Below are 218,277 nucleotides of genomic sequence, written 5' to 3'. Positions count from 1 at the left end.
TCGACAAGAGTTGTGCCGAGTCTTGCGGGGGACGGGGAGACGATGATGCCGGCGGCTTCCATGGCGGTGATCTTGGACTCGGCGTCGCCCTTTCCGCCGGACACGATGGCGCCGGCATGGCCCATGCGGCGGCCGGGAGGGGCGGTGCGCCCGGCGATGAAGCCGACCATCGGCTTCTTGCGGCCGCGCCTGGCCTCGTCCTTGAGGAACTGGGCGGCGTCCTCCTCGGCCGAACCGCCGATCTCGCCGATCATGATGATCGAGGTGGTTTTGTCGTCGGCCAGGAACATCTCCAGCACGTCGATGAACTCGGTGCCCTTGACCGGGTCGCCGCCGATGCCGACCGCCGTGGTCTGGCCAAGCCCGGCCTGGGTGGTCTGGAACACCGCTTCATAAGTCAGGGTGCCGGAGCGCGACACGATGCCGACATTGCCCGGCTTGAAGATGTTGGCCGGCATGATCCCGATCTTGGATTCGCCGGCGGTGACCACGCCGGGACAGTTCGGGCCGATCAGCCGCGACTTCGAGCCGCTCAGCGAGCGCTTGACCCGCACCATGTCGAGCACCGGGATGCCCTCGGTGATGCACACGATCAGCGGAACCTCGGCGTCGATCGCCTCGCAGATCGCGTCCGCCGCGCCCGGCGGCGGCACATAGATCACGGACGCCTCGGCGCCGGTCTTAGCGCGGGCCTCGGCGACGGTGTCGAACACCGGGAGGCCGAGATGGGTGGTGCCGCCCTTGCCCGGCGAGGTGCCGCCGACCATTTTTGTGCCGTAGGCGATCGCGCCCTCGGAGTGGAAGGTGCCGTTCTTGCCGGTGAAGCCCTGGCAGATGACTTTGGTGTTCTTGTCTATCAGCACGGACATCGGCTTACTTTCCCTTCACGGCGTTGACGATCTTCTGCGCGGCATCGTCGAGATCGTCGGCCGGCAGCACGTTGAGGCCGCTCTCGCGGATGATGGTCTTGCCTTCCTCGACATTGGTGCCCTCGAGCCGCACCACCAGCGGCACCTTGAGCCCGACCGCCTTGACCGCGGCGACGACGCCGGCGGCGATCACATCGCACTTCATGATGCCGCCGAAGATGTTGACCAGGATGCCCTTCACATTGGGATCGGCGGTGATGATCTTGAACGCCGCCGTCACCTTCTCTTCACTGGCGCCGCCGCCGACGTCGAGGAAGTTCGCGGGGCTCTCGCCATAGAGCTTGATGATGTCCAGCGTCGCCATCGCCAGACCGGCACCGTTGACCATGCAGCCGATGGTGCCGTCGAGCGCGATATAAGCGAGGTCGTACTTCGACGCCTCGATCTCCTTGGCGTCCTCCTCGGTGGTGTCGCGCAGCGCGACGATGTCGGGGTGGCGGTAGAGCGCGTTGGAGTCGAACGACACCTTGGCGTCGAGGCAGCGCAGCTGGCCGTCCTTGGAGACGATCAGCGGGTTGATCTCGAGCATCTCCATGTCGCGGGCGACGAACGCGTCATAAAGCTGCGCCACCAGCTTGCCGGCCTGCTTGGCGAGATCGCCGGTGAGCCCGAGCGCCTGCGCCACGGTGCGGCCGTGGTGCGGCATGATCCCGGTCGCCGGATCGACCGAGAAGGTCACGATCTTCTCTGGCGTGTCATGGGCGACCTTTTCGATGTCCATGCCGCCTTCGGTCGAAACCACGAACGAGATCCGCGAGGTTTCGCGGTCGACCAGCGCCGAGAGATAGAACTCCTTCTCGATCGCCGAGCCGTCCTCGATGTAGAGCCGGTTGACCTGCTTGCCGGCAGGCCCGGTCTGCGCCGTCACCAGCGTGGCGCCGAGCATCTCGCCGGCGAACGTCTTGACCTCGTCGACGGATTTGGCCAGCCGCACGCCGCCCTGCGTTCCGGCCGAGGCTTCCTTGAACTTGCCCTTGCCGCGGCCGCCGGCGTGGATCTGGCTCTTCACCACCCACACCGGACCGCCGAGCTGCTTCGCCGCAGCCTCCGCCTCCGACGCCTTGAAGATCGGCACCCCCTTCGACACAGGAACGCCAAACTCCTTCAGCACCGCCTTCGCCTGATACTCGTGNTTCGCCGCAGCCTCCGCCTCCGACGCCTTGAAGATCGGCACCCCCTTCGACACAGGAACGCCAAACTCCTTCAGCACCGCCTTCGCCTGATACTCGTGAATGTTCATGACGCGTGCGGCCTCACTTGATCAGACCGGCGCCGCGCGCCCACTTGTACTTGGCACCGAGCAACTCGACCGGAAGTTCGGTCGAATAGGCGTAGGCCGGAATGCCGTTCTGGTAGAGATATTCGGCGGCTTCCTCGACCTCGACGTCACCTGCAAGCGAGGCGACCATCGGCTTGTCGAAGCCCTTGGCCTTCATTTCGTTCTTCACCTCGATCATGTTCTTGGCGAACACCATCGGCGGCGTGACGATGGTGTGCCAGTAGCCGAGGATGAGCGAGTGAATGCGTTCGTCGGTGAGGCCGAGCTTGACGGTGTTGACGTAAGTGATCGGCGGTTCGCCGCCGGTGATGTCGACCGGATTGCCGGCCGCGCCGAACGGCGGGATGAACTTGCGGAACGCCGCATCGAGATCGTCCGGCATCTTCATCAGTGCCATGCCGTTATCGACCACCGAGTCCGACAGCAGCACGCCTGAGCCACCGGCACCGGTGATGATGAGCACGTTCTCGCCCTTCGGAGTCGGCAGCACGGGGATGCCGCGCGCGAACTCGAGAAGCTGGCGCAGCGAGCGGGCGCGGATAACACCCGACTGCTTGAGAACGTCCTCATAGATCTTGTCGTTACCCGCGAGCGCGCCGGTATGCGACGCCGCTGCCTTGGCACCCGCCGACGTGCGGCCGCCCTTCAGCACCACGACCGGCTTGTTCTTGGAGACGCGCTTGGCTGCGTCGGCAAAGGCGCGGCCATCCTTCAGGTCTTCGCAGTGCATCGCGATGATGTTGGTGTTCTTGTCCTGCTCAAAGAAAGCGAGCAGATCGTCCTCGTCGATGTCGGATTTGTTGCCGAGACCGACGATCGCCGACACGCCCATCTTCGCGGAGCGTGAGAAGCCAATGATCGCCATGCCGATGCCGCCCGACTGCGACGACAGCGCCGTCGATCCCTTGACGTCGTAGGCGGTGCAGAAGGTCGCGCAGAGATTGGCTGGGGTGTAGTAGAAGCCGTAAATGTTCGGCCCCATCAGGCGCACATTGTACTTGTTGCCGATCTCGACGATCTCTTCCTGCAACGCAGGCTCGTTCGCCTCGGCAAAGCCCGACGGAATCAGAACCGCGCCGGGAATTTTCTTCTCGCCGCATTCCTTGAGTGCGCCCGCGACGAATTTCGCGGGGATCGCGAACACCGCGGTGTCGATGGTGCCGGGGACGTCCTTGACGCTCTTGTAGGCCTTGTAGCCGAGAATTTCGTCGGCCTTCGGATGGATCGGATAGATCTCACCCTTGTAGCCGCCGTTGATGAGATTCTTCATCACCGAGTTGCCGATCTTGCCGGCTTCGGCGGACGCGCCGATCACCGCCACAGCCTTCGGCATCATGATCCGGTTCATCGCGGTGACGATTTCTTCGTTCGAGCGCGGAGCAGGGCGCGGCTTGTAGGCGAAGTCGACGACGATGCGTACGTCAGCCGCGATGGCGTCCTTCTTGGTCGCGAACACCGGGTTGAGATCGAGTTCGATGATTTCAGGGAAATCGCTGACGAGTTGCGACACGCTGACGATGATCTTGGCGAGAGCCTCGCGGTTGACCGGGTCGCCGCCGCGCACGCCTTTCAGCATCTCATGAGCCTGGATGCCGTCGAGCATCGTCAGCGCTTCGTCCTTGGTGGTGGGAGCGAGGCGGAAGGTCACGTCCTTCAGCACTTCGACCAGCACGCCACCGAGGCCAAACGCCACCAGTTTGCCGAACGAGCCATCGGTGATCGAGCCGATGATGACTTCGGTACCGCCCATCAGCATCTGCTGAACCTGAATGCCTTCGATTTTAGCATCGGCCTTGTACTTCTTGGCATTGGCCAGGATGGTGTCGTAGGCGGCCTTCGCCGCGGCGTCATCCTTGACGCCGACCACCACGCCGCCGGCTTCCGTCTTGTGCAGGATGTCGGGCGAGACGATTTTCATCACCACCGGGTAACCCATGCCGGACGCGAGCTTGGCGGCCTCCGCGGCTGATTTCGCAAGCCCTTCGCCGGGGACGCTGATGCCGTAAGCATCGCACACCAGTTTGCCTTCAGGCGCGGTGAGGCTTGTGCGGCCATCGGCCTTGACCATATCGAGGATCTTGCGGACCGATGCTTTGTCGACTGCCATGGGTTTCTCTCCGATGTTGTGATGTTCGTTTGTCGTGGCCGGATACTATCCAGCCTTGCTGCTTAATTGAAATGCGGCACTCTGCCGATTATCGTTTTACGTCCGAGGTTCTGGTCGATTTCGGGGGTAATCAAACATACCGCCGTGACCTTATTATTGTATGCGTTGAAAGAATGACCCGCCGGATGTGCCGGCGGGTCTGTCGTTGGGTCAGGTTGCGAACTGACCGGCCGCGCTCACGGTCCGGCTCTTTTCGACAACCGATTTTCGCCAGGGCTTGAGAACGAAGACCGCGAGCAGCGACGCCAGGATATTGGCGCCAGCGGCGAGCAGGAATACACCGTCCCAACTGCCGGTCGCCTGCTGCATGTAGTTGCCGAAGGGGACCAGAAGTGCCGCCGTACCTTTGGCCGTATAGAGCAAACCGGCATTGGTCGTTGCGAACTTCGAGCCGAACGTGTCGGTGCAGACCGCTGGGAACAGGCTGTAGATTTCACCCCACGCGAAGAACACCAGACCGGTCAGGATCACGAAGCCCACCGGGTTGTGACCCCACATATACAGCATCACGATGCCGATGCCTTCGAAGCCGAAAGCGAGAAACATCGTGTTCTCGCGTCCGATCCTGTCCGAGATCCAGCCGAAGAACGGCCTTGTCAGTCCGTTGAGGACGCGGTCGATCGTCGCCGCGAAGGTTACGGTCATCATGGTGATGCCCATCAGGGTCACCGGGATGTCGGTCAGCTTCCAGTCGGCAGCGATCGGCTTGAGATTGGCCGTCACCAGAAGGCCGCCCGCGCCGACGATCACGAACATGAAGTACATCAGCCAGAACACGGGATGCTTGATGACTTGCCCGGGATTGTAGTCGTGGCGGGTCTGCTGAATCGCGGCGTTGACCACAGGGGGAGGGGTTTGACCGGCCTTGGGAGCGATAATGAAGATCGCAAGGATCATGCAGATGATTCCCTGGCCGATACCGAAATTGAAGAATGCAGCCTGGAAGCCGTCATTCTTGATCATGTGCTGAATAGGCGCGACTGTCAGCGCTGAACCAGCACCGAAGCCGGCGGCGGTGATGCCCGCGGCAAGGCCGCGTTTATCGGGAAACCACTTCAGCGCGTTGCCGACACAGGTGCCGTACACCGCACCGGCGCCCACGCCGGCAATGATCTGGCCGACGTAAAATCCGCTGAGGCTTGTCGCGTAGGAGTTGATGATCCAGCCGATTGCGCAGAACGCACCGCCCATCATGATGACAATGCGTGGACCGTATTTGTCGACGATCCAGCCCTCGAACGGGACCAGCCAGGTTTCGAACAGCACGAACAGCGTGAAAGCCCACTGGATCGCCGCGCGGTCCCAACCGAATTGTTTCTGAATGTCGGGGACGAAGAACGTCCAGCCATATTGCAGGTTTGCAATCATCACCATGCAGCCGACGCCGATGGCGAGCTGGGTCCATCGATAGCCGTCGCTTACACGTGTAGCGTCATTATAAGCCGATACCGCCATGTCTATCCTCCCAATCGCACTCTCTGCCGGAGCACGTAAGGCTGGATATTGGTATATGATATGCCAATGCGCAAGCGTTAAAGAATACGAAATACAAAAAACCGGATACCACAGAGGGCATCCGGTTTTTAAAAGTCACAGCGTTTGGGAGAAGAGAAAAGCTGCGAGATTAAAGGCCGAAAGGCTCCACATTGCCGTTGCGGGCAGTGACTTCGACCACCTCGTGAAAGAAGGATCCGATCGCTGCAAACAGCGACCCGAACAGGCGGGCGAGGAAGCTGGACTGGCGCAGGTCATAGGATGTGGTGGTCATTTCATTGCCTTTCAGAAAACCGTCGATGCGTCTTGTATACGGTATGCCAGAGATAAGAGGCAGCTATTATACTGCAACGCCATAATGCCGTTTTGCATGGCAACATAGGGTCTTGTGTGTTTTTGACTGAGTTGATTGACAGTTGGTATTTGGTATGCCAATTTTTTAACGTAACGGGTCGGCTCTCGGCAGGCGCGGTTTACGCGCGGGTCGGATCGCCGGACGCATTGTTTTGAGAGCGGTTGATGAAAACCCGGCGTGGTCAGTTTTCACGTTCAACGCGTCCCGACTGTGATGTGTATCCCGGTGTCGCAGCGGGTTTTGAGTCGCAGCTATCGGGTTTCGTAATTGCAAGGTCGATGGGCCATCGCAATAAGGGTCCGAAGTAGAAGAATAGATGCCGGCGGTTCGCCAGCAGGAAGTCTCGAACCACTCGTTCAATAGCAAAGTCGCAAAAAAGCGGCGAAAGCCTGGGAGGGTTATGATGTCAGTCACAGCAGTCGCACAAAGCGTTGGTGCAAGCACAGCCGGCGCAGAGCAGGAATTGACGGACGGTTTTCACCTCATCATCGATGCGCTCAAACTCAACGGCGTCGAGACGATCTACGGTGTGCCGGGCATTCCGATCACGGATTTTGGACGCATGGCGCAGGGCGCCGGCATTCGTATCATTTCGTTCCGGCACGAACAGAACGCCGGCAACGCCGCGGCCATCGCGGGCTTCCTGACAAAAAAACCGGGCATCTGCCTCACAGTTTCGGCGCCCGGTTTTCTGAACGGTCTGACGGCGCTCGCCAACGCCACCACCAACTGTTTTCCCATGATCCTCATCTCCGGCTCGTCCGAGCGCGAGATCGTCGACCTGCAGCAGGGCGACTATGAGGAGATGGACCAACTCGCCATTGCCAAACCGCTCTGCAAGGCGGCTTTTCGCGTGCTGCACGCCGCCGACATCGGCATCGGCGTGGCGCGCGCGATCCGCGCTGCCGTCTCGGGGCGTCCAGGCGGTGTTTATCTCGATCTGCCCGCCAAGCTGTTCGGGCAGGTGATGAATGCGGACGCCGGGCAGAAGTCTCTCGTGAAGGTCATCGACGCCGCACCGGCACAGATTCCCGCGCCGGCTGCGGTCAAGCGTGCGCTCGACGTGTTGAAAAGCGCCAAGCGGCCGCTAATCATTCTCGGCAAGGGCGCTGCCTATGCACAGGCCGACGATGCGGTCCGCGCGCTGGTTGAGAAAAGCGGCATACCGTTCCTGCCGATGAGCATGGCCAAGGGCCTTTTGCCCGATACGCATCCGCAGTGCGCGGGCGCGGCGCGCTCGACAGCGTTGAAAGATGCCGACGTCGTGATGTTGGTCGGCGCGCGCCTGAACTGGCTGCTCTCGCACGGCAAGGGAAAGACCTGGGGCGACGCACCCAAGAAGTTCATCCAGATCGACATCGAGCCCAAGGAAATGGACTCGAACGTCGAGATCGTTGCGCCACTGGTCGGCGACATCGGGTCCTGTGTGTCCGCGCTGCTCGATGGCATGGGTGACAAGTGGCCGGCAGCGCCATCCGACTGGACCGGTGCGATCAAGACGAAGCGCGAAGAGAACGTCGCCAAAATGGCGCCGAAGCTGATGAAGAATACCGCGCCGATGGATTTCCACGGTGCGCTTGGCGCGTTGCGCACCGTCGTTAAGGAGCGGCCGGATGCGATTCTCGTCAACGAAGGCGCCAATACGCTCGATCTTGCGCGCGGCGTCATCGACATGTACCAGCCGCGCAAACGTCTCGACGTCGGCACCTGGGGCGTGATGGGCATCGGCATGGGCTTCGCCATCGCCGCGGCGATCGAAACCGGCAAGCCGGTGTTGGCGGTTGAGGGCGATAGCGCCTTCGGCTTTTCCGGCATGGAAGTCGAGACGATCTGCCGTTACGACCTGCCGGTCTGCATTGTTATTTTCAACAATAACGGAATCTATCGCGGCACCGACCTCAATACGTCGGGCGGCGCGGACCCGGCGACCACAATGTTCGTCAAGGGCGCGCGCTACGACAAGATGATGGAAGCGTTCGGCGGTGTCGGCGTCAATGTGACGACGCCGGACGAGCTGAAGCGTGCGGTGGACGCCGCGATGGACTCCGGCACGCCGACGCTGATCAACGCAGTGATCGATCCGGCCGCCGGCACCGAGAGCGGCCGTATCGGAAATCTCAACCCGCAGAGCGTGGTTGGCAAAAAGAAGTGAGAACACCTCTCGTTGCCTTGCCCAGTGCAGGCGAGGCAACGAGACCGAGGGAAACAAGAATCGAAACTGGAGGCAGTTATGACTAAAGCGCTTGAAGGCGTTCGTATCCTGGATTTCACGCACGTTCAATCCGGCCCGACCTGCACGCAGTTGCTGGCCTGGTTCGGTGCTGACGTCATCAAGATCGAGCGTCCGGGTGGCGGCGACATCACTCGCGGTCAGCTTGTGGATGTGAAAGGCGCAGACTCGCTGTACTTCACGATGCTGAATCACAACAAGCGCTCGATCACTGTCGACAGCAAGAATCCGCAAGGCAAGTTCGTGATCGAAGAGCTGATCAAGACCTGCGACGTGCTGGTCGAGAACTTCGCACCCGGTGCCCTCGATCGCATGGGCTTCACCTGGGAACATATCAGCAGCCTCAACCCGCGGATCATCGTGGCGTCGATCAAGGGTTTCGGCCCCGGCCCGTATGAGGATTGCAAGGTCTACGAGAACGTCGCGCAGTGCACCGGCGGCTCCGCCTCGACCACCGGCTTCCGCGATGGCCCGCCGCTCGTCACCGGCGCGCAGATCGGCGATTCCGGCACCGGCCTCCATCTCGCGCTCGGTATCGTCACCGCGCTCTATCATCGCACCCATAGCGGCAAGGGTCAGCGGGTCAGCGTCGCGATGCAAGACAGCGTTCTCAATCTTTGCCGGGTCAAGCTGCGCGACCAGCAGCGCCTCAAGGCCGGTCCGCTGACCGAGTACAGCCAGTTCGGCGAGGGCATTCCGTTTGGCGATGCCACGCCACGCGCCGGCAATGATTCCGGCGGTGGTCAACCCGGTCGCATCCTCAAGTGCAAGGGCGCACCGGACGATCCGAACGCCTACATCTACTTCATCACCCAGGCTCCGGTCTGGGAGAAGATTTGCGATGTCATCGGCGAGCCAACCTGGAAGACCGATCCGGAATACGCCACCCCGAAGGCGCGTCTGCCGAAGCTCAACGAGATCTTCGCGCGCATCGAGGCGTGGACCATGAGCATGACCAAGTTCGAGGCCATGGACATCCTCAACAAGTACGACATCCCGTGCGGGCCGATCCTGTCGATGAAGGAATTGGCGGAGGACGCGTCCCTGCGCAACACCGGCACAGTTGTCGAGGTCGATCATCCGACCCGCGGCAAGTATCTGTCTGTCGGCAATCCGATCAAGCTGTCCGACTCGGTGTCGGAGGTGAAGCGCTCGCCGCTGCTTGGCGAGCACACCGAAGAAATCCTGCGCGATGTTCTGAAGTTGAGCCCGGGCCAGATCGGCGACATTCGCCAGTCGGGCGCGATTGGCGGGGCACGCGAGGCTGCCGAATGAGGTAAGGGGTTTCCCCCGAGGACGACTACGCCGGGGCAGTAGCCCCGGCACTTTTTTGCCCGCAGCCGGCTACGCTGACAAAAGAAAAGGCGGCTCCGCATCGGCGGAGCCGCCTTTTTTTGGTTTACCGGTGTCCCGCAGATCAGGCCGCGCGGATATTCGCCATGAAGCGGTCGAGCTCCTGACGGAGCCGGGTGCTTTCGGCCGACAGCGTTTGCGCCGAGTTGAGGACTTCGGCCGAGGCTTCGCCGGTTTCGGAGGCGCCGCGATTGACCTCGGTGATGTTGCCGGCGACTTGCTGGGTTCCGGCCGCAACGTTCTGGATGCTGTGGGCGATCTCCTGAGTTGCCGCGCTCTGCTGCTCGATGGCGTTGGTGATCGTTCCGGCGATGGTCGAGATCTGGCCGATTGTGCTGCCGATCTCCTTGATCGCCGCCACTGACTCCTGCGTGGCTTCCTGCATCCCGGCGATGTGCGACGAAATCTCGTCGGTCGCTTTCGCGGTCTGGGTTGCGAGCGATTTCACCTCTGAGGCGACCACTGCGAAACCGCGTCCGGCTTCGCCGGCGCGGGCAGCCTCGATGGTGGCGTTCAGGGCGAGCAGGTTGGTTTGTTCCGCAATCGCGGTGATCAGCTTGACGACGTCGCCGATCTGACCCGCCGCACGGGACAGCTTGCCGATGCGGTTATCGGTGTGCTGTGCCTGTTCGACAGCGCCTTCGGCGATCCGGTTGGACTCGCGGACCTGACGGCGGATTTCGTCGACTGACGCGGACAATTCTTCGGTTGCTGCCACTACCGACTGCATATTGGCCGATGCTTCTTCCGATGCGCCCGCGACTTCTCCAGAGAGAGTTTCGGTCGTTTCCGCAGTTCGCGTCAGCGTTCCGGCAGCGGCTTCGAGTTGAACCGCCGACGTCGAGACGTTCGAGACGATGGCCCCGACAGCGGCTTCGAAGGTATCCGCGAAGCCGATCAGCTCAGCCCGACGCGCCGCACTGCTGGCCCGGTTCTGCTCTTCGTGTTGCGCAGCTTCGCGTTCAGCCTTGGCGACGGCCTGAACCTTGAACTCTTCCACTGCGGAAGCCATTTCGCCGAGTTCGTCCTTGCGGCCAAGTCCCGGTAGAACGACATCGAAATTGCCGCCGGCCAGTTCGCGCATCGCCGCGCACATCCTGACGATCGGCCGCGAAATCTGCTTGCCGAGTACGAAGGCCCACAGGCCGCCAAGAATAAATCCGCCGATGGCGAGTATCGCCACCAGACGCTCGATCTCGTGGATGGTGGTGTTCGATTGTGCCTCGAGCCGCTGCTGCTCATTCACCATGTCAGCCTTCATCGCCTGCGAGCCCTGGGTGATCAGAGCCGCGGACTCACTCATTTCCGTCATGAGCTTCGAGATGGCCACCGATTTTTCGACAAGCTGGTCGAACCCCGAGCGATAGGTATTGAACAGCGCGCCGATCTCGTCGAGGCGCGACTTGATCTTCTCATTGTCGGCTGAAATCGCCTTGATCGAAAAATCAGCAAACTTCAGTCGTGCCGACACGTTTTTTGCGGTGGTCTGGTCGAAGTTGATAATGAACGTACTGGCCATGGCCGAAGTCGCCATGAACTGGGCTTTGGCCTGCTTTGCGGCAAGTTCGACGGTGGCTATGTCGTCCTCGGTTGCCATATTGATGAGGTCGTCGAATTTGTACTGCAGCTTGGTTCCACCGAGAACGATGCTGTTTTCGGAGAGCCGTGCAATTTCTTTTTTGACCTCCAGAACGTCCGCGAAGATTTTGGTGAAAATCTGGAAGTCACGCGACAGCCGGGAGATCTTATCCAGGCGCCCACGATCGATGGTCATCCTCATCGACTGGGTGATGGCATTCTGCAGGTTGCCCTCAGCGATCGCCGCCGCCTGGGCATCATCTTCCTTGCCGGTGACGACATAGTAACGAACGAGGGACTGATAGGTGATCAGTTCCTGGTCGATGTTGCGGGCGAGGTCGGCCTCGGCGACGCTGCGGCGATAGGCTTCCATACCGGTCGAAACACGTTCGAAGCCGATATAGGCAATTCCCATACTGATCGCGGAAATGCAGAGGACCACGGCGAAGCCGAACATCACTTTCCCACGGAATCTCAGCGTTGGGATCATTGCGGACACCGGCTTCTGCCGGACAGCGTTCAACCAACCCACTTGCGGCCTCCATTCCCCAAAAATGATCGTCTCCGGCAGCCCTAGTGGCCCCGAAAGCGGTGATTCAAGTTAGAGCAGAATGGATAAAACGCCGTAAACGTTACCCTGCGTGGCGGTAAAACCCCTTATGCAACGGCTTTTCCTGCGAGATTTCGGGCATGGAGCAGTGCGGGCGAGCAGCCTGTGAGCCCATAAAGGTATCCAGATGGGATTCATCCCAACCCGCACGAGCCAGGCGCGGTCAGCGTGTCGTGCGTGCTCGCTGCCCACGATCGTCACTCCGGCGTTGCGTTGACATGCGGTTGCGATTGCCCATAGTCGCAGCGTCGTGGTTCTTCAGACCTGCTTGTCTGGAGCTAAGAGGGAATACGGTGCGCGTGCGATCGCCTGCGATCCGCGCAATGCCGCAGCTGCCCCCGCAACTGTAAACGGCGAGCCTTGTCCACCAGTGTCACTGGGGCGAAAGCCTCGGGAAGGCCGGACACAGGCGACGACCCGTGAGCCAGGAGACCTGCCGCGACATTGTAACGTCCACGGGCGGGGTGCCCCGGTGTGTCGCTTGCAGTTGATGGCGTTGCCATCGCGATTGTTCGCGCGCGTCCGCTCGGCCCTTGCCCCAACATCACGGGGTTGCCGATGTCTGGTTTATCTTCTCTCACGAAGCCTTCAGTTTCCGTCAGTACGCTCGGAGTGCCGCGCATCGGCCCACGACGGGAATTGAAGACCGCACTCGAAAAGTTCTGGTCGGGAAAAATCACCGAAGCCTCATTGCTCGAAACCGCGGCCGGACTCCGGGTCGCGAATTGGGCGCGTCAGCGTGCGCTCGGCGTCACCAACATCCCGTCCAATGATTTCTCGCTCTACGACCATGTCCTCGACACCAGCGTGATGGTCGGCGCCGTCCCTGCGATCTATGGCTGGTCGGGCGGCAGCGTTTCGCTTGCGACCTACTTCGCGATGGCGCGCGGCAGCCAGGGGCAGGTCGGTGACCGCGACGGCTGCGGTCATGGATCGCACGGACACGGCGTGCCGGCGCAGGAAATGACGAAGTGGTTCGACACCAACTATCACTACATGGTGCCGGAATTCACCAAGGATCAGGCGTTGGCGAGCACGAAGGCGATCGACGAGTACCGCGAAGCGAAGTCGCTCGGCTATCAGACCCATCCGGTTCTCGTCGGGCCGGTGACATTCCTGAAACTCGGCAAGTGCAGCGATCCTTCATTCGATCGGTTGTCCTTGTTGCCGAAGCTGCTGCCCGTCTATGCCGAGGTGCTGTCGCGACTCGCCTCCGAGGGCGCGGACTGGGTGCAGATCGATGAGCCGTGCCTTGCGCTGGATCTCGATGTTGCAGCGAAGACCGCGCTGACAACCGCTTACACGGAGTTCGCGCGCAGAGTGCCCGGCATCAGGATCATGCTCGCAACCTATTTCGGCGATCTTGGCGATAATGCCGATCTGGCGGTGTCGCTGCCGGTCGCCGGGCTGCATATCGACCTGGTCCGGGGGCCCGGCCTGATCGCGTCCGTGGCCGCCAGAGCGCCCGACGATCTGGTGCTGTCGCTAGGCGTCATCGATGGCCGCAATGTCTGGCGAGCCGACCTGTCGCAGGTTCTGGATTCGCTCGACGGCATTGTTGCCACTCGTCCGCTGGATCGTCTCGAACTGGCGCCGTCCTGTTCGATGCTCCATGTGCCGATCGATCTCGATCAGGAAGAAGAACTCGATCCAGACCTGAAAAACTGGCTCGCGTTCTCGGTTCAGAAAACCGAGGAACTGGCAACTCTCAGCAAGGCGCTGTTGCTTGGCCGTGGCGCGGTCAAGGATGCCTTGGCTGCTTCCGACAAAGCCGCTGCGCAACGCAGATCGTCGCCAAAGATCCACGATCCGTCGGTGCAATTGCGCACTCTTAATGTGTCGGCCGATGTCGCGCGACGGCGGAGTCCGTTCGCGGTGCGCCGCAAACTGCAGGTCGATGTTCTCGGCTTGCCGGCGTTTCCGACCACCACGATCGGATCGTTTCCGCAAACCGAGGATGTGCGCAAGGCGAGGGCGGCTCATGCCAAGGGTCAGCTGAACGATGCCGAATACGAATTTTTCTGCGCAGGGAAACCGAGCAGGCGGTGCGCTGGCAGGAAGAGATCGGGATCGACGTGCTGGTTCACGGCGAGTTCGAGCGCAATTACATGGTGCAGTATTTCGGCGAGCAACTGTCCGGCTATGCCTTCACCAAGCGTGGCTGGGTTCAGAGCTATGGCTCACGCTATGTCCGCCCGCCGATCATTTTTGGCGACGTGTCCCGCCCCAAGCAGATGACTGTGGAATGGTCGTCCTACGCGCAGTCGCTGACCAAACGTCCGATGAAGGGGATGCTGACCGGGCCGGTGACGATGCTGCAATGGTCGTTCGTGCGCGACGACTTGTCCCGCGATCAGGTCTGCCGCCAGATCGCGTTCGCCCTGCGCGACGAAGTGACCGATCTCGAAAAGGCCGGGATCAGCGTCATCCAGATCGACGAGCCGGCGTTGCGGGAAGGCCTGCCGCTGCGCAACGGTGACTGGGCAACCTATCTCGGCTGGGCGGTGGAGTGTTTCAGCATCTCGGCGGCCGGCGTAAAGGACGATACCCTGATCCACACCCACATGTGTTACGCCGAGTTCAACGACATCATTGATGCGATCGGTGCGATGGATGCCGACGTGATCTCGATCGAGACGTCGCGCTCGAAGATGGAGTTGCTCGACGCTTTCGTAACCTACAAGTACCCGAACGAGATCGGGCCGGGAGTCTACGATATCCATTCGCCCCGGGTGCCGGATGTGCCCGAGATGATGGAGCTGATTGGCAAGGCGCGCCACAACCTCGCGGCGGAGCAGCTGTGGGTTAATCCTGATTGCGGTCTCAAGACGCGCGGGTGGCCTGAGGTCAAGCTGGCGCTCGCCAACATGGTCGAGGCGGCGAGGCAGGCGCGCGCATTGGCGTAAACGGCAATGCCGGAGGCCGGGTTAAATGCCCGGCTTCCGGAGGCTGGCGTGTGACCGGGTCACGCGCGTGGCGCAGGATGTTCCTTATGAGGGTGGTCGGGCATCGGGTGATCGCGGTCCTCGAACAGGATGCGCTCGGCAGCACCGTCGAGGTCGTCGTATTGACCGTTCGCCATCGACCACATGAAGGCGGCCAGCGCAATCGCGCCAAGTGCCAGCGCAATCGGAATGAGATAGAAAAAATCCATCATTCGGCGGCCTCCGCGATGAGCGGTCCATTCTGCGCCTTGGGATGACGTACCGTCTCGATCACCTGATCGCGCTTGCGCCAGCCGCCGAGACGCATGGCATTGGCGACGACAAGGATCGACGACAGCGACATCGCAATCGCCGCGACCAGGGGTGTGACATGGCCGAGCACGGCCACGGGCACGGCGATCAGGTTGTAGATCACGGCCAGTCCGAGATTCTGGCGGACCAGCGCGCCGGCGCGCCGTGAAATTTCAATCGCCTGCGGCACGGCGCTGAGATTCTCCCGCAGGAACACCAGATCGGCGGCATTGCGGCTGATGTCCGCAGCGGAGCCGGGAGCCATCGAAATATCGGCGGCCGCGAGAACCGGCGCGTCGTTCAGCCCGTCGCCGACCATCAGCACTTTCCGGCCAGCCTTTTTCATGTCCGCGACGTGACGCACCTTGTCGCCCGGCTGTAATCCGGCGAGATAGACGACGCCGAGTGGGGCCGCGAGATCGTGCACGCGCTGCTCGGCATCGCCTGACAAAATCTCGACCGAGAAACCGTCGGCGGCGAGCGCGGCGACGGTCTCCCGCACGCCGGCGCGCAGACGATCGTCGAAACGGAAGCCCGCTGCCTGGATGCCGTTGATCGACAGCACGACCGCGGCGTTATTCGGGGATGTGCTCGGCATTGCGCCGCCGAGCGCCCATTCCGCCCTGCCAAGCCGATAGATGGTTGCCCCGGCGATTGCTTCCAATCCAAACCCCGGACGTTCGGAGACCGACTCGAAGGACATCGCCGACGTGTTGCCCGCCGCCTCGGCAAGCGCCATCGAATAGGGGTGCCGCGAATGAGCGGCGATCGCACCCGCCAGCGCCAGCGCCAGCGCGTCCGAGTCGATCGTGCCGCTGTCGATCAGGCGCGGACGGCCCAGTGTCAAGGTGCCGGTCTTGTCGAACACCACCGCGTCGATGGTCGCGAGCCGCTCGAGCGCGCTGCCGTCCTTCATCATGATGCCGTTCTCGAACAGCCGTTTTGCCGCGACGACGTGGACCATCGGCACCGCGAGGCCGAGAGCGCATGGGCAGGTGATGATGAGAACCGCGACGGCAATGGTGATCGCGCGATGCCAGTCACCGGTCGCGATTACCCATCCGATCATGGTCAGCAGCGCGGCGGTGTGAACGACGGGGGCATAGAGTTGGGAGGCGCGATCCGCGATGCGGCGATAGGCGGAGCGGCCGGCTTCGGCGGCTTCCATCATCCGCATCATGTCGGCAAGGAAGGAGTCTTTCGCTGCGGCGGTGGCGACAATGGTCAGCGGCCCGGTCAGATTAAGGATGCCCGCTTGCAATCGCATGCCGATGGTCGCCGGTTGTGGCACGCTTTCGCCGGATACCAGCGAGCGGTCGAGTTCGGATTGTCCTTTGATGATTGTCGCGTTGACTGGAACACGTTCGCCGGCGGCAAGCAGAATGGTCATGCCGGGTTCGATCTCGTTGACGGAGAGATAGAGCCGGCTGCCATCGGACTGGAGCACCAGCGCGCCGCGCGCCGACAATCGTTCCAGCCCTTCCACCGCCCGCCGTGCCCGTGCGCGCATCATGTGATCGAGCGTGCGGCCGATCAGGAGAAAGAACAGCAGCGATACCGACGCATCAAAATAGGCATGCGGACCGTGATGGATGGTTTCGTACAGGCTCATCCCGAAGGCGAGCAGGACGCCGATCGAGATCGGCACGTCCATGTTGGTGCGCCCGTGCCGCAGGCTGCGCCATGCAGAAGCAAAGAAAACCTGTCCTGAATAGGCCAGCGCGGGCAGGGCGATCAGCGCCGAGATCCAGTGGAACAGATCGCGCGTCTCCGCGGCCGCACCGGACCAGATCGAAACCGACAGCAGCATGATATTGCTGGCGGCGAACCCGGCGACGGCCAGCGCGCGCAGCAATCGCGATAGCACCGGATCATCGGCGGTGGCGCGAATGTCGTGAATGTGGGCGTCGTAACCGATATCGTGAAGCGTCTTGATGACCGGCGGCGGCGTGTCGCCGCGCCAGTGGATAGTCGCGCGGCGGGCCGAGAGGTTGGCCCGTGCAAAGACGACTCCGTCAAGCGCACCAAGCGCGGTCTCGATCGTGCGCAGGCAGCCGCCGCAATGAATATCGGGCACTGACAGATCGGTCTGGCGCAGGCCGTCACTGATCGGCCGGCTGGCGAGCAGAATTTCCTCGTCCGAGGTGCCGATCTGGATCCGGTCGAGTTCGGCGCCGGGGGCGCAGCAGCTCATGGATCGCTCCATTCCTCCCGGCCGCGCGCGACCGGTGTCAGGGTCTCGCCGGTGTTATGCCGGCTGAGCTGAAGTGTCAGGGCACACGGCGCGGTAGGCGTGCCAGGTGCCGTGGCCGAGCAGCGGGAAAACGATAATCAGGCCGAGCAGGCCGGTGGCGACGCTCGCGACGAACAGCGCAAGCACGATCGCGGCCCAGGTCAGCATCACCGGAAGATTGTTCCAGACCAGCGCCATGCTGCTGCCCATCGCGGTGAGTGCATCGAGGCGTTCGTTGAGCAGCATCGGAATCGAAAACGCGCTGATGGCGAAAGAGAATGCTGCGAACAATCCGCCGACCGCGCTGCCGACGATCAGCATCGCCCAGCCGACCGGCGTCGAGAACAGCATCTCCGCGATATGATCGAGACCGGGGAACGGGCGCAGGCCGAAGAACAGCGCGTAGATGATCACGGCGGCCCGCATCCACAGCAGCATCAAGCCGCAGAGCAGCACGCCGGTGAACAGGATCTGCCCTCCGGATCTCGCCTTCACGAACACCATCCTCGCCAGCGTCACCGGTTCGCCGGCTTCGATGCGCCGGCTTTTCTCGTACAAGCCGATGGCGCCGATCGGGCCCACCACCATGAACCCCGCGAATGCGGGAAACAGGATGTAGTCCAGGCCCAGCCAGAACAGGCCGCCGACAATAACGATCGACACGGCGCACACGATCAGGCCGTAAATCAGGCTTGGCGCAGGGTCGATTTTGAGGTCGCGCCATCCGGCGGCCAGCCAGTCGAACGCGGCTTCGCGCGGCAGGTTGCGGCGCCAGACGTTCTCACGCGGCAGCGGCGGAACGTAGGGGGGGATAATGATGGTCTCTTTCGCCATTGTTATTGCCTATCCTCCGGATCGTGCCGGTGAGCATGACGATGATGCGGCGCTGTACTGGCCGCTTGTGGCCGTCTCGCCGCGTCTGACATGCGTGACGCAATCGGGTTGTGAGGTCGTCGCCACATAAACGAGATGCGAATTGGCGGCGACCAGAAGCAGCAGGCCGGCGCCGACCAGCGTCCAGATCATCGCTCTGGATTTGTGCGATGTTGCTGGTGCGGCCCCGTTCATTATTTCGGATTCCTCAAATCGGTGAGGTGGAGGGTGAGGATTTTGCGGTCGAGCGGCGACAACCGGCCTTCCCATGACGGCATGTGTCCCTGTCGGCCGCTCCAGACCGTGTCGGTGACCGACTGCAGATCGCCACCATAGATCCAGAATTTGTCGGTGAGGTTGGGCGCGCCTAGTTCGGTGTTGCCGGTGGCGTTGTCGCCATGACATGACGCACAGTTGGTTGCGAACAGCGCCTTGCCGGCGGCGAGCTTCTTTGCATCGATGCCCTTCGCCGATGCCGGATCGGACAGCGACCGGACATAAGCCACGACATCATCGACCTCGCCGGATTTCAGCACGCCGTCGCGGCCGAAGGCGACCATCTGCGACGTGCGGGTTTGAGGGTGGGCCGTGTTGATGCCGACGCGGATGGTTTCGGCAATCGCCTCTGGGTCGCCGCCCCACAGCCACGACGCGGTGGTGAGATTGGGGTAGCCCTTGTTGCCGAGCGCCTTGGCGCCGTGGCAGGCGGCGCAATTGTCGCCGAACAGGGTGTGTCCGGTTTCGCGGACCGACCGCATCAGAGTCTTGTCGGCGAGAATATCCTTGTAACTCTCGCTTTCGACCCGCTGCGTCCATGTTCCGCGATCGAGGGCCGCTTCCTTGAGGCTGTCTGCGAGAATCTCGCGCTGGTCGATGCCGAGAAGCCCCTTGGTGTAGGTCACGCCTACCGGCCATGCGGGCATCAGCACCCAGTAACCGACCGAGAACAGGAAGGTGATGATCAGGAAGAAGTAGACCGGCCGCGGCACCGGCGTATTCAGTTCCTTGATGCCGTTCCATTCATGCCCGGTGGTGGCCTGTCCGGTGTAGGGATCGCGCTCGATCACACCCATGGCTTGTCCTCCTTGGTGAGGATCGACTGGGCTGCATGATCGAAACGTTTCCGGTTCGAAGGCCAATAGGCGTAGATCAGCACGCCGATCGACAGCGCGATCAGATAGAACAGTCCGAAGGACTTCGAGAAACCAACGAGAAAGTCATGCTCGACGGTCATTTCGTTCCTCCGGCATCAGCGACTGGCTTGGTGGCGGCATCGGTCAGCCGCCCGAGAATCTGCAGGTAAGCAACCAGAGCATCCATCTCGGTGACGCTTCCGGGGTTGCCGTCGAACGCGCGCACGTTGGTCGCAGCACCATAGCGTTTGGTTACGCCATCGGCATCGGATGAATCCGGCGCCGCCTGTCCGTAAGCATCGGCTCGCGCATTCGCGATCATGTCGTCGGTGTATGGCACGCCCACCGCGCGTTGCGCCTTGAGATGGTTGCTGAGGTCATCAACCCGCAGCTCGGTCCGCTTCAGCCAGGCATAGGCCGGCATGACGGATTCAGGCACCACGTCGCGCGGGTTGTTGAGATGTGCCGTTTGCCACTCGTCGGTATACTTGCCGCCGATGCGGGCGAGATCGGGTCCGGTGCGCTTGGAGCCCCACAGCATCGGGTGATCGTATTTGGACTCAACCGCGAGCGAGTAGGGACCGTAGCGGTCGACCTCATCGCGCAGGGTACGGATCATTTGTGAGTGGCAAGCGTAGCAGCCCTCGCGGATGTAGATATTACGCCCGGCGAGTTCGAGCGGCGTATAGAGCCGCATGTTCGGCGCGTCTTCCACGGTCTGGTGAATCGTGAAGAGGGGTGCGATCTCGACGATGCCGCCGATGCTTGCGACGCCGATGATGCCCAGCACCAGTCCGATGGTCTTGCGTTCCAGCCGATAGTGAAACCCGAACATGTTCGTCACTCCCCCGGCTGCAGGGCGGGTACGCCGCCGGCAAGGACGGCATCGGGTTTGTCACTGACCTTCTCCACCGCGCCTTCCGGAGCTGTGCGGATCGTCATCCAGATGTTGTAGCAGCCGATCACTGCGCCGATCAGGAACAGCAGACCGCCGACGGCGCGCGCGATGTAGTAGGGATGCATCGCGACCAGGGAGTCGGTGAAGGAATAGGCGAGGGTGCCGCTCTCGTTGTAGGTCCGCCACATCAGCCCCTGGATGATGCCGGAATTCCACATCGCGAACACGTAGACCACCGTGCCGGCGAGGGCGAGCCAGAAGTGCGCCTCGACGAGAGCGGCCGAATACATGCTCTCGCGTTTCCATAGCCACGGCACCGATGCGTAGATCGAGCCGAAGGTGATCATCGCGACCCAGCCGAGTGCGCCGGCGTGAACGTGGCCGACCGTCCAATCGGTGTAGTGCGACAGCGAGTTGACCGAACGGATCGCCATGAACGATCCCTCGAACGTGGTCAGGCCGTAGAACACTGCAGCGACCATCATGAAGCGCAGCGTCGCGTCGTCACGCACCTTGTGCCAGGCGCCGTTGAGCGTCAGCAAAGCGTTGGCTGCGGACGCCCATGATGGCACCAGCAACATCACCGAGAAGGTCATGCCGAGTGTCTGAACCCATTGCGGCAGGGCCGTGTAGTGCAGGTGATGCGAACCCGCCCACATGTAGAAGAACGTGATGCCCCAGAAGCTGATGATCGACAGCCGGTAGGAGAAGATCGGGCGCCCTGCGCGGATCGGCAGGTAGTAGTACATCATGCCGAGGAAGCCGGAGGTCAGGAAAAACGCCACCGCGTTGTGGCCGTACCACCATTCCGTCATCGCGTCCTGAACGCCGGCGAACAGCGAATAGCTTTTGGCGCTGCCGATCGACACCGGCACAGCGAGGTTGTTGACGATGTGCAGCATCGCAACGACCAGGATGAACGCGAGGTAGTACCAGTTGGCGACGTAGATGTGCGGCTCCTTGCGGCGCGCCAGCGTCCGCAGGTAAAGCACGAAATACGCGACCCAGACGATCACCAGCCAGATGTCGGCGTACCATTCCGGCTCGGCATATTCCTTCGACTGGGTGATGCCCATCATGTAGCCGGTGATGGCGAGCACGCAGAACAGGTTGTAGCCGAGCAGCACGAACCACGGGCTGAGCTGATCAGGCATGCGCGCGCGCGAGGTGCGCTGCATGACGTAGAACGAGGTCGCGATCAGTCCGTTGCCGCCGAAGCCGAAGATCACCGATGTAGTATGCACCGGCCGGAGACGGCCGAAGCTCGACCATCCCGCATCGAACGTGAGATCGGGATTGACCAGAAGCCACGCCACCCAGTCACCGATGGCGAGGCCGAACACCGCCCAGACCATCGCGAGGATGATTCCGACGCGGCTCGGATCGTCATAATAGAGGGCGAGCCGATTCTCTAAGGGCTCAGAGTCGTAGTAGCCCGAGCCGACCCAGAAAACGCCGAGAAGGCCTGCGACCAAGACCAGGGCGCCGTGAGCGCCGAGCGGATCGTTCCGGCCAAGAATGGCAAAGACCAATCCGCAGACCGCGAGCGCCATGCTGATCATGATGGCAAATTGTCGCTCGGAGCGGGTGAGTTGGGCGATCATGCGCGGAAAATCCTGTCCATCAGCAGTGACGTGCCCTGAGAGAGCACTGTCGGAATGCATAGCAAACCGACCGGTTGCAACATTGATTTGGATCAAATAGCGGGAACGCCAGGTATGGTTTGAAAGGAGTCCGTTGTTTCGGATTACGCTGCGGCAAATTCCTCGAGGCGGTCCGCACGCAGCAGGCGCACGCCGCCGGGGACAATGAGGATGAGTTTTTCCTTGGCGAGCCTCGTCAGGGTCCGGCTCACCGTTTCGATGGTCAGGCCGAGATAATCGGCGATATCTTGCCGGTTCATCGGGAGCGGCAATGTCGCGGAAGAATAGCCCGCGCCGCGCGTCCGGTCGCGCAACATGATGATGAAGGCGCTGACGCGCTCGTCGGCGGATTTGCGGCCGAGCATCACGATCTGGTGCTGAGCCAGCCGCAGTTCGTTGTTGGAAAACTCATGCAGCCGTTTCAGGAAGTAAGGCTTTCGATCGACGAAACTGGCGAAGACCTTGCGCGGAAACTGGCAAACCGACACGTCGGTGACGGCATCCGCCGAAAAGTCGAATATGCTGAGCAGCGAGAGTCCGAGGAAGTCGCCGGGTAATCCGAACCCGAGAATGTGCCGACGGCCGCCGGGAAGCATCCGATAGATTCGCACCATCCCTTCGGTGATGCTGAAAACATTCTCGGCCGTTTCGTTCTCGGTCGCGATGTTTTCACGGACGCCGAACTTTCGGGGGCGGTTCATGGCCTCGAGTTCGCTGAGATCCGACGGATTCAGGACCGAACACACACTGATCAGGCGAGCCTTGCAGCGGGTGCATCCGTTGGGCCGATGATGCGCGCAAACATCAGCGGCCCTGGTCAAGACTTCGGACATTTCGCAAAGACCTTGAGTATGAGAACCTCAACGAAACACTCCTAAATGATACAGGCGTCTTTGATCTGGATCAATGTGACAGGAACGCGCTGCGCCCATGATGCTGGCACGAACCGGTCGGCGGCGCCACTCACACGGCGGACCGGGTGAGGATGAGTCCAGATGCAGCGCCTGATGCATGATACGCGTGGCAATTATGGCCAAGTGCGGGGTCCGGGAGAGTCCGGGGCCATCCAGTACGATTGTGTGCCGATGTTCGGGCGATCCCGATTCTTTCAGGGGGTTGCCCCGGAGTTGCTGCGGCAACTGGCGGCTGACGGTACGCGCAGGCGTGTGGCCCGCGATACCGAACTTTTCAGGCAGGACGATCCGTCGTCGACGCTCCTGATGATCCTGGAAGGGAATGTGAAGCTCATCTATCTGACGCCGGAAGGCGGCCAGGTGGTGCTTGGGTTGCAATTGCCCGGCGATCTCGTCGGCTGCGCGGCGGTTTTCCGCAAGCGGCCGTACCCCGCAACGGCGGTGGCGGCGAGCGATACCCTCGTCATCTCATGGCACGCCAGCTACATATTCGACGCGATCGCTGGTATCCCGCAACTCTCGTCCAACGCGCTCGCGATCGTCAGCGACCGCGCCGACGAATTCATGTCGCGGATGCGTGAAATGGCGCAGGAGCCTGTCGACCGGCGGCTGGCGCGCAATCTCATCCGGATCGTCGAGAAGCAGGCAGCCGTCGCTCCCGGCGAGGCGGAAGCCCGTGATATCAGCATGTCGCGCCGCGATCTTGCCGATCTTTGCGGAACGACACTGTTCACGGTCAGCCGTATCCTGCAAGTGTGGGAGCGGGCCGGGATCGTCCAGTGCGGCCGCCGTCGCGTCGGGGTGCTCAACCCCGATCGTCTTCGCGGTGTTGCGGCGGGCGCGGGGATCGTTCGCTGACGCGTTTTACATCGACTAAGGCCGTGAATCAGATCGGCTGGATGTTTGCGCAACATCAATGAATCGTCGATGCGGTCGCGGCTAGTGTCAGCGAAGCACGCGCACCGGTGAACCCGCGCGTCGTCCGAAAACGAGGACTCGTGATGGCCATTCCGCGTTTGCGCGCCTACGAAGGAATTCCGCTCTTCAGCTACGGATTCCGTCCGTTCTTCCTGTTCGGCGCGCTCTACGGCGCCATCGCCGTTCCTCTCTGGATTCTGACCTATCTCGGCCATCTGGACCTGCCGGTACTGTTTCCCGCGGTGGAGTGGCACGCCCACGAAATGATCTACGGCTATCTCGCCGCGGTCGTGACCGGCTTTCTGCTCACCGCGGTCCCGAACTGGACGGGGCGGCTGCCGCTCAACGGCTGGCCTCTGGTCTTGTTGCTGACGGTGTGGCTCGCCGGGCGCGTCGCAGTTGCGATGTCGGCGAAACTCGGCTGGGCGGCGACAGCGATGATCGACTGCGCGTTTCTCGTCGTCGTCGCGTTGGCGATGCTGCGCGAGATCGTCGCCGGGAAGAACTGGTCGAATCTCAAGGTGCTGATCCTTGTCGGCATCTTCATCGCCGGGAATGTTGCATTTCATCTTGAACTTCATTTTACGGGCACGGCCCTCTATGGCCGCAAGGTTGGCGTCGCTGCAGCGATCATGCTGATCACGCTGATCGGCGGGCGGATCGTGCCAAGCTTCACGCGCAACTGGCTGGCCCGCAATCAGTCCAAAAATCTGCCGGCACCGTTCGGCAAGGTCGACATGATCGCTCTTGTGGCCGGGCTTGTGTCGCTCATTGGCTGGGTGATCGCGGAGGACAGCCGTGTCACCGGCTGCCTCCTGCTGCTCGCCGGTGGTCTGCATCTCGTGCGGCTCTACCGCTGGCAGGGCTATCGCACCACGCGCGATCCGCTGGTGCTGATCCTGCACATCGCCTACGCCTTCATTCCGGTCGGGTTCATCGTGCTGGCCGCGGCTGCCTTCGGGCTCGCGCCGCCGACCGCGGGATTGCATGTCTGGACCGTCGGCGCGGTCGGCGGCATGACGCTTGCGGTGATGACCCGTGCGACGCTGGGCCACACCGGCCGCGCCCTGAAGGCCGACGTACTCACCTGCGTGATTTATGCTGCCATCATCCTTGCAGCGCTGCTGCGGGGTGTCGCGGCTTTTGCGCCGGAATGGGGCGCCCACTGCCTCGTGATCGCGGCTGCGCTGTGGTCGGCAGCATTCCTGACATTCGGCTTCGGCTACGGCCGTGCATTGACCTCGCCGCGGGTTAGCTGAACCGGTTTTACTGTTTCCCTGAATGCCAGTTGGCCGCACTTGCAGGTATAGAATTCCTTAACGCCGCAGCTATAGTGCAAAGAGAGGAGTCAAACCCGCTAGGCTGCTGGATCACTGATGAGAGATGAGGCAGACCACGCCGCTATACTTCCGTCGGCCGACGTTCGGGCACGTCTCTACGATCAGGCGTTAGGTTTTGCCCGCATTGGCGTATGGGAATGCGAGCTTGCGACGGAGCGCCTGACCTGGACTTCGGGCGTCTACGACATCTTCGGTTATCCGATGGGCAATCCTCTGCGACGCGCCAGCATCGTCGATCTCTACACCGACGAGTCCCGGCGCAATATGGAACTCGCTCGGGCGGAAGTGATTCGAACCGGCAATGCGGGATGCCTTGACGCCGAGATCATGACCTGGCGCGGCGAAAGGCGCTGGATGCGACTTTCCATCAACGCGATCGGGGAAGCTGGACGGACCGTTCGGATCTTTGGCTCGAAGCAGGACATTACCTCCGATCGTCATGCACTGGAGAACTTGCGGCGGCAGGCCGAAACCGATTCACTCACCGGGCTCGCGAATCGCTCTGTTTTTCAGGCGCGGTATCTCGAAGTCACTCATGACAGTCTGAACTATGGTTCAGCCTCGGCGCTGGTTCTGATCGATCTCGACCGTTTTAAGGAACTGAACGACACGTTCGGTCACGCGGCTGGAGACGCATGCCTGCGCGAGGTCGCGATGCGATTGAGTCGGGCGTTTTGTAATGCCGGCCTGGTCGCGCGCATTGGTGGTGATGAGTTCGCGCTTATCTTGCGTGCTCCGGTGGTTCCGGCCCAAATCGTGCGTGTGCTGCAGGAGACGGTTGTCATGCTGTGCCGGCCGTTGTTCTGGAACGGTCTTCGCCTCGAGATCGGAGCTTCCGTCGGAGCCACTCTCGTCGGTCGCCCCCATCGCCGACGGATCACCGAGTTGTTCGCAGAGGCCGACACTGCGCTGTATGACGCGAAGGCCGCTGGCCGCAACAGGGTCTACCTGTTCAGTCATGAGGGGGGCTGTCGCTCGGCTAGTCTGGAAGCTATAGCGTAACCACAGGCTCGACGATTTCGCGTGTTCTAGCTATATATAGCGGGTATAAATGACGACTAAGTTGTGAGAAAAGTCGTCGATAGCGTTGAAATATATGATACCTCGCAAAAATACGGTCACTAGATTTAGTGTAGCGCCCATGATGGATTGGACCGACCGGCATTGCCGGGCGTTCCATCGTGAGCTGACGCGCCATGCGCTGCTCTATACCGAGATGCTGACCACGGGGGCGATCATCCATGGCGACCGCGAGCGGCTGCTTGGGTTCGATGCTTGTGAGCATCCGGTGGCGCTTCAACTCGGTGGATCGAATCCGCAAGATCTCGCTGCAAGTGCGCGGATCGGCGAGGATTTCGGCTACGACGAAATCAATCTCAATGTCGGCTGCCCGTCGGATCGTGTAAAGGACGGCCGGTTCGGTGCCTGCCTGATGGCCGAGCCGCAGCTGGTTGCCGACTGCGTTGCTGCGATGAAAGCCTCTGTGCAAGTTCCGGTCACAGTGAAATGCCGGATCGGAGTCGACAATCAGGATCCGGAGATCGCGCTCGATACGCTGGCGCGTGCGGTGGTCGACGCCGGTGCCGATGCGGTGATCGTTCACGCCCGCAAGGCATGGCTTGATGGATTGTCGCCGAAGGAAAATCGCGACATCCCGCCGCTCGACTACGATCGCGTCTATCGGCTAAAGGCGGCGTTGCCGGCAACGCCGATCGTCATCAATGGCGGTATCCCCACCATCGCTGCCGCGAAAGACCATCTCGCGCATGTCGATGGCGCGATGCTCGGCCGTGCGGCCTATCAGGAGCCGTGGCAGTTGCTTGATGTGGATCCTGAACTGTTCGGCGCACCGGCACCGCACGCGTCGATGCATGAGGCGATCGAGGCCTTCATTCCCTATATCGAAGATCAGCTTGCGCGCGGCGTGCGGCTCCATGCCATCACGCGGCACATGGTCGGCGCGTTTCATGGCGTGCCCGGTGCACGGGCATTTCGCCGGGCGCTTGCGGAGAGGTGCACCCCGGCTGACGCCGGAATCGATTCGTTGCGTCAGGCGGTTAGCCTGGTGAGTTCGCGTGAATTGTCGCCGGTCGCCGCCTGATCGCCTCGGCTACGGATAGCCCTGCAGCACCAGTTTTTCCGGGCGGACTTCCCAGCTTTCCAGCCGGTTCAGGAAGCTCATGCCGAGCAGGTTGGTTTTCATCTGGCCGCGCGGCACCACCAGCGCGGGGACCGACAGTTCAACCAGCTTGCCGATGGCCAGGCGATCGAGCGTCAACCGCGCTGCGCGGACGCGGCCGCCGGCGGTTTCGACGTCCACATTGTAGTGGGCAAGCTCGATCGGCAGGCCGGCGGCTTTCGCAGTCTCATAGGTCAGCACCACCGATGTCGCGCCGGTGTCGATCACCATCGGCGTCGCGACGCCGTTGATCCGGGCCCGGAGTGCGAAGTCGCCGTTGTGGGATCGTGAAACCTCGACCACGCGCGCGCTGCGGTGCTTGTGCTGATACACCGCATTCAGCAGCGAATGCTTCGCATTCTGGAATCCTTTCGGATCCTGGATCGCGAACAGCGAGCTTCCGGTCGCCACCAGAACGATCATCACAAGAAGAAACCGGGTCACTGCGCACCTGCCACGGCAAACGTTACGAATCTTGAGATGTTTCCTGCAGTCGCTTGGTCAGCGCCGGCAGCACGTCCATGCCGGCGCCGGTCATCCGCTGCGTCAGCGTCGCCATGATCGCGAGTCGCCCAGCCGAATCCATTCCGTGCCATTTGGCGATCTCGGGCAGGGTGCGGCCGCAGCCCATGCACAGGCTGGTCCGGGGATCGATCATGCACACCGCGATGCAAGGCGTCTCGTTGGCCATCGGCGACATAAAGAAGGATTGGATCGATTGTGCAAGCCATCCGTGGGCTCATCGTTCAAAGCCCCGTGCCCGCGCTCATGATCGGCTTGTGACGTGGCCGGCTCTTGTCGTTGACGATACCATCCGGCCGTTCGGGCTGCAGCGGCGGCGCGGTTTCCTGCATCGGCGCAAGCGCGGTCATGACGCGCTCGGGCGGGAAGGTGATGATGACCTCGGTGCCGATGCGCAGCTTCGACTTGAGGGTGAAGGTGCCGCCATGCATGTCGATCAGGCTTTTGGCGATCGGCAGTCCGAGCCCGGCGCCCTGTTCGGCGGACTTGATCGAATTCGACCCCTGACCGAACGACGCCAGCACGATCGGAATCTCGTCTTCGGGGATGCCCGAGCCGCTGTCCTTGACGCTGAGATACTGGCCGCCGGACGCTGTCCAGCCCGCCTTCAGCCAGATATCGCCGCCCTGCGGGGTGAACTTGATCGAGTTCGACAGCAGATTGAGCACGATCTGGCGGGTGGCGCGCTCGTCGCCCCACAGCTTCGGCATGTCCCTTTCGAACACTTCATGGATGGTGATGCCGCGGCTCGACGCCCGCAGCTTGAGCAAATGGTGGCAGTCGGCGACGACATGCACCAGCGACACCGGCTCCTCGTTCAATTCGTACCGGCCGGCCTCGATGCGCGACAGATCGAGGATCTCGTTGATGAGGTTGAGCAGGTGGACACCGGAATTGTGGATGTCGGCGGAGTAATCCTTGTAGGCCTCGACCGCATGGGCGCCGAAAATCTCGCTCTGCATCACCTCGGAGAAGCCGAGAATGGCGTTCAATGGCGTGCGCAGTTCGTGGCTCATCTGGGCGAGAAAGCGCGATTTGGAGACGTTGGCGGCTTCGGCGCGATGCCGCGCTTCGTCGGAAATCGCTTTGGCCTGTTCGAGCTCGCCGATCAGCGCATCCTTTTCGGCGCGCGCCTCGAGCGTCGCCAGCGTCGTCGAATGGAGGCGGTGGGCGAGCAGGGCGAAATAACATTCGGCCGTAACCGCAAGTGCGGCAAGGATATAGTCGTCGAAGGTGCCGCGAAGCACGAAGTTCACGGCGATCGCGGTTGTCACCGGAATGGTCGCGGCGAAGGCGGCGATCGGCAGGCTTGCCGCCATCATGCTGGAGACGGCCACCACCAGCAGCATGACGAACAGCATCAGCGTGTTGGAGACGACGTCGATGCCCGATGGATGAATCAGGATCAGCGTCCACGACAGGCCGTACAGCAGATCGAGGATCACGAAACGCCGGCGCCATTTCTGAGTATTGGCCGGCGAGGGCGCGACGTTCAGGAATTTGGTGCAGTAGCGGATGACGACGGCGTGGATCGCGAGAATGCCGCAGGTCCATACCGCGGCGCTGACCGCCGGGACCCAGAAGCTCGACAGCAGGCCTGTCGCCACGACCAGCAGCATCACCACCAGCGAGGCGGAGAGGCGGGTCTGCGCGTACTGGCGCAGCAGTTCGTGGTCGAAGGCGGGGCGCGTTCCGCTGGTCGAGGTCAGCCGGTCGCGTGCTTCCCGCACGCGCTGCGAGGCCGCCCGCCTGTTCCGCGATGAACCAGCAACAGCTGTTTCACCCGGAATCGAAGCGATATCGGGGTTTTCGGCGGGCTTACTCATCGACCACTACAAATCCTGAACGCTTACGCACGGCGCTTGTCGCTGCCGCTTATTTCTTACGACAAATGATTAAGAGGTGCCTTAAAGAGCAATCCACTTGGGTTAACAGACAGTAAATTTTCAACTGTCGTGCGAACTGCTTTCAGCCCCGTCGCGCGATGCGTGTGGACGCATTTCAGCCGTCCCGGGCGGGTCTGGCCGCACGAAAACGGAGCCGGACGAAGGCCTAGTTGAAAATCGGGAGAAGCTCGTAGACGAGGATCGCGACGATCGCAGAGGCGGGGATCGTGATGACCCAGGCAACCACGATCGAACTCGCGACATTCCACCGCACGGCGGACAGGCGCCGCGCCGAGCCGACGCCGACAATCGCGCCGGTGATGGTGTGCGTGGTCGAAACCGGAATACCGAATCCGGTAGCGGCGAACAGCGTCAGGGCGCCGCCGGTTTCAGCACAAAAGCCCTGCATCGGCGTCAGGTGGGTGATGCGACTGCCCATGGTGCGGACGATGCGCCAGCCGCCCATCAGCGTGCCGAGCGCCATCGCCGACTGGCAGGCGAGCACCACCCAGAACGGGACGTGAAAGGTCGCGCCGCCATAGCCTTGCGAGAACAGCAGCACGGCGATGATGCCCATGGTTTTCTGGGCATCGTTGCCGCCGTGCCCGAGCGAGTAGAGCGAGGCCGAGCCGAATTGCAGGATGCGAAACGCGCGATCGACCATGAACGGCGTCGAACGCGCCGACAACCACGACACGATCGCGATCAGGATCAGTGCCAGGACGAATCCGACCAGCGGCGACACGAAAATGGCGGCAATGGTCTTCGTCAGCCCGGTCCACTGCATCGCCGACAATCCGGCTTTGGCGAGGCCCGCGCCAACCAGCCCGCCGATCAGCGCGTGCGAACTCGACGACGGGATTCCGAAATACCAGGTGACGAGGTTCCAGACGATCGCGCCCATCAGGGCCGCGAAAATCACCTGCGGATCGACGATGCCGGGGTCGATGATGCCGGTGCCCAGCGTTTCGGCGACATGGAGACCGAAGAACAGGAATGCAATGAAGTTGAAGAAGGCGGCCCAGAACACCGCATATTGCGGCTTCAGCACCCGCGTCGACACGATGGTGGCGATCGAGTTCGCGGCGTCGTGCAGGCCGTTGAGAAAATCGAAGACGAGCGCGATCCCGATCAGGACGACCAGCAAGGGAAGGGCGAGTGTGGGGTCCACCGAGCTGGCCTTCTAGACCTGTTCAATCACGATACTATTGATCTCGTTGGCGACGTCGTCGAAACGGTCGGCAACCTTCTCAAGGTGATCGTAGATTTCGGCGCCGACGATGAAGTCCATCGTGTTGGCGTCGCGATAACGCAGGAACAGCTCTTTCAGTCCGAGGTCGTGGAGGTCGTCCACTTTTCCTTCCAGTCGCGTCAGTTCCTCGGTGATGGCCGAGAGCGTCGCGACGTTGGTGCCGATCGATTGCAGCAGCGGAATCGCGCGCACCACCAGCGCCGCGCAGTGAGCGATGATGTTTCCCATCTCCCGCATCGGGAGTTCGAACTCACGGACCTCGAACAGCGTCACCGCCTTCGCGGTCTGCTGCATCTGGTCGATGGCGTCGTCCATCGAGGTGATGAGGTTCTTGATGTCGCCGCGGTCGAACGGGGTGATGAACGAGCGGCGGACCGCCATCATCACCTCGCGGGTGATGGCGTCCGCCTCGTTCTCATGCTTGTTGATCTTCTCGCAATAGGCGTCGATCTCGTCGCCACCGCGCAACATGCCTTCGAGGGCCTGGGCCCCATCAACCAGGGTTAGGGAGTGGCGGGCGAAGAGTTCGAAGAATTGATCCTCTTTCGGTAACAACGCCCTGAACCAACGCATTTCTGCCGCTCCCGCCGAACCCCGAATAGCCCCGTTGTTAGAGCATTTTGACAGTGGGATGACTGATTTTTTGCCCCTGCAAAAGGGTCATCCACCGGTTTAGCCGACGGGACTGGATCGGCTGCGGCGACGGTCAGCGCTGCAGCCGGGCCAGCAGGCTGGAGGTATCCCAGCGCTGTCCACCCATTTTCTCCACTTCGGCGTAAAAATTGTCGACCAGTGCGGTCACCGGCAGGCTGGCGCCGTTGCGGCGGGCTTCGGAGAGGCAGATCGACAGGTCCTTGCGCATCCATTCGACGGCAAAACCGTGGTCGTATTTGCCGTCATTCATGGTCTTGTAGCGGTTTTCCATCTGCCAGGATTGCGCGGCGCCCTTGGAGATCGTCTCGATCACCGACTGGATGTCGAGCCCGGCCTTCTTGGCGAAATGGATGCCCTCGGCAAGGCCTTCGACCAGCCCGGCGATGCAGATCTGATTGACCATCTTGGTGAGCTGGCCCGAGCCGGCGGGGCCGAGCAGCTTGCACATCCGGGCATAGGCCGCGATCACCGGTTCGGCGCGCTTGTAGGCCGCCTCCGAGCCGCCGCACATCACGGTCAGGACGCCATTCTCCGCCCCAGCCTGGCCGCCGGATACCGGCGCGTCGACGAACTGGAAGCCGCGTTTTGTCGCTTCGGCGTCGAGCTGGCGCGCCACTTCGGCGGAGGCGGTGGTGTGATCGACGAAAATGGCGCCCGACTTCATATTGCCAAAGGCGCCGTCGGGACCGAGCGTCACCGCGCGCAGATCGTCGTCGTTGCCGACGCAGGCCATCACAAAATCCTGCCCTTCGGCTGCGGCAGCGGGCGTCGCCGCGGCGCGGCCGCCGAATTTCTCGGCCCAGCTCTTCGCCTTCGCGGCGGTGCGATTGTAGACCGTGACGTCATGGCCGCCCTTGGCCGCGAGATGTCCAGCCATCGGGAAACCCATGACGCCGAGACCGAGAAATGCGACTTTCGCCATATCCAGAACCTTGTTTTTTAATTCGAGTGTTTGTCGCGGAACGGTAGTTTCCGCGGCTGCGCGCCGGCACCATAACCGCATCGACATGAAGGGCAACGCCTTCGGCCGCGCCGCTGTCCCGTCTTTTGGAGGGTGACCGTGCCGGGCGCCAGGTGCTAGGATGAGGACGGAGCGGAGAGTCTATCCAGACCACGCGCGCGTCCGGTTGCGGGCTGCGAACGAACCCACCGATTTCAGGTTTGATTTCTGGATACATGGCGGGCCGACCGGCGGGATTGCGCGCGAATGCCGGCGCGATCTTGTCTGCGATCGAGCCGGGCAGAAGGAGAGTGCAAGTTGAGCGTCACCAAACAGCAGGTTCTCGATAGTCTCGCCAAAATCATGACGCCGCGGGGCGTGCCGCTGACCGCCGCCAACGTGTTGTCCGAGGTCGTCGTGACCGACGGCAAGGTGTTCTTCTCGATCAATGTCGATGCCGCTGAGGCGCGTGCGTGGGAGGATGTGCGCGGCCGTGCTGAAGCCGTCGTGCGCGCGACGCCCGGTGTGACGTCGGCGCTGATCGCGCTGACCGCCGAGCGCAAGCCGGGCAGTGCGCCCGCGCCGCGTCCGGCCCCGCAAGGGGTGAAGCCGGTGGCCAGCCATCGGCTGCATGGTGCGCCGGCGGATTCGCCGATGGGCAAGCAGGCGGCGATCCCCGGCATCACGTCGATCATCGCAGTTGCATCCGGCAAGGGCGGCGTCGGCAAGTCGACCACGGCGCTCAACATCGCGCTGGCGCTGCGCGACCTTGGTTTGAAGGTCGGTCTGCTCGATGCCGACATCTACGGTCCGTCGGTGCCGCGCCTGACCGGGATTCACGAAAAACCGCAACTCAACGACAGCAAGAAAATGATCCCGCTGCAGCGCTTCGGCCTGCCGCTGATGTCGATCGGATTCCTCGTCGAAGAGGAAACGCCGATGGTCTGGCGCGGGCCGATGGTGATGTCGGCGATCCGGCAGATGCTGTGGGAAGTGGCATGGGGCACTCTCGACGTGCTGGTGGTCGATATGCCGCCGGGCACCGGCGATGCACAGCTGACCCTGGCCCAGCAGGTGCCGCTCAAGGGGGCGGTGATCGTTTCCACACCTCAGGATCTGGCGCTGATCGATGCCCGTCGCGGCATCGCGATGTTCGCCAAGGTCAATGTCCCGACGCTCGGGATCGTGGAGAACATGAGTTATTTCCAGTGCCCCGAATGCGGCACCCGGTCCGACATCTTTGGCCATGGCGGTGCGCGCCATGAGGCCGAGCGCCTCGCGGTGCCCTTCCTCGGCGAGGTTCCGTTGCACATGGCGATTCGTGTCGCATCCGACTCCGGCCAGCCGGTGATGGAAAGCGAACCTGACGGTCCCCACGCGAAGATCTATCGGGCGATCGGGGAAAAGATCAGGGATCAGCTGCAAGGCCTGAAGGCCGCGGGCTGATCCACCATCCCGGGAGCGGGGGATCGCCTTGCTTCCCCGATTTATTCGACTTTCGTTGAATCGGACGGTGTGTGCATGTTGCCGCGTTTTCCGGCGCGGGGTTCCGTGGTACAGAGCCCGCTCTTGGGACAGAACAAGAAAAGTCCCCAATCAGGAGATGCCTTATGAAGCGTCGTGAGTTTTTGAAAGTTTCGGCAGCAGGCGCGGCGGCAGCCGCAGTTGCCTCGCCGGCCATCGCCCAGTCCTCGCCTGAGATCAAATGGCGTTTGACCTCGAGCTTCCCGAAGTCGCTCGATACGATCTATGGCGGCGCGGAGTTTATGGCGAAGCAGGTCGCCGAAATGACCGACAACAAGTTCCAGATTCAGGTGTTTGCTGCCGGTGAAGTCGTTCCCGGTCTGCAGGCGCTCGACGCGACCTCCAACGGCACCGTCGAAATGAGCCACACCGTTTCGTACTACTATGTCGGCAAGGACCCGACCTTCGCGATCTTCGCGTCGGTGCCGTTCGGCCTGAATGCCCGCCAGCAGAATTCGTGGTGGTACCAAGGCGGCGGCGAACAGCTCGCCAACGCCTTCTTCAAGAAGTACGGCGTCATTGCGCATCCGGCCGGCAACACCGGCACCCAGATGGGCGGCTGGTTCCGCAAGGAAATCAAGACCGTTGCCGACCTGCAGGGCCTGAAGATGCGTATCGGCGGCATCGCCGGTCAGGTTCTGGCGAAGCTCGGCGTCGTGCCGCAGCAGCTCGCCGGCGGCGACATTTATCCGTCGCTCGAGAAGGGCACCATCGACGCGGCCGAGTGGGTCGGTCCGTATGACGACGAGAAGCTCGGCTTCAACAAGGTTGCGCCGTTCTACTACTATCCAGGCTTCTGGGAAGGCGGACCGACGGTTCACACCTTCACCAACCTCGAGAAGTTCAACGCGCTTCCGAAGAACTATCAGGCGGTTCTCGCCAACGCCGCAGCCAACACCAACTCGTGGATGGCCGCGCGCTACGACATGCAGAACCCCGGCGCGCTGAAGCGGCTGGTCGCCAACGGTACGCAGCTTCGTCCGTTCAACAACGAAGTGCTGGACGCCTGCCTCAAGGCCACCAACGAACTGTGGGCCGAAATCTCGGGCAAGAACGCCGAGTTCAAGAAGGCGATCGAAGCGATGCAGGCCTACCGCTCGGATGAGTATCTGTGGTGGCAGGTGGCGGAGTACACCTTCGACAGCTTCCAGATCCGGTCGCGCACCCGCGGCTGATCCGGCTTCAGCCGATCACGTCAAGCCCGGCCTTCGTAAGAAGGCCGGGCTTTTCGTGTCCGGCCGATAAATCCCGATAGATTCCGGTCGGCGTTTGTTCCATTCTTCGGCCAAGCCTCAGCAGGTTTAAGCAAAAAAGGGCGAGCACAATGACCCCATAGGGAGAGAAACATGAAACGACGTGAGTTTATCAAGACCGCCGGCCTGGGTGCTGTCGGTGTTGCGGTTGCCGCCCCGGCGATCGCTCAGTCATCGCCGCAGATCAAATGGCGTATGACGTCGAGTTTTCCGAAATCGCTCGACACCATTTATGGCGCCGCCGAAGTATTCGCCAAGGCTGTCGCCGAGGGCACCGACAACAAGTTTCAGATTCAGGTGTTCGCAGCCGGCGAAATCGTTCCCGGTCTGCAGGCGCTCGATGCGGCCTCCAACGGCACCGTCGAAATGGCCCATACCGCTTGCTACTACTATGTCGGCAAGGATCCGACCTTCGCGATCGGCACCTCCGTGCCGTTCGGTCTGAACAGCCGCATGCAGACCGCCTGGCTGCAGGTCGGTGGCGGTGCCGAGTTGTTCAATGAATTTCTCAAGAAGCACCACGTGATCGGTTTCGCGGCCGGCAATACCGGTTGTCAGATGGGGGGCTGGTTCCGCAAGGAGATCAAGACTCCGGCCGACCTCAACGGACTCAAGATGCGCATCGGCGGCTTTGCCGGCAAGATCATGTCGAAGCTCGGCGTGGTGCCGCAGCAGGTCGCCGGCGGTGACATCTATCCGTCGCTGGAAAAGGGCACCATCGATGCCGCCGAGTGGGTCGGTCCCTACGACGACGAGAAGCTCGGCTTCCAGAAGGTCGCGCCGTACTACTACTATCCCGGCTTCTGGGAAGGCGGGCCGACGCTCCACAACATCGTCAATATTGACAAGTGGGAATCGCTGCCGGCCAGCTACAAGTCGATCATCAAGACCGCATCGTCGCTCGCCAACGAGACCATGCAGGCGCGTTACGACGCCTACAATCCACCGGCGCTGAAGCGGCTGGTGGCCGGCGGCACCAAGTTGCAGCCGTTCTCGACAGCGATCCTCGACGCCGCATCGAAAGCGTCGAATGAGATCTACGCTGAAACGTCGGCGAGCAATCCCGACTTCAAGAAGCTCTACGATCACATGGCGGCGTTCCGCAACGACCAGTATCTGTGGTGGCAGGTCGCCGAATACGCCTTCGACTCTTATCAGATCCGCAATCGGACGCGCGGCTGATCGTGCATTGATCCCGTGATGCAAGAACCCGGCCTTCGCGAGAAGGCCGGGTTTTTTGTTGTCTTGGAGCTTTTGCTGCCGATGGAGTGAGGTGAAGCCTCGGGCTTTGCCTTGACGCGTTTTCTTGACGCGAGCCGGTGCCCGCGTCGCTCGAAAACACTATGGCCGTTGGCGCTACTTGAAGCCGGCGGGTGGTCCGAGATCGAGTTGCGGGATATCGATCTGCGGGATTTCGATCTTGACCTTGTTGGGATCGACGGTCGAGAGCGCGCCTTTGTAGTGCATGACCATCGAGGGGAACAGGATCACGAGGAGGACCATGATCACCTGGATGATCACGAACGGCACCGAGCCCCAGTAGATCTGCCCGGTCGTTACCGGCTCCATGCGCTTGCCGCTGATGCGATCGGTATAGGCTTCCTTCGGCGCCACCGACCGCAGGTAGAACAGGGCGAAGCCGAACGGTGGATGCATGAACGAGGTCTGCATGTTGACGCCGAGAATGACGCCGAACCAGATCAGATCGATTCCGAGTTTTTCCGCGGCTGGCCCAAGCAGGGGGATAATGATGAAGGCGAGTTCGAAGAAGTCCAGGAAGAAGGCGAGGACGAACACGAACGCGTTGACGAAGATCAGGAAGCCGGTCTGCCCGCCCGGCAGCGAGACCAGCATCTCCTCGACCCAGCGATGGCCGTCGACGCCGTAGAAGGTGAGGGAGAACACGCGGGCGCCGAGCAGAATGAAGATGACGAAGGCCGACAACTTGGCGGTCGATTCCACGGCCTGGCGGGTCAGGTCGAACGACAGCCGCCTTTTGCCGATGGCAAGGAGCAAGGCACCGGCAGCGCCCATCGCACCGCCCTCGGTCGGTGTTGCGACGCCGATGAAGATCGTTCCGAGAACGAGGAAGATCAGGCCGAGTGGCGGCACCATGACGAACACGACCTGTTCGGCCAGCTTCGACAGGAGTTTGAACGGCAGGATCTTGTTGAGGACGGCGACCGTGAATGCCAGCGCCACGACAATGGTCATGGTCAGAACGACGAAGTCGGCGCCGCCCTTGACCGTGGTCATCTGCATGATCTCGATGGCGGCAGCTGTCGAGCCGACCAGCACCAAAAACAGCGATATCGTCATGGTGCGGATGATGCCGATGAAGGGCTTGGTCAGGATGCCGAGCAGGATCACGAACCAGAACCAGTGCCGGATCGCGGCGTCCGTCGAAATCGTGTCGAACACCGGCGCGGTCCAGTCGAACAGGCCGAGCTTGACCGCGAAGAAATAGGCGGTCGCCGCGGCCGACAGTCCGGCCAACGGCAGGATCAGCGGATGTTCCGCGGTTTCGGGTTCGCGCAAGGTCTGGGCTTCCAGCGGCAGGCCGGGAACGGCTTTCGGCGCAAACACTGTCAGCAGGAAGATGTAGCCCGCGTAGAGCAACGACAGCACGATACCCGGAATAAACGCCCCTTCGTACATGTCGCCAACCGAGCGGCCGAGCTGGTCGGCCATCACGATCAGGACCAGCGATGGCGGGATGATCTGGGCAAGGGTACCGGAGGCCGCGATGATGCCGGTGGCGACGCGGCGGTCATAGCCGTAGCGCAGCATGATCGGCAGCGAGATCAGGCCCATCGAGATCACCGATGCGGCAACCACGCCGGTGGTCGCGGCCAGCAGCGCGCCGACAAACACCACGGCATAGGCGATGCCGCCGCGGATGCTGCCGAAGAGCTGCCCGATGGTTTCGAGCAGGTCCTCGGCCATGCCTGATCGTTCGAGGATTAATCCCATGAATGTAAAAAATGGGATCGCCAGCAGCGTCTCGTTGCTCATGACGCCATAGACGCGTTCGGGAAGCGCCTGCAGGAAGTCCGGCCGGAATAAGCCGAGCTCGATGCCGATGAAGGCGAACAACAGGCCGTTGGCGGCGAGCGAGAACGCGACCGGGTATCCCAGCAACAGGAAAAACACCAGCGACGCGAACATGATCGGCGCCATGTAGTGAATGAACAGAGCGGTCATCATTATTGTTTATCAGCCGAGATCGCGTCGACGAGGCGGGTGGCTTCCAACGCCGCGATTTCCTGCGCGCTCAGCGCAAGCGTGTTCGGGTCGGGCAGCAGTCCCTTCATGATCGCAGCGCGCTTGATGATCTCGGAAACCGCCTGAACCAGCAGCAGCGCCATCCCGATCATGATGAGCGATTTGGCCGGCCACTGCGGCAGGCCGTTGGCGTTGAACGATTGTTCGTTCTGCTGATAGGAGACGAGGAAGAACGGGATCGAGGTCCAGATCAGGATCACGCAGAACGGCACCAGGAAGAAGACGTGACCGATCATGTCGATCCAGCTGCGGACTTTCAGCGGAAACAGATGATTGATGATGTCGATCTTGATGTGCTCGTTGTTCAGCAGCGTCCACGGCGAACACATCAGAAACACGACCGAGAACAACACCCACTGCAGTTCGAGATAGGAATTCGACGAGACGTCGAAGATCTTGCGAACGGTGGCGTTCACCGACGAGATGATCACGGCGATCAGGATTAGCCACGATATCCAGCGGCCGACCCACGTCATGAACGTGTCGATGCCGCGGCTCAATTTCAGGAGCGCTTGCAAGTCAGGTCCTCCCCAAGATCGCTTCGGCGCTTATCCATGCGTCCCGGGCATGGTGACTTTTGCAGCCGATTGTGCACGAAGCCATCTCACCAAACCAGCGCCCCAAGCCGCCGTCAATTGGAAGTTTGTTGATTTCAAAGCAAAAAAAGCCCGGCTTTGCGGCCGGGCAATCTATGTCAAAGAAGGGGGCAGTCCGCGCAACAATCGGACGTTTCAACCGCCGGTGACGCTCATATGGCGGCTGACGCTCGGGCGATTGTGGCGGCGGTCGATGATGAAATCGTGGCCTTTCGGTTTGAGTCCGATGGCCCGGTCGATTGTCGCCGCGAGCAGTTCGTTGTCGGCGGAGGCACGAAGCGGCTTGCGCAGATCGGACGCGTCTTCGTGGCCGAGGCAGGTATGGAGCGTGCCGGTACAGGTGATGCGGACGCGGTTGCAGGATTCACAGAAATTATGGGTCATCGGCGTGATGAAGCCGAGCCGGCCACCGGTCTCGCTGACGCGGACATAGCGGGCCGGGCCGCCGGTGTTATCGTCGATGTCGGTCAGGGTATATTGCGCCGAAAGCCGGGCACGGACCAGCGACAGCGGAACGTACTGGTCGATCCGCCCGCCGGCGATGTCGCCCATCGGCATGACCTCGATCAGGGTCAGGTCCATGCCCTTGCGGTGCGCCCAGTCCATCAGCGAGGGGATTTCCTCCTCGTTCATGTTCTTCAGCGCGACCGCGTTGATCTTCACTTTCAACCCTGCCGCCCGGGCCGCTTCGATACCGGCGAGAACCTTGTCGAGATCGCCCCATCGGGTGATCGTCCGGAACTTGTCGGGGTCGAGCGTGTCGAGGGAGACGTTGATCCGGCGAACGCCGCAATCGCTCAGCTCGGCGGCATGGCGCGCAAGCTGCGAACCGTTGGTGGTGAGGGTGAGTTCGTCCAGCGCGCCGGTGTCGAGATGGCGCGACAGCGAGCGCACCAGCGACATCATATTGCGCCGGACCAGCGGTTCGCCGCCGGTCAGCCGGAGTTTCCGCACGCCCTTGGCGATGAACGCCGAGCACAGCCGGTCAAGCTCTTCCAGGGTTAGCAGGTCGGCCTTGGGCAGGAAGGTCATGTCTTCCGACATGCAATAGAAGCAGCGCAGGTCGCAGCGGTCGGTCACCGAAACGCGGAGATAGCTGATGCGGCGGCCAAACGGATCCGTCATGGCCGAAGATTCGTGAAGTGCCGTGTCGACGTTCGTGGTCATGTCCCAGATCGCGTCCTGATGTCGCGAGGTGCCCGCATCACGCGGAATTCTCATCGCTCACCTGCCAATGTAGGCACCGGATGGAGCGGACACAACGCGAATATCGTAGATCGTTCAGCGGTTTTGCGGGGGCGGCGGTGGCGGGAAGGGCGAATTCGCCTGAGCCGCCGGTGCGGCCGCAGCCGGAGCCGCGGCTGGCGCTGCCGCCGCCTTCGGAGCCCGCTTCGCCGGGGCCCGTTTGCGCGTCTTCTTCGGGGGCACCGCAGGCCTCAGTTCTGCGACCACCGGATTGGGGTCGAGGACCGGAGCTGCGCCGGTCTGCTTGATGACCTGAACCGGAACCGTCTCCTGTTCATATTTGGCAAGCGTGTAGGTGACGGACAGATTTTCGGCGGCCGCAACCTTGACCACGCAAGGTGTCTTGCAGCCCGGTCCGGCGGACGTCACCGCATCCGCGCCCTGAGGAACGGAATCGAGCTGCAATTCGACCTCGACAGGGGTCGATTTGAACAGGTCCATCGATGACATTGAGGAACAGCTTGCAAGGCTAAGCCCTGCTGCAACGATCGCGATAACACGCATGATACATCCGTCTTGTAATGCGGCGAGCCGCCACAGTCCCCGGCGCGACCATAGGAGCGTCCGGAAGGGCGCGCAACCGGTGGAATATTCATTCCAGGTGAGGTTAGTGTTCGAACAGATCTGATAATATCAATCAAATCAGTGATTTGACTTTGTTCGAGCCATGGCGATTTCGGCAACGGCCACCGGTAAATCTCTCATATGCGAGATCAACAGGTCCGGCTTCAATTCCTCGATCGGTACCTGAGTGTAGCCGAACGTGACGCCGATCACCGGAATTCCGGCACGCCGGGCTGCCCCGATGTCGGTTCCCGAATCCCCGACCATGATCGCCGTCGACAGCATTCCGCCTGCGCGCGACACCGTTTCGCGCAGCGAGGTCGGATCGGGCTTGGCGACGCCGAAAGTGTCGGCACCGCAGATCGCGGCAAAACGGGGGGTCATGGCCAGCTTGTCGAGCAGCAGCCGGGACAGGCCCTCGAGCTTGTTGGTGCAGACCGCGAAGCGGAAACCGTCGGCGGCCAGCATGTCCAGCGCATCGTCGAGACCGTCGAACGGGCGCGACTCGTCGGCGATGTGCTCCCGGTAATAATCGATGAAATCGGCGGTCAGGCGCGCGACATCCGCCGCACCCATGACGCGGCCTTCCTGTTCGAGGCCGCGCTCGATCAGCGCGCGGGCGCCGGAGCCGATCAGCTTGCGGGCCGATTCGACGGGGACCGGCGGCAGCCCTTCGCGGGCGAGAATGAAATTGAGCGCGCCGACGAGGTCGGGCGCGGTATCGACCAGGGTGCCGTCCAGATCGAACACAAGAAGAGGGAAATCTGTCATTCAGGCTGGCTAACGCGCGCCGTGGGGCGATGCAAGTACGGGTTGTCAAATTGCCGAAAGGCCTCCGGCAACCCTGTTCCTCGCCGCCAATCGACGCTAGATATGCTGCGCCGGTCGCGGCCACTCGCGGCGGAATTGAAAGCGCCACGATGTCGATGGATATGTTGAAAAGGCAGGCGGCCGCCCGCGCCCTCGAAGACGTTCGCGACGGCATGAAGCTTGGCCTTGGCACCGGCTCGACCGCGAAACATTTCGTTGAACTGCTGGGCGAGAAGGTGAGCGCCGGACTCAAGGTGATCGGCGTGCCGACGTCGGAGGCGACGCGTGCCGATGCCGAGCGCTGCGGCGTGCCATTGACGACGCTCGATCAAATCGACCGGCTGGACCTGACGGTCGATGGTGCCGATGAGGTCGACCCGGCGCTCAATCTGATCAAGGGTGGCGGTGGTGCGCTGTTGCGCGAGAAGATCGTTGCGGCTGCGTCCGATCGCATGATCGTCATTGCCGACGACAGCAAATGGGTCGAGACGCTCGGGCGTTTCCCGCTGCCGATCGAAGTCGTGCCGTTCGGGCTCGGCGCGACGCGCCACGCCATCGAAAAATCCTTCGTTTCCGTGGGGGCCGCAGGGGAAATAACCATCCGCAAGGGCAAGGACGGCCATGCTTTTGTCACCGATGGCGGCCACTGGATTATGGACGCCCATCTGGGACGTATTCCCGATGCTCCGGCCCTGGCCGCATCGCTGGCATCGATCCCGGGCGTGGTGGAGCATGGCTTGTTCATCGGGCTGGCAAGCACGGCGATCCTCGCGGGGGCTCAGGGAATTCGTGTCGTTCAACGGCGCTAGCGCCGCAATTTGGAGAATTGGAATGAAGAGATTTGTCGATGTGGCGGCTATCGCCGCCATGACCTGCGCCGCGATGCTGGCGTTCACTCCGGCGCAGGCTCAGGCTCCTGCCGCAAAGGCTCCGGCCACCGCCGCCAAGGCATCGACCCCTGCTGCCATCGCACTCGCCAAGGAAATCCTGAGCGCGAAGCATGTCTCGACGATCTACGACGAGGCCATTCCGGGACTGGTTCAGCGCGTGAAGAATGCGCTGCTCCAGAGCAATCTCAACTATCAGAAGGATCTGAACGAGGTCGCGATCAAGATCGCCAAGGAGCTCAATGGCCGCGAGAAGGAAATCGGCGACGAGATGGCGAAGATTTACGCCGGGGAGTTCACCGAAGCCGAGCTGAAGGAGCTTGCTGCGTTTTATCGGTCGCCGGTCGGCAAGAAGTCGATCGAGCAGGAGCCGAAGGCCTTCAACGCCAGCCGTCAGTTCATGGACGTGTGGGCGCAGAAGGTGGCCGAGGAAATCAACAGCAAGTTCCGCGCCGAGATGCGCGCTCGCGGCAAGGAAATCTGACGGAGTCGGTTGTCCGTCAATGAGGGCTTTGACGCATGGCTGATTTCGACGTTGATCTGTTTGTGATCGGCGGTGGCTCCGGGGGCGTTCGCGCCGCCCGGATCGCCGCCGGTTACGGCGCCAGGGTCATGCTGGCCGAAGAGTACCGCATGGGCGGCACCTGCGTGATCCGCGGTTGCGTGCCGAAGAAGCTGTTCGTCTATGCCTCGCATGTTCACGAGGAGATCAGGGACGCCGCTGGGTTCGGATGGACCATCCCGTCCGCGACGTTTGACTGGCCGACGCTGGTCGCCAACAAGGACAAGGAAATCGCCCGGCTTGAAGGTGCCTACACCTCAAACGCCGAGAAGGCGGGTGTGACAATCGTCAAGGCCCGTGCGGTGTTCGAGGACGCGCACACGCTGCGTCTTTCGACCGGCGAGACGGTACGGGCGAAAACCATCCTGATCGCCACCGGCGGCGCGCCGAACCACGGCGCCGCGATTCCGGGCATCGAGCATGTCATCTCGTCCAACGAAGTCTTCCATCTGCCGAAATTCCCGAAACGCATCGTGATTCAGGGGGGCGGTTACATCGCGCTGGAATTCGCCTGCATCTTCGCAGGGTTGGGCTCCGACGTGACGCTGGTCTACCGCGGCGACAACGTCCTGCGCGGTTTCGATGAGGATGTGCGCACGCACGTTCGCCGCGAGATGGAGAAGTCAGGCATCACCATTCTCACCGGCTGCACGGTCGACAAGGTCGAGAAGCACGGCGAGAGCTTCACCGCGCATCTGTCCGGCGGATCGAGCGTCGCCGCAGATCAGGTGATGTTCGCGATCGGCCGCCATCCCAACGTCAAGGGCCTCGGGCTGGAGAAGGCTGGCGTCGCGCTCTCTCCGACCAATGGCGGCATCGCCGTCGATGACTTCTCGCAGACCAGCGTGCCGAACATCTATGCGGTCGGCGACGTCACCCATCGCATCAACCTGACGCCGGTAGCGATCCGCGAAGGGCATGCTTTCGCCGACACCGTGTTCGGCAAGCGGACCGTGCGGGTGGATCATGCGACCATCCCGACTGCGGTGTTCTCGCAGCCGCAGGTTGCCACAGTGGGACTGACCGAAGCCGAGGCGCGGGCGCAGTTCACCCACATCGACATCTACAAGGCCGACTTCCGGCCGCTGAAGGCGACCTTGTCCGGCAGCGAGAGCCGCATCCTGATGAAACTGATCGTCGATGGTCAGTCCGACCGCGTGCTGGGCTGTCATATCGTCGGCCCCGAGGCGGCGGAGATCATCCAGGCGGTGGCGATCGCGGTTCGGATGAAGGCCACCAAGGCCGACTTCGACGCCACCATGGCGCTGCACCCAACCTCCGCCGAGGAACTGGTGACCATGCGCACCCCGACCGAACGCCACGTCCGTCAGGCGGCGGAATAAAACCCTCCCTCCAACTTCGCAGTGGACGAATTTGCCCGCTGCGGTGTTAGCTGGTCTGTCACGCCGGCTACCCGGATGCCGGTCTGTGAAAAAAACACCGGTGGGAGAGAGCATCCATGTTTTATCAAGTGCCACATAAGTGCGCCCTTGTTCTGGCGCTCGTCTTGTTGACGCCGGTGGTGGCGACGGCCCAGATCGCCGTTTCCGCCAACGACGGAAAATCAGCCCTCAATGACGGCAAGCCCGAGGTGCGCAATCCGCTCGCGCCGGATACCGTCTTTGTGATCGACCTCGATCAGACGCCGCCGAAGATCGTCGGCGAGGTCAAGGCGCCCGCCAGCGCGGTGGGTCCGCCGACCAGCGTCGCGGTTGCGAAGGACGAATCGTTCGCGCTGGTCACCGGCGCCATGAAGATCGATCCGGCCGATCCGAAGAAAGCCGTTGCCGACAACAAGCTTTCGGTGATCGACCTGAAGGCGGAGCCGCCGGCGGTTTCCGCGACACTGGAGGCGGGAGCGGGCGCTGCGGGGGTCTCGATCAGTCCTGCGGGCGATCTCGCGCTGGTAGCGAACCGCGCCGAAGGCACCGTTTCGATCTTCAAGATCAGCGGCAAGACGCTGACGCCCGCAGGCAAGATTGATTTCGGCGAACCGAAGTCCGGCCCCTGCGCGGTGGCGTTTACTCCCGACGGCAAGCTCGCTTTCGTCACACGCGATGGCGACCACAAGGTCTCGGTGCTGAAGATCGACGGGGACAAGGTCGAATACACCAAACGCGACGTCGCCGCGGGCCTGCGGCCTTACGGCATCAGCATGTCGCCGAAGGGTGACGTGGCGCTGGTGGCGGATCTTGGTCTCAACAACGGCAACGGCGATGCCGATACGGTGAGCATCATCGACGTGCAGGCCAAGCCGCCACGCCTGATCGACACCGTGACAGTTGGAACCACTCCGGAAGGCATGACGCTGTCCCGTGACGGCCAATACCTCGCGCTCGCCGTCATGAATGGCTCGAACAAGGCCAAGGCCGCGCCGATCTACAACGACCATGGTCTTCTGAAAATCTATCGCCTCAAGAACAAGCGCCTGACCTTCGTGACACAGGCGGATGTCGGCCATTGGTGCCAGGGCGTGACCTTCAACAAGGACAACAAGAAGGTTCTGGTCCAGTGCATGATCGAGAACGAAATCCAGGTGTTCTCCTTCAACGGCAAATCGCTGAAGCGGACCGGGGCGATCAAGGCGGCAGGGCCGGCGGGGATCCGCATCGCCGACAAGTAAGCTGAGACGGGCTGCCGCTGGCCCAGACCGGCGGCGGCCTTTTGCGCTCCGATGCCAGATGGTGTCGCGGGAGGGTGCCAAGGCTTTGAAATCCCGGGGCGAATTCCAACTGGCAAGGGGCCGTCCGGCTGTGTATAACCCCGGCGCGCCGCCACGATGGCGGCGATCCTGGGAGTTATGAGTCATGTCCGAGCGGTGGACACCCGATAGCTGGCGCAACAAACCGGTGCTGCAGGTGCCGGAATATCCGAATCCGAAGGCCCTCGCCGATGTCGAGGCCCAGCTTGCGACGTTTCCGCCGCTGGTTTTTGCAGGTGAAGCCCGCAACCTGAAGAAGTCGCTGGCGCGCGTGGCCAATGGCGAAGCCTTCCTGCTTCAGGGCGGCGACTGTGCCGAGAGTTTCGCCGAACATGGCGCCAACAACATCCGCGACTTCTTCCGCGTGTTGCTGCAGATGGCGGTGGTGCTGACCTATGCCGGCGCGCTGCCGGTGGTGAAGGTCGGCCGCATCGCCGGCCAGTTCGCCAAGCCGCGCTCGTCGCCGATGGAGAAGATCGACGGCGTCGAACTGCCGAGCTATCGCGGCGATATCGTCAACGACATTGCGTTCACCAAGGAAGCGCGCACGCCCGATCCGCAGCGCCAATTGATGGCGTACCGGCAGTCGGCGGCGACGCTCAATCTGCTCCGCGCGTTCGCGACCGGCGGCTTCGCCAATCTCGGCAGCGTGCATCAGTGGATGCTCGGTTTCATCAAGGACTCGACGCAGTCGCGCCGTTACAAGGAACTGGCCGACCGCATCTCCGAGGCGCTCGACTTCATGCGCGCCTGCGGCCTCAATCTCGAGAGCCATCCCGAACTGCGTGCGACCGATCTCTACACCAGCCACGAGGCGCTGCTGCTCGGCTACGAGCAGGCGTTCACCCGCGTCGATTCCACGACCGGCGACTGGTACGCGACCTCGGGCCACATGATCTGGATCGGCGACCGCACCCGGCAGCTCGACCACGGCCATGTCGAATACTTCCGCGGCATCAAGAATCCGATCGGTCTCAAGTGCGGCCCGTCGCTGAAGCCGGATGAGCTGCTGCAACTGATCGACGTGCTCAATCCGCAGAACGAGCCGGGACGGCTGACGCTGATCAACCGCTTCGGCTCCGACAAGGTCGGCGATCACCTGCCGCAGCTCGTTCGCGCGGTGAAGCGGGAAGGGCGTTCGGTGGTGTGGTCGTGCGATCCGATGCACGGCAACACCATCACCTCGACCAGCGGCTACAAGACCCGGCCGTTCGACCGGATCGTGTCGGAGGTGAAGTCGTTCTTCGAGGTTCATGCGGCGGAAGGCACCCATGCCGGCGGCGTGCATCTGGAGATGACCGGCCAGAACGTCACCGAGTGCATCGGCGGCGCGCGCGCGATCACGGACGAGGATCTCAACGACCGCTATCACACGGTCTGCGATCCGCGCCTCAACGCCGAACAGTCGATCGACATGGCTTTCCTGATCGCCGAACTGCTCAAGCAGGAGCGGGCAGGCAAGGTCAAACCGATACCGGCGGTCGCAGGCTTCTGAGGTGTGGCGCTTCTGGCGCGCCACCATCAACAGCAGGAACGGACTGGCTTTCGCCATCCGTTCCGAACAGGCCATCCGCGAAGAACTGGTTGCGCTCGTGCTCGCCGTGCCGCTGGCATGGGTGATCGGCGTCACGGTCATGCGCAGCTTTCAGCTGGTCGCCGCGGTGGCGCTGGTGCTGATGGTCGAACTCATCAACACAGCCATCGAAAAGCTCTCCGACCGGCTGACGACCGATCACGATCCGCAAATCGGCCAGGTCAAGGACATGGGGTCGGCGGCGGTCGGCGTGGCGCTCGCGGTCGCCGGCCTGTTCTGGCTGTTCGCCATCGCTGAGCGCATGGGCCTCATTTGAGGGCGCGATTGCCGACGTCTCAGCAGGCGGGCTAAAAGCAGGGTATGGCAAACTCCACTCAGTTCACCGTCACGCTCGCGCAACTCAATCCGACCGTCGGCGACGTCACCGGCAATGCCGCGAAGGCGCGGGCCGCCCGCGCGCAAGCCAAAGCCGATCACGCCGATCTCGTCGTGCTGCCTGAGTTGTTCATCGCCGGTTATCCGCCGGAGGATCTGGTGTTGAAGCCGTCGTTTCAGGCGGCATGCCGTGCGGCGGTCGAGGATCTGGCGCGCGAAACCGCCGATGGCGGACCGGCGATGCTGATCGGCACGCCATGGGTCGATGACGGCAGACTCTACAATGCCTGCGCGCTGCTCGATGGCGGGCGCATCGCGGCGCTGCGCTTCAAGGTCAATCTGCCCAACTACGGCGTATTCGACGAGAAACGGGTGTTCGCGCGCGGGCCGGTCGGCGGACCGCTGACGGTGAAGGGCGTGCGGGTCGGAATCCCGATTTGCGAAGACACGTGGATGGAAGAGTCCGCCGACTACGAGAACGTGGTCGAGTGCCTCGTCGAAACCGGCGCCGAAATCCTGATCGTGCCGAACGGCTCGCCCTATACCCGCGAGAAGAACGACATGCGGCTGTCGGTGTCGGTTGCGCGCGTGGCGGAAAGCGGCTTGCCGCTGATTTATCTCAATCAGGTCGGCGGCCAGGACGAACTGGTGTTCGACGGCTCGTCGTTCGCGCTGAACGGCGACAAGTCGCTGGCGCTGCAATTGCCGGGCTTTGTCGAAAGCGTGGTCACGGTGACGTGGACCAAGGGACCGCACGGCTGGACCAGCAAGGGGCCGGTCGCGCCGGTGCTCGCCGGCGACAAGGGCGACTATGCCGCCTGCGTGCTCGGCCTGCGCGATTACGTCACCAAGACCGGATTTCCCGGCGTGCTGCTCGGCATTTCCGGCGGCATCGACTCCGCGCTGTGCGCGGCGATCGCGGTGGACGCGCTGGGCGCCGACAAGGTGCGCGGCGTGATGCTTCCGTTCCGCTTCACCGCGCAGGAATCGCTCGACGACGCGGCCAAGCTCGCAAAGGCGATGGGCATCCGCTACGAGGTTCTGCCGATCGCGGCCGCCGTCAACGGCTTCGAGGACATCCTGTCCGTTCCCTTCAAGGGACTGGAGCGCGATGTGACGGAAGAGAATCTTCAGGCGCGCACCCGTGGCGTGCTGCTGATGGCGATCTCGAACAAATCGGGCGCGATGCTGGTCACCACCGGCAACAAGTCCGAAATGTCGGTGGGCTACGCCACGCTCTACGGCGACATGAACGGCGGCTACAATCCGATCAAGGACATCTACAAGACCGAAGTGTTTCGTCTGTCGGCGCTGCGCAATTCGTGGAAGCCTGAGGGCGCGCTTGGCCCGTCGGGCAAGGTGATCCCGACCAACATCATCACCCGGCCGCCGACGGCGGAGTTGCGCGAGAACCAGACCGATCAGGACTCGCTGCCGCCTTACGATATTCTCGACGGCATCCTTGAGCGCCTCGTCGAACGCGAGGAGCCGCTGGCCTCGATCATCGCGGAAGGTTTCGACCGCGACACCGTGGTGCGGATCGACCGGCTGCTGAACGTCGCCGAATACAAGCGGCGGCAGGCGGCGCCCGGCGTGAAGGTGACGCGCAAGAATTTCGGCCGCGATCGCCGCTATCCGATCACCAACCGTTTCCGCGATACCGGGCAGGCACCACCGGCGCCCGACCATTCGCTGGCCACGCGCGCGGGCCGGGGATCTGCCGAAGCGATCGACGTGTGAGGCAGGCTGCTTCACCACGCATTTCGATGCCCGTGGCTTGACAGTTAAATTCTGCTCCTCATCCTTCGAGACGGCTGCTGCTCAACCTCCTCAGGATGAGGGGAAGAATGCGCTACTGCGGGTTCTGCAGGAACTTCGGGCCGACCGAGCGGATCGGCTTGTCGCCCGTCGTGCCGTTGGCGGCAGGTGCGGCCGGAGGATTGGCCGCTGCAGCTGGCGCCTGAGCCGGGGCGGTTTTCGCAGGCGGCGCTTTGCCGTTCTTCGGCGGTTGCGCCATCTTCTTCGAGCGCTCGTCGGTGACGATGATGTCGCCTCGTTGCGCAGCAGCGGCGCGATCGTCGATGTTCTTCAGCGCATCCGACCAGGTCTGGCCCGCCGCCTTGCAGCTGCACGCCTTGTCATACTGCTGGCGATACTTGAATGCGTTCGGCGACTGCGAATACGGCTGTCCGCTCAGCGAAACGGCAGAGGAGATATCCTCGCCGGGATTGCGATAGGTGTAGAGCGTCGCTTCGGCGTTCGGGCACAGTGCCTTGCAGGTGTGCTCGTCGTCGGCAAAGCGGCCCGGCACGGTGGCGAATGAAATCGGGAAGTAGTAACCGTCGCAGGTCCGCGCGCACACGGTGCGAAAGGTTCCGGCGGCCGCGCCGTTGTTTTCGGGAGCGATGATTCCGCCGCCCTCGGGGCCGCCGCCATTGCCGCCGAACAGGTTCTCGAAGAAACCGCCGTTGCCGCGCACGGCGTTGGCATATTGCGGGCCGCAATTGTTCTGCGCCAGAGCCAGCAGTACGGAGCGGCGCTGACCGTTATCCTCCGAGGCGCCCATGCCGCCGCGCAGCCGCTCGAGATTGGAGGTGATCTGATCAAGATTGCCGCGCATCTGCTGAATCTGGTTGTTGATCGGGCCGCACTGGGCCGACTGGCCGCTGAACAGCGAGAAGAAGCCGGAGTTGTCGCAACCCTGACGCCGGGCCTGCGCCCGCAGCCGGTCGAGTTCGCTCTGCTGGCGCGAGGCGGCTTCCTCGTAGCGGCGGATCTGTTCGGCTTTCGCGCCGCCGCCGTTCGCGCCCTGATCGATGCTGGCAAGCTGGCTTTCGAGCCGCTGGCAGATCGGATTGGGCGGAGGCTGCTGGCCGGGCGGATAGCCCTGCGCCACTGCGGCGGACGTGATTGCGGCGCTAAGGACAGCGGCCAGCGTCAACATCGTGCGGGGACGGGGAAATATCGGCAAAACAAAACCCGGATTCGGCCGCCGCACGGTGCGGCGAATGCGACCCTCACATACTCGTTTCCGAGGGCGAGGTCACGTCGATTCCGGGGCGCAGATAAGGCGGAGAACAACCACCCGTGAAGTCAGCGCTCGCAGGTGATCGCGACGAATTCGTCGCAACCGTTACCGTGGCAGGTCTCACCGCCGGTTTGCGTCACCGCGCCGGTGACTTCATCCGGATCGACCCGCCGGTACGACACCGCCTGGGCGAACTCCCGCGCGTGGCAATAGGCGCGAGCCGCTGGCGCACCGCAGTTTTCGCCGCGGGCGAGGCATTGATCGATGCCGTAGCCGTCCGGCTGGTTGGCGACGATGAAGACCTTGCTGTCGGCCATCGCGCCGGAGGTGGCGGCAAGGAACAGGCAGGCGGAAAGGGCGGGAAAAATCAGTCGCATATGGCACCGGTGACGCGGGTGGATGCCTATCATCGATAGATCGCAAAGATTAAGAATGATTAATGATGTGGGGCGTTTGGAGGAGAAAACGTGGCCGGGTGTTGCAACCGGGCCAGTGTTCCGCTTGACGGAATCCCCCCGGCTGGACCATTGTGCCGGCCATGAACGGTTCTCTCTCCTTTTTCGGCATTTGCCGCGAGATTATTAGCTAGCGATTCGCTGGCTGGAGCCGTCTTTTCTCATCACGAGAGCACTGGACGCCCCCGGCCCAACCGGACGGTTTGTCTATGGATTTGAAACTTTACGATACGCTGACCAGGGTAAAGCGCGCCTTCGTGCCGCTCGATCCGGCGAACGTGCGCATGTATGTGTGCGGGCCGACGGTCTATGACTTTGCCCATATCGGCAACGCGCGCCCGGTCATTGTGTTCGATGTGCTGTTTCGTCTGCTGCGGCACATCTACGGCGAGACGCACGTCACTTATGTGCGCAACATCACCGACGTCGACGACAAGATCAACGCGCGTGCGTTGCGTGATTATCCCGGCCTGCCGCTGAACGAAGCGATCCGCAAGGTCACCGAGCAAACGGCGACGCAGTTTCATGCCGACGTGAAGGCATTGGGTTGCCTGCCGCCGACGCATCAACCGCGCGCCACCGATTTCGTTCTGCCGCGTGCCGACGGCAAGGCCGACATGGTGACGCTGATCGCGCAACTGATCGCGCGCGGCCATGCCTATGAGGCCGGCGGCGAAGTGCTGTTCGATATCGCCTCGATGCCCGACTACGGATTGCTGTCCGGCCGCAAGCTGGAAGACCAGCAGGCCGGCGCGCGCATCGCCGTCGACGCGCACAAGAAAAATCCGGCCGATTTCGTGTTGTGGAAGCAATCATCCGCCGACGAGCCCGGCTGGGAAAGCCCGTGGGGCCGGGGACGGCCCGGCTGGCACATCGAATGTTCGGCGATGAGCGCCGCTTATCTGGGCGACGTGTTCGATATCCATGGCGGCGGCCTCGACCTGATCTTCCCGCACCATGAAAACGAGATCGCGCAATCGCGTTGCGCGCACGGCACGCATGCGATGGCTAATTACTGGATGCACAACGGCTTCCTTCAGGTCGAAGGCGAGAAGATGAGCAAGAGCCTCGGCAACTTCGTGACGATAAACGAGTTGCTGGCGACCGAGAAGTTTGGCGGGCGCAAGTGGGAGGGGCAGGAACTCAGACTGGCGATGCTTAGGACTCATTATCGCCAACCCATCGACTGGACCCAAAATGCACTTGAGGAGGCCAGTCGCGCCCTCGACAACTGGAGCGGTTTGATCAAGGGCGTTCCTGCAGCGAATCCATCCCCTGCAATGTTCGCTGCAATGACGGATGACCTGAATACGCCGCTCGCGATTGCGGAACTGCATCGGCTCGCAAAAGCGAAAGATCTGCCAGTGCTCGCGGGTTCGTTGTCGCTGCTCGGGATTGATTTGGCGACCTACAATCGGCCGCTGCGAAACTCTATCGAAGGTGCCTTTGATAAGGCGGACGAGGTCAAAGCAAAGATTGAAGCGCGCGCCGTCGCCCGCGCGCGCAAGGACTTCAAGGAGTCGGATCGAATTCGCGACGAACTCGCTGCGATGGGTGTCGCCATCAAGGACGGTAAGGACGCCGACGGCAAGCCGGTGACGACGTGGGAGATCGCGCGATGAAACGCCCCGACACGCCTTTCCCGAAGCACTGGCGCTATTACATCGTTCTCAAGTGGGCCGTGATCGCGCTGGCGGTTGCGCTCGCGCTCAAGCTGTTCGGAGTGTGGTGATGGGTCAGGCGCTTCCCCAGGTCGGTCTGCGGCCGTTGTTGCCGGCGGATATTCCTGTGCTGGCTGCGATCTTCGCTGCCAGCATCGAGGAACTGACCGAGGACGACTATACCGAAGCGCAGCGCGAGGCGTGGGCGAGCAGGGCCGACGACGAAGCGGCGTTCGGCAAACGGCTCTCGTCGCAACTGACGCTGGTGGCGACGCTGAAAAGCTCGCCGGTCGGCTTCGTCTCGCTCAAGGGCGCGGATCATCTCGATCTGCTTTACGTTCATCCTGCGGCGGCGCGGCAGGGTGTCGCCACTGCGTTGTGCGATGCGATCGAAAAGCTCGCCGCCGCGCGCGGTGCGAAAAATCTGACCGTCGATGCCAGCGACACCGCGCAGGAGTTTTTTTCCCGGCGCGGCTATGTCGGCGAGCGGCGCAACACCATCACCGTCGGCGACGAATGGCTCGCCAACACCACCATGAAGAAAACGCTGGCGGGCGCTCCCGCGAACGACGACACACCGGGACAACCGTCATGAGCCGCGAACGCCTCTATCTTTTCGACACCACGCTGCGCGACGGCGCGCAAACCAACGGAGTCGATTTCTCGCTGCATGACAAGCAGATCATCGCCCAGATGATCGACGATCTCGGTATCGACTATATCGAAGGCGGCTATCCCGGCGCCAATCCGACCGATAGCGAGTTCTTCGCCACCAAGCCGAAACTGGAGAACGCGAAGTTCACCGCGTTCGGCATGACGCGCCGCGCCGGCCGTTCGGCGTCGAACGATCCCGGCCTTGCCTCGCTGCTTGAGGCGAAGGCGGATGCGATCTGCTTTGTTGCCAAATCCTCGGCCTATCAAGTGCGGGTGGCGCTGGAGACCACCAACGAGGAAAATCTCGCCTCGATCCGCGACAGCATCTCGGCTGCGAAGACGGCCGGCCGCGAAGTGATGCTCGACTGCGAGCATTTCTTCGACGGCTACAAGGAGAACCCGGAATTCGCGCTGGCCTGCGCCAAGGCGGCTTACGAGTCCGGCGCGCGCTGGGTGGTGCTGTGCGACACCAATGGCGGCTCGATGCCGAACGAGATCGTGGCCATCGTCGGCGAGGTGGTGAAACACATCCCCGGCGATCATCTTGGCATCCATGCCCATAACGACACCGAGCAGGCGGTGGCGAATTCGCTCGCGGCCGTGCGCGCCGGCGTGCGGCAGATCCAGGGCACGCTCAACGGCCTCGGCGAGCGCTGCGGCAACGCCAATCTGTGCTCGCTGATCCCGACCCTGAAACTCAAGAAGGAATTCGCCGACACGCTCGACATCGGCGTGTCGCAGGACAAGCTCGCGACACTGGTCCACGCGTCGCGCGCCCTCGACAATATCCTCAACCGTCCATCGGACCGTCACGCGGCCTATGTCGGTGAGAGCGCGTTCGTCACCAAGACCGGCATCCATGCCTCCGCGGTGATGAAAGACCCGCACACCTACGAACATGTTCTGCCCGAGTTGGTCGGCAACCGCCGCAAGGTGCTGGTGTCGGATCAGGCGGGACGCTCGAATGTTCTCGCCGAACTCGACCGCGCCGGGATTGCTTATCAGAAGGACGATCCGAAACTCGGCCGCCTGATCGAGGAGATGAAGGAGCGCGAGGCGGCGGGCTACGCCTATGAATCCGCGAATGCCTCGTTCGATCTGCTGGCGCGGCGGACGCTCGGCACGGTGCCGGAGTATTTCCACGTCGTGCAGTTCGATGTGAATGTCGAGCAGCGCTACAATTCGAGCGGACACCGCGTTACGGTGGCGATGGCGGTGGTCAAGGTCAATGTCGCGGGCGAGATGCTGATCTCGGCGGCCGAAGGCAACGGCCCGGTCAACGCGCTCGACGTCGCGATGCGCAAGGACCTCGGCAAGTACCAGAAGTACATCGAGGGGCTGAAGCTGGTCGATTACCGGGTGCGTATCCTCAATGGCGGCACCGAGGCGGTGACGCGGGTGCTGATCGAGAGCGAGGACGAACAGGGCGAGCGCTGGACCACCATCGGCGTGTCGTCGAATATCATCGATGCGTCGTTCCAGGCGCTGATGGATTCGGTGATCTACAAGCTGGTGAAATCCGGCGCGCCTGCCTAGGCTGGCGGGCTCGTTCTGACCGGAAGGCTCGGAGAACCGCGCGATGCTCGATCACGTCTCGGTGGGGGTCAGCGATCTTGAGCGCGCGTCGCGCTTCTATGAAGCCGCGTTCGCGCCGCTCGGGCTGGCGAAACTGGTGGTGCGGCCCGCCACCGTCGGCTTCGGCAAGACTTATCCCGAATTCTGGATCAACCTGCGGCCGGACATGACGATGCTGCTGCCGGGCAGCGGCGCGCATGTCTGCCTTCGTGCGCGAGCCGTTGCCGACGTCGATGCGTTTCACGCCGCGGCGCTGAACGCGGGTGGCCTGTCCGATGGCGGACCGGGGCGGCGCCCGCACGATCGCGTCGCGTACTACGCGGCGTTTGTGTGCGATCCCGACGGCAACCGCATCGAGGTGGTGACGTTCCTGAAGGATGGGTAACCGTTGACGGGTTCGTCGAACTCAGTTGTCATGGCCGGACTTGTTCCGACCATCCCGCGAAGCACAGTGCGTCCCTCAGCAAGATGCCCGGCACAAGGCCGGGCATGACAATCTCACACCGAACAACGTCAGATGCTTACAATCCGCTCGCGACGTTCGCTTCCATGTGCTTGGTCGCTTCCGGCTCCAGCGCGGCCGCGGCTTCGAGCTTCGGCAGGATGTCCTCGACACGATCGGCGGTGAGAACTTCTACCGACAGGTTCTGCCGGATGAAGGCCTTGTCGCGCATGTGGCGGATCAGGACCAGCAGCGGGTCCCAGAACCCGGCGATGTTCGCCAGCAGGATCGGCTTGGTGTGGCGGCCAAGCTGCGCCCAGGTCAGCTGCTCGACCAGCTCTTCCAGGGTGCCGATGCCGCCGGGCAGGGCGACGAAGGCGTCGGAACGGTCGAACATCAGTTGCTTGCGCTCGTGCATGTTGTTGGTGACGATCAGCTCCTGCGCCCGTTTCAGCGCATTTTCGCGCGCGGTCAGGAAGTCGGGGATGATCCCGGTGACCCTGCCGCCATGGTCGAGGGAAGCGGTCGCAACCGCGCCCATCAGCCCGATGGAGCCGCCGCCATAGACGAGGCCGACGCCCCGACGGGCGAGCGTTGCTCCAAAGGCCGTCGCTGCTTCGATAAATCGGGGATCAGTACCGGGACCGGAACCACAGTAAACACAGACAGTATTGATTTTGCTCATATCTGCGATGTGGGATGGCATTGCGGCATCGTCAAGACGGCTTTCGTCGGCAGCCGGTCCGGTTATGCTGCGAAGCCCTTGTTACGGAAAAGAATTTTGCCCGAAGGATGCGGATGGCGGCCAAAAGTTCTATATGACGGTCGAAAGATGACCCCGACCGAGAGGATACTTGCGGCCGCCAAGAGCCGCGCCGGTCGCTCAGGACGATGAATGGCCGATACGAATTCTTCCCCGCCCGCCAGTTCTTCCCCACCAAGAGCGGCTGGCGCCATCCCGAATGACGCCAATGTTGACGGCCGGGCCGAGCGCGATTCGCTGACCGGAACGCTGGTTCATTTGTGGCCCTATCTGTGGCCGCACGATCGCTTCGATCTCAAGATGCGTGTCGTGTGGTCGATGGTGCTGCTGCTATTCGCCAAGCTCGCGACGCTGGCGGTGCCCTTCACCTTCAAATGGGCGATCGACGCGCTGAACGGGCAGGGCTCCGCGCCGGTGCAGGCGTCGAACTGGATGCTGTGGATCTTCGCGTCGCCGGTGCTGCTGACGCTGGGCTATGGCGGCATGCGCATCCTGATGGCGGTGCTGACGCAGTGGCGCGATGGCATCTTCGCCAAGGTGGCGATGCATGCGGTGCGCAAGCTTGCCTACATGACCTTCGTCCACATGCACGAGCTGTCGCTGCGCTTCCATCTCGAGCGCAAGACCGGCGGCCTCACGCGCGTGCTCGAACGCGGCCGCACCGGCATCGAGACCATGGTGCGCCTCGCGGTCCAGCAGCTCGCGCCGACCGTGGTCGAGCTGGCGTTGATGGTCGTCGTGTTGCTCTACCAGTTCGACTGGCGCTACGTGGCGATCACGGTGGTGACGGTCATCGCCTACATGTACTTCACCTATACCGCGACCGAGTGGCGGATCGACATCCGCCGCAAGATGAACGACTCCGACACCGAGGCGAACACCAAGGCGATCGACTCGCTGCTCAACTACGAGACGGTGAAGTATTTCGGTGCCGAGACGCGCGAGGCCCAGCGTTACGACAAGTCGATGGCGCGCTACGAACGCGCCAGCACCGACAGCTACACCTCGCTGGCCTGGCTCAACACCGGGCAGGCGGTGATTTTCTCTCTCGGCATCACCGCGACCATGGCGTTGTGCGCGGTCGGCATCCGCAACGGCACCAATACGGTCGGCGATTTCGTCATGATCAACGCCATGATGATTCAGCTCTACCAGCCGCTGAACTTCATGGGTTTCGTCTATCGCGAGATCAAGCAGGCGATTATCGACATCGAGAAGATGTTCGGCGTGCTGGAGCGCAATCCCGAGGTGAAGGATGCACCGGGCGCGCTGCCGTTGAAGGTATCCGCCGGCGTCGTCCGGTTCGAGGACGTGCGGTTTTCCTACGATCCCGACCGCCAGATTCTGAAAGGCCTCAGCTTCGAAGTGCCCGCCGGAAAGACGGTCGCCATCGTCGGCCCGTCGGGCGCGGGCAAGTCGACGATCTCGCGATTGCTGTTCCGCCTCTACGATATCAGCGGCGGCCGCATCACCATCGACGGGCAGGATATTCGCGGCGTCACGCAAACATCGTTGCGCTCGGCGATCGGCATGGTGCCGCAGGACACGGTGCTGTTCAACGACACCATCCGCTACAATATCCGCTATGGCCGCTGGGATGCCTCCGATGCCGAGGTCGAGACCGCGGCGCAGATGGCGCAGATCGACCGCTTCATCCGGATGTCGCCGAAAGGCTACGAGACCGAAGTCGGCGAGCGAGGCCTGAAACTGTCAGGTGGCGAGAAACAGCGTGTGGCGATTGCCCGTACCATTCTGAAAGCACCGCCGATCCTGGTGCTCGACGAGGCGACCTCTGCGCTCGACAGCCACACCGAACAGGAAATCCAGGACGAACTGGAAAAGGTCTCGCGCAACCGCACCTCGCTGGTGATCGCGCATCGGCTGTCGACCATCGTCGGTGCCGATGAAATCATCGTTCTCGATCAGGGCCGGATCGCCGAACGCGGCACCCATGGGCAGTTGCTGGCCGCATCCGGTCTCTATGCCTCGATGTGGAACAGGCAGCGCGAGGCTCAGGAAGCCCGCGAGAAGCTTGCGATGATCGGTGAAGAGGCGGCCGCGCCGAATCGCGATCCGCCGCCGATCGCCGCCCAGCCCGGTGTGGAGCCTGACGCGAGCGATCCGCTGATGACGCCCGACGCGGCGGAGTAGGGCGGAGCGATCTCTCCACGCGTCGTCCCCGCGCAGGCGGGGACCCAGCTATTTACGGGGCGCGATACTGCGTCTTCTCTCGGTGTCGTCACCGGGCTCGTCCCGGTGACCTCGATAAGGGACGCGCCGGGGCCACCTAATCGGGATGGCCGGGACAAGCCCGGCCATGACATCGAATAAATCCGCAGCATCGGTGCACCTCTGGCTGGCCGATCAGGGGTTTCGCGTGATGAGGTTCTGGAATAATGAGGTGCTGAGCAATGCGGACGCTGTGCTTGACCTGATTCTCAAGGCCGCGCGTCCTGGTCCGGTTTACCTATCTTCCGGCATGCCGCTGTGCGGCGCGCCACCCGCTCCCACACGGGGAGAGGGAATAGACAATCGCTGATCCACTCGAAGATCGCGGCGCACGATTCACATTCCCTAGGCCCATAAAAGCCACACCTTATTGGTCCATCTTCAAGTTCATTCGCAGGTCACCAAGGTTCACATGTCCATCGTCAATTCGATCCGCGCTCAGATCCCGCCCATCCATCCGGAGGGGTATCCATTCATCGGCGCGTTCGCGCTGGCGAGTCTGATCCTGTTCTGGATCTGGACGCCGCTCGGCTGGATCGGCTGCGGCCTCACGGTGTGGTGCGCGCTGTTCTTCCGCGATCCGGTCCGCGTCACGCCGGTGCGCGAGGGCATCGTCGTTTCGCCCGCCGACGGCATGGTGTCGATGATCGTGCAGGCGGTGCCGCCGGCCGAGATGGGGCTCGGCGACAAGCCGCTGACCCGCATCTCCGTGTTCATGAGCGTGTTCAACTGCCACGTGAACCGCAGCCCGGTCGCGGGACGCGTCGACCGCATCGCCTATCGTCCGGGCAAATTCATCAACGCCGAACTCGACAAGGCGAGCGAGGACAACGAGCGCAACGCGCTGGTGATCTCGACACCGGCGGGCCGCATCGGTGTGGTGCAGATCGCAGGGCTGGTGGCGCGGCGGATCGTGTCGTTCGTCCGCGAAGGACAGACCCTCGGCGCCGGGGAGCGCTTCGGGCTGATCCGGTTCGGCTCGCGCCTCGATGTGTATCTGCCCGAGGGCGGAAAGCCGCTGGTCTCCGAAGGCCAGACCGCGATTGCCGGTGAAACGGTACTTGCGGATTTCAGGCTCGGAGATGGCGGACGCGCTTACCGTCAGGATTAACTATTCCGGCGATCGGCGCAGAACCCTTTCCGCCACAATGGCGGGGCAGGGTGAGCCTTGTTATATAGAGTGCATGGACATGCTCCCCGACGACCGATTATCGCCAGATTTGCGCCGCCGCCGGTTTCGCCCGATCCCGGTGCGGATGCTGGTGCCCAACGTCATCACGCTGCTCGCGATCTGCGCGGGCCTGACCGCGATCCGGCTGTCGTATGAGGGCCGCTACGAACTGGCGCTCGGCGCCATCGTGTTCGCGGCGGTTCTCGACGGTATCGACGGACGCATCGCCCGCATGATCAAGGGCCAGTCGCGGTTCGGCGCCGAACTCGACAGTCTCGCGGACTTCGTCAATTTCGGCGTCGCGCCGGGCCTCATTCTGTATTTCTGGCAGCTGCATGATTTGAAGAACGTCGGCTGGATCGCCGCGATGATCTTCGCGATCTCGGGCGGACTGCGGCTGGCGCGTTTCAACGCCACCATGGACGATCCGAACAAGCCGCCGTTCGCCGCGAACTTCTTCACCGGAATGCCGGCCCCGGCCGGCGCGATCTGCGTGCTGCTGCCGATGTATCTGGTGTTCATCGGCGCCGACCCGCTGCCGGCGCCGCTGATCGCGATCTACACGCTGACGATCGCGTTCCTGATGGTGTCGCGGCTGCCGGTCTTTTCGGGCAAGAAGTTCGGCGGCAAGGTCGCGCCGGAAATGGTGCTGCCGGTGGTGGTGCTGGTGGTGCTGTTTATCGCCGTTCTCATCAGCTACCCGTGGCATCTGCTCAGCGTAGCCGCGCTGCTGTATCTGCTCAGCCTGCCATTTGGCGTGATGTCCTATCGCGAGCAGGAGCGGCGGATGAATCTCCAGACCGCGGCTGCGGCCGCGGCCGGGGTATCAGAACCGGTGCCGCCATATCCTGCGGCCCCCTCCGAAGAAGCCGCCGACGAACGGCCGCCCCGGCTGAACTGAACGTCGGCTGCGGCGATTCCTGATGCACACAGGCGTAAATTTACGGGCGCCTTTATCCGCGATGGACAGATCAGCTTGAGGCGCCCCTACTTAGGGACGGCCTTGGTTAGATTTCCGATTTCCATGATCGCAATCCCGGACACGATCACGACCAGACCAGCCAGCTTGGTGATATCGATTGGCCGTCTTTCCATGCCGAATAGACCGAACTGGTCGATCACGGCAGAGGTGAGAACCTGAGCAGCCAGAATGAATGCGATGAAACTGGCCGCGCCGAAACGCGGGATAATGACAGTGGCCGACAATACATAAAGGCCGATGAGCAGACCCGCGCCATAACTTATCGGCGGCGCTGATCCAAGTTGAGCAATGGTGGGCAGGCCGTAGAGCGGGAGAGTGAGTCCAAAGGCAACCAGGGCTGCCACAGCGAACATGACTGCCGTTGCTGCGAACGGGTTGCCGACGCTGCGGGCAATACCGCTATTTAGAACACCAATTAAAGGTATACCTATTCCCGCCAGGACAGACCAAGCCGCGAAAACCAAATACGAACGCATCTCAGGTGCTCCTACCGCGGGCTGGAATGGACGCTACTGTGCTTGGCGGCTGATCGTAAGCCAGAGCTCGCCCTTTTGTTACATGCCGCCTTTTCCTCAAGCTCGGCCTTATGGACCTCTAGCTGTCCATGTACAAACATTGATGCTTGGCCTCGTTCGCGTTGCTGTCAGGGAAGAAGCAGTTTCGGGTCTTCCCGAGAGGCGGAAGGTTAGACGCTTGCGTCAAAAGCCCATGAAATCCGATGTGGCGATCTAGCGTCATGTCTCCCTCAACCTCCTGTTAATACTTAAGAAGCCGTTTACGCGAATTTAATCGCACCGGCGCTAGGCTCTGACCGCGCAGCTCAGAATGGGCTGTGCCAGTGCGCGTTGGAGTGTTTGATGGATATCACGACAAGCATCGGCCTGATCATCGGTACGATCGTGATCGTGGCGATGATCTTCATGGGCGGTGACCTTCACATGTTCATCAGTGAACATGCGATGATCATCATCTTCGGCGGCTCGTTTGCCGCTACGCTCATTCGCTTCCCGTTGGTGTCCATCCTGCACGGCCTGCCGCTTGGTGCGAAATTCGCCTTCACCATGAGCCGCTCGACCGCGCGCGGCCTGGTTGACGAACTCGCCAGCATCGCCGAGATCGCCCGCAAGCAGGGGCCTGTCGGACTCGAGAAGGTCGAAACCGACGATCCGTTCCTGGCCAAGGGAATCCGTTACGTCGCCGACGGCTACGACATGGATTTCATTCGCGACAACCTCGAGCGCGACCGTGACAACTTCCTGATGCACCTCGACGAGGGCAGCAAGATCTACCGCGCCATCGGCGACTGCGCTCCGGCGTTCGGCATGATCGGCACGCTGATCGGCATGGTGCAGATGTTCGCCAACATGACCGATCCCTCGAAGCTCGGCCCGTTCATGGCGACTGCGCTGCTCGCGACGCTCTACGGCGCGCTGGTCGCCAACCTGTTCTGCCTTCCGATCGCCGACAAGCTGCATGGCAAGCTGCTCGACGAGGAAACCAACCGCACCATTATCATCGACGGCATCCTGATGATCCGCGATGCCAAGAGCCCGACCCTGGTGCGCGAAATGCTGCTGGCCTATCTGCCGGAGAAACATCGTCACGAGCAGGGCGAACCGGTGCCCGCCTGAACGGCGGTCTGACAACGGTTCGGGGGACAGGCGATGGCCAAGAAGAAACGAGGCGACGCGCACGGCGGAGGACACGGCTGGTTCGTGACGTTCGCCGATCTGATGGGCCTGATGATGAGCTTCTTCGTGATGCTCGTCGCGTTCTCCAGTCAGGATCAGCAGAAGCTGAAGATCGTCGCCGGCTCGATGCGCGACGCGTTCGGCGTGCAGACCCAGGCACGCTATTCCGGTGTGATCGAATCCGACGGCCTGCCGACGCGGCCGAAACTGAAGAACGTCGACCATATTCCGCCGGAGGAGGCGTCCAACACGCCGACGCCGGACCAGAACGACCAGAAGCGCCTTGTCGGCGCGCGTCTCAAGACCGATCGCGAATTCGCGCTCGCCTCGGCGTCGCTGCGTCAGGCGTTGCAGGACATGCCGGAAATGACCGAGTTGTCCAAGCACATCATGTTCGAGGAAACCAAGGACGGTCTCAATCTGGAGATCGTCGATCAGGACGGCCGCTCGATGTTCGCCGATGGCTCCAGGCAGCCTTACGAGCGGACGCGCAAGCTGATCCAGCGGCTCGCCGGGCCGCTCCGGCAGTCGCCGCTGCGGGTGTCGATCGTCGGCCACACGTCTTCGACCTTCGTGCAGTCCCGTCGGGATTACGATGCCTTCGATCTGTCCGCCGACCGGGCCAACGCGGTCCGGCAGATTCTCGAGCGTGAGGGCTTGCCGCCGTCCCATATCTTCGCCGTCTCGGGCAAGGCCGACACCCAGCCGCTGTTTCCGGACGATCCGTCGCTGGCCGCCAACCGCCGGGTGACGATCACCCTGATGCGGGAAAGCCCGCCATTGCCGCCGAATCTCAAGCCCTGACGGCTTGATCGCTACTATTTTACCACAAAACCCTGACGGTGGAAATCCTGTCAGGGCTTTGTGGGCTTGCAGGAGACGCGGTGCTATAAGGCCGGTCCGCCGAATGGCCGCCATCGGGGCGTCTGGATCGAAGTCACCAGCAAAGCGTTTGTTCAAGTCATGGCTGCCACCGAGACGACCACCGAAGTCCCCGATGAAGTCGAGCCCCACTCGGGCTTTTGGAAATTAACTCTCGGCAGTGTCGGCGTGGTGTTCGGCGATATCGGTACGTCGCCGCTGTATGCCTTCCGCGAAGCGGTCCACGGCGCAACCGAAGGCGGGGACGTCTCCCGGGCGGTCGTGCTCGGCGTGCTGTCGCTGATCGTGTGGGCGCTCTTCATCGTCGTCACTACCAAGTATGTGCTGTTGCTGCTGCGCGCCGACAACAACGGCGAGGGCGGTACGCTGTCGCTGATGGCGCTTGGCCAGCGCGCGCTCGGCCGCCGCTCCGGAATATTGCTCGGACTGGGCATTGTCGGCGCGGCGATGTTCCTCGGCGATTCGATGATCACCCCGGCGATCTCGGTGTTGTCGGCGGTCGAAGGCCTGAAGATCGCGGCACCGGGGCTCGAGCATTACGTCGTGCCGCTCACGGTGTTCATTCTCGTTCTTTTGTTCAGCGTCCAGAGTCACGGCACTCATCGGATCGCGTCCGCGTTCGGTCCGGTGATGATCGTCTGGTTCAGCGTTCTCGCCGTAATGGGCGCGATGCATATCTCCGACGATCCGACCGTCCTGTATGCGATCAATCCCTGGTACGCGGTCCACTTCATGCTGAACCACGGCGAGATCGGCCTCGTCGCGCTCGGCGCGGTGTTCCTCGCGGTGACCGGCGGCGAGGCGCTTTACGCCGATCTCGGCCATTTCGGCCGGAAGCCGATCCGCTCCGCGTGGTTCTTTTTCGTGCTGCCGGCGCTGCTGATCAACTATTTCGGGCAGGGCGCGCTGGTCCTGTCCCATCCCAACGCCATCGAAAACACGTTCTACCGGATGGTGCCGGAAACCTTCCTGGTGCCGCTGATCGTGCTGGCGACGATTGCCACCATCATCGCCAGCCAGGCCGTGATTACCGGCGCGTTCTCGCTGGTCCGGCAGGCGGTGCAACTCGGTCTGCTGCCGCGTTTCGAGGTCCGTTTCACTTCCGAAACCCATGCCGGGCAGATCTATCTGCCGCGCGTCAACACCCTGCTGCTGATCGGCGTGCTGCTGCTGGTCCTGATGTTCCGCACCTCGAGCGGTCTGGCCTCGGCCTACGGCATCGCGGTTTCGACCACCATGGTCGCGGACGGCATCATGGGCTTCGTGGTGGTCTGGAAATTGTGGGGCTGGCGCGCGGGCGCCGCGGCCGCGCTGATCGTGCCGCTGGTGTTTGTCGACATGACATTCTTCGCCGCCAACTTCCTCAAGCTGCTTGATGGCGCGTGGGTGCCGCTGCTGTTCGGCCTCGCGGTGGTGGTGCTGATCTGGACCTGGCGGCGCGGGGCGGCGATCCTCACCAACAAGACCCGGCGCACCGAAGTGCCGTTGCGCGACCTGATCAAGAGCCTCGAAAAACGGCCGCCGCATATCGTCAAGGGCACCGCGGTGTTCCTGACGAGCGATCCGGAATACGTCCCGACCGCGCTGCTGCACAATCTCAAGCACAACAAGGTGCTTCACGAGCACAACGTCATTCTCACCATCACCACCGCGCAGACGCCGCGCGTGGACATCCTCGATCGCGTCACCATCGAGGGCATCAGCGACAAGTTCTCGGCTGTCCGGCTCAATTTCGGCTTCATGGAGATGCCGAATGTGCCCAAGGCGCTCGCCATCGCCCGCAAGCTCGGCTGGCAGTTCGACATCATGTCGACGTCGTTCTTCGTGTCGCGGCGCTCGCTGAAGCCGGCGGCGCAATCGGGAATGCCGAAATGGCAGGACCATCTGTTCATCAGCCTGAGCCGGGCCGCCAATGACGCGACCGACTATTTCCAGATCCCGACCGGCCGCGTGGTCGAGGTTGGAACTCAGGTATCTATCTGATTCATTGATATATTTTCGCACCGTTGCGGTATGCGCTCACCGCAGGTCTGAGGCCGAAAATCAGCGCGAGATAAGCTCTGAGCGAGAGCGTATATGCCCGGCCTCTGTCATTGTGCAGTGCAACCGAGGGCCCTATCACCCATGAGCAGCATCGCGGTCGCCGCGGCGAACCAGCCGGCGGCCAATGGCCATTGCGAAGCCCATTCCACGGCAGCCTTTCCGACCCTGATGCTCGGCAGCATCGGCGTCGTCTATGGCGACATCGGCACCAGCCCCCTCTACGCCTTCCGTGAGGCGGTGACGGCGGCGGGCGCCAGCGCAACGCACGTCGATCCGAATGCCGTGCTGGGCGTGCTGTCGCTGGTGCTGTGGGCGCTGATCGTGGTGGTGACGCTGAAATACGTCCTGATCCTGCTGCGCGCCGACAACAACGGCGAGGGCGGCACCCTGGCGCTGATGGCGCTGGCGCAGCGCGCACTCGGCCCCGGCGGCGCCGGCATCGTGATGCTCGGAATCGTCAGCGGCGCCTTGTTCTACGGCGACGCGGTCATCACCCCGGCATTGTCGGTGCTGTCGGCGATCGAAGGCATGAAGCTCGCGACCGCCGCGCTCGATCCCTATGTGGTTCCGCTCACGGTGGTGATCCTGCTCGCTCTGTTCGCGGTGCAGTCGCGCGGCACCGCACGGGTCGCTGCATTGTTCGGACCGCTGATGTGCCTGTGGTTCGTGGTGATCGCGGTGGCGGCGATCCCGCCCGTGATCCGCCATCCCGAAGTGCTGTCCGCGTTCAATCCGCTGCACGCGATCTCGTTCATGATCCATCATGGCGTCATCGGACTGGTGACGCTGGGCGCGGTGTTTCTCGCCGTCACCGGCGCCGAGGCGCTTTATGCCGACCTCGGCCATTTCGGCAAGAAACCGATCCAGACCGCCTGGCTCGTGATCGTGCTGCCGTCGCTGGCGCTGAACTATCTCGGGCAGGGTGCGATCGTGCTCCACAATCCGCGCGCCGTCGAAAACCCGTTCTTCCTGATGTATCCCGACTGGGCGCTGGTGCCGATGGTGGTGCTTGCGACCGTTGCCACGGTGATCGCCAGCCAGGCCGTCATCACCGGAGCCTATTCGCTGACACGGCAGGCGATTCAACTCGGCCTGATGCCGCGCTTCGAGATCCGCCACACCTCCGAGGCCCACGCCGGCCAGATCTACATTCCCCGCGTCACGCTGCTGCTGCTGATCGCCGTGCTGCTGCTGGTGGTGCTGTTCCGCTCGTCGAGCGCGCTGGCCTCGGCCTATGGCATCGCCGTCACCGGCACCATGGTGGTGACGGCGACGATGGGTTTCGTCGTGATCTGGAAGGTATGGAAGTGGCACCCGCTTGCCGCCGCGGCCCTGATCGCACCGTTCCTGCTGCTCGACCTGACCTTCCTGTCCGCCAACCTGCTCAAGGTGTTCGAGGGCGGTTGGGTGCCGCTGGTGCTCGGCGGCGTGGTGATGCTGCTGATGTACACCTGGCGGCGCGGCAGCCGGATCCTGCATCAGAAATCGCACAAGCAGGAAATCCCGCTGGCGGAACTGGTGGCGATGCTGGAGAAGAAACCGCCGCAGCGCGTGGCGGGTACGGCGGTGTTCCTGACCAGCAATCCGGATTTTGCGCCGACCGCGCTGATGCACAGCCTGAAGCACTACAAGGTGCTGCATCAGAAGAACGTCATTCTCACCATCGAGACCGCGCCGACGCCGCGCGTCGATCCGGGCGAGCGTGTCCGGCTCGAGGAGATCAGCGAGGGGTTTTCCCGTGTCGCGCTGCGCTTCGGCTTCATGGAATCGCCCAACGTGCCGAAGGCGCTCGCCATCGCCCGCAAGCTCGGCTGGCAGTTCGACATCATGTCGACGTCGTTCTTCCTGTCGCGCCGTGCCCTGAAACCGGCGGCCAAATCCGAAATGCCGGGCTGGCAGGATCGCCTGTTCATCGCGCTGTCCCGCGCTGCCAACGACGCCACCGATTATTACCAGATCCCGACCGGCCGGGTGGTCGAAGTCGGCACGCAGGTGTCGATTTAGCGATCGTAGCCCGGATGCAGCGAAGCGAAATCCGGGTCTCATAAGACCATCATCCCGCATTGCGCTGCGCTTCATGCGGGCTACGGGTGGGTGTCGCGCTCGAAAGCACTCAGCACTTTTAAGCATCTTACTTCACTGATCGCTTTTTGAGCCCGTATCCCGGGCGCGTCGCAGCGTTCCTTACGTTGCGACGCAGACCCGGGATCGTTCCACACTCGGTGTTTGGGACGGCTCCGGATCAGCGGAGCGGCATAAAAGATGCCGCGCCGCGTCCGGGGCATGGGCATGACGATTTAGTGCAATCGGGATTTCAGCCTTCTTATTTACCCCCCTCCGGCGCTTGATTTTGTCCGCACAAAAAGGGAGTTTGACGCCCGAAAAAAAGCGGACCAAGCCGGGAGGCCACAGTGCCCGATAAAGCCGATCAAGTTCACGATCTCACGCCTGAAGAGGTGGCCCGAGGATTGACCGAAGGGCGCTATCTGCTCGTCGACGTGCGTGAGTTCAACGAGGTTTCCGCCGAGGCCTATCCCGACGCGGTGGTGCTGCCGCTCTCGATTTTCGATCCCGACGAGATTCCCGATCCGCAAGGCAGGACGGTGGTGTTCGCCTGCCGTTCCGGCAAGCGTTCGGTGACCGCCTCGCTTGCCGCGCAGGCCGGCGGCAAGCCGTACGATTCTCATCTCGCCGGCGGGATGCTGGCATGGAAGGCCGCGGGTCTTCCGTCGAAGACGGGCGGCTGACGCGCATCATGAATCCTGTTTTTGCGGACCTGCCGGTCACGATCTTCGAAGCGATGTCGCAACTTGCGCGCGACCACAACGCCATCAATCTCGGACAGGGCTTCCCGGACGATCCGGGGCCGGAGGATATTCGCCTGAAGGCGGCCGACGCCATCGTCAACGGCTACAACCAGTATCCGTCGATGATGGGCATTCCTGAACTGCGTCAGGCGATCGCCACGCATTACCGCCACTGGCATCACCTCGATCTCGATCCGATGAGCGAAGTGCTGGTGACCTCGGGCGGCACCGAAGCCATCGCCAGCGCGGTGCTCGGCCTCGTGCAGGCGGGCGACGAAGTGATCGTGTTTCCGCCGGCTTACGACGCCTACAATCCGCTGATCCGCGCTGCCGGCGGCGTGGCGAAATTCGTCCGGCTGGAGCCGCCGCACTGGCGGATTCCGGAGGAGGCGCTGCGCGCCGCGATCACGCCGAAGACCAAATACCTGATGTTTAACAATCCGCTCAATCCGGCGGCGGTGGTCTATCCGCGCGAGGACCTCGAACTGCTGGCGCGGATCTGTCAGGAGCACAACATCATCGCGATCTGCGACGAGGTGTGGGAGCACGTCACCTTCGACGGCCTCGAACACACACCGCTGATCGCCATTCCGGGAATGCGCGACCGCACCGTGAAGATCGGTTCCGCCGGAAAGATTTTCGGCCTCACCGGATGGAAGGTCGGCTTCATCTGCGCCGCTCCGCAATTGCTGCGCGTGCTGGCGAAGTCGCATCAGTTTCTCACCTTCACCACCGCGCCCAATCTGCAGGTCGCGGTGGCTTACGGTCTCGGCAAGTCCGACGACTACTTCATGCGGGCGCGCGCCGAGCTGGCGCGCAGCCGCGACCGGCTGAGCAACGGGCTCGCGAGCCTCGGCTTTCCGGTGATCAAGTCGCAGGGGACGTATTTCGTCACCGTCGATCTCAAGCCGCTCGGCCTGAACGAAACCGACGAGCAGTTCTCGCGCCGTCTGGTCGCGGACTACAAGGTGGCGTCGGTGCCGGTGTCGGCGTTCTACGAATCCGACGCGGTGACGTCGGTGATCCGCTTCTGCTTCTGCAAGAAGGATGCGGTGATCGACGAGGCACTGGAACGGCTGACCCGCGCGGTGCGCGGCGGCGGTTAGGGAGGGTTTGCGATGCGTCTTGTCGCATGGTCGCTCGCGATGGCAGGATTGATGGTGTCGGTGTCGGCGCAGGCTGCCGACCGCGTCGTCAACTTCTACAACTGGTCGAGCTACATGGCACCGGGGGTGCTGGACGAGTTCACCAAGGAGACCGGCATCAAGGTGGTCTACGACACTTTTGATGCCAACGAGACGCTGGAGACGCGGCTGCTCGCGGGCAAGTCCGGCTACGACCTCGTGGTGCCGACGGCGTATTTCCTGCAGCGCCAGATCGCGGCCGGCGTGTTCCAGAAGCTCGATAAATCGAAGCTGCCGAACCTCGCCAATGCGTGGCCGGAAATCACCGCGAAGCTCGCGATCTATGATCCCGGTAATGTCTATGCCGCCAATTACATGTGGGGCACCACCGGCATCGGCTACAACGTCAAGAAGGTGCGCGAGATTCTCGGGCCGGATGCAAAAGTCGACTCGTGGGACATCGTCTTCAATCCCGACAACCTTGCGAAGTTCAAGGATTGCGGCGTCCACATGCTGGACTCGCCGGACGATATTCTTCCTGCGGCGCTGACCTGGCTGAAAAAACGCGATCCGAATTCGACCAAGCGCGAAGATCTGGAGAAGGCGGCGGAAGCCGTCAGCAAGGTGCGGCCGTTCGTGCGCAAATTCCATTCGTCTGAATATCTCAACGGACTCGCCACCGGCGAAATCTGTTTCGTGGTCGGCTGGTCCGGCGACATCAAGCAGGCGCAGCGCCGCGCGGCGGAATCGAACAACGGCGTCGAGATCGGCTATGCGATCCCGAAGGAAGGCGCGCAGATGTTCTTCGACAATTTCTCCATTCCGGCGGATGCGAAAAACGTCGATGAAGCCTATGCGCTGATCAACTATCTCTATCGCCCGGACGTCGCGGCGAAAAACTCGGACTTCCTGTCCTATGCCAACGGCAACCTCGCCAGCCAGAAGCTGATCGATCCGAAGGTCATCAACGACAAGACGATCTATCCGGACGAGGCGACGATGAAGAAGCTGTTCGTCGTCACCGCGCGCGATCCGGCGACGCAGCGGATCATCAACCGCCTTTGGACGCGGGTGAAGACGGGACGGTGAGGCAATTTCGAGTTCGTCATGCGCGGGCTTGACCCGCGCATCCACGTCTTTGTTTGAGCGATCGCCAAAGACGTGGATGGCCGGAATAAATCCGGCCATGACGCATCATAACGTACGGCGCTTTTTTCCCCTCTCCTATGGAGAGGGAAGGTAAGACTCACCGCCAGCGGCGGTGCAGCCACAGCCATTGTTCGGGATGCTGCCGCACCCAGCCTTCGATCACGGTGGTGATCGCCTGCATCGTGCCCTGCACGTCGATCTGCCCGGCGGCATCGCGCGCCGGCTTCACTTCGTCCGACAGTTCGACGCGGAAGCGATGGTTCGGCAGGCGGATGACCCGCACGCCATGGATCGGACATTCGACCTGCCGCGCCAGACGCGCGAGCAGGGGATTGGCTTTGGTTGTGCGGCCGAAGAAGGTGACGTTGACGCCGCGGCCGAAATACTGATCAACCAGCATCCCGACATGGATGCCTTTCTGCAGCGCCTGCGCGAGACGCAGCGGCGCGTCGTGCGTTGTGGCGATCATCGTGCCCATGTTGACGGCGCGCATGTCCTGAATGGCGCGGTCGGCGGCGGCGATGTTGGGGCGGCGGAACAGGATCGCGGAGTCGAGGCCGTAGGCGGGACCGGCCAGCGCCGGCAATTCCCAGTTCGCCAGATGGCTCGCGAAAATCAGCGCGCCCTTGCCGTCGTTGCGCAACTGCTCGAACTTCTCCGACGTGTCTGCGCCCAACTCGATGCGCCCGCGTTCGGGATGATCGACATCGAGATTCCAGATGTGGTCGAGATGGGCGAACTCGGCGCCGACGCGGCCGAGATTGTCCCACACGCCGGTGAGAATGGCGTCGATCTCCGTGGGTGACTTCTCCGGAAATGCGGCGGTGAGGTTAGCGCGGCCGATCCGGTTTTCCGGCAGCCACGGTCCGATGCGCCGCGTAATCCCGGCGAAGAAGTTTGCGGTCTTGTCGGGATCGAAATAGCGCGTGAGCCGCAGCAGGCCGACGGCAATGCCGCCAAGGATCACTCCGCCCACGGGCTTGACGGCATCGCGCGCAAGCGCCCGGGCGCGGAGGAGGAGACGGCGCATCAGAGCGTGACGATGATCTTGCCGAACACCTGCCGGCTTTCCATCCGCTTCAGCGCCTCCGCGACGTTCTCGATCGGTACTTCGGTGTCGATCACCGGCTTCATTCCGGCCGCCATCTTGTCGAGGCTTTCGGAGATGTTGCGCATGGTCGCGCCGAACGAACCGAGGATGCGGTACTGCTGCTGGAATAGCTGCATCAGGTTCAGCGTCGTGGTCGGGCCGGAGGTCGAGCCACAGGTGACGAGACGGCCGCCGCGCTTCAGGCACAGCAGCGAACCGTTGAACGTATCGGCGCCGACGTGCTCGAACACGACATCGACGCCTTTCTTCTTGGTGATCTTGCGGGTGACGCCCTCGAAGCGGTCCTCGCGGTAGTTGATGACGTGATCCGCGCCGAGCGCCTTGACGCCCTCGATCTTGGAATCGCTGCCGACCGTGGTGATGACGGTGCAGCCGACCGCCTTCGCCATCATGATCGCGGCGGTGCCGATGCCCGAGCCGCCGGCATGAACGAGAATGGTTTCACCGGGCTGCAGCTTGGCGTTGTCGAACAGCATGTGCTGAACGGTGGAGAACGCAATCGGTGCACAGGCGGCGTCGCGGATGCTGACGCCGTCCGGCACCGGGATCACCAGCCGCTCGTTGAGGTTCATCAGTTCGCGCGCGAAGCCGTCGACATGGAAGCCGAGCACGCCGGCGACATTTTCGCAGAGATTGTCGCGGCCTTCGCGGCAGGCCTTGCATTCGCCGCAGGTCAGCGCGCCGTACATCACGACCTTCTGGCCCGGCTTGAAGCGGGTGACGCCGTCGCCGACCGACACGATCTCGCCGGAGGCCTCGGCGCCGACCACCAGCGGCATCTTGCGCTTGGCGAACGCCATGCCGCGATAGCCCCAGACGTCGATGTGGTTGAGCGCCACCGCCTTGACGTTGATCTGGACTTCTCCGGCCGCCGGGGGCGGGGGCGGGGGAGCGTCCGCGATCACCAGTTCGCGGTCGGCAACGAGGGTCAGCGCGCGCATGGGAAGGGGTCCTGCGAATTCATGATGGCTGCGTATCGCCGCTCAGGGCGGCGGCGTCAACCGGGGGCTCCCGTCATCCTGAGGTGCGAGCCGTCTTCGGCGAGCCTCGAAGGATGATGGGCGGGCTTGCCGTCACCCTTCGAGGCCTCCGCTTCGCTGCGGCACCTCAGGGTGACGGCAAAGGGTTCAAGCAATCACACCGGCTCGCCGGTCAGGATCAGCGTCGCATTCTGGCCGCCGAAGCCGAACGAGTTTGACATCACGGCGGTGACGCGGGCATCACGGGCCTTGTTGGGCACCACGTCGAACGGAATCGTCGGGTCGGGAACATCGTAGTTGATGGTCGGCGGAATCCGCTGATGCTCCAGCGTCAGCACCGAGAACACCGCTTCGACCGCGCCGGCCGCCGACAGCGTATGTCCGACCATCGATTTGTTCGACGACACCGGAACCTGCTGCGCGCGCTCGCCGAACACCGTCGAGATGCCGAGATATTCCATCTTGTCGTTTTCCGGCGTGCCGGTGCCGTGGGCGTTGATGTAGTCGATCTGCTCGATGGTTACGCCGGCGTCGGACAGCGCATTGCGCACGCAGCCGACGATCGGCTTGCCGTCCGGGCTCGAGCGGGTGCGGTGGAACGAATCCGCCAGCTCGCCGCAGCCGGCGAGGACGCCGAGAATTTTCGCGCCGCGCGCGGTTGCCGCCTCGAGGCTTTCGAGCACCAGTGCGCCCGCGCCTTCGGCCATCACGAAGCCGTCGCGGTTCTTCGAGAACGGACGCACCGCCGTGTGCGGCGGATCGTTCTGGGTGGAGAGGGCGGACAGCAGCGAGAAGCGGATCAGCGCTTCCTGATTGACCGAGCCGTCGGTGCCGACGCACAGCGCGGCATCGGTGTCGCCGCGACGGATCGCCTCGACGCCGAGCTGGATCGCGGTGGCGCCCGACGCGCAGGCGGTCGACAGCGAGATCGGCGAGCCTTTGGTGCCGAACGTCTCGGCGAGGTTGTCGGCGACCGAGCCGAACACGAAGCGATGATGATAGTCGGCGAACTTGCCGCCGCCGCTGACGCGCAGCATGGTGTCGTAGTCGATGCCCGATGTGGCGCCGGTGGCGCGCGCCATCGCCTGACGCGAATGCCATTCGACTTCGACCGGCGCGACCGCGAGGAACAGCGGCCCCGGGAAATTGCCCTTGGTGCCGATACTGGATTCCGCAATCGCTTCTTCGGCGGCGAGGTCGGCGAGTTTCTCCGACAGTATCGTCGAGGAGAACGGCTCGATCGGAATGAAATCGACCGTGCCGGCCATCGTCGTTTTCAAGCCGTCGAGCGGAAAGCGGGTGATGGTGCGGATGCCGGATTCACCGGCGGTGAGCTTCGCCCAGTTGTCGGTCTTGCCGGCGCCGAGAGAGGTAACAACTCCCATGCCGGTGACGACCACGATGGGCCTGCCGAATTTGTCGCGTGTTGCCGTCATGCCGCTCCCGCCTTCACGCCGATATGGCTTCCACCAGCCCCATGCCTTCGCCGCGCCAGTGTCCCGCGCCGATTACCACGATCTGGGTCGGCGGCTTCGACATTTCAAGCTCGACACCCGCGGTATCGTTCGGCGGAAACAGCGCGCCCTTGGAGATCGACAGGGCCGCGAGCGCGAGGCCGAGCGGAAACTGCGCTTCCATGATGTGCCCGAACGCGGTCCCGGTGGCGCGCACGGCGTGGCCGGGGTGTTTGGCCAGGAACGCGCGCTCCTCGGCGGTGATATCGGCTGCGCCGGTCGCACCGGTGATGATCGCCGCAGTCTTGTCGGTGACGCCGAGATTGCTCCACAGCGAGTCGAACGTCGTGGTCACGGCGCCGGCATTGGCGCGGCGTGCGCGATCGGACACAACGCTGGTCAACCGCGCGAACGGTTTCGCGCCGCGTGCCTGGGCGTGTTCCTTGGATTCGATCACCAGAAACGCGCCGCCCGAGCCGAGCGCGAAGCCGCCATGGGATTCGTCGCGCGCCCACACCGGCACGTGTTTGCCCTTCAGGTTGAAGTCGCTGAACTCATAGAGCATCAGCAGATCCTGACGCTCGCCGTTCTGCGCCGCGCCGACGAGGGCGATGTCGCTCTTGCCGTCGGCGATGCGTGCGAGCGCGATGCGCACGGCGTCGACGCCGGCCGCTTCCTCGCCCATGAAGGTGCGCGACGATCCGGTGACGCCGTGGACGATGGCGATGTTGCCGGCGAGCAGGTTGGAGAGCTGGGCCAGAAACAGCGTCGGCCGCAGGTCGTTCATCAGCCGCTCGTTGAGGAAGCCGGGCGCCGAATTGCCCTGAACCTCGGCATTGAGGATCGCGGCGTCGACTTTGAGATCGCGCTCGCCGCCGCCGGCGGCCACGATCATGTCGGTGCGCGACAGGATTTCGGTATTGCCCTTGATGCCGGCGGAATCGAGCGCGAGGCCGGCCGCGTAGGTGCCGATGCGCTGCCACGCTTCCATCTGGCGCTGGTCGCCCTTCTTCGGAATCTGCGCGTCGAACGACACCTTGGTCATCGGGTGAACGATGTAGGGCGCGTATGTGGTCTCATCGGCATTGACCGTGCGCTGTTGCAGCGCGTCCCAATGCTGATCGATTCCCTCGCCGAGGGACGAGGCGAGACCGATGCCGGTGATCCAGGCTTCGCGCGATCCGGCGGCTTTCGGTGTGGATTCGTCAGTCATGCGCGAGAGCCTGTTGCGGGAAGCCGATCCGTTTCGCAACGCTTTCCATATGGCCGCGCAGTTCGGCGTTCGGGAACGGCGTGTGGCGAAGCGTCAGCATGGCATTGCACTTCAGTTTGCCGCCGGCGCTGATCTTGGCGCTGGTGACGGCGAAACCCGATCCGTCATGGGCGATCTGCGCTTCCACCGTCAGCAAGTCGCCCGGCAGAACGAAGTCGCGCATCTTGGCTTCCTTCACGGAGGCCAGGAAAGGCATGCGCTCGAATTTCAGCAGCGCGGTCAGCAGCCACCCGGAGGTCTGCGCCATCGCCTCGATCAGCAGCACGCCCGGCATCAGAGGATAGCCGGGAAAATGCCCTTCAAAGATCGTGTTCTGCTGCGGAACCTGCGCTTCGACCGTGATGGTGCGTTCGCCGAGATCGAGGCTGACGATACGATCGATGAGCTGAAAATACTCGAGGTGCATGGCTGGGGGTCATGCCCCCTTGGCGGCGACCAGTTCGTCGATGCGCGCGCTGAGGTTTTTCAGGACGAAATACTGTTCCGTGGTCGCCTTGCCGTCGTTGACCTCCTGGGTCCACTTTTCGAGCGGCAGCTTGATGCCGAACGCCTTGTCGATGGCGAAAGCGATGTCGAGGAAGTCGAGGCTGTCGATCCCCAGATCGTCGATCGCGTGGCTTTCCGGAGTGATCGTGTCGCGCGGGATGTCGCAGGTTTCCGCAATAATCGTGGCAACTTGGTCGAATGTGGACGGCATGGTCAAACCTTTGATTTATCTGGTATTTTGCCAGTAGTTGGCATGCGACGACCGGTCGGCGCGAAAGCGGCGCCGTTCCCGCTGCGGATCAAAGGCCCGTATAACGGAGCGTTGCCCCGAGTTCAATGGCGGGCAGGCGGGTCGGAGCCCGGCTGGAGCGGGTCCGGCACCCCGGATGTCGCCTATTCGCGGAACATCGAGGACGACATATTGATGTGAACCGTCGAATGATTGAGATGGGCGCAGTCCCGGCGCCCCATCAGGACGCAATCCTGAGCATTGCGCAGGTCGGCGAGGCGGTTCGCCAGCCAGATTCCGATCAGCGTCAGCATGACCGCGAAAGCGGCTGCGGCCAGGTTGTTCAGCATCCGGTGACGGTATTCCGCCGCGGCTTCCTGGCCGTGCGCATAGCGGGCGAGGCCGTCAGGGCCGGACCCGATCGGCGTTCCAGCCGGCGTTATCGATGAGCCTCGCCGGGGCGGCCGGTCGAGCGTCCGTGGCCGGAACCGCAGAACGCGGTGCTCTTCGCCTGTCTCAACTGGCTGGTGGACTGTCATCGCGGATCGCCAGCAGAATAGTCGCCATGGGAATGACCGGCAGGTCACTGGAACACTCTACCACAGCGGGGACAGGAGAGAAGCCTGCCGAATCATGGTGCTGGATGCCCGGCGCGGCATAGTCCGGCGCGTCAGGCCTTCGGCACGCGGCCCATCAGATAGAACTCGTCATTGGGGCGCATGTCGGTGACGCTAGCCATCCGGTTCGACAGCGCGAAGAACGCGGTGATGGCGGCGATGTCCCAGATGTCGTCGTCGGAAAAGCCGTGCTTGCGCAGTTCGGCGAAGTCCGCCTCGGAGGTCGTCTGCGCGGCGTTGCAGACCTTGAGCGCGAAATCGAGCATCGCCTTTTGGCGCGGCGTGATGTCGGCCTTGCGGTAATTGTTGGCGACCTGATCGGCGACCAGCGGATTCTTGGCGCGGATGCGCAGGATCGCGCCGTGCGAGATCACGCAGTAATGGCACTGGTTGGCGGCGCTGGTGGCGACCACGATCATCTCGCGCTCGGCCTTGGTCAGCCCGCTGTCGCGCTCCATCACCGCGTCGTTGTAGGCGAAGAAGGCGCGGAATTCGTCGGGCCGGTGGGCCAGCGCCAGAAACACGTTGGGCACGAAGCCGGATTTCTCCTGCACGCCGAGAATCCGCGTGCGGATGTCCTCCGGCAACTGGTCGAGCGAAGGCACGGGAAAGCGGCTGATTGGAGGTTGAGTCATGAGAGAGCGGTTCCTGCGGCAGGTAGATTTCGCAGGAACCTTAGCGCGGTTTTCGGTGAAGGCGATACCGGGGCGCGTGGAGAAAACGGGTTGAAACAGATTTCACCCTAAGCGAGGTCACCGGGACGAGCCCGGTGACGACACCGAGCGAAAGCGCTGCATCGCGCGGACAGGGACGCTGGATCCCCGCCTTCACGGGGACGACATCGAATACATCGAATATGGAGTTCAGCGCAGCGGCTTCTTCAGCAGCGAGAAGCGATCGGGATCGAGCCCGAGCGACGGCTGCAGCATCGGCGCGTCGGTCGTGCGCTGAACCGAGCCGCCGAACCGCTCGCCGAAGGTTGGATCGATCGGCGCCTCGCGATGCGAGGTCGCGCCGCGCCAGCGCTCCAGCACCGAGCCGACGAAATTGATGTCATGGCCGCTGAATGATGTCGGCGTGGTCGCGATCGTCGCTTCGCTGCGCGGCAATTGATGCGCCGGCACTTCCTTGAAGCGCAGGCGCGTCGGCAGGGCGACGCCTTCGCCGAAGGCGAGAACCTCGCGGGTGCCGAGCGAGGGCACGAACGACAGCAGGTTCGCCGCCGCATCCGACACCGCCGAGCGCAGCAGCGCCTGGTCACGGTCGTTGGCAAGGCGCATCGCGAACAGCGTGTTGCACTGGGAAATGATGGTGGCGTCGAGTTCGGCCGGGCGCTGGGTCACCAGCCCGAGATAGACGCCGTATTTGCGGCCTTCCTTGGCGATGCGCGACACCGCCTTGCGGGTCGGCCCGAATCCGGTGCCGCGATCGGCGGAGGCGTAGCGATGGGCTTCCTCGCAGACGAAGAGCAGCGGCGAGACGCCGTCGCTCCACAGGCCGAAATCGAACGCCATGCGGCACAGCACCGACACCACCGAGTCCACTACTTCGGCCGGGAAGCCGGCAAGCTGCATGATGGTCATCGGCCGGCCGTTGGCGGGCAGGCGGAACAGCGAACTGATGACCTCGGCCATGGTGTCGCCGCCGACATTGGCGTTCTCGAACATGAAGGCGTAGCGCGGATCGTTGCGCACGGTATCGATCCGCGAGATCAGCTTGTGATAGACGATGCGCGAGGAACGGTTCTCGAGCTTGCCCATGCGCTCGTCGATCAGCGAGATCAGGTCGACCAGCCGATAGGGCACCGGCGTATCGGGCGTGAAGCCGGTGGTCTTGGGATCGACGCGCTTGAGGCCGACGCGGTCGGAATTCTGGTACTGGGTGTAGATCGCCTTGGCCATCGGAATGACCTCGACCAGAACTTCGAGTTCTTCAGGTACGCCGGGCCGCCCGCCGAACAGGACGTCGACGATCTCCTCGAAATTGAACAGCCAGAACGGCAGCTTGAGATTGCGCGGATTCATCACGACCGCGCGGTCGCCGAAGCAGCGCCCGTATTCGTTGTGCACGTCGAGCAGGAAGATGCGCAGGTTGGGGCGCACCTTGAGAATTTCGTTGAGCAGCAGCGACACGCCGCTCGACTTGCCGACGCCGGTCGATCCCAGAACCGCGAAATGCTTGCTCAGCATTTCCTCGACGTCGACATAGGCGATGACCGATGGGTCTTGCTGCAACGTGCCGATGTTGATCTGGTCGGCTTTCGACGGCGCGTAGACCGTGCGCAACTCCTGATTGGTCAGGACATCGACGGTGTCGCCGATCGTCGGATAGCTGGTGACGCCGCGCTGGAAACGCCCCGAGGCGCTGTTCGAGATTTCGCCGAGCAGATCGACCGATGCGACCGCGATGTATTTCTCGCCGGCGGCGATGCCCTCGCACGACACTTCGGTGATGATCGCGATGATCGTCGTCGTGCTGGTGCGGATTCCGAAAAACTGCCCGACGGTGGCGCGGGCATTGAACGGCGTGACATGCGCCGACCCGAGCAGCCCGATCCGCGCTTGCGATCCGCGAACCGAAACGACCCGTCCGAACGGCGCAGTCTGGGAAGTGCTCAACATCGACGAAATTGACCGGTATCTGAGGTGATCTGCTCCGAACTATGCCGCCGTCATGTTGCAGGAAACGTTAAGGAGAAGCGGTGCGGCGCCATCGCCCGGCGCCGCCAGATGCCGTCCGGCGCACGGGCTGCGGCACGCGCGAGCGCTCAACGGCCCGGATTTACAGGGACTTCCGGCGCATTACCCGCGATGCGCGCAAACACTGCGAAATTCGCCTGTTAACCCGACTTTTACCACGAACGCGCACGCGCGAACGTTTGTTCCTTATCTGCACGCCGGCGCGTCGCCCTCACCACGGCTATCCTCTGACGCCCGCCCGCGGCGCCACGTGGCGGCATACGGCAGCACGAACATGTACAAGCCGGTCAACAGCAGCGTGAAGAGCGGAAGCAGGGGCGAGTAGACTACCCATGCGGGCGGTTCTCCCAGCGCCATCGCGACGAAATTGGCAATGACCGTCACCGTGAAGGCGACCGACAGCCAACGGTGAATTTGCCGAATCCACGTAGTCCAGGTCATGCTACCTCCTATCGAGACAAGCCGCGGCGCGGCAGATTCAGTCCGGGCGAGCCACGACCCGATCGAGGTTCGCAAGGAACTGCTGCCACCCATGCCTGGCGCCGCCGTAAGCCTGCTTCTGATCCGGACGGAATCCCGATTGCTCCATGCGCAGGTGAGTGCCGGTGCGCGTTGGCGTGAGCGTAAAGGTCACCACGCTCGTCAGTTTGAAGGCTGCATCGTCGTGCGCAAAATTCCACGTGTAGGACAGCGCCGTGTTCGGCTCGATGGCGAGGACCTCGCAGTCCAGCACGCCGCCCCAGTCTCCGCGAAGATTGAAACGGTGACCCACCGCCGGCTTGAAATCGTTCTTCATCAGCCATTCCGCGATCAGATGCGGTTGCGTGAGCGCGCGCCATATCTTTTCCGGCGGATGAGGAAATTCTCGCTCGACAACGATGGAGAGGGTTTCGGTCGTGGTGGTGCTCATGGGTCGATCCTTTCAGAAAATTGTCGCGGTTCGCCGAACCGGCTTTGCCGGCTGGTTTTACGACGCGGCTCAAGCGCTTGTTGGTTTCTTCCGGGCGCGCGCCGAAATGTTCCGCGCGACGGCGGCGCGAATGAGCGCCTTCAGCGCCTTCTCGTTGATCTTGTCGCCTTCATGGAAATCGATGGCGCGCCTCACGTTGCCGTCGAGGCTGGAGTTGAAGAGATGAGAGGGGTCGTCCAGCGCGGCGCCATTGGCGAAGGTCAGCTTCACGGCATTCTTGTAAGTCTCGCCGGTGCAGATGATTCCGTCGTGCTCCCACACCGGAACGCCGCGCATCCCGTTCGACGGCTTTCTCCATTTCACTTCTTCGACCACGTCGGGGTCGGCCTGCTTGATGATCGCGCGGACCCGGGCGAGCATCTCGCCGCGCCAGTCATTCAAATCCTTGATGCGCGCATCGATCAGTCGGGAAGGAGAGTCTTGCCTGTCCTTTGAAGCGCTCGTCGTCTTTTTTGCGGTTGCCGCTTTCTTCATTGCTCTGACCTTACATGCGTTCGCCGGGCAGCCGGCTGGCTTGCTTCACCCAGGCAGCGAGTTGAGCTTCGTCGAGTTCGTCGCCCTCGTGGATGTGGAAATAGCGGACGTCCTTGTGCCTGGACTCGACCGGAGGGACAGGGCGCAGCGATGCGCCGCGGAAGAACGCCACCTTGATGTATTTGGCGAAGCAATGAAGGCTGAGGAACCAGCCTTCGTCATCGACTCCATAGAAAGGTGAATTCCATTTGACGGCCTTGTGGACGCCGGGGACGGTGCGCACGATCAGCGCATCGAGGTTGCGTCCGACATTACGTTTCCAGCCCGGCATCGCCGCGATGTAGGCCTGTACGGGCGCGTCGCCGTCGCCTTTCGCGATCTGGGGATTGCCGCCGGAGAGCAGGGCAGGTTTTTTCGCCGCTGTTTTTGACGTCCGTTTGGCCGCGGCGCGCGTCCTGGTCGCGGGCTTGCTCATTGGTCCATCCTTTTGAGCAGGTCTTCGAGATCGTCGAACCGGTTCTGCCAGAAGCCGGCCATCTGGCTTGTCCAGTCGATCAGCGGGGCAAGGGCGCCAAGCTGCGCGCTGTAATGGGTCTGGCGGCCTTCGTGACGGTCGCGCACCAGTCCGGCCTGCTTCAGGAGGCCGAGGTGTTTCGAGACGGCCGGTTGAGAGATCCCGGCCCGGGCCGTCAACGCTCCGACCGTCTTTTCGCCTTCGCGGCACAGCCGTTCGAAGATGGCCCGCCGGGTTGGATCAGCGAGCGTTCTGAAGAGCACATCGGGCGCGTTCGTCATCTGGATTAATAACTCTGTGGTTATGGATTACATAACCGCGGAGATATGAGTCAGTCAAGCGGGAACGTGGCGAGGCGTGGCGACCCTCGGAGTCCTCAAAAAATAGGTCTATAATAGGGCCCTTGTCCATCACCGCGTCGGCCGGATTTATTCCGGCCATCCACATCTTGGCGATGTTCCAGCAGGAACAGGCGTTTTGAACCATACTCCGCTGGTTATGCATCATGCAAAGCATGGCCGCGTCACGGAAGGCTGCGCAGCCAGTCCAGCAGCAGCGCGTTGACCTCAGCCGGCCGTTCCTGCTGGGTCCAGTGTCCGCATCCCGGCAGGATGTGCGCGCCGCGCAGGCCGGGCAGTTCGGCTTTCAGGATCGGCATCGGATCGCCGAACATCGTCAGCACCAGATCGCGGTCGCCCGCGATATAGAGCGACGGCTGTTCGATCCTGCGGCCCTTGAACGCCGACAGGAACGCGAAGTCGCGATCGTTGTTGCGATAGCGGTTCAATCCGCCGCGAAAGCCGGAGCGCGTGAACTCGCCGGTGTAATAGTCGATGTCGGCGGCGGAGAGCCACGCCGGAAACGGATCGGGATCGGGCAGGCGGGACAGCACGGTATCGCCGAGCTTCTTGTCGGTGGGCCATGTGCCGTCGGGCGCGTCGCCGCTCCACGCATAATAAAACCGCCGCAGCGCGCCGCGCACATCCGCGTCCATCTCGGCGTCCGCCGCGCCTTCCTGTGCGAAGTAATGTTGATAGAAAAACCGGCCGTGGCGCGTGTACGCGTAGTCGATCAGGTCGTTGAGCGAACGCTTCGGAATTCCGGTGTAGGGCACCGACAATCCGGCGACCGCGCGCACGCGGTCGGGATGGACGAGGGCGGTGGTCCACGAAATCGGCGCGCCCCAGTCATGACCGATCACGACGGCGGGAGCATCCGGGCTAAGCGTAGCGATCAGCCGGGCGATGTCGGTCGAAATGGCTTCGAGCGTATAGGCCTCGACCGCGCGGGGCTTGCCGGAGCCGCCATAGCCGCGCACGTCGATGGCGCAGGCGGTGAATCCAGCCGCCGCGATCGGCGCCATCTGATGCCGCCACGAGTACCAGGATTCCGGAAAGCCGTGGACCATCACCACCAGCGGCCCGGTGCCCTCAATGGCGACGCGCAGCGCGACGTCGTTCAGGGCGATGGTTTGAAATTCGGTCATGAGGTCTCCGACGGATTGCGGCGGACTAAACCCGTGTCCCGGGCGCGATGCAGCGTGCAACGCTGCTTCGCAGACCCGGGACCTTTCCACACTCAGAATTTGGAAAGGCCCCGGATCAGCAGCGCATCGCGAAACGCGCTGCGCAGCATCCGGGGCACGCAAGCTTCATCGCGAAGCAATCACGCCGCGCTCGGACGCACCTTGGCTTTGGCCGTTGCCTTGGCGCGGGCCTCCGATGACGCGCTCGGCCGCGCGCCGGGGCCGGAATGGACGTGAACTTCCTTGGCCTTGAGCGGCTCGCCGCATTCCGAGCAGACCATGACCGGATCGAACATCTTGCCGCAACCGTGATGCTCATGCAGCAGCGGGCGGCCGCGCTCGTCCACCATGTGGGTGTCGCCCCAATGGACGATGGCCATGATCACCGGATAGAGGTCGAGGCCCTTCTGGGTCAGGATGTATTCGTAGCGCTTCGGCGAATCCTGATAGGGCACGCGGCGCAGCACGCCGAGCCGGACCATCTTCTTCAGCCGTTCGGCCAGCAGGTGCCGGGTGATGCCGAGCGAGGACTGGAACGCCTCGAAGCGCCGGACGCGCAGAAAACTTTCGCGCAGGATCAGCAGGCTCCAGCGATCGCCGATCACCGCGACGGTGCGGGCCAGCGAGCACGGCTCCTCCTCAAGAGCATCCCATTTCATGGCAGTCTCCAGTTCACTCCGGCTGGCCGGCAGCCGGCCGCTCTGCTATCGATTCAATGTTCCACATTCTAAATAGGTACTGAAAGCAACACAATCACCCCATTCCCGGGTTTTTGGGCCTAGAATGCTCATCTAACGCCTTTACGTTTGACAGTTCATTTTTAGAACTTTATGAATCCGGTCAACAATCTTAGGAGATACCCCCGGTGGCACATCCGTTGAAGGTCGAATTCCACTTCGATTTCGGCAGTCCGAACGCCTATCTGGCGAAACGCGTGTTGCCCGGCATCGAACAGCGCACCGGCGTGAAGTTCGAGTACGTGCCGGTGCTGCTCGGCGGCGTGTTCAAGGCGACCGGCAACGCGTCGCCGGCGGAAACGCTGCGCGGCATCAAGAACAAGCAGGACTACCAGACGCTGGAAATGCAGCGCTTCATCCGCCGCCACAACATCACGAACTTCAAGAGCAATCCGTTCTTCCCGGTCAACACGCTGATGCTGATGCGCGGCGCGATCGCGGCGCAGTTCGAGGGCGTGTTCGAGCCGTATTTCCACGCCGCCTACCATCACATGTGGGAAGAGCCGAAGAAGATGGACGATGTCGAGGTGTTCCGCTCAGCCTTCAAGGCATCCGGTCTCGATGTCGACAGACTGATGGCACGCGCCCAGCAGGACGACGTCAAGAAAAAGCTGATCGACAACACCAGCGACGCGGTCGCCCGCGGCTCGTTCGGCTCGCCGACCTTCTTCGTCGGCAAGGAGATATTCTTCGGCAAGGACCAGTTGCGCGATGTCGAGGAGTCGATCGTCGAGCAGCTTGGTTCCGCCAAGGCGAAAACCGCCTGAGCCAACACAGTCGCGCGTTCTAACCCGGACCGCGCGAGCGGTTCGCGATATCGAGCCACGATATCGAGCCAGAGGAAATGCCATGCCGGGTCCGTTGAAGGGTGTTCGTGTCCTCGATCTGACGGGGGTGGTGTCGGGGCCCTATGCGACGATGTTCCTCGCCGATCAGGGCGCGGACGTCATCAAGATCGAGCCGATCACCGGCGACATCACCCGGCGCAGCCGCGCGCCGATCGACAAGGGCGGCGAATTCTCGGCGCTGTTCATTTCCTCCAATCGCGGCAAGCGCTCGCTGTCGCTCGACATCAAGAGCGAGGCCGGGCGCGAGGTGCTGGCGAAGCTGGTGGCGCAGGCCGACGTGCTGGTGCAGAATTTCCGCCCCGGCACCATGGACCGCTTGGGGCTCGGCGCGGACGAACTGCGCGCGAAACATCCGCGCCTGATCTATGTGTCGATCAGCGGCGTCGGCGACACCGGGCCTTATGTGAAGAAGCGCGTCTACGATCCGATCATTCAGGGGCTGTCCGGCTTCTGCGATATTCAGGCCCAGCCGGTGACCAACCGGCCGCAGATGATCCGCACCATCGTGTGCGACAAGACCACGGCGGTGTTCACGGCGCAGGCGGTATCGTCGGCGCTCTACGCCCGCGAGAAGACCGGGCAGGGCGATCACATCCAGGTCGCGATGCTCGACACCATGATCTCGTACCTGTGGCCGGAAGGCATGATGCAGTACACGGTGGTCGGCGCCGAGGAGACCGCGCAGGATCCCAAGGACCGGCCCGACCTCGTTTTCCAGACCAGCGACGGCTACATCACGGCCGGCACGATTTCGGATTCCGAATGGCAGGGCTTCTGCCGCGCCACCGGCGATCCAGAGCTTGCGAAAGACGAGCGGTTCGCGACGCCGGGCGGGCGTTTCGTCAACGCCACCGCGCGCATCAACAAGATGCAGGAGTACATTCTGCAGCACACGACCGCCGAGTGGCTGGAGCGGCTCGACGCCGCCGACGTGCCGTGCGCGCCGATCCTGCGTCGCGGCGAGGTCATGCACAACGAGCAGGTGGTGGCGCGCGGGCTGATCGAGGAATTCGACCAGCCGAAGGTCGGCCGTGTCCGGCAGCCGAAGCCCGCGGCGCGGTTCGAGGTTCACGAAGCGATGATCGGCGGTCCCGCGCCGCGCGTCGGCCAGCACTCGCGCGACGTACTGCGCGAACTCGGCTACGACGACAGCGCCATCGACGCGATGGTCGGCGACAAGGCGGTGCGGGTGGCGGGCTGATTGTTGCGAATTTGAATCTGAATTGTTTTCGTCATGGCCGGAATAAATCCGGCCATGACAGAGAGAGTTATGAGCGTGCAAGTCAGCGCGGGGGCGCGACTGGGATTCGCATTCGTTGACTCACGCTTCGCGTGTCAGCTTGTCGAGAGTGATCGGCAGATCGCGCACCCGCTTGCCCGTCGCATGATAGATCGCGTTGGCGATCGCCGCCGGCACGCCGACGATGCCGATTTCGCCAAGCCCCTTGATGCCCATCGGGTTGACGATGTCATCCTGCTCATCGACGAAGATCACCTCGACATCGTGAACGTCGGCATTCACCGGCACATGATACTCTGCGATGTTGGCGTTCATCACGCGGCCGAAGCGGTGGTCGATCAGCGTTTCCTCGTGCAGCGCCATGCCCATGCCCCAGATCGCGCCGCCCATCACCTGGCTGCGCGCGGTCTTGCGATTGAGGACGCGTCCGGCCGCCACCGCACTGACGAGGCGGGTGACGCGGATTACGCCCAACTGCTCATCGATCTTCACCTCGGCGAAAATCGCCGCATGGGTGTTGTGGGCGTGCTTGCCGTCGTTGGCGAATTCCGTCGCCTTCTCCTGCGTGATGCGATCGACGCCGGCATGGCGCATCGCTTCCGCGATCGGGATCGTGCTGCGCGGATTTTTCCTTGAGGCGATGGCACCATTGGCCAGCACGACATCGTCGTCCTTCGCGCCTTTCAGCGGCGAGTCCGGCATCGCCTGCGACATCTTCAGCAGCTCATCACGGACGGCGTTGCTGGTGGTGACGATGCCGTTCGAGACCGATGCCGCGATCCACGAGCCGCCCTCGACCGGCGATTGCGGCAGCGTCGAGTCGCCAAGCTTGATCGTGATGTCGTCAATCGGCAGGCCAAGCATGTCGGCGGCGACCTGCGCCATGATCGTATAGGTCCCAGTGCCGATATCGGATGTCGCGCACGCCACTTCCGCATGTCCGTTCGCCGTCAACGTGATCCGCACCGTGATCGGCACCTGCAGCGCTTCCCAGACGCCGGTGGCCATGCCCCAGCCGACCAGATCGTTGCCGTCGCGCATCGAACGCGGTTCGGGATTGCGCTTGCTCCAGCCGAAGGCATCCGCGCCCTGGCTGTAGCATTCGCGCAGGTTCTTGCTGCTGAAGGGCAGACCGTTGATCTGGTCGCGGTCCGAATAGCACTTCAGGCGCAGTTCCAGCGGGTCCATTTTCAGCGCGACCGCGAGTTCGTCCATGGCCGATTCGAGCGCATAGACGCCGGTCGCCGCACTCGGCGCGCGCATGTCGCAGGAGGTCGGCAGATCGAGATGCGCGAGCTTGTGCGTGTAGCTCGCGGTTTCGCTCTTGTAGAGCAGCCCCGACCACGTCGTCTCGTTGCGATGGAAGTCCTCGTATCGCGAGGTGACGGTGGTGGCGTCATGCGTGATCGCGTTCAGCGTTCCGTCCGGCTTCGCGCCGAGCTGGATACGCTGGACCATCCCCGGGCGATAGCCGACCATGTACATCTGCTGCCGCGTCAGAACGAGGCGAACCGAGCGCTTGAGCGCGCGTGCGCCGAGCACGGCGAGCACGACCTGATATTGCGGCCGCAGGCCGGAGCCGAAGCCGCCGCCCATGAACGGCGACATCACCCGGATCTCGTCGGGCTTGGCCTCGAACACGCTGCACAAATAGCGCTGGACGTTCTGCACGCCTTGCGTCTTGTCGTAGACCGTGAGCTTGCCGTCCTGCCAGACCGCCGTGGAGGCAAACAGCTCCATCGGATTGTGATGCTCGATCGGCACCGAATAGCCGGCATCGTGGCGAACGTCCGAGGCGGCAAAGGCTTTTGCGGCATCGCCGCGCGGCTTGGCCGGAGGATCGAGCGCGACGGTGTTGCGGAGCTGTTGCTCGAGATCGGTGACCGGCGGCTCCTCGTCATAGTCGACGCGCACGAGGGAGGCGGCGTAGGTCGCGGTTTCGAAATCCTCCGCCAGCACCAGCGCGACCGGCTGGCCGTTGAACTTGATCTCGCCGTCGTAGAGCGGGCGATAGGGCGAACCTTCATCGGGCGCGACATCGTCCTTGTAGGCTTTGTCGTTGTCCGCCATCGGCGGCCGGTTGTCGTGGGTGAGAACGGCGAGGACGCCCGCGACGTTGTGGGCCTCGCTGGTGTCGATCTTCTTGATCCGGCCTTTGGCGATGGTCGCCATCACGATGCTGGCGTGGGCCAGATCGGGCGCGCTGTACTCGCCGGCATATCGCGCCGCGCCGGTCACCTTGTCGCGTCCATCGACGCGGGACGTCGCCGTTCCGATGTAAGTCGTCATGGGTGTGCTCACCTGACTTGTTGCCGGGGCCAAGGGTGCTGCGGCGCCGTCGCGTGTTCCGTATCCCAATACGCCGACGGCTGCGGCGCCTTGCAGCACGCTGCGGCGGCTGATGCCGCCGGTGTGAGGATCATGGGTGTCGTGAGGATCAAACCGGCCGATGCGTGCCATGGCTGCCTCATGCGATTTTCTTGTGGGATTGCGATTGCGGTGTGCCGTTCGCGGCCTGCGTCAGCGCGCGGACGATAGTGCGCCGCGCGAGGTCGATCTTGAAGGTGTTATGGCCGAACCCTTTGGCGTCGCGCAGCACGATGTCCGCGGCGCGGGCGAAGCTTTCGCGGTGGGCGGATTGGCCTTTCAACGCCGCTTCGGCTTCCGGATTGCGCCATGGCTTGTGCGCAACACCGCCAAGCGCCAGCCGCGCCTCGCGGATGGTGCCTCCGTCCACCTCGAGTGCCGCCGCCACCGAGACCAGCGCGAAGGCGTAGGACAGGCGGTCGCGGATCTTGAGATACGTATAGTTTGTGTTGAAGCCTTTCGCCGGCAATTCGACGGCCGTGATGATTTCCGCCGGCTCGAGATTGGTGTCGCGTTGCGGCGTGCTGCCGGGCAGGCGGTGGAAGTCAGCGATTGCAATCGTGCGCTCGCCGTTCGGACCGGTGACATGCACCTTGGCCTCCAGCGCGATCAGCGCGACGCACATATCGGAGGGATGGGTTGCGATGCATGCATCGCTGGTGCCGAGAATGGCGTTGATGCGGTTGATGCCGTCCTTCGCCGAGCAGCCGGTGCCGGGCTCGCGTTTGTTGCAGGGCGTCGTTGCATCGTAGAAATAGAAGCAGCGGGTTCGTTGCACCAGATTGCCGCCGGTGGATGCCATGTTGCGCAGTTGCGCTGACGCGCCGGCGCGGATCGCGCTCGACAGCACCGGATAGCGCTCGGTCACCCGCGGATGCCAGGCGAGGTCGGAGTTCGGCACCAGCGCGCCGATCCGCAGGCCGCCCTCGGCGGTGTCTTCGACCTTGGTCAGCGGCAAACGTGAAATATCGATCAGCCGGGTGGGATGCTCGACATCGTATTTCATCAGATCGACGAGGTTGGTGCCGCCGGCGATGAATTTTGCGGAAGGATCGTCCGCGATCTGCTTGACGGCGTCGGCGACGTCGTTTGCGCGCGAATACTGGAAGTTGATCATGTTGCACCCATGGCCTGCTGGATGGCTGCGACGATGTTCGGGTAGGCGGCGCAGCGGCAGATGTTGCCGCTCATCATCTCGCGAATGTCATCGGGCGTTTTCGCCTTGCCCTCGGCGATCAGGCCGACCGCCGAACAGATCTGGCCCGGCGTGCAGTAGCCGCACTGAAAGGCATCGTGATCGATGAAGGCCTGTTGCACCGGATGCAGCACGCCGTCGGTGGCAAGCCCCTCGACGGTGACAACCTCGGCGCCGTCCTTCATGACGGCGAGTGTCAGGCAGGAATTGACCCGCCGGCCGTCCACCAGCACCGTGCAGGCGCCGCACTGGCCGTGATCGCATCCTTTCTTGGTGCCGGTCAGGTCGAGACGGTCGCGCAGTGCGTCGAGCAGGGTGGTCCAGGGGGCGATGTTGAGTTTGGTCTTGGCGCCGTTGACGGTCAGTTCAACCGTCATCAGGCCGGGAGGCTGGGGTGACGCGCTTGCAGCGCTTGACCTTGCCATGGGCGTTCTCCGCATATCGAAGATTAACCGGCAACAACGCGAGACATCATGACAGGTTCCGTGCCGCCGTCGCAAGAATAATAGCGGCCGTTCGTGGTGGTTCGGTGACAGGTCCGGCGGCGGTGGATTGCCTCCTTATGGTGAGCGCTGTCCCTCGTGGTGAGGAGCGCCGCGCCGCATCCGGGGCAAACGACCCGTTATGTCGATCGAGCTGTCGGCCCTACTACGGGCTCGCTCGGCGCCGGCGGCTGGTTGGCGATCTTGCCTTGTTGATAGGCAGGGCGGGCCTGCATTCGGGCGAGATAAGGCTGCGCGTTGTCGCAGATGCCGACGCCATAGGCGATCGCCCAGTCGAGGCAGGTGGTGAGCAGGATGTCGGCGCTGGTGAAACGCTCGCCCATCAAAAATTCGCGACCATCGGACAGCGCCACTTCGACATGACGCAACTGTTCGCGGAAGTACTCGCCGGCCTTGGCGACGACCTCCGGCGCGATGCCGTAGATCGAACCCAGCCCCATCGCGCCGTGGCGGCGCATCACATAAAGGCTCGTCGAATCCAGTTCTGTGACGATGAAGAAGCACCATTCGAGCCAGGCGGCATAGTCGCGCTGCGCCTCGGGGATCAGCGCGCGCTCGGGCGTCGAATAGGTGCGCGACAGATAGGCGACGATGGCGGCGCTTTCGCCGATGGAAAAATCTCCGTCCTGGAGCAGGGGCACTTTCTGGCGCGGATTGAGCCTGGTGTATTCGGCGGTCTTGGTTTCGCCGGTGCGCGGGCCGATGGCGCGGGTCTCATAGGTCAGGCCGAGTTCGGCGAGCGCCCAATGCGCGCGCACGGTGCGGCTGGTGCCGACACCCCACAACACGAGATGGGGTGCGTCCGCCATCACCACTTCTCCACGGAGGGACGCAGATCGAGTTCGTGGGTCCAGCCGTCGCGATGCTGGTTGTGAGCGAACCAATAAGCGTCGGCAATCGACGATGTCTTGGTCAGGCTGTCGGCCGGAATGTCCTTGGCGTCGATGCCCTTGGCCGCCTTCATGCGCTGGTGGATCGCCTCGCTGTCCACGGCGGCGTCGATCAGCAGATGAACGACATGGATGTTCTTCGGGCCGAGTTCGCGCGCCATCGCCTGCGCCACCGCGCGCAGGCCGAACTTGGCAGAGGAGAACGCCGCGAAGCCGACGCCGCCGCGCACGCTGGCGGTCGCGCCGGTGAACAGGATGGTGCCGCGTCCGCGCTGCGTCATGTAGCGTGCGGCCTCGCGGCCGACGAGGAAGCCGCCATAACAGGCGAGCTCCCACGCCTTGAAGAACAGCTTCTCGGTGGTCTCCAGCAGCGGCTTGTTGACGTTCGATCCGGCGTTGTAGAGGCAGACCTCGATCGGCCCGATGTCCTTCTCGACCTGCGCGAAGAATTCCTGCACGGAAGCTTCCTGCCGGGCATCGACGCTGAAGGCGCGGACATCGCAGCCCTCGGCCTTCATGTCATCGACCAGGCCCTGCGACTTGGCGGCATCGCGCCGCGCGATGCAGACGATGTAGCCGCCCTTGGCGAAACGCCGCGCCACCGCCGCGCCGATCGCGTCACCGGCGCCGACCAGCACGACCACGCCTTTGGGTTTCGGATTGGCGGTTTCTGGCATCGCGCTCTCCCTATAAGTTCTTATTTGGTACTTATTGATAGCGGGCAAAGGGCGGGTTGTAAATTGCTGATGTGGGGAATGCTGGAAACAGTTTCCTCTGTCATGGCCGGATTTATTCCGGCCATCCCGCTTAGGGGACGCACGGTGCCTCCCTAAGCGAGGGCACCGGGACAAACCCGGTGACGACAATGGTGTACGGGGTGATCTCTCCAGGCGTCGTCCCCGCGCAGGCGGGGACCCAGACTCCCAGACCTATCGTTTCTTCGCGATCCGATCGGTTTTAAACAGTGTACGCTTTGCAATGCTTTCATATGCGGCGCGGGTAGACTGGGTCCCCGCCTGCGCGGGGACGACACCGAGTATGGAGGTTGCTCCGGGATACCGCGCTTGTCCCCTGCTACGATCTCTTTCCGTCATGGCCGGGCTCCTTCCGGCCTTCACGTCTGAGCGATGGTTCAGCAAGAAAGGCGTGGATGCGCGGCACATAGGCGAGCGAAGCGACGCCGTTCTTCAAACGGCTATGCCCGGCCATGACATCGTGGATAAAGCCGCTCAACCTTTCCGGTTGACTAGTTCCAAAAAGGAACGTCTATTCCGGAAACGAAATAACCGGGAGAGGATCGTGGCGAGCGCGATGGAAGTCGTCGAGGTGGCAGAGATTCTGGCCAATCTTCCGGCGCGGATTCATCAGGCGATGGATCGCGCCGCAGCGGATACCCCCGACCATCCTGCATTGATCGACGGCGATACGGTCTGGACCTATCGCCACCTCAGGCAGGCGGTGAACGAAACCGCATCGGCGCTCGAGTCTCTCGGCATCCGCCCCGGCGACCGCATGATGATCGTCAGCGAGAACTGCATCGCGCTCGCCGCGCTGCTGTTCGGAGCAAGCCGGATCGGTGCGTGGGCGATTGTCGTCAATCCGCGCCTGTCGCCGCGCGAACTCGACCAGATCCGCGAGCACAGCGGCGCACGGCGCATGTTCTTCACGACGAGCGTGTCGAAAGAGGCCGCGAACCATGCGGCGGCCCGTCAGGCGCAGGTCGGGGACATCGGTCCGCTCAAGGATATCGGCGTCACGGCCCTGAACGATACGACCGTCGCCGAGCCGGCCGAGGACAGTTCCGCGAAACAGGTCGCGGTGCTGATCTATACGTCGGGCACCACCGGCACGCCGAAGGGCGTGATGCTCACCCATGAGAACCTGCTGTTCAGCGCCGCGAGTACCGGACGCTTCCGCAAGCTGGACCGCAACGACGTTCTTTATATCGTGCTGCCGATCTCGCACATCGTCGGCATTTCGCTCTTGATCATGACGTTGCTGACCGGCAGCACTGCGCGGCTGGTGAGCAAATACGATCCTGCGGCGCTGGCGAAGGCGATCGCGGAGGAGGGTGTCACCGTGGTCAACGGCGTGCCCGCCACCTATCAGCGCCTGCTCGAATACAAGGCGGTTGCCGGATTGCCGAGGCTTGAGCGCGGCACGCTGCGCCTGATCAGCGTCGCCGGCGCGCCGCTCGATCTCGATCTCAAATCGCGCATCGAGGCTGAACTCGGATTGCCGCTGCTCAACGGCTACGGCATCACCGAATGTGCGCCGGGCATTTCCGGCGTGCGGTTCGATGCGCCGCGCAGCGACAACAGCGTCGGCACGCTATTGCCGGGCGTCGAGGCGCGGATCGTCGATCTCGACCGGCGGCCGGTGAAAGACGGCGAGGTCGGCGAACTGCATGTGCGCGGGCGCAACGTGATGCGCGGCTATTATCGCGCGCCCGATCTCACCGCGAATGCCATCGACGCCGACGGCTGGTTCAACACCGGGGATCTGGCGCGCGTGGACAACGGCTGCCTGTTCATCGCGGGCCGCACCAAGGAGATGATCATCCGCTCCGGTTTCAACGTCTATCCGGCCGAGGTCGAGGCGGTGCTCAACGCGCACGACGCGGTGGTGCAGTCGGCGGTGGTCGGCCGCGCGGTGGAGGGCAACGAGGAGGTGGTAGCGTTCGTGCAGCTTCTTCAGGGCACGGCGATCACGGCCGCGGACCTGATGACCTTCATTCATCCGCAGCTCACGTCCTACAAGCGGCCGTCAGAGATTATCGTGCTCGATGCGCTGCCGGCGACATCGACAGGCAAGATCCTCAAGCACAAACTGGCGGAATCGCTGCGGGATGTTTGAGAGTTTTTGGAATGTCGGGGCATAACAAGAGTGTCATTGCCGGGCTCGACCCGGCAATCCATCATTCTGAAGAGGCTTGTTGTTCTGATGGATGCCCGGGTCAAGCCCGGGCATGACAAGTCTGTGCAAGCAACACTTTAACGAAACATTCCGCCGTGCGGAATTGCCGTCGCCACGCTGGCCTGACATTCTTGGGTTCACTTCGACAAACGGGAGGACTTCACGTGAAGACAGCCATCACCGAAATGTTCGGCATCCAGCATCCGATCATCCAGGGCGGAATGCATTATGTCGGTTTCGCCGAACTGGCCTCGGCGGTCTCCAATGCCGGCGGGCTTGGCATCATCACCGGCCTCACGCAAAAGACTCCGGAGTTGCTGGCGAAGGAAATCGCGCGCTGCCGCGACATGACCGACAAGCCGTTCGGCGTGAACCTCACCTTCCTCCCGACCTTCGCCGCGCCGCCGTATCCGGAATACATCGCCGCGATCCGAGAGGGCGGCGTCAAGATCGTCGAGACCGCAGGCCGTAGCCCCGAGCAGTACATGCCCGCGCTGAAAGCCGCCGGCATCAAGGTGATTCACAAATGCACATCGGTGCGTCATTCGCTGAAAGCCGAGGCGATCGGCTGCGATGCGGTCAGCGTCGACGGCTTCGAGTGCGGCGGTCATCCCGGCGAGGACGATATGCCGAACATGATCCTGCTGCCGCGCGCCGCCGAGGAATTGAAAATTCCGTTCGTCGCTTCCGGCGGCATGGCGGATGCGCGCAGCCTCGTCGCCGCGCTGGCGATGGGCGCGCAGGGCATGAACATGGGCACGCGCTTTATTGCCACCAAGGAAGCTCCGGTCCATGACAATGTGAAGAACGCGCTGGTCAAGGCCAGCGAACTCGACACCCGCCTGATCATGCGCGCGTTGCGCAACACCGAACGCGTGCTGACCAACGCCAAAGTCGAGAAGCTGATCGAGATCGAGCGCGAGAAGGGGAAGGACCTCAAGATCGCGGACATCATGGATCAGGTCGCGGGCGTCTATCCGAAGGTGATGATCGACGGCGACATGGATGCCGGCGCGTGGAGCTGCGGCATGATGGTCGGGCTGATCCACGACATTCCGAGCGTGAAGGAGCTGATCGACCGCATCATGGCCGATGCCGAGCAGATCATTCGCGGACGGCTGACCGGTTTCCTCGACGGCACGGTGGAAACCGTGTCGCCAGCGGTTCACAAGGTGGCGTGAAACGAAACACCATCTCATCGTGCGTATGCCGTGCATGGTGCGGTGCTGGCCAAACATGGTCGTTCGAAGAACGGTGATGCCAGGCTCTTGTCTGGTGCTTGAATGAGAGTCGTCATGGCCGGAATAAATCCGGCCATGACGTGCTAAACCATGACTTCCTCGTTTTCATTGACAGCTTGTTGAGCCGGACTCCGAGATTCTCGGAATCCGAGTTTGCTGAACCGCAAACTCGAAATGCTCGACCGCGAAATTGCCAGCTGAAATCTGATCGCGGTTCATGCTGCAGCAATTCGCAAGTCATCGATCGCGATCTCGCAATCAATCCGACGATCGTTCCAAAAACGGTTTCGCTCTGCGAACTGTGACGATACGGCAATTCGTCGCAGGGCGCGTGTCTGGTTTGACTCGCATTGCACGCCTCGTGCAACTTGCTTCAATCAATCAGCAACAGAAAAATAACAACAAGCAATAAAAACAAGGAGCCGTCTCGATGTATCGTCATCCGATAAAAGCAATCACGACTCTCGCAGTCACTGCAGCTTCCGCGTTGTTTCTCTCTCAGAGCATCGCTGCTGCGCAGGAAAAGGTGACGTGGCGTGTGCAATCGCACTGGCCGAATTCGAGCAGCTCATTCAAGGACAGCCTCGGTGTTCTCAAGACCAAGATCGAAGCCTGCACCAAGGGGCAACTCGTTCTTGAGTTGCATGAGGCAGGCGCGCTGTTCCCGGCCAAGGAAATTTTTCCGGCCGTGAAGCGCGGCATCATCCAGATGGGAACCATCTCGCCGGCTTATCTTCCGGAAACGATTCAGACCGCCGGTATCGCATCGGGCTTGCCGTTCGCGTTCCGCAACGTCTGGGAAACCGCGTATTTCCACCAGCGGCTCGGTTTCGAGAAGATGATCCGAGACGAAGTTGCGGCGCAGGGCGTTTTCTATTCGACCGACAAGGTCTATCCGACCGAAATGGTTGCGAAAGGGCCGGTCAAGTCGCTCGACGATTTCAAGAAGCTCAAAATTCGCTCGTCCGGCGTGTTGCAGCGCTTCCTCACCGAGGCGGGCGCATCCGCATCCTATCTGCCGGGACCCGAGATCTATCCGGCGCTTTCGACCGGCGTGATCAACGCGGTGCACTGGGGCGCAGTGCAGGGCGCCGACAGCATGGGACTCTATGAAGTCGCGAAGCATCACATCCGCCCGGCATTGAACATCGCCGGCACCGATGCCTTTGTCATCAACCAGAAGGCGCTCGACAAGCTTCAGCCCGACGTCAGGAAATGCGTCCACGATACGCTCGAACAGCAGTTCTGGGCGCGGACCAACGAGTATCTGTATCTTGAGCAGTTGACCCTCGCCAAGGTGACCAAGAGCAAGGGCGTGACCATCAATCAGCTGCCGCCCGACGTGCTGGACCACCTGACCAAGGTCGCGGTCAAGCAGTGGGAAGAGGAAGGCAAGAAGGGACCGAATGCCGCCAAGGCGCTCGAGACCCTGAAGAAATTCCTGGCCGACCTCGGTTACATGAGCTGACGCCGATTCGTTATCCGCGATCCGGGATCGTTCCGGGTCGCGGATATGCTGCTTTCCCCCGGAGTCATTCCCATGCAGGCGATCATCGCGGTGTTGCGTGGCGTCACGCGCCTCAACGAATTCATCGGGCGCTGGGTGGCACTGCTGATCCTCGTGATCTTCGTGCTGCTGATTGCCGAAATCGGATTCCGCTACGTCCTCGGCGCGCCGATGGTGTGGACCGGCGAACTCACCCAGATGGTGTTCGGCGTCTACGCCGTGCTGTCGGGCGGCTACATCCTGGCTCACGGCGGCCATGTCAACGTCGACCTGATCTACACCCGGTTTTCGACGCGGACCAAGGCGATCATCGATATTCTGACATCGGTGATATTTTTTCTTTTCATCGGCGCGCTGCTCTATTTCGGCAGTTCGCTCGCCTATGACTCGATGGAGTTCTGGGAGCGTTCGCAGTCGGCATGGAATCCACCGATCTGGCCGGTGAAGCTGATGATCCCGGTTGGCGCGTTCCTGATCCTGCTTCAGGGCATCGTCAAGCTCGCGCGGGATATCTGCGTCGCGCTCGACAGTTCGCTGGCGAACGAATTTCAGGTTGAAGGCATCTCGGGAGAACACCATTGAGCATCGGGGTTCTCACGGTTCTGTTCTTCGGCGCGCTGTTGATCTTTTTGATGCTCGGACTGCCGCTTGCGTTCGTGCTGGGCGGCGTGTCGATCATCTTCCTCTATTTCACATGGGGAATCGATTCCTTCTATATGGTTGCCTCGCAGATGTGGGGCAGCATGAACAGCTTCACGCTGGTGGCGATCCCGCTGTTCGTCTACATGGCGATGCTGCTCGAACAGAGCGGCGTTGCGCAGGCGCTCTACCGGATGATGCATCTGTGGTGGGGCGGCGTGCGCGGTGGCCTTGCCATGGGCACGGTTGCGATCTGCACGATCTTCGCCGCGATGGTCGGCATCAGCGGCGCGGCCGTGGTGACGATGGGCACGATCGCGCTGCCTGCGATGCTCGAGCGTGGCTACGACAAGCGGTTGGCGATCGGCTGCATCAGTGCAGGAGGAGGGCTCGGCATCCTGATCCCGCCGAGCGTGCTGATGATTCTTTATTCGCTGATCACCGGCGCTTCGGTCGGCAAGATGTTTGCCGCCGGTGTTGTGCCCGGCATCATGATCGCGCTGATGATCTGCGCCTACATCTTCATCCGCTGCTGGCTGCAGCCGGAACTTGGACCGGCGTTACCCAAGGAACAGCGCGGCGACTGGGCCGAGAAATTCACGGCTCTGCGCGCGGTGCTGCTGCCGATGCTGGTCGTCACCATGGTTCTCGGATCGATCCTGTTCGGCATCGCGACGCCGACCGAAGCTGCGGCCTGCGGCGTGCTCGGCGCGATGATCTCCGCGCTGGTTCATGGCAAGTTGAGCTGGGCGCTGTTACGCGAGTCCGCTATCCGCACCTTCACGCTGACCGGCATGATCATGTGGATCCTGTTCGCGGCGCATTCTTTCAGCGCGGCGTATCAGGGCATGGGCGCGCAATCGCTGATCCAGAATCTCGCCGGTCACATTCCCGGCGGACCATGGGGCACGATCATCTTCATGCAGATCGTGCTGCTGCTGCTCGGCATGGTGCTCGATCCCGTCGGCATCATGCTGATCACGCTGCCGGTGTTCCTGCCGATCATCACCGCCTTCGGCTTCGATCCGATCTGGTTCGGCATTCTCTTCATCATCAATATGGAGATCGGCTACCAGACGCCGCCGTTCGGATTCAACCTGTTCTACCTGAAAGGCATCGTGCCGCCCGGCATCACCATGGGCGACATCTACCAGTCGGCCACGCCCTATACGCTGGTGCTGATCCTCGGCCTGATCATCATCATGCTGTTTCCGGGGCTCGCGACCTGGTTGCCGTCGCTGGTGCTCTAGGTCCGGATGTCCGGCGAGCCGGGTGCGTCAGGGCGACGTGTTTTTCGGCTGGATGTTGTCCGGTAGCGGTGCCGGGTGGTCGCGAGCCGCAAAATCGCGCGTCGTGGTGCGGGACACCGTTTGGCCCCATTAGCAACATTACAGCGGACTGGCCGGCGCGGTCAGGAGGACGGCAGGGCTGGCTGGGGAACTAGGATTCGAACCTAGATTGACGGAGTCAGAGTCCGCAGTTCTACCATTGAACTATTCCCCAATGATCTCAATCTCTTAGAGAGATCTTTGGATGCCGGGAGCGAGCGCCTGTTGGGCGAACATCCGCTCCGATGGCGTTCTTTTGCCAGACCTTCGCGGGAAGTCAACATGTCCGGCGAAAATCGCCGCCAAAGCCCGCCAAAACCGAAATGGCCGCCCCAGAGGAGCGGCCATTTTGCCATCAACAGGTCAACGGTAACTGTATGCAAGCCGCCGCGTTTGCGATCACTCGCCGATCACGTCGCCGAACAGCACCCACGCCTTGCCGTCGAACCGCGCCATCTTCATTTGCTGAATCGGCGTCGCATTCTCGGGCGTGGTGTTGATCTTGATGCCGGGCAACATCATCGGCAGCTCGACGTCCTTCAGATGAGTTGCCTGCTTGATGATGTTTTCGCGGCTGAGATCGTCCTTGCAGTTGGTCAGGACCCGCGCCATCAGCTGCGCGGCAGTGTAGCCCTGCACGTTCAGGAGATCGCCGGTGTCGGCGTTTGGCCGATACTTCTTCATCCAGGCAAGGAATTCCTTGACTGCGGGATCGTCCGCCAGCGCCTTGTCGTTGGGGTCCTTGAGATAAAGCCCGGTGACGACGCCGACTGAATTCTCGAGGCCTGCGGGTTGAAGAACAGCGGACACCGAGTTCGACACCGCAGGCAGGATCATCAGCGGCTTCCAGCCGAGGCTTGCCACTTTCTTCAACGCCATGGCGGCGAACTTCGGCGTGGCTTCGACGAAGAACACGTCCGCGCCGGACTGCTGCATGGTAACGATCTGCGAGTCGATCGTCGGATCGGTGGTCAGGTAAGTGGTCTGGGACACCAGTTGATTGGCGTGATCGCCGAGGCCTTCCTTGAATCCGCGCAGATAATCCTTGCCGGCATCCTCGTTCGGAATGATCAGCGCGATCTTCGCGTCAGGCTTGGTCTTCAGAATATACTTGGCGTAGACGCGGCCTTCGAGTTCGTAGGTTGGATTGAGGCCGACGGTCCAGGGAAAGTGCTTCTGGTCGTTCCAGCGGCTCGCACCGGACGACACGAAAATCTGCGGCACCTTCTTGGCGTTGAGATATTTCTGCACGGCGATGTTCGGCGCGGTGCCGACCGAGCTGAACATCGCCAGCACTTCATCCTGTTCGACAAGGCGGCGGGTCTGCTCAACCGTTTTCGGCGACGAGTAGGCATCGTCGAGAGTGATGAACTCGATCTTGTGGCCGTTGATACCGCCTTTGTCGTTGAGCATCTGGAAGTAGGCGCCTTCGGCCGCCGAGATCGTGCCGTAAGCGGACGCCGGCCCGCTGTAAGGCGCGGTGTTGCCGAGCTTGATGGCTCCATCCAGCGCGTAAGACGAAGCGGGGGCGAGGACTGACAAGCTCGCGAGTGTCAGAACTGCTGTCGAATATGTTTTCCAGGATGACAAGATCTGCTCTCCTTTTTGTTTTTGTTGGTGGTTTGTTTGGATATGAGTGCGGGCCGCGAACGGGGCGCGCTGGTAGCGTAACACCCGGATTGCTGACGCGCGGACAAGTTTGCGGGATCGGCTATTTTCACGGATGTGAAATCGAGGGCGCGGATTCGTTGTTCTGTTTCAGCGTCTGCGCGCCGCAGTCGGTGTCAATCCAAATCGCCGGCGGAAACAGCGGTTGAAGTAGGACAGATCGTTGAAGCCGCAAGCGGCGAAGGCGATCGCCCGGCGCGTGGCCAGCGGATGGTCGGCCCTCGTCACGACCACGAGATTGTCGTGACGATAATGAAGGGTCTCCAGATTGCGCGTCTCCACCTCGCCGGCGCAGATACTGATGTCCGCGATGCCATCCTCGATACCGCGCACGACCTGGCCGCTCGGCCGCTCCTGGAGGTCGAACTTGAGAAGTTTGTGCGCATCGAAAAATCCGGACAGATCTTCCGGCAGGAACTGAACGATGGCCGACAGGTTCGCGAGCATCCGGACATAGCCGCGGACGCCGTTGGAGTACTCGCTCAATTCGACCGCGATCTTCTCGACGTTCAGTAGGGTGACGCGAGCATGATGCAGCAGGGACTCACCGGCCGGCGTCAACGCCATGCCCTTCGACAGGCGGACGAACAACGTGACGCCGAGTACGTCCTCAAGGTCATTGAGGCGCTTGCTGACAGCAGACGGCGCAATGGCCTCGCGGGTCGCCGCGCGTGTGAGATTGCCTTCCTCGCAGATCGCGACGAACAGTTGCAGCGTGGTCAGATCGATGCGCCGGAACAGGCTTCCACCCGCGGGAGCTGCCGGAATCACCGTTGAAGCCGCGCCGGTCATCAGATCGCCGTCTTGCGATGCCGGATCGGCGATCCGAAGGTCAGGCTGCCGGCGGCGTCGATGATGGTGTTGGTGTCGAGGCCGTAGTGAGCATAAAGGTCACCGATGGTGCCGGTCTGGCCGAAGTGCTGGACGCCGAGCGCCTCGACGCGATGACCGTGGACGCTGCCGAGCCACCCCAGCGTTGCCGGGTGCCCGTCGATCACGGTGACGATGCCGCAATTGCGCGACAGCGGTTCAAGCAGTTTCTCGATATGGCTTTGTTCGCGCGGGCCGCCGGAGCGCCGCTGCTTGCGCGCATGGGTCCAGCCGGAGTGCAGCCGGTCAGCTGACGTAATCGCCAACAGGCCAATGTCGCGCCGGCTTTCGCCGAGCAGGCCGGTGGCTTCGATCGTCTCCGGCGCCACCGCGCCGGTATACGCGATCACCAGTTCAGCGTTCGGTCCCGGTTCGCGCAGCCAGTAGGCTCCTTCGGTGATGTCGCGCTCAAGCTGCGGCGTCATCGTCCGCTGCACCTGATCGAGCGTTCGCGTCGATAGCCGCAGATAGACCGCACCGCCGTCGTCACGCTGCATGTGATCAAGGCCCCAGCGCATGATGACTGCGAGTTCATCGACGAAGGCCGGCTCGAACGAGGCGAGGCCGTCCTGCGCCATGCCGATCAAAGGCGTTGCAATTGACTGATGCGCGCCGCCTTCCGGTGCCAGCGTAATGCCCGAAGGTGTCGCGGCCACCATGAAGCGGGCGTCCTGATAGCAGGCGTAGTTCAGTGCATCGAGGCCGCGCTGGATGAAAGGGTCGTACAGCGTGCCGATCGGCAGCAGACGCTCGCCGTTGATCGAATGCGACAGGCCGAGTGCAGACAGCATGATGAACAGGTTCATTTCAGCGATGCCGAGTTCGATGTGCTGGCCCTTCGGTGAGAAATCCCACGCGAAAGTGGACGGAATTTTCTCCTTGCGGAACAGGTCAGCGTTCTCCGCCATCGCGAACAGGCCACGCCGGTTGACCCATGCGCCGAGATTGGTCGACACGGTGACATCGGGTGAGGTGGTGACGATGCGATCGGCGATCGGGGCGCTGCTACGCGCCAGCTCGTTAAGGACCAGGCCGAAGCCTTGTTGCGTCGACGTGCGCGGGGACAGCGTGACTGCAAGCCGCTCCGGCACCTCGAATGTCGGCGCATCAAGGCGTCGCGTGCCTTCGCGGGCGAATGGGACATCGGCAAGAAACGTTTCGATGGCGTTGACGTCTCCGGAAAGTCCCTCAAGCCTGTCCCACTCATGACCCGGCCGGATGTTCTGTGCCGTGCGAAACGTTTCCATCTGCGCGACAGTCATCAACCCGGCGTGGTTGTCCTTGTGGCCCTGGAACGGCAAGCCGACGCCCTTGATCGTATAGGCGATGAAGCACACCGGCCGGTCGTGATCGATCGCCTCGAACGCTTCCAGCATGCTCGCCATGTCGTGGCCGCCGAGATTGGACATCAGCGCCAGCAACTCGTCGTCGCTATAGCTGTCGATCAGGCGGGTCACCCGCCCCTGATCGCCGATGTCGTCACGCAGGTGCTTACGGAAGGCTGCGCCGCCCTGAAAGCACAGCGCGGCGTACATTTGATTGGGGCAGGTGTCGATCCAGCGCCGCAGCGCCTCGCCGCCGGGCTTGGCAAAAGCAGCCTGCATCAGCTTGCCGTATTTGACGATGACGACGTCCCAGCCGAAATTGCGGAACATCGTCTCCAGCTTTTCCCAGAGACCCTCGCGGACCACGGCATCCAGACTCTGCCGGTTGTAGTCGATGATCCACCAGGTGTTGCGGAGACCTTGCTTCCAGCCATCGAGCAGCGCCTCGAAGATGTTTCCTTCATCGAGTTCGGCGTCGCCGACCAGCGCGATCATGCGCCCCTCGGGGCGATCCTTCATCCAGCCGTGGGCTTTGACGTAGTCCTGCACCAGCGATGCGAACGCCGTCTGCGCGACGCCGAGGCCGACAGAACCAGTCGAGAAGTCGACGTCATCAGTGTCCTTGGTACGGGATGGGTAGGACTGTGCACCCGTGAAGCCACGGAAATTCTCAAGTTTCCCGCGTGTCTGATGGCCCAGCAGATACTGGATCGCATGAAACACCGGGCTGGCGTGCGGCTTTACCGCGACGCGGTCTTCCGGTTTCAGCACGTCAAAATAAAGTGCCGACATGATAGTGACGAGAGAAGCGGATGAGGCCTGGTGACCACCCACCTTGAGGCCATCACTGTCAGGCCGGATGTGGTTGGCGTTGTGGATCGTCCACGACGACAGCCACAGCACCTTCTTCGCAAGGGCCGTCAGGATTTTGAGGCGGGACGGTTCGATGGGCATGGCGCGGCACCGGCTGATGACTCGTCCAGAATGCTAACAATGCAGCTTCGCCGAAAGTTCCCAAACATTATCGACGGATGGTCATTAATTGGGATATGATCCTATAATCTGATGAATTAATAGGATTTCATACCAATGACGGATCTCGACGCCATCGACCGTAAAATCCTGACTTTGCTGCAGGGCGACAGCCGCCTGACCATGCAGGAACTTGCCGATCAGGTCGGTCTGTCGGTGTCTCCCTGCCATCGTCGGGTCAAGCTGCTCGAGGAGCGCGGCGTGATCTCGCGCTACATCGCGATGGTCGATCAGAAGGCCGTTGGACTTCCGGTCAGCGTTTTCATCTCGATCAAGCTCGCGCGCCAGAAGGAGGAGGATCTCGATCGCTTCGCCAAGGCGATCTCGAAATGGAAGGAAGTGCTGGAATGTTATCTCATGACCGGAAATCGCGATTATCTGTTGCGTGTGGTCGCTGCTGACCTGCCATCCTATGAAGCTTTCCTCAAAACCAAGCTGACGCGGCTCGACGGTATCGCGTCGATCGAGTCGAGCTTTGCGCTCAGTCAGGTCAAATATTCGATCGCGCTTCCAGTTTGAGGGACGTGATTCACGTCAGGCCCTGCCACAACAAGCCGAGAGAAATCACCAGCAGGAGCGCGTAGGCGATCCGATAAAACAAAATAGTCGGCGTGCGGCTGACAAGCCAGAAGCCGGCAAAGTTCGCCACCACCGCCAGCGGCAACAGGACGAGCGATGTCGAAAAATTCGCCCATGAGAACTGGTTCAGCATGAAGTAGGGCGGCACCTTCATCGCGTTCACGGCGCAGAAGAACAGTGTCGATGTTCCGACGAATGTCAGCTTGGGCATCCGTTGCGGCAAGGTGTGGGCTTGAAACGCAGGACCGCCGCCCTGAATCACGAATGAGGTGAAGCCGGAGATGCTGCCCCAGATGAAGCCGCCGAGCGCGGTGGCGTTGTGGAGCTTGACATTGGCGCGGCTGAGCCACGCATGGGCGACGAACGCGAGCCCGATGCCGCCGGCAATGATGCGAACTGCATCATCCGAGACATGGGAGGCCATCAGGCCGCCGAAAACGATTCCGATCAGGGCACCCGGTAACAGTACTTTCAGGTTCCAGGCATCCCAGTCGCGCCGATAGAAATAGACCGCGATCAAATCCTGACACATGAGAATAGGAAGCAGCAGCGCGGCAGCCTCGAGCGGCGGCAAATAAAGCGCAACCAGTGGGGTTGCGACCGCGCCAAGTCCCGTGAACCCGCCTTTCGACAGGCCGAGACCGATGACTGCCGGAATGGCAACGGCATAGAACAGCGGGTCGGTCATCATGCGGGGCAGGCCCGAATTTTTGCAGGTGGCGGAACGAATCTCTGGATTGTATAGGCTCATGCCGTGGGAGCCTCCGCAACTCTCAGAACGCTTCTAAGATGGAGGCACGCCAAGGGAATGAATTCATGGCAGGTCCGGAGAAGGCTCTTTCTACGGGAATCGTCAGTGGGAACCGTCGCAGGGAGCGAGAGGACGTTGCCAATCGTGCGCGGCTGATAGCCGGTGGATTACATCAGCTCGGCGTGCGGCCAGGCGATAGTGTCTGCATCCTCATGCGCAACGACATCACGTTTCTGGAAGCCGTCTATGCTGTCATGACGCTCGGCGCCTATGCGGTCCCGGTCAATTGGCATTTCAAGCCCGAAGAGATCAATTATGTTCTCAAGGACTCCGGCACCGCCGTTCTGATCGGCCATAACGACATGCTGAACCAGGTGCGCGATGCGGTCCCGGCCGGGATCACTGTTCTGAGCGATGTGCCGCCACCGGAGGTGGTCGCAGCTTACAGGATTGATCCCGCATTGTGCCGCACGCCGGAGAATGCCGTCGATTTCGAGACATGGCTGGCACGACAGGTGTCCTACAATGGGCCTGCGGTGCCGCAGCCCCAGAACATGATCTACACCTCGGGCACCACCGGCCAACCGAAGGGAGTGAAGCGCTTCGCGCCGACACCCGAGCAGGTAGCTCATTCGGAAGAAATGCGGGCGCGAATCTACGGCGTCACGCCCGGTGTGCGCGCGTCGCTGCCGGGGCCACTTTATCACTCGGCGCCAAACTCCTTTGGAATCCGCGCGGGCCGTGCTGGCGATGTGCTGATTCTGATGCCGCGGTTCGATGCCGAAGAGTTTCTGCGGATCGTGCAGGACGAGAAGATCGAGAATGCATTCATGGTGCCGACGATGTTCACGCGGCTGCTCAAACTGCCTGAGAACGTGCGCCGCCAATACGATGTTTCGTCGCTCAAGCATATTATCCATGCTGCGGCTCCGTGCCCGGCGGAGGTGAAGCGGGCGATGATCGAATGGTGGGGGCCGGTGATCTATGAATTCTATGGCAGCACCGAATCCGGTGCCATCACGTTCGCCAGATCGGAAGATGCGCTAAGCAAGCCAGGTACCGTCGGCAAGATCGCTCCCGGCGCCGAAATCCGTTTTCTCGGCGAGGATGGAGCCATTCTCCCGCAGGGTGAGATCGGCGAGATTTACACGCGGATCGGCGGTAATCCCGATTTCACCTATCACAACAAGCCGGAGAAGCGTGCCGAGATCGACCGCGATGGATTCATCACCAGCGGTGATGTCGGTTTCATCGACGAGGACGGCTATGTTTTCATCTGCGATCGCAAGCGGGACATGGTGATTTCCGGTGGCGTCAACATTTATCCTGCCGAGATCGAAGCCGTCCTGCATGGCGTGCCCGGCGTGCAGGATTGCGCGGTGTTCGGCATTCCCGATGAGGAGTTTGGAGAATCCTTGATGGCTGTGGTTGAGCCGCAGCCGGGCGTCAACCTTGATGCCACGACGATTCGTTCCGAGCTCAAGGCCGCGCTGGCCGACTACAAGGTGCCGAAGCGTATCGAAATCCAGAGCGGTCTTCCTCGTGAGGATTCCGGCAAGATATTCAAACGCCGCCTGCGCGACCCATTCTGGGCCGCAGCGGGACGGCGGATATAGGGACGCTTACGCCGGAACGTTATCGCCGAGATACTTTGTCGCTGCCTGAACGCCGCCGGTGCCGTGCGGGATTTTCAGTGCATTGAGGCCAACCTCGATCACGCCAAGGGTACCGAGCACCATCGGCGCGTTGACGTGGCCCATATGCGCAATCCGGAACGCTTTGCCGGACAGTGCGCCGATGCCGGTGCCGAGCACGACGCCGCACTTCGATTTGCAGTAGTCCTGCAGTCGCGCAGCAACCCCGTCGCCGTCGACGAGGACCGTGGTGACTGTATTCGAGCGTTCACCGGGCTCGGTGACGTTGAAGGCAAGCGCACCTTTGTCTGCCCATGCTGACGCTGCGTGGCGCACCGCCTCGGCAAGGAGACGATGACGCGTGTGAGCGTTCTCGAGTCCTTCCTCAAAGATCATGTCGAGCGCGGCGCGAAGCGCATACATCAGGTGGACCGGCGGTGTACCCGCGTATTTGCGGTAATGTTCCTCGCCCTCGCGTGCGGTCCAGTCCCAGTAAGGTGTCTTCAGATTGGCCGTGGCGTGAGCTTTCCGCGCGCGGTCGCCGACCGCGACGAAGCCGAGGCCGGGAGGCGTCATCAAACCTTTTTGCGAGGCTGACATCGCGACATCGACACCCCATTCGTCCATTTCGAACGGAACGCAGGCAAGCGACGCCACGGTGTCGACCATATAGAGCGCGTCGTGATTGGCAGCTCTGATCGCCTTGCCGATGGCTTCGATGTCGTTGGCGACGCCGGCGGCAGTATCGATCTGCACCGTCAGCACGGCCTTGATCCGGCGTTCGGTATCGGCGCGCAGCCGCGCTTCGACTTCTGCCGGGCGAACTGCGCGACGCCAGTCGCCCTTGAGGATTTCGACCTCGACGCCGAGTTCGGCTGCAGCATCGCCCCAGCCGATCGCGAAGCGTCCGCTCTCCAGCACAAGTATCTTGTCGCCGCGTGACAGCACATTGGTCAGCGCGGCTTCCCACGCGCCATGGCCGTTGGCGATATAGATGTAGGAGCGACCCTTGGTGCGGAACAGGCGGCTGAGATCGGCGAGCAGGCTGTCAGTCAGAGCAATGAGTTCAGGGCCGTAGATATCGGCGGCAGGCCGGTGCATGGCCCGCAGCACTTCGTCAGGCATGGTGGTCGGGCCGGGAATGGCCAGAAATTCACGTCCCGCGCGTACCACCATGATTTATTCTCCCTGCGATCCGTCTTCCTCGCATGAGCGCGCGATCCGTTAAAGCAGACTTTGCTTCATGCGAGGAAACAAGATGTGATCTCAGATCGCATCCCAGGAGAAGATGTCGGCGGATCGGTCGAGCTTGTAGAACGACGGCTTCAGTGCCGGCATGCCATGATCGGCCAGCGTCTGGAGAGACCAGCCCTCGGCGCGATGGATCGAACGCAGCGGACGAGACTGGCTCATCAGGAAAATCTCGTTCATCCGCACCGCGAAAATCTGGCCGGTGACGTCCTTGGCGGCGTCGCTGAGCAGGAACGCCGATAGCGGCGCGATCTTCTCGGGCCCCATCTGCTGCATACGGGCGACGCGCGCCTTCTCTTCCTCGGTCTCGGTGGGGATGGTGCCGATCAGGCGGCTCCATGCGAACGGCGACACGCAATTCGAGCGAACGTTGAACCGGCTCATGTCGAGCGCGATCGACTTTGACAGGCCGACGATACCGAGCTTGGCAGCGGCGTAGTTGGCCTGCCCGAAATTGCCGATCAGGCCCGACGTCGAGGTGAAATGGACGAACGCGCCGCTCTCCTGCTCGCGGAAAATACGTGCGGCTGCGTGCGACGTATAGAATGAGCCCATCAAGTGAACCTTGATGACGGACTCGAACGCATCCACGCTCATGCGATGGAAGATTGCATCACGCAGGATGCCGGCGTTGTTGACGACACCATCGAGCTTGCCGAAGGAATCGACCGCCTGCTTGATGATCTTGCTCGCGGGAACAGCTTCCGCGACCGTTTCGAAATTGGCGACCGCTGTGCCGCCGCGTTTGCGGATTTCCTCGACCACTTCTTCGGCCGGAGCAGCATTGTTCCCCGAGCCGTCGGCCGCGCCGCCCGGATCGTTGACCACGACCTTGGCGCCTTCGGCCGCCGCGAGCAGGGCGATTTCACGGCCGATGCCGCGGCCTGCGCCGGTCACCACGATCACCTTGTCGGCAAGCATCTTGCTGTCACTCATGTTGTTATCTCCGTTTTCTGGATGACGCTGGCCTTAGCGCTCGTTGGTGAAGATGATCGTGCCCGAGGCGGCGAACATGCCGCCGACACCGTGACACACCGAAATTTTCGCGCCCGGTACCTGCGCGGGCGCGATGCCGCGCATCTGCCGCACGCTCTCTTGCAGGGCGTACATGCCGTACATGCCCGAATGCATATAGCTGAGGCCGCCGCCGTTGGTGTTCATCGGTAGCTTGCCGCCGATTGCGGTGTTGCGGTCGGCGATGAACTTGCCGGTTTCCTCATGCGGCATGAAGCCAAGATCGCCGAGCCCGAACAACGGAAGATGCGCGAAGGCGTCGTAGATCATCAGATGATCGACGTCCTTGTGGGCGATGCCGGCTTCGCGGAAGGCGGTGGGGCCGGCGACCTTGAACGCGCGCGACGAGTTGAAGGTTTCCATCTGGCTGACCATCGGCGTCTCGACACTCTCGCCGGTACCGAGGATGTAGACCGGCTTGTTCGGAAAATCCTTGGCGCGGTCGGCGCTGGTCAGGATCAGCGCGCCGCCGCCGTCGGTGACGAGGCAACACTGCAGAATGCGGAACGGGTAGGCGATCATGCGCGAATTCAGCACGTCGTCGACCGTGATCGGGTCTTTCATGGTCGCGCGGGGATTCTTCGCTGCCCACTCGCGCTGCACCACAGACACCATGGCGATCTGCTCATGGGTGATGCCATGTGTCTTCATGTATCGCAGCACAGGAATCGGAAACATGCTCGGCGGTCCGTAGACGCCGAACGGCGCCTCGAACTGGCCCTGCAGGCTGTCGGCGGGGATCGATCGCGGCAACTTGCCGATCATCGATTTGCCGCTCTCGGCGTGGGTGATGAGAACGGTCTTGCACAGTCCGGCCTCGATCGCCGCCGCTGCGTGGCGGACATGCAGCATGAAGGAGCAGCCACCGACTGAGGTGCCGTCCACCCATGTCGGGGTGATGCCGAGATAATGAGCGATCTGCTGCGGTGTTTCCACCGCGGTAGCAATGCCGTCGATGTCCGACAGTTTGAGACCGGCATCGGCGATGGCGTTCAGCGCCGCGTCTGCGTGAAGCTGGATCTGCGACACGTCGGGAATGACGCCGAGCTTGGTGGTTTCCGCGGCACCGACGACCGCGACCTGATTCCTGCGCATGATGCTTATCCCTTCACCGGGCGGAACTTGGGAAGGGTGAGCTTGTCGTCGACCTTCTCGAACGCGACTTCGAGTTTCATATCGAGTTCGAGCGCCTCCGGTGTCTGCGGACAATCAATGATGTTGGTCATCATCCGCGGGCCTTCCGCGAGTTCGACCACGGCGATGGCGTAAGGCGGAGTAAAGCCTGGCGCGGCGGGCCGATGGTTGATCACGTAGCTGTAAAGCGTCGCTTTGCCGCTGGCCGGGAACACACTCACCTTGCGCGATGCGCAGGAGGGGCAGAATGGACGTGGCGGGAAGTACACATGAGAGCAGGCGTCGCAGCGCTGCAGCCGCAGTTCGCCCGCTTGCGTGCCGTCCCAGAAATGTTTGGTTTCAGGCGTTGGTTTGGGACGCGCGCGGGCGGGCTCTGCCATGTTCTGGTTTTCCTTGGGCTTCGACAATTTGCCGAGGGTTTTTGCGACCGATCGGTCGTCCAAGGATTATTTCATCGATACACACCGCCGAGAAGCGGAAAAATTCAATGCAACCATGTCGGCAGAGCACACGCCGACAATTCCATTGTGCGGAACAGTCGCTCTGTGCGTACCAGTATTGGACCGTGCGCGACGTTACCATGCCTTGAACAGGACGCTCGCGTTGACGCCGCCGAAGCCGAAGCCGTTCGATAACACATGTTCGAGCTTCATCGGGCGCGCCGCGCCGCGAATAAGATCGACGCCTTCGGCCGCGTCATCCGGGTTGTCGAGGTTGAGCGTCGCTGGCGCGATCTGGTCGCGCAACGCGAGAACGGAATAGATCGCTTCAAGTCCGCCGGCTGCGCCGAGCAGATGGCCGGTTGCGGATTTTGTCGAACTCACCGCCACAGTGCCGCTGGTGCCGAACACTGCCTTGATCGCGGCCAGCTCACCCTGATCGCCGACCGGTGTCGATGTGGCGTGTGCGTTAAGGTGTTGAACGTCAGCGGGTGCAACGCCGGCCTGTTTGAGCGCAGCTTCAATCGCGCGCCGCGCACCATCGCCGTCTTCAGGACCTGCGGTCATATGATAGGCATCGGCGCTGGTACCGTAGCCGACCAGTTCGGCTATCGGCGTCGCGCCGCGCGACAGTGCATGGTCCAGTGCTTCGATGACGAGGATGCCCGCGCCTTCGCCCATCACGAAACCGTCGCGATCCTTGTCGAAGGGGCGGGAGGCGCGCGTAGGCGTATCATTGTAACCGCTCGATAGCGCGCGGGCGGCGGCAAAACCACCGAGGCTGACGCGCTCGATGCAGGCTTCGGCACCGCCGGCAATGGCGACATCGGCTTCTCCGCTGCGGATCAGGCGGGCGGCATCGCCGATTGCCTGGACGCCGGCGGCACATGCCGTGACCGGCGCGCCGAGCGGCCCTTTGTAACCATGCCTGATCGAAACCTGTCCGGCGGCAAGGTTCACCAGAAACGAGGGCACCGTGAACGGCGAAAGTCGGCGAACGCCGCGGGAGTCCGCGAGGCGAACCGAATCGGCGATGGCCGGAAAGCCGCCGATGCCCGAACCGATGATCGTCGCGGTGCGTTCACGCGCTTGGGTATTTTCCGGCGTCCAGCCGGCTTGCGCGATGGCTTCATCCGCCGCCATCAGGGCGAACAGGATGAAGCGATCCATTTTCTTCTGGTCCTTGCGCGGCGCGGCGCGGTCGGGATCGAATCCAGCCTCGGGGTCCTCGGCGAGATCGGGCACGACACCGGCGACCTTGTTTGAGAGATCCCCCACAACGTTGTCCGAGAGTGAGCGCAGGCCCGATTTTCCGGCAATGAGCCGCGACCAGTTCGCCTCGACACCGCAACCCAGCGGCGAAACCGCGCCCATACCCGTGACTACAATCCGTCGCATCTTCAGATCCCGTTTGTGGAGGTGAACGTGTCCCCGCAACGGCACCCAACCTATGCCGTCGCCACCTTCTTATCCCGGCTGATCGCAAGGACTGCAAGAGCGGCGATCAGGCACAGGGCGCCGGCTGCGAAAAATGCCGGCAAATAGCTCAAAAGATAGGTCCGCGACGCGCCGGCGGCGAAGGCGATAGTAGCCGCGCCAAGCTGATGCCCGGCGAAAATCCAGCCGAACACCAGATTGGCCCGTTCGGAGCCGAATCTCGATGCGCTCAGGCGGACGGTGGGTGGCACGGTCGCGATCCAGTCCAGTCCGTAGAATATCGCGAACAGCGACAGGCCGTAAAACGTGAAGCTGGTGAACGGCAGGAACAGCAGCGACAGGCCGCGCAGGCCATAATACCAGAACAGCAACCAGCGGTTGTCATAGCGATCCGATAAATAACCGGATCCGATCGTGCCGATAAAATCGAAAATACCCATCGCCGCCAGCAGGGTTGCCGCGCCGGTGGCGGGTAGTCCGAAGTCCGAACAAAACGGAATGAAGTGGGTCTGGATCAGGCCGTTGGTGCTCGCGCCGCAAATGAAGAATGTGCCGAACAGGATCCAGAACACCTTGGTCTTCGCCGCATCTTTCAGCGCACCGAGCGCCGCCGCCATGATCGGGGCATTGTTCGGCGGAGGAGGTGCGATCGGGTCCGTGCCGTTGTCGCCGAACGGGCGGATGCCGACATCCGACGGCCGGTCGCGCATGATCAGCAGCACCGCGAGCGCGGCCAGCAGCAGCATCGCGCACATCAGTCCCATCGCAATTCGCCAGCCATAATGCTCGGTGAGACTGGCGAGGGCCGGCAGGAAGACCAGCTGGCCGGTGGCGGCGCTCGCGGTGAGGATGCCGACCACCAGTCCGCGATTGGCGCTGAACCAGCGCGCGGCGACAGTGGCGCCGAGCACCAGGGCGGTCATGCCGGTGCCGAAGCCGACGACAAAGCCCCACAGCAGGATCAGCTGCCACATCTGGGTCATGAACAGCGACAGGACAAGGCCCATCGTCACCAGCGACAGCGCGATCACCGTGACATTGCGAAGGCCATAGCGGTTCATCAGCGCGGCGGCAAACGGTGCCATCAGGCCGTACAGCAGCAGGCGGATCGAAAGCGCGGCGGAAATCTCCGCGGTGGTCCAGCCGAACTCATGCTGCAGCGGCAGGATGAACACGCCCGGCGCGCCGACCGCCCCGGCGCTGACCAGCGCGGTAAGAAATGTCACCGCGACCATTGCCCAGCCATAATGAAGGCGCCTGCGGGCCATCGCAGTGGAAAGCCAGTTCGAAATCATCAGGTTTCTTTCTGGTGAAAATATCGGCGCGATGCCTATGCACCGCGCCGCGTTTGAAAAGTTTAAGAACTTCAGTGAACGCTGCGTTCGACGGCGATGGCCGTGGCTTCGCCGCCACCGATGCACAGCGAGGCAATACCGCGTCGCAGATTGTTTTTCTCCATCGCGTGCAGCAGCGTCACGATCAGCCGTGCGCCCGTTGCGCCAATCGGATGGCCGAGAGCGCAAGCGCCGCCGTTGATGTTGAGCTTGTCCCGGGGAATTCCGAGGTCACGCGCGGCCGCCATCGGCACCACGGCGAAAGCCTCGTTGATCTCGAACAGATCGACGTCGCCGATCTTCCAGCCGACCTTGTCGAGCAGTTTCTGGATCGCCGGGATTGGCGCGGTGGTGAACCACTGCGGCTCCTGGCTGTGGGTCGAATGCCCTTTGATCTCGGCGAGGATCGGCAGACCCTCGCGCTCGGCCAGCGAACGCTTGGTCAGAATCAGGGCGGCCGCGCCGTCCGCGTTCGCGGATGATGCCGCCGGTGTGATGGTTCCGTTGGCGCGGAACGCGGGTTTGAGATTTGGAATCTTGGCAGGATCGACCTTGAGCGGATGTTCGTCGTTCTCGATCACACGCACGCCGGTCTTGTCCTTGACGGAAATCGGCGCGATCTCGCTTTTGAACGCACCGCTCTCGACGGCCTTGCGCGCGCGCGTCAGCGTCTCGATCGCGTAGTCGTCCTGGTCCTTGCGGGTGAACTGATAGGCTTCGGCGGTCGCTTCGCCGAAATCGCCCATCGAGCGGCCGGTTTCGTAAGCGTCTTCGAGGCCGTCCATCAGCATGTGATCGATGATGCGATCATGGCCGACGCGGTAACCGGCGCGCGCCTTGGCAAGCAGATACGGCGCGTTCGACATGCTCTCCATGCCGCCGGAGACGACGATCTCGGCGGAGCCGGCATTGATGATGTCGTGTGCCAGCATTGTCGCCTTCATGCCCGAACCGCAAACCTTGTTGATGGTGGTCGCACCGGTCGCGTCGGGCAGCCTTGCGCCGCGCGCGGCCTGACGGGCAGGGGCCTGACCTTGTCCTGCGGGCAGCACGCATCCCATGAAAACCTCATCGATCCGGTCGGCGGCGACCTTGCTGCGCTCAAGCGCGGCGCCAATGACATGTGAGCCGAGATTATGTGCGCTGAATGAGGATAGTTCACCCTGGAACCGGCCGAGAGGCGTGCGGGCGGCGGATACGATGACCACGGGATCGGATGACGACATCGGAAATGCTCCTGATCGATGCGCGCGGCCCTTGCCGCGTTAGATTGTGGTCATCATATAATCGAACCGGAGAATTGCAATCGGAGTTTCCGATAATCAGGCCGAGATTATCCGGCAGTTCGTCACAAGCATTGTGCGAATTTGCATGAGTCGAGCCGCGAACGACGCGACTATCGCTTGCGATCGATAAAAGCCTGCATGTGACGCTGTGGCTCGCCGGTCAGGAACGCGCGGCCGAACACACCGACGCTGATGTCGATCGCTTCATCCAGTGGAATGTCCTCCCATTGGCGCAACAGCATTTTCTGGCTGCGGATGACTGCCGGGCCGCATTCGGCGATGGCGGCTGCAGCTTTGTCGACGGCCGCGTCGAGTTCGTCATCGGGTACGACCTTGTCCACCAATCCCCATGTCCGTGCGGTGGGGGCATCGATGGTATCCGCGGTCAGGATCAGCCAGCGGGCGCGGCCCCATCCGATCAGCCGTGGCAGCAGCGCCGCGTGAATGACGGAGGGGATGCCGACCTTCACTTCCGGCATTCCGAATTTCGAGGAGGCGGTCGCAACCCGCAGATCGCAGGCGGCGGCGAATTCCAGTCCGCCACCGAGACACCAGCCCGGAATTCTCGCAATCACCGGAACCGGGAACTGCCGCACCGCCTCGCACAGGTCGCGCAGGCCGGAAATGAATTTTTCCGCCGTCGCCTGGTTGAGTGTCGCCATCTCCTTGATGTCGGCACCGCCGATCATGCTTTTCTCGCCGGTGCCGCGAATGATCAGCACGCGAATATCATGGTCCGCCGCCAGTGCCTGAATGCCGGTACGCAATCCGGCGATCGCTTTCGAGTTGAGAATGTTGAGCGATCCTGCGTTGCAGATGGTCAATGTCGCGATGCCGCGTGAATCGCGCGCGACGCCGCAATAATCGTTGATCATGTCCATGGAACGCTCCGGCGGGATGGGGTGGGGATGCTGGATCGTTTCTAAAAAAACGACTCCGGATGATGCAGTGCGGCGTATGTTTGCAGGTCCTTGCATTGGCGGCAATAATCCCGCATGTTATATGACATCGAACATCTTATGGACTGCTCATGCGATATTCCAAGGACCACAAGGCCGAGACCCACGCGCGCATCGTGAAGAACGCGTCGGTGCGGCTGCGCGAGAAAGGTTCGGCGGGCATCGGTGTCGCGGAGCTGATGAAGGAGGCCGGCCTCACGCATGGCGGCTTTTATGCGCACTTCGACTCGCGTGACGCGCTGATTGCCGAAGCATTTTCCTATGCGATGGACGGCATTGCGCGGCGTTGGCGCAGGCGCGCCGACAGTGCGCCGGAAGGCAAGCAACTCGATGCGATCGTCAACTCCTATCTGACGACCCAGCATCGTGACGATGTCGGCAATGGCTGTATGCTTCCGGCTCTCGGCGCCGAAGTCGCGCGCGCCGATCCAAAGACCCGCAAGGCCTTTGCGGCGCGGCTGGAAGAAATGATCGACCTCATTGCCGGGGAGGTGCCCGGGTTGCCGCCGAAAGCTGCGCGACAACGCGCGATGGCCATCATCGCGACCATGATGGGCAGCCTGCTGCTGTCGCGCGCGACCGGAACCGGCGATTTGTCCAATGACCTGATCGAAGCGGGCCGGCAGTCGGCGCTTGCGCTGGGTAAACCAGCGGGCACCGGCGATAAAAAAAGCGCCGCCAAGGCGAAGCCGTCTTCGCGCGCGTCCGTGCGGACACCCGCTAAATCGCCTTAAGGCGTCGTCTTGCGAATTGCCGTCGTCACTGTTGAGGGTTGAACAACGCCCGGTCGTGCTCGACAAGGCTGTAGATGTATTCCGCGACAGCGCGAATGCGGACGAGATCGCGGCTGTCCGCGTGCATCAGCAGCCAGAAGCTGCGCAAGATCGATACGGTCTCCGGCAGGATCGCGCGAAGTTCGGGATGAGCTTGCGCCATGAAGCGCGGCAGCACCGCGATCCCGAACCCCGATAGGGTGGCATTGAGCTGCGCGATCAGATTGGCGCTGCGGAATTTGGCTGAAATCTTCGGCGAGACCTGCGGCAAATAGTCCAGCTCCGGTGTGAACAACAGTTCCTCGATGTAGCCGACGAAGCGATGGGTCAGCAGATCCTCCCGGGTTTTGATCGGAGGAAAGCGGTCGAGGTATTCCGAAACCGCGTATAACCCGAGGCTGTAGTCCAGCAGCTTGCGTCCGACAGTGCGGCCTTCCTTTGGCATCGACAGGCTGATCGCAATGTCGGTTTCTCTTTTGGACAGGCTGAACAGCCGGGCGGTGGCGACGAGTTCGACATCGAGATCGGGGTAAAGGTCTGCGAGATTGCTGAGGCGGGAGGCGAGATAGTGACTGCCGAAGCCGTCTGGTGCACCGATACGAACAGTGCCGGTCAGGTGCGATTTCGAGCCGCTAATGATGTCCTGGTTGGAAACGATGGTGGATTCGATGTCCTCGGCGCTCGCGGCGACGCGATGCCCGGATTCGGTCAGGACGTAGCCTGTCTTGCGCCGCTCGAAGAGTTTCACCGAGAGTTGCCGTTCCAGCCGGTCGACGCGCCGGATGACGGTGGTATGATCGACGCCGAGCCGCTTGGCCGCCGCCGAGACCGTACCTCCGCGCACAATGGCAAGCACGAAGCGGAAATCATCCCAATCGGGGCTGGTGGCTTGATCTGACATTTTCGCACATCTATCCTGTGATTTCTCGCAGTTGAATCTTATAAAATGCAGGTCAAAAGGTCACCCAGGACTTTTACAGAACCTTGGAGGGAAAAATCATGCGTTCGATTGGGCATTTCATCGGTGGCCGTGAGGTCAAGGGCACATCGGGACGGACTGCCGACGTTTTCGAGCCGATGACCGGCGAAGTGCAGGCCAAGGTGGCGCTGGCGACCAAAGCCGAGCTCCGGGCCGCTGTTGAAAATGCCAAGGCTGCGCAGCCCGCCTGGGCAGCCACCAACCCGCAGCGCCGCGTTCGCGTCCTGATGAAATTCCTCGAACTGGTGGCGCGCGATAACGAAGCGCTGGCCGAACTGCTCGCCCGCGAGCACGGCAAGACCATTCCCGATGCGCGCGGCGATATTCTGCGCGGCGTCGAGGTCGTGGAGTTCGCTCTCGGTATCCCCCACCTGATGAAGGGCGAATACACCGAAGGCGCCGGCCCGCAAATCGATCTCTATTCGATCCGCCAGCCGCTTGGCGTGGTCGCCGGCATTACGCCGTTCAACTTCCCGGCGATGATCCCGATGTGGAAATTCGCACCGGCGATCGCCTGCGGCAACGCCTTCATCCTCAAGCCGTCGGAGCGGGATCCCGGCGTGCCGATGAAGCTCGCTGAACTGATGCTCGAAGCCGGTCTGCCGCCGGGCATCCTCAACGTCGTCAACGGCGACAAGGAAGCTGTCGACGCGATCCTCGACGATCCGGATATTTCGGCGGTCGGTTTCGTCGGTTCGTCCTCGATTGCGCAGTACATCTACGAGCGCGCAGCTGCGGCGGGAAAGCGTTGCCAGTGCTTCGGCGGCGCGAAGAACCACATGATCGTCATGCCCGACGCGGATATGGATCAGGCCGTCGATGCGCTGGTCGGCGCGAGCTACGGTGCGGCCGGTGAGCGCTGCATGGCGGTTTCCGTCGCCGTGCCGGTCGGCAAGACCACTGCCGATCGCCTGATGGAAAAGCTGATCCCGCGGGTCGAGAACCTCAAGATCGGCCCATCTACCGATCCAAGCGCGGATTACGGTCCGCTCGTCACCCAGGCGGCTCTCGATCGCGTCAGGAATTATGTCGAGATCGGCATCAAGGAAGGCGCGAAGCTCGCGGTCGATGGACGCGGCTTCAAGATGCAGGGCTACGAGAACGGCTTCTACATGGGCGGCTGTCTGTTCGACAACGTCACCAAGGACATGCGGATCTACAAGGAAGAAATCTTTGGGCCGGTTCTCTCTGTGGTGCGCGCGCACGATTTCGACGAAGCGTTGCGGCTGCCGTCCGAGCATGAGTACGGCAACGGCGTTGCGATCTTTACCCGCGACGGCGATTCCGCCCGCGAGTTCGCCGCCAAGGTGAATGTCGGCATGGTCGGCATCAACGTTCCGATCCCGGTGCCGGTGGCTTACTTCTCGTTCGGCGGCTGGAAGCGTTCGGGCTTCGGTGACCTCAACCAGTACGGAACGGATTCGGTGCGCTTCTACACCAAGACCAAGACGGTGACCGCGCGGTGGCCGTCCGGCGTCAAGGAAGGTGCCGACTTCGCGATGCCGACGAGCTGACGGCAGCACGCCGGGGGCGCGAGAATGCAGTTCGCTCTCAACGAAGATCAGATCGCAATTCGCGACATGGCTCGCGAATTTGCGGCTGATCGTATCGCGCCTCATGCTCTCAAATGGGACGAGGACAAGCATTTCCCCGTCGATGTGATGCGCGATGCCGCGGCGCTCGGCATCGGCGGTGTCTATATCCACGAGGATGTCGGCGGCTCGGCGCTGACGCGCTTTGACGCGACGTTGATCTTCGAAGCGCTGGCGGTCGGCTGTCCGACCGTCTCAGCCTTTATTTCCATCCACAATATGTCGGCGTGGATGATCGATACCTATGGCTCCGACGAGCAGCGCCGCAAATGGTTGCCGCGTCTGTGCACCATGGAGTTGCTCGCGAGCTATTGCCTGACCGAGCCGGGATCCGGCTCCGATGCGGCGTCGCTCTCGACGCGCGCGGTGCGCGATGGCGATCATTACGTTCTCAACGGCCAGAAGCAGTTCATTTCCGGCGCGGGGAAGGGCGACGTCTACGTCGTCATGGTCCGCACCGGCGGCGACGGACCGTCTGGTATTTCGACGCTGGTGATTGAGGGCGATACGCCCGGCGTGTCGTTCGGCGCTAATGAGCGCAAGATGGGTTGGAATGCCCAGCCGACGCGCGCGGTGATTTTCGAGAACGCGCGTGTGCCTGTCGCCAATCGCCTCGGCGATGAAGGGATCGGCTTCAAGATCGCAATGGCCGGTCTCGACGGTGGGCGCCTCAACATTGCGGCATGTTCGCTCGGCGGCGCGCAATCGGCGCTCGACAAATCGCTGGCCTATATGCGCGAGCGCAAGGCGTTCGGCAAACGACTCGATGAATTCCAGGCCTTGCAATTCCGGCTTGCCGATATGGCGACCGAGTTGGAAGCTGCGCGCACTTTCCTGTGGCGAGCTGCATCCGCGCTCGATCGCAAGGATCCCGATGCCACGATGCTGTGCGCGATGGCGAAGCGTTTCGGGACCGACGTCGGATTTCAGGTCGCCAATCAGGCGCTGCAGTTACACGGCGGCTACGGCTATCTGTCGGAATACGGCATCGAAAAGATCGTGCGTGATTTGCGGGTCCATCAAATCCTTGAGGGGACCAACGAGATCATGCGTGTGATCGTTGCGCGCAAGCTGATCGAGGGCGCGCGATGACGGCACAGGTCGTCGCGGCGGATGACGGCGCGGGCGACCTGATCGCACGGCGGGAAGGTCACGCCGGTATACTTCGCCTAAATCGTCCGAAGGCGATCAATGCGCTGACGCTGGGGATGACCCGCGACATCGACCGGGCGCTCGATACGTTCGAGGTCGATCCGGATATCTCCGTGGTCCTGCTGGAAGGCGCGGGCGATCGTGGCCTGTGCGCTGGCGGCGATATCCGCGGGCTTCACGACAGCGCGAAGATTGGCGGCGATCTCGGCGCGGTATTTTGGCGCGAAGAATACGCGGTGAACGCACGTATTTCGAGATTCCCCAAACCCTATATCGCTTACATGGACGGCCTCGTGATGGGCGGTGGCGTCGGGCTTGCCGGTCATGCTTGCCATCGCGTGGTGACGGAGAAGACCAAGGTTGCGATGCCGGAGGTGGGCCTCGGCTTTTTCCCCGATGTGGGCGGAACGTGGCTGTTATCACGTGCGCCCGGAGAGATCGGCACTTATCTCGGTCTGACCGGGCAGGCCGCGAACGGGGTCGATGCGGTGTATTCGGGTCTTGCTGATGTTCTGATCGCGTCGGGCGACTGGCCAACTCTGCGCGGCGAGATCACCAAGTTGCCGCCCGGCGCCGATGCCGCTGCAACGATGGCCCTGATCACGCGGTTCGGCGTTTCGGGCGAGCAAGGACCGATCGAAAAACAGCGGGCACTGATCGACAGGACATTCGCGTACGATTCCATCGAGGAGATCGTCGCTGCGCTGGAGCGCGAGGAATCCGACTTCGCGCGCGCCACACTGGGGTCGTTGCGCGAGAAATCGCCACGCGGTCTGAAAGTGACACTGAAACTGCTGCGTCTGGCACGCTCTTCTACTTCGCTCGAAGAATGTCTGGTGCGGGAATATCGTGCCGCATTGGAAGTGTTCGCAAGTGCGGACTTCGTCGAAGGCGTGCGCGCGCTCATCATCGACAGAGACCGCAATCCGAAATGGTCACCGGCGCGGATTGAAGACGTAACCCCGGAGATCGTCGCGCGCTATCTCGCGCCGCATCCGGAAGGTGATTTGAAGTTTCCGAACGTCAACTAGAAATGCACGAGGGGAATCATCCATGGCGAACATTGCATTCATCGGTCTCGGCAACATGGGCGGCCCAATGGCCGCCAATCTCATCAAGGCTGGTCACAACGTTCAGGGATTCGATCTGGTTCAAGCCTCGTGCGAGTCTGCGAAGGCTGACGGCGTGACGATCGCCGGGACGGCAAAGGATGCCGTCAAGAACGCCGAAATCATCATCACCATGCTGCCGGCCGGCAAGCATGTGCTGGCGGTCTGGAACGACGTCCTCCCCGGTGCAGCCAAAGGCGCGCTGGTGATCGACTGTTCGACCATCGATGTTGAAAGCGCGCGACAAGCCCACGCGACGGCGGCAAAGCTGCAACTGCCATCGGTGGACGCCCCTGTCTCCGGCGGCACCGGCGGCGCCAAGGGCGCAACGCTGACCTTCATGTGCGGCGGCGATGCGAAGGCGTTTGCCACCGCCAAGCCGATCCTTGAAGCGATGGGCAAGAAGATCGTCCATTGCGGCGAGGGCGGTGCCGGGCAGGCGGCGAAGATTTGCAACAACATGATCCTCGGCATCTCGATGATCGGTGTCTGCGAAGCTTTTGCCCTCGCGGAGAAATTGGGTCTTTCGCATCAGGCACTGTTTGACGTCGCATCGACTTCGTCGGGCCAGTGCTGGTCTTTGACGACCTATTGCCCGGTGCCGGGTCCGGTGCCGACGTCGCCGGCCAATAACGATTACAAACCCGGCTTCGCCGCTGCTCTGATGCTGAAGGATCTCCGGTTGTCGCAGGAGGCTGCAAAGGCTGCCGGCGCATCGACTCCCCTCGGGGCCCATGCGGAAAGCATCTATGATGCCTTCGACAAGGCTGGCCAGGGCGGCGTCGACTTCTCCGGCATCATCAATGCGCTGCGCTCCGCGAAACCGTAGAGGAGCGCGCCGATGACGACTTTTCGGGATGCGCGCCAGTTCCTGCTGGCGAACCGTACCAACTACGATAAGGCGATAGCCGAATTCCGTTGGCCCGATCAGGCCCAGTTCAACTGGGCGATCGACTGGTTCGACGCTGGGCTGGCCGCTGATCCAGAGAGCCGCGACCGCACCGCGCTATGGATTGTCGATGTCGCCAATCGCACCGATACCAAGGTGACGTTCGCGCAGATGTCGAAGCGCTCGAACCAGACCGCGAATTTCCTGAGCGATCTCGGCCTCAAGCGCGGCGATCATCTGCTCCTGCTGCTCGGCAATGTCGTGCCGCTGTGGGAAACCATGCTGGCGTGCATCAAGCTCGGCGTCATCGTGATTCCGGCGACGACGCTGCTGACGCCGGACGAATTGCGTGATCGTCTCGATCGCGGCAAGGCGAAGGTTGTCGTCGCGGCGCAGGATCAGGTCGCGAAGTTCGACGGGCTCGACGACGACGGCTTCGCCCGTGTGGTTGTCGGCGCGACGCAGGACCACAAGGGCTGGCGATCATTCAACGATAGCGAAAAATTCCCCGACACCCTCACACCCGATGGTGTCACCCGAGCACACGACCCGATGTTGCTCTATTTCACGTCGGGCACAACGGCGAAGCCGAAGCTTGTGCTGCACAGCCATCGCAGCTATCCGGTCGGCGGACTTTCGACGATGTTCTGGCTCGGGTTGCAACCCGGCGACGTGCATCTCAACATTTCCTCACCGGGCTGGGCCAAGCACGCGTGGAGCTGCTTTTTTGCGCCGTGGAATGCGGGTGCGACAATCTTTATTGCCAACCAGCTGCGCTTCGAGGCGAAGGGGCTGCTGGAGACATTGGTTCGCTGCAAAGTGACGACGCTGTGCGCGCCGCCGACGGTGTGGCGGCTGCTAATTCAAGAGAAGCTGTCTGACTATAAGGTCACGCTGCGCGAGGTTTGCGGCGCAGGCGAGCCGCTTAATCCGGAGATTATCGATCAGGTCAAGGCGGCGTGGGGCATGACCATCCGCGACGGTTATGGACAGACCGAAACCACTGCGCTTGCGGGCAATTCGCCTGGCCAGATGGTCAAGCCCGGCTCGATGGGGCGGCCGATGCCGGGTTACAAGGTCAAGGTCGTCGATGCAGACGGCAATCCGGCAAAGGAAGGCGAGATATGTCTCGTTCTCGGAGAAGATCGCCCGTCTGGCTTGATGCTGGGTTACCAGGGCGACGACGGAAAGCCGAAAGGCGCCGACGGCGATCTGTATAAAACAGGCGACGTCGCGTTTCTCGATGACGATGGCTATCTGACATTCGTCGGCCGGTCGGACGATGTGTTCAAGTCGTCTGACTATCGAATCAGCCCGTTCGAACTGGAAAGCGTGTTGCTTGAACACGATGCGGTCGCCGAAGCGGCGGTTGTGCCGTGTCCCGATCCGATTCGCCTTGCGATTCCGAAGGCCTATATTTCGCTGGTTGCCGGCGTTGAGCCGTCGCGGGAAACTGCGCTATCGATTTTCCGCTATGTTCAGTCGCATCTAGCTCCTTTCAAGCGCATTCGCCGTATCGAACTGGTGACGGAACTTCCGAAAACCATCTCCGGCAAAATCCGGCGAGTCCAACTGCGCCGCCTCGAACACGACAATGACCGCAACGTTGCTTTACGCGGGCTCGAATTTCGTGAAGAAGACTTGCCGGAACTGCAAAAAGAGCGCTAACGGGCCGGGCCCCGGCGCGCCGGGAGATATCATGGCAGGAACTGTAAGCCGGGAAGCCTACGCAAAGTTGGTCGGGCAGGAGTTGGGCATCTCGTCGTGGCATACGATCGATCAAAAGCAGATCGATACGTTCGCCGAGGCGACCAACGATCATCAGTTCATTCACGTCGATCCGGAGCGCGCCAGACGCGAGACCCCGTTCGGCGGCACTATCGCGCATGGCTTCCTGTCGCTGTCGGTGCTGTCGGGCATGGCCTATGAGGCGATGCCGACGCTGGAAGGTTCGGTGATGTCGATCAACTATGGTTTCGACAAAGTTAGATTCCTGACGCCGGTTCGTGCTGGCAAGCGCGTGCGAGCGCGTTTCGTGCTAGCCGAAGCGACCCTGCGTGCGCCGAACGAACTGCTGTCGCGCACCAATACGACACTTGAGATCGAAGGCGAGTCCAAGCCGGCCTTGGTTGCTGACTGGCTCGGCCTGCATTTTTTTGCTTGAACTGAAGGAACGATCAACATGACCATCAGGTTTGACGGCCGTGTCGCCATCGTCACCGGAGCAGGTGCCGGACTTGGGCGCGCTCACGCACTTGGACTTGCGAAGTACGGCGCGCGCGTTGTGGTCAATGACATGGGCGCGGCGCGCGACGGCAGCGGCGGATCGACTCATCCCGCCGAGGTCGTGGCAGAGGAAATCCGCAAGGCGGGCGGCGAAGCCATCGTCGATGGCGCGGATGTCTCGAACTACGAGCAGGTCCAGGACATGGTTGCACGCGCCGTTGCTAAATGGGGCAGCGCGGATCTCATGGTCGCCAACGCCGGAATCCTGCGCGACAAATCGTTCGGCAAGATGGAGCCGGATGATTTCGCCAAGGTGATCGCCGTGCATTTGACCGGCACGTTCAACTGCTGCCGCGCCGTCTGGGATGGCATGAAGGAGCGCAACTACGGCCGTATCGTCGTGACCACGTCATCGTCCGGCATGTTCGGCAATTTCGGTCAGGCCAATTATGGTGCGGCGAAAGCGGGAATCGTGGGCCTGATGAATGTGCTGGCCGAGGAGGGGCGCAAGAGCAACATCCGTGTCAACACGATCTCGCCGACGGCAGCGACGCGCATGACGGAAGGGTTGATCCCGCCGGACGTGCTCGCGCTGATGAAGCCGGAAGCGATCACGCCGGCGGTGCTCTACATGCTCGGCGAGGATGCGCCGACCCGCACCATCATGGGCGCGGGCGCTGGATCGTTTGCAGTCATGAAGATCGTCGAAACCGAAGGCGTCAATCTGCCCGAAACCGAGTGGACGCCGGACGGTATTGCGGCGCACTTCAAGGAAATCAGCGATATGTCGAAGGCCCGCGATCTCGGCGGCGCGTTCTTCCAGACCTTCAAGTATGTCGAGCAGGCGGCGAAGGCCAAGGGCATCAAGCTGCCACCGATGGGCGGCTGACGCGAGGTCAGGCCTCGCTTCGGGGCATGGTGGTGCAAGATCGTTCGTCAAAGAGCATTGCGGTGATTGGCGCCGGCCCTGCCGGCCTGATGGCTGCGGAGGTTATCGCACGCGGAGGGGCGCGTGTGACGATCTATGACCGCATGCCGTCAGCCGGCCGCAAACTTCTGATGGCCGGACGAGGTGGGCTCAATCTGACGCATAGCGAGCCGCTGGGATCGTTCCTTGCTCGCTACGGCGAAGCAGCGGCGAATCTTCACACGGCGATCGAGGCGTTTCCTCCTGATGCGTTGCGTGCATGGAGCGCGGATCTGGGGCAGCCGACCTTTGTCGGCTCGAGCGGACGGATCTTTCCGGAATCGTTCAAGGCATCGCCGTTGCTGCGCGCTTGGTTGCGGCGGCTCGACGAGCAGGGTGTGACGCTGTTGCTGCGTCATCGCTGGACCGGTTGGAGCGAGAGCGGCGGTCTTCAGTTTCACACGCCCGGGGGACCGCGAGAGATACATGCCGATGCGGCCGTGTTGGCTCTAGGCGGTGCAAGCTGGCCGCGGCTCGGATCGGATGGAGGCTGGGTGACAAGTTTGGTTGAAGCCGGCGTCACGGTTTCGCTTCTGCAACCCGCTAATTGCGGCTTCACCGTTGCATGGTCCGACGTTTTTCGCGATCGTTTCGAGGGGACCCCGCTCAAGGGCGTGTCGCTGACATTTGGATCGGTCACCGTGCGCGGTGAGGCGATGGTGACGCGCGAAGGGCTGGAAGGCGGCGGAATCTATGCGATGTCGGCGCCACTGCGTGACGAGATTGCACGCTCCGGGACAGCACTTCTTCACATCGGCTTGCGGCCGGATATATCTACGGCGGATCTCATCTCCCGGTTGTCGGCGCCTCGCAAAAAGCAATCGTTCTCGACCTTCCTGCGCAAGGCGATCAGCCTGCCTCCGGTCGCGATTGGCCTGCTGCATGAAGCGGCTGCTGCAATAAAGCTCGATCTGTCATCCCTGCCAGCTGACAGGCTGGTCCAGCTGATCCGCGCCGTTCCGGTGCGCCTGAGCGGCACCGCTCCGATCGCGAAGGCGATTTCGACTGCAGGTGGCGTGACGTGGGGTCAGGTCGACGAGAACTGATGCTGCGCAAACGGCCGGGTGTCTTTGTTGCAGGCGAAATGCTCGACTGGGAGGCACCGACGGGCGGATACTTGCTTCAGGCGGCCTTCGCGACAGGAACTGCTGCGGGGCAAGGAATACTTGAATTTCTCGATGGTTAGCACTTTGGACAATATCAAATGTTGCGGCGAGGCTTAAAATCGAAATCCTCCAACTGGATAGCCAAGCCGCAACACGAATGTTGCGCTGCAAAATTAACAACCCTGGGAGACGATGAATGAAATACCAGTTCCTATCCACTGCGGCGGCCGCCGTTTTGTGTGGCCTGAGCTTTGCCGCTCCGGCATCGGCTGCTGACGGCGTCAAGGTCGGGATTTTGAACGACCAGTCCGGCGTGTATGCCGACTACGGCGGCAAGAGCTCCGTCGAAGCCGCCAAGATGGCGATCGAGGATTTCGGCGGCGAGGTTCTTGGTCACAAGATCGAACTCGTGAACGCCGATCATCAGAACAAGCCGGATCTCGCGGTCAGCATCGCGCGACGCTGGTATGATGTTGAAGGCGTCGACATGATCACCGAACTGACGACCTCATCGGTTGCGCTCGCCGTCCAGGATCTGTCCAAGCAGGAAAAGAAGATCGATATCGTCGTCGGCGCAGCGTCGTCGCGCATTACCGGCGATGCCTGCACCCCGTATGGCTTCCACTGGGCGTTCGATACCCACGCGCTCGGTGTTGGCACCGGCGGTGCGTTGACCGAGAAGGGCGGCGACACTTGGTTCTTCCTGACGGCGGACTACGCGTTCGGCTATTCGCTCGAGAAGGACACCGGTGAGATCGTGAAGGCCAAGGGCGGAAAGGTGCTCGGCGCAGTTCGTCATCCGCTGAACACGTCGGACTTTTCCTCGTTCCTGCTGCAGGCGCAGAGCTCGAAGGCCAAGGTCGTCGGCCTGGCCAACGCCGGTCTCGACACCATCAACGCCATCAAGCAGGCGTCTGAATTCGGCATCGTTGCGGGCGGCCAGAAAATGGCCGGTCTTCTCCTGACGCTGGCTGAAGTACACGGCCTTGGATTGAAGGCGGCGCAGGGTCTGGTGCTGACTGAAGGCTTCTATTGGGATCATGACGACAAGTCGCGCGCATTCTCCGAGCGTTTTTACAAGCGCACGAACCGGATGCCGAACATGATTCAGGCTGGCACCTATTCGGCAACGCTGTCTTACCTCAAGGCTGTGAAGGCAGCCGGCACCAAGGATGCGGACGCGGTCGCCAAGAAGCTGAAGGAGCTTCCGGTCGACGACGCCTTTGCCAAGGGCAAGGTGCTGGCCAACGGCCGCATGGTGCATGACCTGTATCTGTTCGAGGTCAAGAAGCCATCCGAAAGCAAGCGGGATTGGGATTACTACAAGCAGCTCGCCGTGGTTCCTGGCGACAAGGCCTTCCCGACTGCTGCCGAGAGCGGCTGTCCGCTGACGAAGTAACGAAGAGCCCGTTTTTACGGACTTTCTTGAGATATTCGATCCGCGCCATGATCGCTCGTGGCGCGGATTTTTCATTTTCTGGTGATACGGCTCGTGAAGCGAGAAACGCCAATTGCCGACCGAGAGGTCAGACGCCGTTCTCGATATCCTCACGCAGCATTTCGAGTTCCAGCCATTTTTCCTCGGCGGCATCGAGCTCGGACTGGGCCTTCGCAATTGCTGCCGATGCGGTGTCGAATGCCTGGCGATCTTTCGTGAACAGCGTCGGATCGTCGAGTTGTTTCTGGTGTTTCGCGATATCCTTTTGCAGCTTCGCCATGGTCTTCGGCAGGGTTTCGAGCGCATGCTTCTCGTTAAAGCTGAGACGACGCTTCGGCGAGCCTGAAGGCGCAGCGGCTGAGGATGCCTTCGTGTCTTGCGGGGCGGCGACCTTGACCGATTTCTGCTGCAGGTCGGCGCCGCGCTGTGCAAGCATGTCGCTGTAGCCGCCGGCATATTCGACCCAGCGGCCATTGCCTTCCGGAACGATCACCGAGGTCACGACGCGATCGAGGAAGTCGCGATCGTGACTGATCAGAATCACAGTGCCGTCATAGTCGCCGAGCAGTTCCTCAAGCACGTCGAGAGTCTCGAGATCGAGATCGTTGGTCGGCTCGTCGAGCACCAGAAAATTGGAAGGTTTCGCGAGTGCGCGCGCCAGCATCAGCCGGCCACGTTCACCGCCGGACAGTACCTCAAGCGGTGTGCGCGCCTGTTCCTGCGTGAACAGGAAGTCCTTCATGTAACTGACGACGTGTTTCGGCTTGCCCCCGACCATCACGGTGTCGCCGCGTCCGCCGGTGAGGGCCTCGGCCAGCGTCGACTTCGGATCGAGGCTCTCCCGGTGCTGATCCAATGTCGCCATCTCGATATTAGCGCCAAGCCGGATCGTGCCGCTGTCCGGCTGATCCGCGCCTGTCAGGATATTGATGAGCGTGGTCTTGCCGATGCCGTTGGGACCGACGATGCCGATGCGGTCGCCGCGCGCGACGCGCGTGGAAAAATCATCGACAATTGTGCGGTCGCCGAAGGACTTGGAAATGTGTTTTGCCTCGACCACCAGTTTGCCGGACGCTTCAGATTCGGCTGCGCCGAGATTGGCCTTGCCGGCGGCGCCGCGGTAGTCGCGACGCTGCTCGCGCAACGCGAACAGGTTGCCAAGCCTCTTGACGTTGCGCTTGCGCCGCCCGGAGACGCCGTAGCGCAGCCAATGTTCTTCGGCGACGATCTTGCGGTCGAGCTTGTGTTGATCACGCTCTTCCTCAGCGAGCACTTCGTCGCGCCACTCCTCGAAAGCGCTGAATCCTTTTTCGATGCGCCGGGTCTGGCCACGATCCAGCCAGACCGTGGCGCGCGACAGATTGGAAAGGAAGCGGCGATCATGGCTGATCGTGACCAGCGCAGTGCGGCGACTGGCCAGTTCGCTTTCCAGCCATTCGATCGTGGTCAGGTCGAGATGGTTGGTAGGCTCATCGAGCAACAGGATATCGGGTGAGGGCGCGAGCACGCGCGCAAGAGCCGCGCGACGTCCTTCGCCGCCGGACAAATGGGCGGGGTCTTCGTCGCCGGTCAACCCGAGTTGTTCCAGCAGATAACTCGCCTGATAGGGATCGTCGCTCGGGCCAAGCCCGGCCTGCACGTAGGCCAGCGTTGTGCTGGCTCCGTCGAAATCCGGCTCCTGAGGCAGATAACGGATGGTCGCGCCCGGCTGTACGAAACGGCTGCCGGAATCCGATTCGACCAGCCCCGCGACGATCTTCAGGAGTGTCGATTTTCCCGAGCCGTTCCGGCCGATCAGGCACACGCGCTCCCCGGTCGAAACCGCGAGTTCAACGCCTGCGAGCAGCGGCGTGCCGCCGAAGGTCAGAGCGATGTCCTTGAGTTGGATAAGGGGAGGCGCCATGAGTCTTACAGTGTCTTTGTTTGCGTCCGCAGGATGCGGCGGATGGTCTGGTCGAGTGAGGACAAAAACGCTGAACGGTCGCGAGGCGAAAAGCCGCGCGGCCCACCGGTGATTTCGCCGCTCGACCGCAAGTCGGTCATCAGGTTGCGAACGGCGAGCGTCATGCCGATGGACTCTTCACTAAATGGCTTGCCATTCGGGGCGATGACGTCCGCGCCCGCCTTGACGCAACGGCTCGCCAGCGGGATGTCCGAGGTCACCACGATGTCACCTTTTTGCGCGCGCTCGGCGATCCAGTCGTCGGCTGCGTCCATGCCCGCGCCGGCCGCGATGCGCTCTATCGACGGGTCGTTCGGGACGCGGATGAAGTTCCCCGCCACCACGCTGACCGGCCACTGGTGACGGCCGGCGACGCGGTAGATTTCATCCTTCACCGGACAGGCATCGGCATCGACATAGATTCGCATCGGGTGGTCAGGACTCTGAACGGTTCGAGAAGTGGCCGCGCCAGGCGCGCCGGATGCTGGTAGCCCAGTGCGTGCAAAATGGCGAGAGCACGGATGCCGTCCGGTGCCTTGCCATATCTGTTCGTTTCCGTACCATTGATGCGAATAAACCGCAAAAATCGAGGAAACATCATGGTTTTATACGCGCCGCATCGGGTTTCGGCCTACAACCTCGCCAAGCAGTCCGAAAATAAGATGCACGACGACACCGTGGCGCGGCGTTTCGGCTTCACCGGCGGTCTCGTGCCGGGCGTCGATGTTTTCGCATATATGAGCCATATGCCGGTCGCCAAGTGGGGCCGTGCGTTCCTGGAGCGCGGCGTTATGGATGGCCGTTTCATCAAGCCGGTTTATGACGGCGAAATGGCGGACGTGACTGCTGAGGATGATGGCGAAGGGATCCTGCTTAAGGTCACGAGCCGGGGTGAACTCTGTGCGACCGGCCGGGCCTCACTTAAGGCTGCGGCTCCGTCGGTGAATATCGGCGATTTCACGGACGTTCCGCCGGTGGCGACGCGCGCGCCGGTCGATCCGCAATCCTATCAGGTGGGCAAGTGGCTCGGCATCCCGGCATACACCCAGACGCGGGACGCCGCAGCCGAGTATCTCAAGGATGTTCGCGAGACGGACGCGATCTATTCAAGCGAACAGATCATGCATCCCGGTATGCTGCTGCGGACCATGAATTGGGCGCTGATGGAGAATGCGATCCTCGGGCCATGGATTCATGTCGGCAGCACGATCCAGCATCTCGCCGTCGCCGCGGTCGGAGACACTCTAACGGCCCGGGCCAAGGTGACTGGCAATTACGAGCGCAAGGGCCATCGTTTCGTCGAACTGGACGGGATCATTGTAGCTAACGGCAAAACGCCGATTGCGCATTGCCAGCACACCGCGATTTATCAGCCGCGCGAATCCATGGCAGCGTGACGGCCTGCGCGATCAGGCCGTCTTCGCTTTCCGCCCATCAGCAATCGCGCGCCAGATTTTTTCCGGCGTCAGCGGCATGTCGATATGGGTGACACCGAATTCTGACAACGCATCGACAACGGCGTTGACGATGGTGGCGAGGCTGCCGGCGCAGCCGGCCTCGCCGCAGCCCTTGCTGCCCAGCGGATTCGATGTCGCGGGCGAGGGATGATCGCCGAGCGTCATCGACGGAATATCCGTAGCGCGCGGCATCGCGTAGTCCATGAATGAGCCGGTGATCGGCTGGCCGTTGTCATCATAAGTGACACATTCCATCAGCGCCTGTCCGATGCCCTGGGCAACACCGCCGTGGATTTGCCCTGCAACGATCATCGGATTGACCACCGTACCGAAATCGTTGACTCCGGTGTAGCGCACGATGCGTACGACACCGGTGTCGGGATCGATTTCGACTTCAGCGACGTGGCAGCCATTCGGGAAAGTCGAAGCGATTGGGCTCGACGTGTGGTCGACATCCAGCGAGTGGGGCGCGTCGTCCGGAAGCCTGGCGTCGCGCAGCTTTGCAGCCAATTCCATAATGCCGATGTCGCGGTCGGTGCCCGTGATCGAGAACCGGCCGTTGGAAAATTCGATATCGGCTTCGGAGGCCTCGAGCATATACGCCGCGGCCTTCCTGCCTTTCTCGATCACGAGCTTGGAGGCTTCGACGATGGCGGTGCCACTGGCGGTGATCGATCGCGATCCGCCGGTGCCGTTGCCGGTATGGACGACGTCGCTGTCGCCTTGCTCCAGTGTGATCGCCTCGAACGGAACACCAAGCTGCGCTGCAAGCACCTGCGCGAACGGCGTGGCGTGGCCCTGTCCGTAGTCGAGCGTGCCGGTGGTGAGTTTCACAGTGCCATCGGCTTCGAACTGGATTTTGCCAAGCTCGACGCTCGGCGGCGCGGTGATTTCAAGATACGAGCCGACGGCAATGCCGCTCAGTTTGCCGCGCTTGCGGCTTTCTTTCTTACGCTTTGGGAAATTGGCGTGATCGGACAGTTGCAGCGCCTGCGCGAAGACACCCTGAAAATCACCGCTGTCATAGGTCAGGCCATTGGCGGCGGCGTAAGGGATTTGCGACGGCTTGACGAAATTGCGTTTGCGCAGCGTCAGGCGGTCGATGCCCATTTCATCGGCAGCGTGATCGATCAACCGTTCCATGAAGTAGTTGGCTTCCGGGCGGCCGGCGCCGCGATAGGCACCCATCAGCGTGGTGTTCGTGACAACGCACTTGATATCGACCCCGATCAGCGGCGTGCGATAGACGCTGGCGATGTTCTTGGCGATATTGATCGACAGCGGGATCGGCGCGACGCCGGTGATATAGGCGCCGAGGTTGCCGTAACCTTGGATGCGGACACCGAGAAACGTGCCGTCCGCAGCCAGTGCGAGTTCAGCGTGGACATCTTGCGCCCGGCCGTGGCTGTCCGACAGAAAGCTGCTCGACCGCTCGTCGGTCCACTTGACCGGCCGGCCGAGTTCCTTCGCTGCATGAAGAATGCAGATGTATTCGGGATAACTGGCGTTCTTCATGCCGAACGAGCCGCCGACATTGTGCGTTCGCAAATGAACCTTGTCGTTCGGAACGTTCAGCGTCTTGGCAAGCGCAGTCCGGTTGCCTGCGACGCCTTGCGTTGGCAGGTCGATGACATATCGCTGTGTCGCCTTGTCGAAAGAGGCGAGCGCCGCGCGGGGCTCCATCGGCACCACGGCGAGGCGGGTGTTGGCGATGTCGAGGCGGGCGATGTGTGCGGCCTTTGCAAAAGCCGCATCCAGCGCCGGGGTGTCTCCTGAATGGAAATCCAGCGCGACATTGTTCGGGATATGCTCGTAAAGCTGCGGCGCGCCGGGCTGCGATGCGGCCTCTGCATTGGTGACGGCGGGGAGCGGATCGACATCGATGACGACGGCTTCCGCTGCGTCGCGCGCTTGCGCGAGCGTGGTTGCAACAACGAAGGCAACCGGATCGCCAACAAAGCGAACCTTGTCGGTCGCAAGCGGAAAGCGATTGGTCTGGTAAACCGGCGAGCCGTCACGGCTCTTCAAGGGCACGCCGGTGGTAAAGGGTGTATAATTCGCGGCTGCGAGGTCGGCTCCGGTCCAGACGCCGAGCACTCCCGGCATCTTGCGTGCTTCATCCGTCTGGATCTGGCGAATCCTGCCATGGGCGTGGGTGCTGCGCACGATCACGGCATAGGCCTGACCGGGGGCGTTGATATCGTCGGTGTAGCGTCCTTTGCCACGGACCAGCGTATCGTCTTCCTTGCGGCGAACCGGCTGCCCGATGCCGAATTTTTGCAGTGCGATATCGTTCTCTTGCGAGCGACGAGCCGGATGATCTTGCATTTGTGAAGGTCCGATGAAGGTCAGGTTAGGCAGAAAACAAAGGCTGCAGGTGCAATATGCGCCCGATGCTACGAGACATAGTGCAGGTATTTAGGAACGACAATGTGCGATTGAACATGTTGCATGTGCGCTTTAGCAAGCCGTTCGCAGCAAGGCCTGTCTTTGTAACGATCGTCGGGTTGCACCCGGTCTCCGGGCGCTGTTAGACTTTGACCGAAACATGGTCATGATTTGCGGCGTCTGCTGTTGCAGGCGCGGATTGGATTTGGATGTCGGAAGAACTGCGGTCGCGTGCGAACGGGGAGTCGCGCGTTGGTCTGCTGGAGCCGGGCGTTGTGGGCGGCCGCGCCCGCGCGGCCGGCACGACACCTGCCTATGCGGCGATCGATCTGGGAACCAATAACTGCCGTCTTTTGATCGCACGCCCCGCTGATGACAGTTTCCGCGTGATCGATTCATTTTCACGCATCATCCGTCTCGGTGAGGGGATTGCTTCGACCGGCCGGATCGGCCAGGCGGCGATCGATCGTGCGATCGGCGCGCTCTCGATCTGCAGCGACAAGATTCAAACCAAGGGTGCTCTGCGCCTGCGCACCATCGCCACGGAGGCCTGCCGCGCCGCCGAGAACGCGGACGCCTTCCTCAGCCGTGTTGCGGCCGAGACCGGAATCGAACTTGAGATCGTCGACCGGGACACCGAGTCGACGCTGGCTGCGATTGGATGTTCGCCATTGCTCGATTCCCGTGCAAGTGGTGCGATCCTGTTCGACATCGGTGGCGGCTCAACGGAAGTCGTTCGGATCGCGCGGCCGTCGGGTCAGCCGCATGCCGCACCGGTCAAGGGGCCGTGGATTTCGTTGCCGCTCGGCGTTGTAACGCTGGCCGAGAATTTTGGCGGAATCGATGTGACGGTGGATTCCTATGCAGCCATGGTGGATGAAGTCGCAAAGTATCTTGAGCCGTTCGCGGCCGAGCATGGCGGCGACCTTGCGGGGATGCATCTTCTCGGAACATCAGGCACCGTCACCACGGTTGCCGGCGTTCATCTGTGTCTGGCGCGTTACGACCGGCGCCGCGTCGATGGCATCTGGATGAGTTGTGACGATGTTTCCCGCGCTGTCGCGCGCCTGCAAGCGATGAGTTACCAGGATCGTGTCAACAACGGCTGTATCGGAACCGAGCGTGCCGATCTGGTACTGGCCGGCTGTGCCATCCTCGACGCCATCCGTAACGCCTTCCCGATGCCACGGTTGCGGGTGGCGGACCGCGGCCTGCGCGAAGGAATGCTGGTCGAAATGATGCGCGAAGACGGCTACATCAGACCGTCATAGTTTACCCGACGTCATAATGTTGTAGAGAGTAGCGCAGCGCGGGAAGCCGCGCGGGACTTTTGACATCGGACAACCAGGCAGGCTTCATGGCCAAGGACGATACCGGACGGCTGCACGTCACGGTCAAGACCGGCGGCAAGCGCAAGCTGTCATCCAAATTGTGGCTCGAGCGCCAGCTCAACGACCCGTATGTCACGCAGGCCAAGCGGGACGGCTTTCGTTCGCGAGCGGCCTACAAACTGCAGGAAATCGACGACAAACATAGAATCCTGAAGATGGGCCAATCCGTCGTCGATCTTGGTGCGGCGCCCGGCGGTTGGAGCCAGATCGCGGCCAAGCGTGTCGGTTCGGTGAGCGGCAAGGGCAAAGTCGTCGCAATCGACCTATTGGAGATGCCCGAAATTCCAGGCGTGACTTTCGCGCAGATGGATTTTCTCGCCGACGACGCTCCGGACAGGCTGCGTGCCATGATTGACGGTGGCGTGGACGTGGTGATGTCGGATATGGCGGCGAACACCACGGGTCATCGGAAGACCGACCAGTTGCGGATCATCGGGCTGGTCGAGAACGCCGCAGCATTCGCGGCCGAGGTGCTGAATCCCGGCGGGACATTTCTCGCCAAGGTTTTTCAGAGCGGAGCCGAAGCCGAATTGGTGACGCAACTCAAGCGCGACTTTGCCACCGTCAAACACGTCAAACCTGCGGCGAGCCGCCAGGACTCGTCGGAACGGTACGTTTTGGCGATCGGATTTCGCGGCACGCCCGGCGGATATGAAAGACAGTAGCGGTTGGCTCGCTAAAACAGCTTTTCGTCACGTGCTTCCGCCGTTCCTTCGCTGGCGGCCGATTCCGGCACCTTGCGCGGTTCAAGCGGTACGATCTTCTTGCCGGAGACTTCGTGGCCGGCATCGTCCGGAAGACACCAGAACGCATAAGCCGACAGGGCGGAGATGATCGCCACGACCGCAAAGCCTGGCCAGAAATCCGCCGCGCTTAATTCCGCCGAACCTTGCAGCGTCATCGCTGCCTCGACCGCGAACGCACCCACAGCAACGCCGGCTGAGATCGCCAGTTGCTGATTGACGCTGACCAGCGTGGTCGCGCGGCTCATTTCGGCAGGCTCGACCTCAGCATAGGCGATGGTGTTGATGGCGGTAAACTGCAGCGAGCGGAAGAATCCGCCGACTACCAGTATGATCATGATCAGCAACAACGGCGTCGACGGCGTGAACAACGCGCATGCTCCGAGAAAAACGGAGCTGACGAGCGCGTTGATAACCATGACGTTGCGGAAGCCGAATGTCCGGATGATCCTCGCGGCCAGCGTCTTCATACCCATGGCGCCGACTGCGGAGGCGAATGTCACCAATCCGGATTTGAAGGGCGACAGTCCGAAGCCGACCTGCATCAGGAGCGGCAGCAGAAAGGGGATTGCGCCAACACCCATCCGGAACAGGAAGCCGCCGGTCACGCTTGCGCGCAGCGTCGGGTAGCGCAGCAAGGTAAAATCCAGCACCGGAGAAGCGGTGTGTCTGGCGTGCTTCAGATAAAACATCATCGCGATCGCGCCGCCGCAAATCAGCGCGATGACAATCGACCACGGCAGAAGGTTCAGTCCGGCGACCGACAGACCGAAGGCCAGGCCTGCGACCGCGAGGCCGGCGAGCATCAGGCCGTACAGGTCGAAGCGTTCCGGATTCTCGCTCTTGATCGGATCGATGTAACGCTGAGCCATGAAGATGCCGAGCAGCCCGATCGGAATATTGATCAGGAAGATCCAGTGCCACGAAAAGTAGGTGGTGATGAAGCCGCCGAGCGGCGGCCCGACGACCGGCCCGATCAGGGCGGGTACCGTCACCCAGGTCATGGCGTTGACCAGCGCGCTCTTGTCAATCGTGCGCAACAGCACGAGTCGTCCCACCGGTGTCATCATCGCGCCGCCGATTCCCTGCAGGATGCGGGCGAGAACGAAATCCGTCACCGAAGTCGAGATCGCACAACCGATCGAGCCGACCATGAAAACGGCAATCGCGATGCTGAACACGTTTCGCGGTCCGAAGCGGTCGGCGGTCCAGCCGCTGGCGGGGATGAACACCGCGAGTGACAGCAGATAGGACGTGATCGCGAGCTTGAGCGTCAGCGGGCTGGTGCCGATGTCCGCGGCGATGGCCGGCAGGGAGGTCGCAATCACCGTGGAGTCCATGTTTTCCATGAACAGCGCGCAGGCGACGATCAGCGGTATCAGGCGTTCCTTCTGCATGTGGGGTTTGGGCTCGATCCTTGGGGGCACACGATTGAGAGCGGCTGGGGCATTATATCCGGCTCGGGCGGACCCATGTGCGGCTAATGGTAAAATTCGCTTTAGAGAGCCATCTGCCGTCAGAACGCGTTTTGCCAGAGGGGTTGTTGCAGATGTCCCATGCGCAAAAAACCCTGAATTGAGCCGGAAATCCTTTGAAACCTCGGCCTCTCATGCTATCGACCACCGCCAACCCTACCGATGGGCTTCGATTCGAGGTGATGCGGACAGCATCGCCGGATAGCGCTCATTCTTAGGTCAATATGCAGCGTTGGCTGCCGAACGGAGTTGGCAATGGCAATCAGGCAGTTGGGTCAAGGCATTCGCGAAGCATTCACGTTCGACGACGTGCTTCTGAAGCCCGGGCTGTCCGATATTTTGCCGTCCGATGCGGACATCAGGAGCCACCTGACCCGGGCCGTTCCCCTCAATATCCCGATCATCGCCTCTGCGATGGACACCGTGACCGAAGCCCGCATGGCAATCGCGATGGCGCAGTCCGGTGGCATCGGCGTCATCCACCGCAATTTCGACGTTGACGGGCAGGCTGCGCAGGTCCGGCAGGTCAAAAAATTCGAATCCGGCATGGTGGTCAATCCGCTCACCATCGGCCCCGATGCCAAGCTGTTCGATGCGCTGACCCTGATGAAGGATCACGGCTTCTCGGGGATTCCGGTGGTGACCGGTGGTAGCCCGGGTGGTCCGGGCAAGCTGGTCGGCATTTTGACCAACCGCGATGTGCGGTTTGCGACCGACCCGGAGCAGAAGGTCTCCGAGTTGATGACCCATCAGAACCTCATCACGGTGCGTGAGGGTGTCAGCCAGACAGAAGCAAAGAAGATGCTGCACCAGAACCGCATCGAAAAGCTGCTGGTGGTCGACGATCAGTATCGCTGCGTCGGCCTGATTACCGTCAAGGACATGGAAAAAGCGGTGGCTTATCCGCTGGCGTCCAAGGATGCGCAAGGCCGCCTCCGTGTCGCCGCCGCGACCACTGTCGGCGAGGGCGGTTTCGAGCGCACCGAGAAGCTGATTGACGCCGGCGTCGACGTTATCGTGGTCGATACCGCACACGGCCATTCGGCCCGCGTGCTGGAAGCCGTCAACCGCATCAAGAAGCTGTCGAATGCCGTGCAGGTCGTTGCCGGTAATGTCGCGACGACCGCTGGCACGCAGGCTCTGATCGATTCCGGTGCGGATGCCATCAAGGTCGGGATCGGCCCCGGCTCGATCTGCACCACGCGCATTGTCGCGGGTGTCGGCGTGCCTCAGCTCACCGCGATCATGGATGCGGTCGAGGCGGCGAAGAAGTCGAACATTCCGGTGATCGCCGATGGCGGCATCAAGTATTCCGGCGATCTTGCCAAGGCGCTCGCTGCTGGTGCGGACATCGCGATGGTCGGTTCGCTGCTCGCCGGCACTGATGAGACGCCGGGTGAAGTATTCCTGTGGCAGGGCCGTTCCTACAAGGCCTATCGCGGCATGGGTTCGGTCGGCGCGATGGCGCGCGGATCGGCGGACCGCTACTTCCAGCAGGATATCAAGGACACGCTCAAGCTGGTGCCGGAAGGCATCGAAGGGCAGGTGCCGTACAAGGGGCCGGTCGCCAATGTGCTGCACCAGCTTGCGGGAGGTCTGCGCGCGGCGATGGGCTACGTCGGCGCAAAAACCATCCAGGACTTCCACGACAAGGCGGAATTCGTCCGTATCACCGGTGCCGGCTTGCGCGAAAGCCACGTCCACGATGTGACGATCACGCGCGAAAGCCCGAATTATCCGGGCGGTGTTTGAAACAGCCTCTCGAGGCTGTGCCAATAACCTGTCGGTGATGCTTCGCGCGTCGTCAGGCGTGGCAATGCCATGCTACCTCGGCTACACATGACGCCAGTCATAATCAGCCGAGGAAATGCCATGTCCGCATCAGCCAAACGTATCGTTCTCGCATCGCGCCCGGTCGGCGAGCCGACCGCCGCCAATTTCCGCATCGAGGATTATCCGGTCCCCACGCCGGGCGAGGGACAAGTTCTGCTGCGCACGATCTGGTTGTCGCTTGATCCCTACATGCGCGGCCGCATGAGCGACGGGCCGTCCTATTCGGCTCCGGTGCCGGTCGACGGCGTGATGGAAGGCGGCACGGTCTGCGAAGTCGCGGCGTCGAACAATCCGGGATTTGCCAAGGGTGACGTCGTTCTTGCGCACATCGGGTGGCAGCAATACGCGCTGTCCGACGGCAAGGGCCTGCGCAAGGTCGATCCCAAGATTGCGCCGATTTCGACGGCGGTGGGTGTGCTCGGGATGCCGGGCATGACGGCCTACACGGGCCTGCTCGAAATCGGCAAGCCGAAGGCCGGCGAGACGGTGGTGGTGGCGGCGGCATCCGGCGCCGTGGGATCGGCGGTTGGGCAGATCGCGAAGATCAAGGGCGCCCGTGCGGTCGGCATCGCCGGCGGCAAGGAGAAGTGCGACTACGTCAAGAACGAGCTCGGCTTTGACGATTGCATCGATCATCGCGATCCGAACCTTGCAGCGAAGCTCAAGGAAGCTTGCCCCAAGGGCATCGACGTCTATTTCGAGAACGTCGGCGGCAAGGTATTTGACGCCGTATTTCCACTACTCAATGCGTTCTCCCGAATTCCGGTGTGCGGCCTGATCGCCGACTACAACACGATCTACGGCAAGGACACGCCGCCGCCGCCTTGGGCTAACTCGATCATGCGCGCCATTCTGGTGAAGCGCCTGAATTTCCGCGGCTTCATTGTCAGCGACTTCGCCGACAAATTCCCTGACTTCATTCGCGACATGCCGCAGTGGGTGCGTGAGGGCAAGGTCAAGCACAAGGAGTTCGTGACCGAAGGACTCGAGAGCGCGCCGGCTGCTTTCATCGGCCTGCTGAAAGGCGCCAATTTCGGCAAGCAACTCGTGCGCGTCGGGGCGGATAAAGCGTGACGTAAAAAAGCACGACGTGAAAGCCAACGAGAAGTGGCTCCCTTCATCGGAAACAGCGATGAAGGGAGCCATAAATTTTTCGGTTATTTAAATACTGGTCGTCACAAATTTTTTGGTCATGAAATTTCCGGCACCCTGATCCGTCAGAGCACGCGATAGCGAATGGCGTAGGCGTCATCGGGGACGGCGAACACGGTGCTGATCCCGCCGCCGGTCCTATCGGGCAGATGCCACGGTCCGAACTCGTTCGATGGACTTGGATTGGCCGGGAGGCGCAGCCTGAACGCGCGGTAGCCCTGACCGGGCAGGTTGATCACCACGACGCGCTTGGCGGTGCGGAATTCCAGCGGCACGTGACCGCGGAGAATGAACCGTCCGTCGTTTGCGTTTTGAAGATTGCGGTCGATCTGCGCGAGCGTCTGGTTCTGGTCGGTGTGGAGTTCGACCTGGGTCTGGCTGCGCCCACCGGTTGAAAGGGCCGATGCAGCGGTGGCCGGCAGGCGAATCTCGAATTCCACGGCCGGGGCCGTTGCGATCAGGCCGAGATGATTGAAGGCAGAAGCACGCAGGCCGAGAGTGCCTGCCACCAGAATCCCGATCATGGCGATGACCAGAGAGGTTTTGGTCCAGATGTCCCGCAGCGAACGGCAGCCATCTTTGATGACGAGTGTGAGGGCGATGGCTGCCAGCATGCCGACCACCGCTCCAGCAGGGCCGATTGCGAGAACTGCGAGCTGGCCATTGACGCCCGCAGTGGAACTGACGTCGATGCCCGCGACCGTGGCGGCGAGTATCCCGCCAATCCAGCCACCGAATGCGCCTGCGATACCGGCGCCTATCGCCAGAATGTAGATCATTGCCGCACCCGCGATTGCGCGGTTTGTCCAGAACCCGCGCTTCGTGGGTTGGTCGCAGTAGCTGCGATGCGGGTTCATTGCCGGAATTGGACTTCCTGTCGATTGTCAGGGCGAGGGCGCGCCGCTATAGCGGGGCGTCGGCCTGAAAGTGAGGAATTCCATGACTGTTCAGATGGTTCTGCTGCCGGTTTTCGTTCAGGTGGGTCTCGTATTTGCTCTGCTGTTCATGGTGGCCGGCGTGCGCACAACGTCCCTGAGGTCACGCGAGATTACCTTCAAGGATATAGCGCTGGGCCAGAATTGGCCGGCGCGTTCGATGCAGGTCGGCAACTGCTTCAACAACCAGTTTCAGCTTCCGGTATTGTTCTATGCGCTGATCGCGCTTGCATTGCCGTTGCGTCAGACCGATCTCATCATTGTCGTGCTGTCCTGGGTCTTCGTCGTCACCCGGCTGATCCATGCCGGTATCTTCATCACTTCGAACAACGTCCAGCAGCGGTCGCTGGCATGGTTCGCCGGCGTTCTCGTCCTGCTCGCGATGTGGGTTTATTTCGCGCTCAGGCTTCTGCTCGTGATCTGACGATCGCGCCAAACTGAAAGATTCCCATGACGCCAGCCGCGCGTTTATCCGCAGCCATCGAAGTTCTCGGCGCCATCGACGCGCAACGTATTCCGGCCCAGAAAGCGCTCAAGGAATGGGGCACGGCGCATCGTTTCGCCGGATCCGGCGATCGCGCAGCCATTGCCGGTCTGGTGTTCGATGTGCTGCGCCGCCGGGCGTCGAGCGCATGGCTGCTGGACGCCGATACGCCGCGCGCGCGCTTGCTCGGCATGCTGAAACTCGAACGTGGTCTCGACGCCGATGCGATTTCCGCATTGTGCGATGGGTCGCGTTTTGCGCCCGAGCCGCTGACTGAAACCGAGCGCGCCGCGCTTACATCGCGCAGCCTTGACGGGGCGCCGTCGTACGTCGCCGGTGATTATCCCGAATGGCTCGATTCCCATCTGAAGCGCGTGTTCGGCGAGGCTCGCGTCGCGGAAGCGGCCGCCATGGCCAGCCGGGCGCCGCTCGATCTCCGGGTCAACACGCTGAAGGCGAAGCCGGAGAAGGCGCTGACGTCACTGGCGCATCTCGGCGCACGGAAAACCCCGTGGTCGCCGATCGGTCTGCGGATCGATCTTGGGGCCGACGCCCGCAATCCCGGCGTTCACGCCGAAGAGGACTTCATCAAGGGCGGCATCGAAGTCCAGGACGAGGGTTCGCAACTGGCGGCCCTGCTGACCGGCGCGAAGCCCGGCGAACAGGTCATCGACATGTGCGCGGGGGCAGGCGGCAAGACACTCGCGCTGGCTGCCATGATGCAGGGCAAGGGACGGCTCATTGCGACGGACCGCGACAAGCGCCAGCTTGCGCCGATCCATGAGCGGCTGTCCCGCGCCGGGGTCCATAATGCCGATGTCCGCACCCCGAAAGGGCCGGACGACACGCTGAGCGACATCAGGGCTTCGGCCGACCTGGTGGTGATCGACGCGCCATGTACCGGCACCGGAACATGGCGACGCAATCCCGATGCCAAATGGCGGATGCGTCCCGGCGCGCTCGATGTCCGGATCAAGGATCAGCTTGAAGTCCTTGATCGGGCGGCGCCTTTGGTGAAATCGGGCGGAAGGATTGCCTATATAACCTGCTCAGTGCTGCCGCAGGAAAACGGCGACCAGATCACAGCCTTCACGGCTCGGCACTCCGGATTCGCAGTCGTGCCGCCGGCGGCGGTCGCAGGCGCACTGGGCGAGCGCGCGGGGGAATTCCTGGCCGCGACGCATCAGACGCCTGAGGGGCTGCTGATGACCCCGGCGCGGACCGGAACTGACGGGTTTTTCGTTTCGATCCTCCGGCGCGGCTGACACTTCATCCGGAGGATGAAGTTCCGGTTGGCGGGCCCGGGCGATGTGAGGAATTCGAACCTATGCGGAATGTCCTATAGCGGTGGAACGGTGGCGGGCTATCGCCAAAACCCCATTGCCGCCCTGCGGCGGGTCGCGTAATTCCTGTCCATGACCACATCCCAAGCCAGCAGCAAACCGGCGCCGCTTACGGCGCCTGAACACGACAAGATTCTGATCGTCGATTTCGGCAGTCAGGTCACTCAGTTGATCGCGCGCCGGGTCCGCGAGGAAGGCGTCTATTCCGAGATCGTCCCGTTCCAGAAGGCCGAGGCGGCATTCCGGGAGATGAAGCCCAAAGCCGTGATCCTGTCCGGCGGCCCGGCCTCGGTGCTGGACGACAATGCCCCCGCCGCGCCGATGTCGATCCTGACCGCAGGCATCCCGGTGCTCGGCATCTGCTACGGCGAGCAGACGATGGCGCAGCAGCTCGGCGGTGTCGTCGAGGCCGGTCATCATCGCGAGTTTGGTCGCGCGGCGATCGAGGTCACGGACGATTGCGCGTTGTTCGACGGGGTGTGGGAGAAGGGCGGCAAGTACGACGTCTGGATGAGCCACGGCGATCGCGTCACCAAATTGCCAGAAGGCTTCCGCGGTGTGGCGAAAGCAGCGGGTTCGCCGATTTCAGTGATCGCCGACGACAAGCGCAAATTCTACGCGATGCAATTCCACCCCGAGGTGGTGCACACGCCGGACGGCGCGAAGCTGATCCGCAATTTCGTCCGCAAGGTCGCGGGCCTGACCGGCGACTGGACCATGCGTGCATTCCGCGAGGAAGCGATCGAGAAGATTCGCGCACAGGTCGGCAAGGGCAGGGTGATCTGCGGCCTGTCCGGCGGTGTCGATTCAGCCGTTGCGGCCGTATTGATCCATGAAGCGATCGGCGATCAGCTCACCTGCGTGTTCGTTGATCATGGCCTGCTGCGGCTGGCGGAGGCCGAAACGGTCGTCGATCTATTTCGCCACCACTATAATATCCCGCTGGTTCATGTTGATGCGTCGAAGCAATTTCTCGGCGAGCTATCCGGCGTCACGGATCCCGAACAGAAGCGCAAGATTATCGGAAAGCTGTTCATCGATGTGTTTGATGCCGAGGCCAAGAAGATCGGCGGCGCGGATTTCCTGGCGCAGGGCACGCTCTATCCCGACGTGATCGAAAGCGTCTCGTTCACCGGCGGCCCGTCGGTCACGATCAAGTCGCACCACAATGTCGGCGGTCTGCCGGCGCGCATGAACATGAAGCTGGTCGAGCCGCTGCGTGAACTATTCAAGGATGAGGTCCGTGCATTGGGCCGCGAGCTTGGTTTGCCGGACGTGTTCGTCGGCCGCCATCCATTCCCCGGGCCGGGTCTTGCGATCCGCTGCCCTGGCGAGATCACGGTCGAGAAACTCGACATCCTGCGGCAGGCCGATGCGGTCTATATCGATGAAATTCGTCGCGCCGGGTTGTACGACACGATCTGGCAGGCCTTTGCGGTGCTGTTGCCGGTGAAGACCGTCGGCGTGATGGGCGACGGGCGGACTTACGAATTTGTTGTCGGTCTGCGCGCGGTGACGTCGACCGACGGCATGACGGCGGACTTCTATCCGTTCGATATGAAGTTTCTCGGGCAGGTTGCGACGCGGATCATCAACGAGGTCAAGGGCGTCAACCGCGTAGTGTATGACGTGACGTCAAAGCCCCCCGGCACCATCGAGTGGGAGTGAAAGGAGTTCCGTGGAGTAGCATCGGATAGCAGAGGACACTCGAGTGAACCCTAGGCCATCGAAAGCAGTCGATAGATGCTAGGCGACCCGGAGATCTGCCGCTCTGTCGGGCGTCTCCCCGCTCTTCGAACGGCGCCCATACGCCGTCAGGCCCAATCCAACCCTCGCGACTTTGTGGCCTTCAAAATATTCGGTCGCGCGCTGCTCGAAGAAGTTAGCGCGCGACCAGTTCTCGGCGTCGATCACATGGTCGTAGATCGATTACTGCTCCTTCTTGAACAAATCGTGGAAGATGAGCTGGCCCCAAGTGCGGCCGCGTGCGTGCACCAGCGCGCCACCCTCGTTGAGCTTTCCCAGCTTGACGGGTGCAAACCCGAGTTGTTTGGCCAAGGCCGCCACGGGAGCGATCGCTTCCTCGTCGTCGCTCGACAGAAAGACGACCCGGTGGCCGCCCTCGACGACCGGATCGGTAGCCAGAGTGGCCGCAATCAAATGATTGAAGCCTTTCACGAACTTGGCGCCGGTGAACGACTTCGCAACGAAGGCGGAGGACGGGAGGCCGTCCAGTTCTTCAGGGAGGGCTGGAAACGAGTTCATCGCGTCGATGACCGTCTTGCCTTTCCAGTTCGGCAGGGCCTTCGCAACCTCGTGATGCTCCCCGAATGGGACCGCCAAGATGATTGTGTCGGCCTCGAGTGCTTCCCGCAGCGACTTGGCGACGACCGTCGGTCCAATCGCCCGAGCCTGCGGCGCCAACGCCTCGGGCGGCCGGCGGCTCGCAACGGTCACGTCGATATTCTTACGGGCGAAGGCGTAGGCGAGAGCCTGGCCTATCTTACCGAATCCTACAATCGCGTAGCTCATAATACTTCTCCGCTTCGTGTTGATATGATTCCCCGGCCCTTCAGATGGCCGAGAAGCCGCCGTCGACGGACAACTCCAGCCCGTTCACGAAGCTCGAATCGTCTGAAGCAAGAAACAGCGCGGCCGCCGCAATTTCCTCAGGACGGCCCATCTTTCCTCGCGGGATCAGGGATTCGAACATCCGCTTCGCTTCCTCGTCGAGAACCTGGTCCTGCATCGGTGTGGCGATCGGTCCCGGGTGCAGCACGTTCACCCGGATATTCCGGCCCTTCAGCTCGTTGAGCCATCCGCGTGCGAATGCGTGCAACGCCGCTTTGCTCGCCGCGTACACGCTGTAACCAGGAAAACCTTTCACCGAAGCAACTGAACCGGTCATGAAGATCGATCCGCCATCGTTGAACAGCGGCAGCGCCTTCTGCACCGTAAACAGCGTGCCGCGCGTATTCAGGCCGAAGGTCGCATCGAAATGCTGCTCGGTAATCTCGCCCAGTGGGACGGCTTCGCCCGTGCCGGCGCTCGCATACAGGACGTCGATCCTGCCCTTTTCCCGCTTGACTGTATCGAACAGGCGGTCGAGGTCGTCGAGATTGGCCGCATCGCCGCGCACGCCGGTTACGTTCCGCCCAATCAGCTTGATGGCCTCGTCGAGTGCCTTCTGTCTCCGGCCCGTGATGAAAACATAGGCGCCTTCTTCAACGAACCGCTTCGCGCTCGCCAGCGCCATGCCGCTCGATCCACCCGTGATGACTGCAACCTTACCGTCAAGCTTTCCCATAACTTCTCCTTTCGTGGTGTCGGACAGCGTCTGCCTCCGAGAACCTCGAAATGGACCCACCGGCGTCCGTTGTTGAGTGCGGAAGCGCGCACATCGGTGGTGCGAAATCGATCCGGCTGGACGTCGGAATTGGGCCGTGCTTGTCGGCATAGGCTATGATGACCGCCCGCGCTGCTGCTCGATGTGTTAGATACGGACTTTGGAAGGCGCACCGCGCGGTGCAGGATTGCACCATGATCGACTGGGATGACGTTCGCTACTTTCTTGCCGTCGCGCGCGGAGGCTCGGTGCGGGCTGCCGCCGAGCGCCTCGGTGTGAACCACGCGACCGTGCTGCGACGCATCGCCCAACTTGAGGAACGCCTCGGGGTCCACATGTTCGAAAAGCTGCCTTCGGGCTACCGCCTGACGGCTGCGGGCGAGGAGGTCCTCGAGTTCGCGGACCAGATGGAAGCGTCGTCGCACCTGCTGGAGACGCGCGTCTTCGGGCGCGACCAGAGCGTGCGCGGGCTTCTGCGGGTGACGTTGGCGCCGCCCCTCGCGACACACCTGCTCATGCCGGACTTCGCCGATTTCGCGCGTCTGCATCCGGACATCGAGATGGAAATCCTGTCGTCCGGCGAGCTGGCAAATCTGACCAACCGGGAGGCCGACGTCGCGATCCGCGTCGTCTACGACCGCAAAACCCTGCCGCTCAATCTTCATGGCCTGAAGGGACCGGAGCTGTTCGGCGGCGTCTACATGTCTCGCGATGGACTAGCCGCGTGGCGTGCGGGCGCGCCTGATCCCATCCGGTGGATCGTCATAAGCATTCATGGCATCCCGGACTGGGCCAGCGAGGGTGAGGTTCGCACCACGGGGGTTCCATTCAGGACCACAGACGCCGAGGCGCAGATCGTCGCTGTACGGCAAGGGCTCGGGATGACGACACTGCCGTGCTTCGTTGGCGATGCCGACCCCCTACTGGTGAGGGTGCCGGGTACCGACCTGCACATGTACGGAACGGTTTGGCTCCTCACACAGGGGGAGACACGCAAGACGAAGCGCGTGCGGCTCTTCACGGAGTTCGTATCCCGCAGGCTCGCCGCGTACGCGCCGCTTCTCGCGGGGCTGTCCATATCGCGCGATTGATGCGCAGCAAGTCGCCGGCGACGCTTGCCGTAATCCGGTCGGAAGCCGAGCTGCGATCGCTTGAAGTGGCGTCGAGCCGCTGGACCATGAACGCACGCGCCTCATTGTGCGCGGACGCATCTCACGGCGTTGGCCAGTTCGATTCGGGAGCGTTCCCGCCCATCTGGTCGTCTCATCTTCATCGAGCGTATCTACACAGTATTGGCGCACACGCCGCGACCACTCATGCTGATTGTCGCCGCTTTCGGACATTACATCGCGCAAGCGCGGATGCTTAAAGGTATCAAGCGTCGCGCGGAGGGTGATGTCGGACATCGCTAGCGGTCTTTTTTGCTGCCGAGCCGACAACGCTATCGTGGCCGATGACGTCGAAAAATCGACCGATTGATGCCGATAGTCGCTGAAACCGAGCGAATTTTGGATCGCCGAAATTTTCGTTTGAAATCAAGAGCGCAAATTTCTGACGGGTCGGGAAGACGGTTTTTCATCGTGCGCAGAAAAACTTTCTTCGTTAGAACAACGCTGTATCGTCACTTCAAAACGATTGAGTGGGAGTGACGGGGAGTACAGGAAAGACCGACGCGCCACCTTTGTCGTTGCCCGGCATCGATGGCGGTCGATAGGTGCGGCGCAGCTCCAAGACCTTTCGTTACGCTGTTAGCCCGCGATGCGGAAGGCAAGAACCGGCAGATCGTCCATCTGCAGCATTTCCGCCTTCGCGAGAACGGGGCCCCGCTCGAAGAGCTGTTGCAGGTCATGCGGGTTGGCATTGATACCGAGCACGATCGCCTGGACGATCGGTCCCTCCTTCAGGCGAAGGTGGCCGTAAACATAAGGTGCGATCTTCTCGAAACGCGGATGACAGGCAGGCGATATGTTGTGCGTCGCAAATAAAAGCGTGGCCTCTCCGCTCAGTTCCGCCGGCTCGACCTGCCAGCTGCCGCAATGCTCGCAGCAGCCGGTGGGCGGGAAGGTATAACCCCCGCAGGCCTTGCAGGTGACCGCGCAGAATACGCCCTTGGCGAGACCTTCATAATAGGAACGGATGGCGCTCGGCTGTTCGGCGACGGTTTTCATTTCACATGCTCCCGAGGACAACCACGGTGCCGATCATGGCGTAGCCGTGTGTATGAATGACGGAGATTTCGGGAGCGTTGGCGATTTGCCGCGGCCCGGCCTTGCCACGCATCTGGAGGACAGCCTCGTAGGTGTCCGTTCCCGCGCTTGCGCCCCAGGCGTGCCCGAAGGCATGACGACCGCCATGCGTCGACATCGGGCGGTCGCCGTCAAAGCGCAAGCGGCCGGCGCGAGCCGCGTCGAGTCCTTTCCCCGGCTCGAGGTAGCCGATCGTCTCCGCAGTGCAGATGCCGGAGATGTGCGAGCAGTCGTGAGTATGCAGGTAGTCGATGTCGGCGGCCTTTATCCCGGCCATGTCGAACGCGGCATCAATGGCGCGCTTGTCGAACTCCCAGTAGGTCGGGTCTTCCCCATACCAGGGTAAGTCGCCGTAGCTGATGCCGAAGCCTTTGAGCTCCACGGGTTGCGACTTACCGCCCTTGGCCAGATCCGCGCGTGTGATCACCATGGCGGAAGCGCCGTCGGCGGTGGTCACCAGGCTGAGCAGCCGTGACGGCCAGGCGACGAAGGGATTGTGCTTGTCGGATCGCCAATAATCGTAGACGTCGGAAAAGCCCTCGCGGGTCGCGCGGTCTTCGAGTTTCTCCTGGATGTTGGCCTTCGGGTTCATCGAGCCGTGCAGCCGGCGCGTGCGGCAGAGCTCGAACATGCCGCGATCAAAGTCGGCGATTGACATGCCGTATTTGCGGCAATAGCCGAGCGCAACGAGACCATTGTACGTGGAAAAGATGTCGTAGCCCTGCGGCACACCATAGGCTTGGTTGACGGCCATGTCGGTCCACAGCCAGGTCTGCTGATGGGAAATCGGCTCGCGTTCGTAGGGACTGAATCCCTTCACTTTGGTCCGCGTGGTTTCCAATCCATAGACGAGCACCGTATCGTAGACACCGGCCGCGATCGACATCGCGGCAAGCGCGGCGCCGACGTTCGTGGTCGAGCACTGCGCCTCGAAATGAACACCGGACTTGAACTAGGTGCCGGTCCACTTCGAGAGCTGCGAATAGGTCCCCGGCACTTGCGAGCTGTGGACCATTGCGTTGCCCGCGAAGACCGCATCCACGTCCTGTCCGGTCAGCCCGGCATCGTCGAGCGCTTCTTTGACCGCGCTCGCCGTCAACTCCTGGATGCTCATTCCCTTGAGCTCGGGTGTCTCGAGGAGATCGCCGAAACGCGAGCACCCGATGCCCGAAATCACCGCTCGCTCCTTTAATCTATTTCTCATGAGGACGGCCCTTTTCGTGTCAAGCTGGTCGCGTTGGCAACAACAATCATCGCGGGTCTGATCCATCCCGCCTTGACGTGGATCAATTCCGCCGATCCAAGACAATCGCCGTCCGCAGCGGGACATAGCGCGGGCTTTCGGCGCAAAGCCTCCGCGGCCAAAGCTGCTGTCGGCGCTCAGAACTGAGGCACGTTGCGACGACATTCAATGTCGAGCGATTCATTCATTGCTCGTCTGTTTGTGCGGTGCATGTCTATGTGCACTTGAGCGAAGCGGGGCACAGGATGTCTCATCGCGTCGACGTCGAGGACGAACCGTAGCTGGAAATAGGTGACTTCCGGCGCAGAGTTCGGCTCCCCAGCCGCTTTCAATCAACAAGGTCAATTCGGCTACTTGTCCGGGCTACTGCTGAGTGAGATCAACTTTGGTCCCCTCAAACTGGCGCCACTCGAATTGCGCGGCTCTTGTCCGGTCACCCGGCTGAACACGCGAGAGAAGGCGGCGGCACTCTGGTAGCCGACCTCCAGGGCCACGCTCTTGACCGGCTTGCCTCTCGCGAGAAGCTGGCATGCAACCGTCATGCGCCAGACAGTAAGATAGTCGATAGGCGTCTGGCCGATCCGTGTCCGGAACTGCTCAGCGAACCGCGTGCGCGACATGCCGGCGATGCCGGAGAGATCGTCTAGGGTCCATGACTTCTTCGGCGTCTCGTGCATTGCGGTCAGCGCCTTCGCGAGGCGTGGGTCGGCGAGACCGGCAAGCACGCCGGTCGCAACCGTGCCGCTCTCGACGACGTGTCGCACGATCAGGATCAGCAGATAGTCGAACAGCCGGTCGAGCGCTTCTTGGCGGCCACCTCGTTCGGAGAATGCTTCGCCGAGAAGCAGATCGCAGACCGGCGCCAACGCGGGATGCGACGCGAGCGGCAGGACGACGAGTTCGGGCAGCCCTTGCCCGATCGGATTGCCCTCAGCGCCGCCGAGTTCGACGGTCGCGCAAACGAGATCGGCGCCGCGTTCCGGATTGACTGCGAAGCTGTGGGTGCGCCCACGCGGGAAAAACAGGAGGGTCGGTTCATCAAATTGCAGGTCGCTTCCGCCAGCCTGGATGAGCGTCAACTCGCCGTCCTTGAGGAAGTGCAAGTGGCCCACATCGGGATACTGCACCGTCTGACACAGTTTACCCGTGAAGAAGGTTCGGGCCCTTGGGGTGACATGGGCGAACAGGGCGGCGAAAGGGTCCATTGGGACGATCGGCAATGTTTTTGGTACCAACTATCACCCTTAGTTCTCCATACAGCCAACGTGCAAGCCCAAATGACTGAGGAGAAAACATCATGAAGGCAATCGTCGTAACGGATCAAGCCGCCGGACCGGCCGGGATGAAACTGGTGGAGCGGCCCGAGCCGCAGGCAGCGATAAACGACGTCATCGTTCAGATCCATGCGTCGGGATTCGTCCCGACCGAGCTCACGTGGCCTTCGACCTGGAGCGATCGCCTCAACCGTGACCGGACACCGACGATCCCCGGGCACGAGCTGGCCGGCGTGGTCACTGCTCTCGGCTATGGCACCACGGGATTGTCCGTAGGACAGCGCGTGTTCGGTCTCGCCGACTGGTATCGCGACGGCACCCTGGCGGAATACATCGCGATCGAGGCACGCAACCTCGCGCCGTTGCCGGGCGACGTCGACTTCACGGTGGGCGCGAGTCTGCCCATCTCGGGCCTGACCGCGTGGCAGGGTCTCTTCGAGCACGGCCGCCTTCGCGCGGGGCAGAGCGTGATCGCGCATGGCGCGGCCGGCGCTGTCGGGTCGATGGTGACGCAGCTCGCACGTGAGTTCGGCGCCTATGTGATCGGCACCGGACGCGCCGCCGACCGCCAGAAGGCGCTCGACTTCGGCGCAAACGAATTCGTCGACCTCGGCAACGACTCTTTGGAAGACGTCGGAAAAATCGATCTGGTGTTCGATCTCATCGGCGGCGACATAGGCAAGCGGTCCGCGCGCCTGGTTCGTGCCGGAGGAACGCTGGTGTCCATCGTTGGGCCGAGCGAGACACAGCCCGCGGACGGTTTGGCGATCGACTTCGTCGTAGAGTCCGATCGCGCTCAACTGAGCGAGATCGTCCAGCGGGTACGGGATGGACGATTGCGGACAAATATTGGCACCGTGTCGTCCCTCGACGATGCCGTCGCCGCCTTCAACCCGACAGAGCGTCGCTCGGGGAAGACCGTCATCCGCGCTCGTCCGTGAATGACACGCGCCCATCGATGCACGCAGCCGGCCAGCGCTCTCTAGGTCGGCCGGCTGCGTCCTGTCAGCCGAGCCACCGAGAGGTAGCCGACACCCTGCTGCTCAGAAAGTCCTGACGCCAAGCTCCATCTACTTACTGGCCGAGGCTCGCTTGGGCCGGCGGACGGCTCTTATTTTCCCGCTGTTTCCGCCGCCGCAGAAGAACTGATCGCCGCCGTCGGACTCGAGCCCCGATATGCCTGCACCGGACGGCATAGCAAGTTCCTCAAGGACTTCTCCGCTTTGAGGATCGATGTGGCGGAGTTCGCTGTCGTCACCCTCCCAGGTGCCGTGCCACAGTTCGCCATCGATCCAGGTGACGCCGGTGACAAAGCGGTTCGATTGGATGGTGCGCTGGATCGCTCCGGTCTCAGGATCGATCTGGTGGATCTTCTTTTCCCGATATTCCCCGACCCAGAGCGAGCCTTCGGCCCACGCCATCCCGGAGTCGCCGCCGTCACCGGGGGCAGGGATCGTCGCAATCACGCGGCCGGATTTCGGATCGACCTTCTGGATATTTTTCTCGAAGAGCTGAAACAAGTATTGGCCGTCGAAGGCCGTTCCCGCGTGTGCGGGGACTTCGATTGCGCGCACGGTCTTGCCGCTCTCGGGATCGATGGCGTTCAGTCTGTCGCCGGACGCAAACCAGACGTTGTGACCGTCAAATGTCACTCCGTGCACCGCCTCCACGCCGGGAAAGGGTCCGTATTCGCGGAGAACTTCAGCTGCTGCCCGTTTCATGTTTCCACCTCGGTTGCTTCGATGTCTCCAATCTAGTCACCCGGCAGTGCAGCAGGGAGTAACAATGTCGTCGTGAATCCTGCCACGGGCGGAGTCATCCAGCGGCGAGCGCGCGCACGTCCAATCGACTGCACTTTGCCGGCTTCCGCAAGCTCATCGAGCGCGCGCTGCACGGTGCGCTGGCTGGCGCTGAGTGCAAGCGCGAGCGCCGAACTCGACCACGACTCGCCGTCAGCGAGGAAAGCGAGCACCGATGCATGCTCCTCTTCGACAGGCATTGCCAGCACGACGGCATCGCGTGAGTTATGGGGCACCAGCGCAAAGCCATCTTTCGTGGCTGTCACATCGGCGACTGTTCGCAGCGCTTTGCGAAGCCGCCCAATTTCGACGCGCAGCCGCGCGCGATGCGATTCATCGACGTGCTTCGCCCTGACCGCTCGCGCGAGCAGGTCGCTTCGCGAGACATCTTTTGGCCACGCCTCGGCGAGCGCGCGGGCGAGCCTGAACAACACCGGCCGCCTCGCAAGCGAGACTGGTGTGTTTGCGTTGCGCACGACATAACGGCACGCGTCGACGACAAGCGCCTTCGACGCCAGCAACGCTTCGACATCTTCGAGCAGGAGAGGGCGTTCCTCGCCGCGCGCAATGAGACGCGCCGCCGGCGTGTTGAGAACTTGGGACGCACTTTCCACTTCAGCTATGAGCGCAGCGATGCCTGCCTGCTGCGCCGCGCGTTCGGCCCGGGCGAGTGCTGCCCTTGCCACCTTGGCCCGAACGCGTCGCATTGCGATCCCAGCCACCACCAGTTCGTAAGCGGCTCTTGATGCAGGCGGGAACGGCGCCGGATCGAGCCCGGCGAGTGCATGCTCGGCCTCGTCGAGACGGCCGATCAGGAGAAGACGCCGGACCTCGAGATGCCGCGCATGTGCGACACTCACCCAGTCGCCGTGTTTTTCGAGCGTCGCCCGCGCGGCGTCGAGCGCCTTCGGTGACCAGCCAAGGTCGCGCGATACCAGCGCAATCTCGGCTTCGGCAATCACACACCGCGCGCGAGCCGCGGCTCTGGAACCGAAGGCACGGGCTGCGCTTTGCAGCAGAGTTTTCGCGCGTACGAAATCGCCGAGTTGCGCCATTGCGATGCCGCGAAGGGCGAGGGCCGGTGCGTCATCACGCAAGCCAACCCGCTTCAAGACGCCAAGGAGGTCGCCCGCAGCCAGAGCCCGCGCCGCAGCCGTGATCAGCGAGTCCATCGGAATCCCGTCACACTTGTCACTCCCCCTGTTCGGACGTTTGCGGGCAAAATCATCTCAAGACCAAAATCGATCGGCTGTGAGCGGTGGCGCATTCCAGCCCTTAAGGCACGAAGGTCACTCTCATTCGGAGGTTGCGAAGAGCAAGATTACATCACCAGACAAGGGCGGAAAGGAAGGGCTGCGCACCATGAACACACCATCGATTGTGTCGCCGCAAGAGTGGGAAGCCGCGCACGAGCAGCTTCTCGTCAAGGAGAAAGCCCTGACCCGCGCCCGTGACGCATTGGCTGCCGAGCGACGGCGGATGCCGTGGGTTGCCGTGGAAAAGACATATACGTTCGACGGGCCGAAGGGCAAAGTGAGTTTGCTCGATCTGTTCGATGGCCGCCGTCAGTTGATCGTCTATCGCGCCTTCTTCGAGCCTGGCGTACACGGCTGGCCGGAACACGCCTGTATCGGCTGTTCCCTGGGGGCCGATCAGGTCTCCAACCTCGCTCACCTGAACGCGCGCGACACGACCCTCGTGTATGCCTCGCGCGCACCGCAGGCCGATATCGCGCGCCTGAAGGCGCGGATGGGCTGGGAAAAAATCCCATGGTTCACCATCACCGACAGCTTCGATGCCGATTTCGGAGTGCATGAGTGGCACGGCCACAACGCGTTCATCCGCGACGGCGACCGCGTGTTCCGCACCTACCTTATCAACAGCCGCGGCGATGAGGCGATGGGGACGGTCTGGAGCTACCTCGACATGACAGCGCTCGGGCGTCAGGAGGAATGGGAGGACTCACCGGAGGGCTACCCGCAGAGCCGACCGTACAAGTGGTGGAACTGGAACGAGAGCTATGTGCCCGACGCCGCGCCCGACCCGAAGTGGGTCGAAGTCTCGGACGCCGGCGAGGCGGCGTTTCGGAAACGCGACGGCTAGTTCGATGAGGAACAGTGCAACCAAATGGCTGTCTCTCGCGGCCGCGCCAACCTTCGCGATGATGGCGTTGCTGACAGGTGCCGCTGGTGGCAGGGCGCCCGATATTCTTTGCGCAGCCGCGCATGATGCATCGCCACTGGGTGGAATGGTTCCGATGTACTCGCTGATGTGCGTCTTCCATCTGACGCCCTGGCTGAAGCTGCTCTCCGGCCGGCGAAGCCGGAAACGATCGGACGAACGAACGCGCGGGATGTCCGCAGCCTTACATCGGCGGATGTGCGTGCGGCGCGATCTGATATGAAATCGCCTGCGAACCGATCTTCATGAATGATTGTCAGTGCCGCGATTGCCAGCACAAGAGTGGTACCGGACATGGATCCTACCTGACGTTTCCGGGCAAGAAGGGCGTGCAGCTTAAAGGCACGGCGACGCATTGGGACATTGTCGGTGACAGCGGCAACAAGAAAACGCGCGCGTTCTGTCCCAACTGCGGGTCACCAGTGTACATGACGTTCAGCGCAATGCCCGAGTTGTTCACCGTTCACGCCGCCAACCTTGACGATCCAGGCCGGTATAAGCCGCAGGCGGTGACGTATCACCTGCGTGGTCACGCATGGGATCACCTTGATCCAGATGTGCCGAAGTTCGACAGGATGCCGCCAGCGTGACGTTTACTGAGCATCGCTCACCATCTCGCGTGCGATGGTCAAGAACCGCTCGATCGTAGGCGTCGTGTCGTCGACTCGCCACGTGATGCCCGTTTCCAGCGTAGGCGCAGTGCCGTTGAGATCGATGTAACTGACGCCGGTGCGTGCAAGGTTGCGCAGCGAGGCGGGAACGAGTGCGATCCCCATTCCCGCCGATACGAGGCTGATGATCGTCTGCATCTGGATCGCTTCCTGAACGATGCGTGCCTGTCCGCCATGCGCAGCGTAATATCCGGTGACGATGTCATGGAAGGCCGGTGCGCTCTGGCGGGGAAACAGGATCAGCGGTGCATTGGTCACGGCGTCGGGCGATAGCCGATCGCCCGAGATGGTTAGTCTTCCGTCCGCGATCCAACTGTCAGGGACCGCCGCCACCAGCGGTTCGGTCACCAGACGCAAATAGCGCAACGGTTGGGGAAACGCGCCGTTCGGCGGCGGGATGACCAGACCGACGTGACCCTTGCCTTCGGTCAGGTGGGCGATCTGGACGTCGCTGGTCGCTTCGGTCAGCGAAATCTCGACGTTGGGAAAGAGCGATGCAAAACGGCGCACCAGCGTCGGCAGGATGCTGTAATCGGCGGTGCTGACGAAGGAGATCGCAAGACGGCCCGTGGTGCCGTCGCGCAGTTGCCGGGCTATGTCGGGCAACGCGTTGACATGTTCAAGCGCTGCGCGGACGTGCGTCAGCCATTGCTCGCCGAACGGTGTCAGGGCGACGCTTCGTTTAGTCCGTACGAACAGCGCGGCCCCAAGATCGCGCTCGAGCGTCATGATGGACTGGCTCAACGGAGGCTGGGTCATGCCGAGGCGTTGCGCTGCGCGCCCGAAATGAAGCGTGTCCGCCACTGTCGCGAAATGCCTGAGTTGGCGAATGTCCATCTGATACTCTCAGGAACTTAATTGCCGTTAAATAATATATTTCACAAAGGTCTGGAAGTTCCTTATTGGAAGTATTCCAATTTCCGAGGAACCAGACATGCCGACATATCGCTCCAGAACCACCACCCACGGCCGCAACATGGCTGGCGCCCGCGGCCTTTGGCGCGCGACCGGGATGAAGGACGAGGATTTCGGCAAGCCGATCATCGCCATCGCCAACAGCTTCACGCAGTTCGTGCCCGGCCACGTTCATCTGAAGGATCTGGGCCAGCTTGTTGCGCGTGAGATCGAGACGGCGGGAGGCGTCGCCAAGGAATTCAACACCATTGCGGTCGATGATGGCATCGCGATGGGGCACGACGGTATGCTTTATTCGTTGCCGAGCCGCGAACTGATCGCTGATGCCGTCGAGTACATGGTCAACGCCCATTGCGCCGACGCGCTGGTGTGCATCTCCAATTGCGACAAGATCACGCCCGGCATGCTGATGGCGGCGATGCGGCTGAACATCCCAACCGTGTTTGTCTCGGGCGGGCCGATGGAAGCCGGTAAAGTCGTGGTGAAGGGCACCAAGCGGTCGGTCGATCTGATCGATGCGATGATTGTTGCCGCCGATGATAGTTACAGTGACACGGAAGTCGCCGCCGTTGAGCGTTCGGCGTGTCCGACCTGCGGCTCCTGTTCGGGCATGTTCACCGCCAACTCGATGAACTGCCTCACCGAAGCGCTCGGCCTGTCGCTGCCGGGCAACGGTTCGGTTCTGGCGACCCATGCCGATCGCGAAAAGCTGTTCCGCGAAGCGGGCCACCTGATCGTCGATCTCGCACGCCGCTATTACGAACAGGACGATGCCACCGCGTTGCCGCGCGGCATCGCGACCGTCAAGGCGTTCGAGAATGCGATGAGCCTCGACATCGCCATGGGCGGTTCGACCAACACCGTGCTGCATCTGCTGGCTGCGGCGCAGGAAGGCGAGGTCGATTTCACTATGGCCGACATCGACCGGCTGTCGCGCAAGGTGCCGTGTCTTTGCAAGGTCGCACCGGCCAAGAACGACGTCCATGTCGAGGACGTCCATCGTGCCGGCGGCGTCATGGCCATTCTCGGTGAACTCGAGCGCGGTGGATTGATCGATTCGAGCCTGCCGACGGTTCATGCGCCGACCCTCGGCGACGCACTGGCGCGCTGGGATATCAGCCGCACCAACAGCGAAGCCGTGCGCACGTTCTTCCGTGCGGCGCCCGGCGGAGTGCCGACACAGGTCGCATTCAGCCAGTCGGAGCGCTGGGATGAACTCGACACCGATCGTCAGAAAGGTGTGATCCGCTCGATGGAGTATCCGTTCTCCAAGGACGGCGGGCTGGCGGTGCTGTTCGGCAATCTCGCCCCTGAAGGCTGCATCGTGAAAACCGCCGGCGTGGACGAGTCGATCCTGACCTTCCGCGGCAAGGCGCGGGTTTTCGAAAGTCAGGAAGACGCCGTGTCAGCCATCCTTGGCAACAAGGTTCAGGCAGGTGATGTGGTGGTCATCATCTATGAAGGCCCGAAGGGTGGGCCGGGCATGCAGGAAATGCTTTATCCGACGAGCTATCTGAAATCGAAGGACCTCGGCAAGGCGTGTGCGCTGGTGACCGATGGCCGGTTCTCCGGTGGCAGCTCAGGACTTTCGATCGGTCACGTTTCGCCAGAAGCCGCCGAAGGCGGGTTGATCGGGCTTGTTCAAACCGGCGATCCGATGGTGATCGATATTCCCAATCGCGTCATGCGTCTCGACCTTGATGACAAGGTCCTCGCCGAACGCCGGGCGGCGATGGAAGCCAAGGGGAAGAACGCTTGGAAACCGGCGCCCCGCAAGCGCAACGTCACACCCGCACTGCGCGCTTACGCGGCGCTGACGACGAACGCCGCGCGCGGCGCCGTGCGCGACGTGTCGCAGGTCGAGAAGTAACGCTTTCAGTTAGCTCCGGCGGTTCACCGCCGGAGCGGTTTTCCCGCTCAATCTGGAACGCCCGCGTGACCGCAACCCGGTTGCGCGGGCTTTACTTTGAGAAATGTTCATTATTTGTTCTTGATGCGCTCGGAGTGCGTATCATGTCCGAACAGCTCGATCTCTTTGGTTTTCAGGCGGCTTCCCGGCAGGACCGTTTATTTCTCGCACTGGTCCCCTCGAAACTGGACGCCTTGCGGATTTCTCGGCTCGCCAGGAGGTGGCGCAGCGATCTCGCCTGACAGGACCGCCGATATCGCCGGGATGTTTGCACGTTTCGCTCCATGGACTCGGCGACTACGCCGGGATTCCCCAGCGCCTTGTCGAGGTGACACGAAAGGCGGGCGATGCGGTCAGGCAGCCCGCATTCGATATCACTTTCGATCGCGTACTGAGTTTCAATGGCAAGAACGGCAAGCGTGCGTTTGTCATGCGACCCGGCACGAGCATCGCGGCGTTGTCCGAATTCCATCGCGCGCTTGGCAGCAGCATGAAAAGTGCCGGGCTGGCGCGGTGCGCTGTTCCACGCTTCACGCCTCACATGACGCTCCTCTATGACAGGCAGAGCGTCCCCGAACGAACTGTCGAGGCGGTGTGCTGGCATGTCGACGGCTTCGTTTTGATCCACAGTCTTCTCAACCGCGGCCGCCATGTCCATCTCGCGCGATGGCAATTGAACGGATAGCGATGCGAGTTACGCCTCGGGCAGGGCGCGGGACGAGCGGCGGTCCCATCAATTCACGCGCTGAAACGCGCGCGATACTCCTGTGGTGTCGCTGACAGCATCCGGATGAAGCTGCGGCGCATCGTTTCCTCTGATCCGAAACCACAGCGCTCGGCGACGCGCTTCACCGGCAGGCGCGTATCCGACAGCAGACGGCGTGCGGTCTCGACCCGCAGACGCTCGACGGCGCGCGCGGGTGTTTGCCCGGTCGCCTCGACATACCGCCGGCTAAAGGTGCGTTCGCTCATTCCAGCGCGCTCGGCCAGGGCGCTCAGGGACAAGTCGCGCTCGATGTGGTTGGTGATCCAGCCGTGCAGTGCGCCGAACTTGTCGTCGGCCATTTGAAGCGACAACGCGGTGCTGAACTGGGCCTGTCCGCCGGGACGCTTGAGAAACACGACCAGATGGCGCGCGACGGCGAGAGCGAGATCGCGGCCGAGATCGTCCTCGACCAGCGCGAGGGCAAGATCGATCCCCGCGGTAATGCCTGCCGAACTCCAGACTTCTCCATCGCGCACGAAAATCGGGTCGGGCTCGACATGGGCCTCGGGGAAACGCCGGGCGAGTTCGTTGCACTCGGTCCAGTGAGTCACCGCGCGGCGGCCGTCGAGCAATCCTGTTGCACCCAACAGGAACGCTCCCGTGCACACCGAGGCGACCCGTCGCGCGCGGGCTGCATGTGTTCGCACCCAACGCACCAGCGCATCGTTTGTCGATGCGCTTCGCACTCCGGGTCCACCCGCCACGATCAGAGTGTCAACTTTGGATCGCGCCGAAGGTAGCGGTGTCGCCATCAGCGGCAGGCCTGCAGACGTGGTCACCAGTGCGCCGGCCTCGGCGACGACCCGCGTCTCATACGGCGCCGATCGGCCCGCCCGCGTGCTGATGACATTGGCTGTTGCGAAGACCTGCATCGGCCCCGCGATGTCGAGCAGTTGTACATCCGGGAAGATCAGGATTTCGACGGAGCGCACCGCGCTTGGCGAGATTCGAGGGTTCTTTGTCATATTCGCCAAAGCCTGCCAGCCTATTATTGCCTTGTCCAGAACTCTTGCCGACGGAACCCCATCATGATTTCACCCGACATCCATCTTCAGATCGGCTCGCTGCTGTTCGAGGGGCTCGATCAGATCGACCTGACCGGCCCGTTCGAAGTCCTGTCCCGGATTCCGAATTCGACCTACCGGCTTTACGGCAAGACCAGCGATGGCGTCCGCGATATTCGCGGTCTTCGGCTGGCGCCGGATGCTTCGCTTGCGGACGCGCCAAAGCTGGATGTTCTGCACGTCCCGGGCGGCTATGGGCAGGAAGCACTCATGGAGGACGTGGAAGTTATCTCCTGGGTCCGTCAGCAGGCGGAGGGGGCAGTCTGCGTGTTTTCGGTGTGTACCGGCGCGCTGATTTGCGGCGCTGCGGGTTTGCTGAAGGGCCGTCGCGCCACGACGCACTGGTCGGCGTTTGAATTGTTGCCGATTTTCGGTGCGCTCCCGGTGAATGAGCGTGTCGTGATGGACGGCAACATGGTGTTTGCCGCAGGCGTCACCGCCGGTATCGACGGCGCGTTGCGCGTCGCTGCGAATTTGCGCGGCGACGAGGTCGCGCAAGCGATCCAGCTTTATATGCAATATGCGCCCGAGCCGCCGTTCAACAGCGGGACGCCCGAGACGGCGCCACCCGCGGTCTGGAAGGCAGCACAACAGTCAGCGCGCAAGATCACCGAACAGCGCGAACAGACGGCGAGGCGTGTCGCAAGGCATCTCGGGATCGGGCCAACCGCTGCGGCCAGTTAGAAAGGCTTCGGCATCGGGCCGATCGTATTTCGGTCAGCCGGAGGATTTCTCCAACAGGAATGTTCTTTGCCTGTGTTGCAGACCCGCTCAGGGCGGCGCATCTATGGCGGCAGAAACAGTCGCGCCGGAGGGTCTTGTGGCGTCGTCAATCACCATTTACGGCATCAAGAATTGCGACACGATGAAGAAGGCGCGCGCGTGGCTGGATAGCCACGGCGTCACTTACATATTCCACGACTACAAAGTGGCTGGCATCGAGCGAAAACAGCTGGAAGGCTGGGGCCGGGAGGTCGGCTGGGAGACGCTGCTCAATCGCGCCGGGACCACGTTCCGTAAGCTCCCTGAGGCTGACAAAGAGAACCTGACCGAAAAGAAGGCCATCGCGCTGATGCTCGCGCAACCCTCAATGATCAAGCGGCCGGTGCTCGACCTTGGCGGGCGGCTGCTGGTCGGCTTCAAGCCGGACATTTATGCAAAGGAAGTCGGCTCAGCGAAGCACCGGACCTGATCGGCGTTTCACTGGCCTCGCGGGATGAGGCAACAGGCCCGCATCAGTCGAATTCGATGATGTCGTTGGCGTCGATGCGCCGGGGCGGACGATGAAACAGGTTGCGGTCGATCACGGCGCGCAATTCGTAAACCGGCAACACGTCGTTTGCACGCATCAGGTTTCGGATCTCGAAGCTGCCGTGCTCGCTAATGGTCTTGAGGGAAGCGACGATGCGGGTCACGCGATCACCGTCCGTAAACGGCATCAACAAGCGCTCGTAGTCCACGCCGAGGCCGTACATGTCCTGAACCCGCGACACCGTGTAAACCGGCAGTCGGCGTTGAATGCATTCGTGGTAGATCGGAATGATGATCGGAGCGAGCTTCTTGCCGAGATATTCATCGAGCTCGCGGCCCTTGCCGATCGCTCCGTAAGCATTGGACATCCGTGTGCCGTCGCTGTCGATCATGATGCGGGGCACTTCGTATGTGCCGTCGATGGTGTAGTAGACGGTATCGGCCAATTCGTCGGACAATCGCTCGGGCTGGTAATCCTCGAATTTAGGCGGGCACTGCAGTCGGTCATAGAGCCGCAGCCAGGTGTTGAGCAGGTCGCGTTGTTTGATCGACCTTATTATCCCGGGGCTCTCGCTCGCGAAACGAGCTGGTATTTCGAGCGCGCGTTCCTGAACCGTTTCCATCGCTAGAATTCCTGCGGTCAAAATGGCTGGCCCGTTCAATATTGCGATGATCCAACCCAAGCCGAAATTTTTGATAAAAAGTCGATTTCGAAGTGGATTTAGCCTTAACAGGAGCTTTCCCTGGGTCCGGAGCAGTGCCGGGAGCGGGCCGGGTGTCATTCGTCTTTCGGCTAATAGACCAATCATCCCGTAGGCGTATGCATTTGGAACTGGCCTGCATTGCAGCTTGCACAAAGCTCACAGTTCGCTGCATATTCCAGCCGACGCGGGCGACGGGGAATCCCGGCGGCCGCCTTCCATAACGAGCGACCAAAACTCGGCCACGCGCGGTTCTGGGGGATGCGTGAAGGCCGATCGGGGGGACGTTGAGTTGGCTAATGAGTTTATCCTTGAAACCAGTGGGTTGACCAAGGAATTCGCAGGCTTTGTTGCCGTGAGTGACGTCAATCTGCGGGTCCGCCGCGGAAGCATCCATGCCTTGATTGGCCCCAACGGCGCCGGCAAGACGACATGCTTCAACCTGCTAACGAAATTCCTGAGTCCGTCCCAAGGCCAGATTCACTATAATGGCCAGGACATCACCAACATGAAGCCGGCGGATGTCGCGCGGCTCGGTCTGGTGCGCTCGTTCCAGATCTCAGCCGTGTTTCCGCATCTGACCTCGCTCGAGAACGTCCGGGTTGCGCTGCAGCGCCAGCACGGCAACTCGTTCGATTTCTGGCGTTCGAAATCGGTGCTGGATCGTTTCAACGACCGGGCGCTCGAGTTGCTGAACGACGTCGGCCTGAGTGAGTTTGCCAATACGCCGGCAGGCGAAATGGCTTACGGCCGCAAGCGGGCGCTGGAGATCGCGACCACGCTGGCGCTGGACCCCGAAATGATGCTGCTGGACGAACCGATGGCAGGCATGGGGCACGAGGACATCGATAAGATCGCGGCTCTCATCAAACGCATTTCGGCGAAATACACGATCCTGATGGTCGAGCATAATCTGAGCGTCGTCGCGAATCTCTCCGACATCATCACTGTGCTGACGCGCGGCCAGGTTCTTGCTGAAGGTGACTACGCAACCGTCTCGAAGGATCCGCGCGTCAAGGAAGCTTACATGGGAGCGGGCCATGAATAACGCTGCGAGCAGCCCGGTTCTCACCGTTCAGAATCTTGAGGCGTGGTACGGCGAGTCCCACATTCTCCACGGCATTAACTTCGACGTGCGGCCGGGCGAAGTGGTCACGCTGCTCGGGCGCAACGGCGCCGGAAAGACGTCGACCTTGAAGTCGGTGATGGGCGTCATCGGCAAGCGCGCGGGCTCGATCAATTTCGAGGGCAAGGAAACCATCCGCCTGTCGTCGGACAAGATCGCCCGTCTCGGTGTGGCTTTCTGCCCCGAAGAGCGAGGCATTTTCGCCACCCTCGATGTGAAGGAGAACCTGCTGCTGCCGCCGACCATCCGGGCTGGCGGCATGACGCTCGATCAGATTTTCGACCTGTTCCCGAATCTCAAGGAGCGTCTCGGTAGCCAGGGCACGAAGCTGTCCGGCGGCGAGCAGCAGATGCTTGCGATTGCGCGCATCCTGCGCACCGGCGCTCGCTTCCTGATGCTCGATGAGCCGACCGAAGGGTTGGCACCGGTCATCATCCAGCAGATCGGCCTCATGATTAAGCGGTTGAAGGCAGAGGGCTTCACGATCCTTTTGGTCGAGCAGAATTTCCGCTTTGCCTCCACCGTCGCCGATCGGTTCTACATCGTCGAACACGGCAAGATCATCGACACTTTCGCCAGTTCTGAAATCCAGGCCAACATGGAAAAACTTCACAACTATCTCGGCGTTTGAAGCCGGGAATATAAATCCAGGAGGAGACACTAAATGAAAACGAAGATAACAGCCCTGATGCTAGGTACAGCGCTCGCGCTCGGGATGAGTGCAGGTGCCTTCGCGATGGACAAGAACGTCAAGATCGGCGTGCTTAACGATCAGTCGGGTCTCTATGCCGACATCGCCGGACCAGGTTCGGTCGTGGCTGCGCAGATGGCTGTCGAAGATTCCGGCCTGACCAAGAAGGGTTGGAAGATCGAGGTCGTCGCTGGCGACCACCAGAACAAGCCGGACATCGGCGTCAACGTTGTCCGCCAGTGGATCGACGTGGACAAGGTTGATGTCGTCGCCGACGTTCCGACGTCCTCAGTTGCGCTCGCTGTCAGCAATATCGTCAAAGAAAAGAATGCGGTCTTCCTGAACTCCGGCGCCGGTACGTCGGACCTCTCGAACAAGGCATGTTCTCCGAACACCATTCACTGGACCTATGACACGTACATGCTGGCGCATGGCACCGGTTCGGCCTTGACGAAGAGCGGCGGTAACACCTGGTTCTTCCTGACTGCGGACTACGCTTTCGGCGCGGCGCTCGAGCGCGATACCACTGAAGCCGTCACCGCACTCGGGGGCAAGGTTCTCGGCAGTGTCCGTCATCCGCTGAACACCGCCGACTTCTCGTCGTTCTTGCTTCAGGCCCAGGCCTCAAAGGCCAAGGTGATCGGGCTTGCCAACGCCGGCGGCGACACCATCAACGCCATCAAGCAGGCGTCCGAGTTCGGCATCGTCAAGGGCGGCCAGAAGCTTGCCGGGTTGCTGATGTTCATTTCGGACGTGCATTCGCTCGGTCTGAAGGTGGCTCACGGCCTCAACATGACCGAGACGTTCTACTGGGATCTGAACGACGGCACGCGAGCTTTCTCGAAGCGCTTCCAGGAGCGCGTCAAGAACAAGTCCATGCCGACGATGGTGCAGGCCGGCGTCTATTCGTCGCTGATCCACTACTTCAAGACCCTCGACAAGATGGGCGGCAATCCGCACGACGGTGCCAAGGTTGTTGCTGCAATGGAAGCGATGCCCGTCGAGGACGCTCTGTTCGGCAAGGGCAAGATCCAGCCGAACGGCCGCAACATCCACGATGCCTATCTCTTCGAAGTGAAGAGCCCGGCGGAATCGAAGGGTCCTTGGGATTACTACAAGCTGGTCGCCACCATTCCGGCTGACCAGGCGTTCACGCCGCTCGACAAGAGCACGTGCCCGCTGCTGAAGAAGTAAGACATCAGAGCCCGGCGGCGATCCGCCGCCGGGCATCCTTCCGATACGATCCGGATTCGCGAACAAGAGACATTCCACGATGCAGGCCCTTTACGCACAACTCCTGGTCGGGCTGATCAACGGCTCGTTCTACGCGCTGCTGAGCCTTGGGCTCGCCGTGATCTTTGGAATGTTGAACATCATCAATTTCGCCCACGGTGCGCTCTACATGATGGGCGCGTTCGTTGCGTATTTCATGCTGGAGTATTCCGGCCTCAGCTATTGGTGGGCGCTGATCTTCGCCCCGATCATCGTCGGCGCCTTCGGCATCCTGCTCGAGCGCACGATGCTGCAGTGGCTGACCGGCCTCGACCATCTGTACGGCCTGTTGCTGACCTTCGGTCTTGCCCTGGTGATCCAGGGCGTTTTCCAGAACTATTTCGGCTCGTCGGGGTTGCCATATGCCATTCCCGAAATCCTGCAGGGTGGCGTCAATCTCGGCTTCATGTATCTGCCGATCTATCGCGGCTGGGTTGTAATCTTCTCGCTCGTGATCTGCCTGCTGACCTGGTACCTTATTGAACGTACGCGACTTGGCGCTTATCTGCGTGCCGCGACCGAAAACCCAACGCTGGTGCGTGCTTTCGGCATCAACGTGCCGCGGATGATCACGTTGACCTACGGACTTGGTGTCGGCCTTGCGGCGCTGGCCGGCGTTCTGTCGGCGCCGATCAATCAGGTTCGCCCCTTGATGGGCGCCGACCTGATCATCGTTGTGTTCGCGGTGGTCGTTATCGGCGGCATGGGATCGATCATGGGATCGATTATCACCGGTTTTGCTCTCGGTGTGATCGAGGGTCTGACGAAGTACTTTTATCCCGAGGCATCCAACACCGTCGTCTTCGTGCTGATGGTGCTTGTGTTGCTGGTGAAACCGACTGGATTGACGGGACGGGCAACCTGACATGGCGACAATCACTGAGAACACCATTCCCGTAGGCTCCCGCTCGACCACCGACGAGATCATCGGTTTCGTCGTGATGGCGGTTGTCCTCGCCGTGCTGCCGTTCACTGGCGTCTATCCTTATTTTATCATGCAGGCGCTGTGCTTCGCGCTGTTCGCCTGCGCCTTCAATCTTCTGATTGGCTACAGCGGCCTGCTGTCGTTCGGTCATGCCATGTTCCTCGGCACTGCGGGCTATGTTTCGGCTCATGCGCTGAAGGTGTGGGGCGTATCGCCGGAACTAGGGATCCTTGCCGGCGTCGTCGCGGCGGCGGGCCTCAGCGTCATCACGGGGCTGATCGCGATCCGGCGTCAGGGCATCTACTTTGCGATGATCACGCTGGCGTTGTCGCAGCTTCTGTATTTTGTCTATATCCAGACGCCGTTCACTCATGGCGAAGACGGCATTCAGGGTGTGCCGCAGGGCAAGATGTTCGGCTTCCTCGATCTGTCGAATACGACGACGCTGTATTTTGTCGTGCTGGTAATCTTCCTGCTGGCGTTCCTGCTGATCTATCGCACCATCAACTCGCCGTTCGGCGAGGTGTTGAAGTCGATCCGCGAGAATGAACCGCGCGCGATTTCGCTCGGGTACAAGACCGACCAGTACAAGCTGCTCGCCTACATTCTGTCGGGCACGCTGGCCGGCCTCGCCGGGGCAGTGAAGGTGTTCGTTGCCCAAAACGCATCGCTGACCGACGTCCATTGGACGATATCAGGCGAGGTGGTGCTGATGACGCTGGTCGGCGGACTCGGCACGTCGTTTGGCCCCGTGGTCGGCGCGTTCATCATCGTGGCCATGCAGCAATATCTTGCTGGCTTCGGCCAGTGGGTGACGGTGATCCAGGGCGCGATCTTCGTGATCTGCGTGCTGACCTTCCGCCGGGGGATCGTCGGCGAGATCGCGCACTACTTCAAGCGCTCGCTCTAACTCTGATCCGGCGTCATCCGGAAGGCGATCGTCCCGGCCTGGCCGGGACGATGCTGTTGCCTGCTTAGGCCATCACTTTCAGCCCGGCGATTCCGGCGACGATCAACCCGATGCAGCCGAGGCGGATGGCGGTGGCGGGCTCGCCGAGCAGCGCGATGCCGAGCAGGGCGGTGCCCACCGTGCCGATCCCGGTCCATACTGCGTAGGCGGTGCCGACCTGCAGCGATTTCAGCGATAACCCGAGCAGGAACACGCTGGCGATCATGCTGACGATGGTCAGCACTGAGGGCACCAGCCGCGTAAAACCATCGGTGTATTTCAGGCCGATCGCCCAGCCAACCTCAAGCAAACCCGCAACAAACAGCATTGTCCAAGCCATGATGGATTCCATGTATGGCAGGGCCGTCCCTGCGGATTTGGGAGTGATACGAGGCCGTCCTCTCCCGGTTTATATGGATCAACTCGGAAAAGGATGCAAGTGCATGGACAATCAAACTCCCTTGATCCCGCCGCGTTTCCCTGCCACACGCTCGCAATCATGTCCGACACCGCTGTTTCCGCCGATTCCGTCGCGCGCTCGCCGCTGGCCCATGAAGTGGCGCGGCGGCGGACCTTCGCCATCATTTCTCACCCCGACGCCGGTAAGACCACGCTGACCGAAAAGCTGCTGCTGTTCGGCGGCGCCATCAATTTGGCCGGGCAGGTCAAGGCCAAGGGCGAGCGGCGCAACACCCGTTCGGACTGGATGAAGATCGAGCGCGAGCGCGGTATCTCGGTCGTAACCTCGGTGATGACCTTCGAGTTCCAGGATCACGTCTTCAACCTGCTTGATACGCCGGGTCACGAGGACTTCTCCGAGGACACCTACCGTACGCTGACCGCCGTCGATTCCGCCGTCATGGTGATCGATGCCGCGAAAGGCATCGAGGCGCGGACCCGCAAGCTGTTCGAGGTCTGCCGGTTGCGCGATATTCCAATCATCACGTTCATCAACAAAATGGACCGCGAAAGCCGCGACCCGTTCGATCTGATGGATGAGATCGAGAAGACGCTGGCGCTCGACACCACCCCGATGACCTGGCCTGTGGGGCGGGGGCGCGATTTTCTAGGCACCTACGATATCGCCACCGGCGGCATCCGCCTGCTCGAGGGTGGTGGCGCCAAGACCGGGCAGGCCGAGCAGATTGCGATTGCCGATCTCGCCGCGCGGAACCCCAATCTCGACGCGGCCGCGATCGAGGAGGAACTGGCGCTGGTGTCGGAGGCTTGCAAGCCGTTTGACATCGAGTCGTTCCGCGAGGGCCACCTGACCCCGGTGTTTTTCGGCAGCGCCTTGCGCAACTTCGGCGTCGGCGACCTGCTCGAAGGGCTCGGCCGCTATGCGCCGCCGCCGCGCGCGCAGGAGGCCGACAAGCGCAAGGTCGAGGCCGACGACCCGAAGATGAGCGCGTTCGTGTTCAAGATCCAGGCCAACATGGATCCTAACCATCGCGACCGCATCGCCTTCGCCCGGCTGTGCTCGGGCAAGCTGACGCGCGGCATGAAGGCCAAGCTGGTGCGCACCGGCAAGAATATGAGCCTGTCGTCGCCGCAGTTCTTCTTCGCGCAGGATCGCGCCATTGCGGACGAAGCGTTCGCCGGCGATGTGGTCGGCATTCCCAATCACGGCACGCTGCGGATCGGCGACACCCTGACTGAAGGTGAGGATATCACCTTCGTTGGCGTGCCGAGTTTCGCGCCGGAAATCCTGCGCCGTGTCCGGCTCGGGGATGCGATGAAGGCAAAGAAGCTCAAGGAAGCCCTGCAGCAGATGTCGGAGGAGGGCGTCGTTCAGGTGTTCCGCCCGCGTGACGGCTCGCCGGCGATGGTCGGTGTTGTCGGCCAGCTCCAGCTCGACGTGCTGAAGGCGCGGCTCGATGCCGAATACTCGTTGCCGGTCGATTTCGAGGTCAGCGAATTTCAGCTCGCACGCTGGTTTACCGCGGCCGACCGCAAGGCGTTCGACACTTTCGTCAACGCCAACGGCTCGGGCATTGCCGAGGATGTCGACGGCGATCTCGTGTTCCTCGCGCGGAACCAGTTCTATCTCGATTATACCGGCGAACGGTCGCCCGGAATCACCTTCTCCAGCATCAAGGATGTGAAAAAGAAGGTTTGAGACTGCTACGTAGCACCGTGACAACAGCCGGTGCATCGTTACTGTGTCCGTTCATTTCCGCTTCAGAAATCTCTTACTACGGTTGTTCATCGATCTCGATCTGGAATGAACAATGCGTGAGGGGCTTTACCGTGTGGCGTTTCACAACGTTCACGGCGCGGGTGGCGGCGTGATGCATGTCGCGCGCGGCAAGATGCGAGGCGGCAATTCAGCCTTTGCATTTATCGGCAGCTATACTGTCAGCGCCGATACGGTGTCGGTAAAGATCTCAACCCGACGTCACACCGCGGATCAGGGCTACAAGCCACTGTTCGACAGCGACGATATCACCCTCGTGCTCAAGGGCAAGAGCCAGGGCGATACCGTCGACTTCGAAGGTGTCGCCCTGCATTTGCCAGGAGTGACGTTCAAGGCAATGCTGACGCTGATCGAGGCGGATAGCTGAATTTTCCGTCACGCAAGAGTCGGCGTGCCTGTCGGATGTGTCAGCTTGCGCCTTTCAGTTTGCGTCGTGCACGTGTTGGTGTTGCCGTTTCGGCACGCCTTGCAGACGTTAACGCATTGCTCCAAGTCCGACGCCCGCCCCTCGTGGACGAGACGAATTAGAATATATTCCTGGATCAAGAAAGGTGAAGTCTACTCCTGTTCGCCGGACTTCTTGTTCCGCGCGCCGAACGCCGTGCCAGTCAGGTGATGACGCAGTATCTGGAAGGACCATTCCGTGACATCACGAACCATATACCTCGCCAATCCGCTGGGTTTCTCGGAGGCCGGCGCGCGCTTTATCCGCGAGGTCCTGGCGCCGCAGCTTGCGCCGCGTGGGCTCGACATCGTCAATCCGTTCGATCTGGTCGATCCGGATAAGGTCAACGCGCTCTCTGGTATGGCCGCCGGTCCAGAGCGTGTCGCGGCCTGGCGCGCTTTGAACATGGATATCGGGCAGGGAAATATCGCGGCCATCGACCGCTGTGAGGCCATGCTTGCCGTTCTCGACGGCGTCGATGTCGATAGCGGCACCGCGTCCGAGATCGGTTACGCCTTCGCGAAAGGCAAGCGCATCGTCGGCTATCGCGGCGATTTCCGTTCAGCCGCCGAGAACGAAGGCTGCGTCGTCAATCTTCAGGTCGAATACTTCATCCGGGCCAGCGGCGGCACGATCGTGGCCAAGGTCGATGCCATCGCGGATGCATTCGCCATTTCGTGACAGCGTGGCACAAACGTTAACAAGGTGTGAAGAAAATATCCGGTTTTTGCCGAGCGGACACGTTCTGTGCGAGGGATAACTCGCACGTTCGGATCATGACACTGGAAATAACCTTGTCGTCGCCGACGTGTTGCCACGATGCTCAGGTGAAATGTTCCATGGCGACTCCAAATGAGGACAGGCATGGCAACTCTCTTCGCGAGCCTTCGAAAAAACAAGAACTTCGCAACGAGATCGATTGAACGCGACGCGGCAACCGATTTCTCAAGACTGATGTCGATATACGAAGCCATTGACCAGTCGCTATCGGACGCGGAAGCAGAGAAGGCGGGCTTGCGAGCAAGGCTGGACAGCGTCCTGTCGCGGGCAGCGATGGCGATCGGCAACGGTGACGATGAATATCTGAGCAGGGACGCGGTGGACACGCGCCATCTCGATATCCTGGATGCGGAAATCAGGAACGGAGAACAGCGCATCGAAACGCTGACGGTCGGGACTGCCAAACTCCTATCCTTGAAGGAAACATTGCTTGCAAGCTTTCCCGAACTCGCAAGTAAGATGGAAGCTCATTGAACTATCGGCATGACCGATAGCTGTCTTGCGGCAGGACTGTACACCAACCGCATCAACGTTTGGCAACAGGAGAAGACAGCTTAGCGCAGCCGTTTCTCCACATTCGCCTTGATGTTGGCGAGCGCCGTCGCGGCTTCCTCGTCGATGCGCTGGATCATTTCCGGTGTCGGCGGCTTCGGCCTTGCGGGGTTGCGCGCGGTGCGCGTGAATCTGGTGCCGCCGTCGACATCTTCAGGTGTATTGAATGACGATCGGACCGATGAACGGCGTGTCAGCCTGCACGATCCACAGCCGCGGGCTGTCGCACTCCTTCACCACCCAGTTCATCGGCACTTCGCCGGAGCGGATGTGCCATTTCTCGTGAAAAGTTTCGCCCTTGGCGAGAGGGCGGTCCTCGCTGTCGATCTTGTGCGACGCCGTGATCCACTCCGGCCATGACTGCGGATTGGTGACGTAGTCGAATACAGCTTTCGCCGGCGCTGCGATCACGATGTCATGGCTGCGCTCGAAGGCGACGGTGGCGGGTGCGGTCATGGCGTGTCCTTGTGAGGATTGTTCTGTTTTGTTATCACCGGACTTGTCCGGTCATCCATCATGACAGTAGTTTCGCGAGATGGATGCGCGGGTCAAGCCTGCGTGTGACAGGGCAGCCAATGGCACGGAAAATGTTTGTTCGCTCGTCATGCCCGGCCTTGTGTCGGGCATCTCGCTTAGGGACACAGCGCGCTCACCTCATCGGGATCACCGGGACAAGCCCGGTGATGACATCGAAGTTGGAGCAGACTCCGTGGGTTGGCCGCTGAGTGCTCAGGATTCAATTGATCCTGAGATTCCCCGCCTTAATGACGTCGGCCCAGAGCTTGATCTCAGCGTTGACGCGTGCGCGCAGTTCTTCAGGCGAGGAGGGCGTAGGTTCGATCAACTGGGTTTCGAGTTTGGTGCGCACCTCAGGCTTGGTAAGCGTGGCGCGAACCTCCTTGTTGATCTCCGCGATCACCGCCGGCGGCGTGCCGCCCGGCGCAATCAGTGCGTTCCAGGCATCGGACTCGACGTCGATGCCGCTCTCTTTCAATGTCGGGACGTCGGGCAGGAAGCGCGAGCGTTGCGCGGTGGAAACCGCCAGAATTTTGACCTGGCCGCCCGCGAGCTGCGGCGTGACCGCGATGGCCGGAAGGCACGCCGCCTGCACGTCGCCGCGGATCACCGCCATCACCACCTGCGGCGAGCTGGCGTAGGGGATGTGGGTGAGCTTCGCGCCGGCGCGCTGCGCGATCGCTTCCATGGTGAGGTGAGACAGCGAACCTGCGCCGATCGAACCGAAGGCGATCTTGTCGGGATCGCGCTTCACTGTGGCGACGAATTCCGCCGCCGAATTAACGTTGAGGCTCGATGGCACCACCAGCACGCTCGGCAATGACGTGAGCAGGGTGACTGTCGCGATGTCCTTCGCCGGATCGTAAGGCAGCTTCGAAAACAGCAGCGTGTTGATGGCCAGCGGCCCGCCGAGGCTGATGCCGATGGTCGCGCCATCCGGCGCCGCCTTGGCGACGGCGTCGGTGCCGATATTGCCGCCGGCGCCAGACTTGTTCTCGATCACGAACGCCGTGCCGGGGTGGCGGCTCTGCAGGTCGTCGGCGAGAATCCGTCCCACCATGTCCGGCGTCGAACCGGGGCCGAATGGCACTACGATCCGCACGGTTTTCGTGGTGGGCCAGGCCGGCGCTGGCGTTTGCGCGAAAGACGGCAAGATGAACCCGAGAAGCAGGGCGGCGCTGAGAGCTATGGCTTTCATGGACGGTCCGGATCTGGAGGATTTCGGCGCGAGAGCCGCAGGGCGGGGATGATTTTGCGGCATTGCACACAGGACCATAAAGATGATACCCGGGCACGGCACTGGCGGAGACTAGCATCCTCCGCGCAGGGTGGAAATGTCGCGCAGCAAGGCCACGTTCGGCGTTGCCGATGACAGACGGGTGGCATGATGGGTTTGGGACTCCTGATCCTCGGGCTGGTGCTTTTTCTCGGCGTCCACACACTGACGACGCAGCGCGACGCGCGCGCTGCGCTGATCGGCAAGTTCGGCCGGGGCGGCTACATGGGGCTCTATGCGCTGGCCTCGTTCGCTGGTCTTGCGCTGATCGTCTGGGGCTACAGCGTTTATCGCGCCACCGGCTGGATCGACGTATGGTCTCCGCCTGTCGCATTCCGGCACGTCACGCTGCTGCTGATGCTGCCCGCCGTCATTCTTGTCGTCGCGTCGTATATTCGCGGGCGCATCTACACCACGCTGAAGCATCCGATGCTGGCCGGCATCAAACTGTGGGCGGCGGCGCATCTGCTCGCCAACGGCGATCTCGGCTCGATCGTGCTGTTCGGCTCGTTCCTCGCATGGGCGGTCTATGACCGCATTTCCCTCAAGCATCGCGCGGATGCCGGTGCGCCGCCGATTCCCGTCGGCGGCCCCAGCAACGACGTGATCGCAGTCGCGGTCGGCGTCGTGGTCTATGTCGCGCTCGCTTTCGCATTCCATCCGCTGGTGATCGGCGTTCCTGTCGTTGGAGTCTGACAATGTCCGTACAAGCTGCCATCAAGCGCAAGACCGCGCCTGACATTCTCGCGCGCAAGGGCGGCGAGCCGATCGTGATGCTGACGTCGTATCATGCACACACCGCGGCGCTGATGGATCGCTACTGCGATGCCATTCTGGTCGGCGACTCGCTCGGCAACGTGATGCACGGCTTCGAGACCACGGTGCCGGTAACGCTCGAGATGATGATCCTGCAGGGCCGCGCGGTGATGCGCGGCTCGAAGCAGGCGCTGGTGGTGGTCGACATGCCGTTCGGCTCCTACGAGGCGTCGAAGGAGCAGGCGTTTCATTCGGCCGTGCGCATCATGAAGGAAACCCAGTGTGGCGCGGTGAAGATGGAAGGCGGCGCGTTGATGGCCGAGACCATCGAGTTTCTGACCCGGCGCGGCATTCCGGTGATGGCGCATATCGGCCTCACGCCACAGTCGATCAACACGCTCGGCAGCTTCAGGTCGCAGGGCCGCGAAGAGGCGACGAAAATTGCCGCCGGCGAGAATGTCAGCGGTCCGATCCAGGAAGACGCCAAAGCGATTGCGGATGCTGGCGCGTTTTCCGTCGTGGTCGAGGCGGTCGCCGAGCCCCTCGCCAAGCGTATCACCGAAATCATTTCGATCCCGACCATCGGCATCGGCGCCAGTGCGGCATGCGACGGTCAGGTGCTGGTGCTGGAAGACATGCTCGGCCTGTCGCCATGGGTGCCGAAATTCGTCAAGCGCTACGGCAACCTCGGCCCGGGCATTGAAGCTGCGATTCAGGACTACGCCAGCGAAGTGCGCTCGCGCGCCTTCCCGGGGCCTGAGCATGTCTACGGGCTGAAAAAGCCCAAAGTCTGATCGTCTGTTTCGATTGTAACGCCGGACAGTATCGACGTCTTTTGACAGTGATCACGTCACTGCGCGTGGCGTAAACAGTGCGCGCTGCGGCGTTGCATGCGCCCGGCGTATGCGCAACTGACGCGCGAGCGCAAAAAGTTCCCCCCGTACCTATGTCGGTTTCCGAACATAATTTGGGTCGGCTGCGAAACCACCGACCAGTGCCGACGTTGACCATCTGACATTCCGCTGTGGGACGTTCGCGCTGAGCGTCCAAACATTTCGTGCGAATTTCTTCGTAGCGAAATTCAGCATCTGTTTGCGGCTATGTCGGAATCCGGGCGGACAATCGGTTTGCCGCTCGCGTAGGTGAAGTGTTCCTTGGCCGTGCCATGGGCGCATTTCTCATCCCTTTCAAGGGATCGGCCCTGGTCCGAACGGGCAGGATCCAAAACACAAACGGTCAGTATGGATTATCGCGGCAACAAACTGTTGGCGGCGCTTTCGCGCGAGGCCTATGAGGCACTTAGCCCTTATTTTGTTTCCTGTGCCTTCGCGCAGGGCGTTGTGTTGGCCGAGGCCGGCGATCCTGTCGAGTATGTCTATTTTCCGCTCAGCGGCATGATCTCCATTGTCGTGGTGATGAAGGACGGCAAGGCCGTCGAAACCGCAACAGTCGGCCGCGACGGCGTGTTCGGCGCGATGGCCGGATTCGGCGCGTACGTCACGAAATTCCGCGCCATCGTCCAGGTGCCGATCACCGCGATCCGGATTCCGTCGGCTCAGTTCGCTAAGGTGGTGCAGAAGAGCAAGGAGCTTCAGTTCCTGTGCGTCACTTTCAACGAATTCTTGTTGGTTCAGGCTCGGGTCACTGCGGCCTGCAATGCGCTTCACAAGGTCGAAGAGCGATTCTGCCGCTGGCTGCTCCAGACCCGCGAAACCACCGGCTGCGATACGATCACGCTGACGCAGGAATTCCTGTCTGAAATGCTCGGTGTTCGCCGCACCTCGATCACCGATGTTGCGTCACGCCTGCAGAGCTCGGGGATCATCAGTTACTCGCGCGGCGTTATCAGGATCATCGATCTGGCGGCGCTTGAGGGATTGTCGTGCGAGTGCTTTGAAACGTTGCGCGAGCAGAGCGCGATTTGACGCGCGGCGCTTACGACGGCGGACTTTCCTCGTTCGCGGATCTGGCCGAATTCTGCCGCCGGGTGGTGCCGCATTGAGCGCAGACGTAGTCGATCGTTTCGGTCGCACCGCGAAATTTGGGGGTGACCCGTTTAATTTCCATCACGCGCTTGCACTCCGGGCAAATCGCCAGCGACGGTACTCCCATATCGTGATTTTTTGTCATTTGCCCCAAGCCTTGTCCCGATGCCAAGGATAGGTTGCGCGAGGAAAGTCTGTCAGTCCGGTTCCAGACTCAGGCTCACTCTTTCGATGCCATGGGAGTGGCTGCGGGCGAGGCGAAAGTGGGGGAGCGGCGCTGTCGGCCGGTTCGGCCCGATTCATTGTTAACGCTTTGATCCGACTGGCTTTGCCTTGTCGCCGCCATACCGTTAAAGTATCGCCGCCGTGTCATCGGGGATTTGCGCGCGACTCAGCGCCGGACGGCCTTTTCCAGCATTCGGGTGGGATCTCTTAAGTGTCTGAAATATTTGACGAAGTTAACGAAGAGCTGCGGCGTGAGCAGCTCAGGCGGATCTGGGAACGTTATTCGGGCCTGATTATCGGCGCGGCGGTCGTGGTCGTTCTCGCGGTAGGGGGCTGGCGCGGGTATCAATATTGGCAGGCCGAGCAGTCCGCGAAGGCAGGCACCGCCTTCGAGGCCGCTGTCGCATTGTCCGAAGCCAACAAGACGGCGGAAGCCGAGGCGGCATTCGCCAAAATCGGCGCCGAGGGCACTGGCGGTTATCGGTTGCTGGCGCGTTTCCGCGCTGCCGCCGAGACCGCGAAGGGCGATCCGCAGGCCGCGGTGAAACTTTACGACGGTATTGCCGCCGATGGCAGCGTCGATGCGACCAATCAGGACCTTGCCCGGTTGCGCGCGGCGGGATTGCTGCTCGATACCGCGTCTTATGATGAACTGCGCGAGCGCCTTGAGCCGCTGACGGCGACGGGCCGGACTTTCCGTCATTCAGCCCGCGAGATGCTTGCATTGTCGGCCTGGCGCGCCAACGACGCTACGTCGGCACGGCAATGGCTCGACATGATTGCCGGCGACACCGCGACCCCATCCAGCATGCGTAGCCGCGCCGAAGCGTTGCAGGCATTGCTTCCGCCTGCAGCCAAGAGCTGAGCCGAGCAAGAGATATCGATGCGCGTATCGCAACGCCTGATCGCCGCCACTGTTCTCATCGCCCTGTCCGGCGCACTCGCCGGTTGCAGCAGCAGTTCCTTGGGCGATCTCGACCCCACGTCGATGCTCGACTTCCTCGACACCAAGAAGAAGCTGCCGGGCGAACGCAAGCCGGTGTTCCCGGAAGGCGTGCCGGGTGTGGAGCAGGGCGTGCCCAAGGACCTGTATCGCGGTGCGCAGGAACAGCAGCAGCAAGAGGCGCCACCGGTCGCCGAGGCGCCGAAGCCTGAGCCGAAAGCCAGACGCTCCCGCACGGCGGCCCGTCCGCCTGCCTCACAGGCTGAGCCCGCCGCCGCACCGGACACGGAAGAAGGCGCACCCGTGGCGACCAAGCCGACGCCCGCGCCGAAACGCAAGCGTGCCCGGATCACCGCTCCGCAACACGACGAGCCCGCGCCTCAACAGCAGACCCAGTCGCCGCCGCCGCAACAGGCTCCGGTGCAGCAGCAACAACCTGAACTCAAGCCGTTCCCGGCGCCGTTGCCGAGCGGGACTTTCCAGCGCTGACATTGAGCAGCGGGTTCGGTTGAACCCGCATCACGAGTTTTTTCGACGGATTGTCCGTAAGGGGCACACGGATCGATCATGTCTTTCACCATCGCGATCATCGGCCGGCCCAACGTCGGCAAATCGACCCTGTTCAACCGGCTGGTGGGGCAGAAGCTCGCGCTGGTTGATGACCAGCCTGGCGTGACCCGCGACCGCCGCGAGGGGTTGGGCAGGCTCGGCGATCTCGAGTTCACCATCATCGACACCGCAGGCCTCGATCAGGGCGCGCGCGGCTCGCTTACTGCGCGGATGCAGGAGCAGACCGAGGCCGCGATCGCCGCCGCCGATGCGCTGATGTTCGTGTTCGACGCACGGATCGGCCTGACGCCGACGGACCGTTCGTTCGCCGATTTCGCGCGTCGCGCCAACAAGCCGGTGGTGCTGATCGCCAACAAGAGTGAAGGCAAGCACGGCGAAGCCGGTGCGATGGAGTCCTACGCGCTCGGCCTCGGCGATCCGGTCGTGATCTCGGCGGAGCATGGCGAAGGATTGAGCGATCTTTACGACGCGCTGCGCGACCTGATGCCGGAGCCGGTCGCGGACGACGACGATGAGGTTCAAGACGCCGGGACATTTGAGAACGTGGAAGGAGCGGACGGCGATCTCAGCACGCGTGCCATTCGTGTTGCAGTGCTCGGCCGTCCCAATGCCGGCAAGTCGACGCTGATCAATCATTTGCTCGGCGAAGAGCGCCTGCTGACCAGTCCGGAAGCGGGCACCACCCGGGATTCGATTGCCGTCGATATTTCCTGGCATGGCCGTGAGTTTCGCGTGTTCGATACCGCGGGCCTGCGCCGCCGCTCGCGGATCGAGGACAAGCTCGAGAAGCTGTCGGTCTCCGACGCGTTGCGCGCGGTGCGCTTCGCCGAAGTCGTCGTGTTGATGATGGACTCGCAGAACAGGTTCGAGGAGCAGGATTTGCGCCTCGCCGATCTGATCGAGCGCGAGGGCCGCGCGCTGGTGATTGCGGTCAACAAATGGGATTTGATGGACCGCGCACCGAGCCAGATCGCGAAGCTGCGCGAGACCGCAGATCACCTGCTGCCGCAAGTCCGGGGCGCGCCGGTGGTGGCGGTGTCCGGCATGATGGGCGAGGGCATCGACCGCCTGATGAAGGCTATCGAAGAAGCCCATGCGATGTGGAATCGCCGGGTCTCCACCAGCCAGCTCAATCGCTGGTTCGAGCAGGCCATAGCGGTCAACCCGCCGCCGGCGGTTTCCGGGCGGCGGCTGAAGCTGAATTACATTACCCAGGCCAAGTCACGGCCGCCGACCTTCGTGATCTTCTGCACGCGAGCCGACGCGGTGCCGACATCCTATCTGCGTTATCTGACCAACAGCATGCGCGAATGGTTCAAGCTGCCGGGTACGCCGATCCGCATCATGCTGCGCGAGAAGGACAACCCGTTCGCGCACAAGGCCAAGCGGAAGTCGTGAGCCGGTGCCGCCAGGCGACCCGGAACAATTTGCCGCTTGGTTGATTTAAAATGATTGACTGAACAGCGCCAGGTCCTGGGACCTGCGCTTGCTGCCTGCCTCCGATAGCGGGAGGGCGCCATGTCGTCATTCAGATCGGGAGTCATCGCTTTCCTGTTCGCAGCGTTGTTGTCGGCTGCGGCATTCACTGCGGCTACCGCCAGGCCCGGCGGTGGTCGTGGGGGCGGTCATGGCGGCGGGGCCCATATCGGCGCAGCGCATGGCGGTGGTGGATTTCACGCCCGGGGTGGCGGATTCCACGGCGGTGCAATTCATGGCGGAGCGCGGATGGGTGGTGCGCGCCATTTCGGAGGCGGCGGTCGCCACGTCGGCGCGCGACCGCATATCGCTCGCCCCCACATCTCCCGTCTACATATTTCGCGTTCAGTTGCGCAGCGGCGTTTTCATGGTGGCCGATCCGTCACCGGCGGAGTCCGCGCCGGTCGAAATGCCAACATCGCGTCACCGCGCACTGCGCCAAGCCGTGCCATGACAACCGGCGCAGCCAGGGTGAAAACCATGAATGCGGCCCGGAATGCCAGGGCGGTGCGCAGTGCACTTAACGCCCGTTCGGTTCGCCATGCTCTGCACAACACCAGCGCACTGCGAAGCCCCGCCACGCGTGCCCTCGTGACCACGCGACTGGCGACGGCGGGTTGGCATGATCACCGCGGCCACAATCGCTGGTGGCGTCATCGCCACGGCGGATTTGGATGGGTCGGTCCGGTGTTTTGGCCGTTCGCGTTCTATGACGTCTACGATTACTCGCTGTGGGGCTATGGTTATGGCCCGTCATTCTGGGATTACGGATATCCCGATATCTATGCCGGCATCTTCGCCCCTTACGGCTACGACAATCTTATGGCCTATGGCGGCTACCTGCCTGGTGGCGGCAAGAGCGCGCGGGGATCGTTCGCGTCAACCAATTCCGGCGACCGCTCGAGTCTTGCGCAAATGTGCGGCGACGACAGTCGCGAGATCGCCGGTCTTCCGATCGACGCAATCCAGAAAGCGCTCCTGCCGGACGACGCGCAGCGCGCCGCGCTCGATGATCTCGCCAATGCTTCAGTGAAGGCCGCGCAGGACATCAAGGCTGCGTGCCCGACCGATGTTGCGCTGACCGCTCCCCGGCGAATTGCACTGATGCAGCAGCGCATTGAAGCGATGATCGCAGCGGTGAACCTCGTGCAGCTTCCGCTTGAGAAGTTCTATGGCCTGCTGACCGACGAGCAGAAGGCGCGGTTCAATGGGCTTGCGGCACGGCAACGCCCCGCGAGAGCTGAAAGAACGGCGCGTTCAGCCGAGCCGGTGTGCGGCGCGCCCCAGGCGGGGCTGACAGATTGGCCGAGCGACGCGATCGAGGAGTCCGTCCAGCCCAATGATGACCAGCGCAAGGGCCTTGATGCGCTCCAGAATGCAGCGACTTCGGCAGCCGATATGCTCAAGGAGGCTTGCCAGCCGGAGGAGGCGCTAACGCCGCCGGCGCGGCTCGCGGCGGTCGGTAAACGGCTCACCACCATGCTGGAGGCGGTGAAGACGGTCCGCACTGCGTTGGACGGCTTCTATGGCTCGCTGAATGATGAGCAGAAGGCAGGTTTCGATGCGATCGGCCCGCAGCGGGCGGGCGGGCTCGACCGGCAACGCGGTGAACGCCGTCTCAGTCGCGGGCGCTATCACACCAGCATCGAACACACGATCCGGCGAATGATTTCGTTCGCGCGCTGAAATGCCGAGCGTGATGCCGGGCTGTCGACGTGTATCAGGCTGCCGGACCGCGGAAGCTCATCAGCGTTTTCGTTTTGTAGTCGAACATCTTGCCGCTCTCGGTCCATGACGGCAGGCACATCGGCAGGATGTATTCGGCGACCTGCTCGGGCGTATCTAGGATCATCGGGTCTTCGCCCGGCATCACAGTCGCGCGCATTCTTGTGCGGATGGGTCCGGGGCTGAACAGGTTGACGCGGATGTTGGTCGATGCGGTCTCGTTGGCCCAGACTCGTACCAGCGCATCCAGCGCGGCTTTCGACGCGGCATACGGTCCCATATAGGCGTTGGCCTTATGCGCGATCCCGGAGGTCATGAACACCGCGCGTCCGGCGTCGGACTCTTTCAGCAACGGCTCCATACAGCGGATCAGCTGGAAGTTCGCGGTGACGTTGACCGCCATCACGTTGTCCCAGAATTTCGGATCGGTATGGCCGAGCGGCGATGACGTGCCGGCCATCCCGGCATTGCCGAACAGCACGTCGATCTTGCCGTGACGCTCGTTCAGCGCGGCGCCGAGCCGCGCAATGCCGTCGAGATCGGTCATGTCGAGCGGCACCAGCGTCGCGGTGCCGCCGTCCTTGCGGATGTCGTCGTCCAGCTCCTCAAGCCCGCCTTGGGTCCGCGCCACCGCGACGATGTGCGCGCCGGCACGCGCCAGTGCCCGTGCGGTGGCATAGCCGATGCCGCGCGATGCGCCGGTGACAAGAGCGATGCGGGAGGCGAGGGGTTTTGTCATGGGAGTCGGCCTGTGTCCAAGATTGTCATGCCCGGCCATAGCAGTCGCAGACTGCGTAAACTTGTCTGCGGTGCCGGGATCCACGTTTTGCTGCCGAGGTTTTACAGACGTGGATGGCCGGGACAAGCCCGGCCATGACCAGGGCTGAAGCTGGAGGCAGATGCGGTCGTTATGATAGAGGGGCGCATGACCTCAAAACCCACTTTGTGGCGCCCGATGACCCAAGCCGACCTGCTGGCGGTCGGTGCGCTTGCCAGCCTGATTCACCCTGATTTCCCCGAGGACGATGCCGTTTTCATCGAACGGCTGCGGCTCTATCCGGCAGGCTGCCATGTGCTGGCGCGTGGCGAAACGCTCGCTGCCTACGTCGTCAGCCATCCCTGGATCGCGCGTCAGCCGCCGGCGCTGAATGATCTGCTTGGCGCGCTGCCCGATAAGCCGTCGACCTACTACATCCACGATCTTGCGCTTGCGCCGGCAGTGCGGGGCAGCGGCGCGGGCGCGACAATCGTCGCACAACTTGCGGCGCTCGCGCGAGCCGAAGCATTGCCGACCGTGTCGCTGGTCGCGGTCAACGGCTCGGAGCGATTCTGGCAGCGTCAGGGATTTGCGACGTCGAAAGTCCCTGAGCTCGAGGCCAAGCTGCGCAGCTACAGCGACGATGCGCGGTTCATGGTGCGCGCGCTGCAAGCGTGAGGCGGCTGCCGAGGCGGCAATGGCCGGGACGAACCCGGCCATTGCGATGTCTCCTGATGCAGTTGGGTTGCACTCAGCTTGCTTCGGCCAGCAGCGACAGCTGGCGCGGCTGCGCCTCGGTCTGTGTCTGGTCGGTGAGCGCGGTCGGATAAGCTCCGGTGAAGCAATGGTCCGAGAATTTCGGGTTGGCTGGATCGCGGCCCGGCTCGCCCATCGCGCGGTACATGCCGTCGATTGACAGGAACGCCAGCGAATCCGCGCCGATGATCTCACGCATCTGCTCGAGGGTGTGGGTCGCAGCGAGCAGGCCGCCACGGTCGGGCAGGTCGATGCCGTAATAATCGGGATGGATGATCGGCGGGGAGGCGAGGCGGAAGTGCACCTCTGCGGCGCCGGCGTCGCGCATCATGCGCACGATCTTCTTCGAGGTGGTGCCGCGCACCAGCGAGTCGTCGATCAGAATGATCCGCTTGCCCTCGATGGCGGCACGATTGGGCGCGTGTTTCATGCGCACGCCAAGCTCGCGAACGCTCTGGGTTGGTTGGATAAAGGTGCGGCCGACATAGTGGTTGCGGATGATGCCGAGCTCGTAGGGCAACCCCGACACTTGGCTGTAGCCGATCGCGGCGGGCACACCGGAATCCGGCACCGGCACCACGACATCGGCCTCGACGTGGCTTTCACGCGCGAGCTGCGCACCGAAACCCTTGCGGACCTCATAGACCGAATGTCCGCCGACAAGGGAGTCGGGCCGGGCGAAATAGATGTACTCGAAGATGCACGGGCGCGGTGGCACCGGCGGGAACGGTTTGTGGATCTCCTGGCCCTTCTCGTCGAACACGATGATTTCGCCGGGCTCGATGTCGCGGATGTATTTCGCGCCGATGATATCGAGTGCGCAGGTCTCTGATGCGAGGATCGGGCAGCCGTCGAGTTCGCCGAGCACCAGCGGGCGGATGCCGCGCGGATCGCGCGCACCGATCAGCTTCTTGTTGGTGAGAGATACCAGCGCATAGGCGCCTTCGATGGTCCGCAGCGCCTCGATGTAGCGCTCGATGAAACGGCTGCGCTTGGATTGCGCGACCAGATGCAGAATCACTTCGGTGTCGGTGGTCGATTGCATCATCGCGCCGTAACGCACCAGTTCGTGACGGAGCGTCAGCCCGTTAGTGAGGTTGCCGTTGTGGGCGACGGCGAAGCCGCCGGCGTTGAGTTCGGCGAACAGCGGCTGCACGTTGCGCAGGATGGTGCCGCCGGTGGTGGAGTAGCGGACGTGGCCGACAGCGTTGGAGCCGGGCAGGCGCTCGATCACATCGCCGCGCGAGAAGGTGTCGCCGACGAGGCCGAGGCGGCGTTCGGAGTGAAAGCGCTGGCCGTCGAAGGAGACGATGCCGGCAGCTTCCTGCCCGCGATGCTGAAGGGCGTGAAGGCCGAGCGCGGTGATCGCGGCAGCATCGGGGTGGCCAAAAATGCCGAACACCCCGCACTCTTCGCGCAGGGTGTCGCCGTCTCCATGAAGATCCAGATCGCGGTCGTACGGGTCGGATGCACCAGCGTCGCCGGATTGACCTTTGAATACGTCCATCACGCCTCTCTCCGCTGGTCCAGGATCATCACACTATCAGAAAAACGCAGGCGTTTTCCGGGATCATGCTTCTGACGTTAACGTCCTGCTGCCTTGCCGTCGATCAACTGTTTCAAGCCGTCCCGGGTCGATTTCGCATAACCGTCATTGCCGGTGGAACCGGTCGCGCGCGGGTCCGGAGCAGCATCCGTCTGCTGTTGCGGCTCGTCCTCGGGCTTGTTCTTCTTGAACCTCTTCAAGATGGTGTTCTCAGGGTCATCCGGCAAGAGTGACATCAGCCAGTCGCCGGTCCCCTGAAGCACGGTTTTCGACTTTGCGGTGCGCACCCAGTCGGGCTGCTGCTTCTCCTGCACCAGCCAGCTGAAGAACAGGAACGCCACCACCATGATGAGGAGGCCGCGCGCGAGCCCGAACAGAAATCCCAGCGTGCGGTCGAGCGCGCCGATCCGCGAATCCAGGATCATGTCCGAAATGCGAACGGTGATGATCGAGACCACGACCAGCGTCAGGATGAAAACACCGGCGACCACGGCGATTGCCGCGACGGTGTCGTTGTTGAAATAGGTTTTAGCGGTCGGCAGCAGCTTCTGGTAGCCGTAGAGGGTGGCGAGCGCGGCGGCGCCCCAGGCGGCGATCGAGAGGATTTCGCGCATGAAGCCGCGGATCATCGCGAGCAGACCCGACAGCAACATCACGGCGAGCACAATAATATCGAGAAGCGTTATTGGCATCGTCTGGTCAGGTCCGCTTGGCCGGGCAAAATTCGCGAATCGGATCGTCGTCGGTCAGTTCAGGTGACGGCGATATGGCACGTCCCGCAAGGCAAGAAAACCAATAACCAACGGTTCTGGATCGGCAATAGGACATCCATCCCCTGCGTTAACGGAGTGTATCGTCCGGTCCTGACTGTCGGTGCATGCTCTTCTGGCCGCGCGGGGGCTGTATAGCGGGTGAGACGGCGAGCGTCATCGCGGTTTAGTCGTCCTGGTCGCTGAATCGGGCTGGAGCCGCGGTTTTTCCCGGGGCTGTGGCTTTTGCGCGTCCCCGTGCGGCGATATCCGCCACCAGCGAGGTCAGCGATCCCACGGTGTTGAGGGTCAGTCCGGCATCGCCGCCGCCGTCGCCGCGCGGATTTTCCGGCAGGACCGCGCGGGCGAAACCGAGCTTGGCGGCTTCCTTGAGCCGGGCGGGGGACTGGGCCACCGGACGCACGGCGCCTGACAGCGAAATCTCGCCGAAATAGACCGCATCGACCGGTAGCGGGGCGTTCACCAGCGAGGACACCAGTGCGGCCGCCGCGGCCATATCGGCGGCGGGTTCGTTGATGCGCAGGCCGCCCGCGACGTTGAAGTAAACGTCGTAGCCGGACAGCTTGACGCCGCAATGGGCCTCCAGCACCGCGAGTACCATCGACAGCCGGCTCGATTCCCAGCCGACCACGGCGCGGCGTGGTGTTCCCAGCGTGGTCGGCACTACCAGCGCCTGCAGCTCGACCAGCACCGGCCGGGTTCCTTCGAGACCGGCGAAGACGGCGGTACCCGGGCTGCCAAGATCGCGCTCTGACAGGAACAGTTCCGACGGATTGGAGACTTCGCGCAGGCCAAGGCCAGTCATCTCGAACACACCGATTTCGTCGGTAGGCCCGAACCGGTTCTTCACCGCGCGCAGGATGCGGAACTGCTGCGAGCCTTCGCCCTCGAACGACAGCACGGCGTCGACCATATGCTCGACAACGCGGGGGCCGGCGATCTGGCCGTCCTTGGTGACGTGGCCCACCAGAATGAGTGCCGCACCGGATTTTTTGGCGAAGCGAATGAGTGCCTGCGCCGAGGCGCGGACCTGGGTCACCGTGCCGGGCGCGGATTCCACCGTGTCGGTCCACATGGTCTGGATCGAGTCGATCACCACAAGGCGCGCCGGTTTGCCTTCGGACAGGGTTGCGACGATATCTTCAACCGAAGTCTCAGCAGCGAGCTGCACGGCGGCGTCGGCGAGGCCGAGCCGCTCGGCGCGAAGCCGGACCTGGGCAATGGCTTCCTCGCCCGAGATGTAGACGGCGCGATGGCCGGCGCGCGCCAGCAGGCTGGTCGCCTGCGTCAGCAGCGTCGACTTGCCGATGCCGGGATCGCCGCCGACCAATAACACCGAGCCGCGCACGAAGCCGCCGCCGGTGACGCGGTCGAGTTCGGCCATGCCGGACGGCAGACGGGGGGCATCCTGAGTGGCACCGGTGAGGCTCTCCAAGGCGAACAGACGGCCCTTGCGCTTGGGGCGCAGGTTCGCGGGCATCGAGGAGGTGCCGGAGACATCCTCCTCGGACAGCGAGTTCCACTCGCCGCAGGATTCGCATTTGCCCACCCACCTGTTGTAGGCAGCGCCGCAATTCTGGCAGACGAAGGAAAGAGCGGCGGCGCGCGCCATCAAGATCACCCAAATTATGTTCTACTTTTGTTCCTTATGCGGGGTCAAAAGTCAATCGGAATTGCGAGGCATCGCAGTTCGATCCACAGGTAGCCTGCACCTCGGTCGGGACCGATCTGCGGGTCTGCCCCGCCGCAGCTTGCATGGTCAAATCACCCGTTGCCGGTATCCTGAGCAGCCCGATCCTCGTCTGAAGGAGTTGTCGCCTTTCGCGAACCCAATAGCTGTCTCACGAACGCAAACAACAACCGCGCGGCCACCCGGCACGACGCGGAAAAGGGAGTGACGCTATGAAGTGGATATCCGCGCTTGCCGGTCTCGTGGTTGCTACCGCGGTTCACGCCGCCGATGCGCCGAAATTTCAGGTCGATCCGTTCTGGCCGAAACCGCTGCCGAACAACTGGATCATGGGGCAGGCCGCCGGCGTCGCGGTCGATGGCGAGGATCACATCTGGGTGGTGCAGCGTCCGCGCACACTGACCAATGACGAGAAGGCCGCCAGTCTCAATCCGCCGACCAGCAAGTGCTGCGTCGCCGCCCCGCCGGTCATGGAGTTCGATCAAGACGGCAACCTCATCAAGGCTTGGGGCGGCGCGGGCAACGGCTACGACTGGCCGCTCAACGAACACGGCATCTATATAGACGCCCAGGGTTTCGTCTGGCTCGCGGGCAATGGCGACACTGACGGCATGATCCTGAAATTCACCCGCGACGGAAAGTTTGTCATGCAGATCGGCAAATCCGGTCCGCAGACCGACAGCAAGGACACCACACGGCTCGGCAGGCCCGCGAACATGACGGTCGATGCGGAGGCCAAGGAATTGTACGTCGCCGACGGCTACTACAATCACCGCATCATCGTATTCGACTCCGAGACCGGCGCATTCAAGCGGATGTGGGGCGCTTACGGCAAGCCGCCGACCGATGAGAAGCTCGCGGCTTACACGCCCGATGCGCCGCCTTCAAAACAGTTCGGCAATCCGGTGCATTGCGTCCGTATCGCCAAGGACGGGCTGGTCTATGTCTGTGATCGCCAGAACGACCGTATCCAGGTCTTCAAGAAGGACGGCACCTTCGTGAAGGAGATGTTCGTCGAAACCAAAACGCTCGGCAGCGGGTCGGTTTGGGATCTCGAACTGTGGCCTGATGCCGCGCAGACCTTCCTGATGAACGCCGACGGCTCCAACAATGAAGTGCGTACGCTGGTGCGGGAAAGCGGCGAGACCGTCGGGCGCTTCGGTCGCAACGGCCGCAACGCTGGTGACTTCCACTGGGTCCACAATCTCGCCATCGACTCCAAGGGCAACATTTTCACCACGGAGGTCGACACCGGAAAGCGGGCGCAGAAGTTCGTGGTGACGAAGTAGGGCGCTACCCGCGCGTCAAATCGCGCTCTCCCGCAGCGAACAGACCTCGCGTTACATGTGCCTGTTCGCATGGACCGAAGGAATAATCATGACCAGGATTACGCCGTTTCTGATGTTCGAAGGTCAGGCCGAAGCCGCGATGACGTTCTACGTTTCGCTGTTCAAGGATTCCGAAGTTACATCCATCACCCGATACGGCCCTGAAGGGCCGGGCGCGGAAGGTACGGTGATGCGTGCGAGTTTCACGCTGTGCGGCCAGCGGGTGATGTGCATCGACAGCCCGGTGAAGCATGCGTTCGGCTTTACGCCGGCGGTCTCGATGTTCGTCGATTGCGAAACGCCCGCCGAGGTTGAGGCGCTGTATGTGAAACTCGCCGAAGGCGGCCAGACGCTGATGCCGCTGAACGCCTATCCGTTCAGCCGCAAATTCGCATGGGTCAACGACAGGTTCGGTGTGTCGTGGCAGTTGAATCTGCCGGATTGAGCTTCGCTCGTTTTTTTGTTTGACGCGTTTCTTCACGCGAAAACCCTGCAGGCGAAAATCACGCCTCGCCGCGATAGGCGCGGATGAACCGCTTGCCGAGACTGGTCAGCACCTCATAGCCGATGGTGCCGAAATGATGGGCCAGTTCATCAACGCCGATACCATCTCCAATCAAAGTCACGAAATGGCCACGGCGCACTGCGCCCGGTGGCAGATCGGTGATGTCGATCGCGGTCAGATCCATCGAAATGCGGCCGGCGATCGGACAACGCTGGCCGGCAACGATCGCTTCGGCGCTGCGGGTACCATCGATGCCACTGGCGGCGCGGAAATAGCCGTCGGCATAACCGGCGGTCACGACGGCGAGACGGGTCGGACGCCGCGCAGTCCAGATACCGCCATAGCCGACGGTCTCGCCTTTCTCGATCTTGCGAATCTGCGCGACGCGCACCTTGAGGTTGACGACCGGGCGAACCGGCGTGTCGGCCTCCGGCGTCGGGTTGACGCCGTAGAGCGCAGCACCGGGCCGCACCATGTCGAACTGGAATTGCGAACCGAGGAAGATGCCCGATGAGTTCGCGAGCGAGGCAGGCACACCGGAAAACAGCGACGCGATCTCACGGAAGGCTGCGGCCTGTCTGGCGTTGCTCGACGCATGCACGTTTTCCGCGCTGACCAGATGGCTCATCACCAGGGTGATGCCGTGATCGCCCTTCTGGATTCGCGGAACGAGACCGCGCGCGTCGTTGATGCCGAGTCCGAGCCGATTCATGCCGGTATCGACGTGGATCGCGGCGGAGCCCTTCCAGCCGCTGGTGCGACGATAGGCGTCCCACTCGGCGAGTTCGCTGAGATCGCCGATCACCGGGCGAACATCGAACTTGGCAAACACGTCGCCGCAATTGGCGAAGAAACCATCTAGCACGTAGATCGCCGCCGACGGCGCGGCTTCGCGCGCGTGCTTTGCTTCTTCAAGGGTGGCGACAAAGAATGTCTTGCATCCAGCGGCGGCGAGCTTGCGGGTGACCTGCGGCAGGCCGCAGCCATAGGCGTCGGCCTTGACCACTGCGGCACATTCCGCCGGCACCGCGCGGCTCTCGAGCCGGCTCCAGTTCTCGGCGATGGCATCGAGATCGATGGTCAGTACGCCGGTCGTCGCCTCGAGCGCGCGCACGTCGAGATGCGGCGGGGTCGGGGCGTCGTCGCCGATGATGGATTTCGGATCGGTCGCGCGGTTCATGGTCTGTGTTGTCCTTCGCGCAACCCTAGCACAGTTGCGCGCGGAAGGATCAACGCTCCGGCAGGTAGCCGTCCTGATTGAGGTCGCCGAAGCGGGTCACGCTGGCCTCGAACTGCAATTCCACCGTGCCGGTAGGGCCGTGACGCTGCTTGCCGATGATGACTTCAGCCTTGCCGTGAACCAGCGAGATATCGAGCTGCCACTTTTCGTGCTCCGGCGTGCCTGGGCGCGGCTCCTTGTTGGCGAGGTAGTATTCCTCGCGATACACGAAGATGACGACGTCGGCGTCCTGTTCGATCGAGCCGGATTCACGAAGGTCGGACAGTTGCGGGCGCTTGTCGTCACGGTTTTCGACCTGACGCGACAGCTGTGACAGCGCCACGACCGGAACATTCAGTTCCTTTGCCAGCGCCTTGAGACTGGTGGTGATTTCCGTGACTTCCTGCACGCGGTTGTCGGATCGTTTGCCGGAACCCTGCAGCAGCTGGATGTAGTCCACGACGATCATGTCGAGGCCTTTTTGCCGCTTCAGACGGCGGGCGCGCGCGGTGAGCTGCGAGATCGACAGGCCGCCGGTTTCGTCGACGTAGAACGGCAGGTTCTGCAGCTCGATTGAATGATCGCGGAGCTTATCGAAATCGGCCTCGGTGATGCCGCCGCGGCGGATGTTGCTCGACGGGATACCAGTGCGCTCGGCGATGATACGCGTTGCGAGCTGCTCGGCCGACATTTCGCAGGAGAAGAAGCCGACGATGCCGCCGTTGACGGTCTTCCGGGTGCCGTCGGGCTGCAATTCGTCGCGATGGGCGCGGGCGATGTTGTAGGCGATGTTGGTGGCGAGCGCGGTCTTGCCCATGCCGGGGCGTCCCGCGACGATGATCAGGTCGGATGCCTGCAGACCGCCCATCTTGATGTCGAGGTCGCGCAAACCGGTGGAGAGGCCGGACAGCTTGCCGTCGCGCTGGAATGCCTTTGCGGCGAGATCGACCGCGGTGGTCAGCGCCTGTCCGAAGCGCTGGAAACCACCGTCGTAACGGCCGGACTCGGCGAGCTCATAGAGCCGCCGCTCGGCATCCTCGATCTGCGCGCGGGGAGCGAAATCCACCGGCGCGTCGTAGGCGACGTTGACCATGTCGACGCCGATTCCGATCAGGTCGCGGCGCAGCGCCAGCTCATAGATCGTGTAACCGTAATCCTTGGCGTTAATGATGGTGGTGGCTTCGGCAGCGAGTCGCGCCAGATATTGTGCCACCGTCATGCCGCCGATGTCGGTTTCGGCGGGAACGAAGGTTTTCAGGGTCACCGGTGTGGCGATCTTGCCAGCGCGGATGATGCTGCTGGCGGTTTCGTAGATCAGCTGATGGATCGGCTCGAAAAAGTGTTTCGGCTCGAGAAAATCCGAGACGCGGTAAAAGGCTTCGTTGTTGACCAGAATGGCGCCGAGAACGCTTTGCTCCGCCTCGATGTTGTGGGGCGCGATCCGGTACGCCGGTGTGCCGGCGTCGGGCGCGAGCTTCACAATGTTCGAATCAAGAGGGGCCATGTGGTCTGGATGCACTTTCATTTCGGCGGATGCGGGGCGTTGTCGTATCTGGCACTCGTGCCAGCGTCCGTGAAAGCCTCATGTAGGCTTATTCACACGCCACCCACAGCCTGTATAAACTGATTCATCCGAAACGCGATTGCGCTTGACCGTCTCTTTCTTGGCCTTACTCGCCCGCCATCTGCAGATGCGGTCCGCGCGAGGTCTCGATACCGCGCAACCGCCGCTCTTCGGCGGCGATATAGTCGCGGGTGATCGGAACCACGCCCTGTCGTTTGCTGATCTGAATCTGGAACACCATCATGTTCTGCTTGCGGAAACTCATTTCCGAAGCAGCCAGATAGAACTCCCACATCCGGACGAAACGCTCGTCGTAAAGCCGGGCAGCTTCCTCACGGCGGGCGAGGAACCGCTCGCGCCAGGCCTTCAGCGTCTCGGCATAGTGCAGCCGCAGGGTTTCGATGTCATCGACGAGGAGGCCGGAACGCTCGATCGCCGGCAGCACCTCGGAGAGCGCAGGAATGTAACCTCCGGGGAAAATATACTTGGCCACCCAAGGGTTGGTGATGCCCGGACCCTCGGAGCGGCCGATGGCATGGAGCAGCATGACGCCGTCGTCGGCGAGTAGCTCGGCGCAACGCTGGAAGAAGCGGTCATAAAAATGGATGCCGACATGCTCGAACATGCCGACCGACGAAATCCGGTCGAACGGGCCGGGGATGTCGCGATAGTCCTGGAGCAGGAAGCGGGCGGAGCCGGTCAGGCCCTTCTCCTCGGCACGTGCGTTCGACACCTGCAGCTGTTCTGTTGACAGCGTTACGCCGGTGACGTCGGCGCCGGTCATTTCCGCGAAGTAGAGCGCTAACCCGCCCCAGCCGGAGCCGATGTCGAGCACGCGATGGCCCGGCCGCAGCAGGAGCTTGGCGGTGACGTGACGCTTTTTTGCGAGTTGGGCATCATCCAGCGTGGACTCAGGCGTTTCGAAATAGGCGCAGCTGTATTGCTTGTCGGCGTCGAGGAACAATGAGTAGAGCCGGCCGTCGAGATCGTAGTGGCGCTCGATGTTACGTTTCGAACGGCCATGATAGTTGAACTGCTGAATGTGCCGGGTCAGGTAGCGCTGCCACCACAGTGGCTTCGCCCAGCGTGGCAACTGATCGGGCTGGGCCAGCGCGATCGCCAGCACGTCGGCGATGGTGCCTTGCTCGACGATGAACTCACCGTCCATGTAGATCTCGCCCAGCGCTAGTTCGGGGTCGATCAGCAGGTGCCGCTCGGCGGCCTTGGACAGGAAGCGAACCCTGATCGGTTTGCCGGTACCGTCGCCGCAGGTGAACGTGCGACCGGACGCGGTGGTAAACGTCAGCGAGCCTTTCCGGATGAAACGGGTCAGGGCAAATTGCAGCAAGCGGGTCATCGAACGTATCCAACCATCCAACCGTTCGGCTGGAGCGTGGCCGCCCCGACCGCAACGAAAAATGACAGAACCCATCCTCTCCACTTAATTTAAACGGTGTTTTGATTTAGGCCAATGCGCCGGGAGCGGGGCTGTTCCGATTTTTGGGTAACGCAGTTGCGAAATCTCCATGCTTCCATTCGCCCGATAATCCGCTAAAGGTGGCCTGCGACAGCAAACCGCTTGCCCGGCGAGTGATTTGGATCAGGATTCAGCTTTAAGTCTCTGGAGAATATGGATGTTGGGCCGAGCGCTCAGGTTGGCGGCGGTGGTGCTTCTGTTCGGTTGTCTCGCGGCTGGGGAGGCCGCAGCCCAGAACCTCGAAGCGGGCAAGTCGGCTCCCCAATTGTTCTCCAGTACCTGCGCGCTGTGTCATAAAAGCCCGCGCGGCTTGCTCAAATCAGTGCTGCCCCGGTCGCTTCCCGGTTTTCTGCGCCAGCACTACACGACCAGTTCGGATATGGCGGGGATGCTGAGCGCTTATGTGCTTTCCAACGGCGCCGGTGCCCCGGCCCCTGCCGAGCGTGAGGGTCGCGGCCGCCGGGCACGTGAGGCAAACAAGCCCGAGGCCGACGAGCCCGCGCGGAAGCCGGAAGCCGCGCATGAGCAGCGCGCACCGCAAGACGATGCGAAGCAAAAGGCCGCCAAGAGCAGGCGGGACAAGGACAAAGCCAAGGCGGCTGCAGCGAAGGATGAGCGCAAGCCCGATCCGAAATCTCAGGCAAAGCATGAGAACAAGGACGCCGGACAGCCGGAATCGCCAAAGGCGGAATCCGCCAAGACGGAATCACCCGCGGCAGAATCACCCAAAACAGACTCATCCAAGTCTGACACTGCCGATAAGCCTGACACCGCGAAGACCGAACCGGCAAAGCCTGAGTCATCCGATACCGCCAAGACAGAGCCTGCCAAATCTGAGCCAGTGAAGGACGAGCCAGCCAAGTCGGAGCCAGCCAAGAGCGATGCCCCGAAGAGCGAGGCCGCAAAGCCAGAAACCGCTGAGCCAGGCAAGGACACCAGCGCCGCCACGCGTCCTGACCCGGTGCCAGCCGTGACACCGGCACCGAGTGGGACCGAAACCGTCAAACCGGCGGCGTCGGAACCTGCGGCGACGGCTCCCTCGCAGAAAGCTGCTGAGGACGCATCGTCTTCGGCGTCTTCAGCGATGCCGGTGTTCGTGAAGCCAGCTGACGACGTTGCCGCCAAGCCGCCAGCCCCTCCCGAGCCGCCTCGGGCCCCAGCCGGGCCGCCGATTCCGCCAATCTCGCGATAGGTCTTCTCACAATCCGGATGCCCGCCGCCCGGGACGTTCGCTTGCTTTCGTTAGAGTAATGCTCTAGACTGTTACTCTAGCGGCGTTAGCAGCTCGGAGCAGTTCAGTGACGGATGTTCGCAGTGAATTACTGACCGCCGGCCTCACAGTTTTCGAGCGCGAAGGATTCGAAGGCGCGACGGTGGCCGCGATCCGCGAGAAGGCCGGTGTGTCCAACGGCAGCTTCTTCCATGTTTTCGGATCGAAGCAGGAATTGGCCGGCACGTTGTTCCTGGATGTTCTCGGGCACTACCACACCGCCATGCTCGCTTCACTCAAAGGCATCGATCACGCCGCGGAGGGTGTTGCGGCGCTGGTCCGTGCGCATCTCGATTGGGTTGTCGATCACCGGCGCGAGGCGCGCTTCCTGTTCGAGATCTCGCGCAGCGAATGGGTCGAGAAGGTGCGCGGCGCGCAACACGAACGTAATGCCGCGCTTGCCGATGGAATCGAGCAATGGCGCGCGCCGCGGGTGGCGCGTGGCGAACTGCTCGCCGTGCCACTGGAAGTGTTCGTCAGCCAGATTATCGGCCCGGCGCAGATCTTCTGCCGCCGTTGGCTGTCGGGCCGCGAGCGGTCCGATCCGCGCATGCAGACGGATGCGCTGATTTCCTGTGCCATTCGGGCGCTGGTCGCTCCTGCTTCAATCCGTGGGGGAGGTGGGCGATGATCGCAAGCGATCAGGATTTCGCGCCGATCGCGCATCATGTTCGCGAGCAGGTCGGCAAGCAGGGATTCATGCATCTTGTCGGCGCGGAGATTGCCGAACTGGGGCGGGGCGTCTGCGTGCTGTCGGTCGCGCGCAAGCCGGAGCTGTTGCAGCAGCACGGATTCTTTCACGGCGGCGTCAGTGCTTTTCTGGTCGACAACGCCACCACCATCGCTGCGGGAACGGCGCGGGGGCAGGGCGCGCTGACTGCGGAATTCAAGCTGAAATTTCTCGCGCCAGCGTTGGGCGAGCGGCTGATCTGCCGCGCGAAAGTGGTCAAGTCCGGCAGGACCGTGTCGGTCGTTGCGGCCGATGTGTTCTGCGTTCAGGACGGTGTCGAGAAGCATACCGCGACGGCGCTCGCCTCGATCGCGATGCTGGATCCGGCATCGGCGTCAAAAGCGAAGAGCCCGGCCTGACGAACAGACCGGGCTCATATCGAACGCCAGAAATGTGAAGGCGCTTACTTCTCGGTGGTCTCGGCCGGAGCTTCTTCACCCTCGTCGTGCTGCGCTTCCGGATCGAAGAACTCGCCGGCGGCGGCGATCGCCTCGGCTGCAGCGTCCTGATCTTCCTGACGCGTGCTGATGTCTTCGCCACGCTTGATGCGCTCGGCTTCGTCGGCGCTGCGCGCGATCGTCACGGTGATGCCGGCCTCGACTTCAGGATGCACGGCAATGGTCACCTTCTTCTGGCCGATCACCTTGATCGGCGCGTCGAGCCAGACCTGCGGCCGGCTCACGGCGACGCCGTCGGCGGCAAGGGCTTCGACGATGTCGCGCACCGTCACCGAACCGAACAGCTGGCCGCTCTCCGACGCCTGACGGATCAAGACGATATCGCGCCCGTTGATCTTCTCGGCAGCCTTGCTCGCTTCCGACTTGGCTACGAGGTTGCGGGCCTCGAGGTCAGCGCGCATGCCTTCATACTTCTCGCGGTTTTCCTTGGTGGCCCGCAGCGCCTTGTTGCGCTTGAGCAGGAAATTGCGGGCAAAGCCACTCTTCACGTTGACGATCTCGCCCATCTGGCCGAGCTTGGCGACGCGCTCCAAAAGAATGACTTCCATTTCAGATCTCCTTCGATGTGTTTGGCTATTTCAGTGTGTTGAAGTGAATGTTGAACGTCAGGTCGGTGGTGCCGGCAGCGATCGCTTCGCGAGATAGCGTTCGCGGATGCCGAAGGCGGCGTCGGCCAGGCCGAGCGCGATCATGCCGATCACGGGCCAGCCGACGAAAAGCGTGGCGGCATAGACGCCGCCGAGAATCAGGGCGCGTCCGGATAGCGCTTGCGTAACGATGTGCAGGGTGGCGAAGCCGGTCATCGCGTAGGCCATCATCAATGACGCGCTGATGATCTGGGAGAAGATCGCGGCCAGTCCGCCTGCGAAGGACAGCAGGATCGCCACCACGACGGCGCCCATCACCCCAGGCGGCATCTTGGTCATGGTGAAGTTGGGCCATGGCCGGCGCAGACGCTGCGAGGTCGCGGTGATTTTTGCCGCCAGCCAGAGATTGAGCGACAGCGCCAGCATCGCGATCATGGTGGCCGCGCCTGGCGCGATCGTCGCCAGCATATCGACCGCGCGCTCGGTGCCCGGCTCGCGGCTTTCGGTAACGCCGCCGCTGACGATGCGCATCAGGCCACGGCGCAGCGCCGCGCCGATGGTTTCGGCGTCGGTGCCGAGCGTGAACAGCGCACTCATGGTGGTCAGTGAGGCGAACACCGCGATCCAGACCAGAAGGCGCCCGACCGGATACCAGTCAAGGGCAGGGGCCATGCTCGCAAGTTGCGGATCGTTGGAGACCGGGCGCGCCAGCAGCGCCAGATGGCCGAGCCACCATGCGGGCAGGGCAATGGTGAGCGCAAACGCCATCATGTAGTTCAGGCCGAACATCGCGCCGATGCCGAGCGCTGCAACCGCGCCGCCGACCAGCGCCGCAGTCGATCCCCAGCCGAGCGCCGTGACCATCAGCGGCAAGGGTGCGAGATAGAACAGCATCAGTGACACGAGCGCGCCCGAGACGATCGAGGCGAACATGGTCGCCGACGCAATGCCGGCTGCAATGGCAATGAGGATGTTCGTCATCATCAGCTGTCCCGCCCCCTTTGAGCGGTTAGAGGCCCCTGGCCCCAACCATCCACCGCGATCGTCGTCGCGGTGTTATGAGAATCAAGCGTCGAGAAAGAAGCGGACGCGCGAGTGCCGCGCGCCCGCTGTGTCGTTTAGCGGATCACGTAAGGCAGCAGCGCCAGGAACCGCGCGCGCTTGATGGCGCGGGCGAGTTCACGCTGCTTCTTCGCCGAAACCGCAGTGATGCGGCTCGGCACGATCTTGCCGCGTTCGGAGACGTAGCGCATCAGCAGCTTCGAATCCTTGTAGTCGATCTTCGGCGCATTCGGGCCCGTGAACGGGCAGGTCTTGCGGCGACGGAAAAACGGACGGCGTGCACCTGCTTCAGCCATTTTACTTACTCCTCAACCGCTGCAGTTGCGTCTTCGTCGCGCGGACGGCGCGGGCCGCGATCGCCGCGGAAGCCACCGCCTTCGCGGTCGCCACGGAAGCCGCCGCCACCGCCACGATCGTCACGTTCGCGATCACGGTCGGCCTTGCGCATCATCGCGGACGGACCTTCCTCGAGTTCGTCGACGCGAACAGTGAGATAACGGATGACGTCTTCGTTGATGCGTTCCTGACGCTCGATCTCGGCGACCACCGCTGCGGGGCCGTCGATGTTGAGCAGCATGAAATGCGCCTTGCGATTCTTGTGCATGCGGTAGGTGAGCGAACGCACGCCCCAGTTCTCGGTCTTGGTGACCTTGCCGCCGAGTCCCTCGATCACGCCGGTAATCTGCGTGGTGAGCTCTTCGACCTGCTGGGCGCTCGCATCCTGACGCGCGAGAAAAACATGCTCGTAAAGAGGCATGGGAGTCCTTTCCAGTGTTAGCGCGGTTCCTGGCGGCAAGCCCTTCGAGACCTTCGGAAAGGACCTCGATATTGCTCAGAAGGCGGAAGCACGGGACGACGGACCGACTGGCCCTGCCGCATCAAGATCGCCTGAAAGGTGACATTGGTGAGACCGTCCGTTCAGCTCCCGGCCGGGATCCACGGATGGGCGCGTTATAAGGGTTTTGGGCTGGATGGCAAGCGAAACCGGTTCATTTTCGGGCGTTGAGGCCTGATCGGCCTCCTGGAATCAGCGGTCTCGGCTCGGCTAGGCTGCGGCGGCCGCAGGCCGATTGATCCGCTGACCGGGCAGGCTGATGACCCGGTCTCGGTCCGCCCTGGTTCCGTTTGAGTTCCCGCTTGCGGCTTGACACCGGCGGCCCCGGCGGTGTCTTACGGCCTATCTTTTGGGGACCCTCATGACAGCAGCATTTACCTTTCCGGGGCAGGGATCGCAAACCGTCGGTATGGGCAAGGCTTTGGCCGACGCCTTTCCAGCCGCACGCGCGGTGTTCGATGAAGTCGACGCCGCTCTGGGTGAAAAGCTTTCGGCCACGATCTGGGAGGGGCCTGCCGAAACGCTGCAACTGACCCAGAACGCCCAGCCCGCCCTGATGGCGGTGTCGCTGGCGACCCTGCGGGTTCTGGAAGGCGAGGCCGGGGTTTCGGTCGGGCGCGATGCCGCGTTCGTTGCCGGTCATTCGCTCGGGGAATATTCCGCCCTCGCTGCGGCGGGAAGCCTGTCGATCACTGATACGGCGCGTCTGCTGCGCACCCGCGGACTGGCGATGCAAAAGGCCGTGCCGGTCGGCGTCGGCGCGATGGCGGCTTTGCTCGGTCTCGATTACGACACCGCGGTGGCTGTGGCTGTCGAAGCCGCGCAGAACGGTGTCTGCCAGGCTGCCAACGACAATGGCGGCGGACAGGTTGTGGTGTCAGGCGACAAGGCTGCTGTCGATCGCGCCGTCGAGATTGCCAAGACCAAGGGCGCCAAGCGCGCCATGCTGCTGCCGGTGTCAGCGCCATTCCACTGCCGTCTGATGCAGCCGGCTGCCGACGCGATGGCCGAAGCACTGGCCGGCGTCACCATCAACAAGCCCGCCGCGCCGCTGGTGTCCAACGTACTGGCATCGGCGATCGCCGATCCGGACGAGATCCGCAAGCGGCTGGTCGAGCAGGTCACCGGCACGGTGCGCTGGCGCGAGAGCGTCGCCTGGATGGCATCGCAGGGTGTGACCCATTTCCTCGAGATCGGTGCCGGCAAGGTTCTGTCGGGTCTGGTCAAGCGCATCGCCGACGGCGCGGTTGGCGTTTCGGTCGGTGGGCCCAACGACATTGCCGCCGCGAAAGACGCATTGGCTGCGTCGAAATAACGGCTACGGGAGTACACAGGATGTTCGATCTGACTGGCAGGATGGCGCTCGTGACTGGGGCAACCGGCGGTATCGGCGGCGCGATTGCGCGGGCGCTGCATGGGCAGGGCGCGACGGTAGCGATTTCCGGTACGCGGCGTGAAGTGCTGGAGACGTTCGCCGCTGAGCTGAAGGAGCGCGTGCATGTGTTGCCGTGCAACCTCTCCAACGCGGAAGAAGTCGAGGCGCTGGTTCCGGCGGCCGAGAAGGCGATGGGGCAGCTCGACATCCTCGTTTGCAACGCCGGGATCACGCGCGACAACCTGTTCGTTCAATTGCGCGACGAGGACTGGAACGACGTGATCAACGTCAACCTGACCGCGACATTTCGCCTGACCCGCGCCGCGACCAAATTGATGATGCGCAAACGCTTCGGCCGCATCATTGCCATCACCTCGGTGGTCGGCGTTACCGGCAATGCCGGTCAGGGCAATTACGCGGCCTCGAAGGCCGGTCTGATCGGCATGATGAAGTCGCTCGGCGCCGAATACGCACGGCGCAATGTGACAGCGAACTGCATCGCGCCGGGCTTCATTGCCACGCCGATGACCGACGTGCTCAACGAGAAGCAGCGCGAAGCGGTGCTCGGCAGGGTGCCGGCCGGGCGGCTCGGGACGCCGGAAGATATCGCGGCGGCGGCGGTCTATCTCGCCTCCAACGAGGCTGCCTACGTCACCGGACAAACCCTTCACGTCAACGGTGGAATGGCAATGATCTGAGGGGCCTGCGCGGTTCCTGTGCGTTTCCCGAGGAATGGGGTGTTGTAGTCAAGGCCGGGGAAGTATGGTAACCGGACGGCTATCGGCAGGGGCGTTTTTCAGGCAGGGTGGAAACCCGGCGGCCTGTGGGATAAATGCTCCAATTCGGTGAATGGTGCGTGTTCCGGCGGCAAAGCCGGTCCCCGCTGTCGTGGACCAAGCGCAAGGGGAAGAACGCCATTGCAGGATTCCAAAACCCTGTATATTGCCCTTGCATCGTTCGCCCCCGTGTGGACGAACAGAATTTGACGAACTAACTCACGCGATGGCTCGTATCGTTTTGCGGTCGAGTTTAACGGAACAAGCACGAGGTTGATACGATGAGTGAGATTGGCGAGCGGGTTAAGAAGATCGTGGTGGAACACCTCGGCGTCGAACCCGAAAAGGTTATCGACTCTGCGAGTTTCATTGATGATCTGGGTGCCGACAGCCTCGATACCGTCGAACTCGTCATGGCATTCGAGGAAGAATTCGGCTGCGAAATTCCGGACGATGCCGCCGAGACGATTCTCACCGTCGGCGACGCCACCAAGTTTCTCGAGAAAAACGCAAAAAGCTGACGCTCGCGCGCAGTGCTGACGCGGACCGGCGGGCTGAATAACAGCGGCCCGCCGTCTTGCTGTTTTAGCGCTGCCAATGCGGAGCCGGAGTGCGCCAGATGAGACGGGTTGTCGTCACGGGCCTTGGCATGGTGTCGCCACTGGGGCGCGGCGTCGAAACGACGTGGGCGCGGATTCTCAACGGCGATAGCGGCGCCCGCAAGATCGATCATTTTGATGTTTCCGATCTGACCTGTCAGATCGCCTGCGTGATTCCGCGCGGCGACGGCACCGAAGGCACGTTCAATCCTGACCAGTGGATGGAGCCGAAGGAGCAGCGCAAGGTCGACGACTTCATCGTCTTTGCGATGGCGGCGGCGACCGAGGCGCTCGACGATGCGAACTGGCATCCGTCGACTGAGGATGAACGTTGCGCCACCGGCACGATGATCGGTTCGGGCATCGGCGGTGTCGAAGGCATCGGTGAAGCCGCGATCATCCTGAAGGAGCGCGGGCCGCGCAAGCTGTCGCCATTTTTCATTCCGGGCCGCCTGATCAATCTCGCTTCGGGTTACGTCTCGATCAAGCACGGTCTCAAGGGACCAAACCACGCGGTGGTGACCGCGTGTTCGACGGGCGCACATGCGATCGGTGACGCCAGCCGGCTGATCGCATTCGGCGACGCCGACGTGATGGTTGCGGGCGGTGCGGAGTCCGCGGTCAATCGTTTGGCGATGGGCGGGTTCTGCGCGCTGCGCGCGATGTCCACAGGTTACAACGACCGTCCGACGATCGCGTCGCGTCCTTACGACAAGGACCGCGACGGTTTCGTGATGGGCGAGGGTGCTGGTGTCGTCGTGCTGGAAGAATACGAGCACGCCAAAAAGCGCGGCGCCAAGATTTACGCCGAGGTGATCGGCTATGGCCTGACCGGCGACGCCTATCACATTACGGCGCCCGCCGAGGACGGCAACGGCGCGTTCCGCTGCATGACCGCCGCGATCAAGCGTGCCGGCATCACGGCCTCCGATCTCGATTACATCAACGCGCACGGCACCTCGACGCCGCTGGGCGACGAGATTGAACTCGGGGCGGCGGAACGGCTGCTCGGCAATGCCGCCTCCGAGGTGTCGATGTCATCGACAAAGTCGTCGACCGGACATCTGCTCGGCGCCGCCGGTGCGATTGAGGCGATTTTCTCGATTCTGGCGATTCGCGACAATGTTGCACCGCCGACCATCAATCTGGATAATCCGTCGGTCGAGACCGCGATCGATCTCGTTCCGCACAAGGCAAGGCAGCGGGAGATCAATGTCGCGCTGTCGAATTCGTTCGGTTTTGGCGGCACCAACGCGTCGCTGATCGTCAGGCGGGTTGCGAATTAACAAGCGGTAAGACTTCACCGAATTGCCGGATTCAGTCATATTGCTAACTGCGATGCATGCGAAACAGTGAACGGGGCCGGCCGTCATTCCAGGTGACAGGCCGGCGGGAATTCAGGTTGCAACATGAGTCAAAGACCGCCGATTTCTCCGAGGAGCCCGCGTGCCGCGCTCGAGCCTGAGCAGGTTCCGCAGCCGCCGCGGCGTTCGGACCGGGCGCGTAATCCCTTCGTCGTCGCGGGCAATGCGATCATCACCGCGCTGTTGCTGATCATCATCGGCGCGGGCGGTCTTTACGTCTATGGCAAGCAGGTTCTGAGCGCCAAGGGGCCGCTGACGGCCGACAAGACCGTCAACATTCCGCCCCGTGCCGGCATGGCCGACATCGGCGAGATCCTTCAGCGCGAAGGCGTTATCAAGGCTGACAAGTGGACCTTCATCGGCAGCGTGCTGGCGATGCGCGCGCGCTCCGAACTGAAGTCGGGCGAATTCCTGTTTCCCAAACAGGCAAGTCTCGCCGCTGTGATCGGCACCATCGTCGAAGGCAAGGTGGTGCAACATTCGTTCACCGTGCCGGAGGGGCTGACATCCGAGCAGATCGTTGCCCGTCTTCAGGAGAACGATATTTTCGCCGGTACGCCGCATGAGATTCCGCGCGAGGGAACGCTGCTGCCGGACACCTACAAGTTTCCGCGCGGCACCCCGCGCGATCAGGTGATCCAGCGGATGCAGCAGGCGCACAAGCGCGTGCTGGCCGAGATATGGGAACGCCGCAGTCCCGATCTTCCGGTCCGCTCGCCGGAGCAACTGGTGACGCTGGCGTCGATCGTTGAGAAGGAAACGGGCAGGGCGGATGAGCGCAGCCGCGTCGCCGCTGTATTCGTCAACCGGCTTCGCCAGAAGATCAAGTTGCAGTCCGATCCGACGATCATCTATGGCCTAGTCGGCGGCAAGGGGACCCTCGGCCGTCCGATCAAGCGCAGCGAGATCACCCAGCCGTCGCCCTACAATACCTATGTGATCGAGGGGCTGCCGCCGGGGCCGATCGCCAATCCCGGACGCGCCTCGCTCGAAGCCACCGCCAATCCCGCACGCACCCGCGACCTGTTTTTCGTCGCCGATGGCACCGGCGGTCATACCTTCACCGAGAGCTACGATCAGCACCAGAAGGCGGTGGTGAAACTGCGCGCGCTGGAGCGCCAGCAGCAGAACGATACCTCGGAGCCTGAAGAAGCCCCGGCAGCGCCTGCCGCGCCGGCCGCAGCGCCCAGCGCGCCGGCCGGATCGAAGAAGGGATCGCCGCGCACTGGCGGCTCGCCGAAGTCGTCTGCTGCAAGTTCGGCCCATGCCGAAGCCAAGCCCGAGGACACGCCGCCGGCATCCCATGGGCGGCATAAGCGGGTGCCCAGCCGCGCCAAGAACGGCCCGGTGCCACTGGTCGTTGCGCCTGCACCGAAGCAGTAGCCCGCCGCAGGTTCATCCATCATTTCCTACGGTGCGGTCCTGTATTCAGGCCGGAAAACCGGTATCCATCACCGCTGAAACCGCGTTATTGTCCGGAAGGTTCGCGTTCTGCGAATCTTCCTGATGATTCAGCCTGAGATGGAGTCGCGATGGCGTTGTCGAGCATGACCGGATTCGCGCGGAGCCATGGCACCAGCGGACCCTATTCGTTCGAATGGGAATTGAAGTCCGTCAACGCCAAGGGGCTCGATTTCCGGATGCGGTTGCCGCCGGGATGGGACGAGGTCGAACCGGTCGCCCGCAAGCGCGCTACTGAAGTTCTGTCGCGTGGCACCGTCTATGCCAACCTGACCGTCAAACGTACCGGCATCGTCTCGTCGGTCCGGATCAACGAAGAGATTCTGGCCTCGATCCTGAGCGTCGCCAGCGACCTGTCAAAGAAAATCAGCGCCGCGCCGCCGAGCGTCGACGGATTGCTTGCGGTCAAGGGCGTCATCGAGGTGGCCGAGCCGGAGAGCGACGAAGCGGAGATACAGGCAGCGAAGGTGGCCGTCGCCGCAACCTTCGAGCAGGCACTGCACAGCCTGGTTGACATGCGCAAGCGTGAGGGCACCTCACTGAAGCAAATTCTCGTCCAGCGCATCGATGAAATCGAACGGCTGGCCGGAAGGGCGGAAGCTGCACCCGGCCGCAAGCCGGAGGCAATCCGGGCGCGGCTCGCCGAACAGATCGCGACGTTGCTCGAAGCTTCCGACCGTTTTGATTCCGAGCGGCTCAATCAGGAAGCGCTGATGATGGCGACCAGGGCAGATATCCGCGAGGAGCTTGACCGCATCGCCTCCCATGTCATGCAGGCGCGCGAACTGCTCGGCAAGGGCGGCGCGATCGGCCGCCGCCTCGATTTTCTCGCACAGGAGTTCAACCGCGAGGTCAACACCTGCTGCTCGAAGTCCAACGATCTCGAGCTGACCAATACCGGTCTCGAGATGAAAAACGTGGTCGAGCAGTTTCGCGAGCAGGTTCAGAATCTGGAGTAGGGCATGACGGCTGGGGGCGAAAAGACCAGTTCGGGAGCCGCGCGGCGCGGGCTGATGTTCGTGCTGTCGTCGCCGTCGGGCGCCGGCAAATCGACGCTGGCGGGCATGCTGATCAAAAAGATGGCAGGCCTGCGGATGTCGGTGTCGGTGACGACGCGTGCGAAGCGGCCCGGCGAGGTCGACGGTCAGCACTATCATTTCATCGACAAGGCGAAGTTCGACGAGATGGCGAAGGCTGACGAGTTATTGGAGCACGCGCCTGTCTTCGACAATTTTTACGGTACGCCGCGCCAGCCGGTCGAAGCGGCACTAGCTGCCGGGCAGGACGTGTTGTTCGATATCGATTGGCAGGGTACGCAACAGTTGCGCGAGAAGGCACGCGCCGATGTCGTCAGTGTTTTCATCTTGCCGCCGTCCGCAGCCGATCTTGAGAAGCGTCTCCATACCCGTGCACAGGATTCCGACGCGGTGATCCGCAGCCGGATGGATCGCGCCAGCCACGAACTCAGCCACTGGGCCGAATACGATTACGTTGTCACCAACTATGACCTAACCACGGCATTCGCGGAGGTCGAAACCATCCTCAAGGCCGAACGTCTCAAGCGCGAACGCCAGACCGGCTTGTCGGCTTTTGTCCGCGATCTGCAAAACCAGCTCGGCGGATAGATTTTCGGATCCGGCTATTCCGCTGGATCCGCGCGACCGGAGTTGTCTCATGATTTCCACCGCACTCACCCAGCTGTTCGATCTTCGCGCGCCGATATTGTCCGCTCCAATGGCCGGCATTGCGGGCGGTGCGCTGGCGGCTGCGGTGACGCGGGCGGGCGGTCTTGGCGTGATTGGCGGCGGCTACGGCGATCGTGACTGGCTGAAATCGCAACTCGCAGCGGCAGGCAACACGCCGGTCGGCGTCGGCTTCATCACATGGTCGATGGCGAAGCGGCCGGATCTGCTTAAGCTTGCGCTCGACCATGCGCCGAAAGCGATCTTCCTGTCGTTCGGCGATCTGCGGCCGTTCGCACCGTTGGTCAAGCAGGCCGGGATTCCACTGATAGCGCAGGTCCAGACCTTGCGCGATGCGAAAGTGGCGCGCGACGAGGGCGCCGATGTCATCGTTGCGCAAGGCACCGAAGCCGGTGGCCACGGTTCGATACGCAGCACATTCACGCTGGTGCCCGAAGTGGTTGACGCTGTCGGGCTTGTCCCAGTGGTTGCGGCGGGCGGCGTTGCCGACGGGCGCGGGCTGGCTGCCGCGCTCATGCTGGGTGCCGCCGGAGTACTATGCGGAACGGCTTTTGTGACCTCGGAAGAAACGCTGCTGCATCCGAACGTCAAGGCTGCGGCCGTCGCGGCAACCGGCGATGACACTTTGCGTAGTTCAGTATTCGACGTTGCGCGCAGCATCGACTGGCCGGAGCCATGGACGATGCGCACATTGCGCAACGCGTTCTCGGATCAGTGGGCGGATGATTTCGACGGGCTGCGCAGCAATGCCGCTCGGGAAGCCGCGCGTTACGCCAAAGCGCGCGATGCCGGTGATACCGATGTCTCCGCGGTGATCGTCGGCGAGGGCATCGGTCTCATCCACGCAGTCCAGCCCGCCGCTCAGGTGGTGCAGCGGATTGTCGACCAGGCGGAAAAGCTGCTCGCGCGGTAGCGTCGTGGCCGGATCAGGCCGCCGAGCGCTTGACCCGCTGGAGAAGTTTCTCGAGCTCGTCTTGCGGGGCGTCTACGTCCCGATCAGCAACGTCACGCAGCTCGCGCGGCAAGTTGTCGTTGCGCGTCGGCTGCTCGGCGTCCCACGGGGCGGGCGGATTGTCGGTGTCGACATGATCCCAGATCGCGCGTCGCGGACGCTGCTCCGCGATTTGCCGTGGCCGGATGTATCTCAGGATGGCCGGGCCGATGATGGCTGCAAGTGCCAGCAGCCCCGCAAGCACACTCAGCCCGAGACCGAGGGTGCTGACTGCACTCTCTGGTGCTTGCTCTTGGGGCGCCGCCGGGGTGATTGCGAATCCAACGGTGGAAGGACGCGGCTGCTGCGGTTTCGCGGCGGCCTGCTCATTCTGAGCCTGCTTCCTCGCCAGCATGGTCTGCGCATCGGTCGAAGCAGCGGTGCTCACCTGATCGGGCCAGCGTGAAGAGAAAGCGGCCGTGCCGTCGGATGCAGCTGGTTGATTTGGCGCAGCGTTTGGTTCGGGCTGTTCAGTGATCGGCGGCCAGACGGATTCAGCGAGCTTCTGGTCTTCGGTGGAAAGCTTCGGCTCAGCCTGCTTCTTGTCAGCGGGAATTTCGGCGCGAGCATTAGCGATGGATCGGTCGGAACGCTCGGGTTTGTTCGGCGGGGTGGCATCTGCTGTCGGCGAAGGGGTCGCCTCGGAAGGAGATGAATCGGCTTCGGCCGATGCCGAAGGTTTTTCCGGCACAGCTTTTTTGCTCTTGGCGACTTCGTCCGCGAGATACCAGCACTTCTTCTTGGTCGCTCTGTCAGTCCGATAGTACCAATGCGCGCCTTGCGGAGCGACGCCCTTCGGCGCGGCGTGACAGTCGTTGGCGGTGCTTGCCGCAGCGCCTTGCTGAGCGGCGACTTCGGGAGCAGCGAAGGCAGCGCCGGCAAGGAGACTGAGCGCGACGGCCGCGGCGGATGTGATGATGGATTTGTTCGGCATTCTGCCCCTCTATGTCGCTCAACGCATACTTTCCGCGTCGGGTTTTCGGCGACAAGTTGGGTGGCAATGCGCCGCAAATCCGGACAGCGTAAGGCTTAATTCGGGCGCGTGCTTTTGCGAGCAAGCGAGAGAGTGTTGCTGGTCGCTATTTGCGGTTGTGTGAGTGGATATCGAGCATGCGGTGAGACACGGGGCTCTCGCCCCGCGCCTCACCCAGGCACATATGGCGGTGTGTTGTACGATCAGTTCCGCAGCATGATGCGGCCGACCACCTTGCCGGCGCGCAGTTCCTCGATCCATTTCTGGACGTCAGCCATCGGTTCTTCGCGGATCGGCGTCGGCTTGACCTTGCCAGCGCGTGCCAGCGCCATCAGTTCGTGCGCTTCTTCCAGCGTGCCGACCATGAAACCCTCGATGGTCATGCGCTTGTAGATCCACTGCACCATCGGCAGGTTGAAGTTGCCGCCCATCAGGCCGGACACGACGATCTTGCCGCCGCGCGCCAGCACCGACACGGCGAACGCCATCGATTTTTCATTGCCGGCGAAATCGACAACCTCGTCAAAGCCGCCGCCGCTTTCCTTAAGAATACGCTTGACGATGTCGGCCTCCGACGGGTCGTAGGCGACCGAGGCGCCGTTCTTGAGTGCTGCCTCGCGGGCCGACGCACTGAGATCGGCAACCGAAATCGGCTGCTTGAACATGGCCGGTGCGAACGCAAGTCCCATCATGCCAACGCCGCCGAGGCCGATCAGCAGGAGATTACGCTGGCGTGGCCGATCGGCGAGGCGCTTGAGCGCGCCGTAGGCGGTGACGCCCGAACACATCAGGGTCGCAGCCATGTTGACAGGCAGCGGATCGTAGTCGAGCAGGTATTTCGCATCCGGCACCAGTACGTGGCTGGCAAAGCCGCCGTCGATCGAGACGCCAAGGAAGCGCTGTTTCGCGCACAGGTTTTCATCGCCGCTGAGACATTCAGCGCATTGACCGCAGCCGATCCACGGGAACACGGCCTTCTTCTTGCCGATCAGGTCCTTCGAGACGTCCGGGCCGACCTCGTCGACGACGCCTGCAATCTCGTGGCCGAGCGTGAAGGGCAGGGTCATGCCGCGCGTGGTGTCGAGCTTCTTGCCGCCCCCGAGGTCGGCGTAGCCGTCCTGGATATGAAGATCGGAATGACACAGGCCGCAACGCTCGATGCGCACCAGCACTTCCTTGCCTTGCGGCTTCGGTGTGTCGACGATCGTTTCGCACAGCGGCGCGTCGAACTTCACCAGCGATTGACGGACCATTCTTGCCATTCGGCCTTTCTCCTTCAAAACGTCTATGACTTGGCTGATCTTATATTCGTCAATTCCCGCGCCATGGCAACAAAGCCCGAGATTGGCACGGTTTCAGCGCGTCGCACCGGATCGATGCCGGCGGCGGCGGCGAGCAACGCCGGATCTACGCCGAGCGATTTGAGGCTTTGGCGCAGCATTTTCCTGCGCTGATTGAAGGCTGATGCGGTGACCTGCTCGAGCGCGCGGCGCTCGCACGGCTCCGGTGCAGCGCGCGGAATCAGGCGCACCACCGACGATGTCACTTTGGGCGGCGGCACGAATGCGTTGGGCGCAATATCGAACAGGATCTTGGTTTCGGCGCGCCAGTTCGACAGCACGCCGAGGCGGCCATAGGCGTTATCATTCTCACGCGCCACGATACGTTCGGCAACCTCGCGCTGAAACATCAGCACCATCATGTCGTACCACGGCGGCCATGGCTCCGCGCACAGCCAGTCGATTAGGAGCGCGGTGGCGATGTTGTAGGGCAGGTTGGCGACGATCCTCGCGCGCTCCCCATTCAGCAGCGGACGCGGGTCGAAGGTCATGGCGTCGGCATTGGCGATATGAAGACGGCCGGGATAACGCTGCGCGATTTCCTCCAGCGCGGGAATGGCGCGTTCGTCGCGCTCGACCGCGATCACACGTCTGGCGCCGAGCGCCAGCAGCGCGCGTGTCAGTCCACCGGGGCCGGGACCGATCTCAACGATGGTCGCGTCTTCGAGCGGACCCGCGGCACGTGCAATCCGCGCCGTCAGGTTGAGGTCGAGCAGAAAGTTCTGGCCGAGAGATTTACGCGCAGACAGATCGTGACGCTGGATGACGTCGCGCAGCGGCGGCAGATCGTCGATCTGGGCCATTATGCCGGCTTCGCCTGCGCCATGCGGGCGGCGAGACGCAGCGCCGCGATCAGGCTCGCCGGGTTGGCCTTGCCGGTGCCGGCGATGTCGAAGGCGGTGCCGTGATCGGGCGATGTGCGGATGAACGGCAGGCCGAGTGTGACGTTGACGCCGTCTTCGAAAGCAATGGTCTTGATCGGGATCAGTGCCTGATCGTGGTACATGCAGATCGCGCAGTCGTAGCTCTTACGCGCGGCGGCATGAAACATGGTGTCAGCGGGCAACGGGCCTCGCACATCGATGCCCTCGTTGCGCAATGTGGCAATGGCGGGGGCAATAATCGCTTGGTCCTCAGTGCCGAGCGAACCGTCTTCGCCAGCGTGCGGATTGAGCCCGGAGATCGCAAGACGCGGCTTCGCAATTCCGAAGCGCGCGCGCAGGTCGGCCGCGACGATCCGCGCTGTCCTCGCAATCAGATCTGATGTGAGGTGCGTGATGGCATCACGCAGCGGCAAATGAATGGTCACAGGCACCACGGCCAGCTCAGGCGACCACAGCATCATCACGGGAAGGGGCACCGGGCCACCGGCGGCCGACAGTTCGGCAAGGAATTCGGTATGGCCCGGGTGGATGAAGCCCGCGCGAAAAAGCACGCTTTTGGCGATCGGGTTGGTGACCACCGCACTGGCGTGGCCGGCGACGACATCGGCGACGGCCTGACGGATCGAAGCGATCGCCGCTGGCGCGCTGCTGTCGTCCGGCTGGCCGGGCTGCGCGGTGATCGCGTGACCGCCATCGACAACCGGCAGTGCGTCCGCGAACAACGCGACGGCGTCGGCGGGGTGTGCGTTGGCAAGCGCCAGTTTGACGCCGAGGATTTTGGCGCGCGCCGCGAGAAACGCGCCGTCGCCGATCAGGTAAAAAGGTGGAAGCGCGAGCTCCTGCCGCCGCACCCAGGCCGCAATCGCGATATCTGGCCCGATGCCTGCCGGTTCGCCGATCGTCAGAGCAAGGGGCTTCGATGTCATGTCCGGCTTTCAGGTCTCATCCCGTTGCGCGCCTCATGCCGGGCGCGCAACGGTTGGCCGCCTCATCGGCGATATTCGATCATCGCGCCCTTGCGGAGATCTTCCAGATAATCCTTCGACTTGGCCTCGAATTTCTGGACGTACAGCTTGTCGCGGGCTTCCTTCTTCGCAGGCGCATCCGCCGTGGTCGGCTTGCGATCGCACAGCGCAACCATTTCGATGCCCTGCTTGGTAACTTCAGGAGCGGTAAGATGGCCGATCGGAGTTTTGTCGAGCACCTGACGCAGGGCAGGCGGCAGGTCGGCCGATGTCTTGACGACGAGGTCGCGGATGGCTGCATCGCGCAGTGTGCGGAAAATGCTCAGCGCTTCGTCGCAGCTCTGAATCCGGTTGCGCAAGGCTTCGGCTTCCCTGCGCCGTGATTCAATCGTCGCCGATGAGCCGCGCGCGACTACCAGCATGATCGGGCGCATCCGGTATTCGAAGCTGTCGGCCTGCTGTCCGTTGCTCTCTGGAATCGCCGAGCGGACGTCTTGTTCGCCGACCATCAGGCTTTGCTGAAACCTCCCGCGGATCAGTGCATTCCATGCGGTTTCCGCCTTCAGGCGCGCCTTCAAGGTTTCAGGGCGAATTCCCTTGGATTCCAGAACCTTCGAGAGCTGATCGGGGCTGAGCCGCATCCGTGCGCCCATGCCGGCGTAAGCATTGTCGACGTCCGATGCGCTGAGATCGATGGTGAATTTTTTGGCTTCCTTGATCTTGATCTTGTCGTCGATCAGTTCCTGGATCACCTCTTTGCGCGACGGCGATTTGTGCATGGTCAGCGCGATCAGTTTCGAGCGCTGCTGAATATCGAGATCGGTGATCGGTTCGCCGTTGACCATAACGACAACCTGGGCCTGAGCGGGTGACGGCTGGGCAACGAACATCAGCGCCGCGATCATGAGCGGGATGCCGGAGGTCAGGGAAGAAAGAAATCTTGCTGTCATCATGTCGTCCGTGAAGTTAGGCGCCCCAACTTGCAATTTTGCCAATCGGCACGAACGCGCGGCGCGACAGCGCCGGCGTCTGTGCCTACTGCACCGTTCCAACGCTGGTGGAGACTGCCGTTCCGCCGATCGTCCGCAAGCCGATCTGGAACATCACACGATGATCGGTGACAGGCTGCAGATTACCGATCGTCGTGTAGTCGTAATCGGTGACGTAATTGACCGCCAGAATGAAGCAGTCATCCACATAGCCTGCACCGATCAGGTACTGATTGACCTTCTGGGCACTGAGGTCGTAGCGCAGGCCGCCGGAGACAACCCAGTTTGCCGCAACCTTGAGCGAGCCGGTCCCGAGAATGCCTTCACGGCGGTTCAGGAAGCCGAGCTCGGGCTGCGAGGCGTAGTTGCCATACAGCAGGCTGACCGACCAGCGATCGAAATTGGCGCGAGCTTCGGCCTCGAAGCGCTTCACTTCCGCCGTGTCTTCGTCGAGCCTGGCGCGCGTCGTGAAGCTGTAGATTCTGTTCGGTGAATAGGCGAGGCGGGCGACGTAATCGGAGCGTGGGGTCTCCAGGCCGGTGTTGATGCCCGTATTCGTCAGATCCTGCACGGCGTAGGAGTTCATCCCGAACAACTGGTAGGACTGACCGAACAGGGCGTTGATGGACCCGCCGTGATCGAATTGCGTCGTCGACTGGATACCGACATTGGCGCGGCCACCGCCTTCGACGCGATCCCATCCCGAGAACTTGTTCACGCTGAACAAGTTGGTGTCGTCGAACGTCAGGCTTTGCGCGTCTTCGTTGGGCAGGGTGCCGGCGTGAGTTTCGTTCGGCCGGATGATGACCTGTGCGATCGGTTCGACAGTGGTCGTGCCCCACGGCTGCACATTGATGAACGGATAGCGATATTCGAGCCCAACTGCCGGCATCACCCGCGCAACCTGGGTCTCGCCGGTGTTCGTGAAGTTCGAGACGCCCGGCTGATTGAGGATGTTGGCGTCAATCAGGTCGGCGCGCACCGATGCGAAGGGAGTGAATATCTGGCCGTACGGATCGGTGAAGGAGCGGCGCCACTGGGCCTCGCCGGATAGCCGGGTGTAGTTGCCGGCAACGCCGCGCAGCAGGCAATTGCCGGGCGTCCGGGCGCGCGGGTCGGCGCTGGTCGGCAAACACCAGCCGTTGTTGGCCGCCGTCGTCGTGATCGGATCGAACGCTGCGGTTTCGCGGCTCAGGCTGGTGAAGTTCGCCTTGTAGCTGAACTCGCCGCCGAGCAGCGACCGGTTGAAGACGTTGGCGTAGTCGATCACCGGATGAACGATCGGAATCTGGCTCTGGATATCGGCGGCCGAGTAGCCGAGATAATAGATCGTGCGGGCGTCAAAATAGCTGCGGTTGCCGACGCCGGTCAGATAGAGCTGCGATGTGCCTTCCGTCGGCGTCAGCAGGAACGCGCCGAGTGGGTTCTTGTATGCCGCCAGATTGTAATCGCGGAAGAACGTATTGTCGGTGGCGGCGACGGCATCCCAGCCCCAGACCCATTTGTCGTTCAGCGCGAACTGGCCGCTTGAATCGATGCCGCCACGGAATTTGCGATCCCCGGCCTGACCGGCGAATACGCCCGGGTCCTGCTGGCTGATGCCATAGGCGCGGATTTCATAGGCGCCGTTGATCAGGCGATGACGGAAATCGCCCTGCATCAGGAGGCCTTGCTTGGTGGTGTAGCGCGGCGTGAGGGTCAGGTCGTAGTTGGGGGCGAGCGCCCAATAGAATGGCGTCTCGATGCCGATGCCCGTCGCCGAGTTGCTGCTGGCCCACGGCATCAGGAAGCCGGTCTTGCGCTTCACAGTCGGATCGGGCGTCGAGAAATAGGGCATATAGGCGATCGGCATGCCGAAGAATTCGAGGGTCGCATCCTCGAAATAGAGCATCCGCTCGGTCTGGTTGTGGATGATGCGCGCGCCCTTGACCTGCCACAGCGGCGGTTTCTTCGGATTGTCCTTACAGGCAGCGCAGGCCGTATAGACGCCGCTCTGGAATACCGTGCTTTCGCCTTTGCTGCGGTCGGCGCGCGCTGCCGCCATCCGGGTCTGGTCCGGCGTGTCGAGCCGCAGCGAATCGACAAAGCCGTCGCGATAGTCGTCGCTGAGGTCGAGCATCTTGGCGTAGGTGATCTTGCCGTCCGCATCGGTCATGCGAACGTTGCCCTCGGCGTGCAGCCGCTTGGTCTTCTGGTCGTAAGTGACCTTGTCGGCTTCGAGCGTCGATCCGTTGTAGTAGATCTGAACATTGCCGACCGCGGCGACGCGCGAGTTGTTGTAGTCGTAATTGACCTCAAGCGCCTGCACGAGCATCTGCCCGTCCTTGGCGGCGGTATTTTTCGGCGGCTTTTTCGGTGTCGGGCGCGGATTATAGGTGAAGGTCTGGGCGGCCGCAGGGGTCGAAGCGGCCGCGAACACACCGGCAACACCGAGCACCAGAACAGCAGACATGACGAGGCGATAACGGCGCAAGCGATTGCGCCGCCTGAACGCAGGCGTCCGTCCTTGGAGGGCGGCGACAACGGCCACTACCCGTCCTCCTGGTACAGCAAGGCTAAAAAACCGGTCAGGCCGCCCACGCAAACGGGCAGCCATGCGGCAGCGAGCGGGTGCATCAACTCGGCCTTGCTCAAATCCTCAGTTACTTTCTGCAGGACATAGAGCAGAAACCCTGCACCCACGCCACTTAAAACCATCTTCTGTACGCCGCCGAACCTGAAGAATCGTAAACTGACGGCGGCCGCAAGCATAACCATCGCAGCCAATAGAAATGGGCGCGAGATCAGCTTTTGATACTGTAGTCGATAGCCTGCTGTCGCCAGACCAGACCCGGCAGAGGACTTGATGTAGTCTGGCAGTTGCCAAAAAGACACAGTTTCGGGAGTGGCAAAGCTGTTCCGGACTTGTGCCGGGGTCAGAGGTGTATTCAGATAGAAGCTCGCGTCGTCGACCGGAGGATCGGTCATGGTGTACCGGCGAACTTTCTTGAAGTGCCAGCGCCCCGGTTCCAGCGTCGCTTCCCGAGCCTCGATTCGGTCCTTGAACGTGCCATCCGGCAAGAACTGGAAGACGGTCAGCCCGGCGAGTCGCATGCCCTGGCCCTGACTGGATGCAGCGTTGATGATCGCCTGGCCCTCTGGCGTCGACTGATTGATCCAGAAACCGGAGGCATCCTGCAAACCGGACGCGCGGCCGGAGAATAACTCCGACTCCATCTCCTTGGCGCGCTCCTGCATCGCGGCCGACAGCGGATTGTAAATCATCGTCGCCGCGACGCCGAGCAGCATGGCGCTCAACAGAGCGGGGGTGATGAACTGCCAGGCCGAAATGCCGGCCGCGCGCGCGATTACCAGTTCGAGGCTTCGCGACAACGACAGATAACAGGACATCGCGCCGATCAGGATGCAGAACGGCATCACTCGTTCGAGCAATTGCGGCACGCGAAAAAATGAGGTCTCGGCAACAAAAAGCGCCGACGCCGACGGGATGTTTGCGGTACGCCGCATCAGTTCGATGTAATCGACAAGCACGATTAGTACGAAAATACCAAGGAACGCGGCGACCGACGCCACGATGAATCGTTTCGCGAAATAGCGCGCCAGCGTGTTCGCTATCATTGACGCCACCACATCATGATGTCGCCAGCGGGCGGTTGAAGCGTGCGGCCCATCGCGTCAGGATTTCCATGACCGAGACAGGCGCGTCTATGACCTTGCCCCCAGCAATCATCCAGGCGCTGATGCCCGCGACGAACGCGAGCATCGAATACTGAACGACCACCGCGATGGGCGAGGAAACCGCCAATACGGAACAGGCAAATCCGGCAATGCGCACGATGGTGACTGCAAGAACGGCGCTTGTCATCGCGAAGCTGCGGCTCTGGCGCGTCGTGCGTGGAGCGCCGAGGAATGCGAATGTCAGTGCGACGAATACAAAGGGATAGATCGGCGCGAGCAGCCGATCATGCAATTCGGCGCGAAACTGGCCCGGCAGCTTTTTGTAAACGGGATCGTCCTTTGGCGGGAACATCAACTCCCACAGGAAGCGTTCGCGCACGGTGTAGCTGATATTCTGGTTCGACGAGGAGGCATACTTGGACATGTCGAAGGCATAGCGCCCGAATGCCACCAGAGCCGGATCGCGTTTGCCGACCTCGAAGCGCTGCAGGTTGCCGTCCTCCAGCACAAGGAACGACCCCTTGTCGTTTTTCAACACGGTCCCGTGCTGGGCGATGATGCTGATGCGCTCTTTGGGATCGCGGCGATCGTCGACGAAGATGCCGACCAGCTGGCCGCCCGGCCGGCGTTCGCGGATGCGCACCGTCAGGTTGGCGTCGAGCTGCGTGAAGCGGCCAGGCTGGAGAATGTTGGACAGGATATCGGCGGTGATTTCAGTGTCCCAGCGCTTGAGCCGTCGCAATCCGTCCGGCGCGAGGTATGCGCTGATAAAGGTCACACCTAACGACACCACGATGGTGGCGTAGAGAAACGGACGAAATATCTGCCACGGGCGCATTCCGGCGGCGTTCATGACGATGATTTCGGAATCGGTCGCCAGCTTGCTCAGGGTATGGGCAACCGCAATGACCGCGGCGATCGGCGCGATGATCAGAACGAGGAGGGGAATCGCCAGCCCTGTCACGCCGAGAAAGACCAGAACGGTCTGGCCCTGACTGGTCATGAGGTCGATGCCGCGCAGCGCCTGCGTGATCCAGATCACGCCGGTCAGACTGATAAGCACAACCACGAACGACATCAGGGTCGTCCGCAAAATATAGGTGTCGATGGACCCCATCGGTCAGCGATATCCCAGCGCCAGAGAGCCTGGAAACGAACTGCCTCACTCAGATCCCGTCAGGGATCCCCCAAGAGCGCGGCGGCACGTTGCCGGCGAATTGATTATCCTCATAGCATCCCTTTGATTGGTCAACAAAATGGCCGTTGGAGAAATGCCCACAGGGCGTGGTTAATAAAACGTCAGCCGTGGCTTTGCAGCCACGAAATCCGGCCGGGAATTCACGTTTGCGCGTCCGGCCGGTGCGGCGCTTTGCAGCAGCGGCACGATGCGTTCATAGTGGCCATCCCGCCCGGGATTCTGTTCCCTTTGCCGCGCATGCCGCGATGTTTTTGGAGGATTTGCTCATGACCGACGCCGTTAAGGTCGGCTTCGTCCCGTTTTCAACGACGCCCCGCGGTGTCCTCGTCGTTTTTTCCGATGAATCGATGAAATTCGGCCCCGCGACGCGCAAGCTGCTCGGCGCCGCTGCAGAGACCGTGAGGCGCGCTGCCGCCGCCGCCCAGTTCAAGGGCAAGAGCGGGTCGGCGCTGGATATTCTGGCTCCCGCAGGCCTCAAGGTCGGGCGGTTGATCGTGGCCGGCACCGGTAAAAGCGGGTCGCTGAAGGAAGAGGAGTACATCAAGATCGGTGGTACGACGGTAGGACGGCTCAAGGCTGGCACCGATGCCGTGACCGTCATTGCGGAATTGCCAGGCGGTGCGCTGAAGCCGGATCAGGTCGCTGCGATCGCGGCGGGAATCAGGCTGCGCGCTTACAAGTTCGACCGCTACAAGACGAAGAAGAAGGACGACGACAAGGCATTGGCGGCGCAGATTTCGATCGCGGTTGCCGATGTCGCCGCCGCGCGCAAGGCGTTTGCGCCGTCGAATCATGTCGTCGACGGCGTGCTGATCGCGCGCGAACTCGTCAATGAGCCCCCGAATGTTCTCTATCCGGCGGAGTTCGCCAAGCGCGCGGCGCAGTTGCGCAAGCTCGGCGTTCAGGTTGAAATTCTCGACGTCAAGGCGATGACAAAGCTGAAAATGGGCGCGCTGCTTGGTGTCTCGCAGGGCTCGGCCCATGACGGCCGCATGGTGGTGATGCGCTGGAATGGCGGCAATCGCGGCGACAAGCCGGTGTCGTTCATCGGCAAGGGCGTGTGCTTCGACACCGGCGGTATTTCCATCAAGCCGTCGGGCAGCATGGAGGACATGAAGGGCGACATGGGCGGCGCGGCCTGCGTCGTCGGCCTGATGCATGCGCTGGCGGCGCGCAAGGCGAAGGTGAATGTCGTCGGCGCTATCGGCCTCGTCGAGAACATGCCGGACGGCAATGCCCAGCGGCCGGGTGACATCGTTACCTCGATGTCAGGACAGACCATCGAGATCATCAACACCGACGCCGAAGGCCGTCTCGTGCTGGCCGATGTGCTTTGGTATGTGGCGCAGAAGTACAAGCCGAAATTCATGATCGATCTGGCGACGCTGACCGGTGCGATCATGGTGGCACTTGGCACCGAACATGCCGGGCTGTTCTCCAACAACGACCAGTTGGCGGAGCGCCTGTTCGAAGCAGGGCAGGAGACCGGCGAGAAGGTCTGGCGCCTGCCGATGGGGCCGGAATACGACAAGCTGATGGATTCGAAATTTGCCGACGTGAAGAACGCCGGCTCGCGCTACGGCGGCTCGATCACCGCGGCGCAATTCCTCCAGCGCTTCGTTGACGAGACGCCGTGGGCGCATCTCGACATCGCCGGTACCGCGATGGGTGCGCCTTCCACGGAAATCAACACGAGCTGGGGTTCGGGTTACGGCGTGCGACTGCTCGATCAGCTCGTGGCCGATCACTACGAGGCGAAGCGATGAAAACCAACAGCGGCTGGCGCTCCTGCGCCGGCCGCGTCGGATGACGGGCGGTGCGATGACGGAAATCCTGTTCTATCATCTGCAGAACATGTCGATTGAGAACGTGTTGCCGCCGCTGCTTGAGAAGTCGCTCGAACGCGGCTGGCGCGTCGTGGTGCAGGCGGGATCCGAGGAGCGGGCCGACGCGCTCGATGCGCACCTGTGGACCTATAGCGACGATTCCTTTTTGCCGCACGGAACCTGGCGTGAAGGCGATGCCGCCGATCAACCGGTCGTGCTGACGGTGAACGACGACAATCCGAACAGTTCGTCGGTGCGATTTCTTGTCGACGGCGCTCCGCTACCGGTCGACTGCACCGCCTACGAACGCGTCGTGCTGATCTTCAACGGCGATGACGACGATGCCCGGCAGGCCGCACGTGCCGCATGGACTGACAGCAAGGCGCGTGGCTTTGATCTCACGTACTGGCAGGCCGATGAGCGCGGCAGGTGGCAGCGCCTCGATTAGGCTCTGGCGGTTTGGATTAATGATAACCGCGAATTAAGGTTGCCGGGCTTGCCCCCAGCCACCGTGGTGCCGCAAATAGATGTTGGGAAAGCTGACAGGGCAGATTTCGTGGGGAATGGGGATTCCCGTGCCGCAACCGCGCTTGAATCGATGAGCGGAAATCGGTTGAGGCAAAGGCCCTAAGTATTTGGGTGGACGCAATTATCGCAACAGAACGAGGTCCCGTTTTGTCGCGATGGCGTCGAGTTGGTGTGGGAATATGATTTGACGGTCGATCGCAGAAAATTCGCCCCGAAGGGGATTCTGGTGATGCTGTTGCTCGCTCCGGCGATTGCCGGTTGCGGCAGCATCAGTGATTTTTCGATTAAAGATCAGGAATGGTTCTCACGCCCGGGCAGAATGTTTGGCGGACGATCGCTCTCGATCGAAACGCCGCCGCTCAGCGTCGACAAGCCGGTCTCTCAGAATGACTTGATCTCAGCGGATGGTGCTTGTCCGGGAATGACGCCGCAGGGCGCCCCCGCCGACGCCAATGCCTTGCAGGATACCAAGCAAGGTGACGCACAACCGGCGCAGCCGACGGGCGCGGTCGCGCTTGGACATCCCGAATGTGACGTGGCCCGTGCCCTCGGCTCGCCTGACAATGTCAACCTGTCGAACAATCAGCGTGGCGATCGTCTGGCGGTGCTGACCTATCTGCATGGACCGCGGCCAGGCATTTATACTTTCACCGCGGGGCGGCTGTCCTCGATCGAACGCGCAGCGACGCCTGAGCCGGTGAAGCCGATGCGGTCCTCACGATCCAAGAAGCACTAACCGGGCTGACACGTCTTCGACCTGTTCGGCGAAACCTCAGCCGGCGGCCTGATCATAGGATGAACTGGCCTCGAGCCAATTCTCCTCGGCACGTTCGAGCGCAGCGGCCGCGGCGGCGCGTGC

Annotated in this window: 202 protein-coding genes, 1 tRNA gene, 3 pseudogenes and 1 riboswitch (1 of these 207 cut by a window edge); of the genes and pseudogenes, 102 read left to right on the top strand and 104 right to left on the bottom strand. The window is 62.2% G+C overall.

Annotation, left to right across the window (positions count from 1 at the left end; genetic code table 11):
* From sucD to ASC80_RS23660, 5 genes and pseudogenes are all read right to left on the bottom strand, one after another.
* Window positions 1-869: succinate--CoA ligase subunit alpha (gene sucD / locus ASC80_RS09165; RefSeq protein ID WP_056295342.1), on the bottom strand; the 869-nt coding region annotated here is incomplete at its 3' end.
* 4 nt (window positions 870-873) lie between these two features.
* Window positions 874-2,061 (bottom strand): annotated as a pseudogene (sucC, locus tag ASC80_RS09160) (ADP-forming succinate--CoA ligase subunit beta); the annotation flags it as partial.
* Between the two features lie 121 nt (window positions 2,062-2,182).
* A complete protein-coding gene (locus ASC80_RS09155; protein ID WP_056295340.1) occupies window positions 2,183-4,315 on the bottom strand; it encodes an acetate--CoA ligase family protein in 2,133 nt (710 codons plus the stop codon).
* 210 nt (window positions 4,316-4,525) lie between these two features.
* A complete protein-coding gene (oxlT, locus tag ASC80_RS09150) occupies window positions 4,526-5,830 on the bottom strand; it encodes an oxalate/formate MFS antiporter (protein ID WP_056295337.1) in 1,305 nt (434 codons plus the stop codon).
* 169 nt (window positions 5,831-5,999) lie between these two features.
* The gene (locus ASC80_RS23660) at window positions 6,000-6,143 is read right to left on the bottom strand and encodes a hypothetical protein (protein ID WP_156464307.1); all 144 of its coding nucleotides are present in this window, start codon (window positions 6,141-6,143) and stop codon (window positions 6,000-6,002) included.
* A gap of 484 nt (window positions 6,144-6,627) precedes the next feature.
* Here ASC80_RS23660 and oxc point away from each other — a divergent pair, with 484 nt between their 5' ends.
* Both oxc and frc read left to right on the top strand, forming a co-directional pair.
* Window positions 6,628-8,376, top strand: coding sequence for an oxalyl-CoA decarboxylase (oxc, locus tag ASC80_RS09145; protein ID WP_056295866.1), 1,749 nt, complete (start codon window positions 6,628-6,630; stop codon window positions 8,374-8,376).
* A gap of 78 nt (window positions 8,377-8,454) precedes the next feature.
* Entirely contained in the window at window positions 8,455-9,729 is a 1,275-nt protein-coding gene (gene frc / locus ASC80_RS09140) for a formyl-CoA transferase (RefSeq protein ID WP_056295334.1), read from the top strand.
* A gap of 142 nt (window positions 9,730-9,871) precedes the next feature.
* Here the strand turns inward: frc and ASC80_RS09135 are convergent, their stop codons facing one another.
* Window positions 9,872-11,875, bottom strand: coding sequence for a methyl-accepting chemotaxis protein (locus ASC80_RS09135; RefSeq protein ID WP_056295865.1), 2,004 nt, complete (start codon window positions 11,873-11,875; stop codon window positions 9,872-9,874).
* Between the two features lie 354 nt (window positions 11,876-12,229).
* Window positions 12,230-12,450: riboswitch (cobalamin riboswitch) on the top strand.
* Window positions 12,451-12,553: 103 nt separating this feature from the next.
* Here ASC80_RS09135 and metE point away from each other — a divergent pair.
* A pseudogene (metE, locus tag ASC80_RS09130) lies at window positions 12,554-14,901 on the top strand (5-methyltetrahydropteroyltriglutamate--homocysteine S-methyltransferase).
* A 59-nt stretch (window positions 14,902-14,960) separates the two neighbouring features.
* On the opposite strand, the gene ccoS reads toward metE, so the two are convergent.
* From ccoS to ASC80_RS09090, 9 genes are all read right to left on the bottom strand, one after another.
* Window positions 14,961-15,152 carry a cbb3-type cytochrome oxidase assembly protein CcoS gene (gene ccoS / locus ASC80_RS09125; protein WP_056295333.1) on the bottom strand — a complete coding sequence of 64 codons (192 nt, stop codon included), beginning with the start codon at window positions 15,150-15,152 and terminating at the stop codon, window positions 14,961-14,963.
* Entirely contained in the window at window positions 15,149-17,425 is a 2,277-nt protein-coding gene (locus ASC80_RS09120) for a cation-translocating P-type ATPase (protein ID WP_056295330.1), read from the bottom strand. The genes ccoS and ASC80_RS09120 overlap by 4 nt, the downstream gene beginning before the upstream one ends.
* 54 nt (window positions 17,426-17,479) lie before the next feature.
* On the bottom strand, window positions 17,480-18,298 hold the full coding sequence (locus ASC80_RS09115; RefSeq protein WP_056295327.1) for a DUF2189 domain-containing protein: 819 nt from the start codon (window positions 18,296-18,298) through the stop codon (window positions 17,480-17,482).
* Window positions 18,299-18,307: 9 nt separating this feature from the next.
* Complete coding sequence (locus tag ASC80_RS09110; RefSeq protein ID WP_200941160.1) at window positions 18,308-18,532, bottom strand: hypothetical protein; 225 nt, start codon at window positions 18,530-18,532, stop codon at window positions 18,308-18,310.
* Window positions 18,532-19,410, bottom strand: a complete 879-nt coding sequence (gene ccoP, locus ASC80_RS09105; protein WP_056295321.1) for a cytochrome-c oxidase, cbb3-type subunit III — start codon at window positions 19,408-19,410, stop codon at window positions 18,532-18,534. The genes ASC80_RS09110 and ccoP overlap by 1 nt, the downstream gene beginning before the upstream one ends.
* Window positions 19,401-19,571 (bottom strand): cbb3-type cytochrome c oxidase subunit 3, encoded by a 171-nt coding sequence (locus tag ASC80_RS23020; protein ID WP_082512458.1) that lies wholly within the window; start codon window positions 19,569-19,571, stop codon window positions 19,401-19,403. Before ASC80_RS23020 ends, ccoP begins: the two co-directional genes overlap by 10 nt.
* The gene (ccoO, locus tag ASC80_RS09100) at window positions 19,568-20,305 is read right to left on the bottom strand and encodes a cytochrome-c oxidase, cbb3-type subunit II (RefSeq protein WP_056295864.1); all 738 of its coding nucleotides are present in this window, start codon (window positions 20,303-20,305) and stop codon (window positions 19,568-19,570) included. The genes ASC80_RS23020 and ccoO overlap by 4 nt, the downstream gene beginning before the upstream one ends.
* A 5-nt stretch (window positions 20,306-20,310) precedes the next feature.
* Complete coding sequence (ccoN, locus tag ASC80_RS09095) at window positions 20,311-21,972, bottom strand: cytochrome-c oxidase, cbb3-type subunit I (protein WP_200941159.1); 1,662 nt, start codon at window positions 21,970-21,972, stop codon at window positions 20,311-20,313.
* Window positions 21,973-22,115: 143 nt separating this feature from the next.
* Complete coding sequence (locus tag ASC80_RS09090; RefSeq protein ID WP_244487211.1) at window positions 22,116-22,712, bottom strand: Crp/Fnr family transcriptional regulator; 597 nt, start codon at window positions 22,710-22,712, stop codon at window positions 22,116-22,118.
* A 294-nt stretch (window positions 22,713-23,006) separates the two neighbouring features.
* On the opposite strand from ASC80_RS09090, the gene ASC80_RS09085 reads away from it, so the two are divergent.
* The 4 genes from ASC80_RS09085 (at window position 23,007) to dusA (ending at window position 27,284) form a co-directional block, all read left to right on the top strand.
* Window positions 23,007-23,783, top strand: coding sequence for a Crp/Fnr family transcriptional regulator (locus ASC80_RS09085; protein WP_082512457.1), 777 nt, complete (start codon window positions 23,007-23,009; stop codon window positions 23,781-23,783).
* Between the two features lie 143 nt (window positions 23,784-23,926).
* Window positions 23,927-25,102: an NnrS family protein gene (locus ASC80_RS09080; RefSeq protein WP_056295309.1), complete on the top strand. Its 1,176-nt coding sequence runs from the start codon at window positions 23,927-23,929 to the stop codon at window positions 25,100-25,102.
* Window positions 25,103-25,384: 282 nt separating this feature from the next.
* Window positions 25,385-26,185 carry a GGDEF domain-containing protein gene (locus ASC80_RS09075; protein ID WP_244487210.1) on the top strand — a complete coding sequence of 267 codons (801 nt, stop codon included), beginning with the start codon at window positions 25,385-25,387 and terminating at the stop codon, window positions 26,183-26,185.
* 94 nt (window positions 26,186-26,279) lie between these two features.
* Entirely contained in the window at window positions 26,280-27,284 is a 1,005-nt protein-coding gene (gene dusA / locus ASC80_RS09070; RefSeq protein ID WP_082512456.1) for a tRNA dihydrouridine(20/20a) synthase DusA, read from the top strand.
* A 9-nt stretch (window positions 27,285-27,293) separates the two neighbouring features.
* Here the strand turns inward: dusA and ASC80_RS09065 are convergent, their stop codons facing one another.
* From ASC80_RS09065 to ASC80_RS09040, 6 genes are all read right to left on the bottom strand, one after another.
* Window positions 27,294-27,806, bottom strand: coding sequence for a TIGR02281 family clan AA aspartic protease (locus tag ASC80_RS09065; protein ID WP_056295302.1), 513 nt, complete (start codon window positions 27,804-27,806; stop codon window positions 27,294-27,296).
* Window positions 27,807-27,828: 22 nt separating this feature from the next.
* Window positions 27,829-28,053, bottom strand: a complete 225-nt coding sequence (locus tag ASC80_RS09060) for a DUF1289 domain-containing protein (protein WP_056295861.1) — start codon at window positions 28,051-28,053, stop codon at window positions 27,829-27,831.
* Between the two features lie 55 nt (window positions 28,054-28,108).
* On the bottom strand, window positions 28,109-29,710 hold the full coding sequence (locus ASC80_RS09055; protein WP_056295299.1) for a sensor histidine kinase: 1,602 nt from the start codon (window positions 29,708-29,710) through the stop codon (window positions 28,109-28,111).
* A gap of 226 nt (window positions 29,711-29,936) precedes the next feature.
* A complete protein-coding gene (locus ASC80_RS09050; RefSeq protein ID WP_056295296.1) occupies window positions 29,937-30,941 on the bottom strand; it encodes an inorganic phosphate transporter in 1,005 nt (334 codons plus the stop codon).
* 12 nt (window positions 30,942-30,953) lie between these two features.
* A complete protein-coding gene (locus ASC80_RS09045) occupies window positions 30,954-31,595 on the bottom strand; it encodes a DUF47 domain-containing protein (RefSeq protein ID WP_056295294.1) in 642 nt (213 codons plus the stop codon).
* 133 nt (window positions 31,596-31,728) lie between these two features.
* Complete coding sequence (locus ASC80_RS09040; protein WP_056295291.1) at window positions 31,729-32,598, bottom strand: NAD(P)-dependent oxidoreductase; 870 nt, start codon at window positions 32,596-32,598, stop codon at window positions 31,729-31,731.
* Window positions 32,599-32,934: 336 nt separating this feature from the next.
* Between ASC80_RS09040 and ASC80_RS09035 the strand changes: the two genes are divergently transcribed.
* From ASC80_RS09035 to ASC80_RS09025, 3 genes are all read left to right on the top strand, one after another.
* A complete protein-coding gene (locus ASC80_RS09035) occupies window positions 32,935-34,062 on the top strand; it encodes an Mrp/NBP35 family ATP-binding protein (protein WP_056295288.1) in 1,128 nt (375 codons plus the stop codon).
* Between the two features lie 164 nt (window positions 34,063-34,226).
* Window positions 34,227-35,315 carry a TRAP transporter substrate-binding protein gene (locus ASC80_RS09030; RefSeq protein WP_056295286.1) on the top strand — a complete coding sequence of 363 codons (1,089 nt, stop codon included), beginning with the start codon at window positions 34,227-34,229 and terminating at the stop codon, window positions 35,313-35,315.
* 171 nt (window positions 35,316-35,486) lie between these two features.
* On the top strand, window positions 35,487-36,575 hold the full coding sequence (locus ASC80_RS09025; RefSeq protein ID WP_056295283.1) for a TRAP transporter substrate-binding protein: 1,089 nt from the start codon (window positions 35,487-35,489) through the stop codon (window positions 36,573-36,575).
* A 174-nt stretch (window positions 36,576-36,749) separates the two neighbouring features.
* Here ASC80_RS09025 and ASC80_RS09020 read toward each other — a convergent pair whose 3' ends face one another.
* From ASC80_RS09020 to gph, 5 genes are all read right to left on the bottom strand, one after another.
* Window positions 36,750-38,597, bottom strand: a complete 1,848-nt coding sequence (locus ASC80_RS09020; RefSeq protein ID WP_056295858.1) for a TRAP transporter large permease — start codon at window positions 38,595-38,597, stop codon at window positions 36,750-36,752.
* A 2-nt stretch (window positions 38,598-38,599) separates the two neighbouring features.
* Window positions 38,600-39,196: a TRAP transporter small permease subunit gene (locus tag ASC80_RS09015; RefSeq protein ID WP_056295282.1), complete on the bottom strand. Its 597-nt coding sequence runs from the start codon at window positions 39,194-39,196 to the stop codon at window positions 38,600-38,602.
* Between the two features lie 213 nt (window positions 39,197-39,409).
* A complete protein-coding gene (gene moaA / locus ASC80_RS09010; RefSeq protein WP_244487230.1) occupies window positions 39,410-40,399 on the bottom strand; it encodes a GTP 3',8-cyclase MoaA in 990 nt (329 codons plus the stop codon).
* Between the two features lie 156 nt (window positions 40,400-40,555).
* Complete coding sequence (locus ASC80_RS09005) at window positions 40,556-41,023, bottom strand: hypothetical protein (RefSeq protein ID WP_056295278.1); 468 nt, start codon at window positions 41,021-41,023, stop codon at window positions 40,556-40,558.
* A gap of 138 nt (window positions 41,024-41,161) precedes the next feature.
* Window positions 41,162-41,854 (bottom strand): phosphoglycolate phosphatase, encoded by a 693-nt coding sequence (gph, locus tag ASC80_RS09000; RefSeq protein ID WP_056295274.1) that lies wholly within the window; start codon window positions 41,852-41,854, stop codon window positions 41,162-41,164.
* A gap of 149 nt (window positions 41,855-42,003) precedes the next feature.
* Between gph and rpiA the strand changes: the two genes are divergently transcribed.
* The 7 genes from rpiA (at window position 42,004) to ASC80_RS08965 (ending at window position 49,692) form a co-directional block, all read left to right on the top strand.
* A complete protein-coding gene (gene rpiA, locus ASC80_RS08995) occupies window positions 42,004-42,702 on the top strand; it encodes a ribose-5-phosphate isomerase RpiA (RefSeq protein WP_056295271.1) in 699 nt (232 codons plus the stop codon).
* Window positions 42,703-42,724: 22 nt separating this feature from the next.
* Window positions 42,725-43,264: a DUF2059 domain-containing protein gene (locus ASC80_RS08990; protein WP_056295268.1), complete on the top strand. Its 540-nt coding sequence runs from the start codon at window positions 42,725-42,727 to the stop codon at window positions 43,262-43,264.
* Between the two features lie 35 nt (window positions 43,265-43,299).
* Window positions 43,300-44,685: a glutathione-disulfide reductase gene (gene gor / locus ASC80_RS08985; RefSeq protein ID WP_056295265.1), complete on the top strand. Its 1,386-nt coding sequence runs from the start codon at window positions 43,300-43,302 to the stop codon at window positions 44,683-44,685.
* A 116-nt stretch (window positions 44,686-44,801) separates the two neighbouring features.
* Complete coding sequence (locus tag ASC80_RS08980) at window positions 44,802-45,965, top strand: YncE family protein (protein ID WP_056295262.1); 1,164 nt, start codon at window positions 44,802-44,804, stop codon at window positions 45,963-45,965.
* Between the two features lie 184 nt (window positions 45,966-46,149).
* Window positions 46,150-47,538, top strand: a complete 1,389-nt coding sequence (locus tag ASC80_RS08975) for a class II 3-deoxy-7-phosphoheptulonate synthase (protein WP_056295259.1) — start codon at window positions 46,150-46,152, stop codon at window positions 47,536-47,538.
* A gap of 1 nt (window position 47,539) precedes the next feature.
* On the top strand, window positions 47,540-47,893 hold the full coding sequence (locus ASC80_RS08970; RefSeq protein ID WP_056295256.1) for a diacylglycerol kinase: 354 nt from the start codon (window positions 47,540-47,542) through the stop codon (window positions 47,891-47,893).
* 44 nt (window positions 47,894-47,937) lie between these two features.
* Window positions 47,938-49,692 carry an NAD+ synthase gene (locus tag ASC80_RS08965; RefSeq protein WP_056295254.1) on the top strand — a complete coding sequence of 585 codons (1,755 nt, stop codon included), beginning with the start codon at window positions 47,938-47,940 and terminating at the stop codon, window positions 49,690-49,692.
* Between the two features lie 112 nt (window positions 49,693-49,804).
* On the opposite strand, the gene ASC80_RS08960 is transcribed toward ASC80_RS08965, so the two are convergent.
* Window positions 49,805-50,896: a DUF2865 domain-containing protein gene (locus ASC80_RS08960; protein ID WP_156464332.1), complete on the bottom strand. Its 1,092-nt coding sequence runs from the start codon at window positions 50,894-50,896 to the stop codon at window positions 49,805-49,807.
* Between the two features lie 149 nt (window positions 50,897-51,045).
* On the bottom strand, window positions 51,046-51,357 hold the full coding sequence (locus ASC80_RS08955) for a hypothetical protein (RefSeq protein WP_056295248.1): 312 nt from the start codon (window positions 51,355-51,357) through the stop codon (window positions 51,046-51,048).
* Between the two features lie 287 nt (window positions 51,358-51,644).
* On the opposite strand from ASC80_RS08955, the gene cysS reads away from it, so the two are divergent.
* From cysS to ASC80_RS08935, 4 genes are all read left to right on the top strand, one after another.
* Window positions 51,645-53,057 carry a cysteine--tRNA ligase gene (gene cysS, locus ASC80_RS08950; protein WP_056295245.1) on the top strand — a complete coding sequence of 471 codons (1,413 nt, stop codon included), beginning with the start codon at window positions 51,645-51,647 and terminating at the stop codon, window positions 53,055-53,057.
* A 109-nt stretch (window positions 53,058-53,166) separates the two neighbouring features.
* Window positions 53,167-53,691, top strand: coding sequence for a GNAT family N-acetyltransferase (locus ASC80_RS08945; RefSeq protein ID WP_056295243.1), 525 nt, complete (start codon window positions 53,167-53,169; stop codon window positions 53,689-53,691).
* On the top strand, window positions 53,688-55,286 hold the full coding sequence (cimA, locus tag ASC80_RS08940; protein ID WP_056295241.1) for a citramalate synthase: 1,599 nt from the start codon (window positions 53,688-53,690) through the stop codon (window positions 55,284-55,286). The genes ASC80_RS08945 and cimA overlap by 4 nt, the downstream gene beginning before the upstream one ends.
* 43 nt (window positions 55,287-55,329) lie before the next feature.
* Window positions 55,330-55,710 carry a VOC family protein gene (locus ASC80_RS08935; protein WP_056295238.1) on the top strand — a complete coding sequence of 127 codons (381 nt, stop codon included), beginning with the start codon at window positions 55,330-55,332 and terminating at the stop codon, window positions 55,708-55,710.
* Between the two features lie 136 nt (window positions 55,711-55,846).
* Here ASC80_RS08935 and ASC80_RS08930 read toward each other — a convergent pair whose 3' ends face one another.
* On the bottom strand, window positions 55,847-56,452 hold the full coding sequence (locus ASC80_RS08930) for an LOG family protein (protein WP_056295234.1): 606 nt from the start codon (window positions 56,450-56,452) through the stop codon (window positions 55,847-55,849).
* Window positions 56,453-56,662: 210 nt separating this feature from the next.
* Here ASC80_RS08930 and ASC80_RS08925 point away from each other — a divergent pair, with 210 nt between their 5' ends.
* The 4 genes from ASC80_RS08925 to ASC80_RS08915 all read left to right on the top strand — a co-directional run bounded on the left by ASC80_RS08925 (window position 56,663) and on the right by ASC80_RS08915 (window position 60,831).
* The gene (locus tag ASC80_RS08925; RefSeq protein WP_082512455.1) at window positions 56,663-58,681 is read left to right on the top strand and encodes an ABCB family ABC transporter ATP-binding protein/permease; all 2,019 of its coding nucleotides are present in this window, start codon (window positions 56,663-56,665) and stop codon (window positions 58,679-58,681) included.
* Window positions 58,682-58,847: 166 nt separating this feature from the next.
* On the top strand, window positions 58,848-59,069 hold the full coding sequence (locus ASC80_RS23015; RefSeq protein WP_244487209.1) for a DUF559 domain-containing protein: 222 nt from the start codon (window positions 58,848-58,850) through the stop codon (window positions 59,067-59,069).
* A gap of 60 nt (window positions 59,070-59,129) precedes the next feature.
* Complete coding sequence (locus ASC80_RS08920) at window positions 59,130-59,870, top strand: phosphatidylserine decarboxylase (RefSeq protein WP_283805040.1); 741 nt, start codon at window positions 59,130-59,132, stop codon at window positions 59,868-59,870.
* 73 nt (window positions 59,871-59,943) lie between these two features.
* Window positions 59,944-60,831 carry a CDP-alcohol phosphatidyltransferase family protein gene (locus tag ASC80_RS08915; RefSeq protein WP_082512453.1) on the top strand — a complete coding sequence of 296 codons (888 nt, stop codon included), beginning with the start codon at window positions 59,944-59,946 and terminating at the stop codon, window positions 60,829-60,831.
* Window positions 60,832-60,917: 86 nt separating this feature from the next.
* Here ASC80_RS08915 and ASC80_RS08910 read toward each other — a convergent pair whose 3' ends face one another.
* Window positions 60,918-61,388, bottom strand: coding sequence for a DMT family transporter (locus tag ASC80_RS08910; protein ID WP_082512452.1), 471 nt, complete (start codon window positions 61,386-61,388; stop codon window positions 60,918-60,920).
* A 381-nt stretch (window positions 61,389-61,769) separates the two neighbouring features.
* Here ASC80_RS08910 and ASC80_RS08905 point away from each other — a divergent pair, with 381 nt between their 5' ends.
* The 7 genes from ASC80_RS08905 (at window position 61,770) to ASC80_RS08875 (ending at window position 70,548) form a co-directional block, all read left to right on the top strand.
* Window positions 61,770-62,543, top strand: a complete 774-nt coding sequence (locus ASC80_RS08905) for a motility protein A (protein ID WP_056295227.1) — start codon at window positions 61,770-61,772, stop codon at window positions 62,541-62,543.
* Between the two features lie 33 nt (window positions 62,544-62,576).
* A complete protein-coding gene (locus tag ASC80_RS08900; RefSeq protein ID WP_056295224.1) occupies window positions 62,577-63,407 on the top strand; it encodes an OmpA/MotB family protein in 831 nt (276 codons plus the stop codon).
* A gap of 159 nt (window positions 63,408-63,566) precedes the next feature.
* On the top strand, window positions 63,567-65,468 hold the full coding sequence (locus tag ASC80_RS08895) for a potassium transporter Kup (RefSeq protein ID WP_056295844.1): 1,902 nt from the start codon (window positions 63,567-63,569) through the stop codon (window positions 65,466-65,468).
* Window positions 65,469-65,609: 141 nt separating this feature from the next.
* Entirely contained in the window at window positions 65,610-67,532 is a 1,923-nt protein-coding gene (locus ASC80_RS08890; protein WP_056295221.1) for a potassium transporter Kup, read from the top strand.
* A gap of 407 nt (window positions 67,533-67,939) precedes the next feature.
* A complete protein-coding gene (locus ASC80_RS08885) occupies window positions 67,940-68,275 on the top strand; it encodes a rhodanese-like domain-containing protein (protein WP_056295219.1) in 336 nt (111 codons plus the stop codon).
* A gap of 8 nt (window positions 68,276-68,283) precedes the next feature.
* Window positions 68,284-69,441 (top strand): aminotransferase, encoded by a 1,158-nt coding sequence (locus tag ASC80_RS08880; protein WP_056295840.1) that lies wholly within the window; start codon window positions 68,284-68,286, stop codon window positions 69,439-69,441.
* 12 nt (window positions 69,442-69,453) lie between these two features.
* Window positions 69,454-70,548 (top strand): polyamine ABC transporter substrate-binding protein, encoded by a 1,095-nt coding sequence (locus ASC80_RS08875; RefSeq protein ID WP_056295216.1) that lies wholly within the window; start codon window positions 69,454-69,456, stop codon window positions 70,546-70,548.
* A 157-nt stretch (window positions 70,549-70,705) separates the two neighbouring features.
* Here the strand turns inward: ASC80_RS08875 and ASC80_RS08870 are convergent, their stop codons facing one another.
* The 16 genes from ASC80_RS08870 to ASC80_RS08795 form a co-directional block, all read right to left on the bottom strand.
* The gene (locus tag ASC80_RS08870; protein ID WP_056295212.1) at window positions 70,706-71,638 is read right to left on the bottom strand and encodes a lipid A biosynthesis lauroyl acyltransferase; all 933 of its coding nucleotides are present in this window, start codon (window positions 71,636-71,638) and stop codon (window positions 70,706-70,708) included.
* A complete protein-coding gene (locus tag ASC80_RS08865) occupies window positions 71,638-72,660 on the bottom strand; it encodes a zinc-binding dehydrogenase (protein WP_056295209.1) in 1,023 nt (340 codons plus the stop codon). The genes ASC80_RS08870 and ASC80_RS08865 overlap by 1 nt, the downstream gene beginning before the upstream one ends.
* 194 nt (window positions 72,661-72,854) lie before the next feature.
* Entirely contained in the window at window positions 72,855-74,135 is a 1,281-nt protein-coding gene (locus ASC80_RS08860; RefSeq protein WP_056295207.1) for a beta-ketoacyl-ACP synthase, read from the bottom strand.
* Window positions 74,136-74,148: 13 nt separating this feature from the next.
* The gene (locus tag ASC80_RS08855) at window positions 74,149-75,366 is read right to left on the bottom strand and encodes a beta-ketoacyl-ACP synthase (protein WP_056295204.1); all 1,218 of its coding nucleotides are present in this window, start codon (window positions 75,364-75,366) and stop codon (window positions 74,149-74,151) included.
* Window positions 75,359-75,832 (bottom strand): 3-hydroxyacyl-ACP dehydratase FabZ family protein, encoded by a 474-nt coding sequence (locus ASC80_RS08850; RefSeq protein ID WP_056295202.1) that lies wholly within the window; start codon window positions 75,830-75,832, stop codon window positions 75,359-75,361. The genes ASC80_RS08855 and ASC80_RS08850 overlap by 8 nt, the downstream gene beginning before the upstream one ends.
* A 9-nt stretch (window positions 75,833-75,841) precedes the next feature.
* On the bottom strand, window positions 75,842-76,123 hold the full coding sequence (locus ASC80_RS08845; protein ID WP_056295199.1) for an acyl carrier protein: 282 nt from the start codon (window positions 76,121-76,123) through the stop codon (window positions 75,842-75,844).
* A 182-nt stretch (window positions 76,124-76,305) separates the two neighbouring features.
* Window positions 76,306-76,680 (bottom strand): hypothetical protein, encoded by a 375-nt coding sequence (locus ASC80_RS08840; protein WP_056295196.1) that lies wholly within the window; start codon window positions 76,678-76,680, stop codon window positions 76,306-76,308.
* Window positions 76,681-76,811: 131 nt separating this feature from the next.
* Complete coding sequence (locus ASC80_RS08835) at window positions 76,812-77,393, bottom strand: peroxidase-related enzyme (RefSeq protein ID WP_056295194.1); 582 nt, start codon at window positions 77,391-77,393, stop codon at window positions 76,812-76,814.
* Window positions 77,394-77,621: 228 nt separating this feature from the next.
* A complete protein-coding gene (locus tag ASC80_RS08830) occupies window positions 77,622-79,379 on the bottom strand; it encodes an ATP-binding protein (RefSeq protein ID WP_056295191.1) in 1,758 nt (585 codons plus the stop codon).
* Between the two features lie 264 nt (window positions 79,380-79,643).
* Window positions 79,644-79,898, bottom strand: coding sequence for a hypothetical protein (locus ASC80_RS08825; protein ID WP_056295188.1), 255 nt, complete (start codon window positions 79,896-79,898; stop codon window positions 79,644-79,646).
* A 37-nt stretch (window positions 79,899-79,935) separates the two neighbouring features.
* The gene (locus ASC80_RS08820; protein ID WP_056295185.1) at window positions 79,936-80,367 is read right to left on the bottom strand and encodes an SRPBCC family protein; all 432 of its coding nucleotides are present in this window, start codon (window positions 80,365-80,367) and stop codon (window positions 79,936-79,938) included.
* A 69-nt stretch (window positions 80,368-80,436) separates the two neighbouring features.
* Window positions 80,437-80,901 carry a DUF1801 domain-containing protein gene (locus tag ASC80_RS08815; RefSeq protein WP_056295183.1) on the bottom strand — a complete coding sequence of 155 codons (465 nt, stop codon included), beginning with the start codon at window positions 80,899-80,901 and terminating at the stop codon, window positions 80,437-80,439.
* 10 nt (window positions 80,902-80,911) lie between these two features.
* Window positions 80,912-81,376, bottom strand: a complete 465-nt coding sequence (locus ASC80_RS08810; protein WP_056295180.1) for a DUF1801 domain-containing protein — start codon at window positions 81,374-81,376, stop codon at window positions 80,912-80,914.
* Entirely contained in the window at window positions 81,373-81,696 is a 324-nt protein-coding gene (locus ASC80_RS08805; RefSeq protein WP_056295178.1) for an ArsR/SmtB family transcription factor, read from the bottom strand. Before ASC80_RS08805 ends, ASC80_RS08810 begins: the two co-directional genes overlap by 4 nt.
* A gap of 242 nt (window positions 81,697-81,938) precedes the next feature.
* Window positions 81,939-82,901 carry an alpha/beta fold hydrolase gene (locus tag ASC80_RS08800; protein ID WP_056295176.1) on the bottom strand — a complete coding sequence of 321 codons (963 nt, stop codon included), beginning with the start codon at window positions 82,899-82,901 and terminating at the stop codon, window positions 81,939-81,941.
* A gap of 179 nt (window positions 82,902-83,080) precedes the next feature.
* Window positions 83,081-83,599, bottom strand: coding sequence for a winged helix-turn-helix transcriptional regulator (locus ASC80_RS08795; RefSeq protein ID WP_056295173.1), 519 nt, complete (start codon window positions 83,597-83,599; stop codon window positions 83,081-83,083).
* A gap of 206 nt (window positions 83,600-83,805) precedes the next feature.
* Here ASC80_RS08795 and ASC80_RS08790 point away from each other — a divergent pair, with 206 nt between their 5' ends.
* Window positions 83,806-84,444: a 2-hydroxychromene-2-carboxylate isomerase gene (locus ASC80_RS08790; RefSeq protein WP_056295169.1), complete on the top strand. Its 639-nt coding sequence runs from the start codon at window positions 83,806-83,808 to the stop codon at window positions 84,442-84,444.
* Between the two features lie 82 nt (window positions 84,445-84,526).
* A complete protein-coding gene (locus tag ASC80_RS08785) occupies window positions 84,527-85,726 on the top strand; it encodes a CaiB/BaiF CoA transferase family protein (protein WP_056295166.1) in 1,200 nt (399 codons plus the stop codon).
* A 120-nt stretch (window positions 85,727-85,846) separates the two neighbouring features.
* Here the strand turns inward: ASC80_RS08785 and ASC80_RS08780 are convergent, their stop codons facing one another.
* From ASC80_RS08780 to ASC80_RS08760, 5 genes are all read right to left on the bottom strand, one after another.
* Complete coding sequence (locus ASC80_RS08780; protein WP_056295837.1) at window positions 85,847-88,054, bottom strand: xanthine dehydrogenase family protein molybdopterin-binding subunit; 2,208 nt, start codon at window positions 88,052-88,054, stop codon at window positions 85,847-85,849.
* A 178-nt stretch (window positions 88,055-88,232) separates the two neighbouring features.
* A complete protein-coding gene (locus ASC80_RS08775; RefSeq protein WP_056295161.1) occupies window positions 88,233-89,249 on the bottom strand; it encodes an FAD binding domain-containing protein in 1,017 nt (338 codons plus the stop codon).
* Window positions 89,246-89,752 carry a (2Fe-2S)-binding protein gene (locus ASC80_RS08770; protein WP_056295158.1) on the bottom strand — a complete coding sequence of 169 codons (507 nt, stop codon included), beginning with the start codon at window positions 89,750-89,752 and terminating at the stop codon, window positions 89,246-89,248. The genes ASC80_RS08775 and ASC80_RS08770 overlap by 4 nt, the downstream gene beginning before the upstream one ends.
* 197 nt (window positions 89,753-89,949) lie before the next feature.
* Complete coding sequence (locus ASC80_RS08765; RefSeq protein WP_056295157.1) at window positions 89,950-90,639, bottom strand: glutathione S-transferase family protein; 690 nt, start codon at window positions 90,637-90,639, stop codon at window positions 89,950-89,952.
* Entirely contained in the window at window positions 90,639-91,397 is a 759-nt protein-coding gene (locus ASC80_RS08760) for an SDR family NAD(P)-dependent oxidoreductase (RefSeq protein ID WP_056295154.1), read from the bottom strand. Before ASC80_RS08760 ends, ASC80_RS08765 begins: the two co-directional genes overlap by 1 nt.
* A 622-nt stretch (window positions 91,398-92,019) precedes the next feature.
* On the opposite strand from ASC80_RS08760, the gene ASC80_RS08755 reads away from it, so the two are divergent.
* The 5 genes from ASC80_RS08755 (at window position 92,020) to ASC80_RS08735 (ending at window position 98,273) form a co-directional block, all read left to right on the top strand.
* Entirely contained in the window at window positions 92,020-93,576 is a 1,557-nt protein-coding gene (locus tag ASC80_RS08755; RefSeq protein WP_349509654.1) for a class I adenylate-forming enzyme family protein, read from the top strand.
* Between the two features lie 224 nt (window positions 93,577-93,800).
* Window positions 93,801-94,817, top strand: a complete 1,017-nt coding sequence (locus ASC80_RS08750) for an NAD(P)H-dependent flavin oxidoreductase (protein WP_056295145.1) — start codon at window positions 93,801-93,803, stop codon at window positions 94,815-94,817.
* Between the two features lie 490 nt (window positions 94,818-95,307).
* Window positions 95,308-96,345, top strand: coding sequence for a TRAP transporter substrate-binding protein DctP (dctP, locus tag ASC80_RS08745; RefSeq protein ID WP_056295142.1), 1,038 nt, complete (start codon window positions 95,308-95,310; stop codon window positions 96,343-96,345).
* Window positions 96,346-96,417: 72 nt separating this feature from the next.
* Window positions 96,418-96,966 carry a TRAP transporter small permease subunit gene (locus tag ASC80_RS08740; protein ID WP_056295835.1) on the top strand — a complete coding sequence of 183 codons (549 nt, stop codon included), beginning with the start codon at window positions 96,418-96,420 and terminating at the stop codon, window positions 96,964-96,966.
* On the top strand, window positions 96,963-98,273 hold the full coding sequence (locus tag ASC80_RS08735; protein ID WP_056295139.1) for a TRAP transporter large permease: 1,311 nt from the start codon (window positions 96,963-96,965) through the stop codon (window positions 98,271-98,273). The genes ASC80_RS08740 and ASC80_RS08735 overlap by 4 nt, the downstream gene beginning before the upstream one ends.
* A 179-nt stretch (window positions 98,274-98,452) precedes the next feature.
* Here ASC80_RS08735 and ASC80_RS08730 read toward each other — a convergent pair.
* The 4 genes from ASC80_RS08730 to ASC80_RS08715 all read right to left on the bottom strand — a co-directional run bounded on the left by ASC80_RS08730 (window position 98,453) and on the right by ASC80_RS08715 (window position 103,168).
* Window positions 98,453-98,526: transfer RNA gene (locus ASC80_RS08730), tRNA-Gln, on the bottom strand.
* A 224-nt stretch (window positions 98,527-98,750) separates the two neighbouring features.
* A complete protein-coding gene (locus ASC80_RS08725) occupies window positions 98,751-99,941 on the bottom strand; it encodes an ABC transporter substrate-binding protein (RefSeq protein ID WP_056295136.1) in 1,191 nt (396 codons plus the stop codon).
* Window positions 99,942-100,109: 168 nt separating this feature from the next.
* Window positions 100,110-100,811 carry a LysR family transcriptional regulator gene (locus ASC80_RS08720; RefSeq protein ID WP_082512450.1) on the bottom strand — a complete coding sequence of 234 codons (702 nt, stop codon included), beginning with the start codon at window positions 100,809-100,811 and terminating at the stop codon, window positions 100,110-100,112.
* A complete protein-coding gene (locus tag ASC80_RS08715; protein WP_056295135.1) occupies window positions 100,811-103,168 on the bottom strand; it encodes a thiamine pyrophosphate-binding protein in 2,358 nt (785 codons plus the stop codon). Before ASC80_RS08715 ends, ASC80_RS08720 begins: the two co-directional genes overlap by 1 nt.
* 135 nt (window positions 103,169-103,303) lie before the next feature.
* Between ASC80_RS08715 and ASC80_RS08710 the strand changes: the two genes are divergently transcribed.
* Window positions 103,304-103,765, top strand: a complete 462-nt coding sequence (locus tag ASC80_RS08710) for an Lrp/AsnC family transcriptional regulator (protein WP_056295132.1) — start codon at window positions 103,304-103,306, stop codon at window positions 103,763-103,765.
* A gap of 10 nt (window positions 103,766-103,775) precedes the next feature.
* Here ASC80_RS08710 and ASC80_RS08705 read toward each other — a convergent pair whose 3' ends face one another.
* The gene (locus tag ASC80_RS08705) at window positions 103,776-104,513 is read right to left on the bottom strand and encodes a sulfite exporter TauE/SafE family protein (RefSeq protein WP_349509653.1); all 738 of its coding nucleotides are present in this window, start codon (window positions 104,511-104,513) and stop codon (window positions 103,776-103,778) included.
* A 128-nt stretch (window positions 104,514-104,641) separates the two neighbouring features.
* Here ASC80_RS08705 and ASC80_RS08700 point away from each other — a divergent pair, with 128 nt between their 5' ends.
* On the top strand, window positions 104,642-106,192 hold the full coding sequence (locus ASC80_RS08700) for an acyl-CoA synthetase (RefSeq protein ID WP_056295127.1): 1,551 nt from the start codon (window positions 104,642-104,644) through the stop codon (window positions 106,190-106,192).
* 6 nt (window positions 106,193-106,198) lie between these two features.
* Here the strand turns inward: ASC80_RS08700 and ASC80_RS08695 are convergent, their stop codons facing one another.
* From ASC80_RS08695 to ASC80_RS08660, 8 genes are all read right to left on the bottom strand, one after another.
* The gene (locus ASC80_RS08695; RefSeq protein ID WP_056295125.1) at window positions 106,199-107,386 is read right to left on the bottom strand and encodes a pyridoxal-phosphate-dependent aminotransferase family protein; all 1,188 of its coding nucleotides are present in this window, start codon (window positions 107,384-107,386) and stop codon (window positions 106,199-106,201) included.
* A 90-nt stretch (window positions 107,387-107,476) separates the two neighbouring features.
* Window positions 107,477-108,397 (bottom strand): SDR family NAD(P)-dependent oxidoreductase, encoded by a 921-nt coding sequence (locus ASC80_RS08690; RefSeq protein WP_056295122.1) that lies wholly within the window; start codon window positions 108,395-108,397, stop codon window positions 107,477-107,479.
* A 33-nt stretch (window positions 108,398-108,430) separates the two neighbouring features.
* Window positions 108,431-109,570 carry a thiolase C-terminal domain-containing protein gene (locus tag ASC80_RS08685; RefSeq protein WP_056295120.1) on the bottom strand — a complete coding sequence of 380 codons (1,140 nt, stop codon included), beginning with the start codon at window positions 109,568-109,570 and terminating at the stop codon, window positions 108,431-108,433.
* A 5-nt stretch (window positions 109,571-109,575) separates the two neighbouring features.
* Window positions 109,576-109,989, bottom strand: coding sequence for a Zn-ribbon domain-containing OB-fold protein (locus ASC80_RS08680; RefSeq protein ID WP_056295832.1), 414 nt, complete (start codon window positions 109,987-109,989; stop codon window positions 109,576-109,578).
* A 195-nt stretch (window positions 109,990-110,184) separates the two neighbouring features.
* A complete protein-coding gene (fabF, locus tag ASC80_RS08675) occupies window positions 110,185-111,447 on the bottom strand; it encodes a beta-ketoacyl-ACP synthase II (RefSeq protein WP_056295117.1) in 1,263 nt (420 codons plus the stop codon).
* 50 nt (window positions 111,448-111,497) lie between these two features.
* Entirely contained in the window at window positions 111,498-112,781 is a 1,284-nt protein-coding gene (locus ASC80_RS08670; protein ID WP_056295114.1) for an MFS transporter, read from the bottom strand.
* A 71-nt stretch (window positions 112,782-112,852) separates the two neighbouring features.
* A complete protein-coding gene (locus tag ASC80_RS08665; RefSeq protein WP_056295111.1) occupies window positions 112,853-114,046 on the bottom strand; it encodes an acetyl-CoA C-acyltransferase in 1,194 nt (397 codons plus the stop codon).
* A 170-nt stretch (window positions 114,047-114,216) separates the two neighbouring features.
* Window positions 114,217-114,987 (bottom strand): enoyl-CoA hydratase, encoded by a 771-nt coding sequence (locus ASC80_RS08660; RefSeq protein ID WP_056295108.1) that lies wholly within the window; start codon window positions 114,985-114,987, stop codon window positions 114,217-114,219.
* A gap of 149 nt (window positions 114,988-115,136) precedes the next feature.
* Here ASC80_RS08660 and ASC80_RS08655 point away from each other — a divergent pair, with 149 nt between their 5' ends.
* A complete protein-coding gene (locus ASC80_RS08655; RefSeq protein WP_056295105.1) occupies window positions 115,137-115,799 on the top strand; it encodes a TetR/AcrR family transcriptional regulator in 663 nt (220 codons plus the stop codon).
* A 25-nt stretch (window positions 115,800-115,824) separates the two neighbouring features.
* Here ASC80_RS08655 and ASC80_RS08650 read toward each other — a convergent pair whose 3' ends face one another.
* Window positions 115,825-116,739, bottom strand: coding sequence for a LysR family transcriptional regulator (locus ASC80_RS08650; protein ID WP_056295102.1), 915 nt, complete (start codon window positions 116,737-116,739; stop codon window positions 115,825-115,827).
* A gap of 98 nt (window positions 116,740-116,837) precedes the next feature.
* Here ASC80_RS08650 and ASC80_RS08645 point away from each other — a divergent pair, with 98 nt between their 5' ends.
* The 9 genes and pseudogenes from ASC80_RS08645 (at window position 116,838) to ASC80_RS08605 (ending at window position 127,257) form a co-directional block, all read left to right on the top strand.
* On the top strand, window positions 116,838-118,331 hold the full coding sequence (locus ASC80_RS08645; RefSeq protein WP_056295099.1) for a CoA-acylating methylmalonate-semialdehyde dehydrogenase: 1,494 nt from the start codon (window positions 116,838-116,840) through the stop codon (window positions 118,329-118,331).
* A 24-nt stretch (window positions 118,332-118,355) separates the two neighbouring features.
* The gene (locus ASC80_RS08640) at window positions 118,356-119,501 is read left to right on the top strand and encodes an isobutyryl-CoA dehydrogenase (RefSeq protein ID WP_056295096.1); all 1,146 of its coding nucleotides are present in this window, start codon (window positions 118,356-118,358) and stop codon (window positions 119,499-119,501) included.
* A complete protein-coding gene (locus ASC80_RS08635; RefSeq protein WP_056295093.1) occupies window positions 119,498-120,592 on the top strand; it encodes an enoyl-CoA hydratase/isomerase family protein in 1,095 nt (364 codons plus the stop codon). Before ASC80_RS08640 ends, ASC80_RS08635 begins: the two co-directional genes overlap by 4 nt.
* A 22-nt stretch (window positions 120,593-120,614) precedes the next feature.
* On the top strand, window positions 120,615-121,499 hold the full coding sequence (gene mmsB, locus ASC80_RS08630; protein WP_056295090.1) for a 3-hydroxyisobutyrate dehydrogenase: 885 nt from the start codon (window positions 120,615-120,617) through the stop codon (window positions 121,497-121,499).
* Between the two features lie 12 nt (window positions 121,500-121,511).
* Window positions 121,512-123,227 (top strand): AMP-binding protein, encoded by a 1,716-nt coding sequence (locus ASC80_RS08625; protein ID WP_056295087.1) that lies wholly within the window; start codon window positions 121,512-121,514, stop codon window positions 123,225-123,227.
* A 31-nt stretch (window positions 123,228-123,258) separates the two neighbouring features.
* Window positions 123,259-123,723 carry a MaoC family dehydratase gene (locus ASC80_RS08620; RefSeq protein ID WP_056295084.1) on the top strand — a complete coding sequence of 155 codons (465 nt, stop codon included), beginning with the start codon at window positions 123,259-123,261 and terminating at the stop codon, window positions 123,721-123,723.
* An 18-nt stretch (window positions 123,724-123,741) separates the two neighbouring features.
* Entirely contained in the window at window positions 123,742-124,674 is a 933-nt protein-coding gene (locus ASC80_RS08615; RefSeq protein ID WP_056295081.1) for an SDR family NAD(P)-dependent oxidoreductase, read from the top strand.
* 89 nt (window positions 124,675-124,763) lie between these two features.
* A pseudogene (locus ASC80_RS08610) lies at window positions 124,764-125,938 on the top strand (TIGR03862 family flavoprotein).
* A 116-nt stretch (window positions 125,939-126,054) separates the two neighbouring features.
* Window positions 126,055-127,257, top strand: coding sequence for an ABC transporter substrate-binding protein (locus ASC80_RS08605; protein WP_056295079.1), 1,203 nt, complete (start codon window positions 126,055-126,057; stop codon window positions 127,255-127,257).
* A gap of 127 nt (window positions 127,258-127,384) precedes the next feature.
* Here the strand turns inward: ASC80_RS08605 and ASC80_RS08600 are convergent, their stop codons facing one another.
* Together ASC80_RS08600 and ASC80_RS08595 are read right to left on the bottom strand one after the other, a co-directional pair.
* Window positions 127,385-129,199 carry an ABC-F family ATP-binding cassette domain-containing protein gene (locus tag ASC80_RS08600; protein WP_056295078.1) on the bottom strand — a complete coding sequence of 605 codons (1,815 nt, stop codon included), beginning with the start codon at window positions 129,197-129,199 and terminating at the stop codon, window positions 127,385-127,387.
* 5 nt (window positions 129,200-129,204) lie between these two features.
* Window positions 129,205-129,666 carry a YaiI/YqxD family protein gene (locus ASC80_RS08595; RefSeq protein ID WP_056295075.1) on the bottom strand — a complete coding sequence of 154 codons (462 nt, stop codon included), beginning with the start codon at window positions 129,664-129,666 and terminating at the stop codon, window positions 129,205-129,207.
* A 171-nt stretch (window positions 129,667-129,837) separates the two neighbouring features.
* Between ASC80_RS08595 and ASC80_RS08590 the strand changes: the two genes are divergently transcribed.
* Entirely contained in the window at window positions 129,838-130,635 is a 798-nt protein-coding gene (locus ASC80_RS08590; protein WP_056295072.1) for a hotdog fold domain-containing protein, read from the top strand.
* Window positions 130,636-130,647: 12 nt separating this feature from the next.
* Here the strand turns inward: ASC80_RS08590 and ASC80_RS08585 are convergent, their stop codons facing one another.
* Window positions 130,648-133,023 carry a xanthine dehydrogenase family protein molybdopterin-binding subunit gene (locus ASC80_RS08585; RefSeq protein WP_056295069.1) on the bottom strand — a complete coding sequence of 792 codons (2,376 nt, stop codon included), beginning with the start codon at window positions 133,021-133,023 and terminating at the stop codon, window positions 130,648-130,650.
* Between the two features lie 269 nt (window positions 133,024-133,292).
* Between ASC80_RS08585 and ASC80_RS08580 the strand changes: the two genes are divergently transcribed.
* Together ASC80_RS08580 and ASC80_RS08575 are read left to right on the top strand one after the other, a co-directional pair.
* On the top strand, window positions 133,293-134,354 hold the full coding sequence (locus tag ASC80_RS08580) for a Ppx/GppA phosphatase family protein (RefSeq protein WP_056295065.1): 1,062 nt from the start codon (window positions 133,293-133,295) through the stop codon (window positions 134,352-134,354).
* Between the two features lie 86 nt (window positions 134,355-134,440).
* Window positions 134,441-135,139, top strand: a complete 699-nt coding sequence (locus ASC80_RS08575) for an RlmE family RNA methyltransferase (RefSeq protein ID WP_056295062.1) — start codon at window positions 134,441-134,443, stop codon at window positions 135,137-135,139.
* 11 nt (window positions 135,140-135,150) lie between these two features.
* Here the strand turns inward: ASC80_RS08575 and ASC80_RS08570 are convergent, their stop codons facing one another.
* Complete coding sequence (locus tag ASC80_RS08570; RefSeq protein ID WP_056295061.1) at window positions 135,151-136,614, bottom strand: MFS transporter; 1,464 nt, start codon at window positions 136,612-136,614, stop codon at window positions 135,151-135,153.
* A 333-nt stretch (window positions 136,615-136,947) separates the two neighbouring features.
* Here ASC80_RS08570 and guaB point away from each other — a divergent pair, with 333 nt between their 5' ends.
* Together guaB and curA are read left to right on the top strand one after the other, a co-directional pair.
* Window positions 136,948-138,444 carry an IMP dehydrogenase gene (guaB, locus tag ASC80_RS08565; RefSeq protein WP_056295058.1) on the top strand — a complete coding sequence of 499 codons (1,497 nt, stop codon included), beginning with the start codon at window positions 136,948-136,950 and terminating at the stop codon, window positions 138,442-138,444.
* A 120-nt stretch (window positions 138,445-138,564) separates the two neighbouring features.
* Window positions 138,565-139,599: an NADPH-dependent curcumin/dihydrocurcumin reductase gene (gene curA, locus ASC80_RS08560; RefSeq protein WP_056295055.1), complete on the top strand. Its 1,035-nt coding sequence runs from the start codon at window positions 138,565-138,567 to the stop codon at window positions 139,597-139,599.
* A 143-nt stretch (window positions 139,600-139,742) separates the two neighbouring features.
* Here the strand turns inward: curA and ASC80_RS08555 are convergent, their stop codons facing one another.
* On the bottom strand, window positions 139,743-140,456 hold the full coding sequence (locus ASC80_RS08555) for a hypothetical protein (RefSeq protein WP_056295828.1): 714 nt from the start codon (window positions 140,454-140,456) through the stop codon (window positions 139,743-139,745).
* Between the two features lie 160 nt (window positions 140,457-140,616).
* Between ASC80_RS08555 and ASC80_RS08550 the strand changes: the two genes are divergently transcribed.
* The 3 genes from ASC80_RS08550 to guaA all read left to right on the top strand — a co-directional run bounded on the left by ASC80_RS08550 (window position 140,617) and on the right by guaA (window position 144,107).
* Window positions 140,617-141,036: an MAPEG family protein gene (locus tag ASC80_RS08550; RefSeq protein WP_056295054.1), complete on the top strand. Its 420-nt coding sequence runs from the start codon at window positions 140,617-140,619 to the stop codon at window positions 141,034-141,036.
* A gap of 26 nt (window positions 141,037-141,062) precedes the next feature.
* The gene (locus tag ASC80_RS08545) at window positions 141,063-142,361 is read left to right on the top strand and encodes an RsmB/NOP family class I SAM-dependent RNA methyltransferase (protein ID WP_056295050.1); all 1,299 of its coding nucleotides are present in this window, start codon (window positions 141,063-141,065) and stop codon (window positions 142,359-142,361) included.
* 150 nt (window positions 142,362-142,511) lie between these two features.
* On the top strand, window positions 142,512-144,107 hold the full coding sequence (gene guaA / locus ASC80_RS08540; RefSeq protein ID WP_056295047.1) for a glutamine-hydrolyzing GMP synthase: 1,596 nt from the start codon (window positions 142,512-142,514) through the stop codon (window positions 144,105-144,107).
* A 261-nt stretch (window positions 144,108-144,368) separates the two neighbouring features.
* Here guaA and ASC80_RS08535 read toward each other — a convergent pair whose 3' ends face one another.
* Window positions 144,369-144,971 (bottom strand): NADPH-dependent F420 reductase, encoded by a 603-nt coding sequence (locus tag ASC80_RS08535; protein ID WP_056295045.1) that lies wholly within the window; start codon window positions 144,969-144,971, stop codon window positions 144,369-144,371.
* A 40-nt stretch (window positions 144,972-145,011) separates the two neighbouring features.
* The gene (locus ASC80_RS08530; protein ID WP_056295043.1) at window positions 145,012-145,746 is read right to left on the bottom strand and encodes an SDR family NAD(P)-dependent oxidoreductase; all 735 of its coding nucleotides are present in this window, start codon (window positions 145,744-145,746) and stop codon (window positions 145,012-145,014) included.
* 233 nt (window positions 145,747-145,979) lie between these two features.
* On the opposite strand from ASC80_RS08530, the gene ASC80_RS08525 reads away from it, so the two are divergent.
* Window positions 145,980-146,876 carry a LysR family transcriptional regulator gene (locus tag ASC80_RS08525; RefSeq protein ID WP_056295040.1) on the top strand — a complete coding sequence of 299 codons (897 nt, stop codon included), beginning with the start codon at window positions 145,980-145,982 and terminating at the stop codon, window positions 146,874-146,876.
* A 657-nt stretch (window positions 146,877-147,533) separates the two neighbouring features.
* Here ASC80_RS08525 and ASC80_RS08520 read toward each other — a convergent pair.
* The 4 genes from ASC80_RS08520 to ASC80_RS08510 all read right to left on the bottom strand — a co-directional run bounded on the left by ASC80_RS08520 (window position 147,534) and on the right by ASC80_RS08510 (window position 150,479).
* Window positions 147,534-147,953 carry a Zn-ribbon domain-containing OB-fold protein gene (locus ASC80_RS08520; RefSeq protein WP_056295037.1) on the bottom strand — a complete coding sequence of 140 codons (420 nt, stop codon included), beginning with the start codon at window positions 147,951-147,953 and terminating at the stop codon, window positions 147,534-147,536.
* Window position 147,954: 1 nt separating this feature from the next.
* A complete protein-coding gene (locus tag ASC80_RS08515) occupies window positions 147,955-148,917 on the bottom strand; it encodes a thiolase family protein (RefSeq protein WP_200941158.1) in 963 nt (320 codons plus the stop codon).
* A 66-nt stretch (window positions 148,918-148,983) separates the two neighbouring features.
* The gene (locus ASC80_RS24155; RefSeq protein ID WP_200941157.1) at window positions 148,984-149,235 is read right to left on the bottom strand and encodes a hypothetical protein; all 252 of its coding nucleotides are present in this window, start codon (window positions 149,233-149,235) and stop codon (window positions 148,984-148,986) included.
* Between the two features lie 389 nt (window positions 149,236-149,624).
* Window positions 149,625-150,479 (bottom strand): AraC family transcriptional regulator, encoded by an 855-nt coding sequence (locus ASC80_RS08510; protein WP_082512449.1) that lies wholly within the window; start codon window positions 150,477-150,479, stop codon window positions 149,625-149,627.
* Between the two features lie 92 nt (window positions 150,480-150,571).
* On the opposite strand from ASC80_RS08510, the gene ASC80_RS08505 reads away from it, so the two are divergent.
* The gene (locus ASC80_RS08505) at window positions 150,572-151,489 is read left to right on the top strand and encodes an NADP-dependent oxidoreductase (protein ID WP_056295034.1); all 918 of its coding nucleotides are present in this window, start codon (window positions 150,572-150,574) and stop codon (window positions 151,487-151,489) included.
* A 129-nt stretch (window positions 151,490-151,618) separates the two neighbouring features.
* On the opposite strand, the gene ASC80_RS08500 is transcribed toward ASC80_RS08505, so the two are convergent.
* Together ASC80_RS08500 and ASC80_RS08495 are read right to left on the bottom strand one after the other, a co-directional pair.
* Complete coding sequence (locus ASC80_RS08500; RefSeq protein ID WP_056295031.1) at window positions 151,619-152,269, bottom strand: Vgb family protein; 651 nt, start codon at window positions 152,267-152,269, stop codon at window positions 151,619-151,621.
* A gap of 32 nt (window positions 152,270-152,301) precedes the next feature.
* Window positions 152,302-153,519, bottom strand: coding sequence for a winged helix-turn-helix domain-containing protein (locus ASC80_RS08495; RefSeq protein WP_056295029.1), 1,218 nt, complete (start codon window positions 153,517-153,519; stop codon window positions 152,302-152,304).
* Window positions 153,520-153,709: 190 nt separating this feature from the next.
* On the opposite strand from ASC80_RS08495, the gene ASC80_RS08490 reads away from it, so the two are divergent.
* Both ASC80_RS08490 and ASC80_RS08480 read left to right on the top strand, forming a co-directional pair.
* Window positions 153,710-154,450 carry a DUF899 domain-containing protein gene (locus tag ASC80_RS08490; protein ID WP_056295026.1) on the top strand — a complete coding sequence of 247 codons (741 nt, stop codon included), beginning with the start codon at window positions 153,710-153,712 and terminating at the stop codon, window positions 154,448-154,450.
* Window positions 154,451-154,752: 302 nt separating this feature from the next.
* Window positions 154,753-155,118, top strand: a complete 366-nt coding sequence (locus ASC80_RS08480) for a GFA family protein (RefSeq protein ID WP_244487228.1) — start codon at window positions 154,753-154,755, stop codon at window positions 155,116-155,118.
* 3 nt (window positions 155,119-155,121) lie between these two features.
* On the opposite strand, the gene ASC80_RS08475 is transcribed toward ASC80_RS08480, so the two are convergent.
* A complete protein-coding gene (locus ASC80_RS08475; protein ID WP_056295023.1) occupies window positions 155,122-156,036 on the bottom strand; it encodes a LysR family transcriptional regulator in 915 nt (304 codons plus the stop codon).
* A 97-nt stretch (window positions 156,037-156,133) separates the two neighbouring features.
* Between ASC80_RS08475 and ilvD the strand changes: the two genes are divergently transcribed.
* The 3 genes from ilvD to ASC80_RS24745 all read left to right on the top strand — a co-directional run bounded on the left by ilvD (window position 156,134) and on the right by ASC80_RS24745 (window position 158,708).
* A complete protein-coding gene (ilvD, locus tag ASC80_RS08470) occupies window positions 156,134-157,984 on the top strand; it encodes a dihydroxy-acid dehydratase (RefSeq protein ID WP_056295020.1) in 1,851 nt (616 codons plus the stop codon).
* Window positions 157,985-158,049: 65 nt separating this feature from the next.
* Entirely contained in the window at window positions 158,050-158,265 is a 216-nt protein-coding gene (locus ASC80_RS24750) for a hypothetical protein (RefSeq protein WP_082512448.1), read from the top strand.
* The gene (locus ASC80_RS24745) at window positions 158,244-158,708 is read left to right on the top strand and encodes a 2'-5' RNA ligase family protein (protein WP_502690941.1); all 465 of its coding nucleotides are present in this window, start codon (window positions 158,244-158,246) and stop codon (window positions 158,706-158,708) included. The genes ASC80_RS24750 and ASC80_RS24745 overlap by 22 nt, the downstream gene beginning before the upstream one ends.
* A gap of 53 nt (window positions 158,709-158,761) precedes the next feature.
* Here ASC80_RS24745 and ASC80_RS08460 read toward each other — a convergent pair whose 3' ends face one another.
* Window positions 158,762-159,754 (bottom strand): GlxA family transcriptional regulator, encoded by a 993-nt coding sequence (locus ASC80_RS08460; RefSeq protein ID WP_056295826.1) that lies wholly within the window; start codon window positions 159,752-159,754, stop codon window positions 158,762-158,764.
* A gap of 63 nt (window positions 159,755-159,817) precedes the next feature.
* On the opposite strand from ASC80_RS08460, the gene ASC80_RS08455 reads away from it, so the two are divergent.
* Together ASC80_RS08455 and ASC80_RS08450 are read left to right on the top strand one after the other, a co-directional pair.
* On the top strand, window positions 159,818-160,537 hold the full coding sequence (locus ASC80_RS08455) for a DJ-1/PfpI family protein (protein WP_056295016.1): 720 nt from the start codon (window positions 159,818-159,820) through the stop codon (window positions 160,535-160,537).
* Between the two features lie 103 nt (window positions 160,538-160,640).
* Window positions 160,641-161,045 (top strand): ArsC family reductase, encoded by a 405-nt coding sequence (locus tag ASC80_RS08450; protein ID WP_056295013.1) that lies wholly within the window; start codon window positions 160,641-160,643, stop codon window positions 161,043-161,045.
* A 43-nt stretch (window positions 161,046-161,088) separates the two neighbouring features.
* Here the strand turns inward: ASC80_RS08450 and ASC80_RS08445 are convergent, their stop codons facing one another.
* Complete coding sequence (locus tag ASC80_RS08445) at window positions 161,089-161,886, bottom strand: PAS domain-containing protein (RefSeq protein ID WP_349509652.1); 798 nt, start codon at window positions 161,884-161,886, stop codon at window positions 161,089-161,091.
* 211 nt (window positions 161,887-162,097) lie between these two features.
* Here ASC80_RS08445 and ASC80_RS08440 point away from each other — a divergent pair, with 211 nt between their 5' ends.
* The 5 genes from ASC80_RS08440 to ASC80_RS08420 all read left to right on the top strand — a co-directional run bounded on the left by ASC80_RS08440 (window position 162,098) and on the right by ASC80_RS08420 (window position 166,729).
* Window positions 162,098-162,853, top strand: coding sequence for an ABC transporter ATP-binding protein (locus ASC80_RS08440; RefSeq protein ID WP_056295009.1), 756 nt, complete (start codon window positions 162,098-162,100; stop codon window positions 162,851-162,853).
* Window positions 162,846-163,562 (top strand): ABC transporter ATP-binding protein, encoded by a 717-nt coding sequence (locus ASC80_RS08435; RefSeq protein WP_056295006.1) that lies wholly within the window; start codon window positions 162,846-162,848, stop codon window positions 163,560-163,562. Before ASC80_RS08440 ends, ASC80_RS08435 begins: the two co-directional genes overlap by 8 nt.
* Window positions 163,563-163,595: 33 nt before the next feature.
* The gene (locus ASC80_RS08430; protein WP_056295004.1) at window positions 163,596-164,816 is read left to right on the top strand and encodes an ABC transporter substrate-binding protein; all 1,221 of its coding nucleotides are present in this window, start codon (window positions 163,596-163,598) and stop codon (window positions 164,814-164,816) included.
* 79 nt (window positions 164,817-164,895) lie between these two features.
* Window positions 164,896-165,759: a branched-chain amino acid ABC transporter permease gene (locus ASC80_RS08425; RefSeq protein WP_056295001.1), complete on the top strand. Its 864-nt coding sequence runs from the start codon at window positions 164,896-164,898 to the stop codon at window positions 165,757-165,759.
* A 1-nt stretch (window position 165,760) separates the two neighbouring features.
* Complete coding sequence (locus tag ASC80_RS08420; protein ID WP_056294999.1) at window positions 165,761-166,729, top strand: branched-chain amino acid ABC transporter permease; 969 nt, start codon at window positions 165,761-165,763, stop codon at window positions 166,727-166,729.
* Between the two features lie 64 nt (window positions 166,730-166,793).
* Here the strand turns inward: ASC80_RS08420 and sugE are convergent, their stop codons facing one another.
* Window positions 166,794-167,108, bottom strand: coding sequence for a quaternary ammonium compound efflux SMR transporter SugE (gene sugE, locus ASC80_RS08415; RefSeq protein WP_056295823.1), 315 nt, complete (start codon window positions 167,106-167,108; stop codon window positions 166,794-166,796).
* A 159-nt stretch (window positions 167,109-167,267) separates the two neighbouring features.
* Here sugE and ASC80_RS08410 point away from each other — a divergent pair, with 159 nt between their 5' ends.
* The 4 genes from ASC80_RS08410 (at window position 167,268) to ASC80_RS08395 (ending at window position 170,664) form a co-directional block, all read left to right on the top strand.
* The gene (locus ASC80_RS08410; protein WP_056294996.1) at window positions 167,268-168,887 is read left to right on the top strand and encodes a peptide chain release factor 3; all 1,620 of its coding nucleotides are present in this window, start codon (window positions 167,268-167,270) and stop codon (window positions 168,885-168,887) included.
* A gap of 112 nt (window positions 168,888-168,999) precedes the next feature.
* Window positions 169,000-169,332 (top strand): GrlR family regulatory protein, encoded by a 333-nt coding sequence (locus tag ASC80_RS08405; protein ID WP_056294993.1) that lies wholly within the window; start codon window positions 169,000-169,002, stop codon window positions 169,330-169,332.
* A 276-nt stretch (window positions 169,333-169,608) separates the two neighbouring features.
* Window positions 169,609-170,091 carry a nucleoside 2-deoxyribosyltransferase gene (locus ASC80_RS08400; RefSeq protein ID WP_056294992.1) on the top strand — a complete coding sequence of 161 codons (483 nt, stop codon included), beginning with the start codon at window positions 169,609-169,611 and terminating at the stop codon, window positions 170,089-170,091.
* A 183-nt stretch (window positions 170,092-170,274) separates the two neighbouring features.
* On the top strand, window positions 170,275-170,664 hold the full coding sequence (locus tag ASC80_RS08395) for a hypothetical protein (protein WP_156464304.1): 390 nt from the start codon (window positions 170,275-170,277) through the stop codon (window positions 170,662-170,664).
* A gap of 231 nt (window positions 170,665-170,895) precedes the next feature.
* Here the strand turns inward: ASC80_RS08395 and ASC80_RS08390 are convergent, their stop codons facing one another.
* Both ASC80_RS08390 and ASC80_RS08385 read right to left on the bottom strand, forming a co-directional pair.
* The gene (locus tag ASC80_RS08390) at window positions 170,896-171,198 is read right to left on the bottom strand and encodes an SRPBCC family protein (RefSeq protein ID WP_244487207.1); all 303 of its coding nucleotides are present in this window, start codon (window positions 171,196-171,198) and stop codon (window positions 170,896-170,898) included.
* A 280-nt stretch (window positions 171,199-171,478) separates the two neighbouring features.
* Complete coding sequence (locus ASC80_RS08385) at window positions 171,479-172,456, bottom strand: Bug family tripartite tricarboxylate transporter substrate binding protein (protein ID WP_056294986.1); 978 nt, start codon at window positions 172,454-172,456, stop codon at window positions 171,479-171,481.
* 189 nt (window positions 172,457-172,645) lie between these two features.
* Here ASC80_RS08385 and ASC80_RS08380 point away from each other — a divergent pair, with 189 nt between their 5' ends.
* The 8 genes from ASC80_RS08380 to ASC80_RS08350 all read left to right on the top strand — a co-directional run bounded on the left by ASC80_RS08380 (window position 172,646) and on the right by ASC80_RS08350 (window position 180,175).
* A complete protein-coding gene (locus tag ASC80_RS08380) occupies window positions 172,646-173,230 on the top strand; it encodes an NnrU family protein (RefSeq protein ID WP_056295822.1) in 585 nt (194 codons plus the stop codon).
* A gap of 2 nt (window positions 173,231-173,232) precedes the next feature.
* Window positions 173,233-174,084: a 3-methyl-2-oxobutanoate hydroxymethyltransferase gene (panB, locus tag ASC80_RS08375; protein WP_056294983.1), complete on the top strand. Its 852-nt coding sequence runs from the start codon at window positions 173,233-173,235 to the stop codon at window positions 174,082-174,084.
* A 447-nt stretch (window positions 174,085-174,531) separates the two neighbouring features.
* On the top strand, window positions 174,532-175,215 hold the full coding sequence (locus ASC80_RS08370; protein ID WP_056294980.1) for a Crp/Fnr family transcriptional regulator: 684 nt from the start codon (window positions 174,532-174,534) through the stop codon (window positions 175,213-175,215).
* Window positions 175,216-175,711: 496 nt separating this feature from the next.
* Window positions 175,712-176,365, top strand: coding sequence for a tetratricopeptide repeat protein (locus ASC80_RS08365; protein WP_056294977.1), 654 nt, complete (start codon window positions 175,712-175,714; stop codon window positions 176,363-176,365).
* Between the two features lie 18 nt (window positions 176,366-176,383).
* Complete coding sequence (locus ASC80_RS08360) at window positions 176,384-176,932, top strand: hypothetical protein (RefSeq protein WP_056294975.1); 549 nt, start codon at window positions 176,384-176,386, stop codon at window positions 176,930-176,932.
* 78 nt (window positions 176,933-177,010) lie between these two features.
* The gene (der, locus tag ASC80_RS08355; RefSeq protein ID WP_056294972.1) at window positions 177,011-178,411 is read left to right on the top strand and encodes a ribosome biogenesis GTPase Der; all 1,401 of its coding nucleotides are present in this window, start codon (window positions 177,011-177,013) and stop codon (window positions 178,409-178,411) included.
* 229 nt (window positions 178,412-178,640) lie between these two features.
* On the top strand, window positions 178,641-178,943 hold the full coding sequence (locus ASC80_RS23655; RefSeq protein WP_156464303.1) for a hypothetical protein: 303 nt from the start codon (window positions 178,641-178,643) through the stop codon (window positions 178,941-178,943).
* Window positions 178,944-178,969: 26 nt separating this feature from the next.
* Window positions 178,970-180,175 carry a Spy/CpxP family protein refolding chaperone gene (locus ASC80_RS08350; protein ID WP_156464302.1) on the top strand — a complete coding sequence of 402 codons (1,206 nt, stop codon included), beginning with the start codon at window positions 178,970-178,972 and terminating at the stop codon, window positions 180,173-180,175.
* Window positions 180,176-180,209: 34 nt separating this feature from the next.
* Here ASC80_RS08350 and ASC80_RS08345 read toward each other — a convergent pair whose 3' ends face one another.
* Window positions 180,210-180,953: an SDR family NAD(P)-dependent oxidoreductase gene (locus tag ASC80_RS08345; RefSeq protein WP_056294965.1), complete on the bottom strand. Its 744-nt coding sequence runs from the start codon at window positions 180,951-180,953 to the stop codon at window positions 180,210-180,212.
* A gap of 186 nt (window positions 180,954-181,139) precedes the next feature.
* On the opposite strand from ASC80_RS08345, the gene ASC80_RS08340 reads away from it, so the two are divergent.
* The gene (locus ASC80_RS08340) at window positions 181,140-181,649 is read left to right on the top strand and encodes a GNAT family N-acetyltransferase (RefSeq protein WP_056294962.1); all 510 of its coding nucleotides are present in this window, start codon (window positions 181,140-181,142) and stop codon (window positions 181,647-181,649) included.
* A 73-nt stretch (window positions 181,650-181,722) separates the two neighbouring features.
* Here the strand turns inward: ASC80_RS08340 and purF are convergent, their stop codons facing one another.
* From purF to radA, 3 genes are all read right to left on the bottom strand, one after another.
* The gene (gene purF, locus ASC80_RS08335; RefSeq protein ID WP_056294961.1) at window positions 181,723-183,234 is read right to left on the bottom strand and encodes an amidophosphoribosyltransferase; all 1,512 of its coding nucleotides are present in this window, start codon (window positions 183,232-183,234) and stop codon (window positions 181,723-181,725) included.
* A 77-nt stretch (window positions 183,235-183,311) separates the two neighbouring features.
* A complete protein-coding gene (locus tag ASC80_RS08330; RefSeq protein WP_056294959.1) occupies window positions 183,312-183,965 on the bottom strand; it encodes a CvpA family protein in 654 nt (217 codons plus the stop codon).
* Window positions 183,966-184,209: 244 nt separating this feature from the next.
* Complete coding sequence (gene radA / locus ASC80_RS08325) at window positions 184,210-185,655, bottom strand: DNA repair protein RadA (protein WP_056294956.1); 1,446 nt, start codon at window positions 185,653-185,655, stop codon at window positions 184,210-184,212.
* A gap of 290 nt (window positions 185,656-185,945) precedes the next feature.
* Between radA and ASC80_RS08320 the strand changes: the two genes are divergently transcribed.
* Window positions 185,946-187,022: an NHL repeat-containing protein gene (locus ASC80_RS08320; RefSeq protein ID WP_056294953.1), complete on the top strand. Its 1,077-nt coding sequence runs from the start codon at window positions 185,946-185,948 to the stop codon at window positions 187,020-187,022.
* 88 nt (window positions 187,023-187,110) lie between these two features.
* Window positions 187,111-187,506, top strand: coding sequence for a VOC family protein (locus ASC80_RS08315; protein ID WP_056295819.1), 396 nt, complete (start codon window positions 187,111-187,113; stop codon window positions 187,504-187,506).
* Window positions 187,507-187,564: 58 nt separating this feature from the next.
* Here ASC80_RS08315 and alr read toward each other — a convergent pair whose 3' ends face one another.
* The 3 genes from alr to ASC80_RS08300 all read right to left on the bottom strand — a co-directional run bounded on the left by alr (window position 187,565) and on the right by ASC80_RS08300 (window position 191,706).
* Window positions 187,565-188,746 (bottom strand): alanine racemase, encoded by a 1,182-nt coding sequence (alr, locus tag ASC80_RS08310; RefSeq protein ID WP_056294950.1) that lies wholly within the window; start codon window positions 188,744-188,746, stop codon window positions 187,565-187,567.
* 49 nt (window positions 188,747-188,795) lie between these two features.
* On the bottom strand, window positions 188,796-190,289 hold the full coding sequence (locus tag ASC80_RS08305) for a replicative DNA helicase (protein ID WP_056294948.1): 1,494 nt from the start codon (window positions 190,287-190,289) through the stop codon (window positions 188,796-188,798).
* Between the two features lie 166 nt (window positions 190,290-190,455).
* Window positions 190,456-191,706, bottom strand: coding sequence for a cyclopropane fatty acid synthase (locus ASC80_RS08300; protein WP_056294946.1), 1,251 nt, complete (start codon window positions 191,704-191,706; stop codon window positions 190,456-190,458).
* Between the two features lie 277 nt (window positions 191,707-191,983).
* Between ASC80_RS08300 and ASC80_RS08295 the strand changes: the two genes are divergently transcribed.
* The 3 genes from ASC80_RS08295 to ASC80_RS08285 all read left to right on the top strand — a co-directional run bounded on the left by ASC80_RS08295 (window position 191,984) and on the right by ASC80_RS08285 (window position 194,185).
* A complete protein-coding gene (locus ASC80_RS08295; RefSeq protein WP_056294944.1) occupies window positions 191,984-193,018 on the top strand; it encodes a prolipoprotein diacylglyceryl transferase in 1,035 nt (344 codons plus the stop codon).
* Window positions 193,019-193,124: 106 nt separating this feature from the next.
* Window positions 193,125-193,727, top strand: a complete 603-nt coding sequence (locus tag ASC80_RS08290) for a TetR/AcrR family transcriptional regulator (protein ID WP_056294941.1) — start codon at window positions 193,125-193,127, stop codon at window positions 193,725-193,727.
* Window positions 193,724-194,185, top strand: coding sequence for a PaaI family thioesterase (locus ASC80_RS08285; protein ID WP_056294937.1), 462 nt, complete (start codon window positions 193,724-193,726; stop codon window positions 194,183-194,185). The genes ASC80_RS08290 and ASC80_RS08285 overlap by 4 nt, the downstream gene beginning before the upstream one ends.
* Before the next feature lie 44 nt (window positions 194,186-194,229).
* On the opposite strand, the gene rplI is transcribed toward ASC80_RS08285, so the two are convergent.
* From rplI to rpsF, 4 genes are all read right to left on the bottom strand, one after another.
* A complete protein-coding gene (rplI, locus tag ASC80_RS08280) occupies window positions 194,230-194,832 on the bottom strand; it encodes a 50S ribosomal protein L9 (protein WP_056294934.1) in 603 nt (200 codons plus the stop codon).
* 57 nt (window positions 194,833-194,889) lie between these two features.
* Window positions 194,890-195,855, bottom strand: coding sequence for a hypothetical protein (locus tag ASC80_RS08275; RefSeq protein WP_056294931.1), 966 nt, complete (start codon window positions 195,853-195,855; stop codon window positions 194,890-194,892).
* A gap of 134 nt (window positions 195,856-195,989) precedes the next feature.
* Window positions 195,990-196,229 carry a 30S ribosomal protein S18 gene (rpsR, locus tag ASC80_RS08270; protein WP_056294928.1) on the bottom strand — a complete coding sequence of 80 codons (240 nt, stop codon included), beginning with the start codon at window positions 196,227-196,229 and terminating at the stop codon, window positions 195,990-195,992.
* A 5-nt stretch (window positions 196,230-196,234) separates the two neighbouring features.
* The gene (gene rpsF, locus ASC80_RS08265; RefSeq protein ID WP_056294925.1) at window positions 196,235-196,690 is read right to left on the bottom strand and encodes a 30S ribosomal protein S6; all 456 of its coding nucleotides are present in this window, start codon (window positions 196,688-196,690) and stop codon (window positions 196,235-196,237) included.
* 439 nt (window positions 196,691-197,129) lie between these two features.
* On the opposite strand from rpsF, the gene fabD reads away from it, so the two are divergent.
* From fabD to ASC80_RS08225, 8 genes are all read left to right on the top strand, one after another.
* Window positions 197,130-198,083, top strand: a complete 954-nt coding sequence (gene fabD, locus ASC80_RS08260; RefSeq protein ID WP_056294923.1) for an ACP S-malonyltransferase — start codon at window positions 197,130-197,132, stop codon at window positions 198,081-198,083.
* 20 nt (window positions 198,084-198,103) lie between these two features.
* Window positions 198,104-198,841, top strand: coding sequence for a 3-oxoacyl-[acyl-carrier-protein] reductase (gene fabG / locus ASC80_RS08255; RefSeq protein ID WP_056294919.1), 738 nt, complete (start codon window positions 198,104-198,106; stop codon window positions 198,839-198,841).
* A 359-nt stretch (window positions 198,842-199,200) separates the two neighbouring features.
* On the top strand, window positions 199,201-199,440 hold the full coding sequence (locus ASC80_RS08250; RefSeq protein WP_056294916.1) for an acyl carrier protein: 240 nt from the start codon (window positions 199,201-199,203) through the stop codon (window positions 199,438-199,440).
* Between the two features lie 98 nt (window positions 199,441-199,538).
* Complete coding sequence (gene fabF, locus ASC80_RS08245; protein WP_056294913.1) at window positions 199,539-200,804, top strand: beta-ketoacyl-ACP synthase II; 1,266 nt, start codon at window positions 199,539-199,541, stop codon at window positions 200,802-200,804.
* Between the two features lie 123 nt (window positions 200,805-200,927).
* Entirely contained in the window at window positions 200,928-202,265 is a 1,338-nt protein-coding gene (mltG, locus tag ASC80_RS08240) for an endolytic transglycosylase MltG (protein ID WP_056294910.1), read from the top strand.
* A 149-nt stretch (window positions 202,266-202,414) separates the two neighbouring features.
* Window positions 202,415-203,302, top strand: a complete 888-nt coding sequence (locus ASC80_RS08235; protein ID WP_056294907.1) for a YicC/YloC family endoribonuclease — start codon at window positions 202,415-202,417, stop codon at window positions 203,300-203,302.
* Window positions 203,303-203,305: 3 nt separating this feature from the next.
* Window positions 203,306-203,968 (top strand): guanylate kinase, encoded by a 663-nt coding sequence (gmk, locus tag ASC80_RS08230; protein WP_056294904.1) that lies wholly within the window; start codon window positions 203,306-203,308, stop codon window positions 203,966-203,968.
* Window positions 203,969-204,017: 49 nt separating this feature from the next.
* Window positions 204,018-204,959, top strand: coding sequence for an NAD(P)H-dependent flavin oxidoreductase (locus ASC80_RS08225; RefSeq protein ID WP_056294901.1), 942 nt, complete (start codon window positions 204,018-204,020; stop codon window positions 204,957-204,959).
* Between the two features lie 13 nt (window positions 204,960-204,972).
* Here ASC80_RS08225 and ASC80_RS08220 read toward each other — a convergent pair whose 3' ends face one another.
* From ASC80_RS08220 to lptF, 8 genes are all read right to left on the bottom strand, one after another.
* Complete coding sequence (locus ASC80_RS08220) at window positions 204,973-205,971, bottom strand: hypothetical protein (protein WP_056294898.1); 999 nt, start codon at window positions 205,969-205,971, stop codon at window positions 204,973-204,975.
* 242 nt (window positions 205,972-206,213) lie between these two features.
* The gene (locus ASC80_RS08215; protein WP_056294894.1) at window positions 206,214-207,272 is read right to left on the bottom strand and encodes an alcohol dehydrogenase; all 1,059 of its coding nucleotides are present in this window, start codon (window positions 207,270-207,272) and stop codon (window positions 206,214-206,216) included.
* Window positions 207,273-207,295: 23 nt separating this feature from the next.
* Entirely contained in the window at window positions 207,296-208,153 is an 858-nt protein-coding gene (gene rsmA, locus ASC80_RS08210) for a 16S rRNA (adenine(1518)-N(6)/adenine(1519)-N(6))-dimethyltransferase RsmA (RefSeq protein ID WP_056294891.1), read from the bottom strand.
* Window positions 208,153-209,160, bottom strand: coding sequence for a 4-hydroxythreonine-4-phosphate dehydrogenase PdxA (gene pdxA, locus ASC80_RS08205; protein ID WP_056294888.1), 1,008 nt, complete (start codon window positions 209,158-209,160; stop codon window positions 208,153-208,155). The genes rsmA and pdxA overlap by 1 nt, the downstream gene beginning before the upstream one ends.
* A gap of 62 nt (window positions 209,161-209,222) precedes the next feature.
* Window positions 209,223-210,152 carry a peptidylprolyl isomerase gene (locus tag ASC80_RS08200; protein ID WP_056294885.1) on the bottom strand — a complete coding sequence of 310 codons (930 nt, stop codon included), beginning with the start codon at window positions 210,150-210,152 and terminating at the stop codon, window positions 209,223-209,225.
* An 82-nt stretch (window positions 210,153-210,234) separates the two neighbouring features.
* Window positions 210,235-212,640, bottom strand: a complete 2,406-nt coding sequence (locus tag ASC80_RS08195; RefSeq protein ID WP_244487206.1) for an LPS-assembly protein LptD — start codon at window positions 212,638-212,640, stop codon at window positions 210,235-210,237.
* Between the two features lie 77 nt (window positions 212,641-212,717).
* Window positions 212,718-213,806 carry an LPS export ABC transporter permease LptG gene (gene lptG / locus ASC80_RS08190; RefSeq protein ID WP_056294879.1) on the bottom strand — a complete coding sequence of 363 codons (1,089 nt, stop codon included), beginning with the start codon at window positions 213,804-213,806 and terminating at the stop codon, window positions 212,718-212,720.
* Between the two features lie 13 nt (window positions 213,807-213,819).
* Window positions 213,820-214,983 (bottom strand): LPS export ABC transporter permease LptF, encoded by a 1,164-nt coding sequence (lptF, locus tag ASC80_RS08185; RefSeq protein ID WP_056294875.1) that lies wholly within the window; start codon window positions 214,981-214,983, stop codon window positions 213,820-213,822.
* Window positions 214,984-215,330: 347 nt separating this feature from the next.
* Between lptF and ASC80_RS08180 the strand changes: the two genes are divergently transcribed.
* The 3 genes from ASC80_RS08180 to ASC80_RS08170 all read left to right on the top strand — a co-directional run bounded on the left by ASC80_RS08180 (window position 215,331) and on the right by ASC80_RS08170 (window position 218,154).
* Window positions 215,331-216,830, top strand: coding sequence for a leucyl aminopeptidase (locus ASC80_RS08180; protein WP_056295817.1), 1,500 nt, complete (start codon window positions 215,331-215,333; stop codon window positions 216,828-216,830).
* Between the two features lie 55 nt (window positions 216,831-216,885).
* Window positions 216,886-217,338: a DNA polymerase III subunit chi gene (locus ASC80_RS08175; RefSeq protein ID WP_056294872.1), complete on the top strand. Its 453-nt coding sequence runs from the start codon at window positions 216,886-216,888 to the stop codon at window positions 217,336-217,338.
* Window positions 217,339-217,647: 309 nt separating this feature from the next.
* Entirely contained in the window at window positions 217,648-218,154 is a 507-nt protein-coding gene (locus ASC80_RS08170; protein WP_056295814.1) for a hypothetical protein, read from the top strand.
* 36 nt (window positions 218,155-218,190) lie between these two features.
* Here the strand turns inward: ASC80_RS08170 and ASC80_RS08165 are convergent, their stop codons facing one another.
* Window positions 218,191-218,277: the 3' end of an ABC-F family ATP-binding cassette domain-containing protein gene (locus ASC80_RS08165; protein WP_056294869.1), read on the bottom strand. 1,776 nt of this gene lie beyond the right edge of the window; only the last 87 of its 1,863 coding nucleotides appear in the window; its start codon lies off the right edge, out of view; it ends in the stop codon at window positions 218,191-218,193.

Origin of the sequence: Afipia sp. Root123D2, from assembly GCF_001425835.1 — a bacterium.
In the GTDB taxonomy this organism is placed as follows: Bacteria; Pseudomonadota; Alphaproteobacteria; order Rhizobiales; family Xanthobacteraceae; genus Afipia.
This window is presented reverse-complemented; position numbering and strand designations above follow the sequence as displayed.

What these genes read in the sequence shown, in the direction of transcription:
- ASC80_RS09155 (WP_056295340.1), bottom strand. Translation starts at nt 4,315, where the DNA reads ATGGCAGTCGACAAAGCATCGGTCCGCAAGATCCTCGATATGGTCAAG.
- gmk (WP_056294904.1), top strand. Translation starts at nt 203,306, where the DNA reads ATGACGGCTGGGGGCGAAAAGACCAGTTCGGGAGCCGCGCGGCGCGGG.
- ASC80_RS08850 (WP_056295202.1), bottom strand. Translation starts at nt 75,832, where the DNA reads ATGCACCTCGAGTATTTTCAGCTCATCGATCGTATCGTCAGCCTCGAT.
- ASC80_RS08935 (WP_056295238.1), top strand. Translation starts at nt 55,330, where the DNA reads ATGCTCGATCACGTCTCGGTGGGGGTCAGCGATCTTGAGCGCGCGTCG.
- ASC80_RS08175 (WP_056294872.1), top strand. Translation starts at nt 216,886, where the DNA reads ATGACGGAAATCCTGTTCTATCATCTGCAGAACATGTCGATTGAGAAC.
- ASC80_RS09045 (WP_056295294.1), bottom strand. Translation starts at nt 31,595, where the DNA reads ATGCGTTGGTTCAGGGCGTTGTTACCGAAAGAGGATCAATTCTTCGAA.
- ASC80_RS09005 (WP_056295278.1), bottom strand. Translation starts at nt 41,023, where the DNA reads ATGCGTGTTATCGCGATCGTTGCAGCAGGGCTTAGCCTTGCAAGCTGT.
- ASC80_RS08860 (WP_056295207.1), bottom strand. Translation starts at nt 74,135, where the DNA reads ATGACGGCAACACGCGACAAATTCGGCAGGCCCATCGTGGTCGTCACC.
- ASC80_RS08740 (WP_056295835.1), top strand. Translation starts at nt 96,418, where the DNA reads ATGCAGGCGATCATCGCGGTGTTGCGTGGCGTCACGCGCCTCAACGAA.
- ASC80_RS08905 (WP_056295227.1), top strand. Translation starts at nt 61,770, where the DNA reads ATGGATATCACGACAAGCATCGGCCTGATCATCGGTACGATCGTGATC.
- ASC80_RS08830 (WP_056295191.1), bottom strand. Translation starts at nt 79,379, where the DNA reads ATGTTGAGCACTTCCCAGACTGCGCCGTTCGGACGGGTCGTTTCGGTT.
- fabD (WP_056294923.1), top strand. Translation starts at nt 197,130, where the DNA reads ATGACAGCAGCATTTACCTTTCCGGGGCAGGGATCGCAAACCGTCGGT.
- ASC80_RS08760 (WP_056295154.1), bottom strand. Translation starts at nt 91,397, where the DNA reads ATGCCAGAAACCGCCAATCCGAAACCCAAAGGCGTGGTCGTGCTGGTC.
- ASC80_RS09085 (WP_082512457.1), top strand. Translation starts at nt 23,007, where the DNA reads ATGCAGCGCCTGATGCATGATACGCGTGGCAATTATGGCCAAGTGCGG.
- ASC80_RS08580 (WP_056295065.1), top strand. Translation starts at nt 133,293, where the DNA reads ATGTCGGAAGAACTGCGGTCGCGTGCGAACGGGGAGTCGCGCGTTGGT.
- ASC80_RS08815 (WP_056295183.1), bottom strand. Translation starts at nt 80,901, where the DNA reads ATGAAGAAAGCGGCAACCGCAAAAAAGACGACGAGCGCTTCAAAGGAC.
- ASC80_RS08785 (WP_056295166.1), top strand. Translation starts at nt 84,527, where the DNA reads ATGCCGGGTCCGTTGAAGGGTGTTCGTGTCCTCGATCTGACGGGGGTG.
- ASC80_RS08460 (WP_056295826.1), bottom strand. Translation starts at nt 159,754, where the DNA reads ATGACAAAGAACCCTCGAATCTCGCCAAGCGCGGTGCGCTCCGTCGAA.
- ASC80_RS08315 (WP_056295819.1), top strand. Translation starts at nt 187,111, where the DNA reads ATGACCAGGATTACGCCGTTTCTGATGTTCGAAGGTCAGGCCGAAGCC.
- ASC80_RS08275 (WP_056294931.1), bottom strand. Translation starts at nt 195,855, where the DNA reads ATGATGACGAACATCCTCATTGCCATTGCAGCCGGCATTGCGTCGGCG.
- ASC80_RS08410 (WP_056294996.1), top strand. Translation starts at nt 167,268, where the DNA reads ATGTCCGACACCGCTGTTTCCGCCGATTCCGTCGCGCGCTCGCCGCTG.
- ccoS (WP_056295333.1), bottom strand. Translation starts at nt 15,152, where the DNA reads ATGATGGATTTTTTCTATCTCATTCCGATTGCGCTGGCACTTGGCGCG.
- ASC80_RS08385 (WP_056294986.1), bottom strand. Translation starts at nt 172,456, where the DNA reads ATGAAAGCCATAGCTCTCAGCGCCGCCCTGCTTCTCGGGTTCATCTTG.
- ccoP (WP_056295321.1), bottom strand. Translation starts at nt 19,410, where the DNA reads ATGGGTGTGATCGAGCGCGATCCCTACACCGGACAGGCCACCACCGGG.
- ASC80_RS08425 (WP_056295001.1), top strand. Translation starts at nt 164,896, where the DNA reads ATGCAGGCCCTTTACGCACAACTCCTGGTCGGGCTGATCAACGGCTCG.
- ASC80_RS08865 (WP_056295209.1), bottom strand. Translation starts at nt 72,660, where the DNA reads ATGCGCGCGCTGACCCTCGTTGCCGACCGCGAACTGGTGATCGCGGAC.
- rpiA (WP_056295271.1), top strand. Translation starts at nt 42,004, where the DNA reads ATGTCGATGGATATGTTGAAAAGGCAGGCGGCCGCCCGCGCCCTCGAA.
- ASC80_RS08530 (WP_056295043.1), bottom strand. Translation starts at nt 145,746, where the DNA reads ATGGGAAAGCTTGACGGTAAGGTTGCAGTCATCACGGGTGGATCGAGC.
- ccoN (WP_200941159.1), bottom strand. Translation starts at nt 21,972, where the DNA reads ATGATCGCCCAACTCACCCGCTCCGAGCGACAATTTGCCATCATGATC.
- gph (WP_056295274.1), bottom strand. Translation starts at nt 41,854, where the DNA reads ATGACAGATTTCCCTCTTCTTGTGTTCGATCTGGACGGCACCCTGGTC.
- ASC80_RS08705 (WP_349509653.1), bottom strand. Translation starts at nt 104,513, where the DNA reads ATGACCGACCCGCTGTTCTATGCCGTTGCCATTCCGGCAGTCATCGGT.
- ASC80_RS08925 (WP_082512455.1), top strand. Translation starts at nt 56,663, where the DNA reads ATGGCCGATACGAATTCTTCCCCGCCCGCCAGTTCTTCCCCACCAAGA.
- ASC80_RS08945 (WP_056295243.1), top strand. Translation starts at nt 53,167, where the DNA reads ATGGGTCAGGCGCTTCCCCAGGTCGGTCTGCGGCCGTTGTTGCCGGCG.
- ASC80_RS08910 (WP_082512452.1), bottom strand. Translation starts at nt 61,388, where the DNA reads ATGCGTTCGTATTTGGTTTTCGCGGCTTGGTCTGTCCTGGCGGGAATA.
- ASC80_RS08840 (WP_056295196.1), bottom strand. Translation starts at nt 76,680, where the DNA reads ATGACAGTCCACCAGCCAGTTGAGACAGGCGAAGAGCACCGCGTTCTG.
- ASC80_RS08250 (WP_056294916.1), top strand. Translation starts at nt 199,201, where the DNA reads ATGAGTGAGATTGGCGAGCGGGTTAAGAAGATCGTGGTGGAACACCTC.
- ASC80_RS08720 (WP_082512450.1), bottom strand. Translation starts at nt 100,811, where the DNA reads ATGACCGGCGCGGCTTCAACGGTGATTCCGGCAGCTCCCGCGGGTGGA.
- ASC80_RS09020 (WP_056295858.1), bottom strand. Translation starts at nt 38,597, where the DNA reads ATGACCGCTCTGTTCATTCACTACATGGCGCCGATCATGTTCGCGTCG.
- ASC80_RS09025 (WP_056295283.1), top strand. Translation starts at nt 35,487, where the DNA reads ATGAAACGACGTGAGTTTATCAAGACCGCCGGCCTGGGTGCTGTCGGT.
- dctP (WP_056295142.1), top strand. Translation starts at nt 95,308, where the DNA reads ATGTATCGTCATCCGATAAAAGCAATCACGACTCTCGCAGTCACTGCA.
- ASC80_RS08795 (WP_056295173.1), bottom strand. Translation starts at nt 83,599, where the DNA reads ATGAAATGGGATGCTCTTGAGGAGGAGCCGTGCTCGCTGGCCCGCACC.
- pdxA (WP_056294888.1), bottom strand. Translation starts at nt 209,160, where the DNA reads ATGACATCGAAGCCCCTTGCTCTGACGATCGGCGAACCGGCAGGCATC.
- ASC80_RS08990 (WP_056295268.1), top strand. Translation starts at nt 42,725, where the DNA reads ATGAAGAGATTTGTCGATGTGGCGGCTATCGCCGCCATGACCTGCGCC.
- gor (WP_056295265.1), top strand. Translation starts at nt 43,300, where the DNA reads ATGGCTGATTTCGACGTTGATCTGTTTGTGATCGGCGGTGGCTCCGGG.
- ASC80_RS08980 (WP_056295262.1), top strand. Translation starts at nt 44,802, where the DNA reads ATGTTTTATCAAGTGCCACATAAGTGCGCCCTTGTTCTGGCGCTCGTC.
- ASC80_RS08625 (WP_056295087.1), top strand. Translation starts at nt 121,512, where the DNA reads ATGACGACTTTTCGGGATGCGCGCCAGTTCCTGCTGGCGAACCGTACC.
- fabF (WP_056294913.1), top strand. Translation starts at nt 199,539, where the DNA reads ATGAGACGGGTTGTCGTCACGGGCCTTGGCATGGTGTCGCCACTGGGG.
- ASC80_RS08685 (WP_056295120.1), bottom strand. Translation starts at nt 109,570, where the DNA reads ATGCGCAGGAATCAGGTCGCGGTCGTCGGTGCCGCGGAAACCACCAAG.
- ASC80_RS08930 (WP_056295234.1), bottom strand. Translation starts at nt 56,452, where the DNA reads ATGAGCAAAATCAATACTGTCTGTGTTTACTGTGGTTCCGGTCCCGGT.
- ASC80_RS08450 (WP_056295013.1), top strand. Translation starts at nt 160,641, where the DNA reads ATGGCGGCAGAAACAGTCGCGCCGGAGGGTCTTGTGGCGTCGTCAATC.
- ASC80_RS08955 (WP_056295248.1), bottom strand. Translation starts at nt 51,357, where the DNA reads ATGCGACTGATTTTTCCCGCCCTTTCCGCCTGCCTGTTCCTTGCCGCC.
- ASC80_RS08590 (WP_056295072.1), top strand. Translation starts at nt 129,838, where the DNA reads ATGGTTTTATACGCGCCGCATCGGGTTTCGGCCTACAACCTCGCCAAG.
- ASC80_RS08655 (WP_056295105.1), top strand. Translation starts at nt 115,137, where the DNA reads ATGCGATATTCCAAGGACCACAAGGCCGAGACCCACGCGCGCATCGTG.
- ASC80_RS08330 (WP_056294959.1), bottom strand. Translation starts at nt 183,965, where the DNA reads ATGCCAATAACGCTTCTCGATATTATTGTGCTCGCCGTGATGTTGCTG.
- ASC80_RS08810 (WP_056295180.1), bottom strand. Translation starts at nt 81,376, where the DNA reads ATGAGCAAGCCCGCGACCAGGACGCGCGCCGCGGCCAAACGGACGTCA.
- ASC80_RS24155 (WP_200941157.1), bottom strand. Translation starts at nt 149,235, where the DNA reads ATGAGAAATAGATTAAAGGAGCGAGCGGTGATTTCGGGCATCGGGTGC.
- rpsF (WP_056294925.1), bottom strand. Translation starts at nt 196,690, where the DNA reads ATGCCTCTTTACGAGCATGTTTTTCTCGCGCGTCAGGATGCGAGCGCC.
- ASC80_RS08715 (WP_056295135.1), bottom strand. Translation starts at nt 103,168, where the DNA reads ATGCCCATCGAACCGTCCCGCCTCAAAATCCTGACGGCCCTTGCGAAG.
- ASC80_RS08535 (WP_056295045.1), bottom strand. Translation starts at nt 144,971, where the DNA reads ATGAGCTACGCGATTGTAGGATTCGGTAAGATAGGCCAGGCTCTCGCC.
- ASC80_RS09055 (WP_056295299.1), bottom strand. Translation starts at nt 29,710, where the DNA reads ATGAGTAAGCCCGCCGAAAACCCCGATATCGCTTCGATTCCGGGTGAA.
- ASC80_RS08505 (WP_056295034.1), top strand. Translation starts at nt 150,572, where the DNA reads ATGAAGGCAATCGTCGTAACGGATCAAGCCGCCGGACCGGCCGGGATG.
- ASC80_RS08445 (WP_349509652.1), bottom strand. Translation starts at nt 161,886, where the DNA reads ATGACACCCGGCCCGCTCCCGGCACTGCTCCGGACCCAGGGAAAGCTC.
- ASC80_RS09040 (WP_056295291.1), bottom strand. Translation starts at nt 32,598, where the DNA reads ATGGCGAAAGTCGCATTTCTCGGTCTCGGCGTCATGGGTTTCCCGATG.
- ASC80_RS08235 (WP_056294907.1), top strand. Translation starts at nt 202,415, where the DNA reads ATGGCGTTGTCGAGCATGACCGGATTCGCGCGGAGCCATGGCACCAGC.
- oxc (WP_056295866.1), top strand. Translation starts at nt 6,628, where the DNA reads ATGTCAGTCACAGCAGTCGCACAAAGCGTTGGTGCAAGCACAGCCGGC.
- ASC80_RS08620 (WP_056295084.1), top strand. Translation starts at nt 123,259, where the DNA reads ATGGCAGGAACTGTAAGCCGGGAAGCCTACGCAAAGTTGGTCGGGCAG.
- lptG (WP_056294879.1), bottom strand. Translation starts at nt 213,806, where the DNA reads ATGATAGCGAACACGCTGGCGCGCTATTTCGCGAAACGATTCATCGTG.
- ASC80_RS08285 (WP_056294937.1), top strand. Translation starts at nt 193,724, where the DNA reads ATGATCGCAAGCGATCAGGATTTCGCGCCGATCGCGCATCATGTTCGC.
- ASC80_RS08805 (WP_056295178.1), bottom strand. Translation starts at nt 81,696, where the DNA reads ATGACGAACGCGCCCGATGTGCTCTTCAGAACGCTCGCTGATCCAACC.
- ASC80_RS08475 (WP_056295023.1), bottom strand. Translation starts at nt 156,036, where the DNA reads ATGGACATTCGCCAACTCAGGCATTTCGCGACAGTGGCGGACACGCTT.
- ASC80_RS08645 (WP_056295099.1), top strand. Translation starts at nt 116,838, where the DNA reads ATGCGTTCGATTGGGCATTTCATCGGTGGCCGTGAGGTCAAGGGCACA.
- ASC80_RS08420 (WP_056294999.1), top strand. Translation starts at nt 165,761, where the DNA reads ATGGCGACAATCACTGAGAACACCATTCCCGTAGGCTCCCGCTCGACC.
- ASC80_RS08430 (WP_056295004.1), top strand. Translation starts at nt 163,596, where the DNA reads ATGAAAACGAAGATAACAGCCCTGATGCTAGGTACAGCGCTCGCGCTC.
- rpsR (WP_056294928.1), bottom strand. Translation starts at nt 196,229, where the DNA reads ATGGCTGAAGCAGGTGCACGCCGTCCGTTTTTCCGTCGCCGCAAGACC.
- ASC80_RS08200 (WP_056294885.1), bottom strand. Translation starts at nt 210,152, where the DNA reads ATGATGACAGCAAGATTTCTTTCTTCCCTGACCTCCGGCATCCCGCTC.
- ASC80_RS08215 (WP_056294894.1), bottom strand. Translation starts at nt 207,272, where the DNA reads ATGGCAAGAATGGTCCGTCAATCGCTGGTGAAGTTCGACGCGCCGCTG.
- radA (WP_056294956.1), bottom strand. Translation starts at nt 185,655, where the DNA reads ATGGCGCGCGCCGCCGCTCTTTCCTTCGTCTGCCAGAATTGCGGCGCT.
- ASC80_RS08435 (WP_056295006.1), top strand. Translation starts at nt 162,846, where the DNA reads ATGAATAACGCTGCGAGCAGCCCGGTTCTCACCGTTCAGAATCTTGAG.
- ASC80_RS08915 (WP_082512453.1), top strand. Translation starts at nt 59,944, where the DNA reads ATGGACATGCTCCCCGACGACCGATTATCGCCAGATTTGCGCCGCCGC.
- ASC80_RS08550 (WP_056295054.1), top strand. Translation starts at nt 140,617, where the DNA reads ATGACTGTTCAGATGGTTCTGCTGCCGGTTTTCGTTCAGGTGGGTCTC.
- ASC80_RS08345 (WP_056294965.1), bottom strand. Translation starts at nt 180,953, where the DNA reads ATGACAAAACCCCTCGCCTCCCGCATCGCTCTTGTCACCGGCGCATCG.
- ASC80_RS08690 (WP_056295122.1), bottom strand. Translation starts at nt 108,397, where the DNA reads ATGAGTGACAGCAAGATGCTTGCCGACAAGGTGATCGTGGTGACCGGC.
- rplI (WP_056294934.1), bottom strand. Translation starts at nt 194,832, where the DNA reads ATGGAAGTCATTCTTTTGGAGCGCGTCGCCAAGCTCGGCCAGATGGGC.
- ASC80_RS09090 (WP_244487211.1), bottom strand. Translation starts at nt 22,712, where the DNA reads ATGAACCGCCCCCGAAAGTTCGGCGTCCGTGAAAACATCGCGACCGAG.
- ASC80_RS08635 (WP_056295093.1), top strand. Translation starts at nt 119,498, where the DNA reads ATGACGGCACAGGTCGTCGCGGCGGATGACGGCGCGGGCGACCTGATC.
- ASC80_RS08370 (WP_056294980.1), top strand. Translation starts at nt 174,532, where the DNA reads ATGGATTATCGCGGCAACAAACTGTTGGCGGCGCTTTCGCGCGAGGCC.
- ASC80_RS08870 (WP_056295212.1), bottom strand. Translation starts at nt 71,638, where the DNA reads ATGCGCCGTCTCCTCCTCCGCGCCCGGGCGCTTGCGCGCGATGCCGTC.
- moaA (WP_244487230.1), bottom strand. Translation starts at nt 40,399, where the DNA reads ATGACGGATCCGTTTGGCCGCCGCATCAGCTATCTCCGCGTTTCGGTG.
- ASC80_RS08605 (WP_056295079.1), top strand. Translation starts at nt 126,055, where the DNA reads ATGAAATACCAGTTCCTATCCACTGCGGCGGCCGCCGTTTTGTGTGGC.
- ASC80_RS08640 (WP_056295096.1), top strand. Translation starts at nt 118,356, where the DNA reads ATGCAGTTCGCTCTCAACGAAGATCAGATCGCAATTCGCGACATGGCT.
- ASC80_RS08405 (WP_056294993.1), top strand. Translation starts at nt 169,000, where the DNA reads ATGCGTGAGGGGCTTTACCGTGTGGCGTTTCACAACGTTCACGGCGCG.
- ASC80_RS08545 (WP_056295050.1), top strand. Translation starts at nt 141,063, where the DNA reads ATGACGCCAGCCGCGCGTTTATCCGCAGCCATCGAAGTTCTCGGCGCC.
- ASC80_RS08600 (WP_056295078.1), bottom strand. Translation starts at nt 129,199, where the DNA reads ATGGCGCCTCCCCTTATCCAACTCAAGGACATCGCTCTGACCTTCGGC.
- ASC80_RS09110 (WP_200941160.1), bottom strand. Translation starts at nt 18,532, where the DNA reads ATGAACGGGGCCGCACCAGCAACATCGCACAAATCCAGAGCGATGATC.
- ASC80_RS08960 (WP_156464332.1), bottom strand. Translation starts at nt 50,896, where the DNA reads ATGTTGACGCTGGCCGCTGTCCTTAGCGCCGCAATCACGTCCGCCGCA.
- frc (WP_056295334.1), top strand. Translation starts at nt 8,455, where the DNA reads ATGACTAAAGCGCTTGAAGGCGTTCGTATCCTGGATTTCACGCACGTT.
- ASC80_RS08575 (WP_056295062.1), top strand. Translation starts at nt 134,441, where the DNA reads ATGGCCAAGGACGATACCGGACGGCTGCACGTCACGGTCAAGACCGGC.
- purF (WP_056294961.1), bottom strand. Translation starts at nt 183,234, where the DNA reads ATGGACGTATTCAAAGGTCAATCCGGCGACGCTGGTGCATCCGACCCG.
- curA (WP_056295055.1), top strand. Translation starts at nt 138,565, where the DNA reads ATGTCCGCATCAGCCAAACGTATCGTTCTCGCATCGCGCCCGGTCGGC.
- ASC80_RS08845 (WP_056295199.1), bottom strand. Translation starts at nt 76,123, where the DNA reads ATGCCGTCCACATTCGACCAAGTTGCCACGATTATTGCGGAAACCTGC.
- ASC80_RS08510 (WP_082512449.1), bottom strand. Translation starts at nt 150,479, where the DNA reads ATGGACCCTTTCGCCGCCCTGTTCGCCCATGTCACCCCAAGGGCCCGA.
- ASC80_RS08855 (WP_056295204.1), bottom strand. Translation starts at nt 75,366, where the DNA reads ATGACTGACGAATCCACACCGAAAGCCGCCGGATCGCGCGAAGCCTGG.
- panB (WP_056294983.1), top strand. Translation starts at nt 173,233, where the DNA reads ATGTCCGTACAAGCTGCCATCAAGCGCAAGACCGCGCCTGACATTCTC.
- der (WP_056294972.1), top strand. Translation starts at nt 177,011, where the DNA reads ATGTCTTTCACCATCGCGATCATCGGCCGGCCCAACGTCGGCAAATCG.
- ASC80_RS08390 (WP_244487207.1), bottom strand. Translation starts at nt 171,198, where the DNA reads ATGACCGCACCCGCCACCGTCGCCTTCGAGCGCAGCCATGACATCGTG.
- ASC80_RS23015 (WP_244487209.1), top strand. Translation starts at nt 58,848, where the DNA reads ATGACATCGAATAAATCCGCAGCATCGGTGCACCTCTGGCTGGCCGAT.
- ASC80_RS09060 (WP_056295861.1), bottom strand. Translation starts at nt 28,053, where the DNA reads ATGGCCAACGAGACGCCTTGCATCGCGGTGTGCATGATCGATCCCCGG.
- ASC80_RS08875 (WP_056295216.1), top strand. Translation starts at nt 69,454, where the DNA reads ATGCGTCTTGTCGCATGGTCGCTCGCGATGGCAGGATTGATGGTGTCG.
- ASC80_RS23020 (WP_082512458.1), bottom strand. Translation starts at nt 19,571, where the DNA reads ATGACCGTCGAGCATGACTTTCTCGTTGGTTTCTCGAAGTCCTTCGGA.
- ASC80_RS08555 (WP_056295828.1), bottom strand. Translation starts at nt 140,456, where the DNA reads ATGATCTACATTCTGGCGATAGGCGCCGGTATCGCAGGCGCATTCGGT.
- ASC80_RS08495 (WP_056295029.1), bottom strand. Translation starts at nt 153,519, where the DNA reads ATGGACTCGCTGATCACGGCTGCGGCGCGGGCTCTGGCTGCGGGCGAC.
- ASC80_RS09080 (WP_056295309.1), top strand. Translation starts at nt 23,927, where the DNA reads ATGGCCATTCCGCGTTTGCGCGCCTACGAAGGAATTCCGCTCTTCAGC.
- ASC80_RS08520 (WP_056295037.1), bottom strand. Translation starts at nt 147,953, where the DNA reads ATGAAAACCGTCGCCGAACAGCCGAGCGCCATCCGTTCCTATTATGAA.
- ASC80_RS08395 (WP_156464304.1), top strand. Translation starts at nt 170,275, where the DNA reads ATGGCAACTCTCTTCGCGAGCCTTCGAAAAAACAAGAACTTCGCAACG.
- ASC80_RS09030 (WP_056295286.1), top strand. Translation starts at nt 34,227, where the DNA reads ATGAAGCGTCGTGAGTTTTTGAAAGTTTCGGCAGCAGGCGCGGCGGCA.
- ASC80_RS08320 (WP_056294953.1), top strand. Translation starts at nt 185,946, where the DNA reads ATGAAGTGGATATCCGCGCTTGCCGGTCTCGTGGTTGCTACCGCGGTT.
- ASC80_RS08820 (WP_056295185.1), bottom strand. Translation starts at nt 80,367, where the DNA reads ATGAGCACCACCACGACCGAAACCCTCTCCATCGTTGTCGAGCGAGAA.
- ASC80_RS08615 (WP_056295081.1), top strand. Translation starts at nt 123,742, where the DNA reads ATGACCATCAGGTTTGACGGCCGTGTCGCCATCGTCACCGGAGCAGGT.
- fabF (WP_056295117.1), bottom strand. Translation starts at nt 111,447, where the DNA reads ATGCGACGGATTGTAGTCACGGGTATGGGCGCGGTTTCGCCGCTGGGT.
- fabG (WP_056294919.1), top strand. Translation starts at nt 198,104, where the DNA reads ATGTTCGATCTGACTGGCAGGATGGCGCTCGTGACTGGGGCAACCGGC.
- lptF (WP_056294875.1), bottom strand. Translation starts at nt 214,983, where the DNA reads ATGGGGTCCATCGACACCTATATTTTGCGGACGACCCTGATGTCGTTC.
- ASC80_RS08225 (WP_056294901.1), top strand. Translation starts at nt 204,018, where the DNA reads ATGATTTCCACCGCACTCACCCAGCTGTTCGATCTTCGCGCGCCGATA.
- ASC80_RS08350 (WP_156464302.1), top strand. Translation starts at nt 178,970, where the DNA reads ATGAATGCGGCCCGGAATGCCAGGGCGGTGCGCAGTGCACTTAACGCC.
- mmsB (WP_056295090.1), top strand. Translation starts at nt 120,615, where the DNA reads ATGGCGAACATTGCATTCATCGGTCTCGGCAACATGGGCGGCCCAATG.
- ASC80_RS08455 (WP_056295016.1), top strand. Translation starts at nt 159,818, where the DNA reads ATGATTTCACCCGACATCCATCTTCAGATCGGCTCGCTGCTGTTCGAG.
- sugE (WP_056295823.1), bottom strand. Translation starts at nt 167,108, where the DNA reads ATGGCTTGGACAATGCTGTTTGTTGCGGGTTTGCTTGAGGTTGGCTGG.
- ASC80_RS08170 (WP_056295814.1), top strand. Translation starts at nt 217,648, where the DNA reads ATGCTGTTGCTCGCTCCGGCGATTGCCGGTTGCGGCAGCATCAGTGAT.
- ASC80_RS08585 (WP_056295069.1), bottom strand. Translation starts at nt 133,023, where the DNA reads ATGCAAGATCATCCGGCTCGTCGCTCGCAAGAGAACGATATCGCACTG.
- ASC80_RS08775 (WP_056295161.1), bottom strand. Translation starts at nt 89,249, where the DNA reads ATGATCAACTTCCAGTATTCGCGCGCAAACGACGTCGCCGACGCCGTC.
- rsmA (WP_056294891.1), bottom strand. Translation starts at nt 208,153, where the DNA reads ATGGCCCAGATCGACGATCTGCCGCCGCTGCGCGACGTCATCCAGCGT.
- ASC80_RS08670 (WP_056295114.1), bottom strand. Translation starts at nt 112,781, where the DNA reads ATGATTTCGAACTGGCTTTCCACTGCGATGGCCCGCAGGCGCCTTCAT.
- ASC80_RS08835 (WP_056295194.1), bottom strand. Translation starts at nt 77,393, where the DNA reads ATGACTCAACCTCCAATCAGCCGCTTTCCCGTGCCTTCGCTCGACCAG.
- ilvD (WP_056295020.1), top strand. Translation starts at nt 156,134, where the DNA reads ATGCCGACATATCGCTCCAGAACCACCACCCACGGCCGCAACATGGCT.
- ASC80_RS08665 (WP_056295111.1), bottom strand. Translation starts at nt 114,046, where the DNA reads ATGTCGTCATCCGATCCCGTGGTCATCGTATCCGCCGCCCGCACGCCT.
- ASC80_RS08570 (WP_056295061.1), bottom strand. Translation starts at nt 136,614, where the DNA reads ATGCAGAAGGAACGCCTGATACCGCTGATCGTCGCCTGCGCGCTGTTC.
- ASC80_RS08765 (WP_056295157.1), bottom strand. Translation starts at nt 90,639, where the DNA reads ATGGCGGACGCACCCCATCTCGTGTTGTGGGGTGTCGGCACCAGCCGC.
- ASC80_RS09135 (WP_056295865.1), bottom strand. Translation starts at nt 11,875, where the DNA reads ATGATCCCAACGCTGAGATTCCGTGGGAAAGTGATGTTCGGCTTCGCC.
- ASC80_RS08975 (WP_056295259.1), top strand. Translation starts at nt 46,150, where the DNA reads ATGTCCGAGCGGTGGACACCCGATAGCTGGCGCAACAAACCGGTGCTG.
- ASC80_RS08500 (WP_056295031.1), bottom strand. Translation starts at nt 152,269, where the DNA reads ATGAAACGGGCAGCAGCTGAAGTTCTCCGCGAATACGGACCCTTTCCC.
- ASC80_RS08380 (WP_056295822.1), top strand. Translation starts at nt 172,646, where the DNA reads ATGGGTTTGGGACTCCTGATCCTCGGGCTGGTGCTTTTTCTCGGCGTC.
- ASC80_RS08660 (WP_056295108.1), bottom strand. Translation starts at nt 114,987, where the DNA reads ATGGACATGATCAACGATTATTGCGGCGTCGCGCGCGATTCACGCGGC.
- guaB (WP_056295058.1), top strand. Translation starts at nt 136,948, where the DNA reads ATGGCAATCAGGCAGTTGGGTCAAGGCATTCGCGAAGCATTCACGTTC.
- ASC80_RS08340 (WP_056294962.1), top strand. Translation starts at nt 181,140, where the DNA reads ATGACCTCAAAACCCACTTTGTGGCGCCCGATGACCCAAGCCGACCTG.
- ccoO (WP_056295864.1), bottom strand. Translation starts at nt 20,305, where the DNA reads ATGTTCGGGTTTCACTATCGGCTGGAACGCAAGACCATCGGACTGGTG.
- guaA (WP_056295047.1), top strand. Translation starts at nt 142,512, where the DNA reads ATGACCACATCCCAAGCCAGCAGCAAACCGGCGCCGCTTACGGCGCCT.
- ASC80_RS09075 (WP_244487210.1), top strand. Translation starts at nt 25,385, where the DNA reads ATGGGCAATCCTCTGCGACGCGCCAGCATCGTCGATCTCTACACCGAC.
- ASC80_RS08710 (WP_056295132.1), top strand. Translation starts at nt 103,304, where the DNA reads ATGACGGATCTCGACGCCATCGACCGTAAAATCCTGACTTTGCTGCAG.
- ASC80_RS08825 (WP_056295188.1), bottom strand. Translation starts at nt 79,898, where the DNA reads ATGACCTGGACTACGTGGATTCGGCAAATTCACCGTTGGCTGTCGGTC.
- ASC80_RS08220 (WP_056294898.1), bottom strand. Translation starts at nt 205,971, where the DNA reads ATGCCGAACAAATCCATCATCACATCCGCCGCGGCCGTCGCGCTCAGT.
- ASC80_RS08595 (WP_056295075.1), bottom strand. Translation starts at nt 129,666, where the DNA reads ATGCGAATCTATGTCGATGCCGATGCCTGTCCGGTGAAGGATGAAATC.
- mltG (WP_056294910.1), top strand. Translation starts at nt 200,928, where the DNA reads ATGAGTCAAAGACCGCCGATTTCTCCGAGGAGCCCGCGTGCCGCGCTC.
- ASC80_RS08490 (WP_056295026.1), top strand. Translation starts at nt 153,710, where the DNA reads ATGAACACACCATCGATTGTGTCGCCGCAAGAGTGGGAAGCCGCGCAC.
- ASC80_RS08680 (WP_056295832.1), bottom strand. Translation starts at nt 109,989, where the DNA reads ATGGCAGAGCCCGCCCGCGCGCGTCCCAAACCAACGCCTGAAACCAAA.
- ASC80_RS09115 (WP_056295327.1), bottom strand. Translation starts at nt 18,298, where the DNA reads ATGGCGAAAGAGACCATCATTATCCCCCCCTACGTTCCGCCGCTGCCG.
- ASC80_RS23655 (WP_156464303.1), top strand. Translation starts at nt 178,641, where the DNA reads ATGGCGGCGGGGCCCATATCGGCGCAGCGCATGGCGGTGGTGGATTTC.
- cysS (WP_056295245.1), top strand. Translation starts at nt 51,645, where the DNA reads ATGGATTTGAAACTTTACGATACGCTGACCAGGGTAAAGCGCGCCTTC.
- oxlT (WP_056295337.1), bottom strand. Translation starts at nt 5,830, where the DNA reads ATGGCGGTATCGGCTTATAATGACGCTACACGTGTAAGCGACGGCTAT.
- ASC80_RS08890 (WP_056295221.1), top strand. Translation starts at nt 65,610, where the DNA reads ATGAGCAGCATCGCGGTCGCCGCGGCGAACCAGCCGGCGGCCAATGGC.
- ASC80_RS08295 (WP_056294944.1), top strand. Translation starts at nt 191,984, where the DNA reads ATGTTGGGCCGAGCGCTCAGGTTGGCGGCGGTGGTGCTTCTGTTCGGT.
- ASC80_RS08360 (WP_056294975.1), top strand. Translation starts at nt 176,384, where the DNA reads ATGCGCGTATCGCAACGCCTGATCGCCGCCACTGTTCTCATCGCCCTG.
- ASC80_RS08305 (WP_056294948.1), bottom strand. Translation starts at nt 190,289, where the DNA reads ATGGCCCCTCTTGATTCGAACATTGTGAAGCTCGCGCCCGACGCCGGC.
- ASC80_RS08895 (WP_056295844.1), top strand. Translation starts at nt 63,567, where the DNA reads ATGGCTGCCACCGAGACGACCACCGAAGTCCCCGATGAAGTCGAGCCC.
- ASC80_RS08515 (WP_200941158.1), bottom strand. Translation starts at nt 148,917, where the DNA reads ATGTCGATCGCGGCCGGTGTCTACGATACGGTGCTCGTCTATGGATTG.
- ASC80_RS08700 (WP_056295127.1), top strand. Translation starts at nt 104,642, where the DNA reads ATGGCAGGTCCGGAGAAGGCTCTTTCTACGGGAATCGTCAGTGGGAAC.
- ASC80_RS08780 (WP_056295837.1), bottom strand. Translation starts at nt 88,054, where the DNA reads ATGACGACTTACATCGGAACGGCGACGTCCCGCGTCGATGGACGCGAC.
- ASC80_RS08180 (WP_056295817.1), top strand. Translation starts at nt 215,331, where the DNA reads ATGACCGACGCCGTTAAGGTCGGCTTCGTCCCGTTTTCAACGACGCCC.
- dusA (WP_082512456.1), top strand. Translation starts at nt 26,280, where the DNA reads ATGATACCTCGCAAAAATACGGTCACTAGATTTAGTGTAGCGCCCATG.
- ASC80_RS08300 (WP_056294946.1), bottom strand. Translation starts at nt 191,706, where the DNA reads ATGACCCGCTTGCTGCAATTTGCCCTGACCCGTTTCATCCGGAAAGGC.
- ASC80_RS08965 (WP_056295254.1), top strand. Translation starts at nt 47,938, where the DNA reads ATGGCAAACTCCACTCAGTTCACCGTCACGCTCGCGCAACTCAATCCG.
- ASC80_RS08770 (WP_056295158.1), bottom strand. Translation starts at nt 89,752, where the DNA reads ATGGCAAGGTCAAGCGCTGCAAGCGCGTCACCCCAGCCTCCCGGCCTG.
- alr (WP_056294950.1), bottom strand. Translation starts at nt 188,746, where the DNA reads ATGAACCGCGCGACCGATCCGAAATCCATCATCGGCGACGACGCCCCG.
- ASC80_RS08900 (WP_056295224.1), top strand. Translation starts at nt 62,577, where the DNA reads ATGGCCAAGAAGAAACGAGGCGACGCGCACGGCGGAGGACACGGCTGG.
- ASC80_RS08800 (WP_056295176.1), bottom strand. Translation starts at nt 82,901, where the DNA reads ATGACCGAATTTCAAACCATCGCCCTGAACGACGTCGCGCTGCGCGTC.
- ASC80_RS08695 (WP_056295125.1), bottom strand. Translation starts at nt 107,386, where the DNA reads ATGGTGGTACGCGCGGGACGTGAATTTCTGGCCATTCCCGGCCCGACC.
- ASC80_RS08195 (WP_244487206.1), bottom strand. Translation starts at nt 212,640, where the DNA reads ATGTCTGCTGTTCTGGTGCTCGGTGTTGCCGGTGTGTTCGCGGCCGCT.
- ASC80_RS08525 (WP_056295040.1), top strand. Translation starts at nt 145,980, where the DNA reads ATGATCGACTGGGATGACGTTCGCTACTTTCTTGCCGTCGCGCGCGGA.
- ASC80_RS23660 (WP_156464307.1), bottom strand. Translation starts at nt 6,143, where the DNA reads ATGACCACCACATCCTATGACCTGCGCCAGTCCAGCTTCCTCGCCCGC.
- ASC80_RS09120 (WP_056295330.1), bottom strand. Translation starts at nt 17,425, where the DNA reads ATGAGCTGCTGCGCCCCCGGCGCCGAACTCGACCGGATCCAGATCGGC.
- cimA (WP_056295241.1), top strand. Translation starts at nt 53,688, where the DNA reads ATGAGCCGCGAACGCCTCTATCTTTTCGACACCACGCTGCGCGACGGC.
- ASC80_RS08650 (WP_056295102.1), bottom strand. Translation starts at nt 116,739, where the DNA reads ATGTCAGATCAAGCCACCAGCCCCGATTGGGATGATTTCCGCTTCGTG.
- ASC80_RS08880 (WP_056295840.1), top strand. Translation starts at nt 68,284, where the DNA reads ATGAATCCTGTTTTTGCGGACCTGCCGGTCACGATCTTCGAAGCGATG.